Genomic DNA, 221,627 nt, shown 5'->3' with positions numbered 1-221,627 from the left:
CCGGCCGACGCGGTCGCGCGCCTCGCTGGTGCTCCGCAAGGGCTCCGATCACGCTGTGCGGAACGTGCTGCTGCGCAAGCTCTGAGTCGGCCGGCTAGTTCGCGAGGCGGGCGCGGACGACGTCGGCGAGCCGGTTGGCGTGCGCCTCGGCGTCGGACTGCACGGCCGCCTCGACCATGACGCGCACCATGGGCTCGGTGCCGCTCGGACGGAGCAGCACGCGACCGGAATCGCCGAGCTCGGCTTCGGCCCGCGTCACCGCGGCGGCGATCTCGGCGTCGTCGCCGAGCGCGTGGTGGTCGACGCCCCGGACGTTCACGAGCACCTGCGGGTAGACGGTCATGACCGATGCGAGCTCGGCCAGCGACTTGCCGGTGCGCGCCATCTCGGCCACGAGGTGCAGGCCCGTGAGGACGCCGTCGCCCGTGGTCGCGAACTCGGACATGATCACGTGGCCCGACTGCTCGCCGCCGAGCGCGTAGCCGCCCTCGCCGAGCGCCTCGAGCACGTATCGGTCGCCGACCTTGGTCTCGACCACGCGGATGCCGCGCTCGGCCATGGCGCGCTTGAGGCCCAGGTTCGACATCACCGTGACCACGAGCGTGTCGTCGGTGAGCGTGCCGCGCTCCTGCATCGACACCGCGAGGATGGCCATGATGCGGTCGCCGTCGACGACGTTGCCGTCGGCGTCGATCGCGAGGCAGCGGTCGGCGTCGCCGTCGTGCGCGATGCCCACGTCGGCGCCGTGCTCGACCACGGCGCGCTGGAGCTGCTCGAGGTGCGTGGACCCGACGCCGTCGTTGATGTTCATGCCGTCGGGGTCGGCGCCGATCACGACGACCTCGGCGCCGGCGTCGCGGAAGGTCTCGGGCGAGACGCCGGCGGCCGCGCCGTGGGCGCAGTCGAGCACGACCTTCAGCCCGTCCAGGCGGTGCGGCAGCGTGCCGAGCAGGTGGACGACGTAGCGGTCCTCGGCGTCGGCGAAGCGGCGGATGCGACCGACGCCGCCGCCGGTCGGAGCGAGCTTCTGACGGCCGAGGTAGGACTCGATGCGGTCCTCGACCTGGTCGGGCAGCTTGGTGCCGCCGAAGGAGAAGAACTTGATCCCGTTGTCGGGCGCGGGATTGTGCGAGGCGGAGATCATCACGCCGAAGTCGGCGCGGATGCTGTCGATGAGGAACGCGGTCGCCGGGGTCGGGATGACACCGGCGTCGAGGACGTCGACCCCGGAGCTCGCGAGACCGGCCGAGACGGCGGCCGTCAGGAACTCGCCGGAGACGCGCGGGTCGCGTGCGACGACCGCGACCGGCCGGCGACCGGCGGCGCGGAGTTCATCGGCGTGCCGCCCCTGCGTGAGGACGGCGGCAGCCGCCTGGGCGAGGCCCAGGGCCAGGTCAGCCGTGAGTTCACGGTTGGCCAGGCCCCGGACCCCGTCGGTTCCGAAGAGCCGAGGCATCGGATGCGGTGCCCGAGACTAGCGCTTCGAGAACTGCGGCGCCTTGCGGGCCTTCTTGAGACCGGCCTTCTTGCGCTCGATGACGCGGGCGTCGCGCGTGAGGAAGCCGGCCTTCTTCAGGGTCGGACGGTTGTTCTCGCGGTCGATCTCGTTGAGCGCACGCGCGATCGCGAGGCGCAGCGCGCCCGCCTGGCCCGAGGGGCCGCCGCCGGTGATGCGGGCGATCACGTCGTACGAGCCGCTGAGCTCGAGCACGGTGAAGGGGTCGGTGATCAGCTGCTGGTGCAGCTTGTTCGGGAAGTAGTCCGCGAACTCACGGCCGTTGACCGTGATGGTGCCGGCGCCCGGCACGACGCGCACGCGCGCGATGGCCTGCTTGCGGCGGCCGACGGCCGCACCGGAGACGTTGAGGACGGGGCGCGCGGCGGGCGCGGCGGCTGCGGCCGGGGTCTCGGTGCTGTAGCTCTCCGGAGCCTGGTCGATCTGGTCTGCGATCTTCGCCATGGTGGTGTCTGAATCCTTTTTCGCGTCGGCGCCGGGGCTTACTGGGCGACCTGGGTGAGGGTGTACGGCTTCGGCTGCTGAGCCGCGTGCGGGTGCTCCGGGCCGGCGTAGACCTTCAGCTTCTTCAGCTGCTGGCGTCCGAGCGAGTTCTTCGGGAGCATGCCGCGGATCGCCTTCTCGACGGCGCGGACGGGGTTCTTCTCGAGGAGCTCGGCGTAGCCGACGGCCTTGAGGCCGCCCGGGTAGCCGGAGTGGCGGTACGCCTTCTTCTGCTCGAGCTTCTGGCCGGTCAGGGCGACCTTGCCGGCGTTGACGATGATCACGTGGTCGCCGGTGTCGACGTGGCTCGCGAAGATCGGCTTGTGCTTGCCGCGCAGGATGGCGGCAGCGTGGCTCGCGAGGCGGCCGAGCACGACGTCGGTGGCGTCGATGACGACCCAGTCGCGCTGGATCTCGTTCGCCTTCGGGGTGTAGGTGCGCGTCACAGTAGTGCTGCTTTCTGATCGAGTGAGGGGTTCGTGAATCCCGCTCCGGTGGGGGTTCGCCCGCGATGCGGGTCGAACGGCCCCGGTGGAGGGCTCAACATCGGGTACCGACGCAGTCGACGGCACCAAGGGGAGATCTTAGCCGACCACGCCGTCGACGTGCAATTCGCGGCGCGCCCTCGTCTGCTGCGCCCGGGCGGCCAGCTCCTCGTCGGGCGGGTATCCGACCTCGGTCAGCGTCAGCCCCTTGGCCGGGAGGACCTTGAAGGCGCTCGTGCGCTCGCGCGCGTGCAGCAGCTCGGTCGGGCCGCCGACGTCGAGGCGCCCTTCGCCCACGGCGAGGCATGCCCCGACGAGCGCGCGGACCATCGAGTGGCAGAACGCGTCGGCCTGGAGCGATGCGACGAGCGCACCGTCGCCGCTCCGCCGCCAGCGGTACGACTGGAGCGTGCGGATCGTCGTGGCCTCCTCGCGCGGCTTGCAGAACGCCGCGAAGTCGGCGAGGCCGATCAGCGTCTGCGCCGCGACATCCATCGAATCGACGTCGAGTTCGCGCGGGTACCACACCGTGCGATGCCGCTGCATCGGGTCGTGCTCGGCGGACGCATCGGCCACCCGGTACTCGTAGCGGCGCCAGACGGCCGAGAACCGCGCATCGAATCCCTCGGCCGCCGGTCGGGCGGATCGCACGACCACGTCGGCGTCGTGCGATCCGAGGATGCCGCGCAGTCGCCGGACCAGCACGGCTCCGGGATCGACGGCGGCGCCGCTCCCGGCCTCGCCCCGCCGCGGTCGCGTGACGGCGTCGAGCGCCGCTGCCGTGACGTCGAGGTGCGCGACCTGGCGCGACGCGTGCACGCCCGCGTCGGTGCGGCCCGCCACCACGAGCCGCGGCGCGACGCCCTCGCGGCGGAACAGCGTGGCGAGCGCGCCCTCGAGCACGCCCTGCACCGTGCGCAGCCCGGGCTGGCGGCTCCACCCGGCGAAGTCGGTGCCCTGGTAGGCGAGATCGAGCCGCAGGCGCACGACGGATGCCGCGGCATCCGTCTCGTCGCCCGGCGGGCTGGGGGCGTGGTCTCGCACGCGAACAGCCTACGGGTCGGCGCGCTCCCCCGGTCGGGTGCTACCGCCGGTCGCGCCGCGCGACGATACTGGCCGCGACGAGGGAGGCTCCCGTGAGCGACGCCACGACTCGAACCACGACCGGACCGGACGATGCCGCGAGGGCGGCGGCACGCGACGAGCGATGGCGGTCGCGGACCCGTACCATCGGGGTCGTCGGACTCGTCGCGACCGTGCTGCTCTTCGCCCCGATCATCGCGATCTCGGCGCTCGGCGAGCCCGCCTTCACGGGTTCGCCCGAGGAGATCGCCGCGTTCTTCGCCGCGAGCGACGAGCCGTGGGTGACGGCCGCCATGGCGACGGCATCGGTCGGCATGCTCGCGTTCCTGTGGTTCGCGGCCGGCTTCACGACCATCCTGCGCCGGTACGAGGGCGAACCGGCCTGGCGGTCCACGGCCGCGCTCGTGTCGGCAGCGGTCGCTGCGGCCTACGGCGTCATCGACGCGAGCTGGGATGCCGCAGCCAACCGGGGCGGGATCGACTCCGCGGTGGCCACGTACGCCTTCGACCTCGCGAACCTCGGCTTCGCCAACGCGTGGCTCGCCCTCGGCGCCTTCGCGATCGGATGCGGCTGGGTGCTCGTCGACGGCCCCTGTCGCCGACGTGCCTGGGCGGGCTGGTGGGCGATCGCGGCGGGCGTCGGGCTCGTCGCCGTGCGGTACGTCTGGGAGGGCGGATGGTGGTTCATCCCGTACGCCGTGTTCTGGGCGTGGGTGATCACCATGAGCGTCGTCCTCGTCGTCCGGCGTTCCCTCGACCACCACGCGCACGGCTGAACGGGGGACGGCGAGGGGCCCCGATGCATTCGCATCGGGGCCCCTCGGTCGACTGGCGCGACGGCTACTTCGCCGACGCCTCCTCGGTCTCGGCCTGCTCGGCCGACTCTTCGGACGCCTCGGAACCGGCGGCCTCGTCGACCGCGGCCTCGGCCTCGGTCACGACCTCGGGCGTCTCCTCGGCGGCGGGCTCCTCGGCGGGCGCGGCGGGCGCGGCCTCGGCGGCCGGCTTCGCGGCGCGCTGCTTCGGCGTCACGGGCTCGAGGACGAGCTCGATGACCGCCATGGGCGCGTTGTCGCCCTTGCGGTTGCCGATCTTCGTGATGCGCGTGTAGCCGCCCTGGCGGTCGGCCACCTGCGGCGCGATCTCGGTGAACAGCTTGTGCACGACCGACTTGTCGCCGATCACGGCGAGCACGCGACGGCGCGCGTGCAGGTCACCGCGCTTGGCGAACGTGACGAGGCGCTCGGCCAGCGGACGCAGACGCTTGGCCTTGGTCTCGGTGGTGGTGATCCGCTCGTGCGTGAACAGCGCGGCGGCGAGGTTCGCGAGCAGCAGGCGCTCGTGCGCGGGTCCGCCTCCGAGGCGGGGGCCCTTCGTGGGCTTCGGCATGGTTCGTTATCTCCAGTGGTGGGGGGTTGGTGCGGCCCGTGGCCTGCTAGTTCTCGTCGTCGAAGCCCGTGTAGAAGTGGGCGCCGTCGAAGCCGGGGACCGAGTCCTTGAGCGAGAGGCCCATCTCGGTGAGCTTGTCCTTGACCTCGTCGACCGACTTCTGGCCGAAGTTGCGGATGTTCATCAGCTGCGACTCCGACAGGGCCACGAGCTCGGACACCGTGTTGATGCCCTCGCGCTTGAGGCAGTTGTACGAGCGCACCGAGAGGTCGAGGTCCTCGATGGGGATCGACAGCTCGCTCGAGAGCACGGCGTCGACCGGCGCGGGGCCGATCTCGATGCCCTCGGCGGCGGTGTTGAGCTCGCGGGCGAGGCCGAACAGCTCGGTGAGCGTGCGACCGGCCGACGCGATCGCGTCGCGCGGCGAGATGGCGGGCTTGGTCTCGACGTCGACCACGAGGCGGTCGAAGTCGGTGCGCTCACCGGCACGCGTGGCCTCGACGCGGTACGTGACCTTCAGGACCGGCGAGTAGATCGAGTCGACCGGGATCTGGCCGGCCTCGGAGTACTCGTTGCGGTTCTGCGAGGCCGAGACGTAGCCGCGGCCGCGCTCGATCGTGAGCTCGAGCTCGAACTTCGCCGAGTCGTTGAGCGTCGCGATGACCAGGTCGGGGTTGTGCACCTCGACTCCGGCCGGAGCGGAGATGTCGGCCGCGGTGACCTCACCGGCGCCCTGCTTGCGCAGGTAGGCCGTGATGGGCTCGTCGTGCTCGCTGGAGACGACCAGGTTCTTGATGTTGAGGATGATCTCGGTCACGTCCTCCTTCACGCCCGGGACGGTCGAGAACTCGTGGAGCACGCCGTCGATGCGGATGCTCGTCACGGCCGCGCCGGGGATCGAGGAGAGGAGGGTGCGACGGAGGGAGTTGCCCAGGGTGTAACCGAAGCCCGGCTCGAGGGGCTCGATCACGAAACGCGAACGGAACTCCGAGATGTTCTCTTCGGTGAGCGTCGGGCGCTGTGCGATCAGCACGGTGTGATTCCTTTCGGCAGGGTGTCCGCTATATGACACCTGCGAGTTCGAGGATCTTGAGTTGTGGAGAGAACGTGTGCTGCGGGTCGAGGAGCGCCCGGTTCACCGGGCGCGTCTCGAGACCGGATCTCGAGACGGCCTGACGGCCTCCTCGATCCGCAGTGCGGAGTGTGCTAGACGCGGCGACGCTTGGGCGGGCGGCATCCGTTGTGCGCCTGGGGCGTCACGTCGTTGATGCTGCCGACCTCGAGGCCCGCGGCCTGGAGCGAGCGGATCGCGGTCTCGCGGCCAGAGCCCGGGCCCTTGACGAAGACGTCGACCTTCTTCATGCCGTGCTCCTGCGCCTGGCGCGCGGCCGACTCGGCGGCCAGCTGCGCGGCGAACGGGGTCGACTTGCGCGAGCCCTTGAAGCCGACGCCTCCCGACGAGGCCCAGCTGATCACGGCACCGGTCGTGTCGGTGATGGACACGATGGTGTTGTTGAACGTCGACTTGATGTGGGCCTGGCCCACGGCGATGTTCTTCTTTTCCTTCTTGCGCGGCTTGCGAGTCGCCGCCTTGGGTGCTGCCATGTGTGGAATCTCCTAGATCTTGGCGCGAGCGGTTACTTGCGGCCGGGCTTCTTCTTGCCGGCGACGGTGCGCTTCGGGCCCTTGCGGGTACGAGCGTTGGTCTTGGTGCGCTGGCCGCGGACCGGGAGGCCGCGACGGTGGCGGATGCCCTCGTACGAGCCGATCTCGACCTTGCGGCGGATGTCGGCGGCCACCTCGCGGCGGAGGTCGCCCTCGACCTTGTAGGTGCCCTCGATGTGGTCGCGCAGGGCGACGAGCTGGTCGTCGCTGAGGTCCTTCACGCGGATGTCGCCGCTGATGCCGGTGGCCTTCAGCGTCTCGAGCGCGCGGGTGCGACCCACGCCGTAGATGTAGGTCAGTGCGATCTCCACGCGCTTCTCGCGCGGGATGTCGACTCCTGCCAGACGTGCCATGGTGGCGTTCTCCTGTTGAGTGAGTCGGAGGTGTGGAGCACTTCCGGTGCCTCGGCCTCCGTCCGAGGGTGTCCCCCGCGCCTCAGGGGCGCGGGTTCGTGGAAGTGCCGGTATTCAGTTCTGCGTCGGCGCGGGACTAGCCCTGGCGCTGCTTGTGGCGCGGGTTCTCGCAGATCACCATGACGCGGCCGTGGCGGCGGATGATCTTGCACTTGTCGCAGATGCGCTTGACGCTGGGGTTGACCTTCACAGTCGTTGGTTCCTTTTTTCGCTGTCCTCGTACCCGCGGGGTGCCGCGGGCCGTTACTTTCCGAACAGCCCTTACTTGTAGCGGTAGACGATGCGGCCGCGGGTCAGGTCGTACGGGCTCAGCTCCACGATCACGCGGTCCTCGGGGAGGATGCGGATGTAGTGCTGGCGCATCTTTCCGGAGATGTGGGCGAGCACCTTGTGCCCGTTGGTCAGCTCGACCCGGAACATCGCGTTCGGGAGAGCCTCGATGACCGAGCCTTCGATCTCGATGACGCCGTCTTTCTTGGCCATAGCCTCACTATCGCTTGGAGTTTGGGTATTCGGTCGTGCGATGATGATGCACGACCTCGGCCGGCGCCCTCGGGGCAGGCCGAAGCGGGCGTGCAAAACACCAAGGGTCAACTATAGGCGAATCCATCGCGATTCGCCAGTTCGCGCGCGTGTCAGCTTGCGGTGCGGCGTGCGACGGTCTCGACGAGTCGATCGTGCAGCGGATGCCCCGCCTGGACGTCGCACACCTCGTGCACGATCGCCGCCGCGGCATCCGTCCGCAACCGCTCCTGCAGCTCGACGCTCTCGGGGTCGGCCGGCACGTCGAATCCGAGCGCCGCCTCGACCGCGGCGAGCAGTCCGTCGACCGGCAGCCCGCGCTCGGCGAGCTCTGCGGCCGGTGCGATGAACCGCTCGCGGCGCCCGAGCTTGCGGATCGGCTGGCGCCCCACGCGCTCGACCGTGTCGGGCAGCGACGCGTTGCGGAACCGCGCGAGGATCGTGTCGCGGTACGTCGCCTGCTCCTCCTCGGTGAAGCCGTGCTTGGCCACGATCAGCGCCGAGGTCTCCTGCAGCACGCGTTCGACGCGCTCGGCGACCGAGGCGTCGGCGAGGGCCTCGGCGATCCGCTCGTGCCCGGCGAGGAAGCCGAAGTACGCGGTCGACGCGTGGCCCGTGTTGACCGTGAAGAGCTTCCGCTCGATGTACGGCCCGAGCCGGTCGACGAAGTGCGCGCCGGGGATGTCGGGCGGCGCCTCGCCGAACGGCGGTCGCTCGATCGCCCACTCCGAGAACGTCTCCACGGTGACGTCGAGCCCGGCGCCCTCGGGCTGCCCCGGCACGATCCGGTCGACGGCGGTGTTGGCGAAGACCGCGCGGCGTTCGAGTTCGATCCACTCGTCGGGACCCGCGAGCCGCTCCGTCTCGGCGCGCAGCATGCTCGTCGCGTCGATCGCGTTCTCGCACGCCATGACGGCGAGCGGCGCCGCGTCGGGCGAACGGTCGCGCAGGGCCTGGAGCACGTGCGGCGCGATGAATCGCAGCACGTTGGGCCCGACCGCGGTCGTGAGGACGTCGGCGTCGGCGAGCTCCGCGGCGAGGGCCGCCTCATCCGTCTGGCTGTTGATCGCGCGGTACCGGTCGACGACGAGCTCGCGTGCGCCCTCACCCACCTCGTGCACCGTGTACCGATCGGATGCCGCGAGCGCATCGATCAGCTCGGCGTTGACGTCGGCGAACACGACCTCGTACCCGGCGTCGTGCAGGAGCAGGCCGATGAAGCCGCGACCGATGTTGCCGGCGCCGAAGTGGACGGCCTTCACGACTCGTTCACCTCGGCGAGGGCGGCCACGAGCTCCTCCGCGCTGCCGGCGGCGAGGAGCCGGTCGACCTGCTCCTCATCGGAGAACACGATGGCGATCTTGGACAGGATCTCGAGGTGCTCGTTCTCGAGGCCCGCGATGCCGACCACGAACCGGGCGGGCTCGCCGCCCCAGTCGATCGGCTGCTCGTAGCGGAGCAGCGACATCGCGGATCGCCGGATGAGGTCCTTCGCCTCGTTCGTGCCGTGCGGGATGGCGAGCCAGTTGCCCATGTAGGTCGACACGGTGGACTCGCGCTCGAGCATCGAGTCGATGTACGAGGCGTCGACGGCGCCCACGTCGACGAGGATCCGACCGGCCTCGCGGATGGCCTCGTCGCGGTCGGCGCCGCCGGGCATGATGCGCACGTTCTCGGGGGGCAGGATCTGGTCGGTCATGTGTGCTCCTTCTTCGTCGGCCTTGCGTCGGCTTCGTGGTCGGGCTCTGGTCCGGATGGGCGGCCGGAGGACGCGACCGCCCGGGCCGCGGACGCCGCAGGGTGTGCGGCGTCGCGACCCGGGCGGCGCGTCATCCGGTCGTGATCGTCAGCGGTCCTCCTTCTGCGCCTCGATCAGCTCGACGACCTCGTCGTACCTCGGCGAGTTCATGAAGTTGTCGACCGAGATGTGGACGGCGTCGGGCGTCTGGTGGCGTGCCCGCTCGGTGAGCTGGTTCTGCGTGATGACCAGGTCGGCCGACGAGTCGAGGGCCGCGATCGCCTTGTTGACGACCGTGACGTCCTCGATGCCCGCCTTCTTGATCTTGTTGCGCAGGACGCTCGCGCCCATCGCCGACGAGCCCATGCCCGCGTCGCAGGCGAACACGACGTTCTTGATCTCGCGCATCGTGCCGGTCGCCGGGCCGCCCATTCCGTCGGCCTGGGTCGCGGCGCCACCGCGCAGGTTGGCGAGCGCGTCGGAGCTCTTGCCCTTCGCGGCCTCGGTCTGCGTGATCGCGGCGCCGAACGCGTCATCCGAGACCGCCATCGCCTCGAGGTCGCGCTTCCGCGACGCCCGAAGGATGACGGCCGCGATGGCGAACGTCACGCCCGCCGACAGGATGACCGACAGGATCACGGCGAAGTAGGCGCCCGGTGCCGTCTGCAGGAGGACGGCGATGATGCTCCCAGGTGCCGCCGGAGCCCGCAGGGCACCGCCGAGCACCATGTTCGTGGTGACACCGGTCATGCCGCCCGCGATCAGCGCGAGGATCAGGATCGGCTTCATCAGCGCGAACGGGAAGTACACCTCGTGGATGCCGCCGAAGAACTGGATGACGGCCGCGCCCGGCGCCGACGCCCTCGCCGCGCCGATGCCGAAGAACGTGAAGGCCAGCAGCAGCCCGACGCCGGGGCCGGGGTTCGCCTCGAGCAGGAACAGGATCGACGAGCCCTCTTCCGCGGCCTGCGAGAGTCCGAGCGGCGTGAGCACGCCGTGGTTGATGGCGTTGTTCAGGAACAGCACCTTCGCCGGCTCGATGATGATGCTGGTCAGGGGCAGCAGGTTCGTCGCGACGAGCCATTCCACCGCGGCCGAGAGGGCGTTCATGATGCCGTTCACGAGCCAGGCGACCGGGTAGAACCCGACGATGGCCATGACGAAGCCCCAGATGCCGGCCGAGAACATGTTCACGAGCATCTCGAAGCCCGCGCGGACCTTGCCCTCCCAGATCGAGTCGATCCGCTTCATGGTCCATGCGGCGAGCGGGCCGAGGATCATGGCGCCGATGAACATGTGGATCTGGCCGAGCTGGTTGTCCTCGGGCAGTGTCGCGTTCACCTGGGCGATGAGCAGGTCGGATCCGGCGATCGCGCCGAAGGTCGCGATGCTGCCCACGACGCCGCCGCGGATGCCGTAGACCATCGAGCCGCCCGTGTAGCCGATCAGGATCGGCAGCAGGTAGTGGATGAACGGACCGACGATCGTCGCGAGGTCGGCGTTGGGCGTCCATCCCACCGCGATGAAGAAGGCGGTGAAGATGCCCCACGCGATGAGCGCGGGGATGTTCGGCATGATCATGCCGGAGAGGAAGGTTCCGAATCTCTGGACGTGGACGCGGGCTCCCCCGGGTCGCTTCGCCTCAGCTGACGTCGTCGTCATGGCTGCCTCCAGTGCTGGTGTGGGTCAGGGCACGGTCGTGCCGCTGGGGGTGGGTGCGGACTCGGCGGCCTGGCGGGCCGCCGACTTGGCCTCGGCCGCTCCCTCGGCGACCAGGGCTGCCCGGGCGATGCGCTCGGCATCCTCCCGGGTGTACCGCGCGAGGGAGGCGCGGACGTCTGCGAGTGCCGACGGGGACATCGACAGGCTCGTGGCGCCGAGGCCCACGAGGACCACGGCGAGCAGGGGGTCGGCGGCGGCCTCGCCGCAGATCCCGACCGGGCGGCCGTCGGCGCGACCGGCGTCGCCGACGTGCTTGACGAGGTGCAGCACCGACGGATGCCACGCGTCCTGCAGGTTCGCCACCGTGCCGAGCAGCCGGTCGGCCGCCATCGTGTACTGGGTGAGGTCGTTCGTGCCGATCGAGGCGAAGTCGGCGACCTTGAGGATGTGCCCGGCGATGAGCGCGGCCGACGGGGTCTCGACCATGACGCCGGCGACCTGGATGCCGAGCTCGCGGCACAGCTCGGTGAAGTACCGCGTCTCCTCGACCGTCGCGATCATCGGGGCCATGACCCAGAGGTCGGCCTCGGTCGCGGCATCGGCGGCGGCGAGCGCGGTGAGCTGCTCGCGCAGGATGACCTCGGAGTGGCGGAGGGCGCGGATGCCGCGCAGTCCGAGCGCGGGGTTCTCCTCGTGCGCGTCGTTCAGGAAGGACAGCGGCTTGTCGGCCCCGGCGTCGAGCACGCGCACGACGACCTTCTTGCCGGCGAACGCCGAGAGCAGGCGCGTGTACTGCTCCTGCTGCTCCGTGACGGATGGCGCGGTGTTCGCGTCGAGGAAGAGGAACTCGGTCCGGAACAGGCCCACCCCCTCGGCGCCGAGCTCGACCGCCTCTGCCGCGCCGTCGGCCGAGCCGAGGTTGGCGAGGAGCGGGACCGGGGTGCCGTCGGCGAGGGCGCCGGGCGTGACGGGTGCGGCGGCGCGCGCGGCGCGCTCGGCGATGCGCTCCTGCGCCGCGGCGACCTCGTCGGGCGAGGGCGACTGCACGACCAGGTCGTTCGCCGCATCGACGACGACGGTGTCGCCGTCGGCGAGGGCCGCGGCATCCGCTGCCCCGACGACCGCGACGATCGACTTCTCGCGGGCGAGGATCGCGGTGTGCGAGGTCGGGCCGCCGTCGATCGTGACGAGGCCGAGCACCTGCGTGAGGTCGAGCAGGGCGGTGTCGGCGGGCGCGAGGTCGCGGGCGACGAGCACGAACGGATGGCCCGGATTCGGCACGCCCGGAGCCGGCACCTTGAGGAGGTGCGCGACGACGCGCTGCGAGACGTCGTCGAGGTCGGCGGCGCGCTCGCCCATGTACCCGCCCATCGAGGCCAGCAGGTCGCGGAACGACGCGAACGCCTCGAAGACGGCGCGTTCGGCGGTCTTGCCGTCGGCCAGTCGCTTCACGATGTCGTCGACGAGCGTCGGGTCCTCGGCCATCATGGCTTGCGCCTCGAGCACGTCCTGTGCCGCCCCGCCGGCTTGCCGCCCCTTGCGCTCGAGCTCGGCCGCGACCACCGACAGCGAGGCGCGCGCACGCTCCTCTTCGCGGGCCGCATCGAGGTGACTCGGCCGGTCGACCGGCTCGGGCAGACGCTCCGCCATGCGCACCACCGGCCCGACGGCCACGCCCTGGCCGATCCCGGTGCCTCTGAACTCCATCACTCGCCCTCCCCGTTCGGTCGATTGGGCGACGGATGCCTCCGGCTACTCGTCGTGATCGGTGCTGAGCAGCTCGACGAGCTCGTCGAGCACGCGCTGCTCGTCGCCCCCGTCGACCGCCACGGTGACCTCGTCGCCGTGGTCGATGCCCTGCGCGATGACGGCGAGGATGCTCGCCGCGTTGACGGGAGTGCCACCCGATTTCGCGATGGTGACACTCGATCCCGATGCCGCGGCGGCCTGGGTGAACAGTTTCGCGGGCCGCGCGTGCAGCCCGTGGGTCGATCCGACTCGAACAGTGCGCTCCACCATGTCTCCGGCCTCCGTCGCTGGCGTCCGTTCCCGTGCTCACCATAGCCCCCGGGGCTCGCGCAGGGAACGGGGTAGCGCGGCGTGGGGGCGTTCATGACCGTGCTCCGGCGATCGCGATCGCGAGGTCGAGCGCCGCGTCGCCGTCGAGCGTGCGCGTCTCGCCGGGCAGCACCGCGAGCGGCACGGATGCCACGGCGGCCGCCTGCTCGAGCGAGTCGAGCCGCTCGGCGAGGTGGATCCCGACGAGCAGCGCGTCGGCTCCGACGAGCGCATCGGGCAGCGTCTCCTCGCCCGACGCGCGGACGTCGGCGGCGATGCCGCGCGCCTCGGCGGCACGACGGATGCGCAGCGCGGCGAAGGTGCTCGACGCACCTGCTCCGCACACGACGACGATCCGCATCGCACGCCTCCTCGCCCGGTCCTCTTCGATCGGTCACGGCCGATGCCGCGATCGTTCCGAGTCTGCTCGCGTCGGCGGTCCGTCCGCCACCAGACCTGCTTCCGCACCCCCGGAAGATCCGCTGCAACCCCCGCCGTGCTGCGGCCCGGAGTGGTTGACTGGACGGCACGCTCCCGGCAGTAGGGCCGGAGCGGGATCGGGAGTCAGCGGACGTGCCGGAGAAGTGGGAGCGACTCGTCGAGGTCCTCGCCGCGGATGAGGGATGGACGACCGCCGCGCGCCTGTCCGAGCGTCTGGGCGTCTCGGACCGCACCGTGCGCACCTATGCCGCACAGGCCAATCGCGGCGCCGAGCCCGTGGTGCTCTCGGGTCCCGACGGGTACCGGCTCGACCGCGACGCGTGGACCCGGCGTGCGCGAGCGCGCGTCGACGCGCGCGACGTGGCCACGCCCGACGGCCGCCGTGCCCGACTGATCCGCGACCTGGCCGACGCGCCCGACGGGCTCGACGTCCACGAGGTCGCGGCGGCCGCGCACGTCAGCGAGTCCACCGTGGAGGCCGACCTCGGCCGCGTGCGATCGCGGCTGGAGGGCACCGGGCTCTCGCTCGCGCGCGACGGCGGCACGGTCCGGCTCGTCGGGCCCGAGACCGCCGTGCGCCGGCTCGTCGGCGCGCTCGTCCGCGAGGAGGGTCGGCGCGGCATCCGGGACCTGTCATCGCTGCGCGAGGGGTTCGCGCCCATGGACGACTTCCGCCGCGCCCTGCTCGACGGCCTCGCGGATGCGGGCTACGCGGCGAACGAGTACGCGCTCGACGACGTGCTGCTGCACGTGGCCATCGCCCTCGACCGGGTCGCCCGGGACCGCACGCTCGACGCCGACGACGACGTGGTCGACGGCGCCGAGACCGACCCCGACACGAGAGCCGACGCTGACGCCCCGGCGCCGGCGTCACGCGAGGCGACCCCCGACGACGACGAGCCGCTCGCGGCGCTCGTCGACGAGCTCGTGGTGCGGGAGTTCGGCGTGCGGCTTCCGCCGGCCGAGCTGCGGCACCTCGCTCGCCTCATCGGGACGCGCGCGGCGACGCGGCGGTCGGGCGCGACGCGCGCGGGCGTGCTGCGTGAGATCGTCGACCGCATCTCGCGGGACTGGCTGGTCGAGCTCGGCGACGACGAGTTCATCGAGCGACTCGCCCTGCATGTCGACAACCTCGCCGCGCGCGCCGCCGAGCACAGCTATTCGCGCAACCCGCTGACCGCCTCGATCAAGGCCGCGTATCCGCTGATCTACGACCTCGCGGTCTACCTCGCCAGCGAGCTCGCCCGCCTCGAGGGCATCACCGTCAACGACGACGAGATCGCGTACCTCGCGATGCACCTCGGCGCGCAGCTCGAGCGCACCCGTGCGCGCGGCGACGTGGTGCGCATCGTCGTGGTGGCGCCCCAATATCACGACGCGCGCGCCCTCCTCGTCGACCGCCTCAGGGGCCGGCTGGGCGACGATGTCGAGCTCGCGGTGGGCGACGCGACCGAGGCGGGGGCGGATGGCGCGGGCGAGCCATCCGACGCCGACCTCGTCGTCGCGGTGCTCCCGCCACGGGAACCGCTGCCCCACGTCGTGACCGTCTCGCCGTTCCCGACCGACGACGACGTCGAGCGCGTGCGGAACGAGGTCGCGCGACTGCGTCGCGGTCGCCGCCGGGCCCGGCTGGCCTCGACGCTCTCGCGCACGATCGAGCCCGACCTCTTCGTGCGCGGCGTCGAGGGACGCGAACGCGAGGACGTCATCCGGCTGCTCGGCGACCGGCTGATCACCGCCGGTGCGATCGACGAGGACTACGTCACGGGCACGCTGGAACGCGAGCGCATGTCGTCGACCGCGTTCACCGACCTCCTCGCCGTTCCGCACGCGATGGCGATGACCGCCTCGCGCAGTGCGATCGCGATCGCGATCGACGAGCACCCGATCGACTGGGGCGGCGCCGCCGTGCACGTCGTCGCGCTCATCGCTTTCGCGGCCGACGGCCGTGCCGAGTTCCAGGCGGTCTTCGACCAGTTCGTCGAGGCGTTCTCCGAGCCCGAGAACGTGCGGCGGCTCGTCCGGGGCGCCGTGGACTACCCGGGCCTGCTCGCCGAACTGTCGGGCATCATGGCGTCCTGACCTCCGGCCGACGTCGATGCGACGTCGATGCGGACTGCGACCGACCTGCGGCCGTCGTGCCGGGGCGGGGCGTCAGGCGATCGGCACGGGCTCGACGCTGAACGGCGCGAGGCCCGCCGCACCGCCGTCGGGCGCCGTGAGCACCCAGATGCCGCCATCGTGCACGGCGACGCTGTGCTCGGCATGCGCGCCGTCGCCGCCGTCGGACGTGGCGACGGTCCAGCCGTCGTCGCGGATGAACGTGTCGGCCGCGCCCGAGGTGATCATGGGCTCGATCGCGACGACGAGCCCGGGCCGGACGCGCGGGCTGCGACCTCGGACGGCGTGGTTGTAGACGGTCGGTTCCTCGTGCATCGCACGGCCGATGCCGTGGCCGCCGTACCCGTCGAGGATCGCGTAAGGCCCGGACGCGGTCACCGACTCCTCGATCGCCTCGCCGACCTCGTTGAGATGACGTGCGACGGCCAGTCGCGCGATGCCCGCCCAGAGTGCGAGGTCGGCCGCCGCGGCGAGCTCTTCGCGCGCGCGCACGAGCTCGGGCCGCTCGGCGTCGGGAAGCACGATCGTGAAGGCCGCGTCGCCGTTCCATCCGCCCACCTCGGCGCCCCCGTCGACCGAGACGATGTCGCCAAGGGCGAACGGGCGCCCTCCCGGGATGCCGTGCACGACGTCGTCGTCGACCGAGACGCAGAGCGTATGACGGTATCCGGGCTCGAGCGCGAAGTTGGGCCTCCCGCCCCGTCCGCGGATCACGGCCTCGGCGGCGGCGTCGAGCTCGAGGGGCGTGGCGCCCACCACGAGTCGCTCGCGCACGGCGGCCAATGCCGCCGCGGTCGCCTCACCGGCCGGGATCATCGCCCGCAGCTCGGCGGGCGTCCTCAGCCGGAGACGACGGAACACGAGGCGCGGCTACGCTGCGCCGACGCTCGCGTCGCCGTTCGGGACCAGTCCGCGACCGGCGAGCGCCGCGAAGATCCGCTCGGTGACCTCGTCGAGCGTTCCGACGCCGTCGATGCGCAGGACGAGGTCGCGCTCGCGGTAGACGTCGAGGATCGGCGCGGTCTCGCGCTCGTAGATCGCGAGGCGATTGGCGATCACGTCCTCGGTGTCGTCGGTGCGACCCTGCTCGCTCGCGCGCTGCTGGAGGCGGGAGATGCTCTCGTCACGCGGCACCACGAGCTCGATGACCGCATCGAGCGACTCGCCGCGACCCTCGAGGAACGCGTCGAGGTGCTCGACCTGGCCGCGGTTGCGCGGGTAGCCGTCGAGGAGGAACCCGTGCTCGGCGTCGGGCTGCTCGAGCCGGTCGCGCACGAGCTCGCTCGTGAGCTCGTCGGGCACGAGGTGACCCGCCTCGATGATCTCCTGGACCTTCTTGCCGAGGTCGGTGCCGCCCTTGACGTTCTCGCGGAAGATGTCGCCGGTGGCGACCTGCGGGACGCCGAAGGCCTCGGCGACGAGCACGCCCTGCGTGCCCTTGCCCGAGCCCTGCGGGCCCACGATGAGGAAGCGAGCGGAGGCGGCAGAGGTCATCGGAGGAGTCCTTCGTAGTGGCGCTGCTGCAGCTGCGCGTCGATCTGCTTCACGGTCTCGAGTCCGACGCCCACGATGATGAGGATCGACGCGCCGCCGAACGGGAAGTTCTGGTCGGCGCCGACCATCGCGAACGCGATGAGCGGGATCAGCGCGACGAGGCCGAGGTAGAGCGAGCCGGGCAGCGTCACGCGGGTCAGCACGTAGTCGAGGTACTCGGCGGTCGGGCGGCCGGCACGGATGCCGGGGATGAATCCGCCGTACTTCTTCATGTTCTCCGCGACCTCGTCGGGGTTGAAGGTGATCGCCACGTAGAAGTACGTGAAGCCGACGATGAGGAGGAAGTAGATGAGCATGTACAGCGGGCTGTTGCCCTGCGTGAGGTTGTTCGTGATCCACACGACCCAGGCCTGGGGCTCCTCGCCGGCCGCCGGCTGGTTGAACTGCGCGATGAGCGCGGGCAGGTACAGCAGCGACGACGCGAAGATGACGGGCACGACGCCGGCCATGTTGACCTTGATCGGGATGTAGGTGTTGTTGCCGCCGTACGTGCGGCGACCCACCATGCGCTTGGCGTACTGCACGGGGATGCGGCGCTGCGACTGCTCGACGAAGACGACCGCGAGCACGATGACGAGGCCGATGGCGACGACGACGGCGAACACGTCGAAGCCGCGCGCGATCCAGATCGCCCAGAGCGAGCCGGGGAAGGTCGCGGCGATCGAGGTGAAGATCAGCAGCGACATGCCGTTGCCGATGCCGCGCTCGGTGATGAGCTCGCCGAGCCACATGATGAGGCCCGTGCCGGCGGTCATCGTGACGACCATGAGGAGGATCGCGTACCAGGCGTCGTTGGTGATCAGCTGCGTGCACGAGGGGTCGGAGTTGGCCGGGAACAGGGCACCCGACCGCGCGACGGTGATCAGCGTCGTCGACTGGAGGACGCCCAGCGCGATCGTGAGGTAGCGCGTGTACTGCGTCAGCTTGGCCTGGCCGGCCTGGCCCTCCTTGTAGAGGGTCTCGAAGTGCGGGATGACCACGCGCAGCAGCTGGACGATGATCGACGCCGTGATGTACGGCATGATGCCGAGCGCGAAGATGGAGAGCTGGAGGAGCGCGCCGCCGGAGAAGAGGTTGACGAGCTCGTAGAGGCCCGAGGCCCCCTGGTTCGCCGCCAGGCACTGCTGGACATTGCCGAAGTCCACGAACGGCGCCGGGATGAACGAGCCGAGTCGGAACAGGGCGATGATGCCCAGCGTGAACCCGAGCTTCCGGCGAAGGTCGGGGGTGCGGAAGATCCGCCCGATGGCGTTGAACACTCGTCCTCCTGTTACTGACGCCGCAGTCAGTCTGAATGCGGCTCGAGCCTGTCGAGACCCCCGTGAATCATACGCGAGGTCCCGACAGGCTCGGATTCCGTGTGGGCAGTGGGCCTTACTTGACCGAACCGCCCGCGGCGACGATCTTCTGCTCGGCGGAGCCGGAGACCTTGTCGACCGCGACGTTGAGCTTGACCTGCAGGTCGCCGTTGCCGAGCACCTTGACGCGCTCGTTCTTCCGGACCGCACCCTTGGCCACCAGGTCGTCGACCGTCACGTCGCCGCCCGTCGGGTAGAGCTCTGCGAGCTTGTCGAGGTTGACCACCTGGTACTCGACGCGGAACGGGTTCTTGAAGCCGCGGAGCTTCGGCGCACGCATGTGGTACGGAAGCTGGCCACCCTCGAAGCCGGGGCGGATGTTGTTGCGGGCCTTCGAACCCTTGGTGCCGCGACCGGCGGTCTTGCCCTTCGAACCCTCACCGCGACCGACGCGGGTCTTGTCCTTCTTGGCACCGGGGGCCGGGCGAAGGTGGTGCACCTTGAGCACCGGCTCGCGCACGACGTCGGCCTCGGCCTTCTTCGCGGGGGCCTTCTTGGCGGGCGCCTTCTTGGCCGGAGCCTTCTCGGCGGCCTCGTCGGCCTTCGCGGCGGCGGCCTTGGCCGGTGCCTTCTTCTCGGCGGCGGCCTTCGCCGGCGCGTTCTTCTCGGCGGCCGGCTTCGCGGCAGCCTTCTTCGCCGGAGCCTTCTTCTCGGTCTCCTCGGCGGCGGCCTTCTTCTCTTCAGCCATTAGTCGATCTCCTCAACCTTCACGAGGTGGGCGACCGTCTTCACGTAACCGCGGTTCTGCGGCGTGTCCTCACGGACGACGGAGTCGCCGATGCGCTTCAGCCCGAGGCTGCGGAGCGTGTCGCGCTGGTTCTGCTTCTCGCTCACCTTGGACTTGATCTGGGTCACCTTGAGCTGCTTGGCCATCAGGCACCTGCCTTCGCTGCTGCGGCGGCCTCGGCCGCCTGGGCCTCGGCACGCAGCAGACGGGCCGGGGCGACCTCGTCGTAGTCGAGGCCACGACGCGCGGCGACCGCGCGCGGCTCCTCGAGCTGCTTCAGCGCCTCGACCGTGGCGTGCACGATGTTGATGGTGTTCGACGAGCCGAGCGACTTGCTCAGGACGTCGTGGATGCCGGCGCACTCGAGCACGGCGCGGACCGGACCACCGGCGATGACACCGGTACCGGGGCCGGCCGGACGCAGGAGGACGACACCGGCGGCCGCCTCGCCCTGCACCGGGTGCGGGATGGACGAGCCGACGCGGGGCACGCGGAAGAAGTTCTTCTTGGCCTCCTCGACGCCCTTCGAGATCGCGGTCGGGACCTCGCGCGCCTTGCCGTAGCCGACGCCGACGAGTCCGTTGCCGTCGCCCACGACGACGAGCGCCGTGAAGCTGAAGCGACGACCGCCCTTGACGACCTTCGACACGCGGTTGATGGTGACGACGCGCTCGAGGAACTGGCTCTTCTCGGCGTCGCGATCGCGACGGTCGCGCCCCTGGCCGCGGTCGCGACCGCCGCGGCGGCCCTCGCGCTCGTTGCGCTGCGGCTCCGAGGAAGCTGCAGTCTCGACGGGTGCCTCTGCGGTCACCTCGGTCTCCTTCACGTTGCCACTTTCGTTGGTAGGTGCAGTGCTCACAGGTTCAGCCCTGCCTCTCGCGCTCCATCGGCGATCGCTGCGACGCGACCGGCGTACTTGTTGCCGCCGCGGTCGAAGACGACCGACTCGATGCCCGCCTGCTTGGCGCGCTCGGCGACGAGCTCGCCGACGCGCTTGGCCTTGGCGGTCTTGTCACCGTCGAACGCGCGGAGGTCGGCCTCCATGGTCGACGCGGAGGCCACGGTCTGGCCCTTGCTGTCGTCCACGACCTGGACGAACACGTGGCGGGCCGAGCGGGTCACGACGAGGCGCGGACGCAGCTCGGTGCCGACGACCTTCTTGCGAAGGCGGCTGTGGCGGCGCGAACGCGCTGCCGTCTTGGTCTTCACGGCCATGATTACTTACCAGCCTTTCCGGCCTTGCGACGCACGACCTCGCCGGCGTAGCGGATGCCCTTGCCCTTGTAGGGCTCGGGCTTCTTGATCTTGCGGATGTTGGCGGCGGTCTCGCCGACGGCCTGCTTGGAGATGCCCGAGACGGTGAGCTTGTTGTTGCCCTCGACGGTCAGCGTGATGCCGGCCGGCGGCTCGACGGTGACCGGGTGCGAGAAGCCGAGCGCGAACTCGACCGCGCTGCCCTTCTGCGCGACGCGGTAACCGGTGCCGACGATCTCGAGGCCCTTGGAGTAGCCCTGGGTCACGCCGAGGATGTCGTTGGCGATGAGGGTGCGCGTGAGGCCGTGCAGCGAACGCGACTCGCGCTCGTCGTCGGGCCGGGTCACGATGACCTGGTTGTCCTCGAGCTTGACCTCGATCGGGCTGGCGACGGTGAGCGAGAGCTCGCCCTTCGGGCCCTTCACGGTGACGGCGCGGCCGTCGACCTTCACGTCGACCCCGGCGGGGATGTCGATGGGGAGTCGTCCGATTCGTGACATGGATCTACCACACGTAGGCGAGGACTTCCCCACCCACGCCCTTCTTCTCGGCCTGGCGGTCGGTGAGCAGACCGCTGGAAGTGGACAGGATCGCGACGCCGAGGCCGCCGAGCACCTTGGGGATCTCGGTCGACTTCGCGTAGACGCGCAGGCCGGGCTTCGACACGCGCTTGATGCCCGCGATCGAACGCTCGCGGTTGGGGCCGAACTTGAGCTTCAGCGTGAGGGTCTTGCCGACGCGCGCGTCGGTCACCTCGAAGTCCGCGATGTAGCCCTCGCTCTTGAGGATCTCGGCGATGTGCGCCTTGAGCTTGGAGTTGGGCATCGAGACGGCGTCGTGGTGCGCGGAGTTGGCGTTGCGCAGGCGCGTCAGCATGTCAGCGACCGGGTCGGTCATCGTCATGACGATTGGTTCCTTACGTTCACCAGGTTTCAGGACCCGTTACACGGGGACTGACCTGTGGTGGTGGCGACTCGCGGTTGCGAGCCTCCGGATGCCGGTGCCGGCCGGAGCTCGGATCGCTCCGAGCCCGGCCAGCGCAGGCACAAACTCATAGAGTCTACTACGCGGACTCGTTCGACTTGAACGGGAAGCCGAGCGCCTTGAGCAGCGCGCGACCCTCGTCGTCGGTCTTGGCGGTGGTCACCACGGTGATGTCCATGCCGCGGACGCGGTCGATCTTGTCCTGGTCGATCTCGTGGAACACGGACTGCTCCACGAGGCCGAAGGTGTAGTTGCCGTTGCCGTCGAACTGCTGGTCGGACAGGCCGCGGAAGTCGCGGATGCGGGGCAGCGCGAGCGAGAGCAGGCGGTCGAGGAACTCCCACATGCGGTCGCCGCGAAGCGTGACGTGGGCGCCGATGGGCTGGCCCTCGCGCAGCTTGAACTGGGCGATCGACTTGCGGGCCTTGGTCACCTGCGGCTTCTGGCCGGTGATGCGGGTGAGGTCCGCGATGGCGCCGTCGATGACCTTGCCATCGCGTGCGGCCTCGCCGACGCCCATGTTGACCACGATCTTCACGAGACCGGGCACCTGGTGCGGGTTGGCGTAGCCGTTCGCCTCGGTGAGGGTCTTCGAGATCTCGTTCTTGTACTTCTGCTTGAGGCGCGGCTGGATCTTGCCAGCCGGCGCGGCAGTCGCGGTGTCAGTCATTACAGGTCCTTACCTGACTTCTTGGCGTAGCGGACGCGGACCGTCTTCTCGACGCCGTCCTTGGTGACCGTCTCGGTGCGGAAGCCCACGCGGGTCGGCTTCTTCGTCTCGGGGTCGACCAGCGCGACGTTCGACACGTGGATCGGGGCCTCGTGGGTCTCGATGCCGCCGGTCTTCGTGCCGCGCTGGGTCTGGCCGACGCGGACGTGCTTGGTGACGTAGTTCACGCCCTGCACGACCACGCGGTTCTGGTCGACGAGCACCTCGATGACCTTGCCCTGCTTGCCGCGGTCTCCGCCGCGAGCCTGGCTGCGGCCCGAGATGACCTGGACCAGGTCGCCCTTCTTGATCTTCGCCATGGTTTACAGCACCTCCGGCGCCAGCGAGATGATCTTCATGAACTTCTTGTCGCGCAGCTCGCGGCCGACCGGCCCGAAGATGCGGGTGCCACGGGGGTCACCGTCGTTCTTGAGGATCACCGCGGCGTTCTCGTCGAACTTGATGTAGGAGCCGTCGGGACGACGGGTCTCCTTCACGGTGCGGACGACGACGGCCTTGACCACGTCGCCCTTCTTCACGTTGCCGCCGGGGATGGCGTCCTTGACCGTGGCGACGATGACGTCGCCCAGGCCCGCGTACCGGCGGTTGGATCCGCCGAGCACGCGGATCGTGAGCAGCTCCTTGGCACCCGTGTTGTCGGCGACCTTGAGCCGGGATTCCTGCTGAATCACTTCGTACTCCTTCTGAGAGGCAAGCCCAGGGGCTTACTTGGCCTTCTCGGCGATCTCGACGAGGCGCCACCGCTTGGTCGCGCTGAGCGGGCGGGTCTCGGCGATGACGACGAGGTCGCCGATGCCGGCGCTGTTCTGCTCGTCGTGCGCCTTGACCTTGGAGGTGCGGCGGATGACCTTGCCGTAGAGCGGGTGCTTCACGCGGTCCTCGACCTCGACGACGATGGTCTTCTCCATCTTGTCGCTGACGACGTAGCCGCGACGGACCTTGCGGTACGGGCGGTGCGAGGCCGTCTCGGCGACCTCGGCTTCAGCAGCCTTCTTGGTCTCAGCCATGATCAGGCCTCCTTCGTCTCGGCCTCGGTCGCGTCAGCCGCGGCCTTGGCCTTCTTCGTCTTCTTGGCGGGCGCGGCGGGCGCCTCGACCGGAGCCGGCGTCGCACGGATGCCGAGCTCGCGCTCACGGATGACCGTGTAGATGCGCGCGATGTCGCGCTTGACGGCCTTGAGGCGGCCGTGGCTCTCGAGCTGACCTGTGGCCGACTGGAAGCGCAGGTTGAACAGCTCCTCCTTGGCCTTCTTCAGCTCGTCGACGAGACGCTCGTCCTCGAAGGTGTCGAGCTCGACGATAGCGAGCTCCTTGGAACCGACGGCCATTATGCGTCGCCCTCCTCGCGCTTGATGATGCGTGCCTTGAGGGGCAGCTTGTGGATGGCACGGGTCATGGCCTCGCGAGCGAGTTCCTCGGAGACGCCCGAGACCTCGAAGAGCACCCGGCCCGGCTTGACGTTGGCGACCCACCACTCGGGCGAACCCTTACCGGAACCCATTCGGGTCTCGGCCGGCTTCTTCGTGAGCGGACGGTCGGGGTAGATGTTGATCCACACCTTGCCGCCGCGCTTGATGTGACGGGTCATCGCGATACGAGCGGACTCGATCTGACGGTTCGTCACGTAGGCGGGGCTCAGGGCCTGGATGCCGAACTCGCCGAAGGAGACCTTCGTGCCGCCGGTGGCCTGGCCCGAACGGCCGGGGTGGTGCTGCTTGCGGTACTTGACTCGACGGGGAATCAACATGGTTATGCCTCAACTCCTGCGGCCACCGGCTCCTGCGAACGGGGCGCACGGCGGGGACGGTCACTGCGGTCGCGCGACGGCTTCTGGGCGGCCTGCTCGCGGGCGAGCTCCTTGTTGGTGATGTCGCCCTTGTAGATCCAGACCTTCACGCCGATGCGGCCGAACGTGGTCTTGGCCTCGTAGAAGCCGTAGTCGATGTTCGCGCGGAGCGTGTGCAGCGGCACGCGGCCCTCGCGGTAGAACTCCGAGCGGCTCATCTCGGCGCCGCCGAGGCGGCCCGACACCTGGATCCGGACGCCCTTGGCGCCGGCGCGCTGCGCGCCCTGCAGGCCCTTGCGCATCGCGCGGCGGAAGGCCACGCGGGCGGAGAGCTGCTCGGCGATGCCCTGCGCGACGAGCTGGGCGTCGGCCTCGGGGTTCTTCACCTCGAGGATGTTCAGCTGGATCTGCTTGCCGGTGAGCTTCTCGAGGTCGGCGCGGATGCGCTCGGCCTCGGCGCCGCGGCGGCCGATCACGATACCCGGGCGCGCCGTGTGGATGTCCACGCGGACGCGGTCGCGGGTGCGCTCGATCTCGATGCGGCTCACGCCGGCACGGTCGAGCGACGTCTGGAGCAGGCGACGGATCTTGACGTCCTCGGCGAGGTAGTCGGCGTAGCGCTGTCCGGGCTTCGTCGAGTCGGAGAACCACCGCGACACGTGGTCGGTGGTGATGCCGAGACGGAAGCCGTACGGGTTGACCTTCTGACCCATTACTTCGTACCCTCCTCGGGCGTGCCGAGCACGATGGTGATGTGGCTCGTGCGCTTGTTGATGCGGAAGGCACGGCCCTGCGCGCGCGGCTGGAATCGCTTGAGGGTGGTGCCCTCGTCGACGAACGCCGTCTTCACGTACAGGTCCTGCTCGTCCAGGTAGGTGTTCGTGGCGTCGGCCTTGACGCGAGCGTTCGCGATGGCCGAGGCGACGAGCTTGTACACCGGCTCGCTCGCACCCTGGGGTGCGAACTTCAGGATGGCGAGCGCCTCCTGAGCCTGCTTGCCGCGGATCAGGTTGACGACGCGGCGAGCCTTCATGGGGGTGACGCGGATGTGTCGCACGCGGGCGATCGACTCCACCATTTCTTCCTCCTTCACACCACCGCGACTAGCGGCGGCGGCCCTTCTTGTCGTCCTTCACGTGTCCACGGAAGGTGCGGGTGGGCGCGAACTCGCCGAGCTTGTGGCCCACCATGGTCTCGGTGACGAACACCGGGATGTGCTTGCGGCCGTCGTGCACGGCGATCGTGTGCCCGAGCATGGCGGGGACGATCATCGAGCGACGCGACCAGGTCTTGATGACGTTCTTGCTGCCGGCTTCGTTCTGCGAGCTGACCTTGCGGAGCAGGTGCTCGTCGACGAAGGGGCCCTTCTTGAGGCTGCGAGGCATCTTCCTGAACTCCTACTAGCGCTTCTTGCCGACGGTACGGCGGCGGACGATGAGCTTGTCGCTCTCACGGTTGGGGCGACGGGTACGGCCCTCGGGCTGACCCCACGGGCTCACCGGGTGGCGACCACCGGAGGTCTTGCCCTCACCACCACCGTGCGGGTGGTCGACCGGGTTCATCGCGACACCGCGGACGGTCGGGCGGACGCCCTTCCAGCGCTTGCGGCCGGCCTTGCCCCAGTTGATGTTCGACTGCTCGGCGTTGCCGACCTCGCCGACGGTCGCGCGGCAGCGCGCGTCGACGTTGCGGATCTCGCCCGAGGGGAGGCGCAGCTGGGCGTAGGGGCCGTCCTTCGCGACGAGGCGCACCGAGGCGCCGGCCGAACGCGCGAGCTTCGCGCCGCCACCGGGGCGCAGCTCGATGGCGTGCACGACGGTACCGGTCGGGATGTTGCGCAGCGGCAGGTTGTTGCCCGGCTTGATGTCGGCGTTGGGACCCGACTCGATCGGGTCGCCCTGCTTGAGCTTGTCGGGGGCGATGATGTAGCGCTTGGTGCCGTCCACGAAGTGCAGCAGCGCGATGCGCGCGGTGCGGTTCGGGTCGTACTCGATGTGCGCGACCTTGGCGGGCACGCCGTCCTTGTCGTTGCGACGGAAGTCGATGACGCGGTACTGGCGCTTGTGGCCGCCGCCGACGTGGCGGGTGGTGATGCGGCCCTGGTTGTTGCGGCCACCGGACTTCGACAGCGGGCGGAGCAGCGACTTCTCGGGGGTCGAGCGCGTGATCTCCGCGAAGTCGGCGACCGACGAACCGCGACGACCCGGGGTCGTGGGCTTGTACTTGCGAATAGCCATAGTGAGTTTCCTCTGCTCCTTAGCCGACAGCCGTGAAGATGTCGATCGAGCCGGACTTGAGGGTGATGATCGCGCGCTTGGTGTCCTTGCGCTTGCCGATCCCGAAGCGCGTGCGACGCGTCTTGCCCTGGCGGTTCAGGGTGTTGATCGAGGCGACCTTGACGCCGAAGATCTTCTCGATCGCGAGCTTGATCTCGGTCTTGTTCGCACGGGGGTCCACGATGAACGTGTACTTGCCCTCGTCGATCAGGTTGTAGCTCTTCTCCGAGACCACCGGCGCGATGATGATGTCGCGGGGGTCCTTGTTCTGCACGGCGCTCATGCGGAGACCTCTTCCTTCTTCGCCGTCTTCGCGGCGATGAACGCCTCGAGCGCGGCCTTGCTGAAGACGATGTCGTCGGAGACGAGCACGTCGTAGGCGTTCAGCTGGTCGACCGGCAGCACGTGCACGGCCTCGATGTTGCGCACGACGCGCTCCGAGAGCTCCTCGTCGCGGGCCAGCACGACCAGGAAGTGCTTCGCGGGCGCGATGCCGGCGAGCAGCGCCACGGCGTCCTTGGTCTTCGGGGCGTCACCGGCGGCGAACGCCTCGACCGCGTGGACGCGGCCGCCGCGAGCGCGGTCGGAGAGCGCGCCGAGCAGGGCGGCGGCGATCATCTTCTTGGGGGTGCGCTGCGAGTAGTCGCGCGGCTGCGGGCCGTGGACGACGCCACCGCCGGTCATGTGCGGCGCGCGGATCGAGCCCTGGCGGGCGCGGCCCGTGCCCTTCTGCTTGAAGGGCTTGCGGCCGGCACCGGAGACCTCGCCGCGGGTCTTGGTCTTGTGCGTGCCCTGGCGCGCGGCGGCGAGCTGGGCGACGACGACCTGGTGGATCAGCGGCACGTTGGTCTGCACGTCGAAGAGCTCGGCGGGCAGGTCGATCGAGCCGGACTTCTTGCCGGCGACGTCGAGGACGTCGATGGTGTTGGCGGTAGCCATGGACTACGCCCCCTTCACAGCGTTGCGGACGAACACGAGACGGCCGCGCGCACCGGGGACGGCGCCCTTGACGAGCAGCAGGCCCTTCTCGGCGTCGACCGCGTGCACGCGGAGGTTCAGGACGGTGACGCGCTCGCCGCCCATGCGGCCGGCCATGCGCATGCCCTTGAAGACGCGGCTGGGAGTCGACGACGCGCCGATCGAACCGGGCTTGCGGTGGTTGCGGTGGGCACCGTGCGAGGCGGAGACGCCCGCGAAGTTGTGGCGCTTCATGACACCGGCGAAGCCCTTGCCCTTGCTCGTGCCGACGACGTCGACGAGCTGGCCGGCCTCGAAGGTGCCGTCCACGGTGAGCTCCTGGCCGAGCGAGTACTCGGCGGCATCCGCGGTGCGCACCTCGGTGACGTGGCGGCGCGGGGTCACGCCGGCGGCGTCGAAGTGGCCGGTGAGCGGCTTGGTGACCTTGCGGGGGTCGATGGCGCCCGCGGCGATCTGGACGGCCGCGTAGCCGTCCTTCTCGGCGGTGCGCAGGTGGGTCACCACGTTGGGGGCGATCTCGATGACGGTGACCGGGATGAGCTTGTTGTTCTCGTCCCACACCTGGGTCATGCCGAGCTTGGTGCCCAGCAGGCCCTTCACGTTCTTGGCAGTGGTGGACATGTCGTACCTCAGAGCTTGATCTCGATGTTGACGTCGGCCGGGAGGTCGAGTCGCATGAGCGAGTCGACGGCCTTGGGCGTCGGGTCCACGATGTCGATCACGCGCTTGTGGGTGCGCATCTCGAAGTGCTCGCGGCTGTCCTTGTACTTGTGGGGCGAGCGGATGACGCACACCACGTTCTTCTCGGTCGGAAGCGGCACGGGGCCGACGACCGTGGCGCCCGCGCGGGTCACCGTGTCGACGATCTTGCGCGCCGAGGTGTCGATGACCTCGTGGTCATACGACTTCAGTCGAATGCGGATCTTCTGTCCCGCCATTGCTGACTCTCTCTCTGATCAAGGCGTCTTACCCCTTCCGAGGGCATCGGACGCCGCGTAGCCACTTCGTGTGAAGCACCACTGTTCTTCTGTCAAAGGCCGGTGATCGAGCCTGTCGAAACCACCCCGCGGCGCGGTGACCTCGACACGCTCGACCTTCGAGCCCCACCGACCCCCGCGCTCGGGCGTGTCGCACTCGCGCGAACGGGCATGGCGGTTCCTCTGCAGGCGCCTGCCATGCTCGATGTGGTGTCGGATTGATGTCCTGCTGCCCGCGGCCTAGCCTGACCCGCTCGGCCTCGTCGGAGACGGGGCGTCGGTGGCTATGCACTGCCTGGCAGTGATTCGAACGGCACGCAGCAAGGCACGCCGTTCGAAATGTTGAACTAGAAGAGTTTGCCACAGCCGCGAGTCGCGTGCAACCCGGGCGTGTCGCGCCCGCGGGTCTCACTGCGTCCTCCCAGTCAAGCGGATGCCGCGCCGCCGCCGACGTGGTGGAATCGAGCGAACAGCATCCACGGGAGGACGCCATGACCGAGCAGACCACCGAGCACGTCCACGCCGTGAGCGAGCGGATCGCACCGGGCAGCGTCTCGGTCACGCGCATCGCACCGAGGCGATACGAGGGCCTGAACGAGCGCGGCGCGACCGTGCAGATCGGCGGCTCCGAGCTCGACGGCGAGCACTTCACGCCGGGCGAGCTGCTGAAGCTCGCACTGGCCGGATGCGTGGGGCTCAGCGTCGATCGCGTCGCCGCGCGACGCCTCGGCGACGAGTACGCGATGACGGTGTGGGCGCACGGCAGGTCCGACCAGGAGTCCAACCGGTACCAGCAGATCGACGAGGAGGTCATCGTCGACCTCTCGGTGCTCGACGCCGCCGACCGCGAGAAGCTGGTCGGCATCATGGCGCGTGCGATCGAGAAGGGCTGCACCGTGGGCCGCAGCGTCGAGGGCGCGATCGACGTCGGCACCGCGATCGACGGGACGCGCGTCGACGCCCACTGAGCGCGGGCACGACGAAGGGGCCGGGCCCGAGGGCCCGACCCCTTCAGAAGGTCGCGATCGCGAAGACTACTTGATGATCTTCGTGACGGTACCGGCGCCGACGGTGCGGCCACCCTCGCGGATGGCGAAGCCGAGGCCCTCCTCCATGGCGATCGGCTGGATCAGCTCGACCGTCATGTCGGTGGTGTCGCCGGGCATGACCATCTCGGTGCCCTCGGGCAGCGTGATGACGCCGGTGACGTCGGTGGTGCGGAAGTAGAACTGCGGACGGTAGTTCGCGTAGAACGGGTTGTGACGGCCGCCCTCCTCCTTCGAGAGGATGTACGCGGTGCCCTCGAAGTTGGTGTGCGGGGTGACCGAACCCGGGGCCACGACGACCTGGCCGCGCTCGACGTCCTCGCGCTTGGTGCCACGGAGCAGGAGACCGCAGTTCTCGCCGGCCCACGCCTCGTCGAGCTGCTTGTGGAACATCTCGATACCCGTGACGGTGGTCTTCTGCGTCGGGCGGATGCCGACGATCTCGACCTCGGAGTTGATCTTCAGCGTGCCGCGCTCGGCGCGACCCGTGACGACCGTGCCGCGGCCGGTGATGGTGAAGACGTCCTCGATGGGCATGAGGAACGGCTTGTCCTTGTCACGCACCGGGTCGGGGATCGACTCGTCGACGGCGTCCATGAGGTCGAGGACCGACTGGACCCACTTCTCGTCGCCCTCGAGGGCCTTGAGGCCCGAGACGCGGATGACGGGAGCGTCGTCGCCGGGGAAGCCCTGCGAGGAGAGGAGCTCGCGCACCTCGAGCTCGACGAGCTCCAGGATCTCCTCGTCGTCGACCATGTCGGCCTTGTTCAGCGCGACGAGCAGGTAGGGCACGCCGACCTGCTTCGCGAGCAGCACGTGCTCACGCGTCTGGGCCATCGGGCCGTCGGTCGCCGCGACCACGAGGATCGCGCCGTCCATCTGGGCGGCACCGGTGATCATGTTCTTGATGTAGTCGGCGTGACCCGGGGCGTCGACGTGCGCGTAGTGGCGCTTCGGCGTCTCGTACTCGACGTGCGAGATGTTGATCGTGATGCCGCGCTGGCGCTCCTCGGGAGCGGAGTCGATCGACGCGAAGTCGCGCTGCACGTTGGTGGCCGACGGGTACTTGTCGGCGAGCACCTTCGAGATCGCCGCGGTGAGCGTCGTCTTGCCGTGGTCGACGTGACCGATCGTACCGATGTTGACGTGCGGCTTGGTCCGCTCGAACTTGGCCTTAGCCACTGTGGGTCCTCCTCAGGATCCGTGTAGCAGCACCGGGCGCCGGATTGCGACCGGTGAGCTACGGGGGTTGTGTTGTTATGTTACGCGAACCTGTCGGCTCGTGCGTTCGGGCGCTACTCGCCCTTGTTCTTCTGGACGATCTCGTCGGCCACGGCCTTCGGGACCTCCGCGTAGCTCTCGAACTCCATCGAGTACACCGCGCGGCCCGAGGTCTTGGACCGCAGGTCGCCGATGTAGCCGAACATCTCCGAGAGCGGGACGTGCGCACGCACGACCTTCACGCCGGCGGCGTCCTCCATGGACTGGATCTGGCCGCGGCGCGAGTTCAGGTCGCCGATGACGTCGCCCATGTACTCCTCGGGAGTACGGACCTCGACGGCCATCAGCGGCTCGAGCAGGACGGGGTTCGCCTTCCGAGCGGCCTCCTTGAAGCCCATCGAACCGGCGATCTTGAACGCCATCTCCGAGGAGTCGACGTCGTGGGCGGCACCGTCGAGCAGGATGCCCTTGACGCCGACCATCGGGTAGCCCGCGAGGATGCCGTACTGCATGGCGTCCTGGAAGCCGGCGTCGACCGAGGGGATGTACTCGCGGGGAACGCGGCCACCCGTGACCTTGTTCTCGAACTCGTACGTCTTGTCGCCCTCGATCTCGAGCGGCTCCAGCGCGAACTGGATCTTCGCGAACTGGCCCGAGCCGCCCGTCTGCTTCTTGTGCGTGTAGTCGTGCTTCTCGACCGCGCGCTTGATCGTCTCGCGGTAGGCGACCTGCGGCTTGCCGACGTTCGCCTCGACCTTGAACTCGCGCTTCATGCGGTCGACGAGGATGTCGAGGTGCAGCTCGCCCATGCCCTTGATGACGGTCTGGCCCGTCTCCTGGTTGAGCTCGGTGCGGAAGGTCGGGTCCTCCTCGGCGAGCTTCTGGATCGCCGTGCCGAGCTTCTCCTGGTCGGCCTTGGTCTTCGGCTCGATCGCGACCTCGATGACCGGGGCCGGGAACGTCATGGACTCGAGCACGACCTGGTTGTCGGGGTCGCACAGGGTGTCGCCCGTGGTCGTGTCCTTGAGGCCGATGACGGCGTAGATGTTGCCCGCGGTGACCGAGTCGACCGGGTTCTCCTTGTTGGCGTGCATCTGGAAGATCTTCCCGATGCGCTCCTTCTTGCCCTTGGTCGAGTTGATGACCTGGCCGCCCGAGTCGAGGTGACCCGAGTAGACGCGGATGTAGGTGAGGCGACCGAAGAACGGGTGCACCGCGACCTTGAAGGCGAGCGCCGCGAAGGGGTCGCTGGCGTCGGGGTGACGCTCGATGACCTCGTCCTCGTTGCGGGGGTTGCGGCCCTCGACCGCCGGCACGTCGAGCGGCGACGGAAGGAAGTCCACGACCGCGTCGAGCATGGGCTGCACGCCGCGGTTCTTGAACGCCGAGCCGCACAGCACGGGGTAGATCTCGGAGTTGACGGTGAGCTTGCGGATCGCGCCCTTGATCTCGGCGACCGTGAGCTCCTCGCCGCCGAAGAACTTCTCGAGCAGCTCGTCGCTGGTCTCGGCGACGGTCTCGAGCAACTGCTGGCGGTACTCCTCGGCCTTGTCCTTGAGGTCGGCCGGGATCTCCTGCACCTCGTACTTGGCACCCATGGTCACGTCGCCCTTGGCGTCGCCGGGCCACACGAGGGCACGCATCTCGACGAGGTCGACGACGCCGACGAAGTCGTTCTCGGCACCGATCGGGAGCTGGAGCACGAGCGGCTTGGCACCGAGGCGCTTCACGATGGTGTCGACCGTGAAGTAGAAGTCCGCGCCGAGCTTGTCCATCTTGTTGACGAAGCAGATCCGGGGGACGTTGTACTTGTCGGCCTGGCGCCACACGGTCTCGGACTGGGGCTCGACGCCCTCCTTGCCGTCGAAGACGGCGACCGCGCCGTCGAGCACGCGCAGCGAGCGCTCCACCTCGACGGTGAAGTCGACGTGGCCGGGCGTGTCGATGATGTTGATCTGGTTCTTGTTCCAGAAGCAGGTCACGGCGGCCGACGTGATCGTGATGCCGCGCTCCTTCTCCTGCTCCATCCAGTCGGTGGTCGAGGCGCCGTCGTGCGTCTCGCCGATCTTGTGGTTGACGCCCGTGTAGAACAGGATGCGCTCGGTGGTGGTGGTCTTGCCGGCATCGATGTGCGCCATGATGCCGATGTTGCGGACCTTGCTCAGGTCGGTGAGCACGTCAAGTGCCACGGGGTTCCTCCGTTGATCGGGAAGGTGAGAGTGGGGGGTGAGCGGATGCCGCGAGCCGACCGCGAGCGCGTGGCCCGCGGCATCCGCTCGGCCCGCTACCAGCGGTAGTGGGCGAATGCGCGGTTCGACTCGGCCATCTTGTGGGTGTCCTCGCGGCGCTTGACCGCGGCACCCAGGCCGTTCGACGCGTCGAGGATCTCGTTGGTGAGACGCTCGGTCATGGTCTTCTCGCGACGGGCCTTGGCATAGCTGGTGAGCCAGCGAAGCGCCAGCGTGTTCGCACGGTGGGGCTTGACCTCGACGGGGACCTGGTAGGTCGAGCCGCCGACGCGGCGCGACCGGACCTCGAGGGTCGGGCGCACGTTGTCGAGGGCCTTCTTGAGCGTCGCGACGGCGTCCTGGCCGGACTTGTTGGCGACGTTCTCGAGCGCCTCGTAGACGATGCGCTGCGCGAGGTCCTTCTTGCCGTCGATGAGGATCTTGTTGACGAGCTGGCTGACGACCGGCGAACCGTAGACCGGGTCGGCGACGACGGGGCGCTTCGGAGCGGGACCCTTGCGAGGCATTACTTCTTCTCCATCTTCGCGCCGTAGCGGCTACGAGCCTGCTTGCGGTTCTTCACGGCCTGCGTGTCGAGCGCGCCGCGGATGATCTTGTAGCGCACGCCGGGGAGGTCCTTCACACGACCGCCACGCACGAGCACCATTGAGTGCTCCTGCAGGTTGTGGCCCTCGCCGGGGATGTAGGCGGTCACCTCGGTGCCGTTCGAGAGCTTCACGCGGGCGACCTTGCGGAGCGCCGAGTTCGGCTTCTTGGGGGTGGTGGTGTACACGCGCGTGCACACGCCGCGCTGCTGGGGGTTGGCCTTCAGGGCGGGAGCCTTGGTCTTGGTGACCTTCGGCGAGCGACCCTTGCGGACCAACTGCTGAATGGTTGGCACTGCTTCTCCTTGTTGTGCTGCACGGTGACAGCATTGATGGATTTCACATCACGACCCACCGGCACCGCCGAGCGGCGGAGCCTGTTGGTGGTGGGTATGCCGTGGGGGCGATCGGATCGGTGGCGATCCGGCGCCCTGCGTGCGTATCGTGAGAACCCGCATGCGGCCCGCGGGTCTCCGCGGGCACGACGCGAGCGCGCGGCAACGCGCACACCCGATCAATGGTAATCGGGCGTAACGACCCGGTCAAATGGGCGGATGCCTCAGCGAACGCCCTCAGCGAACGACGCGGCGGCTCAGCCCGGCCAGCCCGGCGCGTCGAGCTCGCGGTCGAGGTCGGCGAGCATCTGCGCGACTTGGGGCTCGACGTGACGCTCGACCGCGGCGGCGATCCGGGCCCGGTGGTGTGCGAGCTCGATGCAGATGCGACGGCCGAGCTGCTTGGCGAACTCGTCGGCCAGGCGCACCTCCTCGCGCAGCGCCTCCTTCTCCTGCGGCGTGAACGGGCGGGGTGCGGGCTCGGCGGACTCGGCCGCGGCGTCCGCCTCGAGCCCCTGCAGCGTGAAGAGGAACGGCTGGCCCGGCGTCTCCTCGGGATCGAGGTCCAGTCCGAGGAACTCCGGGTCGAGCCCCTCCCCCGCGCGGTACGGCCGGCGGGCCTTGCGCTCCTCGGCGAGCCGGATCTCGCGGTGCAGCATGGGCAGGTTCCGCGCCGTGTAGTCGTCGACCGACGCGTCGATGATGCCCTTCATGCGCATCGAGAACGCGTGCTGTACTGGGTGGGGCACGTCGACGTCGAGGCCGGAGGCGGCGAGGATCGGCGAGCCGAAGCAGCGCGTGCAGAGGCGCACGCGGCCGCGGTGCGTCCCGGGCCGCCAGCGCGGGAGCCAGGCGAGCCAGCGGTCGACCTCGTGGCTCACGCGGGCCTCGACCGATCCCTCCACGCGGTTCACCCTACTGCGCGCGCCCGTGCGGACGTCGGAGGCGACGAACGGATGTCCCGGCGCCGGGATGGCGCGGTCACTCCTCGTCGCGCTCCCACGGCCAGCGCGGACGCTCGACCCCGCCCTGCTGCGCGCGCATCGTGACGGCGGCGAGGAGCGCCACGAGCGCACCCGTGATGGGGATGATGACCCCGAAGCCGATCGTCATGAACGATGCGGCGAAGATCGCCGCGGCCAGCAGGGTTCCGGTCGACACCGCGTACGCGATCGTCGCGCCGACGACGCCGGCCGCCCACGTGACGACGAGTGCCAGCCCGGCCGCCGACCATGGGCGGATGCCGCGGGTGAGCGCTCCGCCCAGGAGCAGCAGCAGAGCCAGCACCGAGACCCCGACCGTGATGGGCCCCACCAGCCGGCCGGCGGCCGGGTCGGAGATCGGCTCGACGTCGGCGAACAGGCTCACGAGGCCGAAGGCGGCCACGATCAGCGCGAGGTGGAGCGCGGCCGCGAAGCCCGCGACGGTCCACGCTGAGGTCGAGTTCGTCGCCACGCCTCGAGCCTACGCCGGAGCCCGCGAACGACGAACGGCGGGGCGGGACCGTCGTGGTCCCGCCCCGCCGTGCGTGGTTCGCGCGGCTCAGCGCCCGGCGAGCTGCTGGTCGAGGTCCTGGATGGCCTGCATCATGCCGCGCAGCGCCTCGCCCATCTCGCCGATGCCGTCGACCGCGCTCTTGAGGCCCGTGGTGAGCTCCTCGTAGCCCTGGCCGAACTTGCCGGACGCGTGCTGGGTCTTGAAGTCGTTGCCGAGCAGGTTGTCGACCGAGCTCTTCAGCTGGTCGAGCTGCGACTGGATGTCGTCGCGCGCGTCGGACAGCTTGCTCGCCATCGCTTCCATCTCGCCGTACGAGGCGCCGAAATCTGCGGCCATCGTGGAACCTTCCTTCGTTCGGGGGTGCCCGCGACTGCGAGCCGGTGACCCCAGACTACGGACGATGCGAGGACCGGCACATGGGGAGCACTCCCCACCGGGTCACGACCGCCGGGCGGTCAGCGCCGACGCGAGTTCGCGGGACGCCGCGACCGCAGTACGCGTGAGCACGAGCCCGCCGGGGACCTCAGCCCGCCGGGGTGCGTCGAAGCCGCGGTCGCCGAGGATGCCGTACGCCGCGTCGAGGTCGGCCTCGACGCGTTCGCGGTCCCTGGGATCGACCGCAGCCCACTCGGCGCGGAGCCGACCGAGCGCACGGTCGAGGATGCCGGCCGCCGACTCGCCCTGTGCAAGGGCGAACTCGCCCATGCGACGCGCCGTCGCCGCGCGCACCTCGGACGGGACCCGATTCGCGACGACCGAGGCCGCCGCGGCGATCGCGACCAGGGCGAGCACTCCCCCGAGCGCGACGGCGAACAGGGCCGCGGTATCGGCCGTGACGCTTCCGAGCACGGCACTCAGCACGAGTGCGGCGCCGCACAGCACGGCGGCGCTCCACGCGAGCGCGACGACCCCGCTGGTCGGCGCGGCGTCGCGTCGCAGAGGCAGCAGCGCGACCGCGACGAGGATGGCGGCGACCCAGACGAGCACGGTGATCCATGGCAGCACGTCGACGGCGTCGAAGACCGCACGGCCGAGGTGGAACGCGGCCGCGAAGCACGACGCGAGCATGCCGAGCACGAGCGCCGCCGTGCGCGCACCGGATCGGCCGAGCTCGGCCGCGGCGCTGCCATCCTGCTCCGCCATGCGGCCGATCGCCTCGACCTTGGACCGGCGGAGCTCCGCGACGGTCGCGGAGACGAGCGCCTCGACCCGTGCGGCGTAGCCCGGCTGGGACCCGATCGCCGCCCGATCGAGCTCGGAGATCCGGTACTGCACGTCGCCGCCGCTCGCGTCGCGCGCCCACGTCGCGGCGGGACCGGCGGGGCCGGCCGTCACCCGACCACCCGGAGGGTGCCGACGACGGGATCGGCGAACCGCTGCATCGTGCCGATGACCTCGCGATCGGCGAGCTCGGAGAAGACCACGCCGACCATGCCGGGCAGCACGAGCCCGTACGACACCCCCGCGAGCGTCGCCCCGCCGGGGTCGGGCACGGTCGTCACGTAGGCGACGCGATAGCCGTGCGGAACCGACTCGGTCTCGAACTCCTCGACGACGGGGTCGGTCAGCAGCGACGCGTCGGGCAGCATCCAGTCGAACGAGCCGGCCGTCGCGGCCTCTGCGTCGACGTCGGCCGGGAGGACGCGGAGCGTGGCGTGCAGGACGCCCGTCATGGGCATGTCGGACGGGCGGAAGAACAGCGAGGTGTCGATGCCGATGCGCCGGCGAGCGAGCGCCTCGCGCGCCGCGCCCTCGAGCTGATCGGCGAGGCCCTCGAGTGCACCGCCGATGTACGCCATCCGCTGCTCGGCGACCCAGAGGTCGTCGGCGCCGGCGTCGGGTTCGGGCATGATCGACCACGTCTCGGGCGGGTAGACGATCTCGAACCTCATGCGGCGCTCCAGCGGAAGGTCGACAGGATGGCGTCGGAGAGGACGCCCGCCGCCCGCACGGTGTCGTCGTCGAGTCGCTCGCCGCCCGCCGCGGACGGGATCACGGCGCTGACGAGGAGGCCCTCGCGCCGCTCGGTGCCGGGCACCGCCACGAGGTAGTCGAACGAGTGCACTGTCAGTCGGCCCCCGGCGACCCGATGCGCGTGTTCCTGCTCCCACCGCAGCACGACGCCGTCGTCGCCGAGCGTGCGCGCGCCCCGGTCGCGCCGAAGCGCGGCGACGTGCGGATCGAGCGGGCCACCGCCCGGCGCGGTGAGCCGAACCGCCGTGATCGAGAGCGGGAACAGCTCGTCGGCCGGCACGTCGGCCGGGTAGATGAGACGGACGGGATCGCGGCGGAGGAACTCGTCGCCCGCGCGCTCGAGCATCGAGCGGAGCTGGGCGTCGAGGTCGGGCCGGTGGACCGAGCGCAGGACCGCCGAGGTGCGGGCGGCGAGGTCGGCGAACGCCGCCTTCGTGGGCTCGACCGAGACCCAGCCGCGGGGCAACAGGAGGACGAACGGGGGAAGCGGGGGTCGAGCGGTTCCGGTCAGCTCATCGCGCAGGCTCGGGCTCATCGCCACGAGTCTACGGTCCGGTTCTGCTGTGCCGTGCTCACCTGGTCGCTCACCCAGTCGACCACCGAGTAGGCCGTGACCTGCGCCTGCCGGTAGCCCCAGTGCAGATCCCATGCGCCGGCGTTCGTGGCCGAGTCGCCGACGCCGAGCAGGCGGCCGAAGAACGTGTCGGCCGAGCGGGTGAACGTGGTGTTCTCCCAGACGTACGGGCTTCCCGAGATCACCCGCTGGATGAAGCGGGAGCCCGCCGTGGCCTGGTCGAACGTCCGCATGGCGCCGGTGCCCCAGTCGGCCCGTGCCAGGTCGTCGATGCGGCCGAGGTGCGTCCGCAGCGCGGCGAACTCGTCTCCCGCGAGCATCATGTTGCGGAAGCCCGACAGCTTCGGGAAGCGCGACCCGGCGCTCGCGATGGACTCGAGGTTCGCGAGCTTGGCGAACTTGCCGAACGGGATGACCCCGATGATGGCCATCGTGAGGTCCTTGCCGTCCTTGCGCGACTTCGCGAAGAGGATGATCGTGCCGAGCAGCGTCAGGATCGCGACGATCGTGGCGAGCGCGGCGATGAGCGGCCCGCCGACGATGAGCGCCGCGAGGACGAGCGCGATGCCCACGTACTCGAGCACGGTCACGAGCGCCTCGACGAAGGGGAGCGCGTCGTCCCAGAATCCGTCCTTCACGCCGTCGTCGTTGGCGTCGCGAAGCCCGGCGACGGCGTCGTCGTAGGCCTCGTCCCACGTGTCGTAATAGCCGTCGAACCGGCGCGCGGCCTCCTCCCACTCCTCCTTCGCGGTCGAGAGCGTGGACGTCGCGGACGCCGTCGCGGACTCCCGGGCGTCCGTGCTCCCGTCCTCCGCCGTGGGCGTGTCCTCGGCCTCGTCGACGTCGGCGGCGCGCGAGCGCACGGTCTCCCACAGCGACTCGCAGTCGCCCGCGGCGCGGTTCAGGCCCGGCGCGACCTCGGCGACGACCTGCCCGTACGCCTTCAGCGCGGTGCCGCTGGGCTTGTAGCGCTCACCCGCCTTCCTCAGGTCGGCGTGCACGTCCTCGCCCTGCTCGCGGACCTCGTCGAGCGAGAGCCCCTTGCCGACCTGGCCGTCGACCATCAGCTTCAGCGTGTCGGCGGCACGCAGCATCCGCTCGCCCAGGCTCTCGATCTGCGTGGCGCGCGTCACGATCCGCTGGCCGGAGTCGTCGATGCGCTCGATCTCGCGGCCCTTGGGCGAGTCGGGCATGTGGCGGTGGAAGTAGGCGGTGTCACCCATCGGCTCCTCAGCCTCCGTTCTGCTCGAGGCTGGACGCGAGCTCGCGGTCGAGCTCCTCCCAGGCATCCTTGACGGCCGCGACCTGCTCCTGCAGGTCGACGAGGTGGCCCTTCAGCGTCTCGCGCTTGTCGTCCCAGGCGCCCTCAAACTCGTCAGCCGCGTCGCGCAGGCCGCCGCGGCCGAACGGGCGACCGATCGCGTCGAGCAGCGAGTCCGTGCGCGAACCGGCATCCTCGAACTCGATGACGATGTCCTTGAGCGCCCGGTCCAGTTCGGCCATGGACGCGAGCGGGATCAGCACCTCGTCGCTCATCGCTCTCCTCTCGACCGCATCACGCTAACGCGCCCCACCGCGGGGTCGACATGGGGAGCGGTCCCCACCCGGGCCCGCATCAGCCCTGCGGGAGCTGGACGAGCGTCGCCCGCCCGTTCTGCACGAAGAAGCCGCGTCCCTCGGGGAAGTCCGAGCGCTTCACCTTCGGGAAGGGCGTCTTGAACACCGCGTCGCCGTCGTAGGCGTCGGGCTTGAGGGCGACGCCGCGGCGGCCAGCCTTGAAGTCGCCGACGAATCCGAATCCGCTCGAGAGGTTCGCGACATCCGCATCGCCGACCAGGAAGTGATCGCTGCGGTTCACGGCCTGGAACAGCTCCTTGAGCGGCCGCTCGGCGTCGGAATCGGCGAACTGCGTGACGTTCTCGACCGCGATGAGGTAGCGCCCCGGCACGGTGGGATCGCCGATCACGTCGACCAGCTCGCGCGCGAGCGCCTTCACCTCGTCGACCGAGGTGGCGCTGCGCATCCACTCGGCGTGGTCGGTGAGCGCCGCGCGGCGACCCGCGAGGTGGAACAGCTTCACCTCGGGATCGTGGCGGCGCACGGCGTCGATCACCGCGCGCATCGCGGTCGTCTTGCCGCTCTGCGGCGGACCGGTGATCGCGAAGGTGCCGACCGGCTCGAATCCGATCGGCGCGAGGGTGTCGTCGGCGAGGCCGAGCGCCGGCTCCCCCGCGACGGACGGTGGCAGCTCTTCGGCGACGAACGACGCGGGCAGCGCGCGGATCGGCGCGGCCTCGAGCGCGCCCGCGGCGCGCAGTCGCGCGGCGAGCGACTCGAGCGCCTTCGTCTGCTCGGCGACGTTCGCCGTGCCGCCGAGCACGGCGACCTGCGTCTCGAACCCGTCGACGATCGCGCGCCCCGGGGCCGAGCGGTCGTCGAGCACGTCCTTCGGCACCCCGAGCACCTGGTAGCCGCCCTCGTCGGACAGGCGCAGCACGATGCGCTTGGTCACGTTGGCGCTCACCGCGGTCGGCACGGCACCCGACCGATCGGCCGTCGCGACGACGTGCACGCCGAGCGGGCGACCCTCGGCGAGCATGCGCATGACCACGTTGTAGAACGGCATGCGCACCGTGGTCGAATCCCAGTCGGCCTTGAACTGCGCGAAGCCGTCGATGAGCAGCAGCACGCGAGGCTCCCGGATGCCGGTGAGCTGGCGGTACTCGCTCAGGCTCGCGGCGTTCGCGGCGCTGAAGGCACGGCCGCGACGGTCGAGGAGCTCGTCGAGCGTGCGGAGGAGGCGCTGGACCCGCTCGGGGTCGTCGCCCGCGACGACCGATCCGACGTGCGGGAGCGCCTCGAGCGAGCGCAGGGCGCCCGATCCGAAGTCGAGCCCGTAGACCTCGGCGGGTCCGAGCTCGGGTCGCATGCCGATCGCGACGCCGAGCGTGCGGAGCAGCGTCGACTTGCCCGCGCCGCTCGTGCCGTACACGAGCATCGCGCCATCCCGATCGGGAAGGAAGGACATGGGCGCCTGCTGCTGGCGCTCCGGGATGTCGGCGAGTCCGAACACGATCTCGCCGTCGCCCCGCATGGGCTGGTCCTCCAGCGCGACGGTCGCGGCGAGGTCGTCGAGCCACGGCCGGCGCGGGGCCGGGACGCGGGCGGCCGACGCCGCGCGGATGAACGCGTCGACCATCCGCTTCTGGTCGTTGGGACCGGGGTCTCCCGCGTGCGCGTCCCCGTCCTGCGCGCCCTCGCGCTCCCACACGACGGTGGAGCCGAAGCGCAGCTCGGCGAGCCGCACGTCGGCGGCCGTCGGCTCGTCGCTCGTCCACCCACCGGAGTACGCGGACTGGAACGGCACGAGCCGGCCCGGCCCCGTCTTCGCGATGCCGCGACCCGGGATGGACGGGTCGAAGCCCGCGGCGACCGCGTCGCCGACGACGTCGCGCGAGTCGGACTCGTCGGCCATGCGGAGCGCGACGCGCAGGTTGGTGTTGGCGCGCAGGTTGTCCTTGATGACGCCGGCGGGGCGCTGGGTGGCCATGATCAGGTGGATGCCGAGCGAGCGGCCGCGCTGCGCGATGTCGACGACGCCGTCGACGAACTCGGGCACGTCGCCCGCGAGCGCGGCGAACTCGTCGATGACGATGACGAGCGCGGGCGGCGTCTCGGGGTCCTGCCGCTTCTCGAGCTCGAGCAGGTCCTTGGCCTTCTTGCGGTTGAACAGGTGCTCGCGATGGTGGAGCTCGGCGCGCAGGCTCGTGAGCGCGCGACGCACGAGGTGCGGACTGAGGTCGGTCACGAGGCCGACGCAGTGCGGCAGCTCCACGCAGTCCGCGAAGGCCGATCCGCCCTTGTAGTCGACGAAGAGGAAGGTCACGCGATCGGGGCTGTACTCGGCCGCCATCCCGAGGACCCACGCCTGGAGGAACTCGGACTTGCCCGCGCCCGTCGTGCCGCCCACGAGCGCGTGGGGGCCGTGCGTGCGCAGGTCGAGGGTCATCGCGTCGGGGCTGCCCTGACCGACGAAGGCCTTGAGCGTGCCCGCGCGCTTGAGGCGCGGCAGCTTGCCGCCCGAGCGGTCGATGATCGATGCGTTCTGCCGCCACCGCTCGACGACGGCGTCGGGATCGCGCGCCATGTCGTCGCCGATCAGCGAGAGCATCGACACGCTCCGCGGCAGGTCGCTCGAGTCCTCGATCACGGTGCTCGCATCGACGACCGGCGCGAGCCGACGGGCGAACACCTCGGCGTATCGCATCGAGACGCCCTCGACCGCGACGGGCGCGTACTCGACGCCGGAGCGAACGACGCCGATGCGCGCACGATCGAGGCCCTCGGTCACATCGACGTACGTGCGGCAGGCCGCGGGCAGCGACGCGACGGTCGGGGCGACGAAGACCGCGTGGATGCCGACCTCGGCGCCGCGCTCGATGAGCTGCACCAGCCGCGGACGGTCGACCGGGGCGTCGGCCGAGACGATCAGGATGAGCGCCGAATCGGGCCGGGACTCCTCGCGAACGCCGCCGGGCGTGCCGATCCTGGAGCCGCGCGCCATCGACGTGTCGTCGTCGGCGAGCGGACCCCGGCGCACGGGTGCCGCGTGCAGCCGGGCGAGGATGAGCTCCTCGAGCGCGTTGAGCAGTGCCGCTCCGGCCGAGGGGCTGTCGGCGAGCGCCGCGCCGCCGACGGGATTCCGCTCGCCCGAGGTGTGCGGCAGCCACTTGAGCCAGTCGAGCTCGCGGCTCCAGGCCGGGTCGACGATCGCCGCGGCCACGACGTCGTTCGGGGCATGCAGCCCGAACAGCTGCACGGCCACGCCGCGCAGCGCATCGGCCGCGAGGTTCGCCGGTCCGGCGATGCCGAGCGAGCCCGAGCTCGAGAGCACCTCCATGACGGGCACGTCGTCGATCTCGCGGTACCGCTTGCGCAGCACGTCGACCTGACGGGCGTACTTGGGGATGCCGGGCATCGAGCCCTGCGAGTCGCGCACGGAATTGCGCGAGGCCGCCCGCCCGACGCCGAGCCGGAGCGCGAGGAAGTTCCAGTGCTCGGGCCGCCGCGTCCAGAGCAGCGGACCGAGGCGCATCGCCTGCTCGTAGACCGTCGCGACGGGCGGCGTCTCGTCGTGCCGACGCTCGCGTTCGACGTGCCGCTCGCGTTCGAGCGTCTCCTCGAGCTGCTCGAGCTGCACCTCGAAGGTCTCGATCTCACGCTGCAGCTTCTTGCCGCTGCCCATGCGCTGGCCGAGGTGGTTGGCGACCAGCATGATCGGCGTGAGTGCGACGATCAGCAGCGACGCCGGTCGCTGCGTGATGGCGAAGATGCCGAGGCCCATGAGCACGGGCGAGGCGATCATCGGCCACGGGAACAGCCGCGGGTTCTCCTCGCTCGGAACCCTGGGCTCGGGGTGGGCGGTGCCCGGATAGCGCGGCTCGACGCGCGGCGACCGGTTGAACATGAGCGCGCCTCCACGCTCGAGAACCGGGTCGGCCGCGGCATCCGTCCCCGCCAGCATGCTGAAGGACACGACGGTGTCGCCGATGGTGACGCGCACCCCAGGCGTGGCGCGCACGCGCGCCACCTGCCCGCCGTCGACGAGCAGCCCGTTGGCGGAGTTGAGGTCGACGAGCTCGACGGCCTGGTCGACTTCGACGCGCGCGTGCCGCTTGGACACGAGCGGGTCGGCGAGCACGACATCGGCGTCGGCCGCACGACCGATGACCCCGTGCCCGCGGCGCAGCGGGAACTCCCGGCCGGCGTCGGCCCCGGAGTGCACGTGCATGACGGCCACGGGCGCGTCGCCCGCAGCCGTGCGCGCCGCGGGTGAGACGATCGCGGCGTTGAACCCCGACCCGATCGGGGCATCTGCCGCGAGCGTGCCGGGATCGAGCACGACCGGTTCGGACGAGGTCGGCGGCGCGACCGCCAGCGTCAGCGGGCCGTCGTGCCGCGGCAGGTGCGCGGCCGCCGGATCGGTTTCGGCGACCGCGCGCGCCACGTCGCCGACGGTCGCGGTGGCGTCGGCGGTCACCACCACGTCGACGCTCGGGCCGCTCTGGCGGCGCAGGCCGAGCTTGAGCTTCACGCGCCCACCCCCTCGACGCGGAACTCGAGACCGCCCAGCCGAACCGACGAGCCGGCCGGCACGGTGTGCGGCACGCCGGGCTCGAGGACCTGCACGCCACCGTCGGGCGCGACGACCTCGGTGCCGTTGCTCGACCATCGATCGGTCACGCGCACGCCGCGCGCATCGACCTCGACCGCGGCGTGCGTCTTCGAGAGCCCCATCGACGGGTCGACGAGCGGCAGCAGCGCGGCCTCGACCGGGTCGGCATCGCCGCGAGCGGGGGTGCGCCCGAGCAGGGTGGTGCCGGATGCCGCGAGCCGGGCGCCGTCGGAGAACACCAGCGTCGCCGAGGCGCGCGCACCTGGCGCGGACGGCGTCGCCTGGAACGGGAACGGCGCCGACGGAGCCGAGCGCGCGGGAGCCGCCGGAGCCGACGCACCGATCGGCGGGGGCGACCACGCGCCGGGCGCGGGCGTCGCGTCGGGCTCGGCCGCGACCGGCGGGGCGGCGACGACGCCCGAGCTCGACCTGGCCGCGGGGATGAAGGTGCGCTCGTCGATCGCGCGATCGGTCGCGAGCGAGGGCAGCACGGGCCGTTCGGCGAGCGGCGCGGCCTCGACCTGGCGGCGCGCGTGCCGCAGCGCCTTCGCGTCGAAGGGATCCAGGGCGTGCCGCACGTCCAGCACCCAGCACCGGCCGATGCGGTCCAGGCAGCTCCGCCCCCGGCCCTCCGGGTCCCAGAGCCCCGAGGCGAAGCACAGCGCAGGACCGGCGACGGGGAGCACCAGCTGGGCGGCCCACAGCACGAGCGCGCGCAGCACGACCCGCCAGAACCCCGGACGCTCGAACGACGAGACGTTGACCGACCGCAGTCCGAACGACGCCTTGCCGATCGTCACGCCGCGACGGCCGTGCAGGGCCAGTTGGGTGATGCCGAGGATCGCGACGAGGACCTGGCCGACCGCGACGAGGACGAGCGGGCCGACGAGTGCTGCGACGTCCGCGGCCCCGACCGCACCACCGGACCCGGCCACGGCCGGAACGAGCAGCACCCAGCCGATCACGGCGGGTACGGATGCGACGACCCACGCGAGCGCGTCGAGCGAGAACGCACCGGCTCGGCGCCCAGACGGCGCGGGCCGCAGGCCGAGGGCCGCCGCGTACGCCGGATCGGGCCGACCGTCGGGCCGGAGCCCGGGCAGGGGCTCGTCGGCGTGCATCGTGATGCTCAACAGTGCTCCTCGGGTGTGCAGGGTCAGGGAGCCACCCAAGCAGGCCGGGTGCGCCACGTCGATGGGGAGCGCTCACCATGAGCGCGCCCGATCATCGAGCGTAGTTGACCCGGAGTCCGCGACTCAGCGCGGCGACGAGATCGGCTGCGGCCCGGCCGCCAGCTGCCGCTCGTACTCCTCGCGCGCCTCGCGGTTGTGCTCGCCGACCGTCCGGCCGTGCGCGGCGATCCATCCGCCGAACCAGATGGGCAGTTCGCGCGCCACGATGAACGCGATGATCGCGAACGGGTCGAGCCAGCGCTGTCGCAGGAAGTCGGCGGCCTCGGCGGGCGTGAACTGCCAGGCGCCGACGGTGAGCAGCGATGCGCCGATGTACGCGAAGTACACGACCACGCCGACGAGCAGGCCGAAGACGGCCCAGCTCCACCACGCCGCTCGGTTGAGGATGACCGCGAGCAGCGCGAACGCGATGAAGAAGAAGAGCACGGGGATCCAGAACACCGGCTGGGCGGCGAACTGGCCGAACACGCGCACGCCGTCGGCGGGCTGCTGCGCGAGGATCACGAGGTACGAGATGCCGGCGTACAGCAGCGCGAAGAGCACGGTGGCGATCAGGCCCACGAGGATGCCGAAGCCGCGGTTGCCTCGCGTGCGCGGCGCGGGCGGCGCCTGGACGTAGATCGCCTGCGGTGCCGGCGGCTCGGGCGCGGCGGGCGCGGATGCCGCCGCGACGCCGGTCGCACCGGCCGCCCCGACGGTCTCGGGCACGCCCGTCTCGCGGCGCACGTCCTGTGCTCGGACGGGGTCGGGACTGCCGGCGAGCAGGTCGTCGCGCTGCATCGCGGTGGTGTCGGTCCGGTCGGCCGGGTCGGGGCTCGGCTGCACGACGGGCGGGTGCTCGGTGCGCGCACGCTCGACGGCCTCGTCGAGCTCGGACCGATCGGAGGTCGTCGTGTCGCCATCGGTGCCGGCCGCAGGGGCCGGGGGCGGGGTCGCCGCCTCGGTGCCGGTGTACGCGGGCTCGATCGGCGGCTCGCCCGCGGCGTCGCTCGGAGCCGAGCGCGGCGGCTCGAGGCGATCGACATCGGCCGCCTCATCGGCCGTCGGGTCGACGTGACGCTGCGCGGCGGTCGGTTCGTCGGGCACGCCGTCGCCGTCGACGTCGCGCCGTTCCGGGCCGGCCCCGGGAGTCGTGTCGCTCATTCGTGCGCTCCTTCCGGGCAGCACCGTCTGCCCCGCGGTGCGCTCACTCTAGCAACGCCGCGCGCCGCAGACGGCGAACGGACGCGGCGCTTCGCGCGCGCCGGATGGCCTGCCTCAGGCGAAGAGCTGCGCGATGATGTCGGCCGTGTAGCCGCTCACCGCCGGACCGTCCCAGCGCGTGGCGATCCACAGTCCCTCGCGGAGGAAATGCGACTCGCCGGCCGAGCCGGCGACACCCTCCCACTCGCCGACGCAGCGCGTTCCGCCGGACTCCTCGTAGCAGTCCATCCCGGCCGCCTGGTAGGCGCCGATGACGACGCCCGCCTGGGCTTCGTCGACGACCGCCACGTTGGTCACGAGACCCACGGTGCCGTCGCCGCCGTCGGGCGGAAGCCAGCCGCACGTGAGCTGCGAGGTCTCCTGCAGGACGGGCAGCGCGGTCGCATCGCTCGTCCCGTAGAGGGCGGGCGCGCCCTCGGCGGTCGACCAGGCCGGGTTGAGCACGTAGTCGGGAGCGAAGGCGCCCGACCAGTCGGTCGTGTAGATCGCCGTGCAGTCGGCCGGGATGCGCGGATCGCGCACCGGCTCGGGCTCGGGCACGACCACCGGGGCGGGCGCGAGCTGCTCGGCCGGTGACGGCCGGGACTCCGCGGTCGGTTCGGCCGACTGCTGGGAGGCCGGTGGTGCGAGCAGGATCGCCACGACCGCCACGACGGCGACCACCAGCACGGCCGCGGCGACGATCAGCCACGTCATGGGTCGGCGCAGGACGGGGACACTCTCTGGCATGTGGACTCCGGGTCGCGGGATCGGGAGCAATGACGACCGCCGCGATCCTAACGCGCCCACCTGAGTGCCGTCAGCACGGCGGAGGGAATCGGGACGCACCTCGGCGCGAACGCCGACGGGCCCCGGAAATCCGGGGCCCGTCGGGGTGTGTTCGGGGCGGCGGCCGGCGCCGCCCCGATCGTGGATCAGCTGTAGTTGCCGGGCGTGAAGTCGTCGCTCGAGAACGAGTCGAAGTCGACGAAGCTGAGGTCGCCCTCGCTGAACGACGCGTCGTCGGCGAAGATGCGGTTCGGGTAGCGCTCCGCCTTCGCCTCCTCCGTCGCCTCCACCGTCACGTTCCGGTACTTGGCGAGGCCCGTACCGGCCGGGATCAGCTTGCCGATGATCACGTTCTCCTTGAGGCCGACGAGCGGGTCGGACTTGCCCTCCATGGCGGCCTGCGTGAGCACGCGGGTCGTCTCCTGGAAGGACGCGGCCGACAGCCACGACTCGGTCGCGAGCGAGGCCTTGGTGATGCCCATGACCTCCTGGCGCGCCGACGCGGTGCGCTTGCCCTCGGTGAGCGCGGCCCGGTTGATCTCGTTGTACCGCGAGCGGTCGACGAGCTCGCCCGGCAGCAGCTCCGTGTCGCCGTGGTCGACCACGGTGACCTTGCGGAGCATCTGGCGCACGATGACCTCGATGTGCTTGTCGTGGATCGGCACGCCCTGCGAACGGTAGACGTCCTGGACGCCGTTCACCAGGTGCTTCTGCACCTCGCGGACGCCCTTGACCCGCAGGACCTCCTTCGGGTCGACCGTGCCGACGATGATCTGCTGGCCGAGCTCGACGTGCTGGCCGTCCTCGACGAGCAGCGTCGAACGCTTGAGCACGTTGTACGCGATCGGCTCGTCGCCGTTGTCGGGCGTGAGGATGACCTTGCGCTGCTTCTCGGTCTCGTCGATCGTGATGCGGCCGGCAGCCTCGACGATCGGCGACGCACCCTTCGGGGTGCGGGCCTCGAACAGCTCCTGCACGCGGGGCAGACCCTGCGTGATGTCGTCGGCCGAGGCCGAACCACCGGTGTGGAAGGTGCGCATCGTGAGCTGCGTGCCCGGCTCGCCGATCGACTGGGCGGCGATGATGCCGACCGCCTCGCCGATGTCGACGAGCTTGCCGGTCGCGAGCGAACGGCCGTAGCACTTCGCGCACACGCCGACCGCGGACTCGCACGTGAGCACCGAGCGGACCTTGATCGACTCGACGCCCGCGGCGACCAGCTTGTCGATGAGCACGTCGCCCACGTCGTCGCCGGCCTCGGCCACGACCTCGCCCTTGGCGTTCACCGCGTCGGCCGCGAGCGACCGGGCGAACACCGAGTTCTCGACGTTGGGGTCGCGGACCAGCTCGCCGGTCGAGTCGACCGCCGCGATCGGCAGCTCGAGGCCCTTGGTCGTGCCGCAGTCGTCCTCGCGGATGATGACATCCTGCGAGACGTCCACGAGACGACGGGTCAGGTAGCCCGAGTCGGCCGTGCGGAGCGCCGTGTCGGCGAGGCCCTTGCGGGCACCGTGCGTGGCGATGAAGTACTCCGCCACCGACAGCCCCTCGCGGTACGAGGAGATGATCGGGCGCGGGATGATCTCGCCCTTCGGGTTGTTCACGAGGCCTCGCATGCCGGCGATGTTGCGCACCTGCAGCCAGTTACCGCGAGCGCCCGAGGTCACCATGCGGTTGATGGTGTTGTCGGTCGGGAAGTTCTCCTGCATGGCCTTGGCGACCTCGTCGGTGGCCTTGGTCCAGATCTGGATGAGCTCCTGGCGCCGCTCGAGGTCGGTCGTGAGGCCCTTCTCGAACTGCGACTGCACCTTGGCGGCCTGCTTCTCGTACTTCGAGACGATCTCGCCCTTGCTCGGGGGCGTGATGATGTCGGACAGCGCGACGGTCACGCCCGAACGGGTCGCCCAGCGGAAGCCGGCGTCCTTGATCCGGTCGAGGGTCGCGGCCACCTCGGTCTTCGGGTAGCGCTCGGCGAGGTCGTTGACGATCGACGAGATCTGGCCCTTGCCCGCCTGCTGGTTGAAGTACGGGTAGTCCTCGGGCAGCGCCTCGTTGAAGAGCGCACGGCCGAGGGTGGTCTCGAGCAGGAACGTCTGCCCCTGCACGAAGCCCTCGGGCTCGTCGCCCTCGCGGAAGTGGAGCCCGTCGAGGCGGATCTTCACCTTGGCGCCGAGGTCGAGCGCGAGCTCGCCCGGACGGTTCTGGTCGAACGCGAGGATCGCCTCGGCGATCGACGAGAACGCGCGGCCCTCGCCGGCGGCGCCCGGCTTCTCGGTCGTCAGGTGGTGCAGGCCGATGATCATGTCCTGCGAGGGCAGGGTCACCGGGCGACCGTCGGACGGCTTGAGGATGTTGTTCGACGCCAGCATCAGGATGCGGGCCTCGGCCTGGGCCTCGACCGACAGCGGCAGGTGCACGGCCATCTGGTCGCCGTCGAAGTCCGCGTTGAACGCGGCGCAGACGAGCGGGTGGAGCTGGATGGCCTTGCCCTCGACGAGCTGCGGCTCGAACGCCTGGATGCCGAGGCGGTGCAGCGTGGGCGCACGGTTCAGGAGCACGGGTCGCTCGCGGATGATCTCCTCGAGCACGTCCCACACCTGCGGACGCGAACGCTCCACCATGCGCTTGGCGGCCTTGATGTTCTGCGCGTGGCTGAGGTCGATGAGGCGCTTGATGACGAACGGCTTGAACAGCTCGAGCGCCATCTGCTTGGGCAGGCCGCACTGGTGCAGCTTGAGCTGCGGGCCGACCACGATGACCGAACGGCCCGAGTAGTCGACGCGCTTGCCGAGCAGGTTCTGGCGGAAGCGACCCTGCTTTCCCTTGAGCATGTCGCTCAGGGACTTGAGGGCGCGGTTGCCCGTGCCCGTGACGGGGCGACCACGACGACCGTTGTCGAACAGCGCGTCGACGGCCTCCTGCAGCATCCGCTTCTCGTTGTTCACGATGATCTCGGGAGCACCGAGGTCGAGCAGGCGACGCAGGCGGTTGTTGCGGTTGATCACGCGGCGGTACAGGTCGTTGAGGTCGGAGGTCGCGAAGCGGCCGCCGTCGAGCTGGACCATCGGACGAAGCTCGGGCGGGATCACGGGGACCACGTCGAGCACCATCGCGGCCGGCGAGTTGCCGGTCTGCAGGAACGAGTTGACGACCTTGAGCCGCTTGATCGCGCGGATCTTCTTCTGGCCCTTGCCCTCGGCGATCTGCAGGTGCAGGTCGTCTGCCTCGGCCGCCAGGTCGAACGACAGGAGGCGCTTCTTGATGGCCTCGGCGCCCATGTAGGCCTCGAAGTACATGCCGAAGCGGTCCTGCAGCTCCTGGAAGACCGAGTCCTCGGGCTTGAGGTCGCCGACCTTGAGGGTGCGGAAGTCCTCCCACACGCGCTCGAGGTGCGCGATCTGCTCGTCGCCCGACTTGCGGACGCCGGCCATCTCCTTGTCGGCGGCGGCCTCGGCGCGCTTGCGCTGGTCGGCCTTGGCGCCCTCGGCCTCCAGGGCCGCGAGCTCCTCCTCCTTGCGCTTCATGAGCTCGGCGATGCGCGCGTCGCGCTGGTCGCCGATGGTCTTGATCTCCAGCCGCAGCTCGTTCTCGAGGCCGGGGAGGTCCTGGTGGCGGCCCTCCTCGTCGACGTCGATCACCATGTACGCGGCGAAGTAGATGACCTTCTCGAGGTCCTTCGGCGCCATGTCGAGCAGGTACCCGAGGCGCGAGGGCACGCCCTTGAAGTACCAGATGTGCGTCACCGGGGCGGCGAGCTCGATGTGACCCATGCGCTCGCGGCGGACCGAGGACTTGGTGACCTCGACACCGCATCGCTCGCACACGATGCCCTTGAAGCGCACGCGCTTGTACTTGCCGCAGGCGCACTCCCAGTCGCGGCTGGGTCCGAAGATCTGCTCGCCGAAGAGCCCGTCCTTCTCGGGCTTCAGCGTGCGGTAGTTGATGGTCTCGGGCTTCTTGACCTCACCGTACGACCACTTGCGGATGTCGTCAGCGGTGGCCAGGCCGATGCGGAGCTCATCGAACGTCGTTGCGTCGAGCAATTTCTCTCCTAGATTCCTGAAGTCTTCGTCTCGTACCTGGCGGTTCAGATCTCGTCGATGTTCGACGACTCGAAGCGCGCGGAGATGTTGATGCCGAGCTCCTCCGCAGCGCGGAAGGCCTCGTCATCGGTGTCGCGGAGGCTCACCGCGGTGCCGTCGGCCGAGAGGACCTCGACGTTCAGGCACAGCGACTGCATCTCCTTCATGAGCACCTTGAAGGACTCGGGGATGCCGGGCTCCTGGATGTTCTCGCCCTTGACGATCGCCTCGTACACCTTGACGCGGCCGAGGATGTCGTCGGACTTGATCGTGAGGAGCTCCTGCAGCGCGTACGCGGCACCGTAGGCCTCGAGGGCCCACACCTCCATCTCACCGAATCGCTGACCGCCGAACTGCGCCTTCCCACCGAGCGGCTGCTGGGTGATCATCGAGTACGGGCCGGTCGAGCGAGCGTGGATCTTGTCGTCGACCAGGTGGTGCAGCTTCAGGATGTACATGTAGCCGACCGCCACGGGGTACGGGAACGGCTCGCCGGAGCGGCCGTCGAACAGCTGCGTCTTGCCGGTGGAGTCGATCAGGCGCTCGCCGTCGCGGTTGGGCAGCGTCGAGTCGAGCAGGCCCGCGATCTCCTCTTCCAGCGCGCCGTCGAACACCGGGGTGGCCACCTTCGTGCCGGGAGCGGCCTCGTGGGCGGCCTCGGGCAGGCGCTTGGCCCACGCCGGCTTGCCCTCGACCTTCCAGCCCTGCTTCGAGACCCATCCGAGGTGGGTCTCGAGCACCTGGCCGAAGTTCATGCGGCCGGGGATGCCGAGCGGGTTGAGGATGACGTCGACCGGAGTGCCGTCGGCGAGGAACGGCATGTCCTCGACCGGCAGGATCTTCGAGATGACGCCCTTGTTGCCGTGGCGGCCGGCGAGCTTGTCGCCCTCGGTGATCTTGCGCTTCTGGGCGATGTAGACCACCACGCGCTGGTTGACGCCCGAGCCGAGCTCGTCGTCGCCGTCCTGCGCGTCGAAGACCTTGACGCCGATGATCGTGCCCTGCTCGCCGTGCGGCACCTTCAGCGAGGTGTCGCGGACCTCGCGGCTCTTCTCGTTGAAGATCGCGCGGAGCAGGCGCTCCTCGGCCGAGAGCTCGGTCTCGCCCTTCGGCGTGACCTTGCCGACGAGGATGTCGCCGGGGCGCACCTCGGCACCGATGCGGATGATGCCGCGCTCGTCGAGGTCGGCCAGCAGGTCGGGGCTCACGTTCGGCAGGTCGCGCGTGATCTCCTCCTTGCCGAGCTTGGTGTCGCGGGCGTCGACCTCGTACTCCTCGATGTGGATCGAGGAGAGGACGTCGTCCTTCACCAGGTTCTGGCTGAGGATGATCGCGTCCTCGAAGTTGTGGCCCTCCCACGGCATGAACGCCACGAGGAGGTTCTTGCCGAGCGCGAGCTCGCCGTTGTCGGTCGCGGGACCGTCGGCGATGACCTCGCCGACCTCGACGCGGTCGCCGGCGGAGACGATGACGCGGTTGTTGTACGACGTGCCCTGGTTCGAGCGGTCGAACTTGCGCAGGTAGTAGGTCTGCGTGCCGCCCTCGTCGAGCTGCAGCGTGACGGCGTCGGCCGAGACCTCGGTGACGACACCGGCACGGTCGGCCGTGATGACGTCACCTGCATCGACCGCGGCGTAGCCCTCCATGCCCGTGCCGACGAACGGCGAGTCGCTGCGCAGCAGCGGCACCGCCTGACGCTGCATGTTCGCACCCATGAGGGCGCGGTTCGCGTCGTCGTGCTCGAGGAACGGGATGAGCGAGGTCGCGACCGACACCATCTGGCGCGGCGAGACATCCATGTAGCCGATCTCGTCGGCCGGGAACAGGTCGACCTCGCCGCCCTTCTTGCGGGCGAGGACGCGCTCCTCCTGGAAGTGGCCGTCGGCCTTCAGCGGCGCGTTGGCCTGGGCGACGATGAAGTCGTCCTCCTCCATCGCCGTGAGGTAGTCGATCTGCTCGGTGACCTTGCCGTTGACCACGCGACGGTACGGCGTCTCGATGAAGCCGAACGAGTTGATGCGCGCGAACGACGCGAGCGAGCCGATGAGGCCGATGTTCGGGCCTTCCGGCGTCTCGATCGGGCACATGCGGCCGTAGTGCGAGGGGTGCACGTCGCGGACCTCGACGCCGGCGCGGTCGCGCGAGAGGCCGCCCGGGCCGAGCGCCGAGAGGCGGCGCTTGTGCGTGAGGCCGGCGAGCGGGTTGTTCTGGTCCATGAACTGCGAGAGCTGCGAGGTGCCGAAGAACTCCTTGATCGCGGCCACGACGGGTCGCACGTTGATCAGGGTCTGCGGCGTGATCGCCTCGATGTCCTGCGTGGTCATGCGCTCACGGACGACGCGCTCCATGCGCGAGAGGCCGGTGCGGACCTGGTTCTGGATCAGCTCGCCCACCGCGCGGATGCGACGGTTGCCGAAGTTGTCGATGTCGTCGACGTCGAGGCGGATCTCGACGTCCTTGCCGCCGCGGCGGCCGGGCAGCGTGGCGCGGTCCTCGTGCAGGGCGACGAGGTACTTGATCGTGGCGACGATGTCCTGCACCGTGAGCACCGAGTCCGTCAGCGGGGCCTCGAGGCCGAGCTTCTGGTTGATCTTGTACCGGCCGACCTTGGCGAGGTCGTAGCGCTTCGGGTTGAAGTAGAAGTTGTCGAGGAGCGCACGCGCGGCCTCGGCGGCGACCTGCTCGCCCGGACGCAGCTTGCGGTAGATGTCCTTGAGCGCCTCCTCCTTCGTGAGGATGTTGTCCTTCTCGAGGGTGAGGGCGATGGACTCGTACCCGGCGAACTCCTCGAGGATCTCCTCGGAGGTGAGGCCGAGGGCCTTCAGGAAGACGGTGACCGACTGCTTGCGCTTGCGGTCGATGCGGACGCCGACCTGGTCGCGCTTGTCGATCTCGAACTCGAGCCAGGCGCCGCGGCTCGGGATGACGCGCGCCGAGTAGATGTCCTTGTCGGAGGTCTTGTCGGGCGTGCGCTCGAAGTAGACGCCGGGCGAACGGACGAGCTGCGACACGACGACGCGCTCGGTGCCGTTGATGACGAAGGTGCCCTTGGGGGTCATGAGCGGGAAGTCGCCCATGAAGACCGTCTGGGTCTTGATCTCACCGGTGAGGTGGTTCATGAACTCGGCGTTCACGTAGAGCGGCGCGGAGTAGGTCTTGCCCTTCTCCTTGCACTCGTCGATGGTGTACTTCGGCGGCTCGAGCTCGGGATTGGTGAACGAGAGCTGCATGGTCTCGCCGAGGTCCTCGATCGGCGAGATCTCCTCGAAGATCTCCTCGAGACCGGTGGTCTCGGGCAGGTCCTGACGACCCTGCTCGACGGCCGCCTCGACGCGCGCCTTCCACGCGTCGTTGCCGACGAGCCAGTCGAAGCTCTCGGTCTGCAGGGCGAGCAGATCCGGTACGGTGAGGGTGTCGGTGACCTTTGCGAACGAGAGGCGGCTTGCACCGCGTCCGTTCTTGGGGGTGGGCGTGGTGGCGTTGCGCGCAGCAGCCAAGGAAATGACCTCCATGGACCCCGTCTCGGGGCCGGTTCACTGTCGGTGGTGGTGGAGTGGACCCCTCAGACGATGCGGATGCCGGGAAGCCCGGCACGCAGGAAGCCGACCGCAATATGAAGGCATAGTGGGTCTGGGAGCGCAAAGGTCAAGCATAGACCGGATGACGCGCCATGTCCAGTCGGATTCTTGATTTGTTCGCACTCGTCGGGTATAACCGCGCGCCCGACCCGCGCTGACGCCTCGCCGAACCCCCCGCCATCGCGCGACGGCTCCGCGCGCGGCATGGGGAATCCTCCCCATCGACGCGCCGTCGAGCCCGTCGATACCGTGTCGACCGGACCCGGGAGGAGCTCGCATGGGCGACGTCATCATCACGTACGACCGGCTCGCCGACCTCGACGCGAAGCTGCAGTCGATCACCGCGGAGCTCGAGCAGGCGGCCGCGCGCGCCGACGTGCTCGAAGGCGCGATCGGCGATCCGTTCGGTCGCAACGACCTGCGAGAGGCCGTCGAGGACTTCGAGGACCGCTGGAACAACAAGCGGAAGAACCTCGCCGAGGAGGTGGCCGGCGTGCAGGAGCACGTGCACGGCGTGCTCGAGGGCTTCCGCGCCTGGGACGACGAGACGGCCGCGGGCCTGCAGTCCCCCTGACCCATCCGTTCCGACGAGGAGACACGACATGCACCCGAACTCCCCGAGGGGACGGCGGATCGGCCACCTGGAGGGCGACGCGGCGACCATCGTCCGTCGCGGCACCGAGATCGAGCGGCTCGGCGAGGACATGATCGACAGCGCGGCGACGCTGCGCGCGATCGCCGACGGGGCATCGGGACAGCGCGGCCTCGCCGTCGAGAAGCTGCAGGACGTCGTGGGCGACGTGCACGAGGAGCTGAAGCGCGCCGGCGAGATGTACCGCCCGACCGGACCGGTCGTGCGCGCCTATGGCGAGGCGCTCGCCGAGGTCAAGCCGCGCCTCGACCGCCGGGCCCACGCGGCCGAGGAGGCGTGGGGCGACTTCGCGCGCACGCCGGGGTTCCTCCAGGTCGAACGGCCGGCCTGGAACGCCCCCGAGGCCGACAGCCCCGAGGCCGAGGCGCAGGCCGACGCCGATCGAGCCAAGCAGGCGGCGTACGACGCGTGGCTCGAGGAGGCGAACGCGTTCGACGCCGAGTACGACACCTGGGAGGCGGCGTTCGAACGCGCCGCCTCGAACGTCGGCGAGGTGCTCGACGGCTCGATCGAAGACGGGTTCTGGGACAAGGTCGACGGCTTCGTCGCCGGCACCCTCGAGGTCCTCAAGTGGGTGGGCCTCGCGCTCGCCATCGCGGCGATCATCGTCGGCGGCCCGCTCATCGCCGCGCTCTCGGCGATCGTGGCGATCGCCACGCTGGCGCTGACGATCTACCAGAAGGCGCGCGGCGACACCGGGTGGAAGGAGGTGATCCTCGCGACGATCGGCGTCATCCCGTTCGGGAGCCTCGGCAAGATGGGCACCGCGAAGTTCGCCGACGACGCGCTCGGCGGCCTGCTCACGGGCGCGGGCCGCAGCGCCATCGGCACCGAGATCTCGACGATCTTCGGGTCGGGGAGCTCGGCGTTCCGCTTCACGGGATCGGGGGTCGAGGGCATCCGCAACGGCTTCGCCCACTTCGCCCGCAACCACGGCACCGACGGGCGGCTCGTCGATTCGATCGCACGGTTCTTCACCGGCAAGGCCGCCGGTTCGCTCTCGACGGCGCGGCCTGCCGACATCGTGATCGGCACCTGGTGGACGCAGCTCGGGCGCGTGAACACCGGCCTGTCCTACGGCACCGGCCAGGGGCTCTACAGCCGCCTGTACGACGGCATCGTCGGCACGGATCGGTAGGCTCGCGTGGTGGACCAGAGCCTGCGCGCCGCACTCGGCGCCGACCGCGATCCCGAGTTCGCGATGATGCTGCCCGAGGGCTGGATCCGGCTCGACGCCGACGATGCCGCGCGCGACGAGCTGCTCGAGCGCGTGCGCGCCCGGCTCATGGCGGCGCACCGTCCCGACCTGTGGGCCGCGGCGCGCGCCTCCGTCACCGAGGCCTTCGCCGCGCTGCAGCAGAGCCGCGGAGTGGCCGTCATGCTGCAGGTCGACGGCGGCGACGGCATCCCGTTCATCCCGGCCTCCGTCACGGCCGCGATGCAGTCGGCGCCCGACGGCGGCTCGCTCGACGACCTCGTCACCGCACTCATCACGCGCGGGGCCACGCCGCTCGGCGGCGACACGCGGTTCATCCGCGAGGAATCGCGTGAGACGCGCACCGAGGGCGGCGTCCGGTTGGGCGTGACGACCGTCCGGTACCTGACGCCCGTGCCGGGAACCGGCCGACGACGCGCCCTCCTCCTCACGGCCGTGATGCCGCACGAGCCCGACACACCAGAGGACGACCCGCTGCTCTCGGCGACGCGCTTCGCCGTCGACGCCCACGTGTCGACGCTGCGCTGGCTGCCCCGGCCCGCGCCGGCGGCCGCGGAGACGTCGTGAGCTCCGAGCGCGACGAGCTCGTCGTCGAGGTCGACGAGGCGCGGTGGACGGCGCTGCCCCGGTGCCGCACGGCCGACGAGCGCCGAGCCTGGGTCGCCGCGGCCGACGCGCGGCTCACGACCGCGACCGGCCATTGGCCCGCCGACGTGATCGAGCTCGTGCCCGCCGTCGTCGGCCGCGCGCTCGAGCTGCGCGGCGATGACGGCGTCGTGCTGCAGTTCTGGCCCGCCACGATCCCGGCGGCGGTGCTCGTCCGGATCGCCGTACTCCCGTCGCCGGGCCTCGCGGCCATCGCAGACGAACTCCGCGCCGCTCCGACGTCGCACGTCGAGCGGTTCGACGGGGCGCGGCTGGGTCCGGGCGTCGAGTGGGTCCAGTCCGACGTCCTCCCGGGCGCCGACGACGAATCGCTCATCGGAACGCAGTACTGCTTCGCCGACGATGACGACCTCGTGCTCGTGACGCTCGAGCCGACGCTTCCGACGGTGTTCGCACACGTCGTCGACGAGGTGCGCGCCATGATGCGCGGCATCGCGCGTGTCCGCGACGACGGCGACTGGCACGCGCGTCCGCTTCCGGGCGACGTCGGCGTGCGCGCCGATCTCGAGCGATGGCCGGCCGCCGGGGCGGCATGACCCACACATCGAGGTCGCTCGCGCCGAGCGCGTCCGAGTGGGTGCGCTCGCTGCCGCGCGGCGGTCGCATCGACTGGGACGAGCTTGAGTCGCACGTGCTCCGCGATCATCCGGCCGTGCTTCGGCTGCTGGGCCCCGCGGCCGCCGAGGTGCGCACGTCCACGCGCGGATTCCGGATCGCCCTGTGGGCCGGGATCGTGACGGCCACGCTGGTCGCCTTCCCCGTCGTGTGGGCGCCCGTCTGGGGCCTCGCCACGCTCTCCACCAGCAGCGTGACCTTCGACGAGGTCGACGGCCGCATCGCCGTCCCCGTCGCGGGCGCGTCGCTCGTCATCGCCGCGATCGTGCAGCTCGTGCTGCTCGTGAGCGCCTCGCTCGGGCGCCCCGACTCGGCCGGCATCGGCGGCGCGACGGCGCTCCTCGCCGTGCTGACGGGGATCGCGATCGCGCTCATCGGTTCGCGCCAGGACGTGCCGGGATGGCTTGCATGGTGCGCCCTCGCGGTCGTGGTCGTCGCGCTCGGCGTCGCGAACGCGATCGGCGCCCGCGTCGTGCGCCCGCGCCCCGTCCGGCCGTCGCACGGACGTCCGCGTCCGGAACCGACGCCTGGCGAGCGGATCGACGACGAACGCTGCCTCGCCGAGGCGATCGCGGCGATCCCGGCCGACGAGCAGGCGCGCCTGCTCGATGATCGCCGCCGGGCGGTCGAACGTCTCCGACTGCAGGGCACCGTCTCCGCCGACGAGGCCGCGCGCGCGGTCCGCGCACCCCTCGGCCGGCTCGGCGCCTCGGTCTGATCGGCCGGCGGTGGGCATGACGACGCCCCCGCCGTTCGGGTTGCCGGCGGGGGCGTCGGGATGTCGCGCGACGATGCAGCTCGTGTCACGGCCGCGTCGCGGCATCCGCTCGGGGTGGCTCAGACGCCCCACTCGGGGCGGACGGTGTCGGGTCGTCCGGGCACGAGGCTCACCTGGAGCTCTGAGCCCGGCGCCACGCGCGCGAGGTGCAGCGGTGCGACCTGCTCGGTGCGGCTCGCCGGCATCGGGATGCCGCCGCCCGGCATCGTCACGATGAGGTCGAGCTCGACGACGGCGTTCATGCCCAGCATCATCGGCAGCTGGCGCGCGTCGGTCACGGTCGCGGTGGCGCGCACGCGTGCCGCGTCGAGGGCGGGGTCGTGCGCGACGACGCTCGCGGCCATGACGCGGCGCGCCTGCTCCATCGACTGCTGCGCGGCGGCGAGCGTCGCCCCGACGTCCATGCGGCGGTAGGAGGCGTTCGCGTGTCGGGTGAGGGTCGTGAGATCGGACAGGAACGGCATCTCACACCACCGCGTAGATCTCGTTGAAGCGACGGCCGACACCGCGGTCGACGCGGATCCGCTCGCCCCATCCGACTTGCGCGGTGGCCCACGACTCGGGGTCGATGCCGAACATCCCCGCGACGACGGGCAGCTTCGTCTCGTCGTAGCCGAAGGCCGCGATGCCCTTCACGATGCGGGCGTACCGGTCGAGGTCGACGCCCTCGATGGGCTCGAGCGCTCCGGGGGCCGGCTGGGCGGTCATGGCCTGCACGGCCATGACGTCCATCTGCTGGCGATAGGCCTCGGACTGCGCCGCGAGGGCGTTGGCCTGGTCGATGAGGCCCGGGGCCGCCTGGACCATCTTGGCCATGTCGCCGAACTGCTTGAACATGTCTTCCTGCTCCTCGTGGATGTCTGTCGGATCGCGGGCCGTCCGGCTCCGCGGGGCAGGCTGTGCTGCCGGTGACCAGCATCCGGCGGTCGACGGCGGCGGGTCATGGGCAGGCGATGCTCCATTCGGCGCCGCCGATTGCTCAGCATCGCCCGCGCGTTGCTCAGGCGGTGCCGTCCGTTGCTCAGGCCCCTCCGGCGGCGTGCCCGGTTTCCCCCGTTCGGGGGCGATCGAGCGCCTGCCGCGGCGGAGCCGTGGCCCGTACAGTGAGACTCGTCCGGCTCCGCCGGAGACCCGAAAGGCCGTGATGGTGGCGTTGGTACCCGGGGGGCCGGCCGACGTGCCCCTCGCGCTCGACGAGAGTTGGCCGCTCGTCGGACGCGACGCGGCGATCGAGCGCGCCCTCGCGGGGCTGACCGGCTCGGCTCGCTCGGCGTTCGCCTACGGGCCGTCGGGCATCGGCAAGAGCCGCGTGGTGCACGCGGTGGCCGAGCACCTCGCCGACCGCGGATGGCTCGTGCTGACCGCGAGCGGAAACCCGGCGTTGAGCGCGGTGCCGTTGGGCGCGCTGGCTCCCGTGCTCGCGCGCGAGCCCGCGTCGATGGTCTCGGCGGCCGGCGATCCGGTCGCCCTCTACGCCGCGGCGGACGCCGCCGTGCAGCGCATCGCGGACGGCCGCGACGTGCTGCTGGTGTTCGACGACGTGTCGGCCGCGGACTCGGTCTCGGTGACGCTCATCGCGCAGCTCGTGCAGGCCGGCCGCATCCGCCTCGCGGCGACGGTGCGCGAGTCCGATCCTGTGCCCGACGGCCTGCAGCAGGTCGCGGCATCCGCCGACGCGGTGCGACTGGATCTCGGACCGCTCGCCGTGGACGAGGTCGCCGAGCTCCTCACGCGCGTGCTCGGCGGCGCCATCGCGCACCGCGATGCCGTGGAGCTGCATCGGGCGGCGCACGGCAACCCGCTCTTCCTCCGCGAGCTCGCGATCGGCGCGGCCGAGGCCGGCTCGCTCGTGGCCGTCGACGGGTTGTGGCAACTCGTGGGCGAACCCGTCGGCACGCCCGCGCTCCGCGACCTGATCCGCGCCAGGCTCCGCGTGCTCGGGGACGACGAGCGCGATGCCGTGGAGCGGCTGGCGCTGTGCGAGCCGCTCGCGGTCGACGAGTTCGCCAAGCCCGGCGCGGCCGAGGCACTCGCGGCGCTCGAGATGCGCGGCCTCGTCCGCGTCGACGAGTCGACGCCGCGCGTCCGCGTCGCCCTCGCGCATCCGCACTACGCCGCGGCGGTGCGCGACCAGATCCCCCGGATCCGCGCGATGTCCCTGCTGCTCGAGCAGGCCGACCTGGTCTCGTCGCGGCAGATGGGCCCGAGCGACGAACTGCGCGCCGCCGTCTGGCGGCTCGACGCGGGCCACCCGTCCGATCCTGCACTGCTCGCCCGCTCGGCGGCGCTGGCCCAGCTGGCCCACGACCGCCGGACGGCCGAGCGCCTGGCCGCCGCCGCCGTCGAGGCGGGTGCCGACGACGCGGCCACCCTGCTGCTGCACGGCGAGATCCTGTGGTCCCTCGGACGCGGACCGGAGGCCCTCGCGGCGCTCGTGCGCGCCGACGAGCGTGCGCGAGGCGACGGCGCTCCCGACGGGCTCGTCGCGTCGATCGGCCGGGCCCGTGCGGACGTGCTCGGCGGCGACCCGCTCGGCACGCCCCGGGGGCTCGAGCTGCTCGAGGAGCTCGAGGCGGCCCTGCCGAGCCAGGCCGTCGCGATCGGGCTGAGCAAGTCCGTGCTCCTGACGAACCTCGAGTACGGGCGGCAGGCGCTCGCGACGGTCGAGGCCTGCGCGCGCACGGCGGGCGACAGCGCGTTCGAACGGTCGATCGTGGACCTGTCGTCGGCCATGCCGCTCTCGCTCACCGGCCGCGCCGAGGAGGCGATGGCGGCCGCTGAGCGCGCGGTGCGGTACGCCCGCGAGCCGGGTTCGGCGATCCCGCCGAGGCGGGCCGAGATCGTGCTCGCCGACGTGCTCATCGCCGCAGACCGGCTGGACCAGGCCCGCACGACCGTCGTCGAGTCGCTGCACGACGCGATCCGCACCGACGACGAGCTGACCGCTCGGATCGACGAGTTCATGATGGGCCGCATCTCCTGGCAGGCGGGTCGGCTGGACACGGCCGCGCGCTGGTTCCGCGACACGGTCGGCGGCGCCGAGCTCCACGGCCCCAAGTCGCTGCGGGAGTTCGCACTCTGCTTCCTCGCGATCGTCGCCGCCGAGCAGGGCGACCCCGCGACGGCACGCGAGCTCCGCGGGCGCGTGATCGAGGGCCTCGAGCGCGACAGCTCCGTCACCGCGCTGGCCGACTCCTGGATCGACGCGGCCGAAGGCGGCGCGGAGGCGGCCGCGGAGCGGGTGCTCGCGCGGGTCGACGAGGTCGTCCCGCGCGGCTCGACCACGATCGCGTCGGCGCTGCTCCATCACGTCGTGCGATTCGGCTCGCGCACCCACGCCGCGCTGGCGGCCGACCGGCTGGCATCGCTCCGCGAGGAGACCGACGCACCCGCCATCGCACGACGCCACGCCCACGCCCGCGCCGAGGCCGACGGCGACGCGCTCGCGCTGCGCGCGGTCGCGGCGGAGTGGGAGCGGGTCGGCAGCCTGCTGTACGCGGCCGAGGCGCTCGCATCCGCCGGGCAGGCGGCGCGCGTCGCGGGCCAGGGCCGGGCGGCCACGGCCGACCTGCAGCAGGCGGCGACGCTCGCCGCCGCGTGCGAGGGCGCGCGCACGCCGCTGCTGCGCTTCTCGGACGGCGCCGAGCCGCTCACGCCGCGCGAGCGCGAGATCGCCTCGCTCGCGGCGCAGGGACTCAGCTCGAACGAGATCGCGGCGCGGCTCTACCTGTCGCCGCGCACGGTGAACAACCACCTGCAGTCCACGTACGCCAAGCTCGGCATCCGGGGCCGGCACGAGCTCCGCACCTGACGCGGCCACCGAGTTTCGAGCGCGGGTGCTTCGGCTCAGGCGGTGACGACCTCGGCCCGGGCGCCCTCGAGTCGCTCGGCCACGCGCGTGACGGCCTCCTGCCGGACGCCGAGGTCGGCCAGGCTCGTGCACAGCGTCTGGACCAGGCGGTCGAACGCGGCATCCGTGATCTCGAGCCCGCCGTGCGCCTCGGAGAGGGAACGGCCCGAGAACAGCTGCGGACCGCCGAACGCCGCGGCGAGGAACGCACGCTGGTGCGCCTTGAGCCGTTCGAGGTCGATGCCCTCGAACCACGCGCCGAGCTCGTCGTCGGCGGTCACGCGCCCGTAGAACACGGCCACGGCCGTGCGCACGCCGTCAGGTCCGCCGACCTCGTCGTAGAGCTCGGTCATCTCGCCTCCTCGTCTCATCGGGTCCAGCATCGCGGATGGCGCACCCCGGCGCCTGAGCATCCATTGCTCATTCCCGTCTGGCCGCACCCGGGCACGCGTGGGACCATTCGAGCATGGCGCCCCGCATCGAGTTCGAGGCCGACGTGTTCTCGTCGACCGGGCTCACGCTGCTCGTCGACGGCGCCGCCCAGTCGCACGTCGACGCGCACGATCCGACCCGGTTGTTCTTCGAGTACGTGCGGCGCATCGGGCACGTGCTCGACGCCGTGGCCGACCCCGGCGCACCGCTGCGGGTGCTGCACCTCGGCGGCGGCGCGATGACGCTCGCGCGGTACGTCGAGGCGACCCGGCCCGACTCGACGCAGGTGGTCGTCGACGCCGACGCGCGACTCGTCGCGATCGTCCGGGAACGGCTGCCGCTTCCGCCGGACGCGCGCATCGCGGTCATGGTGGCCGACGCGCGCGACGCGCTCGCGCGACTGCCCGACGACGAGCCGTTCGACGTCGTCGTGGTCGACCTGTACACGCGACTCGACTCGCCGGCATTCGTCGACGAGCCCGCGTTCATGCGCGCGTGCCTCGACCGACTCGACGCGACGGGGCTGCTCGTGGTCAACGTCGCCGACGCGGCCGGTGGACCGCGGCTGGCCGCGCAGGCGCGGGCGATCGCGCGCGCCGAACCCGCTGCCGGGCTCGTCGTCGCCGGTCCGCCGAGCGTGCTGGCGGGCGCCGAGGAGGGCAACGCGGTGATCGTGGCGGGGCCCGCGATCCCGCCGCGCGTGCTCGAGCGGCTACGCGACGCGGGCCCGTTCCCGGTCGAGGTGCTCGAGGGCGCGCGGCTCGACGTCGTGCTGTGGGGCTCGTGTTGAGCGACCGGCGGTAGCGTGGCATCCGTGCCCACCCCGGAACGCCGGCTCGCCGTGAGCGGCCACCTCGCCCGCCTGGAGGAGTCGCGCACGCGCCCGGGCGCATGGACGCTCTACGTCGACGGCACGCCGCAGTCGCACGTCGACGTCGAGGACCCGACGTGGCTCGGCTTCGAGTACGTGCGCCGCATCGGGCATGCGATCGACCTCGTACGACCCGAGGGCGAGCCCATCACCGCGCTCCACCTCGGCGGCGGCGCCCTGACGCTGCCGCGGTACGTGGTCGCCACGCGCCCGGGTTCGCGCCAGCAGGTGGTCGAACTCGAGTCCGACCTCGTCGAGCTGGTGCGCGAGCACCTGCCGCTGCCGCGCGGGGCCCAGCTGCGCGTGCGGCACGGCGACGCGCGAGAGGTGCTCGCGAAGCTGCCCGGCGGCCTGCACGGCGCGGTCGACGTCGCGGTCGTCGACATCTTCTCGGGGTCGCGCACGCCGGCGCACGTCACCAGTGCCGAGTTCTACCGGCTCCTCGCGCCGCTGCTCGCACCCGGCGGCATCGTCGCCGTCAACGTCGCCGACGGGTCGGGCCTCGCCTTCGCGCGCTCGCAGGCCGCGACACTCGCGCACGCCTTCGCCCACGTCGCGATCGCGGCCGACACCGCGATGCTCAAGGGCCGCCGGTTCGGCAACGTCGTGATGTACGCCTCCGACGCCGAGCTGCCGTTCGCGTCCATGCCCCGCCGACTCGCGAGCGACCCCGCCCCGGCCAAGCTGGTCGACGGCGACGAGCTCGTGCGGTTCATCGCGGGTGCTCCGGTCGTGACGGATGCCACGGCCGTGCCCTCGCCGCCGCCCTCGCGTTCGGTGTTCCTCGCCAAGGGCTGACCGTCGGCCCGCCGACGGTCAGCGCGCGTGCCGGAAGCGCACGGCCTGCCCCGGTCGCACCTGCGCGACGGCGTCGAGCGAGGCCGGGTCGACGATCGCGACCACCGGATAGCCGCCAGTGACGGGCCGGTCGGCGAGCAGGATCGTCGGCACGCCGGCACCCGTGACCTGGATGCCGCCCGCGACCGTCGGCTCGCTCGGCAGCTCCGCGGTGATCCGCCGGTCGAGCGCAGGACCCTCGAGGCGCGCGCCGACCCGGTCGGATGCCGCGGAGAGGCGCCACGTCGTCTCGTACAACGCGGCGAGCGCGGCATCCGTCACCCAGTCGGCGCGCGGGCCGGGGAGCAGCGCCAGCGTCACGGGACCGGTCGGCGGCGGATACGCGGCGTCGTCGTCGAGCAGGGGCACGGATGCCTCGGGCTCGGCGCCGATCGTGAGGACCCGCCCCGGCTGCACGGGTTCGGGTCCGATCCCGGCGAGCGTGTCGCGGCTGCGCGACCCCAGCACGCGCGGCTCGTCGAGACCGCCGCGCACCGCGACCACGTACCGCAGGCCGCGCTCGGCAGGAGCGAGCTCGAGCGCCTCGCCGCCCCGGACGCGGACGGCGCGATACGGGCCCGCGTCGCGCCCGGCCACCAGCACGCGGCCCCACGCGCCCGCGACGGCGACCCACGCGTCCGCATCGGCGACCAGGCGCAGGCCGCCGAGGACGACCTCGAGCCCGGCCGCGCCGTCGGGATTCCCGACCAGGCGGTTCGCGAGCGCGAGCGCGCCGCGGTCGAGCGCACCCGCCTCGCCGACGCCGAGCCGGGCACGGCCGGGGCGGCCGAGGTCCTGCACGAGCACGGGGCCGCCGACCGCCTCGACGACGAGACGGGTCATGCGCCGACCTCCCGGAAGCGGACCGGGCGCCCGGGCACGAGCAGCGCGGGCGGTTCGGCGTGCGGGTCCCAGAGCACGGCGTCCGTGCGGCCGATGAGGCGCCATCCGCCCGGGCTCGCACGGGGATACGCGCCGGAGAAGCCGCCCGCGAGCCCGACCGCACCGGCCGGCACGCTCGTGCGCGGCACCTCGAGGCGCGGCACGTCGAAGGGCCAGTCCTCGGCCACGAGATACCCGAAGCCGGGTGCGAAGCCGATGAACGCGACCCGCCAGGACGTGGCCACGTGCCGCGCGACGAGATGCTCGACCGATACGCCGAGGAGGCGCGCGGTGCCGTCGAGGTCGTCGCCGCGGTAGTCGACCTCGACGACGACCGGCGCGAGGTCGGGCCGAGCTTCGCCGCTCGCTGCCGGAGGGGCGGCCGCCGCCTGCGGGTGCACGGCGCCGCGGACCCAGCTCGCCGCCGACTCGAGCGGAAGTCGCATCGGATCGAGCGCCACGAGGAGCGTGCGCGCCGCCGGCACCAGCTCGACCACGCCGTCGGGCGCCGACACGGCCAGCGCGTCGTGCAGGGCGAGCACGTCGTCGAGGCTCTCGCACTCGACGAGCAGCGCCGAGCGGCCGGACGGCAGCAGGCGGACGTCGCTCATGCGAACGGCCGGACGACATGCCCCGCGGCGTCGAGCGCCGATCGGACCGCTCGCGCGATGTCGACCGAGCCCGGGGTGTCGCCGTGCAGGCAGAGCGAATCGGGAGCGAGCTCGACCCGCGCACCGTCGTCGGCGGCGATGCCGCCCGTCTCGACGAGCTCGAGCGCGCGATCGGCTGCGGCGCCCGGGTCGTGCACGAGGGCGCCCGGTTCGTGGCGGGGCACGAGCGTGCCGTCGGCCAGGTAGCCGCGGTCGATGAACGCCTCGCGCGCGTACCTCAGGCCGGCCACGGCGGCGGCACGCTCGAGCTCGCCGCCGGGTGCCCCCAGCACCACCAGCGCGGGATCGAACCCGGCGAGCGCGTCGGCGACCGCGGTCGCGGCCGCGTGATCGGCTCCGAGGCGATGGTAGAGCGCGCCGTGCGCCTTGACGTAGCGCACCTCGACGCCGGCCGAGCGCGCCGTCGCCGCGAGCGCGCCGACCTGGTAGAGGACCTCGGCGGCCAGCTCGTCGGCCGCGACGGCGAGTGCGCGCCGGCCGAAGCCCGCGCGGTCGCGATAGCCGGGGTGCGCGCCGAGCGCCACGCCGTGCTCGGCCGCGAGCCGCGCGCTGCCGAGCATCGTGAGCGGGTCGCCCGCGTGGAAGCCGCAGGCCACGTTCGCGCTGGTGATGAGGGCGAACATCGCCTCGTCGTCACCCATGCGCCAGGCACCGTACGACTCCCCGAGGTCGGCATTGAGGTCGATCTCGCGCGCCATGCCCCCATTCTCACCCGGGGGTCGCACTCGCGGCCCGGCTCGCGCAGACTGGGACCGGAGGTGGTCGGGTGGCCCACGGGATCGGGCGGGTTGCGGTTCGGGCGGCGCTCCTCGCGAGCGCTGCACTCGTGCTCGCGGCCTGCACCACCGGCCCCGACTCCGGACCGGTCGTCGTGACACCGTCCGAGACCGCGGAATCGACGACGCCCGCCGCCTCCATCCCGCCGGTGCTCGCCCCCGTCGGCGATGCCGAGACGATCGCCGAGGGGCTGGCCGCGCCATGGTCGATCCTGCGACTGCCCGACGGCGGCGTGCTGATCAGCGAGCGCGACGCCGGTCGCATCGTCGAGGTGCTCGACGACGGCTCGCTTCGCGAGGTGGCGGTCGTGCCCGGCGTCGTGTCGGGCGGCGAGGGCGGCCTCATGGGCCTCGCGCACCTTCCCGGCGACGACGAGCAGCCGAGCCGGGTGTTCGCCGCCTACTCGACCGAGTCCGACAATCGCATCGTGCGCATGCCGCTCTCGGGCGAGCCCGGCGCGCTCGAGCTGGGCGAGCCCGAGGTGATCCTCGACGGGCTCCCGCGCGGCGGCCGGCACAACGGCGGCCGGCTCGCATTCGGGCCCGACGGGTACCTGTACGCGGGCGCCGGCGATGCGGGAGCGCAGGATTCGGCGCAGGACCCCGACTCGCTCGGCGGCAAGATCCTCCGGATGACACCCGATGGCGAGCCGGCACCCGGCAACCCCGTCGGCACGCTCGTCTGGTCGCTCGGCCACCGCAACCCGCAGGGTCTGGCGTGGGATGCCGCGGGCGGCATGTGGGCCTCCGAGTTCGGCCAGGACACGTGGGACGAGCTCAACCGCATCGAGCCCGGCGCGAACTACGGCTGGCCCGTGGTCGAGGGGCGGGCCGGCGACGCGCGGTTCGTCGACCCCGCCGTGCAGTGGCCGACCGACGAGGCGAGCCCGAGCGGCATCGCGATCGTCGGCGACACCGTGGTGATCGCCGCGCTGCGGGGCGAGCGGCTGTGGTTCGCCTCCCCCGCCTCCACGTCCCCGACCGACGTGTCGCCCGCGTTCGCCGGCGAGTTCGGACGCTTCCGCGACGTGGTGCCGGGGCCCGACGGCGAGGCGTGGGCGATCACGAACAACACCGACGGCCGCGGCTCGCCCCGCGCGGGTGATGACCGGCTGCTGCGCATCCCGCTCGAGGAGGCCGGCTGAGCGTACCGCGGTCGCGGCAGGGCGACTGGTGCCGTCGGGGTGGGGCGGGGATATCCTCGTCCCATGGCGGAACTCGAACGGGTTCGGATCTGGGCGGAGGCGCTCATCGCCCTGCACCTCGACCCTGCCGCCTGGTCGTTCGGCTTCGACAACGCGAAGAAGCGGGCGGGACTCTGCAACTACACCGAGAAGCGCATCTCGGTGTCGCGGTACCTCGCGGCCCGCTATGACGACGACGAGATCCACCAGATCCTGCTGCACGAGGTCGCGCACGCGATGGCCGGTCCGCGAGCCGGGCACGGTCCGAAGTGGGTCCGCATCGCGGATGAGATCGGCTACGCGGGTCGCCGCACGCATGACGGCGCCGTCGCCGACGAGCTCGCCCCCTGGGTCGGCCGCTGTCCCGCCGGGCACGAGCACTACCGCTACCGCGCACCCATCCGTCCGCTGAGTTGCGGGCTCTGCCGTCGCGGCTTCGACCCGTCGAACCTCATCGTGTGGCGGCGCCGCGAGATCACCGGCGCCATGCGCCGTGCCGCGGCGGCCGCCGCTGCCGACCCCGTGAGGTCCCGGGCGGCGTCACCGCGGGCCCGGAGCCGATAGGTTCGTACGGTGCCCGTCTCGACCGTCTCGATCCCCGTCGGCCAGTGGTTCACCGATGACAGCGGCCGGTGGTGGTTCGACTCCGGCTCGCTGGCCCTCGACTTCGCGTACACCGGGGCCATCCGCGTGACGGTGGCGCCCGAGACCCTGCACGCCCCCGACGACCTGACCGGGTGGATGCGCGAGCGGTTCCCCATGCCGGTCGGCGTCGCCCGGTCCCGCGACCTGTTCGACGCCGTCTCGCTCCGCGACGCGATCGGCCGGCTCGCCCTCGCGGCGGGCCGCGGCGAGGAGCTGCGCGCCGCCGACATCGACCTGGTCAACCTCTACGCGGCGACCCCCGACATCCCGCCGACGCTCGGGGGCGGGTCGCGCCAGGCGGGCCGCTCGGTGCAGACCGTGGGCCAGGCGCTGTCGACCATCGCGCGCGACGCCGTGGATTGCTTCGGCCCGGCCAACGACGGGCGCGTGCGCATCTGCGCCGGCGGGTGCGGCATCGTCTACCTCGACACGTCGCGTGCCGCGAGCCGGCGTTGGTGCTCGATGCAGCGCTGCGGCAACCGGGCCAAGGTGCGCGCCCACCGTGCGCGCAAGTCGGGCAAGGTCGCGCTGACCGCCGCCTGAGGCGACCTCCGGCTCAGCGCGCGCGGATCACCCGCACCGCCGCCGACGCATCGCCGATGGCATCGCGTCGGAGGGCGGCCGGATCCGCTCCGGTCGAGACCGCCTCGCGTCCGGAGACGGAGGCCGTGGCCAGGTGCGCCACCGCGCGGCGCAGGCCCCCGAACGCGGATGCCGCGACCGCCGCCTCGGGCGAGGTGTCGTCGATGCCGAGCGCCATGAGCGCGTCGACGACCGCGCCCGCCGCGAGCACGTCGTCGGCGGCGAAGCCGCCGTCCGCCCGCCCGGCGGCGACGACCGCCACGTACACGCGTCGCCCGAGGCGCTCCTGCTCGGCGAGGATCCATACCGCCGCGGCGTTCGCGTCGTGCAGTGCCGCGGCCACGACGACCGCATCGGGTGCGGCCGAGAGAGCCTCGGCGGGCACGGGATCGACGGCGCCCGGCGACGATGCGGCTCCCGCGACATCCGTCGTGACCTGGTCGGCCCAGACGAGCACGTCGGCGGCCCGCCCGATGCGCGCGACACCGGGGACGCCCAGATCGAACCGCACCTGGTAGCGCGCCTGCGCGGCCGGATCGGCTGCCGGGGTCCACTCGCTCACCGCGTCAGGCTACGCGATCGGACCACCCTTGCGCGCTCATAGGGTGGAGTCATGACTGCGCATGTCGACTCCCGGCCCGTGACGATCATCACCGGCGGCGGCCGCGGCATCGGCGCCGCGATCGCCGAGCGGCTCGCCGCAGACGGGCACGACCTCGTGCTGACCTATCGCGAACGCGCCGACGAGGTCGAGCGGGTGGCCGACGGATGCCGCGCGGCGGGCGCCCGGGTCGAGGTGCTGCAGGTCGACCTCGCCGATCTCGATGCCGCGGCCGAAGTGGTGCCCGAGGCGATCCGGCTTTTCGGCCGCGTGACCGGACTCGTCAACAACGCCGGCATCACCGGGCGCATCGGGCCGTTCCTCGACGCGTCGATCGAGGAGTCCGACCTCGTGTTCCGCATCAACGTGCTCGCTCCCATGGTGCTCTGCCGTGCCGCGATCGCGCACATGTCGACCGAACGCGGCGGTGCGGGCGGGTCGATCGTGAACATCTCCTCCGGCGCGGCCACGCACGGGGCGCCCGACACGTACATCCCGTACGCCGCGAGCAAGGCGGCGGTCAACATCATGAGCGTGGGCCTGGCCCGGGAGTTCGGCCCCGCCGGCGTGCGGGTCAACACGGTGTCGCCCGGCACGACCCGCACCGAGATCCACGCGACCGCCGGTCGGCCGAACGCACCCGACGAGCGCGCGGCGGGCATCCCGATGCGCCGCCCCGGCGAGCCGCACGAGATCGCCGGCGCAGTGGCGTGGCTGCTGTCCGCCGACGCGTCGTACACGACGGGTGCCGACATCCGGGTCTCGGGCGGCAAGTAGCGCCCGCCACCTCTGGTTTCAGGAGCACGGAGGCTGCTCAGGTTCGTGCGTGCGATCCGGTCCTGACCAGCCTCCGCGTTCCTGAAACGAGAGGCTCGCACGCGCGTCAGCGGTGCAGGGCCGCGTAGTGCGCGAGCGCCTCGGCGTCGCTCGCGCGCGCGGCCGCGCGACGGGCGGCATCGAGCGCGGCGACGGGATCGGCCTCGCGCCGCGCGATGCCGAGCTGGCGCTCCGCCTCGGCGAGGCGCGTGCGCGCATCCGCGCCGGCGAACGCGCGCGCCCGTTCCATCGCCGAGTGGGCGACCGCGATCTGGCTCTCCGCGATGGCGATCGCCCCGGGCAGCGCGCCCCGCGCGCCGTCCAGGCGCTGCTCGGCGCGACGCGTCCCGGATCGGGCCACCTCGAGCCGGTCGCGCGCCGCACGCAGGCGGTCGCGTTCCGCGAACGGGTCCCCGGCACGATCCTCGCGTCCGACCAGCAGGGGCGACACGTCGCCGATCGCGACCGACAGGGCGGATGCGGCATCGGGGTCGGTCGCCGCGTCGCGCTCGCGCCGCGCGGCGACGAGGTCGGAATCCAGGGCTGCCGCCTCGGCGGCGGCGTCGGTGGTCGCCTGCGCGAGGTCGAGCTCCACGCGCTCGACCGCGGTCAGTTCGCCCTCGGCGCGATCGAGTGCGTGCGTGGCCCGCTCCAGCAGGTCGGCGACCGGGAGACCGGCTCCGCCGTCGAGGCGCGACGCCGCCTCGTCGAGTGCGGAGTCCACGCGATCGAGGTCGCGGCCGGCGCGGTTCAGCGCACCGTGGGCGCCGGCGAGCGCCGCCGCCGAGAAGCGGGTGCCGAGCCGATCGAGTGCGGCCGCGCCATCCGCTCGCCGCCTGGCGAGACGTTCGGCCCGCTCGCGCAGGGCCGGCGCGTCGGCGGCGGCGCCGCGCTCGGCGGCGCGTCGGCCTGCGAGCCCCGAGCCGGCCTCCGCGAGCAGTCGCTCCACCGAGTCGCACAGCGACGCGATGCGCCAACTCCACGATCGGCGCTCGGCGGCGGTGTGCGGCTCGGCGTCGTCGAGCCGCTGCTGCAGCAGGAACGCCTCGCGCAGCCATCCCCTCGCCCGGTCGACGGTCGACGCGAACTCGCGCGAGGCCTGGGCGCCGAACTGCGCCTCGGCGAACCGGACCTCCTGCTCGGCATCGCGCACGGCCTCGTCGGCGCGCACGAGCCGGGCCTTGGCGCTCGTCTCGAGCGCGCGCGCCGCATCGACGTCCTTGGCCTCGCGCCGCACGCCCAGCCGGCGGAATCCGACCACCCCGGCGACCAGCGCGATCGCCGCGCCGCCGAACACGACGAGCGAGGGCACCCAGAAGAGACCGTCGGGCATGGCGCGAGCCTAGTCCTCCCGCCCGGGACATGTTCTAGGGTCGAGCCATGCGGGTGCTGCTCAAGCTGACCCTCGATTGCGATGCGGATGCCGCGTGGCGTGCCATCCGCAGCCCTGCCGTGCTGCGCGAGGTCGTCGCCCCCTGGCTCGACTTCGAGTCGCTCGAGGCCGACGGGTTCCCCGCGACGTGGCCCGAGGGGCCGCACCGCCTCAGGGCGCTCGCGTTCGGCATCACGCCGCTCGGCGACGAGGTCGTCGATGCGTCGTACCCGGGCGGGTTGCCGCCCGGCGTGCGGATGCTGCGCGACGGCGGCGGTGCGATCACCGGCCCGCTGTCGGCGTTCCGGCACTGGGACCACCGGATGGCGGTCTCGCCCTTGCCCGACGGCCGCACGCTCTACCGCGATCGCCTCATCGCGACCGCCGGCCCGGCGCTCGACGTGGCCCTCTGGTACCCGACGTGGGCGTTCTGGCAGTGGCGCGGGCTGCGCCTCCGCCAGCTCGCACCGACGTGGGCGTACGACCCGCCCGGCACGGCCGACGCCGCTCGGACGGCGCGCGCCGCAGGAGCCGCGGCGTGACCGCGACGCTGGGCGCGCTGCAGCTGCAGGACTGGCGCCGGCGCGTCTTCGGACTCTACGCGGGGGTACGGCACCTCAGCCTGCACGACCCGGCCGAGGGCCACGAACTGTGGAAGTCCGGTCGCGACGAGCTGTTCGCCGGTCACCCGCAGTCGCCGCTCCTGCCCGACGACCGGGCTCGGTTCACGGGCCTCACCGTCTCGCGGTACGACCCCGACTGGCGATTCGAGCTCGAGGTGCATCGCCCCGACGAACCGGCCCGCCTGCTGGTCGACGACTCGAGCGATGGACCGATTCCGTTCTCCCTCGTCGGCACCGTGCGGATCCCGTACCTCGGCACGCTCGACGTCTGGCGCCTGCGGACGTATGGCGGCGGCCTCTTCCTGCCGATCAAGGACTCGCTGGCCGCCCAGCCGGGAGGGACGTACGGCGGAGGGCGGTACGTCCTCGACACCATCAAGGGCGCCGACCTCGGGTCGGGCGCCGACGACGACTCCCTCATCGTCGACTTCAACTTCGCGTACAACCCGTCGTGCGCGTACGACCCGTCGTGGTCGTGCCCGCTGGCGCCCCCGGGCAACACGGTGCGCGACGAGATCCCGGTCGGTGAGCGGATGCCGCGCTGACCCACGTGTGCTCGCCGAGACGCGTACACCGTTCGCCCAGCGCCATCCGCTATGGTTGACCCCGGCGTGCGCGAGATCGCGCCGCCTGCGTCGTAGACACGCTTCCGGGCCGCGAGCCCGACGACTTCATACGGCGAACGGATTCGCCGACCGGCGTCTTCGCCATCTTCCTCCCATCGTCGGGTCTCGAGACGTCGCCGCGCGCCGCCTCGACCTGCGCATGGGTGCCCTCCCGAACGGAACCCTGTGACCGAGATCACCTTCGGCACGCTCGGCGTGCCCGCACCGCTCGTCGCCGCCCTCGCGGCCGACGGCAAGACCACCCCCTTCCCCATCCAGGCCGACACCCTGCCCGACACGCTCGCCGGACGCGACGTGCTCGGTCGCGGCAAGACCGGCTCGGGCAAGACCATCGCCTTCGCGCTGCCCATGGTCGCGCGCCTCGGCACGTCGCTCGCGGGCGGCCGCCGGCGCGCGGGCCGCCCGCTCGGACTCGTGCTCGCGCCGACCCGCGAGCTCGCCACGCAGATCACGGCGACGATCGAGCCGCTCGCGGCCGCGTACGACCTGAAGGTCACGACGATCTACGGCGGCATCAACCAGAAGCGCCAGGTCGAGGCGCTGCGCGCCGGCGTCGACATCGTCGTGGCGACGCCGGGCCGCCTCGAGGACCTCATGCAGCAGGGCTTCGCGCACCTCGACGCGGTCGAGATCACCGTGCTCGACGAGGCCGACCACATGGCCGACCTCGGCTTCCTGCCGGTCGTCACGCGCATCCTCGACAAGACCCCGCGCGGCGGGCAGCGCCTGCTGTTCTCGGCGACGCTCGACAACGGCGTGGACAAGCTCGTGAAGCGCTACCTGCAGGACGAGGTGCTGCACTCGGTCGACGAGGCGCACTCGCCCGTCGCCGCGATGACGCACCGCGTGTTCCTCGTCGACGACACCGACGCCAAGCACGAGCTCGTGAAGACGCTCGCGAGCGGCATGGGCCGCCGCATCCTCTTCATGCGCACGAAGCACCACGCCAAGAAGCTCGCCAAGAAGCTCACCGAGCAGGGCATCCCCGCGGTCGACCTGCACGGCAACCTGTCGCAGCCGCAGCGCGACCGAAACCTCGCCGCGTTCGGCGACGGCTCGGTCAAGGTCATGGTGGCCACGGATGTCGCAGCGCGCGGCGTGCACGTCGACGACGTCGAGCTCGTCATCCACGTCGACCCGCCCATGGAGCACAAGGCGTACCTGCACCGCTCGGGCCGCACCGCACGTGCGGGCAGCGAGGGCGACGTCGTCACGATCGCGATGCCGGGCCAGCTCACCGACCTCAAGACCCTGCTGCGCAAGGCCGAGATCCGCGTGACGCCCGAGCCGGTGTCGCCGGCCTCGCCCGTGGTCACGTCGCTCGTCGGCGATGTCGCCCCGTACGTGAAGCCGGCGCCGCGCGAGGCCAAGCCGGCCCCGGGCGGCGGCCGCTCGCAGGGCGCGAATGCCCAGCGCAAGCGTGCCGCACGCGAGGCGACCGCGGCGGGCGCGGGCGCGGGCCAGGCCTCCGAGCCCGGCCAGGGCCGTCGCAGCCGAGGTCGCGGCCGGGGCCGAAGCGGTCAGTCGGATGTCGCACCCGCGACGCCGCGCCGTGACCGCTCGGGCCGCCCGGCCGAGGCCAAGGCTCACGCGCCCAAGCAGGGCGGCGGGCAGAGCCGGGGGGCGCAGTCCACGGGCGCACAGCGCGGAGCCTCCCCGCGCCAGGGCTCGCAGAAGGCGCCCCTGCGCGTCGGCAGCCTCGTCTCCCCGCAGCGCAACACGCGCACCAACCGGCGCGCGCAGGGCTGACGCCCGCGACGAGCCGCAGACACGACGGCCCCGCACCCTTCCCGGTGCGGGGCCGTCTCCATCCCCGGTCAGTACGCGAAGTCGGGACGCAGGTTCCACGCCGTCGCGGTCTCCAGCCGGGCGAGCAGCGTGAGCGCCGTGAGCCGCGCATGCTCGTCGCCGACGGCGCTGTAGACGTCGATCGCGAGCGGCGGCGGCTCGCCCTCGGTCGGCAGTTCGACCTCGACCCACGCGTCCTCGGCGATCGGCACGCGAGGCGCGAGCGTGCGGGCCCCCTCCACGACGGAGTCGACGGCGAGCGCGATGATCGCGAGCGCCTCGGGCTTCGTCGCGGCGCTGCGCAGGATGAGCCTCGCCCAGTGCTCCTCGGGTTGCGCGAGGGGGCGTGCGAGCCGCCGACGGTGCCCCATGGTGCCGGAAGGCTACGCCCGCCGGCTGGACGATCGCCGATTTCACCCGTGAGGGCGGCGCGGGTTAGCCTGACCCCATGAGCACCGAGGTCGTTGCCGATGTCGTCATCCGTCCCGTCCGCGATTCCGACGCGGAGGCGCTCGGCCGCGTGCACGCCCAGTGCTGGCACGAGGACTACGACAGCCTCGTGAGCGCTGCGACGCTCGAGAATCTCTCCCCCCGCCGCATGGCCGAGCTGTGGACGCACTGGATGAGCCAGGGCGACGACTTCACGCACGTCGCCGCACTCATCGACGGCGAGATCGTCGGCTTCGCCGGCGCGGGTCCCGCGCGCGACGAGGATGCACCCCGGGCGCGCGAGCTGTTCTTCATCCACATGCTCGACGCGCACCACGGCAAGGGCATCGGCCAGAAGCTGTTCGACGCCGCGGTGGGCGACGCGTCGGTGTACCTCTGGGTCCCGTCGACGAACGAACGCGCCGTGCAGTTCTACGTGCGCAACGGCTTCGTGGCCGACGGCGAGTCGCACGACGAGCCCTTCCTCGGCGAGACCATCCACGAGATCCGGATGGTTCGCTGACCGCACCCCGGCGGCGACCCGCGCCCGAGGGCTTTTAGGTGAGCGCGCCGACGGCGGCGAGCGCGCGGCGCAGCAGCACGCCGCGTCCGCCCTCCATCTCGGCCGAGAGCGCGTCGCTCGCGGCCTCCGCGGGCGTCATCCACGTGACCTCGAGCGCATCCTGACGCGGCTCGCACGTGCCCGTCACCGGCACGACGTACGCGAGCGACACCGCGTGCTGCCGATCATCGGTGAACGGCGAGATCCCCGGGAGCGGGAAGTACTCGGCGACGGCGGCGGGCACGGGGCTTGCGGGCAGCAGCGGGAACGCCATGGGCCCGAGGTCCTTCTCGAGGTGCCGGAACAGCGCATCGCGGATGGTCTCGCCGTACATCACGCGGCCCGACACGAGCGTCCGCGACATCTCGCCGACCGCATTGGCTCGCAGGAGCACGCCGACCTCGGTGACCTGCCCGACGCCGTCGACGCGGACGGGGATCGCCTCGACGTAGAGCAGCGGCAGCCGGCCCCGGACCTCGGCGAGCTCGAGGTCGGTCAGCCAGCCGGGGTTCGCGGGCGGCTGCACCACGGGCTCGTCTCCGGGTTCCCAGTCGGGGTGCGGGTCGGGTGTGCGCACGGCCATGCCTCGATTCTGCCGCACGACCGGGCGAGGTACGATGCCCCGATGCGGATCGACGACGAGGCGGTGCTGTGGTCGGCGTCGCGAGCCGACCGCGCGGGGCGGCCCCTGCTCGTACTGCTCCACGGCTACGGGTCGCACGAGGGCGACCTCTTCGGGTTGAGCCCGTACCTGCCGCTGCGGCCGGCGATCGCGTCGTTGCGGGCACCGATCGCCATGGGGTACGGCCATTCGTGGTTCCCGTTGCCCGAGGAACTCGACGACGAGCTGTCGACGGAGGATGCCGAAACGGCCACGACGGCCGTGATCGAGTGGCTCGACCGGGTCGCGCCCGACGCGGCATCCGTCGGCCTGCTCGGCTTCTCGCAGGGCGGGGCCATGGCGATCGAGTTGCTGCGCCGCGCGCCCGAGCGGTTCGCGTTCGCGGTGAGCCTGGCCGGGTTCGCGCTGCCGGGCGAACGCGAGGGTGACAAGCGGATGTCGCAGCTCGCGATCCCCGTGTTCTGGGGCCGCGGCACGGATGACGAGGTCATCCCCGCGGCCGCGATCGTCCAGACGCAGGAATGGCTGCCGTCGCACTCCGACCTCGACCAGCGCGTCTACGAGGGACTCGGGCACTCGGTGTCCGACCGCGAACTGGCGGATGTCTCGGCGTTCCTGCGTGCGCAGTACGCCGCCGCCTGACCCGGGCGATCTCCTCCGGATGCGCCCTGAAGAGGGGGTGCTCGACCTCTTGTCACGGGCCGCACGACGAGCGTTGGATTGAGGAATCCTCATGGCACGGCCGTGCAGCGACGACGTTCGAGGGACCCGGCAACAACCAGGCCGGGGTCGGCTCGACGGAGACGACCGAGACCCAGGGCAACACGACGAACAAGAGCCCCGAGCCGCAGGACCTGCAGGACGAGTGCACGGTGAAGCCGCTGACCAGCCAGGGGGCCCCGAACTCCTGCTGACGGCAACCGCCCTCGATGACGCCCCCCGCGCCCCAGACCCCGGCCGGGGGCGTTCGCGCGCCCCGGCTCAGACGCCGGCGCCGCCGCCCCCTCCGCCGCTCGCGTCGTCGGAACGCCGCGCGGCGCGCTCAGCATCGCGATCGGCGATGCGGCGCTTCTCGGCGCGGACGCCCGCCTGGCGGGCACGCTCCTCGACGAGCCACTCAGGCGGGTCCTCGAGGAGCGCCTTGATCTCGGCGGTCGTCAGCGGATCGACGATCCCCGCGCGCGCGAGCCCCGAGTTGGAGACGCCGAGCTTGCCCGCGATCACCGACTTGGGGTGCGGACCCTCGCGGCGCAGCGTGGAGAGCCATTCCGGCGGGTCGGACTGCAGGGCGGCGAGCTCGTCGCGCGTGACCGGCGAGGACTGGAACTCGTCGGGCGTGGCCTCGAGCAGGATGCCGAGCTTCTTGGCCGCCGTCTCGGGCTTCATCGACTGGGACTGGCGGGGCTTCGCATCGTTCACGCCTCCACGCTAGTCCGCCGATCCGCGATCCGTCCGCGGGCGCGGGCCGCCGTTCATGCCGCGGTTCGTCACGCGAGGTCGACGCCGAGCGCGCCGACGCTAGCCTGAGAGGGCCGCGGCGCGCGGCGGAAGGGGCGAACGTGGCGTTGCGGCTCCGGTACGTCGCGGGCGTGAGCCCCGCCAAGTGGCTCCGCGCCTGGGCGGATCGCCGCCCCGACCTGCCCGTCGAGGCCAACCGGGTCGACCAACCCGTCCAGCTCGACGCGCTGCTCGCGGGCGAGGCCGACCTCGCCTTCGTGCGCCTCCCCGTCGAGGCGGGCGGTTTGCACGTCATCCCGCTCTGGGAAGAGGTCGCGACGGTCGTGCTCCCGAAGGATCATCCGCTCGCCGATGCCGACACACTGCAGGTCGGCGACCTCGCCGACGAACCCCGCGCGCCCGATCAGGACGACCCCGCGATGACCGTCGAGCTCGTCGCCGCGGGCACGGGCTGGGCCATCCTGCCCCACAGCCTCGCTCGACTGCACCATCGACGTGACGTCATCGCGATCCCGCTGACGGATGCCGCACCCACGCGCATCGCGCTCGTCTGGCGCGTCGAGCGCGATGATGACGACATCCAGGAGTTCGTCGGGGTGGTGCGCGGGCGCACCGCGCGGAGCTCGCGCGGCGCGACGGCGTCGCCGAATGCCGCGTCGACGGATGCGGGTCGGTCCGCCCGGTCCACAGGCGGCCGCCCCGACCGGCGCGGCTTCGGTCGGCGCACGACGCGCGGCGCGCCATCCGCCACGCGTCACCGGAAGCGCGGGCGATGAGCGCGCGGTTCCTCTTCGTGTCCGCGCGTCCCGAGATCGAGGCCGTCGCCCCCGAGTACGCGTCGGTGCGACGAGCGAGCGGACTCGATGCCGACCGACTCGACCACGTGCGGGTCGACGTCGATCGGCTCGGCGACCTCGCGCCGCAGCCATACGCGGGCGTGATCGTCGGCGGCAGCCCGTTCAACGTGACCACGCCCGACGAGCGGAAGTCGGCCGTGCAGCGGCGGGTCGAAGCCGATCTCGCACGGCTCGCCGAACGCGCGCTCGCCGCCGACCACCCCGTGCTGTTCACCTGCTACGGCATCGGCGTGCTCACCCGGGTGCTCGGCGGCACGGTCGACACCGTGCACGGCGAGCAGGCGTCGGCGGTCGAGATCACGCTCACCGACGAGGGCCGCACCGACCCCTTGACGGCCGGCCTGCCCGCGAGCTTCGACGCACTGGTCGGCCACAAGGAGGCGACCGGACGGCTGCCCGACGGCGCCGTGCTCCTGGCTGGATCGCCCGGATGCCCCGTGCAGGTCTACCGGGCCGGAACGCACGTGTACGCCACGCAGTTCCATCCCGAGGTCTCGACCGACGACTTCATCGCGCGAGCGCGCGTGTACCGCCACCACGGGTACTTCCCGCCGCACGAGCTCGACCTGCTGGTGCAGCGCGTCGGCGCGGCATCCGTCACCGAACCGCGGCGGATGCTGCGTCGCTTCGTCGAACTCGCCGAGGCGCGCTCGCTCGCGGCCGTCTGACAGCCCGAAGGGCCCGTCGACCAGTGGTCGGACGGGCCCTTCGGATTCGAGCCGTGTCGGTCAGGCAGTGCGCCGACGGTTGACGATCAGGCCGTAGATCAGCAGCACGACGATGGCACCGCCGATGGCGAGCAGCCACGTGCTGAGGTCCCAGAACTCTTCGAGCCCCACTCCGAAGAGGACGCTCCCGAGCCAGCCACCGAGCAGGGCGCCCACGACGCCCAGCAGCAGCGTGATGAACCAACCGCCGCCCTGCTTGCCGGGCAGGATCAGCTTCGCGATCGCCCCAGCGATCAGACCGAGGATGAGGAAAGCAAGGATACTCATCGGTTCTCCTTCCGTTGGCAGCAACTGTCCTCCTGTGGAGCCCGCTGCTGCAAAGGGTTGCGCCGGTGTGTCGAAACGCGCTATTCAGGGCGCGTGCGCGGTGATCCGGCTCCCTGGGTGCTCCATGTCGACCTCGACCAGTTCATCGCGGCGGTCGAGGTGCTGCGACGTCCGGAGCTGGCCGGCAGACCGGTGATCGTCGGCGGGCGGGGCGACCCGACGGAACGCGCCGTCGTGTCGACCGCGTCGTACGAGGCGCGCGAATTCGGCGTCGGATCGGGGATGCCGCTGCGCATCGCCGCCCGCAAGGCGCCCGACGCCGTCATCCTGCCCGTTGATGCGGCCGAGTACACGGCGGCGTCGGAGCAGGTCATGGCGACGCTTCGAGCCCTGCCCGGGGCGACGGTGCAGGTGCTCGGCTGGGACGAGGCGTTCGTCGGCGTCGTCACCGACGACCCCGAGGCGTACGCCGGCGACCTCCAGCGCGCGGTGCTCGAGCGCACACGGCTGCACTGCAGCGTCGGCATCGGCGACACGCTCGTGCGCGCGAAGATCGCGACGGGGTTCGGCAAGCCGGCAGGGATCTTCCGTCTGACCGGGGAGAACTGGGACGAGGTGATGGGATATCGGCCCACCATCGAGCTGTGGGGCGTCGGCTCGAAGATCGCGCGGCGCCTCGCGGCACACGGCATCACGACGGTCTCGTCGCTCGCCGACGCCGACCCGGCGGTGCTCGCCGCCGAGTTCGGCCCGCGGATGGGGCCGTGGTACCGCCAACTCGGGCGCGGCGAGGGCGCGCGCGTCGTCGACGACACGCCGTGGATCGCCCGCGGACACAGTCGCGAGACGACGTTCCAGCAGGACCTGGAGGACCCCGCCAACATCGAGTCGGCACTGCGCGAGCTGGCCGAGCGCGTGCTCGACGACGTCGCCGCCGAGGGGCGGCCCGTGATCGGGCTGACGCTCAAGGTCCGGTACGCCCCGTTCTTCACGAAGACCTACCAGCGCCGGATCCCCGAGACATCCGACCGCGCCGACGTGGTCGGGCGGGTGATGGGGCTCGCCGCCGATCGGATCGAGGCGGGTCGCGCCATCCGCCTGCTCGGCCTGCGTGCGGAGATGCCGATGCCCGACGACGCGCGCGAGGGCCACACGCCCACGCGCAGCGGGTGGTGAGGCGCGGATGTCGCCGGCATCGACGAGGATGGGCGCATCTCCCCCGCCGTCGAAGGAGCCTACCCGATGACGAAGTACCTGATCTCGTTCCCGAGCGCCGCCATGGTCGTGTCCGACGAGGAGCTGCCCGAAGTGGCGGATGACGCGCGCGCCGTCGTGCGGGAGGCGAAGGAGGCCGGGGTGTGGGTGTTCGGCGGCGGCGTCGACGAGAGCGTTGCGCCGGTCAGGGTGGATGCCGACGGGAGGGTGACGAGCGGCACCTACGCGCAGACGCGGCAGATCGAAGGCGGCTATTCGATCCTCGAGCTGCCGTCGCGCGAGGCGGCCCTCGAGTGGGCCGCGAAGTTCGCCCGCGCCTGCCGCTGCGCGCAGGAGGTGCGCGCGTTCCAATACGATCCCGAGAGCTGACGGGCCTCACGTCACCCCCAACGATACGATCGATCACGATCATTGACGTCGCGATTCCGATGAGGCGGTGCCCCCGTTGACCACCACGCGATTCCCGAGGTCGGTCTACGGCATGGGCGCAGAGCCCGATCCGCGGTTCAGCCTCGCCAACGAGCGCACGTTCCTCGCGTGGAACCGCACCGCCTTGGCGCTCATCGCCGGCGGCGTCGCGCTCGAGGCGCTCGGACTCGATCTCCAGCCGGGCTTCCGCCTCGCGGCGTCCCTGGTGCTCGTCGCTGCGGGACTGGCCGTTCCGGTGCTCGCCTGGGTCGAGTGGGCTCGCACGGAGCGCGCGCTGCGCGCATCGGCCGCGCTGCCGGGCTCCGCGACGAGCGTCCTGCTCGCGATCACCGTCGTGCTGGTCGCCGTGCTGGTGCTCTTCGGCATCCTGTGGCGATGACGGGCTCGTCGCTCTTCGACCCGGGGCTCCAACCCGAGCGGACCGAACTCGCCTGGCGGCGGACCTCCCTGGGCATCGGGGTCGGCTCGCTCGTCGCGCTCCGGGTACTGCCGGCGCTCGGCTCGACCCCCGACGAGCAGCTCGTGTGGCTCGTGCCCGGCCTCGTCGGCATCGCGTTCGCCATCGTGCTGTGGACGTTGTCACGCGCGAGGTTCGTTCGCGCGAACCGCGCGCTGCTCGACGGCCGCCTCGATCGGATGCCGGGTGGCGGCCTGATGCTCGCCCTGACGATCTTCGTGGTCGCGTGCGGCGTCGCCGGCGCCGCCATCGCCCTCGTCGCGCTGTCGGGCTGAGGTCAGCGCGCGCAGCGGAAGCCGAGGTGCGTCGTCGCGGAGTCCTCGCTCTGCGGCGAACGGGCGGCCGGACGGTAGCGCAGGCAGTACTCGGGCGCGCAGAGATGCGAGCCGCCCTTCGTCACGCGCGAGCCGCGCGCGCCCGCCGGGGCGGCGGAGCAGCCGCACCCGCATCCCGAGCCGGACTCCGTCGCCGCCATCGACGGGAGGACGGCGAGCGGCGTCGCGACCGGCGACACGGGCCTGCCTCGATGATCCGGAGTCCACGCGTCGGCGGTCCATTCCCAGGTGTTGCCGATCATGTCGTGGAGGCCGAAGCCGTTCGACGGAAAGGATCCGACGGGCGCGGTGCCGACCCATCCGTTCGCGCCGGTGTTCCGGTACGGGAACCGTCCCTGCCACGTGTTCGCCTGGAGGATTCCGCCCGGCTCGCGCTCCTCGCCCCAGGCGTACGTCGCGCCGTCGAGGCCGGCTCGAGCGGCCAGCTCCCACTCCGCTTCCGTGGGCAGCCGCTTGCCCGCCCACGTCGCGAATGCGAGCGCGTCGTCGTAGGCGACCTGCACGACCGGATGCGTCATGCGGTCGTCGATCGAGCTGTCCGGCCCGAACGGATGCCGCCAGGAGGCGCCCGGCACCCACCTCCACCACTGCCGCCAGTCGCGCAGGTTGACCGGACCCTCGGTCGGCGTGAAGACCAGGCTTCCCGGCTCGATGGATTCGAGCGCCTCTTCGTCGAACTCGGCGGGATCGAGCGGACGCTCGGCCACGGTCACGTACCCGGTCGCCTCGACGAATGCGAGGAAGTCGGCGTTGGTGACGGCAGTGGCGTCGAGCTCGAACGCGTCGACGTGCACCTCGCGGACCGGTCGTTCCTCGGGGTAGAAGTCCTCGGAGCCCATCGCGAAGGCGCCGCCGGCGATCCGGATCATCTCGGCACCGAGCGTCCCGACGTGGTGCGAGCTCACCGCGGCCGGCGCGGCGATCGAGGCGGATGCCACGTCAGACGCCGACACGGCGCTCCGACGCCGGCTCCGCGACATCCGCTCGATCCTCGACGCCGTGGGGCCGCGGCTGGCTGGGGTGCGGCGCGTCGCCGAGCCGGGCCTGCTCGAGCCACATCGCGCGCTCGAGCTCGGCGCGTACCTCGGCGTACGCCGGGTCGTGGGCGACGTTCCGCAGCTCCTCCGGGTCACGTTCGAGGTCGTACAGCTCCCACTCCGGCGGGTACGTGAACGGGCCGGTTCCCGGGAGGCCGAGCCCGTCGTTGTAGTAGTAGATGAGCTTGTGGCGGTGAGTGCGGTAGCCGTAGTGGGCGGGCGCCTTGTGGAACGTGTCGTCGTGCTCCCAGTACCGGTAGTACATGCCCTCGGCGGCGGGAGCGGCGGGTTCGCCGAGCAGGTCGGGCCAGAAGCTCCGCCCCTGCATGCGCGGGTGCGGAGGGACGCCCGCCGCGTCGAGCAACGTCTGCGCGAAGTCGACGTTCGTGACGATGCCGTCGAACACCCCACCGCCTTCGAGCCGACGCGGGTAACTCAGCAGCATCGGCATGCGCAGCGACTCCTCGTACATGAATCGCTTGTCGAACCATCCGTGCTCGCCGAGGAAGAACCCCTGGTCGGAGGCGTACATCACGATCGTGTCGTCGAACTCGCCGCGTTTCCGCAGGCGGTCGGTGATGCGGCCGACGTTGTCGTCGACCGACGCCACGCACGCCAGGTAGTCCTCCATGAACCGCTGGTACTTCCAGAGCGCGAGTTCCTCGTACGACAGGCTCTCGGGCGGCGCGATCTTGAGGTCCTCCACGTTCAGGTTCTCGGCGAGCCGCATGAGGGCACGGCGGGTCGAGGACGAGCGGGTGTCGTAGTCGTCCCAGAACGTGGACGGCACGGGCACGGCATCGCGGAACCGCTCCGCGTCCTCGGGCTTGGGTTCCCATGGCCGGTGCGGCGCCTTGTGGTAGATCAGCACGCACCACGGGTCGTCGCCCTCGAGCGAGTCGAGCCAGTCGAACGCGAGATCGGTGATGCGATCGGTCGCATAGCCCTCGACGATGCGCTCGCCCTCCGCCGACAGGAACAGCGGGTCCCAGTACTCGCCCTGCCCGTCGTGCCCGACCAGGATGTCCCAGTAGTCGAAGCCCTGCGGAGTCGATCCCTCGTGCTCGCCCATGTGCCACTTGCCGACCATCGCGGTGCGGTACCCCGCGGCCTTCAACTGCGACACGAACGTCGGCTGGCTCGCATCGATCGGCGTGACGAGCGTCGAGACGCCGTTCACGTGGCTGTACGTGCCGGTGAGGATCGACGCCCGGCTCGGCGAGCACAGGGCGTTCGTCGCGAAGCAGTTGTCGAAGCGCCATCCGTACGCCCCGATCTCGTCGATGCGGGGCGTCGCGTTCAGCACGGAGCCGTATGCGCCGATCGCCTGCGAGCCGTGGTCGTCGGTGAGGACCATGACGATGTTGGGCCGGCGTCCGCTCGTCACGCTGACTTCCGCTCGGGTGCGGTCGGCACGCCGACCGACGCGACGGGGTCGACGGATGCCGCGGCCTGCCGCTCGGAGGCCTGGTAGGTCGTCTCGTCGAGCCCGCTCTGCGTCGGGTCGTAGTCGACCTCGCCGACGTCGTACATCGTCGTCATCCAGTGGTAGAAGTTGTCGCCGCGATCGCGCAGCAGGCCGTAGAGGCGCTGCATCATCCGGTTCCGGATGTCGCGCATCTCGGGATGCCCGTACACGTTCTGCAGTTCGTCGGGGTCGCGCTCGAGGTCGTAGAGCTCGTTCACCGAGTCGGGGTTGACGACGAGCTTGTATCGATCGTTGCGCAGCATCCGCTGCGGGTAGGGGAAGTGGTGGCCGTGGAACTCGCACACGATGTCCTCGGCCCACTCGGGATGCTCGCCGGCGGCGAGCGGCACGAGGCTGCGGGAGTCGACGGCCGGCGCCGGGTCGATGCCCGCGAGCTCGAGGATCGTCGCCGTGCAGTCGAGCAGGCTCACGAACTCGGTTCGCACCTGGCCGGCCGGGCCGCCGGGAATGCGGAGCAGGCCGGGCGTGCGGTAGATGTCCTCGTACATCGCCGGGCCCTTGTCGTGCAGCCGGTGCGCGCCCGTGAACTCGCCGTGGTCGCACGTGAAGAACACCGCGGTGTCATCGACCAGGCCGAGTCGCTCGAGCGCGTCCATGACCCGGCCGATCTGCTGGTCGATGAGGGCGACGTAGCCCCAGTAGACCGCGATGAGCTTGCGCGTGATCTCGATCGGCATGGTGTCGAACGTCCAGTGCGCGCTGTAGTTGCGCTGTACGGGCGGCTTGCCCTCGAAGGTCTCGGCCACCGACTTCGGCAGCTCGATCTCGGCCGGGTCGAACATGTCGAAGTACTCGTCGGGGACGATGTACGGCAGGTGCGGCCCGAAGAAGTTCAGCTCGAGGAAGAACGGCGTGCCGTCGCGGTCGCTGTCGGCCGCGTATCGTTCGAGCAGCTCGATCGCGCGGGTCGCAAGGTAGTGCTCGAACGTCGCCTCGACCGGTTGGTGGAGCCGGGCAGCCAGCAGGTTGCCCGGCCCACCGTTCGGCAGGGTGCCGCGGATGCGGTCGGTGATCTCGTACGGAGGCAGCCCCCGCTCGCGCAGGTAGCCGAGGTAGTCCTCGTTCTCGACGGGATTGTGCCACCCGGGGAGGTCGGGGCCGTCGAATCCGAAGTCGGCGGCGTTCTTCTCCGTGCCGGCGTGCCACTTGCCGACGAGTCCCGTGTTGTAGCCCTTCTCGCGGAGTGCCTCCACGAAGGTGAAGCTGCCCTCGGCGAGGTCCTCGAGGTAACCGACGTTGCGCTCGTGGTTGGCGAGCACGCGGTGGCGGAACGGGGCCTGGCCGGTCAGCAGGCTCGCGCGAGCCGGCGTGCAGATCGCGGTGGGCGTGTACCAGCGGTCGAAGCGCGTGCCCGTGCGGGCCAGCTCATCGAGCACCGGCGTCGCGGCCAGCGCGTTGCCGTACGTCCCGAGCGTGTCCGCCCGGTGCTGGTCGGTCATGAGGAAGAGGATGTTGCTCGGCTTCATGGTGCGCTTACTCGCCCGCCTGCAGGAACAGGTCGCCGGTGTAGAACTCGGATGCCTCGACCGGTGCATCGAGCTTCCCGGCGCCGACGAAGTAGTCGACCATGCCGTTCAGCCAGGTGTCGATCGTGCCGTCCTCGGTGAGCTGGTCGAGCTCCTCGAGCGAGAGGATCTGGACGTTGCCGGCGTCGGCCTCGACCTGCTTCGGGTCGAGCGCCGAGAACGCGGCCGTGAGCTGGATGGCCTCGTCGGTGTTCTCGGCGCGGAACGCGATGGCGTCGCGCAGGGCCTTGAGCACCCGGTCCACCTTCTCCGGCTCGTCGGCGACGACGTCGTTGCCCGCGACGAACGCGGTCGGGAACGCGACGGTCTCCTCGAAGTCCTGGTTCTGCGCGAGCTCGACGAGGTCGGGCACCTGCTGCTTCACGGTCGCGAGCGCGGGGTACCAGAATCCGGCTCCGTCGACCTGCTTCGACGACAACGCCGCGACGATCGCCGACGGCTCCATGGGCACGGCCTCGATGTCGTCCTTGGTCATGCCCGCCTCCTCGAGCGCGAGCGTGAGGATCATGTCGCCCGAGGTGCCCTCGGGGTACGCGACCGTCTTGCCGGCGAGGTCCTCGACCGAGTCGATGCCGGCCTGCGCGACGACGCGGTCGGCCTGGCCGAGCGTGTTGAGCGCGACGACCTTGGCCTCGCCCGAGGCGGGCAGCCACATGGCGCCCGGTCCGATGTAGCCGAAGTCGAGGTCGCCCGTGCCGAGTGCCTGGATCTGCAGCGGCCCGTTGGTGAACGAGGTCGCCGTCACGTCGAGGCCGTACTTCTCCCAGTAGCCCTGGTCCTCGGCGACGGCGAGCAGGCTCGTCCCGTTGAAGTCGGGGATGTACCCGAAGTCGACCTGGAGGACGTCGTCGTACTCGTTCTCGGGTGCGGGCTCGCCGCTCGCGCCTCCGTCGGCGGCGCAGCCGGTGGCGAGCAGGGCGACGGCCGCGCCGACGGCGGCAGTGCCGAGGAGCTTCCTGGTGAAACGCATGACTGTGGTTCCCTTCGTCGGGTTGGGGTGTTGCGGTGGTGGGATTGCGGTTGCGGAGGTCGTCTACGACGACGCGGCACCGGCAGCGATGCCGGGCTCCTGGTGGTACACCGAGTGCCAGACGCGGTTGCGCAGGTCGGCGAACTCGGGGCTCAGGCGCACGTCTTCCGTGCGGGGGTACGGCAGGTCCACGTCGATGACGTCGTAGATGCGGCCGGGGCGGGCCGCCATCACGATCACGCGGTTGGCGAGGAACACGGCCTCGTCGACGTCGTGCGTGATGAACATCACGGTGCGCTTCTCGCGGCTCCACGTGTCGAGCAGCTGCTCCTGCAGCTTGACCCGGGTGAGTGCGTCGAGCGCTCCGAACGGCTCGTCCATGAGGAGGATCGACGGGTTTACGGCGTACGCGCGGGCGATCGCGCAGCGCTGCTTCATGCCGCCTGAGAGCATCTTCGGCAGGGCGTCGGCGAACTGCTCGAGTCCCACCATCCGGATGAAGTGGTCGGCACGTTCGCGGCGCTGGGCCCTGGGGAGCCCGGCGACCTTCAGCCCGAACTCGACGTTCTTGCGCACGGTGAGCCACGGGAAGAGCGCGTACTGCTGGAAGATGACACCGCGCTCCGGGCCGGGGCCGGCGACGTCCTTGCCGTCGACGACCGCGTGGCCCGACGTGGGCGTCTCGAGGCCGGCGAGGATGTTCATGAGCGTGGACTTGCCGCAGCCCGAGGGCCCCACGACCGTGACGAACTCGTTGTCGGCGATGTCGAGGTTCACGCGCTCGAGCGCGACGAACTCCTGGCCCTTCAGCTCGAAGGTCTTGCGCACGTCGCGCACCGAGATCTTCGCGGTGCCGGTCGCGGGGGCGGGCGTGGTCGTCGGGGTCGTGGTCATCGTCGTTCCTGCCATCCGGTGAGCTTGGTCTCGGCGAAGAGCAGCAGCCGGTCCATCACCAGGCCGAGGATGCCGATGATGACGATGCCGACGAAGATCGTCGCGAGGTCGTAGTAGAGCTGGGCCTGCTGCATGCGGTAGCCCAGGCCGGCCTGCGCCGCGAGGAGTTCGGCCGCGACGAGGGTCGCCCACGCGGAGCCGAGGCCGACGCGCATGCCGACGAGGATGAACGGCGTCGACGCGGGCACGACCACCTTGAGGAAGATCGTGCCGTCCTTCGCGCCGAGCACGCGGGCCGCATTGATCATGGTGCGGTCGACGTTCACGACGCCCTGGTAGGTCGAGATGACGCAGGCGAGGAACGCGGCGAGGAAGATGACGAACACCTTCGGCACCTCGCCGATACCGAGCAGCACGAGCACGAGGGGAAGCAGCGCCAGCGGCGGGATCGTGCGGAAGAACTGGATCCACGGCTCGAACAAGCCGCGCGCGACCGTGTACCAGCCCATGAGGAAACCGACGGGGATGGCGGCGGCGGAGCCGAGGAGGAAGCCGGTCAGGACGCGGCCGAGGCTCGCGAGGATGTCCTGCTGGAGGATCCCGGCCTGCCAGAGCTGCACGGCCTTCGCGACCACCTCGGGCGGGGTCGGGAACTGGAAGCCGTTGAGCGCGAGGATCCACCAGAGGGCGATGCCGCCGACGATGGAGACCGCGTTGAGGATGAGCAGCGTGTTGCGCTTCGACAGGCGCCGGCTGCGCTGCGGACGGTCCGGCTTCGGGCTGGAAGCGGGGAGGTCCTCGGCCACCGCCGAGGTGCTCATCGTGTAGGGCTGGATCTCGGCGCGCGAGGGCCCGGTCGTCATGCGTACCTCGGTCATGGCCGGCTCCCTCCTCGCGTCCGGGGGGTCTGGGCGTTCACAGTGCGCTCCTTTGCTGCTGAACGGGCTCGCCGGCCGCCGCGGGGTCGGGGTATCCGGCGAGGAGGGGGGACTGATGGAAGATCGCGGCGATCGCGCCGAGCGCGCCGTCGCTGTCGCGCAGCTGTGCGGCGCGCACGATGTGCGGCTGGTCGGAGGGGATCGAGTAGAGCTCGTAACGGAGGGTCGCGGCCGCCTGCTCGACGAGTACCGGCGCGATCCGGACGATCTCGCCGCCGATCACGACCTCGCGGGGATTGAGCGTCATGGCCGCGGCACCGAGGACGCGGCCGACGGTCGAACCGACCTCGCGCAGCACCGCATCGACGGCGGGGTCGCCCTTGGCGACCGCCTCGGCGAGGTCCTCGAGCGTCTCGACATCGGCGCCGGCGTCGCTGCACGCCCGGAGGATGGCGGGCACCGAGGCGATGGTCTCGAGGCAGCCGCGCTTGCCGCAGCGACAGGGCGTTCCCGAGGGGTTGGCGGTCACGTGACCCAATTCGCCGGCGAAGCCGCGCGAACCCGTCACGAGCCGACCCGAGACGACGAGCCCGCCGCCGACGCCGTCGGAGAGGCGCAGGTACACGAGGTTGTCGACCGCGTCGGGTCGCGAGATGGCCTCGGCGAGCGCGGCGAGCCGGGTGTTGTTGTCGACCACGACGGGCGCGCCGAACCGCTCGGCGAACGCGACATCGACGCCGTCGGGCGCGAGCTGGTTCTTCCAGCTCACGGCGGGGATGCCGGGACGAGCGCCTGTGTACGGACCCGGCACGCCGATGCCGATCGACTGCAGCGCGCCGAAGTGCACTCCGGTCTCGCGACTGAGGCGGTCGATGAGCTGGAATGCGATGTCGAGCCGCTCGGCCCACGGCGGATCGTCGTCGTAGCGCTCGACGCCCTGGGCGATGATCTCGTGCGACGCGTCGGCGACCGCGACGTGCACGCGGCGGTGGCCGAAGTCGACGCCGAGGAACTGGCCGGAGTCGGGGTCGAGGGCGAGCCGCTCGGCGGGCCGGCCGCTGCCGGCGCGGGTCGCGGCATCCGTGTCGGCGACGATGATGGCGCCGCGTTGCAGCAGGTTCGCGGTGATCTCGGAGAGCGTCGTGCGGCTGAGCCCGACGCGCTTGGCGAGCTCGCCGCGGCTGAGCGCGCCGTGGGCTCGCAGGGCCGCCAGCACCCGCTCCTCGTGGGTCCGCCTCACGAGGGCGTGGACTCCGGTCGTCGTCGACATGCGTGCAAGGCTCTCAACCTTGAATTTTTCCGTCAACAACCCGACAGAAAAAGTTCCGATATCGGTTGAGGCCCTTGCAGAAACGGATGGAACGCCCCGCTCGAAACAGCGACGGGGCGCCGACACGAAGGTCGACGCCCCGTCGCGACGGCGGCTCAGCGCTCCACGTAGAGCAGGTCGCCCAGGGGGCCGGCCTGCTCCAGGCGCACGACACCCGCGACCGCCGCGTCATCGACGCGCGATGGGTCGGCCCAGTAGCCGAAGGCCGGATTGCGGAAGAACGTGGCCCAGACGGTGCCGTCCTCGTCGACGAACATGTTGTTGTGGCCCGCGCCGACACCGAGCGTGTAGCGCGCCGAGTAGGGGCCCTCGAACGAGTCCGCGACCGCGACGACCGCGTCGTACTGGTCCTTCGCCCCGGTGTTCGCCAGGTACGACCACGTCGGATCCTGCGCGGCGCCGCCCTTGTTCGCCCAGACCGCGTGCATCAGGTAGTACTTCTCGCCGACCTTGGTGACGGTCGCGCCCTCGAGGTAGGGCTCGGGCGCGTACTTCTTCTGCGTGAACTGCGGCAGGTTCGTCGGGTTCTCGAGATGCTCCATGTCAGGCGTCAGCTTCGAGTACAGCGCATTGTGCAGCACGAGGTAGGTCGCGTCGCCGTCATCGAAGAGCCCGCCGTCGATGTGGTAGTACTGCGGGTTCGTCGCCCGCACCGGTTCGCCGAGCGGATGGTCGAGGTTCGCCTCGATGTTGCGGTACGGCCCCTCCGGACCTCCATCGCTGACGAGGATGAACGACCCCGTGAGCGTGCTCTGGTCGCCCATGCACGCGATGAGGTACCACTTGCCGTCGATGAGGTGCAGCTCGGGGGCCCAGGCGTTTCCCGCTCGCGTGGCGGGGTCATCCGGGTTCTTGTACGCCTGCCAGTCGGTGACCACGACGTGGTCCGCGGTGTTCTCGTCGACGAACTCGGGCGACCAGATCTTCCCCTTCGGCTGGTCGGGACGGATCCCGGTCGTGTCGACGAGCTTCCACGGCCCCTCGAGCGACGGCGCGATCCAGACGTAGATGCCGTCATTCCACGGCGCCGCGGTCGCGACACCCTGCGCCCGCGTGGTGCCGGTCGCCACGTACATCGTCTCGCCGTCGACCTCGAAGCGGTTCACGTAGGTGTCCCGCATCCAGACTCGTCCGAGTTCGGCGTCCTGCGGGCGCAGCTCGAGGTCGAGGATCATCGAGTTGTCCTCGTCGGGCATGAGCTCCTCCCGTCCGTCGGCCGCGCCGTACGGCATCGGCACGGGCCAGCTCGCCGGGAACGCCGACGGCTCGCCGCCCATCTCGTACGTGCGGAAGTAGTCGAACGTGGCGGTCGCGCCGGGCGCATTCATCGAGACCAGCCCGATGCGCAGGTCGCCGAGCACCGGGACGGTCCAGGAACCGCCCCACTGCCAATCGTCGCCGTCGGTGCTCGAGGCCATGCGCACGTCCCACTCGCCGGCCGCCTCGTCGAGCTGCGCGTACAGCCGCAGCCATGTCGTCGACGCGGGCGCCGCTCCGAACATCGGCCCGTTCGCGACCGCCACGGGCGGCGTCTGGGTCGGTCGTTCCATCTCCTTGCCGAACTCGGTCTGATGCAGGAACTGCCCGGGCTTGCGGTTCAGCGGGAGCACCGAGTGCGTCAGCTTGATGTAGCGGTCATCGTGCTCGTACAACACGAGCCCGGCCTGCTGGGCCGCCGTCCTCCCATCGAAGTCGAGCTTCGTCTCGACCACGAAGTCGCCCTCGGGCGCGTCGCGGAGCAGGACCGGTGCGGAGTTCGTGGCGAGGTGCAGCTCGGCGCCCTGGGTGGGCCAGGAGAGCGCGCCATTCGTCACGACCGGCCCGGAGGCCGGCGTGCGCACCCACTCCCATGCGTCGTCGCCGGCCGTCGGGGTGCCCGCCGCGTCGAACTCGTCGGAGTACTCGGGCAGCAGGTCACCGGCCTCGGGGTCGGCCACTCGCTCGGTCACGGGCTCGTAGAGCTTCGCGGCGCTGAGGTTGTCGCCGTCGACGGATGCTTCGATTGCGACGAACCCGACCGCGCCGTACGACGTGCCGTCCGTCGGAGCCTCGACCGACGACTCAGCGAGCGGCTCGCCGAGGGAGTCGCCGGAGACCTGCGCGGTGACCTCGTCGCCGCGCCACTCGATCGCGACCACGTGCCAGGCCTCGTAGGCGAACGTGTCGGGCAGCGGCGCGACATCCGTCTCGACCTCGTCGCCGTGTCGCACCTCGAGGCGGAACTCGCCGGCCGCGCGGTCGATCCATGCCGTCGCCCCGTTCTCGCCGCGAGCGCCGACGACGAGTCCGGCCGCGCCGGAGTCGTCGGCTTCCGTGAAGCGCACGTCAGCCTGCACGCGCAGGTCGCCGTCGAGCTTCTCGGAGGTGACGACACCGACCGGCTCGGCCCCGGACGGCGCGACGCGCACGAATCCACCCGCGTCGATCGCCTCGCCCGCAGTGACCCGTCCCTCACCGCGGCGCTTCCAGTCCGCGGGCACTCCGCCTTCGAACGCGCTGCCGAGCAGTGCGTCCGTCACCGGGGCGACTTCCGCGCCGCTCGACGCGCCCGCGCCCGCGCGAACCACGGGCCAACCGTCGATCCAGTCGAGCCGGTCGATCATGAGCGGCCGCTTCGACAGCTTGAGCTGGCCCGCGCGCGTGTCGACGGGCGGGAAGTCGGGGTCGGCGGTCGGGATCGCGTGGTACACGAGCCAGTCCTGTCCGGCGAGGTCGGTCTGGATCGCGTTGTGCCCGGTTCCCGTGAACTCGTTGCCGTTCGGGGCGAGCACGAATCCGCCCTTGCTGCTCAGCGCCATGAGGTCGACGCCGTGGTCGTCCACGAACGGTCCGCGCGGGTCGTCGGCTCGTCCCACCTTGACGGTGTAGCCGCTGAACGCGCCGTCGCAGCATCCGGCGTCGGAGTACATGAGGTAGTACCACCCATCGCGCTGCACGACGAAGCCGCCCTCCATGCGGCGGCCCTGCGCGACCTTGGTGACCTCGCCCGTGAGGGCGGTCGCGTCGTCGGTCAGCTCGGAGACGCAGATCACGTCGTAGCTGCCCCAGTAGAGGTAGTGGGTGCCATCCGAGTCGGTGAAGATCGCTTGGTCGATGTTGCCCGTCGGGCAGCCCGCGACGGCAGGGCCGCCGATCAGGAGGCCCCGGTCGGTCCATGGGCCCGTCGGGGTCTCGGCGGTGAGCAAGGCGACGCCGCCGTTCGAGAGCGAGTAGGTCAGGTGGTACTGCCCGTCGATGTAGCGGATGTCGGGCGCCCACGGCCGCGTTCCGGCGGCCCAGTAGGCGGGCTTGGTGCTGTCGGCCGGGTAGACGTCCCCGACGTACTCCCAGTCGACGAGGTCGGTCGACCGCAGCATCGGCAGGATGTGCTCGCCCGGCTCACCGGCGCTGTTGAAGATCGGGTTGGTGGTGCCGTAGGCGTACCAGGCGCCATCCTTGCCGCGGATCATCGCAGGATCTGGGAACGTGTCGACGACGCCCTCGGACACGGGATTGGCATAGGTCGGACCGTCGGCGGCAGCGCTCGACGTGGCCGCTGCCGTCGCGGCGGTGACGCCGGATGTTGCGGGCTGGGCGGCCATCGCCGGCAATCCTCCGCCGACCAGGACGGCCGCCGCGACCGCGGCCACCGCCCCGAGGCTGACTGATCTCCATCGCATGGGGTGTGTGCTCCTTCTCCGTCGAAGTCGCCGCGCAGGCGCGCAGCAGGGGCTCGCGTGCCCGGTGGGCACGCTCGATCGGTCGCCGGTGCCGTCTCGCTCGGACACCCGCCGACAGCAGCCCGTCCCATCCGGCGCCGTCGGACCCATCAAACGGAGGTCCGATTTTTCCGTCAAGAGACCGGCGGAAAGGCATCGCTCGATGTTTCTGACGGTCTGTTGACGGAAAAATCACGCGTCCGTAGCGTCCCTCAGCACGGACCCGACGCGACGGTCCGCCGGGTCGAATTCAACCGACCACGTTCAGAACGAGGGAGATCTTCAACGATGAACCACTCCGAAACCGGACCCGGCGTGGGCCGGCGGACGTTCCTTTTCGGCGCCGCGGGCGCGGTGGCAGCGGCCGCCCTACCCGTTCCAGCCGCTCACGCGACGCCGCCCTCCGAGAACGCGTCGACCAGTGCGTTCCCACCCAACTGGCCGGATCTCGAACCGTACGGAACGGCGGACACCCGGGCGGACCTGTGGCCGCGCGAGGACAACTCCTTCATCCTCGATCTCGAGCACCGGCCACGCGACCCCGAGGACACCCACGTCTGGATGCGCGACACGTACGTCAACTGCTTCGTGGTGGACGGGCGACCCGTGTACGTCGCGACCGGAACCACGCGCGTTCCCGGGCTCGATCGGGCGGCTCCGTGGAACGACGGCATCTTCGTCTGGGTCTCCCCGTCGCTCCGAGGCCCGTGGCGTCTCGTCGACACGACCGGGATCCGGCCGGACGCCGAGAAGGGCAAGGTGTGGTCGCCCGAGTTCGTCGACGAGAACCAGCCCGGTCGAACCGTCGTCGCTCCGTGGCAGGAGTACTGGTACGACGCGCAGTTCGGCAAGCGAGGGCAGGTGTGGGCCCCGGAGATCCACTACTTCCGCGACACGTGGTACATCGTCGCCTGCATGGGAGACCACTCCCAGAAGGTGGGCTCGTTCCTGCTCGTGAGCGAGGGCGGGCTCGAAGGTCCGTACCGCCTGGTCGAGGGCAACCTCGAGAAGCCGTTCGGCGACCCCGTCGCCGGCGGGCCGGCGTTCATCAGACCCGGCGCCTACCACCACATCGACGGCAGCATGCACACCGAGGGTGATGACGCCTGGCTCGTGCTGCACAACCACGAGTACGCGAAGTTCCAGCACGACATGGAGGACATCGTCCCGACGACGGCACTTCCGGCGTTCCAGCAGACGCCGTACTCGCCGGAGCCCTACCTCGAGGGCGCGTACGTGTTCCACTACGGCGAGAAGTACTACCTCCTCCACGCGGCATGGGACCGCACATCCGTCGCGGCAGACGGCAGCGTTCGATACGCGTACGACACGCCCGCGCCCGGTCGCACGCAGTACCAATACGACGCCGTCGTGGCCGTGTCGGACTCGTTCGAAGGGCCCTACGCGCCGCGTTGGACCGCGGGCGTCGGCGCGGGTCACAACAACTTCTTCGAAGATCACAGCGGAAAGGTCTGGGCGACCTTCTTCCTCAATCCGAACGCGGGTCACTGGTCCGATCCGTCGCGGCTCGACGAAGCCGCCGTGCCGGGCGTCGCGCAGGTGGAGTGGACCGGTCCCGAGGGCAACCGACTCTACGTCCAGCGTCGGGCGGGGCGCGACTGATGGGTGCACGACGTCGCACCGCGGCCGCACGGACGCTCCTCGGCGGAACGGTTGCCGCGATGCTCGCCATCGGCCTGCCCGGGGCAGCACTCGCCGCCGACGTCGGTGACGATGGCGGGTCATTTCCCGCCCTCGGCGCCCTCGGCGCCAACTACAACGAGAACCTCGACGAGCTGGACTATCGCGAGTTGAGCGAAGCACGCGCGAGCTGGGTTCGGGGGTTCTACGTCCTTCCCGAGGCCGATACCGTGCCACCGGCGGAGAGTCCCACGATCGGATCGATCATCGACGCCCACGATCGTGGGTATCGGACGGTGCTGAGCCTCAAGTTCCCCAAGGCCAACGCCTCCTTCCCGGCGCCGGGAACCGACGCGATGGCGACAGAGCTCGAGCGTCTCGACCGGGTGCTCCCGCTGGTGCTCGGAACCGTCGACATCGTCACCATCGGCAATGAGCCGTTCATCGAGAGCCTCCCCGGCCAGCGAGACCAGCGGCTCAACGAGTTCTACGAGACCGTCGCGCGGCACGTGATCGATGCGCGGGCCGAGCTGTGCGGCGCCGACTGCGCCACGCACCTTTACATGGGTGCGCTGAATCGCCTCGACCTGCCGCAGAACCGGACGCCCGCGGTCGAGCGGTTCCTCGCGTTCGCACGCGAGACGCCCGAGATCGAAGGCGTCGATCTGCATCCCCACGTTCCCGACGAGGCACGGATCGGCGCGTTCCTCGACTACACGCTTCCGCGCCTGCGCCCCGATCAGACCTTCCTGATGACGGAGTTCTCGCTGGTCTGGTACTGGCAGGAGCACATGACCGATCCCATCCCGCCCACGTTCGCGGAGCGCTACGGCTACGCTCCCGACACCCAGGTGTGGGAGGTCATCGGTGAGGCGATCGATCAACCGTTCCCGTCGCACAAGTGGAACGACCTCCTCTCGGAGAGCCCTTGGTTCGAGGGCAAGAAGCACCTGCTCAGCGACGTGATGGGGCAGCTCCGAGCCACCGGGCGGCTGGCCGTCGCGACGTACGGCTTCGTCCAGATCCCGTCGATGACCTCCGGCTGGAGCGCGACGAAGGCACCCTGGCTCCTCAACAGCGTCTACGCCAGCCTCACCGTGACCGGGCGCGGCGAGGCCAAGTCCGCACCCGGGTACGCGTGGATCGAGGACTTCCGCGATCTGCAGTGAACGCCGGCAGTTCGCCATGACGAACGCCCCCGGATCGCGGTCCGGGGCGTTCGCCGCGCCCCGCGCGCGACCGCCATCGGCGCACCACAGCCTTCGCCCGGGATCCCGCCCGCGCGCCGGAACGGCGACCCGTGATCCCTGCTGCTACTCGTGCTCCGGTAGGACCGGTGCAGATACGCCCGGATCCCGGCCCAGCTGCGCCGCGCGCGCGACCGACGCCGCGCCGAACCGATCGTGGACGGCATCGAGCACCGCGTCGAGCCGTGCGCCCTCGTCCCAGTCGATCGGGAGTTCTGGCTGCACGGAATCGCCGCGATCGAGCTTCGAGAACGAGATGCCGATGAGCGTGATCCCGCGCTCCGAGATCAGCGGTTGGGCGCCGTCGAGCAGCGCTCGGGCGACGGCCAGCAGCACCGCTGTGCGATCGGTCGGCGGGCCGACGGTGTGCGACCGGGTCGCCCTGGTGAAGTCGCCGAATCGGAGCCGCAGCACCACCGTGCGGCACACCCGGTCGCGGTCGCGCAGGCGGCGGGCGAGCCGATCGACGATCTGGGTGAGGATGACGTCGAGTTCCTCCGGGGAGCGAGGGCGGCTTCCGAGGGCTCGCTGCGAGCCGATCGATCCGCGACGTCGCGTCGTGTCGACCGGCCGCGGATCCCGCAGCCGGGCGAGCGCGTGCAGGTGCGCCCCCGTCGCCTTGCCCAGGAGCCGCTCGGTGGCATCCGATTCGAGCTCGGCGAGCTGCCCGACCGTGCGGATGCCGAGCCGGTGCAGCTTCTCGGCGGTGACGGCGCCGACCCCCCAGAGGCGTTCGACGGGCAGCGGGAGCAGGAAGGCCTCCTCCCGGTCGGGCTCGACCACCAGGAGACCGTCGGGCTTGCTGACCGCACTGGCCACCTTGGCGAGGAACTTGGTCCGCGCGATCCCGACGGAGATCGGGAGCCCGACTTCGGCCCGCACGCGCTCGCGCAGCCGCACCGCGATCTGCTCGGGCGTGCCCGCGATGCGCCGCAGGCCGCCCACCTCGAGGAACGCCTCATCGATGGAGATCCCCTCGACGAGCGGCGTCGTGTCGCGGAAGATCGCGAACACCTCTTTGCTGGCCTCGGAGTAGGCGTCCATCCGGGGCGGGACGACCACCGCGTCGGGACACAGGTCGTGCGCCTGCCGACCGCCCATCGCCGTGCGGACGCCACGCGCCTTCGCCTCATAGCTCGCCGCGAGGACCACGCCGCCGCCCACGATGACGGGCCGCCCGCGCAGCTCGGGAGCGTCGCGCTGCTCGACCGAGGCGTAGAACGCGTCGAGGTCGGCGTGCAACACGCTCGCCTCGCCACGCATGCCGCCTCCTGTCCGTGCGGCCGAATCATCGCACGCACCGGCGACACGCAGGGCCCGAGCCGAACCATCGCGCACGATCGGGCGATCCCCCGGAGAAGCAGAGAACCCCTGCCTCAGCAGGGGTTCTCATGGCGGTACCGGTGGTGTGTGGTTTCAGGACATCGTTGACGGGTGTGTCGGGACATCGACGACAGCGTGGATGTGTCGGGACATCGTTGACGGGCTCGACGATGGGGCATGTCGAGAGGGAACCGGAATCGTGTCATCGCCCACGCCATCGTCGACGGCGGCTTGACCGCCGCGGACGCCGCCGCACGGTTCGGGATCAGCCGGCAATGGGCGAGCACGCTAGCGAACCGGTACCGGGAAGGCGGCGACGACGCGCTCGAGCCACGCTCCCGCAAGCCACGGCGATCACCGACGCGCACCACCGAAGGCATGCGGCAGCGGATCCTGACGCTTCGAACCGAACTGGCCGGCGCCGGACTCGATGGCGGCGCCGAGTCGATCCGCGATCGGCTGACTCGCGCCGGTGAGAAGGCCCCGAGCGTGTCCACGATCTGGCGGATCCTGCGCGCTGAGGGCGTCGTGATCCCGCAACCGCAGAAACGGCCGCGGTCCGACGGCAACCGCCCGCCGACACGATCCAAGCCCTGAACCAGCAGCTCGAGCACTTCCAGGAGCTGTACAACGAGCACCGCCCGCATCGCGCGATCAACCGAAGCACCCCCGGCGAGGCGTACCGGTCGCTCCCGAAAGACGAACCCCGACTCCGCCACGGCGACGAGCACTGGCGGGTCCGCTACGACACCGTCGACAACGTCGGCACGATCACCATCCGCTACGCCGGCCGACTCCGACACCTCGGCATCGGCCGCGCCCACGCCGGCACCCCCGTCATCCTGCTCATGAACGGACCGCAAACCCTCGTCACCGCCAGGCACACCGGCGAACTCCTCGCCGAACACATCATCGATCCCGGCCGCGACTACCAACCCCGGAAACGACAGAAGCCCCTCCCGAAGGAGGGGCTTCATGTCAACGATGTCCCGGAACATCTGTAAACGATGTCCCGACACATCACATGGCGGTACCGGTGGGATTTGAACCCACGGTGCGCTTTCACGCACACAACTTTTCGAGAGTTGCACCTTCGGCCGCTCGGACACGGTACCGAGATCGATAGTAGACGACTCCGTCACGAGGTTCAAAACGAGCGGATGGCGCGCGCCCGGCGCCCGAAGGGCTACGCCGCGATCCGGTCCGCGACCAGCGCGGCATCCTCTCCGACGCCCATCAGCAGCGGCGACTTGCGGTGGCGCAACCACGGCACGCCGACGAACGACAGACCGGGCACGACGGTGCTGAGGCCGTCCCGCTGCAGGGGCAGCCCCCACTCGTCGACGACGCCGGGCAGGTCGATCCATCTGTAGTCGGGGCGGAAGCCGCACGCCACGACGACGCCGGCGAGGTCGGCGAGGCGAGGGGCCGGGGCCACCGGGATGCTGGCCGGCGGCAGTTCCGGGAGCTCGAGCGCGGGAAGACCCATCCGGTCGGCCGTTTCGGCGATGAGCGCGCAGACCATCTGCCATCCCTCGTCGCCCGAGGCGACCGAGACGCCCAGGTCGTCGGCCACCACGAGCCGCTCGCCGTCGAGGCCGAGCACGCGACCCGTGAGCTGAGCGCCGGCCGCCGCGAGCGTCCGGAGGTTGAGGTCGTGACCCCCCGCGCGGCCGGTGACGATCGGGTTGGGACCGAGCCGTGCCGCCGGGGACGGCAGGTTCGCCGCGGTGTGCTCGAAGAAGCCCGCGTCGAGGAGCCAGTCCACGGTGTCGCGGCCCTCCACCCGCCGGGGCATCGACGGCGCCCGTCCGGGCGAGATCACGACCTCGCGCCCCGCGGCCAGCAGCTCCTCGGCGATCTGCCCGGCGGTCTGGCCTCCGCCCATCACGAGGATGCGGCCGTCGGGCAACGAGTCGGGCGACCGATACGAGGTGGCGCCCACGACGGGCACATGATGGGCGAGGTCTTCGGCCACCTCCGGCCGCCGCTCGCGCTGGTAGGCGCCGGTGCAGGCGACGACCTGCCGCGCGCGAACGCGGCCGGCCTGCGTCTCGGCGATGAAGCCGTCGTCGGTGACCCGGAGCGAGTCCACTCCGGCGTGCTCGCGGACCGGGGCACCGAACGACGCCGCCCAGCGCCGCAGGTGCACGATGATCTGCTCGCGCGGCAGGTAGCCGCCCGGGTCGTCGCCGTCGTACTCGCCAGCGCCCGGCAACCGGATGGTGTGGTTCGGCGTGACGAGGCAGAAGCTGTTCCAGCGCACGTACCAGGCGGCGCCCGCGCGCTCGCGCTCCACCACGACGTGGTCGACGCCGGCGCGCGTGAGTTCATGGCTGACCGCGAGCCCCGCCTGGCCTGCGCCCACGACGAGGACGTCGGTGTCCGCGAGCATGGCGCCAGCGTATGCCAGCGCGCCGGACAGGGGAAGGGAGGAGCACGCGCAACCCCCGGCCCACGGTCGGCGGCGCGCCGTACGCTCGGAGCATGGTCGAGCAACGCCCTCCCGTCGAACCGATCGTCACCGCGCTGGTGCCGATCGCGCTGCTCGCGGGCATCGTCCTCGGCGCCCGTGCGTGGTGGCGCCGATTCCGCGCCCGGATCACCGCCAACAGCGTCATCCTCAACGAGACGCTGCCCGTGCACTCCAAGTGGTGGCGCGACCACGCGAAGGTGCGCGGCGAGCTCCTCTACGTCGCGCTCGGCGACAGCGCGGCGCAGGGCATCGGGGCCAGCCGGCCCGACCACAGCTACGTGGGCGTGCTCGCCCGCCTCATCCGCGACACGACGGCTCGCACCGTCCGCGTGGTGAATCTCAGCGTCTCGGGCGCGACCGTCGGGCTCGCCGTTCAAGACCAACTTCCGAAGCTCGCGAAGTACCGTCCCGACGTGATGACCGTGGCGATCGGCGCGAACGACATCGCCCACTGGGATCCCGAGGCGTTCGAACGCGACCTCGCCACGGTCCTCGACGCCGTGCCGCCGCACACGCTCGTCGCCGACCTGCCGTTCTTCTACTTCCCGCAGAACGAGCGCAAGGTCGCGGTCGCGAACGACATCGTGCGTCGGCTCGTCGAGGCGCGCGGGCTCACCCTCGTCCGGCTCCATCGCGAGACGCGGCTCCGGGGCTTCCGCCGCATGTTCACGCACTTCGCGAACGACTGGTTCCATCCCAACGACCACGGCTACCGGGTCTGGGCCGACGCATTCCGTCCCCCGCTGCTCGCCTCACTAGCCGAGCGGTTCCCGGTCGAGGCGGATGACGCGACCGCCGACGATGCCGACGACGACGCCGTCTCGGGGCAGGCCGCGGCGGTCCCGGCCGATGTCGCCGGGCAGCCCTAGGCTCTGGGGCATGGCGAAGCCCTCCACCGCGTACCGTTGCACCGAATGCGGCTGGAGCACCGTCAAGTGGGTGGGCCGCTGCGCCGAATGCCAGCAGTGGGGCACCGTGGTCGAGGCCGGCACGAGCAGCGGCCTCGTGCGCAGCCTGCAGCCCGTCGCTCCGTCCGCCGGCCGCGCGGCCCGGCCGATCGCCGAGGTCGAGGCCGAGACGACGGCGCACCGGCCGAGCGGGGTCGGCGAGTTCGATCGCGTGCTCGGCGGCGGCATCGTCGCGGGCGCCGCCATCCTGCTCTCGGGCGAGCCGGGGGTCGGCAAGTCGACCCTGTTGCTCGAGGTCGCGGCGCGCGTCGCGTCGACCGGGCGGCGGGTGCTCTACGTCAGCGCCGAGGAGTCGACCGCGCAGGTGCGCCTGCGCGCCGGTCGCACGGGCGCCCTGCACGATGAGCTCTACCTCGCCTCCGAGACCGACCTCGCGACGATCCTCGGCCAGGTCGACGAGGTCGCCCCCGAGCTGCTGATCGTCGACTCCGTGCAGACGGTGTCGAGCTCGCTCTCCGACGGCCTGCCGGGGCAGCCCAGCCAGGTGCGCGAGGTGGCGTCCACGCTCATCCGGGTCGCGAAGGAACGGCAGCTGCCCGTGCTCCTCGTCGGGCACGTCACGAAGGACGGCACGATCGCCGGCCCTCGCCTGCTCGAGCACCTCGTCGACGTCGTGTGCCAGTTCGAGGGCGATCGGCAGACCGCCCTCCGGTTCGTCCGAGCCCTCAAGAACCGCTTCGGACCGACCGACGAGGTCGGCTGCTTCGAGATGACCGGCGATGGCATCGCCGAGGTGCCCGACCCCTCGGGCCTGTTCCTCAGCCGGTCGCGCAATGCGGTGAGCGGCACGTGCGTCACGGTCGCGCTCGAGGGGCGGCGCGCCCTGCCGGTCGAGGTCCAGGCGCTCGTGGTCGGCACCAAGGCGCCCCAGCCCCGTCGCGTCGTCAACGGTGTCGATCCGTCGCGCGTCGCCATGATCATCGCGGTGCTCGAGCGGCGAGCTGGGCTTCGACAGCTCGGAGAGCACGACGTGTACGTGTCGACCGTCGGCGGCGTCCGACTCGTCGAGCCCGCGGCCGACCTCGCCATCGCGGTGGCGATCGCGAGCGCGATGCGCGACCGCGCGGTGCCGCACGAGCTCGCCGCCGTGGGCGAGATCAGCCTTGCGGGCGAGGTGCGTCCCGTGGCGTCCGCCCGGCAGCGCGCGGCCGAGGCTCGGCGGCTCGGCTACACCGCCCTGCTCGACGACGAGCTCGGGAGCGTTCGCGCCGCGGTCGAACGCGCGATGATGGCCGCGACGGGCGCACGCGAGCGCGAGCTCGACGCCGCCTTCTGACTGCTACGCGTCGAGCGCCTTCAGCAGCTCGCTCGGCGACGCCTGCATCGGATGCGGCCCGGCGATGTCGAGGAACACGGTCGTGATCGTCGACTCGTAGCGCTTCAGGAACGACCGCAGCCAGGCCGGGCTCTGCAGCCCGACCGCGGGCGGCAGGTTCGCCGGCTTGTTCGCCGCGTCGCTGAACAGCAGCAGCGCGACCTCGCCCGTGTTCGCGTCGCGGTAGGTCCAGACCTCGCCGCCGTCGAGGGGCGTGTCGCGCGGGCCGGGCTTGATCAGTGGGACGACCGTGTTGCCGTGTCGGAGCGCGAGCGCGACGGCCGCGACATCCTGCCGCTCGAGCGCCTCGGCGAGCGCCTGGGACCGGAACTCCAGCGGGTCTGCCCCTCGGGACCCCTTCGAGCCCTTCGATCCCTTGGGGGAACGCTTCGCACCGGCCATCGCACCAGCCTACCGACGGCCGCGAACCTCCTGGCCCGGTTCATCCCGTGAGACGGTGGTCGCGGGTGTCGCGCCCGGCGCACCTGCGACAACTGTCCTCGCCACGCGCGGGCGGGCGACGCGCCCGGTCAGTACAGCAGGAACTGCTTGGTCTCGGCCGATTCGAAGCCCGAGACCGACACGCTCAGGTGGTACGACGCGCCACCCGCCGGGACCGGGGCTCGGGTTCCCGCGCAGGTGTCCGCGGTCGAGCGGGTGCGGTCCCAGGTGATGGGCGCGGTCGACGACACCGGGGTGTCGGGAGCGAGCGACACCTCGGCGTCGACCGGCTCGGTCTGGCAGTCCGTGGAGGTCCAGTAGACCTCCTTCCCGCTCGTGACGGTGAAGACCTGCGCCTTGGTGCCCACGTTCAGCGCGCAGGTGTTGGGTCCGGTGTTGGTGATCGTCACCGAGAGCTTCGGCTGCTCGCCTGCCGCGTACACCGCCTTGTCGGTCAGCGCCTCGACGGTGATCTGGTCCTCGGTGCACGCCGCACCGTCGACGGCCGGCGCCTCGGACACGACGGGCTCGTCGGTGGCCGGTGCGTCCGTCGCGGGCGGCTCCGAGGACGGGGCGCCGGATGCCACGGGCGCGGGCGTCGACGACGGCGGGGTCGTCTGCGACACCTCGTCGCCCTGGCTCGCGCCGGGACGCACGATCACGAGCACGATCGCGACGATGACGGCGACGAGCCCGAGCAGCACCATGAGCCGGCGGCGCCGGTACACGGATGCAGGCAGTCGCCCGGATGCGGGGCGGTTCGACGTCATGGGCTCAGGCTACGGCCGGCCGCGCTGCGACTCGGCGTGCCGCCCCGGCGCGCCCCGAGGCCGTGAGGAACGCTCAGAGGGTTTTCAGCATCCGGGTGTTGCCGAGCGTGTTCTGCTTCACGCGCGCGAGGTCGAGGAACTCGGCGACGCCCTCGTCGTGCGAGCGGACGAGCTCGGCGTACACCTCGGGGTCGACGGTCTCGGAGCCCATGTCCTCGAAGCCGTGGCGCGTGAAGAAGTCGACCTCGAACGTCAGGCAGAACAGCCGGCTGAGGCCCAGCGTGCGGGCGTCCTCCTCGAGCGTCGAGAGCAGCGCGTGTCCGACGCCGTGGCCCAGCCAGTCGTCGTGCACCGCGAGCGTGCGGACCTCGCCGAGGTCCTCCCACATCACGTGCAGCGCTCCGCAGCCGACGACCTCCCCGTCGCCAGACTCGGCCACGCGGAACTCCTGCAGCGCGCCGTAGAGGTCGACCCGCTCCTTGCCCAGCAGGATGCGTCGCGCCACGAGCGGCTCCACGAGCTCGACGATCCTCGGCACGTCGGGCGTGCGCGCCGCGCGCACGTGGAATGGCTGCGTCATCCGCTCATCGTATGCCCGCGGCCATGCCTCGACCGGCACGCGCTCGGCAGCGTACGCACGTGCCTCGCGCACCCCCGAAGCACGAACGAAGGGGGCGGATGCCGCAGCATCCGCCCCCTCGGGTCGAACCGGTCGTGCGGGTTACTGTCCCGCGGCCAGGTCGGGCGTGGCCGGCCCGGTGCCGATCGCCGCGCCCGTGTTGACGCCCACGCCGACGGGCAGCGCCCGCTGGGTGGTGGTGAACACGAACTCGCCGTCCTGGAAGTCGACGTGCACGTGGTCGCCCGAGTTCAGCTCGCCGTGCAGGATCCGCTCGGACAGGCGATCCTCGACCTCGTGCTGCACCGCGCGGCGCAGCGGCCGCGCACCGAGCGTCGGGTCGAAGCCGACCTCGATGAGCCGCTCCTTGGCCGCCTGCGTGAGCTCGACGGTCATGTCGCGGTCGAGCATGCGCTCGCCCAGTCGCTTGATGAACAGGTCGACGATCTGGAGGAGCTCCTCCTTCGTCAGCTGCGGGAAGACGATGATCTCGTCGACGCGGTTGAGGAACTCGGGCTTGAAGTGCTTCTTCAGCTCCTCGTTCACCTTCGCGCGCATGAGCTCGTAGCCCGTGCGGGTGTCGCCCTCGACCTGGAAGCCGACGGGACCGCCCGAGATGTCCTTGGTGCCGAGGTTCGTCGTCATGATGATGACGGTGTTCTTGAAGTCCACGACGCGACCCTGGCCGTCGGTGAGGCGGCCCTCCTCGAGAATCTGGAGAAGCGAGTTGAAGATGTCGGGGTGGGCCTTCTCGATCTCGTCGAACAGGACGACCGAGAACGGCTTGCGGCGCACCTTCTCGGTGAGCTGGCCGCCCTCCTCGAAGCCGACGAACCCGGGAGGGGCGCCGAACAGCCGCGAGACCGTGTGCTTCTCGCCGTACTCGGACATGTCGAGCGAGATCATCGCCGACTCGTCGTCGAACAGGAACTCGGCGAGCGCCTTGGCGAGCTCGGTCTTGCCGACGCCCGTGGGGCCGGCGAAGATGAACGAGCCCGACGGGCGCTTCGGGTCCTTGAGCCCGGCGCGGGTGCGGCGGATCGTCTTCGACAGGGCGGAGATCGCCTCCTCCTGGCCGATGACGCGCTCGTGCAGCGCCTTCTCCATGAAGACGAGGCGGCTCGACTCCTCTTCGGTCAGCTTGAAGACGGGGATGCCGGTGGCCTGCGCGAGCACCTCGGCGATCAGGCCCTCGTCGACGACCGCGGTCGTCTTGACCTCGCCCGACTTCCACTGCTTCTCGAGTCGGAGGCGCTCGCCGAGCAGGGTCTTCTCCTCGTCGCGCAGCGATGCGGCCTTCTCGAAGTCCTGCTCCTCGATCGCGGTCTCCTTCGCTGCGCGGACCACGGCGATCTTCTCGTCGAACTCGCGCAGCTCGGGCGGCGACGACAGGATCGACAGGCGCAGGCGGGCGCCCGCCTCGTCGATCAGGTCGATGGCCTTGTCGGGCAGGAACCGGTCGCTGATGTAACGGTCGGCGAGGTTGGCGGCGGCCACGATCGCCCCGTCGGTGATGGACACCTTGTGGTGCGCCTCGTAGCGGTCGCGCAGTCCCTTGAGGATGTTGATCGCGTGCGGGAGCGACGGCTCGGCGACCTGGATCGGCTGGAAGCGGCGCTCGAGCGCGGCATCCTTCTCGAAGTGCTTGCGGTACTCGTCGAGCGTGGTCGCGCCGATCGTCTGCAGCTCGCCGCGGGCGAGCAGCGGCTTCAGGATCGACGCGGCGTCGATCGCGCCCTCGGCGGCGCCCGCACCCACGAGGGTGTGGATCTCGTCGATGAAGACGATGATGTCGCCGCGCGTGCGGATCTCCTTGGTGACCTTCTTGAGGCGCTCCTCGAAGTCACCGCGGTAGCGCGAGCCGGCGATCAGCGAGCCGAGGTCGAGCGAGTACAGCTGCTTGTCCTTCAGCGTCTCGGGGACCTCGTTCTTGACGATCGCCTGCGCAAGCCCCTCGACGACGGCCGTCTTGCCGACGCCGGGCTCGCCGATGAGCACCGGGTTGTTCTTGGAGCGGCGCGAGAGGATCTGCATGACCCGCTCGATCTCCTTCTCGCGGCCGATCACGGGGTCGAGCTTCGACTCGCGCGCGGCCTGCGTGAGGTTGCGGCCGAACTGGTCGAGGATCTGCGAGCCGCCCTGGGCCTGCTGCTGCTCGGTCGCGCCGACCTGCACCTGCTCCTTGCCCTGGTACCCGGAGAGGAGCTGGATGACCTGCTGGCGCACGCGGTTGAGGTCGGCGCCGAGCTTGACGAGCACCTGGGCCGCGACACCCTCGCCCTCGCGGATGAGGCCGAGGAGGATGTGCTCGGTGCCGATGTAGTTGTGGCCGAGCTGGAGCGCCTCGCGGAGCGAGAGCTCGAGCACCTTCTTGGCACGCGGGGTGAACGGGATGTGCCCGGTGGGCTGCTGCTGCCCCTGCCCGATGATGTCCTGGACCTGCTCGCGGACCGCGTCGAGCGAGATGCCCAGCGACTCGAGCGCCTTCGCCGCCACGCCCTCACCCTCGTGGATGAGGCCGAGCAGGATGTGCTCGGTGCCGATGTAGTTGTGGTTGAGCATCTTGGCTTCTTCTTGCGCCAGGACGACGACACGACGGGCTCGGTCCGTGAATCTCTCGAACATCATCTACTCCTCGTCGACGCCGGGTAGGGGCGTCGATAGAACAACGGTAACGACCGGGCCTGCGCGGTGGGCGCGTGTTCGCCGTGGGCGCACCCGCGCTTGACGTCGGTACGCGACATCCGTAACGTATCGATCATCGATAACATCGATATTCGATATGAAGCGGATGACCCGGAGGAACCATGACCGTGCACGACGCCCCCACCCGCCTCGACCGCGGCGACGCCATCGGGATGTACGCCACCGTGGGCATCGCGGTGATCGCGATCGTCGCCACGATCTGGGGCGTCGTGCGCCGGCTCACCGAGGTCGCCCCGCTCCGCGACGTCCCGGTCCTCGTGCCGTTCGTCGACGAGACCGCCGAACTGCCGATCGGGCCGGATGGCGCGCCGGTGACGGTCGCGGTCGACCAGGCCGTCGTCACCGTGCCCGAACCCGCCGCGGCCACGTCGTTCGCGCTCCTCGCCGAGCCGATCGTGCACGGCGGCGCGATCATCGCCGCCGTCGTGCTGCTCGCGCTGTTCTGCTGGAACCTCGCCCGGGGTCGCGCGTTCTCGCGCGCGAACGTGCGGATCGTGCTGTGGAGCACCGGAGTGCTCGCGGCCGGATGGTTCGTCGGCACCATCCTCACGACCATGACCGTCAACGGCGCGCTCTCCGCGGTGAGCGAGTACACCTACGAGGGCGTCACGTTCAGCACGAACTGGGCCGCGCCGTTCGCCATCCTCGCGCTCGGCGCGATCGGGGCCGCCTTCCAGATCGGCGCGCGCCTCCAGCGCGACAACGAGGGCCTGGTCTGATGGCGCCCGCCGAGGTCGACGAGGCGCACGACGTCCACTGCCGCCTCGACGAGCTGCTCGCCGAGCGCGGCATGACCCTCACCCGGCTCGCCGAACTGGTCGGCGTGAGCGTCGTGAACCTCAGCGTGCTGAAGAACGACCGCGCTCGCGCCATCCGCTTCTCGACGCTCCAGGCCGTCTGCCGCACGCTCGAGTGCGAGATCGGCGACCTGCTCGTGCTGAGGCCGGCGGATGCCGCGGGGTCGGCGCCGGGCGCAGCGACCCGCTGACCGCCTCGACGCACCGGCCCGCGCGTGATTGGATGCACGCATGCCCAGACTCGTGCTGACCGTCATCGGAGACGACCGAGCCGGCCTCGTGGAGGCGCTCGCCGAGGCCGTCACGGCGCACGGCGGCAACTGGGAGCAGAGCCAGATGGCCGAGCTCGCGGGGCAGTTCGCGGGCATCGTCGTCGTGACGGTGCCGGCCGATCGTGCCGATGACCTGCGCTCCGCGCTCGACGGGCTCGAGGGGCTGCTCGACGTGTCGGCGCATCCCGGCTCCGAGGAGCCGGACGGCGTGGAGGACTGGCGACGCCTGCGGATCGACCTCGTGGGCAGCGACCACCCGGGCATCGTGCACGACGTGTCGGCGGTGCTCTCGCGCCACGGGCTCAGCATCGAGACCATGACCACCGAGCGGCGCGACGCGCCCATGGCGGGCGGTCAGCTGTTCGAAGCGCACATCCTCGTGCGCGTGCCGCCGGGCACCGAGCCCGGTGCGGTGCGGGACGAGCTCGAGCGGGTCGCGAGCGAGCTGTTCGTCGAGCTCTCGGTCGGACAGGACTGAGCCGCCCGGGTCGGACCGGACTGAGCAGCCGCGCCGCGACTACTTGACGGGCACCGTCACCACGGCGTCGCCGACCGTGACCTCGAGCTCCTCGGTCGTCGTCACATCGGCGGGCGTCGAGAAGACCGTGGTGTGCGGCACGAAGTCCATGGTGCAGGGTCCCTCTTCGGCCTCGGGCAGGATCGCCTCGACGGCGTTGCCCTCGCCCGCCTCTGCGGTGACGCGCAGCTCGGTGGGGATGATCGGGCAGGTCGACGATCCCCAGATCGTGATGGCGAGCCGGCCGCCGTCCTGCAGGTACTGCACGTACGGCTCGTCGCCGGTCGGCTCGGGCACCTCCTCGGCCGAACCCTCCTCGGTCTCGTCCTCGGTCTCGCCGCCCTGCTCGGTGTCCTCGGCGTCGCCCGCGGCCACCTCTTCCTCGTCGATCACGGGCAGGCCTGGGAAGTTCTCGACAGGCCCAGGGCCGGGTGCGCACCCTGCGAGCAGGAGCGCCGACACGACGGCGGCGGAGGCGAGCAGGAGGCGGCGGACTTCGACGTGCGGGGCCATGGGCACATGCTAGCCCCCGGGCCGGGTCCAGGGCACGGATGCCGCGCCACGCCCGCGCGTAGGATTCCGGCATGAGCAACCTCGAGCGCGACCCCGTCGAACTGCTCTGCCCACCCGAGGCGGCGCACGGGCCGGCCGTCGAGGTCCTCGACTACCGCGAGGTGCCGCTCGGCGGGCCGCGCGCGATGCCCGTGCGCCGGACGCTCCCCCAGCGCGGCCGCACGACGATCGGCGCCTGGTGCTTCGCCGATCACTACGGGCCCGACGACGTCGCGGCCACAGGCGGCATGGTCGTGCCGCCGCACCCGCACACGGGCCTGCAGACCGTGAGCTGGCTCTTCGAGGGCGAGATCGAGCACCGCGACTCGACCGGCAGCCACGAACTCGTGCGACCCGGCGGGGTGAACCTCATGACGGCCGGCCGCGGCATCTCGCACTCCGAGGTGTCGACGCCGGCGACCTCGCGCCTGCACGGCGTGCAGCTCTGGGTCGCCCTGCCCGACGCCTCCCGGTACGTGGGCCCGTTCTTCGAGCACGCCGACACCACGCCGTTCCAGCTGGGCGACGCGACCGTGCGCGTCTTCGTGGGCGAGCTCGCCGGCGGCGAGCTCGGCGAAGCGGCGGATGCGCCATCCGCCCCGGTCACGGTCTTCTCACCGCTGCTCGGAGCACAGGTCGACCTGCCGGCGGGCGGAACGGTCGACGTGCCGCTCGACCCGGGCTTCGAGCACGGCGTGCTGGTCGATGCCGGGCCGGCGCACGTCGAGGTCGGCGGCGCGGATGCCGCGACCGAGGTCGCATGGTCGCAGCTGGCGTACCTCGGCACGGGACACGATCGCGTGCGACTGCGCGCCGACGCGGACCCCGTGCGGGTGGTGCTGCTCGGCGGCGTGCCGTTCGGCGAGGAGCTCGTCATGTGGTGGAACTTCATCGGCCGGTCGCACGACGAGGTCGTCGAGTTCCGGCGCCGGTGGCAGTCCGACGTGATCGACCGCAACGATCCCGACGGGCCGTTCGGCACGGTCGCGGGCTACGACGGTCGGCCGCTGCCCGCGCCCGACCTGCCGACCGTGCGGTTGAAGCCGCGGCGCTGAGCCGCGCCATCCGCTCGCCCTGCCGCCGCCGCGCACGCCGACGGCCGGTGCCCAGGAGGGAGCACCGGCCGCCGGGGTGATCCGGGCCGATCAGGCCACGGCCACCTCAGGCGCACCCACCGCCTGCTCTTCCCGCACCGGACGGCGGTGCGCCCAGCGCTTGAGTGCGATGACCACGAGGGCCGCGACGACCGTACCGGCCGCGATCGCGAGGACGAACCACAGCAGGTTGCCGATCGCGAAGAACACGAAGATGCCGCCGTGCGGGGCCTGCGACGTCACGCCCATGCCCATGCAGATCGCTCCGGCCACGGCGCCGCCGATGACCGTCGCCGGGATGACGCGGAAGATGTCCGCGGCCGCGAACGGGATCGCGCCCTCGGAGATGAACGCCGCGCCGAGCAACCATGCCGCCTTGCCGTTCTCGCGCTCGACCGGGGTGAACAGCTTGCGGTCGATCACGGTGGCGAGCGCCATCGCGAGCGGCGGGACCATGCCCGCGGCCATGACCGCCGCCATGATCGCCCACGGCGCCTGGTTCTCGGGCGAACCGGCACCGAGGCCGGCGACCGCGAAGGCGTAGGCCACCTTGTTGACGGGACCGCCGAGGTCGAAGCCCATCATCGCGCCGAGGATGAGGCCCAGCAGCACGGCACCCGCACCGGAGAGGCTCGACAGCCAGTCGTTGAGCGCCGTCGAGAAGGCCGAGATCGGTCCGGCGAGGACGACGATCATGAGCCCGGACGCCACGATCGAGGCGAGCAGCGGAATGATCACCACCGGCATCAGGCCCTTGAGCCAGCGCGGCACGTCGAGTCGTGCGAGCATGAGTGCGACCCATCCGGCGAGCAGGCCGCCGACCAGCCCGCCGATGAAGCCGGCGCCCATGAGGCCCGCGACCGAACCGGCGACGAAGCCCGGGGCGATACCGGGTCGATCGGCGAGCGCGTACGCGATGTAGCCCGCCAGCGCTGGGACCAGGAACTTCATCGAGATGTCGCCGATGACGAAGAACACTGCCCCGAGGTAGGTCAGGAGCCCGCCCTCGGGGAGGTTCCAGAGCGCGTTGGTCGTGACGATCTCACCCGCGTTGTCGGTGATGTCGTACCCACCGAACAGGAAGCCGAGCGCGATGAGCAGACCACCGCCCGCGACGAACGGGATCATGTAGCTCACGCCCGTGAGCAGCACGCGCTTGATCTTCTGGCCGAAGTGCTCGTGCGCGACCGCGGCAGCGGCACTCGCGGCCGTGGCGTCACCCGCGACGCGCGGAGCCGACGGGTCGTCGATCGCCGCCACGGCCTCGCGGAGCATGTCGGCCGGGTGGTCGATCCCGCGCTTGACCGGCCCCGCCACGACGGGCTTGCCCGCGAAGCGCGACTTGTCGCGCACGTCGACGTCGACAGCGAAGACCACGGCGTCGGCGCGCTCGATGACCGCGGGCGCGAGCGGGGTCGAGCCCGACGAGCCCTGCGTCTCGACGTGCAGCTCGATGCCCTCCTCCTTCGCGGCCTTGGCGAGTGCGTCGGCGGCCATGTAGGTGTGGGCGATGCCGGTGGGGCACGCGGTCACGGCGATGAGTACCGGCTTGCCGTCGTGGTGCGCGTGGGCGGCCGCCGCGGCGCCTGCCGCGGTGCCGACCTCTGCTGCGGCAGCGGTCGTTGCGGGCGCCGCGGGCGCCGCCGCAGCCGGCGCCGCCTCGGGCTCGGGCGCGAGCGCCTCGTCGACGAGTGCGACGAACGTCGCCGCATCGGGCGCCGAGCGCAACGACGCGACGAAGTCCTCGCGGATCAGGGATCGCGCGAGCGTCGAGAGCACGGCCAGGTGGTCCTGCGTCGACGCGGTCGGCACCGCGATCAGGAACACGAGGTCGGCGGGCCCGTCGAACGAGCCGAAGTCGACGCCCTCGGGCAGGCGGGCCGCCGCGAGCGTCGGCCGGGTGACGGCGTCGGACTTGGCGTGCGGGATGGCGATGCCACCGGGCACGCCGGTGGAGTCCTTCTCTTCACGGGCCCACGCGTCGGCGAAGAGCGCCTCGGCGTCGGTGGCGCGGCCTCCTGCGACCACGCGCTCGGCGAGCGCGCGGATCACGTCGGCCTTGTCGGCGCCGAGCGGCGCGTCGAGGCTCACGAGCCCCTGGTCGATGACGTCGGACATGGGATTCCCTCCTATGGGATCACCGGGGCGACGGCGCCCCGGATTCGGATGACGGTGATGGCGGACGCGTCGGCGAGTACCCGCGAGGGAACCGCCGAGCCCGGGAGCGACGCGGCCGCCGCCCCGTGCGCGACCGCCTGGGCGAGCGCCCGCTCGGGCGCCGCCCCTTCGGTCACGGCGAGCAGGAAGCCGGCGAGCGAGCTGTCGCCCGCGCCGACGGTGCTGCGCGGCACGATGCGCGGCGCGGGAGCGAACCATCCCTGGCTCTCGCCGACGAGCACGGCCCCCTTGGAGCCGAGCGTGACCAGGGCCGAGCGGATGCCGCGGGGCACGAGCGTCGCGGCGACCTCGGCGACCCGCTCGGGGTCGGCCTCGAGGGCGTCGGCGTCGGGCTCCCCGGCGAGCTCGGCGAGCTCCTCGCCGTTGGGCTTGATGAGGTCGACCGGTTCGCCGGCCTCGACGAGCGCCGCGAGTGGAGCGCCCGACGTGTCCACGGCGATGCGTGCGGCGACGCCGGCGGCGCGCGCCTCGCGCACCACGCGGACGTAGAAGTCGGGTGCGATCGACGGCGGGAGCGACCCGGCGAGCACGAGCCACGAGGCATCCGCCGCCTGAGCGACGACTGCGGCGATGAGCGCCTGCTGCTCGGCCTCGCTGAGATCGGGACCGAGCTCGTTGAGCTTGGTGGTGACGCCGTCGGGCTCGGTGATCGTGATGTTCGATCGGAGGCGCGCCGCGATCGGCACCGTCGCGACGGGGACTCCCGCCGAGGTGAGGGCGACCACGAGCGGGTCGTCGGCGCGGCCGGGGAGCACGGCGACCGAGGCGGCGCCCGACGCGACGAGTGCGCGGGTGACGTTGACGCCCTTGCCGCCGGGCTCCTCGACGTTGCGGGCGACGCGCTGCACCTCGCCGCGCTCGAGCGCGTGCTCGAGTTCGACCGTGCGATCGAGCGACGGGTTGACGGTCAGGGTGACGATCATGCGACCCGCACCTCCACTTCGGCATCGTCGAGTGCATTCGCGAGCGCGGGGCCGGGCGGCGCGTCGGTGATGAGCACGTCGACCTCGTCGAGGCCGGCGAACCGGTGCAGCGCTTCGTCGTCGTGCTTCGAGGCGTCGACGAGCACGACCGCGAGCCGCGAACGCTCGACCATGGCGCGCTTGACCTCGGCCTCGAGCTCGTCGGGCGTCGACAGGCCGAACTCGGCGCTCACGCCGTTGGTGCCGAGGAACGCGATGTCGGGACGGATGTCGGCGAGCTGGGCGATCGCGGTGGGCCCGACGGCTGCGCTGGTGACGCCGCGGACGGTGCCGCCGATGATGCGGACGATGAGGTTCGCATTGCCGTGCAGGAGTGCCGCGATGGGCACGGAGTTCGTGTAGACGGTGAGGGGCGCGATGCCCGGCTCGGGCTGCCATCCGGCGAGCGCCTCGGCCAGTGCACCCGTGGTGGTGCCCGCGTCGAGCAGGATGGCGCCGGTGAACGTCGGCGGCACGAGCGCGAGCGCCGCCTGGGCGATCGCGCGCTTCGCGTCGGTGTGGCGCTCGGTGCGCTCGAGGACCGTGGTCTCGGCGAGGCTCGCGCGGCCCGCGCCGACGGCCCCGCCGTGGACCCGACGGACGTGACCGGCCCGTTCGAGTGCATCGAGGTCGCGGCGGATGGTCTCGGGCGTGACGTCGAGCTCGGCGGCGAGGTCGGCGACCGAGACACGGCCCGTGCGGGCGAGCGCATCCATGATGTGCTCGTGTCGCTCCATCGCGTACATGCGGCCCCCTTGCCGGATCCAACTGCAACCTGCGTTTGTGTGAGCTTAGATCACCTTTCCCACAGAAAACAAGACCTTCGCAGAAATTCCCACAGAAACAGACTTCTTGAGCTCCCGGCTCGCCCGGATCGGGCCGGCTGCGGAGTCCGCGAGGGTCGATTCGCGTGCGTCGGGAACGGTCGGCTGAAGCGGTCCGGGCCCGAGGCCGACGCGCTACTGCAGCGCCGAGGTCAGCCGCGCGAGGTTGTCGAGGATCGTGGACCGCAGCGGTTGCCGCATCCACTCCTCGAGCGTGAGCTCGCGGCTGTCGCGCCGGTACCCGTCCTCGACCGCGCGCATCTCGCGCACGAACGACTCGCCGCGCACGAGCAGCGAGACCTCCATGTTGAGCTCGAAGGACCGGATGTCCATGTTGCTCGAGCCGATGACGGCGACGTCGTCGTCGATCGTGAAGTGCTTGGCGTGCAGGATGAACGGCGCCTTGTACATGTAGATGCGGATGCCCGCGCGCAGCAGGGCCTCGTAGTACGAGCGCTGCGCGTGGTAGACGAGCGCCTGGTCGCCGAGCTCGGAGACGAACAGCTCGACGTGCACGCCGCGCTGCGTCGCACCGCTGATCGCGCGCAGCATCGCCTCGTCGGGCACGAAGTACGGGCTCGTGATGATGATCCGCCGCTTGGCCGCGTACATCAGCGCGAGGAAGAGCTTGAGGTTGTTCTCGTTCTGGTACCCCGGACCGCTCGGCACGACCTGGCAGTCGAGGTCCTGCTGCGCCGCCTCCTGCGTGAACGGGATCAGCTCGTCGCGCGAGGGCGCGTCACCGGTCTCGAGATACCAGTCGGTCGCGAAGATGGCGTCGAGGCCCGAGACGATCGGGCCCTCGACCTCGGCGACGAGCTCCTGCCACTTCAGGCCGCGGCGGATGTTGCTGCGCTTGTGGTAGCTGCGATCGACGACGTTCTGCGAGCCGAGGTAGCCGATCTCGCCGTCGACGACGAGGATCTTGCGGTGGTTGCGCAGGTCGGGGCGCTGGTACTTGCCCTTGAACGGCATGACGGGCAGCATCAGCCGCCAGTCGACGCCCATGTCGGTCAGGCGCCGGATGGTGCGCCGGTAGCCCTTCACGCGCCGCGACGCGATGTGGTCGAGGAGCACCCGCACCTCGACCCCCCGCGCGACGGCGTGCCCGAGCGCGTCGAAGAACCGCGCGGTCGTGGAGTCGTAGGCGAAGATGTAGAACTCGACGTGCACGTAGCGCGCCGCCCGGCCGACGGCATCGGTCATCGCGTCGAGCGAGGCCTCGTAGTCGCCGATGAGCCGGGCGCTGTTCGAGCCGATGAGCGGCATCGCCCCGAGGTTGCGGTTCAGCTGCACCACGCCCTCGAACCAGCTGGGCCACTTGGAGCTGTCGCTCACGCGCTCGACGCCGTGCGTGCTGTCGCGGATGAAGCGGTCGACCTCGTCCTGCTTCGCGCGCCGGGCCTTCGGCAGCTTGGGATTGCCGATCAGCAGGAAGAAGAGGATGCCGAGGTACGGGATGAAGAAGATCGCGAGGAGCCACGCCATGCCGGCGGTCGGTCGGCGGTTCCGCGGCACCACGATGATCGCGATGATGCGGATGACGAGGTCGGCGAGGAGCAGGATGACGGCGACGACCGCCGTCACCTGGGCCTCCGTCATGCGGGGTTACGCAGCCCGGCGCTCGGCCGAGCGCTTCGCGCGCTCCTCGGCCTCGATCCGGGCGTAGGCGTCGCGCTCCCCGCGGTCGGCGCGGAGCACCGCGCGCATCACGAACCAGAACAGCAGTCCGATCAGCACGGTCGGCGCGAGCGACCAGATCGCGTTCACCCAGAAGTCGTCCATAGCGCCTCCAGAATACGGGGGTTTCCTCGGGTTCGCTGGGTCACCCTGCGGTGATGATGCCCCAGATGCCCGATCCGAGCAGGTACAGGCCGATGGCGCCGACGACGATCCAGATCGCGACGCGCGTGGTCGACGGCTTGCGGGGATCGGGCTTCGGCTCGAGTTCCGACTTGGGCAGGTAGTCGTTCATCACGTCATCCGTTCACTTGACGAGCGGGAAGAGGATGGTCTCGCGGATGCCGAGACCGGTGACGGCCATGAGCAGCCGGTCGATGCCCATGCCCATGCCGCCCGTGGGCGGCATGCCGAACTCGAGTGCGCGGAGGAACTCCTCGTCGAGCCGCATCGCCTCGGGGTCGCCGCCGGCGGCGAGGCGAGCCTGCTCGACGAAGCGGTCGCGCTGCACGACGGGGTCGACGAGTTCGGAGTAGCCCGTGGCGAGCTCGAAGCCGCGGACGTAGAGGTCCCACTTCTCGACGACGCCGGGGATGGTGCGGTGCTGGCGCACGAGCGGCGAGGTGTCGAGCGGGAAGTCCATGACGAACGTCGGCCGTTCGAGGCCCGACTTGACGTGGTGCTCCCAGAGCTCCTCGACGTACTTGCCGGGGAGCGGGTGGTCGATCTCGATCTCGACGTCGTCGGCGAGCTCCTTCAGCCGCGACATCGGGGTCTCGGGGGTCACCTGCTCGCCGACCGCCTCCGAGAGGGAGTCGTACATCGACAGCCGCTCCCACTGGCCGCCGAGGTCGTACTCGGTGCCGTCGGCCCAGGTCACGACGTGCGAGCCCGACACGGCGAACGCGGCGTCCTGCACGAGCTGCTGCGTGAGGTCGGCGATGCCGTGGTAGTCGGTGTAGGCCTGGTACGCCTCGAGCATCGCGAACTCGGGGCTGTGCGTGGAGTCGGCGCCCTCGTTGCGGAAGTTGCGGTTGATCTCGTAGACGCGCTCGATGCCGCCGACGACGGCGCGCTTGAGGTAGAGCTCGGGCGCGATCCGTAGGAAGAGCTCGGTGTCGAACGCGTTGGAGTGCGTGACGAACGGACGCGCCGACGCACCGCCGTGCATGACCTGGAGCATGGGCGTCTCGACCTCGATGAAGCCGAGGCTCGAGAACGTCGCGCGCAGGCTCGCGTTGACCTTCGCACGGTCGACCACGTTGCGGCGGGCCTGCTCGCGCGCGATGAGGTCGAGGTACCGGCTGCGGACGCGGGTCTCCTCGGAGAGCTCGTTGTGCAGGTTGGGGAGCGGGTTGATGGACTTCGACGCCATCCGCCACTCGGTCACCATGATCGACAGCTCGCCGCGGCGGCTCGTGATGACCTCGCCGGTGACCGCGACGTGGTCTCCCAGGTCGACGAGCTCCTTCCACGCCGCGAGCGACTCCTCGCCGACCTCGCCGAGCGAGACCATCGCCTGGATGCGGCTGCCGTCGCCCGACTGCAGGGCGGCGAAGCACAGCTTGCCGGTGTTGCGGAGGTGCACGATGCGGCCCGCGAGCGAGACGGTCTCGCCGCTCCGCTCGTCGACGCCGAGCCCGACGAAGCGCGAACGCACCTCGGGGATCGTCGACGTGATCGGGACCGTCACCGGGTAGGCGCCCCCGCCGAGGCCGTCGGCCGACGCGATGAGTCGCTCGCGCTTGGCGAGTCGCACGGCCTTCTGCTCCGAGATCTCCTCGGCGGTGGGCTCGTGCGTGGTCTCGTCGGCCATGTGGTCTCCGGATGGTTCGGCGGGCATGCTGGCGCGGCATCCGTATCGAACGCCATGCTCCAGCGTAGTGCGCCGGAAAGCGCGCACCTGAGGGCGAGCCGGATGGCGCGACCCGCCGGCCACGTCAGCCGAGCGTGATCAGCCCGTTGTCGATCAGTCGCGTGGCGCCCACGCGGGCGGCGACCAGGACGCGCGCCGGGCCTGCCGCACCCTCGACCACCGGCAGGAAGGTCTCGGGGTCGACGACGACGAGGTAGTCGAGCTCGATGCCGTCGTGGTCGCCGAACGCACCGGCCGCCTCGGCGAGCACCTCGTCGAGTCCGTCGGCCGCGGCCGACTCGGCGGCGGCGAGTGATTCGGAGAGCGCGAGCGCGATGCGACGCTGCTCGGCATCGAGGTACCGGTTGCGGCTCGACATCGCCAGCCCGTCGGGCTCGCGCACCGTCGGAACGACCTCGACGCGCACCGGGAGGTCGAGGTCGCGCACCATCCGCTGGACGAGGAAGACCTGCTGGGCGTCCTTCTGGCCGAACAGCGCGTGATCGGGCTGCACGATGTGGAACAGCTTCGACACGACGGTGAGCACGCCGTCGAAGTGGCCCGGCCGCGATGCGCCCTCGTACAGGGTGCCCACGTGACCCGCGGTGACCCGGGTCTCGACCTCGCCGGCGGGGTACATCTCGGCCGCGGTCGGCGCGAAGACGAGCTCGACGCCGTCGCGTCCGAGCGCCGCGAGGTCGGACTCGAGCGTGCGCGGATACCGGTCGAGGTCCTCCCCCGCACCGAACTGGAGCGGATTCACGAAGATCGACACCACGACCACGTCGGCGATCTCGCGCGCGCGGCGCACGAGCGCGAGGTGGCCGTCGTGCAGCGCGCCCATCGTGGGCACGAGCGCGACCGTGCGGCCGTCTCGGCGGTGCGCGGCCACCGCCTCGCGGATGCCCGCGATCGTGCCGACCAGCCCGGGGGCGGATGCCACGGGGTCGGCCGTGCTCGTGGTCTCGCCCGTCACACCGCACCTCCCGACGGCCAATCGTCGTCGGCCCCGTCGATCGTAGCCGCCCCGTCGATGCCGACGCCCGGATCGTGGCGCGCGAGCGCGTTCTCGACCGCGCTGCGAACGAGCGGTGCGAGCACGGCGCCCGCGCGTTCGACGCCGATCCGCTCGAGGATGCCGGTCGCCTGGTCGACGATCGCGGTCGAGAACGACACCGCGGTGTCGATGGCCTCGGCGTATGCCGGCCGGTCCGCCTCTGCGATCACGATGGGCTCGCCGCCCATCTCGACGACGAGCGCCTGCGCGATCGGCAGGACCGGGGCGGGCGCGGTCACGGCGAACCAGGTGCCTGCGAGCCGGCCGAGGTCGATGCTCGTGCCGGTGAACGTCATGGCGGGATGGATCGCGAGCGGGATGGCGCCGGCCCGGAACGCGGGCTCGAGCACGTCGACTCCGAATCGGGCGGCCGTGTGCGCCACGAGCTGGCCGGGGCGCCAGGCGCCCGCCGTCGCGAGTCCGTCGACCAGCGAGGGCAGCTCGTCGGCGGGCACGGCCAGGAGCACGAGTTCGCTGCGCTCGACGATCTCGGGAATGCCGAGCACGGGCACCTCGGGCAGCATGGCTGCCGCGCGCTCGCGGCTCGCTTCGGACACGGCCGCGATGCCCGTCAGCGCGTGGCCGGCACCGCCGAGGGCCGAGGCCAGCACCGCGCCCACTCGACCGGCGCCGACCGTGCCGACGCCGAGCCGTCCGGCCCGCTGGTCAGCCCGCATCGGGTTCGGCCCCCCAGTGGTCGCTGCGGTCGCGGATGGCGTGCGTGACGGCGTCGGTCGCGATGAGCTGGAACGCGGCATCCGCATCGGCCCGGTCGAGCGCAGCGACCTGCGGCGTGATGGGCCCGGCGACGGTGTGCAGGCGCAACGAGGCGAGCCGCAGCCCGCGGAGCACCGGCCCGCGCGCGATTGCGACGGACTGCAGGCGCGCGAGCGGAACGAGCACGAGGCTCCGGACCAGCCAGCCTCGGCGCAGCAGCACGACGCCGCCCGCGACGGCGAGTCCGATACGACGCCAGGACGTCGGACGGATCCATGCCGCGCGCCGCGGCGCCGTGGTGAAGCCGTGCGCGTCGCCTCGCCCGGCCAGCCCGGCCTCGAGTGACTCGGCGAGGTGCGGTGCGGCGTCGGGGGCGAGGAGCCCCAGCACCCGCCGGACGTCGTCGGCGGTGCCAACCGGCAGTACGAGCGTGCGCTGGTTCGGATCCCCACTGCCGATCACGGGCTGGCCGGCGACGTTGACGCGAACCGTCCACCAGCCGAACGGTCGCCAGAGCAGCCACTGCGACGCCTCGACGGCGTGCACGCGACCGGGCGGGATCGTCTGGTTCGACGTCGAAAGCAGTCCCGAGCCGATCCGCACGCCGTCGGGTGTGCCCGCGATCGAGTAGCGCAGCGACTTGGTGATGCGCGTCCAGACGTAGCTGACGAGGCCGATCAGGGCGGGCACGAACGAGAACAGCAGCCACGGCTGGCCGGTCGCGACGCCGACGACGATGATGGCGACGAAGACCACGAACCAGACCATGGTTCCGCCGAGCAGGGTCGACGCGATCACCCGCGGCAGCGGGATGCGCACGACCGACTCGGGCGGTGCGAGCGACGGATCGAGCTCGGGTGCGAGGAACTCGTCGACGCGGCGGTTGACGAGGCCGCCCGCGCGTGCGGCGAGCGAGGGACCCGTGCCCTCGGCCGGTGCCGGCAGCCCGCCGGCGGCCTGGCCGTCGACGGCGGCTGCGGCATCCGGGACCGACGGCCCGGCGGCGGCGCGCCGCGCGCCGGACGCCAGGCGCAGCAGGTCGGCGCGCAGGCGATCGGCCTGCGCCGATCCGAGGTAGGACAGGTCGACGTTGCCGGACTGGCCGGCGACCGACACGTCGAGCTTCGCCGCGCCGAACAGCCGGGCGAACAGCGACCTCGTGACGTTGATGCCCTGGATCCGGTCGAGCCGCGCGCTCCGGTGCGAGCGGAACAGGATGCCGCTGCGCACCTCGAGCGCCTCTGGCGTGACGCGGAAGCTGTGCATGCGCCACGCGAGCCAGAAGCCGAGCACCACGAGCACGATCACGGCCGCGAGCCCGACGAGCACCCAGCCGACGAGACCGTTGGCCACGATGCCGGTGATCGGGTCTTCTGCCCACTCGCCCTCCCACTCGGAGGGGGCGAAGTCGCGATCGAGCTCACCCGGTGCGAAGAGCAGCAGGAACACCTCGACCAGGCGCTCGCGCAGGTTGGCGAGGAGGAAGCCGAGCACCGCGAGGAACACGAGGCCGCCGCGCAGCAGGGGGCTCGCGGGGTGGAGCCGGTGCCACTCGCCGTCGGCGAGGTCGCGAGTGGCGGCAAGTGGCTGGACCGTGCTCACCATGCGCCTCCGGTCGTGCCCGTGCTCACAGCCCCGCCCGGCGCGTCTCGGCGAGCGCGACGAGGTGGTCGCGCAGGTGCTCCGCGTCCTCGAGCGGCAGGCCGGGCAGGGTGACCGCGGTGGCGGCCGCGGCCGTCACGAACTTCAGGTCGGCCAGCCCGAGCGCCCGCGACACCGGACCTCGCGTGATGTCGACGAGCTGCATGCGCCCGTACGGCACGGCGACCTGCCGCTGGAACATGATGCCGCGACGGAAGACGAGGTCGTCGGCCCGCAGCAGGTAGCGGATGGAGCGCACGCGTCGCGGCTCGAGCGCGATGCCGACGAGCGCGAGCACGCCGACGCCGACCGCGATCCAGACCAGGAACGGCAGGTCGAGCCATGTGCTCGCGATGAGCAGCGCGGCGACGGCGATGCCCGCGCCGATGACCGAGCCGACCACCTCGACCACGACGTGCTTCGGCGAGACGCCGCGCCACGCGGGCTCGACGTTCGCGGATGCCTCGGCGGGCGCCACCGGCGGCACCGGATGGGCCGCAGGCGGCGCGGCCGGCAGCGGCACCTCGGCGGGCTGGGGAACGGCGGCCTGCTCGCGCTCGGACTCAGGCATTCGCCGCTTCCTCCTCGTCGTCGGGTTCGTCTGGCGGAAGCGTGCAGAAGTGCTCGGCGACGAGCCCGCCGGCGAGCAGCAGGGCAGCGCCGACCGCGGTGGCGACGCCCATCCAGATCGTGGCTGCGGGCGGCAGGACGCTCCGCGTGAGGAGGAAGGCCGTGATGCCGAGGCCGACGCCGAGGACGAGGGCGCCGGTGACACTGCTCGCCTTGGCGAGCACCGCGACGCGAGCCGCCCGGAACGGGTCGACGCGCCGGTCGGAGTCGCCGCGCACCGACTGGCGGATCGGCCACGCCATCGCGACGACGAGCACGGCCACGCCGACGAGCGTGATCGCCAGCGAGACCGGCGGCACGATGGCCGACGCGCCGCCGCTCACGAGCGCCAGCTCGGCCAGGTAGGCGAACGCGAGGCCGCCGACGGTGAAGGCGACGAGCGTGGAGGGGTGCGTGCGGTTCATCGCCGCACCACCTCGTCGGACGCGGCGGCGCGCAGGTCGGCGACGCGACCGCGCCCGGCGATCTCGGCGTCGGGTTCGACGTCGAGCCAGGGCTGGAGCACGAAGGCGCGTTCCCAGGCCCGCGGATGCGGCAGTACGAGCCGCTCGTCGTCGAGCTCGACGCCGTCGACGTCGATGAGGTCGAGGTCGAGCGTGCGATCGCCCCACCGCGTCTCTCGCGTGCGGCCGTGCACGAGCTCGATGCGCTGCAGCACGTCGAGCAGCGCGTGCGGGTCGAGCTCGGTCTCGACCACGAGCACCCCGTTGAGGTAGCGCGGCGCCGTCTCGTCGACGCCGTCGAGCTTCACCGCGGCGGTCTCGTACACGGGCGACACCGCGACGAGGCGCACGCCCGGACTGTCGGCGAGCTCGCGCGTGGCCGCGGTGATGGTGCCCTCGCGGTCGCCGAGGTTGGTGCCGAAGGCGATGATGGCGCGACTCACGTGCGGCTCCGCACGACGGTGACGGCCACGTCGTCGAACGGCACCTCGATGGGCGCCTGCGGCTTGTGCACCGTCACGGTCGCCTCGTCGACACCGTCGAAGCCGAGCGCGACACCGGCGACGCGCTCGGCGACGGTCTCGATGAGGTCGACGGGGTCGCGCTCGACGGCGCGCGCGACGGCGACCGCGAGCTCGCCGTAGTGCACGGTGCGGGCGAGGTCGTCACCGGATGCCGCGGCGGCGAGGTCGACGGCGACCGTCACGTCGATCACGAACTCCTGCCCCTCTTCGCGCTCGAACTCGAAGACGCCGTGGTGCGCGCGGACCCGGATCCCGGTCACGGAGATCCGATCAGGAGTGCTGGCCACGTCGTCCACTCTGCCATGCACGGGCGACGTCGAGCGCGACTCGCGTCGAGGCGACGTCGTGCACGCGGACGCCCCACACGCCGGCCTGCGCGGCGAGCGCGCTGATCACCGCGGTCGGGAGGTCGCGCTGCTCGACCGGAGCGCCGTCGGGCAGCAGCGCGCCGAGGAACCGCTTGCGGGAAGCGCCCACGAGGATCGGGTAGCCGAGCGCCGCGAGCACATCGAGGTCGGCCAGGAGCGCCCAGTTCTGCGGCCCGCGCTTCGAGAAGCCGAGGCCCGGGTCGAGTATGAGGCGATCGGCGGCGACACCGGCGTCGAGGAGCGCGTCGACACGGCGCGCCAGCTCGTCACGGACCTCGAGCGCGACGTCGGCGTACTCCGACAGCTCGTCCATCCGGTCGGAGTGCCCGCGCCAGTGCATCGCGACGTACGTCGCGCCCGACTCGGCGGCGATGCGGGCCATCGCCTGGTCGGCGAGGCCGGCGGAGACATCGTTGATGATCTCGGCGCCCGCCTCGACGGCGGCGGCCGCGGTCGAGGCCCGCATCGTGTCGACGCTGACGCGCAGGCCCCGACCCGCGAGCTCGCGGATCACCGGGAGGACGCGTCGCAGCTCCTCATCGGGGTCGACGCGCGCCGCGCCGGGGCGCGTGGACTCGCCGCCCACGTCGAGTACGTCGGCACCCTCGGCCGCGAGCTCGAGCCCGTGCGCGATCGCGGCATCGGCGTCGAACCAGCGCCCGCCGTCGCTGAACGAGTCGGGCGTGACGTTCACGACGCCCATGATCAGCGGGTCGGCGGACCCGGCGCGGGTCGCTCCGGGCACGCCGGCGGGCTCAGACACCGCGGCCCGACCCGATGAGGGCGATGACCTCGGCACGTGCGGCGGATTCGGCGAGCGCACCGCGGCTCGCGACGGTCACCGTGCTGCTGTGTTCCTGGCGCACGCCGCGCGTCGTCACGCAGCTGTGCACGGCGTCGAGCACCACCAGGACGCCGCGCGGCGCGAGCCCGGCCTCGAGTGCGTCGGCGATCTCCTCGGCGAGCCGTTCCTGCAGCTGCGGTCGGCTCGCGAGGGTGTCGACGACCGCGGGGATGCGGCCGAGCCCGACGACCTTCGCCCCGGGCAGGTAGGCGACGTGCGCGGTGCCGATGAAGGGCAGCAGGTGGTGCTCGCAGACCGACCGGAAGTGGAGGTCGCGCAGCACGATCGCATCGCCCGTGGCGGGCTCGCCGTCGTCGGCCGCGCCGAGCTCGACCGAATCGGCGAGGTGCGCCTGCGGGTCGGCGCCGATGCCGCTGAAGAACTCCTGGTACGCCTCGGCGACCCGGGCAGGGGTGCGTTCGAGCTCCGCGCGATCGGGGTCCTCGCCGATGGCGAGCAGCAGCTCGCGCACGGCGCGCTCGATGCGGCCGGTGTCGACTCCCGTCATGGCAGCCTCCTCATCGCGGGCTCACGCCGTGGCGGGACGCGGCTTCGTGCGCGGCGTGCGCGACGCCTTCGCCTCCTCGACGGGCTTGCCCGAGTCGACGCCGCCGTCGACGGCGCCCTGGTCGATCGGCGCCTTCCCGTTCGGGAACTGGATCGGCGGACGGTCGGACACGGGCCGCTTGTCGCTCGAGAGCCACAGCGGGCGCGGCGGCAGCTTGCGGACGTCCTTGAAGATCGCGGCGATCTGGTGCTGGTCGAGCGTCTCGTGCTCGAGCAGTTCGGCCGCGAGCCGGTCGAGGATGTCGCGATTGTCGTTGAGCACCTGCCACGCCTCGTCGTGGGCCTGCTCGATGAGGGTGCGCACCTCGATGTCGACCTTCTCGGCGATCTCCTCGGAGTAGTCGCGCTGGTGGCCCATGTCGCGACCGAGGAACACCTCGCCCTGCGACTGGCCGAGCTTGACCGCGCCGACGTTCGCCGACATGCCGTACTCGGTCACCATCTTGCGCGCCGTCGAGGTGGCCTTCTCGATGTCGTTCGAGGCGCCCGTCGACGGGTCGTGGAACACGATCTCCTCGGCGACGCGGCCGCCCATCGCGTACGTGAGCTGGTCGAGCAGCTCGTTGCGCGTGACGGAGTACTTGTCTTCGAGCGGCAGGACCATGGTGTAGCCGAGGGCGCGACCGCGCGGAAGGATCGTGATCTTGGTGACGGGGTCGGTGTAGTTCATCGCCGCCGCCGCGAGCGCGTGTCCGCCCTCGTGGTACGCGGTGATGAGCTTCTCCTTGTCCTTCATCACGCGCGAGCGCCGCTGCGGGCCGGCGATGACGCGGTCGACGGCCTCGTCGAGCGCGCGGTTGTCGATGAGCTGCGCGTTCGAGCGCGCCGTGAGCAGCGCGGCCTCATTGAGCACGTTGGCGAGGTCGGCACCCGTGAAGCCCGGCGTCTTGCGCGCGAGCACCTCGAGGTCGACGCCGTTGGCCAGCGGCTTGCCCTTCGAGTGCACCTCGAGGATCTTCTGGCGGCCCTTGAGGTCGGGCGCGTCGACGCCGATCTGGCGGTCGAACCGGCCCGGACGCAGCAGCGCCGGGTCGAGGATGTCGGGCCGGTTGGTGGCCGCGATGAGGATGACGTTCGTCTTGGGGTCGAAGCCGTCCATCTCGACGAGCAGCTGGTTCAGGGTCTGCTCGCGCTCGTCGTGGCCGCCGCCGAGACCGGCGCCGCGGTGGCGGCCGACCGCGTCGATCTCGTCGACGAAGATGATGGCCGGCGCGTTCTGTTTGGCCTGGTCGAAGAGGTCGCGCACTCGGCTCGCGCCGACGCCGACGAACATCTCGACGAAGTCCGAGCCCGAGATGGAGTAGAACGGAACGCCCGCCTCGCCGGCGACGGCGCGCGCGAGCAGGGTCTTGCCGGTGCCGGGCGGGCCGTACAGCAGCACGCCCTTGGGGATCCGCGCGCCGACGGCCTGGAACTTGGCCGGGTCCTTCAGGAAGTCCTTGATCTCGTGGAGCTCCTCGATCGCCTCGTCGGCGCCCGCGACGTCCTCGAAGGTGACCTTCGGGCTCTCCTTCGAGACGAGCTTGGCCTTCGACTTGCCGAACTGCATGACGCGGTTGCCGCCGCCCTGCATGCCGGAGAGCATGATCCAGAAGAAGAGGCCGATGAGCACGAGCGGCAGCAGCACGCCGAGCATCGAGAGGAACCAGTTCGGCTGCGGCACCTCGTCGTCGTAGCCGTCCGCAGGGTTCGCGGCGTCGACGGCGTTGATCACGTCTTCGCCGCGCGGAGTGACGTAGTAGAACTGCACCTGCGTGCCGAGGTCCTTCTCGGCCTCGGTCAACGTGAGGTCGACGCGGTTCTCGACGTCGACGATCTTGACCGAGGCCACCTTGCCCTGGTCGAGCAGTTCGAGGCCCTTCTGGGTGGAGACCTCACGGAAACCCGACTGGGTGATGAGGCTCGATCCGATCCATACGGCGACGATCGCGAGCACGATATAGAGGATCGGCCCACGCAGGATCTTCTTCAGGTTCATGGTGCTTAGCAGGCTACCCTCCCGCCGCTGGGCGCCGGCTCCCTGTTCGCTGAAAGCGCGAGCCGGCTACGCGGGCGGCTCGCGGAACGGCGCTCCCGGCTCCCGCGTCTGCCACTGGCCGAGCCGGTCGTCCATGTCGATCTCGGCCTGTTGCGCGCTGGGGGTGTACCCGAGCACGACGGGGAGGAACCGGTCGCAGGTCAGCGCCTGCAGCCTGAGGTCGCTCGTCGCCACGACCGTCGCCGTGCGGCGCGTGCGTCGGAGCAGTGCGATCTCGCCGAACCCCTCCCCCGGTCCGAGCGCGGCCACGACCCGCCCGTCGCCGACCACGTCGGCTTCGCCCGACTCGATCACGTAGAACCGGTCGCCCACGTCCCCCTGGTCGAAGACCGAGACGCCCGCGCGGTACGCGACGGGCTCGAGCCCGCGGGCGAGCTGCTCGATGGAGGGCAGCGGCAGCGCCTGCAGCATCGGCACCTGCTGGAGCAGCGAGACGTGGACGTCGAGATCGCCGACCGTGCGGTCGAGGGCTCGGAGCCGCCACCACGACGCCGCGGCGAGCAGCGGGCAGACGAGCCCGATCGCGATCAGCGCGGCCTGCACGCCCAGCCATTCGACCAGTGCCGACGCGACGACCGCGCCGATCCCGACGAACACCGCGACCAGGCTCTCGAGCACGCCGAAGATGCGGGCCAGCACCTCGTCCGGTGCCATCCGCGCGATGAGGGTGAACCCGGCGACGTCGACGAGGGCGTTGCCGACGCCGACGAACGAGAGCAGGACCAACGCGATCGCCTGCTGCGGGAAGACGCCGATGAGCGCGATCGGGAGTCCCCACAGCGCGATCCCGACGGCGTACCACCCGCCGAGCCGACCCGTGCCGACGAGCAGCGACGCGCCGAGCGAGCCGAGGACGGCGCCGACCCCGACGGCGGTCATCAGCGCACCGACCCCGGGTTCACCCGTGCGCAGCAGCTCGATCGCCACCACGACCGAGAGCACCGTCAGCGCGCCGCGCGTGAGGGCCTGGGCCGCCGCGAGCCCGAGGATCAGCAGCAGGTCGCGATTGCCGGCGACCGCGCGCAGCCCCTCGGCCGCCTCCTTGGCCAGGTTGGGGCGACTCGGCGCCGGCGGGCGCGGCGGCGCCTCGTACCGGAGGCCGATGAGCAGGGCGGCGGCGGCGAACGACGCGGCGGCCGCAACGGCGAACACGACGTCGACGCCGGCGAACTGGAGCAGCACCGCCGCGAGCAGCGGGCCCACGAGCGTGGCGGCGGAGTCGAGCAGCCCGCGGACCATGTTCGCGCTTGCGAGCTCGTACCCGGTTCGGCACAGCGAGGGCAGCAGGGCCGAGTGCGCCGGGCGGTAGAGGGTCGCGGCGATCGTCGAGACGACCGCGAGGGCGTAGATGACGGCCGCCGGGCCCGCCATCGCGACGACCACCGCGGCGGCCGCCGTCGCCGCGCCGCGCACGATCGACACCAGGACGAGCACCCGCTCCCGCCGTCCGCGGTCGGCGATCGGCGACAGCAGCGGCGCGAAGATCGCCGACGGGACCATACGCAGGAGCCCCACGAGGCCGACGGCGAGCGCGCCGCCGTCGCGGTAGGCGACGATCCCGAGCGCGACCGTGAACGCCCACTCGGCGGTCCAGGCCCCGAGGAAGCTGAGCTGCGCACGGCGCAGGTCGGGGTTGCGCCAGTTGCTCGCGAACGCCGCGCCGGCTCCGCGCAGTCTGCTCCGACGCCCCCCGTCGCCCATGGGTCGACTCTAGGTCCTGATGGGGTCCCGTTTCGAGAGGTCGTGATCGGCGGCGCTCGCCGACCGCACCTCAGCTGTAGACGTGCGGCGCCAGGATCGCGACATCCTGCAGGTTGCGGTACCGCTCGGCGTAATCGAGTCCGTACCCCACGACGAACTGGTTCGGGATGTCGAAGCCGAGGTATCGCACGTCGACCTCGACCTTCGCGGCATCGGGCTTGCGGAGCAGTGCGCAGATCTCGACCGAGGCGGCGCCGCGCGATTCGAGGTTGCCGCGGAGCCAGCTCAGCGTGAGGCCCGAGTCGATGATGTCCTCGACGATGAGCACGTGCCGGCCGGTGAGGTCGGTGTCGAGGTCCTTGAGGATGCGGACGACGCCGGAGGACTGCGTGCCCATGCCGTACGACGAGACCGCCATCCAGTCCATCGTGACGTGCGGCCGCAGTTCGCGCGCGAGGTCGGCCATGACCATCACGGCGCCCTTGAGCACGCCGACGAGCAGGATGTCGCGACCCTCGTAGTCGGCCTCGATCTGCCGTGCGAGCTCGGCGAGCTTGTCGCGGATCTGCTGCTCGGTCACGAGCACCTCGGTGAGGTCGGCCTCGATCTCGCGCGATTCCATCCCGGGCTCCTCCTGCTGGTCGTGGGCGAACCGGATGGCACGAGCCTAGTCCGCGCGCGATCGGGCCCTCAGCGCGCCGTGAACTCGATGCGCCCGCCCACACGCTCGGCGCGGCATCCGGGCAGGTCGATCGGCCCCTGCCCGTGCCAGCCGGTCACGAGACGCGCGACCTCGAGCGTGTGCCGCCGGGTGAGCGCGACGCCGAACTCGCTCGCGACGACGTGGCGGATGATGCGCTGCCGGAGCGCGGCGGGGTTCGCGGCGAGCGCGGCGACCGATACGGCGATGCCCGCTTCGGCGGGTTCGCAGATCTCCTCGATGAACTCGTCGATCTGCTCGGCGAACGCCTGCTCGTCCTCGCGGAGCTGCTCGGCGGTCCGCGCGAGCGCCTCGGCGACGCCGGGTCCGAGCTCGTCCTCGAGCGCCGGCAGCACGCGCTCGCGCACCCGCACGCGCGCGTACGCGGGATCGACGTTGTGCGGGTCGTCCCACGGCGCGAGACCGGCGTCGAGGCAGGCCTGCCGCGTGGTCGCCCGCCGGATGCCGAGCATCGGGCGCGCGTACGGACCCGATCGCGGCGGCATCCCGGCGAGGCTGGCCGTGCCGGAGCCGCGAGCGAGGCCGAGCAGCACCGTCTCGGCCTGGTCGTCGAGCGTGTGGCCGAGCAGCACGAGCTCAGCTCCGGCGTCGCGTGCGGCCGCGTCCAGGGCGGCGTACCGGGCGGCGCGTGCGGCACCCTCGGGACCCGCGCCGCCGGGTGCGGCGGTCGCGTCGACCCGGACGACCAGCACCGGGTCGAGTCCGAGTTCCCGGGCGACGGATGCCGCGGCATCCGCCTGCTGGGAGGACCCCGGCTGCAGCCCGTGGTCGACGACGACCGCGCCGGCGCGCCATCCGGCCCGCGGCGCCTCGAACGCCGCGCCCGCGGCGAGCGCGAGCGAGTCGGCCCCGCCCGAGAGGGCGACGAGCGCGAGAGGAGCATCCTCGCGCGGCACCAGCACCCCGCGCACCGCGCGTCGCACGTCGGCGATCGGCGGCGTCAGGCGTGGACGGCGCTCGGAGGGCATCACGTAACCTTATTCCGGCCATCCGGGCGCGAGCGCGCCATCCGGAAACGAGGAGAACAGCATGGGCGAGTACGCCGCCGTCATCGAGATCCCCAAGGGGAGCCGCAACAAGTACGAGGTCGACCACGAGACCGGCCGGGTCTTCCTCGACCGCGTGCTCTACACCAACTTCGTCTACCCGACCGACTACGGCTTCTTCGAGGACACGCTCGGCGACGACGGCGACCCGCTCGACGTGCTCGTCCTCACCCAGTACCCGCTCTTCCCGGGCGTGGGCGTGAAGGTGCGTCCCGTGGGCGTCTTCCACATGACCGACGACGGCGGCGGCGACGCGAAGGTCATCGCGGTGCCCGCGGGCGACCCGCGCTGGGACTCCATCCAGGACGTCGACTCGATCCCCGAGTACACGAAGAAGGAGATCGAGCACTTCTTCGAGCACTACAAGGACCTCGAGCCCGGCAAGTGGGTCAAGACCGAGGGCTGGGCCGACGCGGCCGAGGCGGAAGCGCTCATCGCGAAGGCCATCGAGGCGTTCCCGGGCCACGGCCACTGACATCGAGCGGATGTCGCGACATCCGCTGCACGCACCGAGGGGGCGAGCCGAACGGCTCGCCCCCTCGTCGTCTCGCCGAGTGCGCGCTCAGCCCAGGTACACGCCGCGCGCGGCCATGAACGGGACCGGATCGATCCGACTCCAGCCGTCGTAGACCTCGAAGTGCAGGTGGCAGCCGGTGGACGCACCGGTCGTGCCGCTCGAGGCGATCACCTCGCCCGAGCTCACCCACTGTCCGTAGCCGACGAAGAGCCCGCCCTCGCGGATGTGCGCGTAGCCCGTGTAGATGCCGCCGCCATGGCTGATCTTGACGAAGTTGCCGTAGCTCCCCGACCAGCCCGAGTAGACGACGGTGCCCGAGTACGCGGCGCGGATGGGCGCCGAGCAGCCGGTTGCGATGTCGGTGGCGTAGTGGAACGGGTTCGAGCAGTAGCCGCCGCCGCAGATCACCTGACGTGGGCCGTAGTTGCCCGAGATCCACCCGTAGGCGGGCTTGGACCAGCCTGATGAGGACGGCGCGGCACCGCCGCCGCCACCTCCGCCACCGCCCCCGCCGCCACCTCCGGCGGCGGCCGCGGCCGCCGCCTCGCGCCGGCGTCGCTCCTCCTCGGCCTTGCGGCGGCGCTCCTCTTCCGCCTTGCGGATGCGCTCGCCCTCCTGGTACGCCGCCGTGGTCTTCGCCTCGGTGTCGCGGAGGAACTTGAGCTGCTGGTCGAGCTCGATCTTCTTCGACTCGGACTCGGCGAGCGCCGCCTCGGCGGCGGCCTGTGCGGCCTGCGCGGCGGCGAGCGCCTCCTCGGCGGCGATGCGCAGCTTCTCGCGCTCGGCGCGGGCGACCTCGGCCTGATCGGCGAGCGACTGTGCGGTGTTCTGGGATTCCTGCGCCTGCGCGTAGATGTCGGCGGTGCGCTCGACGAGCTTCTCCATCGAGCCGAGCTTGGCCAGCAGCTCGTCGGTGCGCCTCGACTCGCCGGCGTCGAGCATGAGGTTCACGCCGAGGTCGGAACCGCCCGTGCGGTAGAGCTGGGCCGCGAGCTGGCCCGCGTTGCGCTCGGCCGTGGCGGCCTCGGCTGCGGCCGCGTCCGCCTGGGCCTGGATCTCGTTCGCCCGCCGGACGGCATCGTCGTACTGCTGCTGCGCGACGAGCAGTTCCTCGGTTCGCCGCTCGGCCTCGGCGCGGGCGACCGCGACGTTCTCCTCGAGCTGTGCGATGAGCGAGATGATCTGGTCGACGGCCTTCTTGGCGGCGGCGGTGTTCGCCTTCGCCTTCTGCACCTCGTCCCACGTCGGGTAGTCGGCCGCGACGGCCGGCGCGGGCACCGGATCGGCGACGATCCCGCCGGTCGCCGCGATGGCGAGCGCGAGCACGGCGGCGAAGGCGCGCAGGCGCGAGCCCACCCGTCCGATCCCTCGGCGCTCCGCGGTTCGCGACATGATTCCCCATCCGTGCGGGCCGGATCGGCACCGCGCTCGTGCGTCTCGTGCGGGCAGTGGCCCTGCCACGCTAGGTTCGCCGAGGTCCCGAACCGGGCATTTCGCCCCGCGTGGCGCGTCTGCGCGGCGTCGTTTTGGAATCTCGCGCGCGACCGCGTATGCTCTCTACTCGGCGGTCGAGCCCCTGGCACGACCGCTCCGGATCACTCCGGCCCCATCGTTTAGCGGCCTAGGACACCGCCCTTTCACGGCGGCAGCACGGGTTCGAATCCCGTTGGGGTCACTCGGTGGGTCGGGTACAATTGAACAGCTTCTTTACGAGGCCCTGTGGCGCAGTTGGTTAGCGTGCCGCCCTGTCACGGCGGAGGTCGCGGGTTCAAGTCCCGTCAGGGTCGCTCAGGCGACAAGCCCTTCTCTTTCGAGCGAGGGCTTTCTCCTTATCGAGGCACTCGTTCCGATTCGTCGGGCCGATGTCGCGAGGCTCTGTAGCTCAGTTGGTAGAGCGTTCGACTGAAAATCGAAAGGTCACCGGATCGATGCCGGTCGGAGCCACAAGTGAAACCCCCGGGCGACCGGGGGTTTTCTTGTTTCAGCGGGTCATTCCGCGAGGCCGCCGGTGAGGCCGTGCCATTAATGTGCCATTAAGGGTTCGCCTGGTTCGGCGTTGTGCCACTTCCGGTTCTGGTTGGGCCGCCCTGACGCCGCTCTTGTCGGCGCTCTGGTCGGTTCTCGCGTCGACGCTCTCGTCGGCTCGCTTGAGCGCGTCGTTGAGAACGGCACCGGCTCGGAGCGCGACTCCTTCGCGGGCACGCGAGTAGCGCTCGGTGACCTGGAGGCTCGAGTGGCCGAGGGTCGCCTGCACGTCGGGCGCGGTGGCGCCAGCGTCGAAGAGGATCGTCGCAAACGTGTGCCGCAGGTCGTGGATGCGCAGGTCGGGCCGACCGATCGCCTCGCGGAGTTCTTCCCAGCTCACGGCGCGACGAGCATTGTGGTTCGTGAGTCGCCCGCCGTCGGGTCCGTCGAAGAGCAGGTCGCTCCCCCGCTTGCCGCGCGCGGCGGCTTCAGCGTACGGGCGCAGGGCGTCGATCAGCGGGACATCCCGTGACTTGTGACTCTTGGGCGACTGCTCGATGAGCTCGCCGCGCATGCCCGGACTCAGCGAGCGACTGACCCGGATGACGCCGCGCCCGAAGTCGACGTCGCCGACTCGCAGCGCGGTCGCCTCGCCCGCGCGCATGCCCGTGTAGACGAGGGCGGCGAAGTAGCGGCGGTAGACGCCGTCGGGAATGAGGTCGAGCAGAGTGGCTATCTGCTCGAGCGTGAGCGCCCGCGACACCGGCGAGATCGACTCGCGCATGCTCGGCCGCTTCACTTCGCGGGCCGGGTTGTAGTCGATGAACCGCGAGCGCCGGGCGCCGTCGAGCAGGCGCGAGAGCACCGCAAGCGCGTCGTTCTTGGCGGATGCCCCGCCCGACCAGGCGACCATCGCCGACTCGATCATGGGCGAGGTGATCTCGTCGAGTCGGTGCCGGCCGAGGCTCGGCTTCACTCGGAGGCGCCAGGCGACGCCGTAGCTGCGAGCGGTCGCCGGACGGATGGAGGACTCGATCGCGGGCCAGTACCTATCGTGCCACTGGTCGAGCGTCATCGACCCGTTCGGGTTGCGGCCCGCGACCATCTTCGCGAGTTCGCGCTTGGCCTCGGTGAGCGTCAGGAACGTGCGGGACCGCTCGGCTGCGCCGCCCTCGACGCTCGGCCCGACGACGCGGATCTGGTAGCGCTGACGGTCGGCGCGCCAGCGAATGCCCTCGGGCAGCGGCCGACCCGTGCGCGGATCGACCCGCGACGGGGTGTCCTTCGTCGGCCGCCCCGCCATCAGTGTTCCGTTCCACCCCGCGCGAGCAGCTCGTCGATCGTGTCGGCGCTCCAGAGCAGGTGCTTGCCCATGCGTGCGTCGGGCTCGGGAATGAGCCCGTCGTGGCGCAGTTTGTCGAAGCTCGAGACCGGGATGCGACACCGCTCGGCCGCCTCGACTCGGCTCAGGTACTCCACCCTCCACGCGGTGTCGACCATGACGCTCCCCCTCGACTCTTCGGCCGCCGGCTGGCATCTCGTGCATGCCGACCCACGCGCGGCTATTTGCAAGTACCTGAGATTATCACCGCGACGCGGGTTTCGGCAAGTACCTGAGTTGTGTGGCTAGACTCGTCGCATGCTGGACTCCCCGCACCGCCCAGGCGACCAGACATATGACGGCCTGCTGCTCGCCGAAGACCTACCCGAGGGCTGGAACCTGCCGAGCCGGTTTCCCGGCGAGCGCGACGACGACGCGAGCGCGCAGATCGACGCGGTGCTCGGGTACGACGACAGCGCCACGACCGAGTCGCAAATGAACGCCCACCGCACCTCCGACGAGAACGGGACGATGGATGGACGCTGGCGCTACCTCGAGCACGAGGCCACGCATACCCGCGTCATGATCCGCCTTCAGCGCCAGCTCTTCGCCGTGCCCGAGGAGATCCGCATCACCGGCGTGATCTACCTCCCCTGGCGCCCGGGTGACCCGATCACGAGCCAGCTCCTTCGCGAGCTGCCGACCGCCCGCATCGAGGCCGCGATCAACAAGCGCCTCTTCGCGATGAAGCGCAGGGAGACGATCACCGGCGGCAAGATCGTGCTGCCCTCAGGCCGGAAGGTCAGCGAGCGCGACCTGCTCAAGCCGCTCGGCGACCCGAAGAAGGTGCCGGACTTCTACGAGCTGGTCGCGCTGCAGCACGGTCGCCTCACACAACAGGGCGACGCAAACCCGAGCGCGACGATGGCGGAGATCAACGGCGTCGCCCTTTCCACCGCCCAAGGCTGGATCACGAAGGCTCGCGATCGCGGATTGCTACCGCCAGGGCGGCGCGGACGAGCGGGCTAGCTGGGCGGGGTGACGTCGGCCGAGTAGTCCCCGACCGCTCGAGGCTTCGGCCGCAGGGTCATGCGGATGACTCGCCCACTCATCGTCAGACCCCGATGGGGTGGTGGGGCATTGACCCCGAACATGAGGCGTCCACCCCAGAACTTGCGAAGCTCCTCAAAATCCACATCCAGGCTCAAATCCAGGCTGTCGGGACTCGTTTGGTCCCTGACTAGCGAAGCGAGACGGTGCCATTCGTGCTCCACGTTCCGCAGTTCGGATCCCGTGTACGGCCACGAGTACAGCGGCTCATCTGTTGAAGACAGCTCGAACGCCGACGCCGCCAAAGCGTCGAGTGTAGAGGGACGACCGAACAGGAACTCGGTGGCCGAGCGGGCGATCGAATCGTTCAAGGCTTCGAAGTCGACTTCGTTCCACACGTGCTCAATAATCGCGGTCCACCGATCGTCAACGAATCGACCCACAGTCCGGCTGTCGCGAGGGAAAATGCCAATCACCGCTCGAGGATCGGCAGGTACAGCCCAGCCCCTCTCCCCGCCATTCACGTCCCTCATCGGGAGAATGCCTAGGTCGTTTCCAACCACCTGCCTTCCGTCCACGCGATGGAAAACCACCCAGCGAGCACACGCAACTGGCGCGAGACGGCGTTGGAACTCGAGAACGCGCCCACCATTGGGATCCGTATACTCGGCCAACTCGGGCCCACTCCGACTCCGAAATCTCCTGTCAAACTCACGACCCCGGACAAAGAGGGACGCCACATAGGGCACAAGGACACGCGCCCAGTCCTCAAATCCAATCGCGACGCCGTCTACTAACTGGTCCAAGACTTCCGTTAGCCGGCCCTCGTATGCCCACAGTTCGTCAGTCGTCCGGTCGGCACCGATCGCATACAGGTCGTTTGCGAACGCAAAACCTCGCGGTGCGGCCATCCGCGAACTCCCCCATCCTTTGCGCAATAATCCAACAGACCGGTCGCGATACGAGCCCTGAGACTCTGCGGAAAATCGGCCGATGAGTGCGGCCGGGATAAAATGATCCTTCGCCATGGTGCCGTCAGTCTCTCAGGCGAGGGGCACCCATTGCCCTCCCATCGGCGGGCGCGTTATGCGCTCTGCCGATCAACGTGACGTCCCTACCAAGAGCACTCGCGGCCACGGCCGATTCCTCGTTGCATGATCGCCGGCATTGGTGAAGACGCCGGACGCCCGCTCCTATCAACGCTGTGGCCAGACCTGATCGGGGTCGAGCTTCAAGTTGCGATCTCGAGCGAGTTCGGCCAGCGTGCGCGCGGCCACCTCATGCGCAACCTCGCGGAAGGGGCCGTTGCCTGAGACGTTTGGAAGAAGCAACGCGTCGATCGATGAGCGTCCTCGCCCGAGGCGCGAGAAGTCCATCGCCTGCCGTGGCATCTCATCGGGGCGAATACCGAGCGCGCGCATAAGCACGAGATCGGTAACCGAGGATCGCGGGGGCCAACGCTGCTCGTACATGGGCGGCCACAACGGCGTCACCGCTGCGCGCAGAACACCCAGACCGGCATGTGCCCGAAACGCGAAGTCGTGGGTTGCGACGACGATGACCACCTCCCGAAGCCAGAAGATTACGAGGTGGCCCAGTGCACCCCCAGCAAGGTCGTGCATGTAGGACGATGCGACCGGGCCTGTCGAGGAGAACTCACGTTGCTGCTCGACATTCACTGCCGCGACGAATAGGGGCAGGTCATCCAAGCCGCGACGACGAAAAGATCTCGCGAGCTCTCGATCGATCGGAAGCAACTCTCCGGTGACAACCTCGCCGCGCACGATTGCGGCTGCCAATGCCCACTGCGCAACGTCCTTCTTCGTGCGCTCACCGAGCTCGATGTCATCCTCACGCGTGATCATGCTCGCGACGACCGGCGCTGCCTTGTCTTCTAGTGCGCTCATCCAGCCGTTATTGCATGGCCCGCAAAGCACCTTGGGTTGAACTGAAAGCGTGTGCGCTCCACGCTCCCACGTCCGCTGCTCGGCGTGCCTGGGATAGGACTGCCTGAAATCGATTCGGGTGATCATGTCACGCGAGGTGGCGCCGGAGGGCAGAACATCGCGGATAGCACGAGCGATAACGTGCGCGCGAGTGACAGGGCTGCCATCGCACAGCACACAACGATTTCGAGCACTCGCACCACTGGCACTGTCTCCTGCCATGGATCGAGAGTAAGCCCGCCCTGCGTCACCACGGCCGGCGCGACACACCGCTCCAAGTCCGGCTCCACAACACAGGAGCGGATTCAAACCTGTCTACGCATGAATGGACGTATGCTACCGTAGGTAGTTGCAAGAACCTGAGCTAGCTCGGAGGAAGGCGATGCGAGGTGGAGTGATCCTGTACCGGGGTTCTGGGGCCGACGCGCGCCGGTACCTCGAATCCGATCGCTCCCGCGCCGACGACTACTACCTCGAGGGCGGCACGGCGCTAGCCGAGTTCTCTGTCGTTGACGACAACGGCGACCTGGTCGGCGAGGGCGCGCTCACCCCCGACCAGTACGCCCAGTGGGTCGACTGGATCAACCCACTTACCGGGGAGTCGATGGGCACGCCCCGCCACGCCGGCGACGCGCGCCACGGATCACCGCGGTTCGCGGAGATGGTCGTCAACGCGCCGAAGTCGCTGTCGATCGCCGCGGCGCTGCATGCCGAGGTATCCGATGCCCTCGATGCGGCGCAGCGCGACGCGGTCGCCGAGATCCGCGTCTGGCTTGGCCAGCACTCGGTCACGCGAGTCGGCCCGCGCGGCGCGCAGCGGGTGGTGCCGGTCGAGCAACTCGAGACAGTCGCGGTCTCGCATAAGACCTCGCGGGCCGGCGACCCGCACCGGCACATCCACTTCCAGATCGGCACACGAGTGTGGGCGGATGCCGCATGGCGAGGTCTCGACACCGCGGCGCTATTCCGGCAGCAAGGTGCGATCCGCGCGCTCGGCACGGCCGTGATTGCGGCGCATCCGCGGCTCGCAGCCGCGCTCGATGCGCATGGCCTGACGCTCGATCCGGTGACGGCCGAGGTCACGGAACTGCAGCCGTTCAACACCGCGATGAGCAAGCGTGCCGAGCAGGTTGCGCGCAACCTGGCGCGCTTCGAGAAGGAATGGCACACGGCGCATCCGCACCAGGAACCCGGACCCGCCGCGATGTCGCGACTGACCGCGATGGCGTGGGATCACGAGCGGCCGCATAAGAAGCCGACCCAGCTCGGCAGCGAGGATGCGTGGCGACGCGAGCTCGAGGCATCCGGCTATCGACCTGATCTCAAGCGCGTACGGGCGCAACGAGCCATCGCGCTTGATGAGCTGAGCATGCAGGATGTCGCGTCCCGCGCGCTCGATCGATGCGCGGCCGCCGCGTCGACGTGGACGGTGCACGACATCCAGGAGCACGTGTCGCACCTGGTCACAGAGACCGGCGTTCGTGCTGAACCGACGCCGCTGCGCGAGTTCGTCGCGCTAGCTAAGGACCTCGCGACGGACGGCTGCGTGTCGGTGCTCCCGCCTGACGGACCGCGTCCCGAGCACGTCGCGCACCTCACGAGCGTGCACGTCATCGCCGTCGAGACGCGGCTGCGTGATCTGCTCACGGCCCGGGCAGAGCGGCCGCAGGCGCGCACACCGGACCTGTCGCGCATCGCGCATCGTCTCCAACTCGACCCTGCTCAGGCGCGCGCGGCAGCGGCCGCGGTATCCGCGCAATCGCTCGTCGTCGTGGAGGGCGCAGCCGGCGCAGGCAAGACGACGATGCTCGCCGCCGCGATCAAGGCGTCGGCAATGCAAGGTCGCAAGACCCGCGTGGTCACGCCGACCAAGAAGGCGGCGGACGTTGCGCACCAGGAGCTCGGGGTTGCGGCCGATAGCGTCGCCAAGCTCGTGCATGAGCACGGGTGGCGGTGGAATCGCGACGGCGTTTGGATGCGGCTCGCCATCGGCGACCACGACCCCGACAAGGATGCCGAGTACGCGGGCCCCGCGGCATCCGCTCGACTGCGCCGCGGCGAGCGAATCGTCGTCGACGAAGCGGGCATGCTCGATCAGGACACCGCGCTCGCGTTGCTCACCATCGCCGACGAGACAGGCGCTACGGTCGCCCTGGTCGGCGACCGTGCGCAACTCTCGGCGGTCGGCCGCGGTGGCGTGCTTGAGATGTCCGCGCAGCTGCTCCCCCGCGTGCATCGCATGACGGCCGTGCACCGATTCGTCGACCCGGAGTACGCCACGCTCACCGTGCAGATGCGGCGCGGAGATCGTCCGGAGGGGGTCTTCGATCGGCTGTGCGCGCTCGGACTCGTTTCGATTCACGAAAGCCCGGCTGCGCAGCTCGAGGCGCTCGCTGGCGAGTGGCGCGAGGGTTGCGCGATGACCGTTGCGACGAACGACGAGGCGCGCGAGCTGAACGCGCGGATTCGCGAGGAGCGAGTGCGCGTCGGCGACGTGGATGACGGCCGCACAGTGGTCGGGAGCGATGGTCTGAGCATCGGGCGCGGTGATGTGATTCAGAGTCGGCGGAACGACTCGGGTGTGCGGGTGGCGAACCGGCAGATGTGGGTTGTTCGGCGCGTGGACGAGGATGGCTCAGTGTGGGCGACGGAGCGTGTCGTCGGCCATCGGCCACGATCAGTGCGAGTGCCAGCCGAGTACGTCGCCGAGCACACGCATCTCGCGTACGCCGCGACGGCGCACGGGGTGCAGGGCATGACGGTGGGCGAGTCGCACACGGTGGTCGGCGATGCGATGGGGGCGGCGGGCGTCTACGTGGGGTTGACTCGCGGGCGGCACTTGAACCGCGTGCACCTGGTGGCAGCGGGCGTGGATGAGGCACGCGAGCAGTTCGTGGTCGCGCTGGATCGAGATCGTGCCGACCGTGGGCTCGCGAAGGCGACTGAGGCTGCTCGCGATTCCGTATGGGGGCTCGCGACCGGCTCCGTACGGAGGCGGGCGTCGCAAGTTGGGCCCAGCCGATAAGCACCCGATGGCCGCTCAACCTGGCCGTTTGCGCTGAGCGGTGATGTCCGGTTCGGTTGTCGAGACGCGGGCTTATCCGATCACCACAAATCGAGCCGCCGGCCAGCACCTAGATAGATCTGGATCAGCGCTCCGTTGCCCGCCGTTTTGTCTCGTCGCTGGAGCCGCTGCCGTGCCAGTGCTCGGCGTTGGCGTCCTTCCAGCGCTTCGCTCGCTCTTCGGCCGGTGTCGTGTTCTCGGCGGCGGCATCGCTGGTCGCGTCACCGTCGAGCGTGCCTCCGTCCGTCTCCCAACGTTCGTCCGCGAGTGCGCCCTCTTTGCGCGTGCGCTTCGACATAGCCCTATTCCTCCGCTACTCATAGGTGGATCGATGCGGCCGGAAGTCGATCCGCGCTGCGGCAGCGACCACTGCGGCGGCTCTGCTGGTCTCTACGCGCACCTGCTCGGCCGCGGTCTCGTCTCGACGGACCTTCTCGGCTGCGGCCTGTGCCCCGATGTCCGCGAGGATCTGGCCAATCATCTGGGCAAGCCCAGCGGCAAGCTCATCGAGGTTCGTGCGCTCGATGATCAGCCGACGGTCGGCGACACGCAATCCGACATCGGGGTAGCCCGCTTCGACCAGCCTCGCGTGAACGGCTGGTTGCTCGAGCAGTTTGAGCTCACGCGGGTCCGGTCGTCGCGTGAAGACCGCGGCGACGTCATACCGGGCCGCCGCGTCTGGCGTGCCAAGATCGGCCGGCAACTCGTTCACGAGGATGTGACTGACCCCGAACTCCTCGTTGGCGTCGGGGGTCATCACATGCCCGCTTTACGAGCGGGAACCCACGACGCGCGCACGCTGTCGGCCCACCGCGTCACGCTCGACGGATGGCCGTCGAAGTGCACCCAGAACGCGTGAGCGCGGGCGATCATGGATGCCTCGACCCGAAGCGCAGCGCCTGCCGCGCCACCCGGCACAATCTGATAAATGTTCACGTTCTTAGAGTAGGTGTCGCGGATGTGAGCGCCCACAGGTTCGCACCGGCATAGCCTGCACGCGGAATGCGAACGGGGATGGATCACTCGCCGTGGGAGTTGTCAAGGACCTCTCGTCGTGGCCCCATTCTTCGTACTCTTCTAGTGTGTGGACCTTGATCATCGTGTTGCTCGCCGTCTGGGCGATCCTGGCGATCGTCGGGTTCGTCTTCGAGGGCCTACTGTGGCTCGCAATGATCGGTTCCGTCCTGTTCGTCGGCACCCTCATCATCGGCATCATCCGTCAACGCGCACGGAAGCCTCCCGCCTAGCGTTGCCGCCACCGCATGCCCAGCCTGGCGTGCGGTGTCGTAGAGAGCGGCCCCATCATGACCTCCGACATCTCCCCAGTCCGCAGGACGCACAAGCCGTCGAGCGTGCCCGCGGAGTCATCCACCAGCTCGTTCACCGATCTGGCTCGCATCATCAAAGGTGCCGGCCTGATGCACCGACGATACGGCTACTACTGGACAAAACTGATCAGCGTGCCACTCGCCTATGCGGCCGCTATCGCACTGTTCATCTGGATCGGCGACACCTGGTGGCAGATGCTGAGCGCCGTCGGCTTCGCCGTTCTGTTCACGCAAACCGCGTTCCTCGGCCATGACGCCGCGCACCGGCAGATCTTCCGATCCGGCAAGTGGAACGACTGGACCAGCCTCATCCTCGGCGGGTTCGTCGGCATGAGCTACGGGTGGTGGCAGCACAAGCACACCCGGCACCATGCGAACCCCAACCAGATCGACGTGGATCCCGACATCGACCTGCCCGTGGTCGTGTTCACGCCGGAGCAGGCCGAACGCGACCGGGCGGCGATCCTCCGCTGGGTCATCGGGCACCAGGGCTACTTCTTCTTCCCGATCCTGCTGCTCGAGGGACTCTCGCTGCACGCGTCGAGCGTGCACCGGGTGTTCGCCAGAGCCACTCTCCCGCACCGTTCGGTGGAGATCGCGTTCCTCGCCGTACGCATCATCGGCTTCCTGGCGCTCGTGTTCCTCGTCCTGTCGCCGGACAAGGCGGTGGTGTTCCTGGCGGTCCAGCTCGGCCTGTTCGGCTTCTACATGGGCATGGCCTTCGCGCCGAACCACAAGGGGATGCCGCTCGTGCCGAAGGGCGTGAAGCTCGACTTCCTCCGGCGGCAGGTGCTCATGAGCCGCAACATCCGCGGCAACCGCGTGATCGACGTCGTCATGGGCGGGCTCAACTACCAGATCGAGCACCATCTCTTCCCATCGATGCCGCGTCCGCATCTCCGACGCGCGGCGCCGATCATCGAGGCGTACTGCCACGACCACGAGGTCCCGTACACCCGAACCACGCTGTTGCGCTCGTACGTGATCGTCTTCCGGTACATCAACCGGGTCGGCCTCGGCGAACGCGACCCCTTCGAGTGCCCGCTCGTGATGCAGCGCACCAGCATCTAGACACCAAACCCTCGAATGGCTCCAGCTGCGCGGCCGCAAACGGCCAGATCACTCACCGTGCGCCCTTTGGCAACACGCCTTGATCCGGCGCCGGACTTCCGTCGCCACGAGACCCGCCGACACCGAAATCTGTGCCATTAATGTGCCATTAAATGAGCGAAAACCATCTGAAACCAACTGTGACCGTTTCGAAGAATCCCTGATCAGCGCGATATCGCAACCATAGGAATTGAGTGAGAACCGCCCAGGCTCACTGAAAATCGAAAGGTCACCGGATCGATGCCGGTCGTAGCCACAGATGAAGATGAAGACCCCCGGTCCGCCGGGGGTCTTCGCGTCTCCGAAGGCGGCCAGCAACCTGCTGGTCACCAGTAGAGAACGACATCACCATTCTTCCCTACGGCGTCCGCGAGGCGCCCTACCTGCTCGTGGCTGAGGTACCCACGTTCTTGCTTCACGATCCGCGGCAGTTGGGCATCGCCGTCACGGTCACCCACGCCGATCCTGATCGCCGTGCTCGCCGCAATCGCGGGCGTGATCATCGTCGGTGTGGGCGGCGGGCTCATCCGCCCGATGCAGCAGCGTTGGGAGCGCTACCTCTCGAAGGCAGAGGAGGAAGCGCCGCGGATCAAGGCCGAAGCGCAGGGGTACCCCGCTGCCCAGCCAGGCGTCCACCACCATCCCGGTCGCCGGCCAGCCCACCGCGACCTCCACCCGGCCCGACATCGAGCGCGACCCGGGCTCCGCACTTCCGTGATCTAGCCACCCCCAGCAGTCAGGCGTGAGCCAGGAACGGGCCGCTGGAGCTGTCAACCCTCTTCAACCGCGCTCGGGCGCGACGTACGGTCGTCCCAAACCCATCACGATCCAGCACCCTCAGAGGTGCCGGCGAAGGGAGGAGTCATGAGCTCCACATGGGATGCCTGGACGTACCGCACATCCGCGGCGCGCTCGGCGCAGAGCGCGGACGTCGTGGGGTACGAGGTACATGCGACCGACGGTCACATCGGGAAAGTGGACCGGGCGAGTTACGACGTCGGCGCGAGCCGGATCGTCGTCGACACGGGCCCGTGGATCTTCGGTCGCAAGGTCCTGCTTCCGGCAGGCACGATCGACCGCGTCGACGATGCCGACCGGAAGGTCTACGTGGACCTGACGAAGGATCAGATCAAGAACTCGCCCGAACTCGACGAGGGCGCGACGTGGGATGACCCCGAATATCGCGAGCGGGTCGGCGGCTACTACAGCGGCCTCTACCGTTAGTAACACTCACGCTGATCCAACCGCCGCCCCGAGCACACTCCTCGGGGCGGCGGATTTTGTCAGGATGAACGACGAGACCGGAGCTGCCGTCACGCATGGAGCGGCGGACCTGAGCCCCAGCCCAGATCCGCCTATGTTCCCCTGCCGGCGACTACCCCAATCCGTCACCAGCGAGGCCAGTCAACCTCGCGGCATCGACCCGCTCAAGGGATTGACGGGCCCGGCGGGCTCCCATCGCGGACGACCACCACGGTAAGCGGCTAGCCCGACACTGGCGAACCGTCAATCCCTGTCTCGCGAGCGCCCCGGGCGCCTACCGTTGAGCACAGCCCGATCCGCTCACTGCCCACGCGCGGATCTCTCGGCGACAGGGGCCGACCCGAAGGGGCCCGAAATGAGAATTGGCATCATCGCTCCGCCATGGATCCCGATCCCCCCGGACGCGTACGGCGGTATCGAGTCGTTCATCGACACGCTTGCCCGCGCCTTGCAGGAAGCCGGCCAGGACGTCGTGCTCGCGGCATCCGACGACAGCACCTCCTCCGTGCCACGACTCGACGGGTTCGAGCCGTCCGACCCCGAGACCATGGGCGTCACCGCGCACGAGCTCCGGCACCTGTTGCGGGCGTTCGCCGGCCTGAAGGACGTGGACGTGATCCTCGACAACACGCTCGCGGGTCCGGTCCTGTCGAAGGCCGAGACCACGGTGCCGGTGGTCACGGTCGCGCACGGCCCGCTGATCCCGCTCGAGCAGGAGCTCTACCTCAACGCCAGTGCGGATGTGTCGTTCGTCGCGATCTCGCACAACCAGGCCTCTCTTGCGGGGCCGGTGCCCATCACCCGCGTCATCCATCACGGAATCCGGGTCGGTGACGTGCCGATCGGACCGGGCGGCGACGCCGCCTGCTTCGTCGGCCGGATGCACGCGTCGAAGGGGATTCCCGAGGCGATCAACGCCGCGGAGATCGCCGGAATCCCGCTTCGGATCGCGGCGAAGATGCAGGAGCCGGCCGAGGAGGAGTACTTCGAGGAGGTCGTTCGGCCGCGACTGGGCAGGAACGCCGAATATCTCGGCGAGCTGACCGCCGAGGAGAAGTACGAGCTCATGGGCAACTCGTGCGCGCTGCTGAACCCGATCCAATGGGACGAGCCGTTCGGCCTCGTGATGATCGAGGCCCTGGCGACCGGTTCACCCGTGGTGGCGACGCCGCGCGGGTCGGTGCAGGAGATCGTCGAAGAAGGTCGCACCGGGTTCGTCCGGTCCGCCCCAAGGGAATTGGCCGAGGCGCTCTCGCGAGCCGCCGACCTGGACCGGGGCGCGTGCCGACAGGCCGCAGAGACGCGGTTCTCCGACACCAGAATGGCGGCGGAGTACATCGACCTGTTCACCGAACTCCTTCGGGAGCGGCGCCGCCTCGATCGACCATACCCCGACGCCGCCGCAGTCAAGGGGCCCGCACGTCGTCCCCTTCTTGAGCGGGACGCTTCGGCCGAGCCTGATCCCCTACCGAGCTCGTGAAGATGCGGAATGGCCGGCGCCCCTCTGCAGAGGGACCACTTCAATGACGGACGTACTGCTTATCCTGGCCGTCGTCGGCCCGTTCGTCGCAGCGGTACTCATCGGGCTGATCGCGGCGATGGTCGCGATCTGGAGGTCGCGCTCGTCGCGCCGGACGCGGCGAGTCATGGCGAGCGGGGGTCGCCGAAGCTCAATGTCGGGACCCGCCTGATGGAGTCCTGCCTTCGCTAGTTGCCGAGGGTCGTTCGGTACAGGGTCAGGCTGAAGCTGTCCGATCCGGTCGAAATCACCTGTCCGTCTACCAGTCCCTCGAAATGCACCTGTTCGCGACCGGGTCCGCCCGTCTGGGCGTCCAAGTCGCAGAACACGACTCGACCGATCACCTCGCCCGGTGTGCGAAGGGAGATCGCTACCTTCACGACTGGCGCGTGCGACGCGTGACCTGCGAGCTCATGGGGCTGCCCGGCGTGGTCTGCGGCGATCGCGTGGCCGACTCCGTGGAACACACCCGTTCCGCGGTTTCCCGGCGTGTAGAACAGGAAGCCGAGGTAGGCGGGGAGGCCGATGCTCTTCGGCCCCCCTGCGACGAGCTGGAATCGCAACGCAGGCGTCTTGCCGAGGTCGGGCGTGCCCGCGCCGTCGTAGACTTCCGCCAGGGCCAGCCATCGCTCCGTCGTCGTCATCGCACTCTCCTCTGACTCCCATCCACCTCAGCGAGCCAACGAGACCCTCACCTCGGGCTCGGCCGGCTGACCGAGCGCACGGTACTCCCACCCGGCGTCCCGGTACTTGTCTGCATCGAGTGCGTGACGGCCGTCGACGATGCGACGGGTGTTGACCAGTTCGCCCAAAGCGAACGGGTCCGCCTCACCGAACTCGTCCCATTCGGTGAGCAGGGCCACCACCTCGGCATCGGTGACCGCCTCCTCCAGCGAGTCGACGTAGTCGAGATCTGGATAGGTGCGGTGTGCATTCTCGTTGGCCTCGGGGTCGTACACCACGACCTCGGCGCCCTCGAGCGAGAGCATTCGGGCGACGTCGAGGGCAGGCGCGTCGCGCACGTCATCGGAGTTCGGCTTGAACGCGGCGCCCAGTGCGGCGACACGCGTCCCCTCCAGGTCGCCGCCGGCCAGTTCGCGCACCAGGTCGACGAGCCGCAGCCTGCGCCGCGTGTTGATCTCATCCACTTCGTGCAAGAACGCCACGGCATCGCCGACACCGAGCTCGTCGGCACGGTGGGCGAACGCGCGGATGTCCTTCGGAAGGCATCCGCCGCCGAACCCGAGGCCGGGCTTCAGGAAGCGTCCGCCGATGCGGTCGTCGAAGGAGAGCGCCTCGGCGAGCAGGTCGACGTCCGCACCCGTCGCCTCGCAGACCTCGGCCATGGCGTTGATGTACGAGATCTTCGTCGCGAGGAACGAGTTGGCCGCGACCTTGACCAGCTCGGCCGTCGGGAGGTCGGCGACGACGAGCGGCGTGTCCTCCTCGAGGATCGGGGCGTACACGGCACGGAGTTGGCGCTCGGCCCACTCCGACGCGACGCCGAACACGAGCCGGTCGGGGTGCAGCGTGTCCTCGACGGCGAAGCCCTCGCGGAGGAACTCGGGGTTCCACGCCAGCTCGAGGTCCGCGCCGATGGGCGAGCGCGCGGCCACCATGCGCGTGAGGCGGTCGGCCGTGCCGATGGGCACGGTGGACTTGCCGACGAGCAGCGCTTTGCTGCGGATGCGCGTGGCGAGCGCCTCGAACGCGCTCTCGACGAAGGTGAGGTCGGCGGCGTCCGAATCGTCGGATTGCGGCGTGCCGACGCACACGAAGTGCACGTCGCCGAAGTCGGCGGCTCGATCGAAGTCGGTCGTGAACGAGAGCCGGCCTTCGGCGAGCATCTCGGACAGCTTCTCCTGGAGTCCCGGCTCGAAGAACGGCACGCGGCCGGCGGCGAGCTCGGCGACCTTGTCCTCGTCGACGTCGACGCCGAGGACGTCGAAGCCGAGCGCGGCCATGCAGACGGCGTGGGTGGCGCCGAGGTAGCCGACGCCGACGACGGTGATCCGCGGGTGCTCGGCGATGGGATGGGCGACGGGGTCGGTGTATCGGGTGGACATTGTTCCTCCTACTGCTGTTCAGGTGCGGTGTCGACCGCATCGGGTCCTGAGTGTGCCGATCACTCGTCGCGGCACTCGACGTTGCTGAGTTCGGCCTCCGATCCGGTGACGGTGTTGTCGCAGGTCAGCACGTTGTCGCGCTCGGGCTTGAGTGAGAAGCCGAGGCCCGCGCTGTCCAGGTCGGCGGAGTTGGCACGGAAGACGTTGTGGTCACCCCAGCCGTCGACGATCTCGTGGGTCTGGAAGCCGTCCGCGGGCGAGGCGGTGCCGGTGTTGCCCTCGATCTGCCATCCGTTGCCCTTTACGTCGACCCAGGAGTCGGCCTCGACCAGCTCGGAGCCGTCGAACGAGTTGTCGCGAAGCACGCCGTCGGAGGTGCCCTCCTTGATGTCGACGCTCTCCGACGTGGTCGCCGAGATGGCGTTGCCCTCGACCAGGTTGCGGTCGCTGGCGTCGGGCTCGCAGCCGCTGATGTCGCACCAGTTCGATTCCGCCGTGCCGATGTAGATGCCCTCGCCGAACTTCGGCTTGCGCAGGCCGGTGTCGCTGACGGTGTTGTTCAGCACCTGGTTATCGCTGCTTGCGGCCCGGAGGTGGATAGCCTCGTCACCGATGTGCGAGACGGCGAGGTCGCGGATGACGGTGCCGGTCGTGCCATCCGCCATCACGCCCTTCTGTCCGTTCCGGACCGTGAAGCCCTGCAGCACCCAGTGACTCGCGCCGTCGAGGTGGACGACGTAGCCGTCGTCGGTGGACCCGCCATCAAGGATGCTCTCGCGAGATCCGCAGAGCGTGATCGGCGCGTCCGACTCGCCCTCGGCCGACATGACGAAGTTTCCCTCGTACTGCCCCGGCGCGAGCACGATGATGTCGCCGGGCTGTGCATCCGCGAGCGCCGATTCGAGCTCGTCGGCGTCGGTCACGTCGACCGTCGCCTCAGCGCAGTCCGCTCCATCCGGCGGACCGGCGGAGGCTCCCGCGTCGTCCCCAGAGCCCCCGCCCGAGTTCGTGCCGCCATCGCCCCCGCGCTGGGTCATGGCCCATCCGATCGCGGTCGCTCCGGCGACGAGCACCGTGAGCACGACGACCACGACCGCGACGATCGTTCCGCGGCCCGGCGCGGCCGCCATGCGCGGCTGGGCGAGGTTGGTGTGGGCGTCGTTCATCACGTTCGTCCTCTCAGTTCCTCGGCGGTGATGATTCCAGGGGTGAGTTCGGTGAGTGGTCGACGTTCCGCCTCGCGTTCGGCTCGTCCGCGGTGGTGCCGGTAGCCGGCAACGGCGGTCAGCAGGAGGAGCACGCCGAGCGCGGCCCAGACGATGGTCAGCGGTTGGGCGATCATGCGAACCACGGACGTGGCGGTGACGCGCTGCTCCCAGCCTTCGACGTCGTTGCGGGCGAAGTACCCGCCCGCGGCGTCGTCGTAGAAGGGTGCGGCGCCGTTTCCGGCGAAGGTGTTCCCGGTGACGCGCACGCCCGTGGCCTTGCCGACAAGCGTGACCGCATGGTTGGTGATGCCGGCGAACTCGTTGTCTTCGACCACGGCGGATGCATTGTGGATTCGCACGCCCGTGTCGACGGTCGAGATGTGGTTGTCGTGCACGGTGGCGTCGACTCCGCCACTCAACGTGAGGGCCTGACGGGACTGATCCGCGAAGCGGTTCGCCGCGATCTCCACGCCGGACGTGCTGTGATCCACCGCGATGCCGACCACGCTGCCCGTGACCTCGCTGTCAGTCACCGAGATACCGCTTCCGCCGTCGACCCGGACACCGTACCCGGCGTTGTCGGCGATGATGCCGCTGTCGAGGTGGACGTCGCCGTATTCGACCGCCGGTGAGCCGAGCGGGCTGGGACCCAGGGCGAGCGGACGGGCATCGATGGACAGTCCGTTGCGACCGTTCTGGGATGCGTTCACGCCGGTCATCGTGATGCCCGAGCTCGAGCGCTCGATGACGATGCCATCCACGGCGTTGCCGACCGATTCGGAGGAGTCGATGGTCGTGGCGGTCACGGACCGGTTCAATACGATGCCGTCCACCAAGCTGTCGTGGACACGCAGGCCTGTGATTCCCAGCTCGGCCGCCCACGACACGAACATCCCGAAGGCGTTTCCCTTCGAGGTCACGTCCGCGATCGTTCCGCTGACGGCGCCCGGGCGCTCGCGTCCTGCGGTGAGCGCGTTGACGTCGGGGGCGGAGAGCGTGGGCGTTTCGGACGTGCTCCCGTCGGTTTCGGTCGGGGCGCTGAGCGCGGGGCTGTCCGTCCCGGTCAGGGCGAGACCGCCGGTGTCGCCGCTCCAGAACCCGAGATCCTCGAATGACGCGTGCTGCAGATCGACCGTGCCGCCGACCACGCGGAAGTATGCGCGACCGTCGGACGTGTCGACGTCCGTGCGTCCCGTGGCCGAGTCGAAGCTCGTTACGGCCAGCGGTGCGTCGGACGTCCCGTGCGCGGTGACGCCACCGCCGAGGGTCACGATCGAGGCGAACCCATCGGCACCACTCCGCATGCGGAGTGCCGCGTCCGTCGTCAGGTCGAGCGCGGCGCCTGCCAGCGCGACGATGTTCTCCTGGATCAGGATGGAGCCGTCGCCTTGCGTGGTGACGCTCTCGGGCGCGAGCTCCTCGAGCTCGGCAAGCGAGTAGGGCGTCTCACGGGCCGGCAGAACCAGGGTGGGCACCGGGCCGGTGGGGACCCGGTACGGCCCGGTGAGCCATTCCATCCTCGACGGCGCGGTCGCCGCCACTTGGCTCACGAGGTCGAGGCGACCACGTTCCGCTGCGACGAGCGCGGCCTCCTGCTCCGCGTTGCCGGGATACGCCCGGCCCTGCACGGCGTCGTCGGAAGCGACGCCATAGCCGCCGACGGAGCCGCCTCCGCCACCGTCGGGGTTGGCGAGTATGCCTGCGGCCACGGCGACCGCCATGATCAGGACGCCGAGGGCGATCGTGGCGAGGAATCTGCGCAGCGCGCTCATGCGGCGACCTCCTCTCGTACGCGTGGTTCGTCGACGGATGTCTCGGGCGAGGCGTCCAGGGAGTCGGACGCCTGCCCGTCACCGCCGACCTGACCGGCACGCCGGGTGAGCCATCCCTGCTTGTTCATCGTGACGAAGGCGAGCAGCTTGATTGGCAGCGCGATGAAGATCACCGTGAGCGCCAGAAGCGGGAGGATCAGCAGGTCCCGCGGGTTGCGGCGAAGGTGCGAGAACCCTCGGATGCCGCGACCCAGCAGCAGCCATGCGGCCGCCGCGGTCACGCCGAGTGCGGTCGGCTCGAGGCGGGCGAACAGCAGGTAGAACAGCGTCATGCCCATCGTCACCGGGGTGAGGAGGATCTGCAGCACGGTCACCTGCGTGACGAACGGGACCCGCCACAGCCAGCCCTTGCCGACCGCGGTCAGGTAGCACCGGTACGAGTTTCGGCTCCAGCGCACGCGCTGCTTGACGAACGCTCGCATCGTGTCGGGGAACATCGACAGCGCCCGCGCGCTGGACTGGTGCACGGTCTTCCATCCGGACGCGATGACCAGCCACGTCAGGCGGCCGTCGTCGCCGGCGATGCACCGGCGGCCGAGGAAGAACTCGTTCTCGAGCTGTTCGAGCACAGGCAGCACCGCGATGCGCCGGTATACGGCGGTCCGGCCGGAGAGACACGGGACGGCGCCCGCCCGACCCATCGCCGGCACGTAGTCGTAGTATCGAAGGTTCACGAGCCAGTCGGCGATGCGACGCCACACGCTGGTCTCCCGCTGGTAGACGTTCTGGTGGGTGCCCACACCGCCGACATCCGGGTCGGCGAAGGGCATCTGCACGTTGCGGAGGAGGCCGGGCTGCCAACGGGTGTCGGAGTCGGTCAGGACGAGCAATTCGTACTTGGCGAGGCGGATCCCCGCCCCGAGCGCCGAGCGCTTGCCGACGTGATGGAAGAGGATCGGCCGCACCCGATCGTCACCGAGGGCGACGATGCGGTCGTACGCCTCGAGATCGGCCACATCGAGCACGACGATGATCTCGTCCGGGCTCTGCGCCCGCCAGGAATCGAGGCATTCCATCAGGATGCCGGGATCCTCGTGGAACGACGGCACGACCACTGAAGTGCTCGCACGGTGATCGGTGACGATCGGGCGTGCCCGACGCGAGAGCACGAACCGGTAGACCCAGAGGCCCCACACGATCGTGCCGGCGATGGCCACCGGGAAGTAGGGCGAGATGGCACCGAAGAAATCCTCGATGGCGGCCCAGTCGATCGTCGACAGAATCTGCTCGAACCAGCTGAGCACGGCATCGACGAGAGTTGGGCCGCCGGGTTGACCGGACGCCGAGATGACGCCGTCGTCGGTCATGGTCATCGGGTTCCTCGCTTCCTGGGTAGGCGACCGGATCGTCGATCCGATCGCGGCTCAGCGGTGAACCGGGTCCTCGGCGTCGCACGGGCTTTCGGGTCATGCGCCGCCGAACAAGTGCCCCACGCTAGACGAGGCCATCCACCCCGGCAGGGGGGTTTACGCGGTGGGATCCGCGACCTACCCTCATCGAACTGGCTCGCTCCCCGCCGAACTCTCCGGGCCGCGGAGGCAAGTGGCGGCGGCGAGGAACCGCTAGAAAATCGCTGTTGAACCGCGGTAAGCGAGTAGATCGTCGCTCGACGGACATCGCACTCGAGGTACGCTCTCCGGCGGCAATTGGCGCAGCACGACGTCCGCCTCGCGGCTGTGAGCGGGCTGTCCCCCGGCTGAGTCATCCTGAGAACCGGATGTGGCTCACCGCGGCATATTCCGCGCCCGAGAACCACCCCCTTGCACCGCGCCGCCGATCGACGTAGACCTTTGCCATGCCCGCCGTCAGCCCGGAAGAAGTCGAACGGCTGCCCGACGTCGGCGAAGCTCCGTGCGCGGTCGCACTCAACGGCCGAACCTACGAACTCGCCGCACGCAGTCACCACCAGTGGACGCTCACCAGACCAGGCGGCATGAAAGAGCCCACCGCGTACCTCGTGCTCGCCGCCGGCATCTATCGGCTGACGCCTCCGGCGAGTCGCGCCATCTGCGAGGGGCCCTACTGGCGGTCCGTGCTCGAACTGTTGTGAGCACGCGTCGGCTCACGGGCGGCGACGACGTGATCGAGTCGGGGACTCGTCATGTCAAGCCCTGCACTGCCCGGCATCGCTAGCGCACCCTGTACGTGAAGGAACTGCTCCTTCCGTGGGCTGGCCCGGTTGCGGGGAGTGCATCACCTGAAGAACTTCGGTTCCCCGGGCCAGCTCCCTCGAGATGACGAAATCTGCGCCGTGCCCGACGAGCTCGCCTACGGCGAATGAACGTCGACCAATTCTGGCCGGCGCCGCCCTGGACCTTCACCACGCCTTGTGGTGACCGCCGAAGCCGGTGTCATAGCGAACGGCTGTTTGTCAGAGCGTCCACGATGCAGCCGGACGCCCACGACGACCGGATGGAACGCTTCGCGCGCCGTCCGGGCGCGCACTCGCCATAATGATCTCCAACAACGGCCGCGCCGCCCTCGGAGGAGCCATGCCATTCCGCACGATCGCCACATTGCAGTCCTGGGTTGACGAGTTCACCACCCTCGGGCATTCGAGCCTCAGCTCGATACGGGTGATTCCGCAGGACGGGGAACAGGGTGCCGACACCGGTCTCGTAGCGGTTCGGATACCGGATTCCCCCACCGAAATCGTCATCGAGCCCCCGTCGCCCGCAACAGGACCGGAGTGGTCGATCACGTTCGAACCACGTGACGAACCGGTGACCCTTGGCGCGTCAGCTGTGGCCCGGATGGCGGCGGAAGTCAGTGCGCTCGCCGAGCTCTGCGCCTTCATGCAACGCAAGTCAGACGACTTCCTCGCCCGGTAAGTCAGCGGAAGTCGTCTGCCGTCACCCCTCCCGAGTGGCCGGCGGGGCCACATTCCGCGGTGCTCAGCCGAACGCAAGCCCGAGTGAGACACCGGAATCGGCCTCTAGTAACTTGGGGCTGACGCGTGAATGGCGTACATCGAGCGTCTGACCGTGCCCACATTCTGCCCACAACTGGTGCACCGGATGATCTTCACTTCGGTCCATCCAGACGTGATGACGGCGCCGGACGGCTCCGGCGGCCCGGGATTCCAACCACCGGCTGACGGCCCGTCTTCGACGGTGCGAGACTTCGCGCATGGGAATCGAGCAATGGTGGTCGAGGCTAGATGGCCCGGCACGGCTCTGGTTGGTCGAGCACAACGGGGAGCCGCTCACGGACGAGATCGTCGAGAAGATCCGCGAGGCAGGGGGAACCGTCGAGATGGCCGGACCGGGCGATGGGGCGGCGGGCGCCCATCTGTCCGACGAGGACGTCGATCGGGTCGAGGCCTGGGCCAACGAGGAATGACTCGACCCGCCGCGGCGCCCGGCGACCGCTCTGGGATGCGCGACGCGCCCGCGTATCGGATCTGGCCGCCGTTGGCACTCGGCGTGCCCCTGATCGCGGGGTTCGTCCTCACCGCCGTCGTCGGCGACCCGGTCGCGCTGCCGCCCGCTCCCACGCGAACCGTCGCGATCGTCCTCATCGTCGCGTTCGCCGCCTGGAACGGCTGGGCGATCTGGTTGATGGGCCGTCACCGGACCGCCCTGCTGCCGGGTGGTGCGACGAGCACGATCCTCGACCGCGGGCCCTTCCGGGTCAGCCGCAATCCGCTCTACCTGGGGCTGATCGCACTGTACGTCGCGCTGGCACTGCTGTGGCCGTCGTTCTGGGCGCTCGTGCTCGTACCGGTCGGCGTCGCCGGCGTGTGGTGGGGTGCCGTCGTTCCCGAGGAGAAGTACCTGCGGGCCAAGTTCGGGCCCGAGTACGACGCGTACTGCGCACGGGTGCGCCGCTGGCTCTGACCTCAGTCCGCGCTTGACAGCAAGACCGTTTTGTGACAAAACTGTTCCCATTGCGACGCAAGGAGGCAGGCAATGCGGATCGTCATCGTCGGGGCTGGCATCGGCGGGCTCGTCACGGCACTGAGCCTGGAAGCCGCGGGGTTCCGCGACATCCGCGTCGTCGAGCGGGTGCGCGAACTGCGACCGCTCGGCGTCGGCATCAACCTGCTCCCCCACGCGGTCCGCGAGCTCACCGAGCTCGGCCTCGCCGAACTCGTCGCCGGGATCGGCGTCGCACCGAGCCGCCTCGCGTACTTCAACCGCCACGGGCAGCCGATCTGGAGCGAGCCGCGTGGCCTCGACGCCGGATACCACTGGCCGCAGCTCTCGGTCCACCGCGGCGAGTTCCAGATGCTGCTGCTGCGCGAGGTCGAGCGACGGCTCGGCGTCGGCACCGTGCAACAGGGGCTCCGCCTCGCGAGCGTCGACGACGGCGACCCGGATGTCGCGACCGCCCGATTCGTCGATGCCGCGGGCGACGACGTGGTGCTGGAGGCCGACGTGCTCGTCGGCGCCGACGGCATCCATTCGGCGCTGCGCGCCCAGCGGTACCCCGACGAGGGCGCCCCTCCGTGGAACGGGCTCATCCTCTGGAGGGGCACCGCGATCGTGCCCGAGTACCTCGACGGACGAACCATGATCATGGCCGGCGACGGCGAGCAGAAGTTCGTCGCCTACCCGCTGAGCGCACCGGATGCCGCGGCCGGGATGTCGCGCGTGAACTTCATCGCCGAGCGGCGCGCGCCCGAGGGTGCCACCGCGCTCTCGGACTGGAACCGACCGGTCGACCCCGAGCCGATCGTCGAGCTCTTCGCCGGATGGCGCTTCGACTGGCTCGACGTGCCATTGGTCATCGCTTCCGCCGAGGGCATCCTCGAGTACCCGATGGTCGACCGCGACCCGATCCCGTCGTGGACGTCGGGACGCACCATCCTGCTCGGCGACGCCGCTCACGCGATGTACCCGAACGGCTCGAACGGCGCCTCCCAGGCGATCCTCGACGCCCGCACCCTCGCGCACCGGATCGCGACCGAGCCGTCGGTCGAGGCGGCGCTCGCCGCGTACGAGGCCGACCGGCGACCGGCAACCGCACGCCTGCTCGAGATGACACGCCGACTCGGGCCCGAGCAGGTCATGCAACTCGCGTACGAGCGTGCACCGCAGGGCTTCGCCGACGTGCACGACGTGATCCCGCGGGACGAGCTCGAGCGCATCGCCCGCGACTACAAGGTCGCCGCCGGATTCGACCCGGCCGGGCTCAACGAGCGCTCGTCGCTCAGCGTTCCGACCGTCGCGGCCCCGGAGCGCGCATGAGTCCGACGCGGGCCGCCGACGCCCGCCGCCTCGCCGGCGTCATCTCCCCGCTGCGTCGTTCCCTCCTGCGAGTCGCCCGCACCGCCGAGCACCTGCCCGAGATCCCCGACGCGCAGATCGAGGTGCTTCGAGCCCTGCCGTCCGGGGTCGAGCGATCTTCCGGCGAGGTCGCCGACGCGCTCGGCCTCGGCCGCCCCACGATCAGCAACCTGCTGCGCGACATGGAGCGGGCGGGTCTCGTCACCCGTCGCGGCGACGTCGGCGACCGCCGACGCGTGCTCGTCGCGGCATCTGATCGCGCCCTGGACCTGCTCGCCCGGTTCGACCGCGCCAGCACGGCGGCGCTCGTCGACGCGCTCGACCGGCTCCACCCCGCCGACCGCAACGCGCTCGACCCCGCGCTCGGCGCCCTCGAACGACTCCGCGACGTGATCGACGACGTCGCGCACGACCGAACGAAGGATGCCCGCTCGTGAACCTCGAACCCCCACCCACCGGCCTCGATCACGTCTTCCGCGCCGAGGTGCTCGTCGGCGACGTCGAGGACCATGGGTTCACGCGCGCCGGTCACCGCCGCGTCATCCCGATCCTCGGCGGGCGTCTCTCGCATGGGATCGACGCCGAGGTGCTGCCCGGCGGCGCCGACTGGCAGGTCGTGCACGAGGACGGCGTGCTCGAGATCGACACGCGCTACTCCGCACGCACCACCGGAGGCGGCCTCGTGCACCTCCGCACGCGCGGGATCCGCGCGGGTGCGCCCGAGGTGCTCGAGGCACTGCTGCACGGGGCGCCGGTCGCGCCATCCGACTACTACTTCCGCATCGTCGTCGAGCTCGAGACCTCCGTGCCGGAGCTGCGGCCGCTGCAGGATTCGCTGCTCGTGGCCGCCGCGGCGCGCGGCGCGGGTCGAGTCGTCTACGACGCGTACCGCGTGCGCTGAGCCGACGGGAACGCCCCGTCTTCCCCGTCGGTCTGCGGGCTCAGTCCGGCACCGACCGTCCCATGGGCATGGTGATCTCGTGCGCGGGCACGAACGAGGCATCCACGATCGCACGGTCGGCCAGCTCGTGCTCGAGATCGACCGTGAAGGGCGTCGGTGGGTTGCTCTGACACGTGTACGCGCGGTCCTGCGGTTGCGGGGCGACGCCGACGACGAGCTCGACGGTCGTGTCGGTCTCGACGATCTCGACCACCTCGACTCGACCCGTCGCCGGTTGCCCAGAATTGCATGACGACTCGCTCGCGAGTAACGAGAGTTCGCGGTCATCCGCCCGGGGTGGCGCGTCGGGATCGAGCGTGAGCGTCACTTCGCCGAGCCCGTCGAGTGTGATTCGCGGCGTGCAACTCGTCGACACGTCGACGCCCCAGGTGTCATCGATCGGCATTGCGCCGGGCGTGGCCGACACCGAGAGCAGGTCGAAGTCGCGAACATCCCCGGCCCCGAGGTCGAGGGGCTGGTCGAGCTCACGCATGATCACGACGTGATCGTCGCTCGACACCGCGAGGAACCAGTCGTCGAGGTCGTCGATCGAGACGACCGGCGAGCCCTCGAGCAGGGCGGCGAGTTCCGACGGAAGCTCCGACGCGGGCAGCTGGTCGGTGAGCGCGCCCGCGGTGACCTCGACGCCCTGGCACGTCAGGATCGTGTCGGGGTCGAGTGCGTGCGGGGCCGTGTTCGTGGCGGCGGTGCCGGTGGCGCCCGGCGCTGGAGCGGGATCGCCGCCCGCGCTCGCGCAACCGGCGAGCACGACGACCGCCGACGTGACGACGACGAGCCGGACTCGAGCGGCGGCGACAGGACTCATGCGCCCATTGTGGTCCGTTTCGCGCCTGTGAATCGGTCGCAGACACTCACGCTTTCGGCGAACCGGGCGTAGATTGCGTTATATCGCGTTTCGCGGCGCTCATGCGCGAGGCGAAGGGGGACATCGTGGACGTCATCTTCGGGGTGCTGCTCGCACTGCTGATCATCGTGGCGCTGTCGGTCACGACGGTCGTGCTCGCTGTCCGGTTCGTGGTGAAGCGGCTCCGCCGCAGCCGCGCGGTCGGCGGGGCGGTGCTGCGCACGCGCGCCCGGGTCGCCACCGGACCCCGCGGCAAGGTGCTGCGGATGCGCGTCCGCCTCCGGGAGTCGCTCGAGAGCGGGCGCGCCGCCCTCGAGGTCGCCGCCCACGGCGACGGTCCACGCGGCGACCTGACGCGGCTCTTCCGTCGCATCGAGCACGAGGGCGAGTCGCTCGACCTGCAGCTGCGGCTGATGGAGAGCGAGACGGATGCCGCGGCTCTGTCGCGCGAGCTGCGGACCGCCGACGGTCGCGTCGAGCAGGTCGTCGACCTCGTCCGGCGGCTCCGTTCGGCCGTCGCGGCGGGTCTCGGCGGCGTCTCCGACGACGCGCTCACCGCGCTCCACGCCGACGTCGACCGCGAGGTCGCGGCGCTGCACGCCGGCGTCCAGGAGCTTCGACTGCTGAACCAGGGCGACGCGCTCGGCGGGCGGCCACGACCCATCCGCCCCGCCGCCTGAACCGAACGACACGAGGGGAACCGACATGGCCAGCAACAGCTCCCGGATGCGGACGATCTTCCGCACCAAGACCTCGAAGGCCCTCGACAAGATCGAGGACCCGCGCGACCTGCTCGACGACAGCTACGACCAGCAGGTCAAGCTGCTGCAGCAGGTGCGGCAGGCGCTGGCCGAGGTCGCGACCGCGAAGAAGCGCATCGACCTGCAGGGGCAGGAGCTCGGCCAGCGGTACCAGCGCCTGGGCGCGCAGGCCAAGGAGGCGCTCGACCAGGGTCGCGAGGACCTCGCGCGCGCGGCCCTCGAGCGTCGCTCGCTCATCGAACGCCAGGTCGCCCAGCTGCAATCGCAGTACGCGGGCATGCAGAAGCAGACGTCGCAGCTCGAGGAGCGCGAGCGCCGCCTCTCCGAGCAGATCGCGGCCTTCCGCATCGAGAAGGAGACGATCAAGGCGACCTATACCGCGTCCGAGGCGCAGGTGCGTGCGAACGAGGCGGTCGCCGGCATCGGTGCGACGATCGACGACGTCGGCACGAGCCTCGACCGGGCCCGCGACCGGGTGGCGCAGATGCAGGCACGCGCCGAAGCGACCGACGAACTGCTCAACAGCGGCGCGCTGCGCGACCTCACCGCGCCGCCCGACGCCGACATCGAGCGGCAGCTCGCCGCGATGAGCGCGCAGGCCGAGATCGACCGCCAGATCCGAGAGCTGAAAGGCGAGACACCGGATGCCGCGTCCGGCCGTCCGCGATCGGGCGGCGACGATGCCGGCGAGTGGTTGAGCATCGGGCAGGGCCCCAACCCCACCTGATCACGGGCTGCGAAGATCGAGCCATTTGTCCCGCAAACAGGGGACGTGCCGCGATTCGGCGTAGCGTGAGCCTTCGGGACTCGGATTACCGACCAAGCGCAGGCGAGACTCGCCGCGCGTTCGTCTCTCGCGATTCTGATCGGAGGGACGCCGTGGGTTCGCTCAACCTCGACGGGGTCGTCCCCATCATGCTCGACGACGATCTCCTCGACCATGTCTTCACCGTGATCACGACGAAGCTCCGTCGCAAGGAGCCCGTGCTCCTCAGCTGGAGCGATGAGTGCGGCCAAGAGCAGCGCGTGTTCCTCACGCCCATCACGTTCATCCGCGCGGAGTTCGACAGCACGGTCCGAGCGCCGCGTGACCGCCACCTGCTCGACCGGCTCATGATCGCCGTGAACAGCAACTCTGGACTGTCGCTCGACGCGGCGGTGGCCGACCGGCTCACCGATCACATCCCGACCGGCAGCTTCTCGCTGTATCACCACGACATCGAGGAGCCGTCCGGCGCGTCAACGGCCTGACCGATCAGGCGACCGGGCCGCCGACGATCGTCGAGATCGTGCCTGCTCAGGTTGATCCCGCGCAGGTCACCGTGCCGCGACCAGCACTTGCGGCGCGCTCTGCTTCATGCGCGTCACGAGCCACGCGAGCTGGACGGCCGTCTCGTGATCGCAGTCCTCGACGATCCCGAGCAACTCGCTGTCGCGGAGCGCCTGCGCGGCCTGCTCGAGCATCACCCACGTGACGTCCACGAGGGTCGCGAGCAGGTACAGGTCCTGCAGGTCGCGCAGGAGGCCGAGTGGTCCGGTGCGGGGCTCGCCCACGCCATCGTGCTGGAGCCGTTCGGGCTCGTCGCCCGACGGCGCGGTGCCGTAGCGCTCGATCACAGGTGCGAGCCTGGTGCGGTGCTCGTCGCACTTGGACGCGTGGCCGAGGCAGAGGAAGTGGACGTCGGGCTCGTCGCCGTGCGCGCTCCCCATCTGGCGGTAGGCCCGCGCGAGCGACTCCTCCGATCGGTCGATGAGCGACAGGTACACCGGCAGCTTCATCGTTCACCCTTCGCGCGGGCCACCTGGACGGCGGCGGTCTTGAAGACGGGCTGCTTCGAGACGGGATCCCACTCGGTGATCGTCAGCTCGTTCGCTGCCGTCGGATGGCGCTCCTCAGCGCCGGGCGGCGCGTCCCAGTAGCCGTAGTGGAACGGCGCGAACACCGTGCCCGGCTGGATGCCCGTGACGCGCAGTGGTGCGACGATGCGGCCCCGACGCGAGCGCACCTCGACGTCATCGCCGTCCGCGAGGCCTCGTTCCGCGGCATCCGACTCGGCCATCTCGAGCCAGACGGATGGCGCGGCCGCGTCGAGCTCGGGCGACCGCCCCGTCTTCGTGCGCGTGTGGAAGTGGTGGATGGCGCGACCCGTCGTGAAGCGCAGGGGATAATCGGCGTCGGGCGGCTCATGCGGACCGGTGTACGGGGCGGACTTCAGGTGGGCCCGGCCGTCGGCCCGGAGCGCCTTCGCCTTCTCGGGACCGACGTCGGCGCCCGTGAGCAGGTCGTGGCCGTAGTTCTCGCACTCGTCGGGACTCGTCGGGAAGCGGCCGTCGGCGTAGAGCCGGTCGGTGCTCGTGGTCTCGCCCTCGCGGCGCGGCCACCGGATGCCGCTCTCACGGCGCAGGTCGTCGTACGAGATGCCCGTGTAGTCGCACGGACGCCCGCGCGAGCACTCCTGCCAGGCGCGGTAGGCGTCCTCGGGCCCCGACCAGTCGAGCAGTGGCCGGCCGTCGATTCGCCGGAAGTCCATGCGCCGCGCGTAGTCGAGGAAGATGTCGAGGTCCGAGCGCGCCTCTCCCGGCGGGTCCACCGCCTGCTCCGAGAGGTGCACGGTGCGCGTGGTGTTCGTGAACGTGCCGGTCTTCTCGCCCCACGCGGCCGCGGGCAGCACGACATCGGCAAGCGCCGCGGTCTCGGTCAGGTAGAGGTCCTGCACGACGAGGAACGTCTCGGGCTTCGACAGGATGTCGCGGATGCGCGCGAGCTGCGGAAGCGAGACCGCGGGGTTGGTCGCCGAGACCCACAGGAACCGTATGGAGCCCTGCTCGACGTAGCGGAACAGCTGCATCGCATGGGTGGGCGGCGCCCAGTGCGGGATGACCTGCGGGTCGACACCCCAGAGCGTCGCGAGCTCCTGCACGTGCGTCTCGTTCTCCCAGTTGCGGAACCCGGAGAGGTCGCCGTCGGCGCCCGTCTCCCGGTTGTTCTGCGCGGTGGGCTGGCCGTTCATCTGCAGCAGGCCCGCTCCGGGCTTCCCGATCATGCCGCGGAGCAGGTGCAGGTTGTTGACCTGGCACGACGATGCGGTCGCCTGCGCTGACTGGTAGAAGCCCTGCAGCACCGTCGAGACGACCCGGTCGGTCGTGCCGAAGATGCGGGCGGCCTCGCGGATCTCGTCGGCGGCGACCCCGCATACCTCGGCCGCGCGCTCGGGCGTCCACTCCTTCACCTGGCCGGCCAGCTCGTCGAACCCGACGGTGTGCTCGGCGACCCACGCGTCATCCGTCCACCCGTTGGCGATGAGTTCGCGCACGAGGGCGTGCATCAGCGCGAGGTTCGTGCCGGGGTTCACGGCGAGGTGCACGGTCGCGCGCTTCGCGACGGGCGTGCGGCGCGGGTCGACCACGACGAGTGCGGGTGGTTCCGGACCGTCGAGGCGGTCGAGCACGCGCGCCCAGGCGACGGTCTGGGTGGCCGCGATGTTGTGGCCGTAGAGGAAGAGCGCCTCGCACTCGTCGAGGTCCTCGTAGCAGCCGGGTTGGCCGTCGGCGCCGAACGACTCCTTGAGGGAAGCCGCGGCCGTCGCGGTGCACAGGCGCGTATTGCCGTCCATGTGCGGCGTGCCGACGCCGGCCTTGCCGATGATGGCCAGCGCGTAGTACTCCTCGAGGAAGAGCTGTCCGCTCGTGTAGAAGCCGTGACTGAGCGGCCCGACCTCGTCGAGCAGCGCGCGGCTGCGCTCGACGACGAGGCTCATGGCCTCGTCCCAGCTCGCAGGCACCAGAACGCCGTCGCGACGGACGAGCGGCGTGGTCAGCCGATCGCGGTGACCGACGCCCTGCCAGCTCGCGTAAAGCCCCTTCGGCCCCAGACGGCCGTGGTTGATGGGGTCGTCGGCGCGGCCCCGGATGCCCACCATCCGACCGTCCTTGACGGCGATGTCGCACCCGCAGCCGTTGCTGCAGAGCACGCACGCCGACCGGACCCATCGATCGACGTCGCCCTCCGCGACGCCGTCGGCCAATAGCTGGTCGACCCGCTCCGGCCAGTGCTGCCCTCGGCCGAACGGCGTCCGGGATCCCCACACGTCCTCGACCCGATCACGTGGTTCCCGCGTCGTCGTCTCCTGCTCGGTCACGCAACGACTGTCGGACGCGGCCTCCCCGCACGACAACCCCCTTGCGCGGTGCTTACCCGGGCGCACTCGCGGGGCGCACCATCCGGATCTCGCGGATCCCGTCGTCGACGGTCTCGGCGCCATCCGCGATGAAGCCCTGCTTGCGGTAGAACGCCTGTGCACGTGGATTCGGGTCGGCCACCCACAACGCGACGGCATCGTCCGGACGGATCACGTGGTGGAACAGTTCCGTGCCGGCGCCCGACCCGAGTTCGCCGGAAACGACGTAGAGCACGTACAACTGGCGCGTCCACTCCGAGCCGGCTTCCTCGATCGGTCCCGACATCGCGACGCCGACGATCCGGCCGTCGCGCTCCGCGACCGCGATCCGGTTCGCACGGTATCGCTCCTCGGTCAGGGCCGCGGTCCAGAACCGCTCACGCGCGTCCTCGAACCCGGGATCGTCGAGGATGCGATCGGGCACGACGCCGCGGTACGTCTCGCGCCACGACTGCACGATGACCCGCGCCATGTCGCGGGCATCGGCGGCCCTCGCCGCGCGCACCGTCAGGTCGCCCATGCCTCGACCGTACCCGCGGTCGCCCGGCCCAGCCGTGGAGGGAACGGCACCTCGCGTGCGAACGGAGGCGCAGACGCGTCGCGATGCTCAGGCCGCGGCGCGTCGTCGGGTCGGTCGGGTGGCCGACGGCAGTTCGCCGTACGCGCGTTCGTACGCCTCGGCGAATCGCGAGAGGTGCACGAACCCCCAGCGGCGGGCGATCGCGCCGATGCCGTCGATGGGGTCCGCGAACCGCAGTTCGTCGCGTACCCCCGTGAGGCGGATGTCGCGCAGCACCTCCGACGGGGATCGTCCCAGTTCGGACACGAACGCCGCGTGCAGTCCTCGGGGTGAGACGTGCACCGCGGCCGCGACCTGCTGCACGGTCAGCGGGCTCGCGGCGTGCGCATGCATGTGGTCGATCGCCGCACGCACGGTCCTGGACCGCGCGTCGATCGACACGTGACGCCCGTCCGGCCCCGGCCACGCCAGCTGGAACGCGGCGAGGTAGGTCAGCGCGAGGTGGTGGAACGCCGCCTCCTCGACCACGGGGTCGGCGAAGGACTCCGGCGCGACGAGCATGGCGCGCCGCACGCGCGCGACGGCGTCGTCCCAGCGTCGCCCGAGCTCGGGGGTGCGAGCCGCGAGCTCGACCGGTTCGATCCGGTCGATGGGCTGACCCGAGATCGTGCGGGCGACGCCTTCGAGTCGACCGCGGTCGAGCACGGTGCCGCGAGCCTGGAGCTCGTCCCACCGTCCGGAGACGCCGTCCGCCGCGTTGATGTACGGGCGCCGCGAGTCGACCGACTCACGGCCGTATCGGATGTCCACGTTGCGGCCGCGCGCCGAGACGACGAGCACCTCGTCGGCGCCGCCGGCGACCGACGTGGGAGCCCCGAACGCATAGTCGACGATGGAGAATCCGCTGACGGATCGCGCTTGGATCCAGACGCGGAAGGTGTCGGGATCGACCCGCCCGAACTCGAGGCGCGGAACGAGCGGCGCGAAGGCCTGCCGGGCTTCCTCGGGAGCGTTCGTCTCGAACGACGACCGTGCCAGTGCGGTCATGCGGGGGTCCTCACCAAGCGGCGCAAGGGCGGCGCCGATTCAGGTCAGTCTATCCGCACGATGCTGAGGATCCCCGGGTCAGGCCGCATTCGGTGGCGGGGCAGGCCGCCTAGAGTTCCACGACCGTCATGCCTGAACCCGCTCCCCCGGCTCGTCCCATCGCGGCGAGCGCCTCGGGGACGTCATCGAGCCCGATGGTGCGGCCGACGAGCTCGATCGGGCGGAACGCCTCCGACGCGACCGCGCCGAGCAGGTCGGGATACTCGTGCGCGGCCATGCCGTGGCTGCCGAGGATCTCGAGTTCGCCCGCGATGACCGCGTCCATGGGCATCGCCGCGACGGCGTGATCGGCGAGCATGAGGCCGATCTGCACGTGACGGCCGCGCGTCCTGAGGCTGCGCACCGACGCGAACGCCGTCTCGGGGCTCCCGAACGCATCGACCGAGAGGTGGACGCCCCCGCCGCTGGCCTCCCGGATGCGCTCGGCCGCGCCCTCCCCGCCCTGGATCGGCACCGCGCCGAGCTCGGTCGCCGCGGCGAGCGCCGCCTCAGACACATCCACGCCGTAGACGCGCACGCCGGCCGCGACCGCGATCATGATCGCGGAGAGGCCGACCCCGCCGCATCCGTGCACCGCGACCTGCTCGCCCGGCTGCAGCCGACCGCGCGCGATGATCGCCCGGTACGCGGTCGCGAACCGGCAGCCGAGCGAGGCCGCCTCGACGAACCCGAGCGAGTCGGGCAAGCGGATCAGGTTGAGCTCGGCCTCGTCGACCACGACGTACTCGGCGAACGAACCCCAGTGGGTGAACCCCGGCTGGCGCTGCTGCCGGCACACCTGCTCATTGCCCGAACGGCACTCGTCGCAACGGCCGCACGCGCAGATGAAGGGTGCGGTGACCCGGTCGCCGACGCGCCATCCGCTCGCCTCGTCGATCTCGCCGCCGAGCTCGGCGATCTCGCCGGCGAACTCGTGCCCGGGCACGTGCGGCAGGGCGATGACGTCGTCATGTCCCATCCAGCCGTGCCAGTCGCTGCGGCATAGCCCCGTCGCCCGCACGCGGACGACCGCACCCCGTGGCGGGCACTCGGGTGGCTCGACCTCGACGAGCTCGGGCGACTGGCCGAAGTCGCGGTACATGACGGCGCGCACGGGTCCTCCTCACGACAGGTGAAGGCCGAGCCGCCGGCAGGGCACCGTGCGCCGAGTCGCGCGCCCCCTCGGCGATGACGTGACGGATGCCGCGGCGACGCGGACCTCCGGAATCCTATCGGCACTCGTCGGTCGGCTTGGATTGTGTAACAATATGCCAATGCGTTCCGTGCTCCTCGTCCTCGCGGCGGCCGTCTGCTTCGGCACGACCGGCACCGCGCAGGCGCTCGGGCCCGAGGCCGATCCCCTCTCGCTCGGCGCGGCGCGCATCCTGATCGGCGGGGGCGCGCTGGCCGCCGTGGCCCTCGTGATGCAGCTCGCCGGGCGCCGGGACGACGCGACCGGGAAATCCGTCGCCCCGACGCCCGGCGACCGCACGCGGCGTCTTCCGGCCCTCATCGCGGTCGTCGCCGGCGCGGCGGGCGTGCTCGCGTACCAGCCGGCGTTCTTCGCCGGCACCGCGGCGAACGGCGTCGCGGTGGGCACCGTCGTCGCCCTCGGGTCTGCGCCGGTGCTGACGGGCGGGATGGACTGGGTCATCCGGCGCCGGTTCCCCGGCCGGGTCTGGATCGTCGCCACCGCCCTCGCGACGGCGGGCGTCACCGTGCTCGCCGCCGCGACCGGCACGGGGCCGACGGCCGTCGACCCGCTCGGCGTCGCGGCGTCGATCACCGCCGGAGGCGCTTACGCCGTCTACACGCTGGCGGGCAAGGCGCTGCTCGATCGCGGCTGGAGCTCGGCGGCGAGCATGGGGGCGATCTTCGGCGGCGCCGCAGCGGTGAGCCTGCCGGTGCTGCTGTCGACGGATGCCTCGTGGCTGGCGTCGCCCGACGGGCTCGTGATGGCGCTGTGGCTCGGGCTCGTCACGACGACGGCCGCGTACCTGCTCTTCGGCGCAGGCCTGAAGCAGCTGACCCCCGCGACCGTGTCGACGCTGACGCTCGCCGAACCGCTCACGGCGACGGTGCTCGGCGTGATGGTGCTCCACGAGCAGCTGTCGGCCGGGGCCGTCACGGGGCTGCTCGTGCTCGCATCGGGCATCGTGCTGCTCGCCCTGGCAAGCGGTCGACGGATGCCTCGCCGCGGCGCCGAGCCGTCCGCAGGCCACCCGCCCGGCGCCGCCGTCGGGCCCCGCGTGGATGTCGGCGGCGCGGCCTAGCGTCGGAGCATGGACGTCATCCTCATCCCCGGATTCTGGCTCGACGCGAGTTCGTGGAGCGAGGTGACGCCCGAGCTCGAGGCCGCCGGCCATCGGCTGCACGCGGTCACGCCCCCCGGCCTCGAGTCCGTCGATGCGCCGCGTGCCGGCATCGGGCTCGACGATCACGTCGAGGCGGTGCTGCGTCTTGTCGACGGCATCGAGGGACCTGTGGTGCTCGTCGGGCATTCGGGTGGCGGCACCGTCGCGCAGGCCGTGTCCGACCGCCGGCCCGATCGCATCGCCCGCGTCGTCTACGTCGACGCGGCGCCCATGGGCGATGGCGACTCCATCAACGACAGCCTCCCGGTGGTGGGCGACGAAATCCCCCTGCCCGACTGGTCGGTCTTCGGCGAGGGCATGCTCGCCGATCTCGACGACGAGGGGCGACGCCGGTTCCGCGAACGTTCGATCCCCGAGCCCGCGGCCGTCGCGACCGATCCGCTGCGTCTCACCGACGACCGACGGCGCGACGTACCGAGCACGATCATCACGTGCGAGTACCCGAGCACCCAGCTGAAGGAATGGGTCGCCGGGGGCGCCCCGTTCGTGCGCGAGCTCGCCGCGATGCGCGACGTCGAGTACGTCGACCTCCCGACCGGCCATTGGCCGCAGTTCACGCGACCGGCCGAACTCGGCCGCATGCTCGTCGACGCGATCGCCCGCTGAGCCGCCACGGCGGCACGCCCTCGGCCCGGCGACGCTCGCGTCAGCCCGCGAAGCGCCGCATCAGAGGTCGTTCCCGCTCACCCCGAACGTGTCGCAGGCGCCGGCGCCGTTGTCGTACCCGGCCTCGAACCACCGCACGCGCTGCTCACTCGTGCCGTGGGTGAACTGGTGCGGGTTGACCTGGCCCTGCGTCGTCTCCTGGATCCGGTCATCGCCGACCGCCGCCGCAGCGCTCAGGGCCTCGGTGTACTGCTCGGGGGTGATCGGCTGCAGGAACGTCACGCCGTTCTCGTCCTCCGTCTTCGAGGCCGATGCCGCCCAGGCCCCCGCGAAACAATCGGCCTGCAGCTCGACGCGCACGGCATTGGAGGTCGGCCCCGTCTGGCCGTCCTGCGACGACTCGAGGATCCCCGCAAGGTTCTGCACGTGGTGGCCCCACTCGTGCGCGACCACGTACATCTCGGCAAGCGGGCCGCTCTCGGCACCGAACTGCTGCTCGAGGGTGTCGTAGAACGACGTGTCGATGTAGATCGTCTGGTCGGGCGGGCAGTAGAACGGTCCCGTCGCCGACGACGCGTTGCCGCAGCCGGTCGCCACGGCCTGGCTGAAGAGGATGAGGTCCTGCGGACCCACGTAGTCCACTCCGATCTGCGGGCCGGCGTCCTGCCAGTAGTCCTCCAGCGAGGCCGCTGCGCCCTGCATCCGGCAGTCGATGCGCTCGTTCGCGTCCTGGCCCGTCTGGCACTCCTGGAGCGCCGAGTCCGTGGCCGACGGGTCCTGCTGACCGCCGCCGACCAGACCGGTCAGGTCGACGCCGAGGAACTGCGAGATCAGGAAGAGCGCGATCGCACCGAGGCCGCCGCCGACCGCGATGCCCGTGGTGCGTCCGCGGCGTGACGTCTTGCCACCACTGATGTCGGAGTTCGGATTGAACGTCATGGCCCGACGTTACCGCTCACTGGTCGGCGGGGGCATCCGCCTTCCGTTCGTCCCCGCGTCGCGCTACGCTGCCGGACTCGTCGCGATCGTCGGCGTCGTCGTCGCGGTCGTCATCTTCGTCTTCGTCATCGTCATCGTCGTCTTCGTCTTCGTCTTCGTCTTCGTCATCGTCGTCGCCATCGTCATCGTCATCTTCGTCGTCTTCATCGTCATCGTCGTCGTCGTCATCGCTGTCGTCGTCATCGCTGTCGTCGTTGTCATCGTCGTCGTTGTCGTCGTCATCGCTGTCGTCTTCGCCGTCCTCGTCATCGTCGGCGTCGGCGTCGCTGTCATCGTCGGCGTCCTCGTCGGCGTCGGCGTCGCGATCGGCGTCCCCGGCCTCGCCCGCCGCGTCGGTCCGGGCCTCGCCGCTCTCGTCGTCCGCGACGTCCTCCTCTGCCTCCGCGGCATACCGCGCCGCGTCGTCGGAGCTCTCAGCCGCAACGACGCCGGCGATGGCGCCGGCGTCGGCCGTCTCATCCGGCATAGTGGTCTCGCCCGGCTCGGCGAACCGATCGGTCGCGGCGATGAGGGCGTCGAGGATGCCGGGCTCATCGAATGCGTGCCCGGCGTCGTCGATCACGCGCAGGTCGGCCTCGGGCCAGGCGCGATGCAGGTCCCAGGCGGTCATCATGGGCGTGCACATGTCGTAGCGGCCCTGCACGATGACCGCGGGGATGGCGCGGAGCCGTTCGGCGTCGCGGATGAGCTGGCCCTCGTCCCACCATCCGCCGTGGCGGAAGTAGTGGTTCTCGATACGGGCGAACGCGGTCGCGTACTCGGGCGCGGTGAAGCGGGCGATCGTCTCGGCCTGCGGCAGCAGCGTGATGGTCGAGGACTCCCATCGCGACCACGCGATCGCGGCGGCCTGGTGCACGGCCGGGTCCGGATCCGAGAGCAGTCGGTGGTACGCCTCGATGAGGTGCGCCCGCTCGCCGATCGGCACGGGCGCGATGAAGTCCTCCCAGTGATCGGGGAAGATCGCGGACGCACCGCCCTCGTAGAACCAGTCGAGCTCCTGGCGGCGCAGGGTGAAGATGCCTCGGAGCACCAGCTCGGTCACGCGCTCGGGGTGGGTCTGGGCGTACGCGAGCGCGAGCGCGCTGCCCCACGAACCCCCGAAGACCTGCCACCGATCGATGCCGAGGTGCGCACGAAGCCGCTCCATGTCGGCCACGAGATGCCAGGTCGTGTTCGCCGACAGGTCGGCGCCCGGCTCGGACGCATGCGGGATCGAGAAGCCGCAGCCTCGCTGGTCGAACAGCACGATCCGGTACCTCGAGGGATCGAAGAGCCGCCGATGCGTCGGCGTGGTGGCCCCGCCCGGGCCGCCGTGCAGGAACACCACGGGCTTGCCCTCGCGGCTGCCCGAGACCTCCCAGTAGATGTGCTGGCCGTCCCCGACGTCGAGCATGCCGGTCTCGAGCGGCTCGATCTCGGGATAGAGCTCCCTCATGCTGTCCCCTCCGTCCACCGCGCCCCCTTGTCGGCCACGCTAGCGAGCGGGGGATGCCGCCGGGTAGCGGCGCGCCGCCGCGATTTCGCGGTCGGCGCACGTGGCGTGACCACGGCCCGTTCCCAGCCGGACGACCTAGCGTGCGGTCATGCGACCGGTTCCCGATCCCCTCGGCCCCGGGCAGGAGTCGGTGTGGGACTATCCGAGGCCGCCGCGCGTCGAGCAGGTGGACCTCCGCGTCACGATCGAGCTCGGCGGCGAGCGCGTCGTCGATACTCGCGACGTGGTGCGCGTGCTCGAGACGAGCCATCCGCCGGTCTACTACCTGCCGATCTCGGCGTTCGCCGACGGCACGCTCTCACCCGCCGAGGGAGCGTCGTTCTGCGAGTTCAAGGGCGCCGCGCGCTACCTGGACGTGCACGGCGGCGGACGCATCGCCGAGCGTGCGGCGTGGAACTACCCGGACCCGTCGACCGGGTTCGAGGCACTGCGCGACCGCGTCGCCGTCTACGCAGGACCGATGGACGCCTGCACGATCGACGGCGAACAGGTGACCCCGCAGCCCGGCTCGTTCTACGGCGGCTGGATCACCTCCTGGGTCGTCGGCCCCTTCAAGGGCGGTCCCGGCTCGATGGGCTGGTGACGCCGGATGCCGCGACAAGGCGCCCAGCGTAGGCTCGGGCCATGAGCCGCACACCGGTCACGGTCACCATCACGGGCGCAGGCGGGCAGATCGGCTACGCCCTCCTCTTCCGGATCGCGTCGGGCGCGATGCTCGGGCCGGATACGCCCGTGCGCCTCCACCTCCTCGAGATCCCCCAGGGCCTGCGAGCCGCGGAGGGCGCGGCACTCGAGCTCCAGGACTCGGCGTTCCCGCTGCTCTCGCACGTCGAGATCACCGACGACCCCGCCGTCGCGTTCCGCGGCGCGAACCTGGCCCTGCTCGTCGGCGCACGCCCGCGCGCCGCCGGGATGGAGCGCGGCGACCTGCTCCAGGCCAACGGCGGCATCTTCGGACCGCAGGGCCGCGCCATCAACGAGCATGCGGCCGACGACATCCGCGTCGTGGTCGTCGGCAACCCGGCGAACACGAACGCGCTCATCGCCGCGTCCAACGCGCCCGACGTGCCGAAGGACCGCTTCACGGCACTCACCCGCCTCGACCACAACCGGGCGCTCGGTCAGCTCGCGGCCGCACTCCAGTCCCCGGTCGGCGAGCTGCGCGGCGTCACGATCTGGGGCAACCACTCTGCGACGCAGTTCCCGGATGTCGCGCACGCGACGGCCGGCGGCGATCCCGTGCCCGCGCTGCTCGCGGCCCGCATGGGCGGCACGGACGCGGCCCGTTCCTGGCTCGAGGACCAGTTCATCCCGCGCGTGGCCAAGCGCGGAGCCGAGATCATCGAGGTGCGCGGCTCATCCTCCGTGGCGTCGGCCGCGTCGGCGACGATCGACCACGTGCACGACTGGGTGCTCGGTACGGGTGATGGCGGTCGCACGAGCGCGGCGATCTGGTCAAACGGGGAGTACGGCGTCGCCGAAGGAGTGATCTCCTCCTTCCCGGTCGTCGCCGAGGACGGCGCGTGGAAGGTCGTCGAGTCGCTCGACGTCGACGAGTTCGCCCGGAGGCGCATCGATGCCTCGGTCGCCGAGCTCGTCGACGAACGTGAGGCCGTTCGCTCGCTCGGCCTGATCTGAGGCTGACCTGACGGCCACCGATGGCATGACCGGGCGTTGTGGCATCCGCACCTAGGCTGAGGGCATGCCCGACCGAGAACCCATGTCGCCCGCCCGCCGCCGCCAGCTCATCGTGGGGCTCGTCGTCGGGCTGATCGTCGGTATCGGCGTCAGCGTCTGGACGGGATTCTGGGTCTGGCTCGGCGCCGGACTCGCCGTCGGCCTCGCCGCGGGCGCGATCATGAAACCGCCCGGCGAGGACGACGGCGCCGGCGGGCAGCGACGCCGCTGACCGCCCGAGACGACGGCGGGCCGGGCGTCTCGCGCCCGGCCCGCCCACGCGACCTCCGCTATCGCCGCGGCCTCTCGGCCTTCTCGGGGGCGGCGAGCGTACCCGCCTCGCGCTGCGCCGCGTAGTACGCACGAGCCTCGTCCTGCCGCTCCTGCTCGGCGCCGGAGGCGATCGCGGCGCGCAGGTGCTCGGGCGCGAAGCCGAACGCGTCGACGAGGTCGAGCGCGTACGGGCGCAGGCGCTCGACGAGGCGGTCGATGTAGGCCGTCACGGCCTGCGCGCGCTGCGGGGAGAGCCGACCGTGGATCAGGTACCACGCGAGGTGCTTCTCGATCAGGCCCAGGCCGAACAGGTCGCGGACCCACGTCAGCACCTGCTTGGTACCGGCATCCTCGGTGCGGGCCAGGGCCCGGGTGAAGGCCTCCCACTGGAGCAGCTCGGCGTGGGCGCGAGCCGCCTCGATGAGCTCGTTCTGGTTGCGATTGAACAGCGCCGCCGCCTCGGCCTTCGAGAGCTTGCGCATGTCGCGCAGCCGCCCGGCGATCTCGCTGATCATGGCCTCGACGCGGTCGGTGAGCAGCTCGCGCTGGGTCTCCTCCTCACGCAGCTCGTGCACCGACCGTGCCGTCGAGCCGAAGTCGGCGATCGTCTGCGCGAGACGCCGCAGGCCCGTGCCGTGGTACGCGCGGTCGGCCGTCTGCGCGACCACGTAGCGCGCCATCGCGCCGGCATCCGCCTTCGCGAACTGCTTCGAGTAGTCGGTCAGCAGCCGCTTGGCCACGAGCTGAAGCAGGACATTGTTGTCGCCCTCGAACGTGACGTAGACGTCGAGGTCCTGGCGGAGGCCGACGAGGCGGTTCTCGGCGAGGAAGCCCGCGCCGCCGCACGCCTCGCGCGCCTCCTGCAGCGTGTCGAGGGCGTGCCACGTCGAGAGCGGCTTGAGGGCGGCGGCGATCGTCTCGAGGTCCTGACGGTCGTCGTCGGTGTCGGCCTCGCCCGAGAACACCGCGTCGAACTTGACGAGGAACTCGTCGTGCGCGAAGACCTGGGCGTAGGTCGTCGCGAGCCTCGGGATGAGTCGGCGCTGGTGGCGCTGGTAGTCGAGCAGCACCTCCTCGTCGGTGTCGCTGCCCGCGTTGAACTGGCGGCGCTGCGTGCCGTAGGTGATCGCGATGGCGAGGCCCATGGCACTCGCGATGGTCGCGGCGCCGTCGAGGGAGACGCGCCCCTGCACCAGCGTGCCGAGCATGGTGAAGAAGCGGCGACCCGGGCTCGCGATGGGGCTCGAGTAGGTGCCGTCGGCCGCGACGTCGCCGTAGCGGTTCAGCAGGTTCTCGCGCGGCACGCGCACGTCGGTGAAGTGCAGGCGCCCGTTGTCGATGCCGTTCAGGCCGCCCTTCAGGCCGTCGTCCTCGCCGCCGATTCCGGGCAGGAACTCGCCCTGCTCGTCGCGGATGGGCACGTAGAACGCGTGGACGCCGTGGTTGACGCCCTTCGTGATGAGCTGCGCGAACACGACGGCCGCGATGCCGTGGAGCGCCGCGTTGCCGAGGTAGTCCTTCCACGCCCCGCGGAAGGGCGTGTGGATCACGAACTCCTCGGTCTCGGGATCGTAGGTCGCCGTCGTGCCGATCGCGGCCACGTCGGAGCCGTGCCCTGTCTCGGTCATCGCGAAGGCGCCGGGCACGTCGAGCGTCATCGCGCCCGGGAGGTACTTCTCGTGGTGCGGCGTCGTGCCGAGGTGCAGGATGGCGGCCGCGAAGAGGCCCCATTGGACGCCCGACTTGATCTGGAGGCTGGGATCGGCCAGCACGAGCTCCTCGAACGCGGCGATGTTGCCGCCGTGGTCGTCCTCGCCGCCGAGCTCCTTCGGGAAGGCCTTGTGCACCGCGCCCGACTCGACGAGGAGTCGCAGCTGCCCCAGCACGCGCTCGCGGTGCTCGGCCATCGACTGCCCGTCGATGCGCTGGAACGCCGGGTCGGCGGCACGCTCGCGCGCAGCAAGTCGGATGTCGGGCCACGTGCCGAGCAGCTGGCGGCCGAGGGCCGCCACGTCGACGACGGGCGCTGCGCTCGAGTCGATCGGGGTGTTCGCCGGAGTGGCCTCGGCGGCGTGCGCCTGGGTGCTCGGGCGCTCGACCTTCGGGGCCGGGGTGGAGTCGGTTCGGGATGCCGTGTCGACCATCGTCGGTTCGTCCTTCGTACGCGGATCAGGGCTTCGATCCACGCTATGGGCGGGTTCGACGGCGCCGGAAATACTGCGTCAGGAGCCGACAAACCGGTCTTCGCGCCATCCGCTCGGATTTGCGGAATTCCACAAGTTCGGCGTCATCGACCGTTGGAGCATCCACAAGTCCGGCGCGGTGGTCGGGCCGTCCCGGGTGGTCAGCCCGGTTGATCGGCCGGGAGACCGCGGAAGTATCGCGTCGCTTCGCCCGACCAGAGCAGCACGACGATGGCGACCGCGACCAGGGCGCTGACGATCTCATTCACGGCGGTCGAGGGATCCACGATGGCCGCACTCACGGAGGCGATGACCGAGACGACCTCGATGGCGGTGATCGCGATGCGGGCGATCGGATTGCCGTTCATGAGGCCGAAGGCGATCACGGCCGCGAGCGCGCCCACGAGCAGCGAGACGGAGCCCATGATCGCCCACGTCGTCCGGGTCGCGTCGTCGTCGCCGCCGATCGTCGCCCCAATGAGGAGGAAGCCGCCCGCCACGAGGTCGAGCGCCGCATTCACCCACACGAGCACGCCGACCACGGTCACCCCGGTCGGCCGAGGCGCGCGGGCGAGGCCGGCATCGCCCATCGCCGGCGACCGATCGCGATCGGATGGCGTCATTCGACGGTGCCGACGAAGAAGCGGCTCGCCTTGGGCGTCCAGAGCAGGATCAGCAGGATGACCGAGAAGGCGAGGCCGAGCCACTCGCCCACGACCGACGGATCGCTCATGTACGCCACGGCGAGGAACAGCGATCCGATGATCGAGAAGACCTGCAGCACCGTGATGATGAGCCTCGCCGGGTTGCTGCCCCGCAGCAGCCCGCCCGCGAGGACTGCCGTGATGAGGCCGACGACGATCGAGCCGATCGCGGCGGTGATGAGACCGCCGGACCCGCCGAATCGCGCGACCACCTCGTCGTTCGGCAGCCGGAAGAACAGGAGCACGCCCGAGAGCATGTCGAGCAGACCGGCGATGAACGCGAGCACGCCGATGATCGTGATGGTGACCGGACGCTTCCCGCGGACCACTTCGGACATTCCGTCTCCCCCGAGTCCGGCCGCCCCCGAGGCGGCCCTTCGGCCGATGGTATCGGGGGGTGCGGGGTGGCCTCACGGTACGAAGGTCCCGTGCTGCGACGCACCGTGCCGGCCCTCGGGAGGTGAGCGGTCAGCCGACGTGCTCGGAGACCACGCGCACCAGGGCCTCGCCGTACGCCTCGAGCTTCTTCGCGCCGATGCCCGAGATGCCGTCGAGCTGGCCGAGGCTCGAAGGGCGCTGCACGGCGACCGCGCGAAGCGTCGCGTCGCCGAACACGATGTATGCCGGAACGCCCTGCTCGCGCGCCTCGCCTGCACGCCACGTGCGGAGCGCCTCGAAGAGCTCCGCGTCGGCCGGCTCGAGATCTGCGGCAGCGGGCGCGGCCGCCCGGGCGCTTCGGGAGGTACGACCGGGCCGCTCGGGCTCGGTGCGGAAGGCGACCGTGCGATCCCCCGCGAGGACCTCCGCCGAGGCATCCGTCAGCGCGAGCACGCCGTACTCGCCGACCGACTGCAGCAGGCCCTGCGCGAGCAACTGGCGCACGACGCCGCGCCACTGCGCGTCGGAGAGGTCGTCGCCGATCGCCCACGTCGCGAGGCGGTCGTGGCCGTACTGTTCGACGCGCGCCGTGCGCTTGCCGCGCAGGATGTCGACCAGGTGGCCGGCGCCGAAGCGCTGGTTGCGCTCGCGCTGCAGCCGGACGATGGTCGACATGAGCTTCTGCGACGCCACCGTGCCGTCCCACGAGGCGGGCGGCTCGAGGCACGTGTCGCAGTTGCCGCACGCCGTGCTCGGCTCCCCGAAGTAGGCGAGGAGGTTCTGGCGGCGGCACTGCACGGTCTCGCACAGCGCGAGCATCGCATCGAGGTGCGCCGTCAGCCGCCGGCGGTGCGCCAGGTCGCCCGGGCTCTCGTCGATCATCCGGCGCTGCTGCACGACGTCTTGCAGGCCGTACGCCAGCCACGCCGTCGCGGGCAGCCCGTCGCGGCCCGCGCGCCCCGTCTCCTGGTAGTACCCCTCGACCGACTTCGGCAGGTCGACGTGGGCCACGAACCGCACGTCGGGCTTGTCGATTCCCATGCCGAAGGCGATGGTCGCGACCACGACGACCCCGTCGTCGCGGAGGAAGCGCTCCTGGGTGCGACGGCGGGTCGCCGCGTCGAGGCCGGCGTGGTACGGCATCGCATCGACGCCGTTCGCGGCGAGGAACGACGCGAACTTCTCGGTGCTGGCCCGTGACAGCGCATACACGATGCCGGCGACGGGGTTGCCGTCGGCGTCGCGACCCTCGGTGCGCACGAAGTCGAGCAGCTGGCGCCGCACGTCGAGCTTCGGAGCGATGCGGTACTGGATGTTCGGCCGATCGAAGCTCGACACGAAGTGGCGCGCGTCGCGGAGCGAGAGCCGCTCGGTGATCTCGCGGTGCGTGGCCTCGGTGGCGGTCGCCGTCAGGGCGATGCGCGGCACGTCGGGCCAGCGCTCGGCGAGCTCGGCGAGCCCGAGGTAGTCGGGCCGGAAGTCGTGACCCCACTGCGCGACGCAGTGGGCTTCGTCGATCGCGAACAGGGCGATGGTGCCGCGTTCGAGGAAGCGCTTGGTCTGCTCGGAGCCCAGCCGCTCGGGAGCGACGTAGAGCAGGTCGAGCTCGCCCGCGACGTACGCCCGCTCGACCTGCGCGCGTTCGGCCGGGGACTGCGAGGAATTGAGGTAGCCCGCTCGGACGCCGTTGCGCACGAGGGCGTCGACCTGGTCGTGCATGAGCGCGATGAGCGGTGAGACCACGACGCCCGTTCCCTCGCGAAGCAGCGCCGGGACCTGGTAGCAGAGGCTCTTGCCGCCGCCCGTGGGCATGAGCACGACCGCGTCGCCACCGCCGGCGACGTGATCGATGATCGCGGCCTGCTCGCCGCGGAAGGCGTCGTAGCCGTAGACCGTGCGGAGCGCCTCAAGCGGTGAGCCGAACCGAGCCGGGGAGGCGGCCGGAGCGGCCAGCCGGGGCGCGGCCGCCGTCGGCGCACCGGACTGCGACTCATCGACGAATGCAGGAGGCGGGGGCGCCCACTCGTCGTCGGGCGGCACGAGCTCGTCGGGATCCCACGGCACCTCGTCGGCCCAGGCGCCGGCCGGTTCGGGGTTCTGGCTCCACGTCACCCGACGACCCTACCCGCCGGGGCCGACAGCGTGGCGGGCACGTCTCGAGACCGCCCACAACGTGGGCTGGGGAGGACGGGTCGCGGTGCGAGATCGCTGTGAAGACGGATGCCGCGGCATCCGCTCGGCATTCCCTCGGCATAGGCTCGCGCCATGACGCAGATCGAGGGAGCGCGCACCCTCGTCGTGGGTGCGACCGGCGTGCTCGGCACGCTGCTCGCGGAGCGGCTCGCCCAGGGCGGCGCGCGGGTCGCCGTGCACGGCCGCGACGACGCGCGGCTCGCCGAGCGCGCCTCGTTCGGCGAGCCGATCGCCGTGGACCTCACCGACGAGACGGCGCCCGAGACCATCGTCGAACGCGCGACCGCCGTCCTCGGCGGGCTCGACATCGTGGTCCTCGCCGCCGGAGTGGTCGGCTTCGACTCGGTCGCCGAGACGGCCGAGCAGGACCTCGAGACGCTGTTCACGGTCAATGCGCTCGCGCCGATGCGGATCATCTCCGTGGCGGTCCCCGCGCTCCGCGATTCGGCCGCGGCCGGCCGGGAACCCGTCGTGATCGCGTTGACCGGCATCGTCGCGGAGTTGCCGACGGCCGGGCTCGCCAGCTACTCCGCCTCGAAATCCGCGCTTGCGGCGTACCTGACCGCGGCGGGCCGCGAACTGCGGCGCAGCGGCATCCGCCTGCTCGACGCGCACCCCGGCCACATCGAGACGGGACTCGCCGGGCGACCGCTCTTCGGGTCGGCGCCGCGCTTCCCGCACGGACTCGACCCGGCGGCCGTGGCCGACCGGCTCATACGCGCGATCGTCGATGGCGAGACGGCACTGCCGCCCGGGGCGTTCGCCGAACGGTGAGCTCGGCGGTCGCCCCGCGCGGCGGGCGGTTCAGCGGTCCGCGGCCGGCCCGTCGTCGGCGTCGGTCGGCCCGGTCGCGTCGGCGTCGGCGTCATCGTGACCCTGGGCCGCCGGTCGCCGGCGCATGACCAGGAACGCCACGAGCCCGGCGAGCACCACCACGGCGGCACCCCCGACCACCCACAGCAGGTCGCCGAGCCCACCGGATGCCGCGGCATCCGTCTCGGCATCGGTCGCGTCGCCTGGCTCAGAGGCCTCGCCCGCGCCCTGGGCGCACGCCGCATCGTCGGTGCCCTCAACGAGTTGCTCGGCGTCGGACGGCGCCCACGTGAACGCGAATTCGCCCGTGATGGGGTGTCCGTCGGCCGACACCACGCGCCACTCGACGGTGTACTCGCCCTCGGGCCCGAGTTCGACCGGTACGCTCGCCACGGCGCGATCGACGCTGGGGCACGGGGACGCGTAGTGTCGGCCGTCGGGGCCGATGACGTCCATCGCCGTCGCACCCTCGGCATCGAGCAGCGCGTCGCTCGTCTCGAGCGCGACCGTGCCCGGCTGGGTGGTGACGGTCGAATCGGCGTCGGGAGTCTCGCCGATCACCGTGTTGTGCGCGGACGCCGGCAGGGCCGGGCCCGCGAGGACGCCGAGCGCCGCCAGGAGCAGCGCACTCGCGCCGAGCGTCCGGGATCGAGTGCGCGCCGTGCGCATGTCAGGCCTTCGATCCGCGACGGGCCATGATCGCGACGACCAGGCCGGCAACGCCGACGGCGAGGCCCCCGATGCCGATCACGCGGGCGAGGGTGTCGACAGCGGCATCCGCCGGATCCTGGGTCGCGGCGGTCGTCTCGACCGATTCGGCCGTCGCGGCCGCCTTGTCGTGACCGTGGCCGTCACCCTCGGCCGCCGTGACCTCGATGGCCGGTGCCGGGTGCTCGGGTTCGGCGCCGTCGGCGGCCGACTCGTTCCACGCGGTCTCCCCCTCGACGCACGACTGCAGCACGGGGAACTCCAGCCGCTCACCCTCGCCGTCCTCGGGCAGCAGCATCTGGATCTCGAATGCCCCGCGGTAGCCCTCGGGGATGGGGGTGTCGGCCGTGTACACCACCTGGCCGACGCGCTCGGTCACCTCGTCGCCGTGAGCGCCCTCGACCGGCTCGTCGAGCTGGACCATGACCTTCTCGACCGACCATCCGGCCTGGAGCGTGGGCGTGACGGAGAGGATCTGCTCGGGGATGTCGACCGTGAACGAGGTCGTGGGCGAGCCGTCGCAGCCGTGGCCCGAGGCGAATTCGAGCACGGTGTACGAGCCGGCAGCCGTGGAGCCGGGCGTGACGGTGACGTGCGCCTGCGCCGCGACGGGCGCAGCGAGCGCGAGCAGGGCGCCGGCGCCCAGGGCGCTCGCGGCCACGGCGGTGGAACGGGTGATGGAACGCATGGGTCTCTTCTCTTCGGGTTCAATGCACTGGCGCGCGGCCGATGGTCGGCTCAGTTCGGCGCGCCGGGATGTGCGGTGACGATGCGGGTGTCGTGGCCGCTCAGGCGGCGAGCGACGCCCGCGGCGGACCGCGGTGCCGAAGCGAGGAGAGGAGGACGATGGCGGGATCGGGCGGGCCGACCCAGGTCGTCGCGGCAACCCGCGCCGGCGCGGCAGGAGCCACCAGGCCGCGCAGCGCGACGATGACGAGGCGGAGACCGCGGACGACCGTGGCGAAGGCGACCGAGACGGCCGCCACCGCGCGCTGGAACAGCACGAGCGCCCCGACGGTCGCCACGGCCGCGACGAGGTGCGCGAGCGGCATCGCCACCGCGTGCCCGTGCGAGACGACGACGAGCGCGCCGTCGAGATGCACGACCGGCGCACCGTGCGCCGCATGCGAGAGAGCCGGGTACTCGGATGGCGCGCTCGCGGCGCTCGGAGTTCCGAGCGCGTAGAGCAGGTGGAGCGCCGCCTGCGCGGCGAGCGCCCCCGCGGAGGCGCGCAGCAGCGCCATCCGCCCGCCGGTCAGGGCCATCGCGAGCGGTATGGAGAAGGCGAGCGCGAGCACGAGCGCCAGGGGACCGGGCGGAGTGCCGCCGCCGACCGTGTGGGCCAGCGAGGCGGCGAAGGTCGCGAACGCGGCGATCGCCGCGCCGCGCGCCGCGCGGGCACCCCGGGTCATCATCCGACCAGCCTAACCGGCGGTCCGTTCCGCCCTGCACGCCGAACGGCCCCGGGCGGGTGCCCGGGGCCGTTCGTCCGCTGGGGGCGGGTCAGCCGATGTTCAGCGTGAACGAGCTCGTCGTCCCGGTGCTGGGCACCGTGACCACGAACGTCGTTGCACCGCTCGCATCGCCGGGGATGGTGAACGTCACGCTGGCCTTGCCGACCTCGTCGGTGGTCGGCGTGTAGGCGGTGTTGATCGGCGCACTGCCGAGCACGGTGCCGTCTCCGCCCTTCAGGGTGATGTTTGCCACGTCGGCGTCAGGCTCGGTTCGCGTGAAGTCGAGCGACGACAGGTTGACGGTCACGGTGCTCCCCGCTGCGACGGACGTGCCGCCGGGCAGGTGCACGCCGACCGCGCGCTGCTTCACGTCGGGCGAGATCGTGTGGTCCGCATCGGCCGCGAAGTAGTCGACCATCGACTCGAGGTCGATCTTGCCGCTGTCGGCCTTGTTCGTGCCCTCTGCGAGGGTGAAGAAGTTGTCTCCACCCGCGGCGAGGAACGAGTTGGCGCCGACGATGTACGTCGCGGTCGGGTTGAGCGGGATCCCGTTGAGGAGGATCTCGGTGATGTGCGAACCGACAGGAGCGCTCGGATTGTAGGTGTACGTGAGCTCCTTGTTCACGCCGAGCTTGAGGAACGGCCGCGACGCGCCCGTGGGCTGCCACTGCTCCTCGAGCACCTTCTTCACCTGAGCGCCGGTGAGTTTCAGCGTCACGAGCGTGTTGGCGAACGGTTGCACATCCGCGGCCTCGCGGTAGGTCACTTCGCCCCCCGCGAGATCGGCACGAAGTCCACCCGGGTTCATGAACGCGATCTGCACACCACGCGGCTGGTCCTCGTTGAGGGACCAGAGCTGCACATCGGCCACGAGGTTGCCGAGCGTGGACTCGCCTCCGCGGTTCTCGGGGAACGACGATGCACCGACCGGGTTCGACGCCACCGCACGGCCGAAGTCGGCGGTCGCGGTGCCGAGCACGCGGCTGCCGAGCACGTTCGCCACTTCGACGGCCTCGGCGACGATCGGCGTGACCGCCGGGTCGTTCGGGTAGAGGGCCGTCGTGCCGTCCATCATGTTGAAGATCTCGTTCTTCATCGTGAAGGACTTCGTCGCCCGGTTGTAGTCGATGTCCATCCGGGAGAACCGCTCGCCGTACTGGCCGCTCGAGATGACCGGCATCGGGGCGCCGTCGGCGCGCTCGACGACGTGGTTGTAGGCGAGGTGCGTGTGACCCGACACGATCGCATCCACGTTGGCGTTCACGCCCGTGACGATCTTTCCGAACCGGGTCGACGGGTCCGTCGCCGAGGCCTTCGTGGTGTCGACCGCGCCCTCGTGCACGAGCAGCACAACGATGTCGGCCTCGCCGTTCTCGTCGTTGCCGTCGCTCAGCTGGTCGGCGACGCGGTTCGCGGCCTCGACGGGCGGGCCCACCTCGATGTCCTTGATCCCGTCAGGGCTGACCAGCGAGGGCAGCTCATCGGTGACCGCACCGACGAAGCCGATCGTCACGTCGTCGAACGTCTGCGTCCAGTACTCGGGAAGCGCCGCTTCCATCGTGCCCTTCTTGTAGACGTTGGCGCCGAGGTACTCCCACAGGGCGAGCGGCATGACCCGGTCGGTCAGGTCGGCGAAGCCCTGGTCGAACTCGTGGTTGCCCACCGAGCTCACGTCGAGCCCGGCCTCGTTCAGCGTCTCGATCGTCGGCACGTCCTTCTGGATGAACGACGTGAACGTCGAGGCGCCGATCATGTCACCGGCAGCCGCGAACACCGTGTTCGGGTTCTCGGCACGGATCTGCTTGACCGCCGAGGAGAGGGCGGCGATGCCGCCCGACGGGGCGGACTGCTCGATCCGGCCGTGGAAGTCGTTCACGGTGACGAGGTCGATGTTGACCGTGCCGGGTGCGGCTCCCGTCTTCACCCCGACGAGGATCGGGTCGTGGTCGCTCGAACGGAACGGCGTCCCGCTCTCGGCGGCCGTACCCCAGTACTCGCGCTGCGACCACTCGGGCGAGTTGATGCCCCACACTGCCACCTTGTCCACGCGATCGCTCGCCGCGGGCGACGCGATCACGTGGTCGAGCGAACCGAGCTCGCCGTCGAACGTGTAGGTGTACTGGCCGCGTGCCCGCGTGAACAGCAGGTCGTTCCAGCCCGCGTCCGTGAAGACCTTGATCGGGTCCTCCTTGGCGTACGAGTTGAAGTCGCCGATGAGGTAGACCGCGTTCTTGCGGCCATCCGATACGCTGTTCGCGAACTTCAGCAGCGCCTGCGCCTGCTCGACGCGCTCTGCATTGAAGGCGTCCTGGCCCGGCTGCTTGTTCGGATCAGTGCCACTCTTCGACTTGAAGTGATTGGCGATGACCGTCACGAATTGCTTGCCGTACTTGAACGTCTGCGCGATCGGCTCGCGGGCGATGTCCCAGACGGTCTCATCGATCACGGTCTGCGCTTCACCCGACGGCTTCACGACCGAAGGCTTGTAGATGATCGCGTTCGTGATGACGTCGGTGATGGCGGCGTCGTGGAGCTCGTCGGGCGTACGGACGTAGTCCCACACGGTCTTCCCGGCGGCAGCGTTCAGGGCCTTCACCAGGGACGAGAGCGCCTCGTCGGGCGCCTCGCCGAGCTTGACCGAGTTCTCGATCTCCTGCAGTGCGACCACGTCGGCGTCGAGCTCGTTGATCGCCGTGACGATCTTCGACTCCTGGATCGCGAACTCCTCCGCCGTCTCGGCGCCTCGGGCGGCCGGGTTGTCGGACGACAGGGTAGTGAAGTAGTTGAGCACGTTGAACGACGCGACCTGGATATCGCCGCCGACGACCGGCGGGGCGGCCGGACGCGGGTTGCCGATCACGGTCTTGCCGTCGCTGGCGAGCGTGCTGAACGTCGGCTTGAGGTTCGCCGGGCTCGCGTCGTTGATCGGCGTCGGAGGCTGCAGGCGCCAGTTGCCGAAGCCGAAGCTCAGGAGCGATCCGCCCTCCGGGAAGTTCACCACGTCGCCATTGCGCACGACCTTGTCCTTGGTGAAGTACGGCTGGTCGCCCGGGTGCGCCGCGTCGCTGATGCCGACGCTGTACCCGTCGTCGAGGATGAGTCGGGCGCTGTTGTTGGCCGTCGTGACGGCGGTCGCCGCCGGGTTCACGATCGTCGCGCCGTCCTTGACGGTCGTCGGCGTCTGGGTCTCGAACGCCTCGACCGGCATCGTGCTGCCGGCGCTCGTCCACAGTTCGCCGAAGCTCTGCAGGTTGTGGCTCGAGACCAGCTTGTAGGTGCCCGACGGGCGCACGAGCATGGCCTCGAATGCCTCGCGCGCCGAACCGAGCACCGTCGCGGCCAAGGGGGTGACGGCCGGGACGCCGACGCCCGCCTGCACCAGCTCGACCGAGCCGGCCGCCGTGGCGCTGACCTGGGTGACCGTGTTGAAGTCGCTGACGCGGCCGGTCACCTTCACCTTGTCGCCGATGGCGACGCCGGCGGCCGGGTTGCTGCTGAGAAACACGAACAGACCGTCGGAGGCGCCGGGCGTCGCATCCGTGGAGCCGCCGGAGCCGGCGGTCTGGATGTACAGGCCGCGATTGCTGGCCGTGCCGCGGTGGTCGCCGGTGACGACGCCCTCGACCGTCACGACCTGGCCGTCGAGCGGCGAGATGCCGTTCGGGCCCTGGGTCGCCGCCGTGCCCTGCACCGCGGCGATGGTGTTCGTGACCTCAGCAGCGTTCGCGGGCGCGACGCTGAACATCGAGAGGCCGACGGCGCATGCCGTGGCCAGCGCGGCCGCCGAACCCAGGCGCCTGTGCGCCCTGTGGTCGGCCGTGGCGCGGGATGCTGCCTCCGCGCCGGGGGAACGTTGCTGCATTGCGTGATCTCCTCTGCAAGACGGATGCCGGAGCTCGCGGTGCTCCCCCGGCGTCGCATGCGCCACCCCTCGGGCCGGGCGGCACTGATGGGCAGCATAAGCGCCGGTCAGGGGCGGTGGAAGACCCGTGGCCGACTCGTCATCCCCGGTTCAACCGAATCGGCCGAATTTGCTCACATGAGCAAGCCGCGATGCTCATATGAGCGGATGTCGCGGCCCGCGGATAGGCTCGGTCGCGATGTTGACCGCGGCCCTCTCCCTGTCGGGCGCGCTCGTCTACGGCGCCGCCGACTTCCTCGGCGGACTCGCGACGAAACGCCTCGGCGCGCTCCTCGCGACCGCGATCGCCGCGGTCGCCGGACTCGTCGTCATGCTCGCGTCCCTCCCCCTCCTGGGCGGCGAGTGGACCACCGCGGATCTCGGCTGGGGCGCGCTCTCGGGCGTCGTCGGCTCCGTCGCGATCGCCCTCCTCTATGCGAGCCTCGCAATCGGGCCGATGAGCATCCTGTCGCCGCTCACCGCGCTCATGTCGGCGGTGACACCGATGCTCTGGGGCACGCTCGTCGGCGCGGAACGGTTCGGGGCGCTCGGCATGTGGGGACTCGCACTCGCACTCCTCGCGGTGGTGCTCGTCGGCTTCGTGCCCGAGCGCGGCGCCGTCCGGCCCAGCGCGCGCGGACTCGCCCTCGCCGTCGGCTCCGGTCTCGCGATCGGCGCGTACTACATCGTCATCTCGCACACCTCCGACGAGTCGGGCACGGTTCCCCTCATCGCGAACCGCGTGGTCTCGGCATCGCTGCTGTTCGGCGCATTCGCGGTCGTGGCCGTCGCCCATCGCCTCCGCCGGCGATCCGTGGCGGCTCCCGCGGTCTCCAGCACGTCGCGCGCCGAGGTCGGGGCGGCGGATGGCGCGCCGCGCGGCGGCCCGAGTGCCGTCAGGACGGCACCCCCGTCCGTCGCCGAGCCCGGTCGTCCCGCCTCGGCACGGTCGGCGCTCACCCTCGCACTCTTCGGCGGCGTGCTCGACGCGATCGCGAACACGCTCCTCCTGCTCGGCATCCGCGCCGGCGACCTCGCGGTGGCCGCCGTCCTCGGCGCCATGTACCCGGCGGGCACCGTGATCCTCGCCGCGCTCGTGCTCCGCGAGCGCATCGCGCCGGTCCAGTGGGCGGGGCTCGCGCTCGCCTTCGTAGCTGCGGGAATGCTCGCGCTCGCGTAGACCGACGGCTGGAGGCGGGCGGCTGCTACAGCCGAACGACCTCTCGGATGCGCACGACCGCCGTGCCCTCCTCGGCCGACGCGATGAGGTCCACCTCGCCGCGGATGCGCCAGTCGTGATCGCCGGCCGGGTCGTCGATCACCTGCTCGACGCGCCACATGCCGTTGGCGGCATCCGCCTCGTCGATCGTCACCAGGCGCGGCGAGCGCGACGGGCCGCCCGTGCCGATGGCGTCGTGATCGGCGTAGTACGCGTCGAGCGCGCCGGGCCAATCCACGTCGGGATCGAGCTCGGCGAGCTCCTCGTCGTGCTCGAGCGCGGCGAGCTGCACTCGACGGAACAGCTCGTTGCGCACGAGCACCGTGAAGGCGCGCCGGTTGGTGACGACCGAGGGGGGCGCGGGCGGCACCACGGGCTGTTCGTCCTCGGGCAGGTGCGCGGTCGGGTCGACGAGCTCGGCCCACTCGTCGACGAGACTCGAGTCGACCTGTCGCACGAGCTCGCCGAGCCATTCGATGAGGTCGAGCAGCTCCTCGTCCTTCGCCTCGTCGGGAACGGTCTGGCGGATCGCGCGGAACGCGTCCGACAGGTATCGCAGCACCAGCCCCTCGCTCCGGGCGAGCTGGTAGAACGACACGTATTCCCCGAACGACATCGAGCGCTCGAACATGTCGCGCACGACCGACTTCGGGCTGAGCTCGAAGTCCCGCACCCAGGGCTGGCTCGACGCGAACGTCTCGAAGGCATGGTGCAGCAGCTCGTCGAGCGGCTTCGGCCAGGTGACCTCCTCGAGCAGCGCCATCCGCTCGTCGTACTCGATGCCGTCGCGCTTCATCGCGCCGACCGCTTCGCCGCGGGCCTTGTACTGCTGCTGCGACAGGATGGGTCGCGGATCGTCGAGCGTGGACTCGATGATCGACACGACGTCGAGCGCGTAGTGGCCCGTGCCCTGCTCGCTCGTCTCGGGATCGAGCAGCTCGATCGCGGCGAGCGCGAACGGGGAGAGCGGCTGGTTCAGCGCGAAGTTCGGCTGCAGGTCGACCGTGAGCCTCAACTGCACGCCGAGCCCGCCCGCGCCACCCGCCGGCACGATCTCGACCACGCCGGCATCACGCAGCGTGCGGAGGATCGACAACGCGCGGCGGGCCAGCTCGAAGCGTCGAGCGCGCGACTCGTGGTTGTCGAACACGAGCGAGCGGATGCCACGGGGCACGTCGCCGCCGCGGCCGATGACGTTGATCAGCATCGCGGCCGTGAGCGTCAGCTGGGGCACGAGCGGCTCGGGCTCGGCCGCGACCAGCCGTTCGAACGAGCCCTCGCCCCACGTCACGAAGCCAGCGGGCGCCTTCCTGCGCACGACCTTCTTGAGCTTCTTCGGGTCGTCGCCGGCCTTGCGGATCGCCGTCTCGTTCTCGATCTCGTGGTCGGGGGCGAGCACGACGACGGTCCCGGCGGTGTCGTAACCCGCGCGACCCGCGCGGCCCGCGACCTGGTGGAACTCGCGCGCGGAGAGCTGCCGCATCCGCTGCCCGTCGTACTTGGACAGCGCCGTGATGAGCACCGTGCGGATCGGGACGTTGATGCCGACGCCGAGCGTGTCGGTGCCGCAGATGACGCGCAGCAGCCCGCGCTGCGCGAGCGTCTCGACGAGGCGTCGGTAGCGCGGCAGCATGCCCGCGTGGTGCACGCCGATGCCGGCGCGCACGAGCCGCGAGAGCGTCTTGCCGAACCCGGTGGTGAAGCGGAACCCGCCGATCGCCTCGGCGATCTCGTCGCGACCCTCGCGCGACACGATCCGGATCGACGAGAGCGCCTGCGCGCGCTCCATCGCCGTGGCCTGCGAGAAGTGCACGATGTACACCGGGGCCTGGCGCGTCTCGAGCAGCTCCTCGACGGTCTCCTGCACGGGCGTCTTCGCGTACGAGAAGTGGAGCGGAACCGGGCGCTCGACACCCGTGACCCGCGCGGTCTCGCGTCCGGTGCGGCGCGTGAGGTCGTCGGCGATCGAGGTGACGTCGCCGAGGGTCGCCGACATGAGCACGAACTGCGCGTGCGGCAGCGTGATGAGCGGCACCTGCCACGCCCAGCCGCGGTCGGGGTCGCCGTAGTAGTGGAACTCGTCCATCACGACCTGGTCGACGGGTGCGTCGGCGCCCTGGCGCAGGGCGAGGTTCGCGAGGATCTCGGCCGTGCAGCAGATGATGGGCGCGTCGTGGTTCACCGAACTGTCGCCCGTGACCATGCCGACGTTCTGGGCCCCGAAGATCTCGACGAGCTGGAAGAACTTCTCGCTCACGAGCGCCTTGATCGGCGCGGTGTAATAGGTGCGGCCCCAGGGCCGGCCGGCCTCTCGATCGGCGGCCGTGCGGGCGACGGATGCCGCGTGGGCGGCCACGGCGACGAGCGACTTGCCGGTGCCCGTCGGCGTCGAGAGGATCACGTTCGCGCCCGACACGATCTCGATCACCGCCTCGTCCTGCGCGTCGTACAGCCGGAACCCGCGTCCGGCGGCCCACTCGACGAACGCGTCGTACATCGCGTCGGCGTCGTACGGGCGCGGGGCGGCGTCGAGGAGTGCGGTGGGGGCGGTCATCCGTTCGAGTCTGCCGCATGATCCGGCACGCGTCGTTCGCGGCCCGTGCCGTTAAGCGGGGGAGCCGGCCTGCGCTGCCCAATCGGGTGGGCTTCCAGCGCGGCCGGCTCTCCGGTCGTTCCCGCGGTGACAGTTCCCCCTGCATGTCCGCGGTGTTCGACCGAGATCAACGGTACGGATGTCGCGCGGCGCGCGTATCAGGGCGAACCCTGAGTTCTCAGCCGCGTGTCGGCTCTCCGCGGTCGGCGGGCGCCACGGTCGGTCGCACCACCGACGCCGGATCGCCGCCCGTCACGAGTTCGACGATCGCCTCGACCACGCGGAACACCACGATCGCCGCGAGCTGTGCGACGAGCAGGGGTCCGAACACGGCGAGCGAGTACGTCAGCACGAGGATGAGCGGCGCCGTCCGACCCCATGGGAGCGCCGCGATCAGCGGGGCCGCGGCGAGCGCGAGCCCCCACGGCCCCGCGACGATGGCGAGTGCGACCGCCGCGGCGACGGCGAGGACGCCCAGCCCCACCTGGGCGAGCAACACCCAGCCGAGCGCGCCGCCGTGGCGGAACTCGCGGTCGGCCGAGACCCACGCCCACATGAGACGGGCGCGCAGGCGCGGCACGCCCTGCTCGCGGAGGGCCGTGTGGAAGACCCGGTCGTCCTCGCGACGCTGGGCGAGGGCCGCCCCGCGGTCGGGCAGCTCGGCCGCCACGCGCGACCGCTCGTCGTGCAGGATCGCCGGGGCCGACTGCCGGCCGTAGCTCGCGATGAGGCCCCAGAGCGCGCTCGGCACCGACGCGAGGTCGGTCACGCCGTGCGGCGGCGGCTGCTCCCCCGCGGCGGGCGCCCGGTAGCGGCGTCCCGTGCGCGGGTCGAGGTACACGATCGCCTCGCGCACCTCGAACCGGTCGGCGTCGGCGGGTCGCTGCGCGAGCGCGATCTCGTCGAGCGGGGTTCCGTCGTCGCGTTCGAACGGCACGTGGGCCTCCTCGGGTCGTGGACCCATCCTGCCGTGCCCGGGTGACGCGGTCCGCACGCGAGATGCATGAAAATCCGCCCGATGGGCGGGTTTGCGGGGCCAGCGGCCGGATTCTCCTGCGTTCCGACGGCGCCTCGAACGAATATGAAGGATGGGACGCATCAGGGCCGCCGCTGCAGGGGTCCGACGCGTCTCATCCTGCGAACCGACCAAGCTGCCCGGGTCGGAGGGCGGAGGCCTCGAGCGGTGTTGCAAGGGCAGGCGTGCGCTCGCCCCATCCGCTCGCTGGGCTGCCCCTTCAGCCGAGCAGCAGCGAGATGCCGAAGAGCACCGGCACCGAGCCGACCGTCGTGAGGAACACCGTGTCGCGCGCGACGACCTCGGCCGTGTCGTAGCGCTGCGCGAAGTTGAACACGTTCTGCGCGGTCGGCAGGGCAGCGAGCACGGTGACGGCGTAGAGGTCGCGCCCCTCGAGGCCGAACACGAAAGCGCCGACGGCCCACGCGACCGCGGGCATCGCGAAGAGCTTGAGCGTCGCCGCGAGCACGACGTCGCGCAGGCCGGTCCCGGGCTCGAACATCCGCGTGCCGTGCAACGACAGCCCGTACGCGATCAGCATGAGCGGCACGGCCGCCTGACCGATGAGCTGCACCGGGTCGAGGATGATCGCCGGAAGCTCGAGACCTGAGACCGACACGAGCACGCCGAGCAGCGATCCGATGATGATCGGGTTCGTGAAGGTCGAGCGCAGGATGCCGCGGACCGACGTCCGCCCCTCGACCGTCGCGCCGAGCACCGCGAGCGCGACCGGCGCGAACAGCAGCAGCTGCAGCAGTACGATCGGAGCGGAGTACGCCGCATCGCCCAACAGGTAGAGGGCGATCGGAATGCCGATGTTGTTGCCATTCACGTACCCGGAGGCGAGCGCGCCGATGGTCGTGCGGGCGATGCCGCGGCGCAGCAGCGCGAGCGAGACGGTCGAGAAGACGAGCATCATCGCGACCGCGGCGATCGCCGAAACCGGCAGCAGCGCCGAGAAGAGCGCGTGCACGTCGGCCGTCGCCAGCACCGAGAAGAGCAGGAACGGCGAGAGCACGTTGAAGTTCAGGCGCGCGAGCACCGGGCGCGCGTTCGGGCCGAGCACGCCCGTGCGACCGGCGAGCCAGCCGACGAACACGGCCAGCGCGATGACCGCGAACCCGGTGAGGATGTCGATCACGCGTCACCGCCGCGGCGCCGAAGCCGGCCGGGGGCGGGAGCCGGGGTTCCCGCGGGGATCGTCGTCGATCCGGCGCGGGGCGCCCGCGGCGTCACCAGCGGTGGTGCACCGACGCGCGGATCTCGCGGTCGTAGAGGTCGCGGACGGCGGCGTCGAATGAGTCGGGCAGCTCGAGCGATCCCGCGGCGGCGTTCGCGCGCGCCTGGTCGGGGTTGCGCGCGCCCGGGATGACCGTGGACACGCCGGACTGCCGGGCGATCCAGGCGAGCGCGACCTGGGCGGGCGTGGCATCCGGCGCCGCCTGCGTCGCGAGCGCCGCGAACTCGGAGGCCGCGCGCACGCCGGTCGCGTAGTCGACGCCCGAGAACGTCTCGCCGACGTCGAACGACTCGCCGTGCCGGTTGTAGTTGCGGTGGTCGTTCTCGGCGAACTGCGTGTCGAGCGTGTACCGGCCGCTCAGCAGGCCGCTCGCGAGCGGCACGCGCGCGATGATGCCGACGCCGTACTGCTGGGCGACCGGCAGCACCTCCTCGACGGGCTTCAGCCGGAACGCGTTGAGGATGATCTGCACGGTGGCGACGTTCGGCCGCGCGATCGCGGTGAGCGCCTCGTCGACCTTCTCGACGCTCACGCCGTAGGCGGCGATCGCGCCCTCGGCGACGAGCGTGTCGAGCGCGTCGTAGACGGCGTCGTCGGAGTAGACCGACGTGGGCGGGCAATGCAGCTGCACGAGGTCGAGGGTCTCGACGCCGAGGTTGCGTCGCGACCGGTGGGTCCAGGCGCGGAAGTTCTCGAGCACGTAGTTGTCGTGCTCCTGCGGCATTCGGCGGCCCATCTTCGTCGCGACCGTCACGCCCGAGTCGGGATTCGCGGCGAGCCAGCGGCCGATGAGCGACTCCGAGCGGCCGTCGCCGTAGACGTCGGCGGTGTCGAACACCGTGACGCCGGCCTCGTGCGAGGCGTCGAGCACGGCGAGGGCATCGGCCTCGTCGACCTCGCCCCAGTCGGCGCCGAGCTGCCAGGTGCCGAGTCCGATGACCGAGACGGTGCGGCCGGTCCGGCCGAGGGTGCGGGTCTGCATGGGCTCCTCCGTCGTGTGCTGCGGGCGAGCGGGCCGGTGCGGATGTCGCGGCGCGCCGCCGCAACGAGCCTAGTCAACGGTGCGACATCCGCTCGCCCCGTTGCGCCCGCCGCTCGCGGGACGTCCTCGCCTCAGCCGATGGGCACGGCCGTGCCGCTGACGACGGTGCCGCCGCGCTCAGGGATGTCGACGACGAGCTCGCTCGGGCGGCCGACATGGCGACCCTGCCGGATGACCACGCGAGCGGGCGGCTCCACCGCGCCGAGCGCGCGGAGGTACCCTCCGACGGCGGCGGCCGCGGCGCCCGTCGCCGGGTCCTCGATGATCGCGCCGACCGGGAAGATGTTGCGCGCCTCGAAGCGCAGGCCGGGGTGCTCGTCGCTCCCGGCGTCCGGGAGCCGATGCAGCACGGTGATCGTCGCGGGCCACCCGTGCTCGTCCATGAGCGCGCGCGCCTCGGCCGGGTCGAAGGCGAATCGGTCGAAGTACACCTCGTCGGCGACGACGAGCACCGGGTGGCGGTTGCCGGCGAAGGCGATGCGGGGCGGATGGCGCTCATCGAGCGCCTCGGCGGGAATCCCCGTCAGCCCGAGCAGGGCGTCGAGCACCGGCGCCGGCATCTCCTCGACGTGGGGTTCGACGCTCGTGAAGGCGGCGCGGAGCGCGCCATCCACCTCGGACGTCTCGATGTCGACGTCGCCGACGGGCGTGGAGAACCGCACGTGCCCGGTCCCCTCGCGCTCGGCGATCGCGATGGCGCCGGCGACCGTCGCGTGGCCGCAGAACGGCACCTCGGCGTGCGGCGAGAAGAATCGCACGCGGCGTGGACCCGCCGCGCCGTCGGAGATGAAGGCGGTCTCCGCGAACCCGATCTCGCCGGCGATGCGCAGCATGGCGACGTCATCGAGGTCGTCGGCCTCGAGCACGATGCCGGCCGGGTTGCCGCCCGCCGGATCGGAGGTGAAGGCCGCGTATCGGAGGATCTCGGGTGCGTGGGTCACCCGCCCATCCTCGCGTGCGTGCCTCGCGGCGTCACGGGCCACTTCACGTCGCGTGGCCTGCTCGCGTCAGTGCGCGGGCGCGCGCCACGCGGGGTCGACGGGCACGAGCCGGACGTCGTCGAGTCGCCCGTCGCGTGCGGTCGCGGTCATGAACGTCGCGACGGGCTGGCGGCGGCGGTCCGTCGGCGAGCCGGGGTTGAGCAGGCGCAGGCCGCTGGTCGCGACGGTGTCCCACGGGATGTGGCTGTGCCCGAAGACCAGCACGTCGACGTCGGGGAACGCCGCCGCCATGCGCTCCTCGCGGCGGGTCGCGGCGCCCGTCTCGTGCACGACCGCGATCCGCACGCCGTCGACGTCGACGCGTGCGATCTCGGGCAGTCGCTTCCGGAGCGCCGGCCCGTCGTTGTTGCCGTACACCCCGACCAGCCGACGCGCGCGCGCCTCGAGTGCGTCGAGGGTCGCGACATCCATCCAGTCACCCGCATGGATCACGAGATCGGCGGCGTCGATCGCATCCCACGCCTCGGGCGGCAGGTCGCGAGCCCGCGTCGGCAGGTGGGTGTCGGCGATGAGGACGAGCGAGGTCACGCGCCCATCCTCCACCGGCACGCGGCATCCGTCATCGCCGGCGGGCGCCTCAGGCGGGCGGCGCGTCGGCCTCCTGCTCGGCGCCGAAGCGCTGCCGCGCCTCGACGGGGATGAGCGGCCGCTCGGCCCGCGCGCGGATCTGCTGGACGGCCCACGTGTTGCCGTCGGGATCGGCGAACCCGAAGAAGGTGCCGCCGTCGCGCGGGTCGATCACCTGGATCGGGCTCGCGTCGACACCGCGCTCGACGAGCTCGGCGCGGGCGGCCTCGGCATCGGCGACCACCAGTTGCACGCCCTTGAGCGATCCGGGCGCCATCTCGTTCTGCGCCGGCAGTGTGCCGAGCACGATCGAGCAGCCGGAGCCGCGCGGGGTGAGCTGCGCGAACCGCTGGTCGCCGGCGTGCGTGTCGTGGTCGAGCGCGAATCCGACGCGGTCGCGGTAGAACTCGATCGCGCGGTCGAGGTCGCTCACCGGCACGATCACCACCTCGAGTGTCCAATCCATGGGCTTCTCCGTTTCAGTCGGCCGCGAGATGACGCGAACTGCGCTTGGTCGGCGCTTGACGAGCCGTTCGCGTCATCTCGCGGGAGGTGAGGGTGGGTCGGGAGGGGCGCCGGGTCAGCCCGCGAGCAGGGCGTCGAGTCGCGCATAGCCCTCGGTCACGCCGGTGGCCATGCCGTGCTCGACCATGGCGTCGCGCGCCTCGAGGCTCGGGTACACCGAGTGGCCGCGGAGTCGCGTGCGCCCGTTGCCGAGGTCCTCGAAGGTCATCGACTCGACGCTGACGATGTCGGGCGCCCCCTCGAACTCGAACGTCTGCACGGCGAACTCGTTCTCGCGCACGGAGTGGAAGGTGCCGTTGAAGCGGTACTCGTTGCCCTCGGGGTCGCGGTGCACGTAGCGGTAACCGCCCTGCGGCCGGAAGTCCCAGCGCTCGATCCTCATCTCGTACCCGTTCGGGCCGAGCCACTGCCGGACGAGCTCGGGATCGCGATGCGCCGCGAACACGGCCGCGACCGGCGCATCGAACTCGCGCTCGATGTCGACGAACGGCAGGCCTTCGGGCGCGTTGATGGTGACCGGGTTGGTGGTCTCGGTGGTCATGATGACTCCTTCGGATGGGTGCCGGCGGGGTCGTCGGCGACGGATGCCGCGGCGTTGACGTCGCGGTCGGAGGCGAGCAGCGCATCGAGGCTGCGGTACTGCTGCTCGTGGATCAGCCGGTACCGGTCGATCCATGCGGTGAGCGCCTCGAGCTGACCGGCATCGAGGTGCACGGGCCGGCGTTGGGCGTCGCGCGTGCGCGTGACGAGCCCCGCCTGCTCGAGCGTGTGGATGTGCTTGGACACCGCCTGCTTCGTGATCTCGAAGGGCTCGGCCAACTCGTTGACCGTCGCGGGCCCGCGGCTGAGCCGGGCGATGATGCGACGGCGCACCGGGTCGGCGAGGGCCATGAACGCCCGGTCGAGGCGGTCATCGGCACTCGGGTCGAGGATCATGCCCGCCCCCTTGTCAACTCGATGCTTGATCAACCCTTTGGTTGATTAAAGAATACGGCGGGCCCGGTGGACGCGTCAAGGCTTTTTCCGGAACCCCTCGCGAGACGCCGCCTGCCGGAGCAGAATCGGCGGAGGAAGACGACGATCTGGAGGCCACGATGCCCGTCACGCTCAACCCGTATCTCAACTTCCGAGGCAACGCTCGGGAGGCCATGGAGTACTACCGATCGGTCTTCGGCGGGGAGCTGAACGTCTCGACGTTCGCCGACTTCCAATCCGCCGAGGACCCGTCGGAGAACGACCTCGTCATGCATGCCCAGCTGGACGGCCCCGGCCTCACGCTCATGGGCGCGGATGTGCCGAACCGGATGGACTACAACGGCCTCTCGGGATTCTCGGTATCGCTGTCGGGCGACGACGACGCCACGCTCCGCGGCTACTGGGACAAGCTCGCCGACGGCGGCACCATCGTCCAACCGCTCGAGGTCGCACCCTGGGGCGACGCCTTCGGCATGCTCGTCGACCGCTTCGGCGTCAGCTGGCTGGTGAACATCGCGGGAGCCGGCGGCTCCTCGAGCTGACGCCACCCGATCCGCCGACCGGCCGCACCCGAACTTCACCCTAGGAGACCCGATGCCCGTGCAACTCACCCCGTACCTGAGCTTCCGCGACCAGGCGCGGGAGGCGATGGAGTTCTATCATTCCGTCTTCGGCGGCGAACTGACGCTCAGCACGTTCGGCGACTTCAACGCCAGCGAGAGCGCCGCCGAGGTCGACAAGATCATGCACGGCCAGCTGGTCGCGGGCGACCTCCACCTGATGGGCGCCGACACGCCCAACGAGATGCCCTACGAGGCGGGCACGAACTTCGCGGTGTCGCTCAGCGGCGGTCCCGAGGACGAGTCGCGGCTGCGCGGGTACTGGGAGGCGCTCGCCGACGACGGCGAGATCGCGGTGGCGCTCGAGCCGTCGCCGTGGGGCGACGTGTTCGGCATGCTCACCGACCGGTTCGGCGTGCAGTGGATGGTCGACATCGGGCAGCCGGTTCCGACCGAGGCGACGGTCTCGCCCGGCATCGACGCGGCTGCCGACGCGCCCGGGTCCGCCGGCTAGCGGCGGGCCCCGGCGCAACGCGGCGCGGCGTCAGTCGAAGAGCTCGGACAGCCAGTTGTCCTTCTTGCGCTTGCGTGAGTAGCCCTGGTCGTACCCGCGGTCGTATCGACGGTCGTCGTCGTAGCCGCGCGTCGCCTGGCGGAGCATGTCCATCGGGTTGGCGGGATACCCCTGCTGCTGCGGGGTGGGCTGCTGCGGCGCGGCCTGGGGGGCCGGCGGCACGGGTGCGGCCTGCGCTGCCGCGGACGGCGCGCCGAACTCGCGTGCTGCTCGGTCGATGATCTTGTCGAGTTCGCCTCGGTCCAGCCACACTCCGCGGCAAGTGGGGCAGTAGTCGATCTCGATTCCGCTTCGCTCGCTCATGACGAGGACGGCGCCGTCGTTGGGGCACTGCATGCTGACTCCTTCATCGGGGTCCCGCGAGCCTATCGACGCTCGCTGCGTGCAACCTCCGCGGCAGCGGCGAGGTCGTCGACGAGCCGCTCGAACGCGGCGTCCCGAGCCGGCGCCTCGCGGACCCTGAGCACCGCCGACGGATGCTCGGTGACGATCGCCGGAGCGGGCAGGGCGGTGCCGCCGCGTCCCTCGGTCATCAGCTTGCCCCGCACGTCGGCGATCCTGACCTCGCCGCCGAGCACGGCTCGGGCCGCGGTCGCACCCAGGCACACGACGACGCGGGGGCGCACGACCTCGAACTCCGCCTCGAGCCACGGATGGCACGCGACGACGTGGCCCACGGAAGGCTTCGCGTGAATGCGGCGCTTGCCGCGCTGCTCGAACCGGAAGTGCTTCACGGCGTTGGTGAGGTACGCGTCTTCGCGCCGGATGCCCGCCGCATCGAGCGCGCGCCCGAGCAGCATGCCGGCCGGGCCGACGAACGGCTCGCCCTCACGGTCCTCACGGTCGCCCGGCTGCTCGCCGACGAGCATGATCCTGGCGCGGGCCGGGCCGGTCGAGAACACGACCTGTGTCGCATCGCGATAGAGCTCGCAACCGCGACATCCCGGTGCGGCGGCCCTCAGGTCGTCGAGGCTCGGATCGGGCGGCACCCACTCCTGGGCGCCGGGGCGCTCCTCGGCGCCGCCGCTCGACTTGGTCGATGCCGCCATGCGGCGAGGCTACGGCGCGTGCCGGCGACGGCCCAGCCGGTTGCCGCCGCGGGGCGGCGGTGGTAGCCCGATCGCCCGCGGAGACGGCGAACGCCGGGCCGGACCTTGCGGTCCGACCCGGCGTCGCGGTGCGGGCGAGCCCGCGTGCGCTCAGATCGCGCGGATGTTCTCGGCCTGGAGGCCCTTCTGGCCCTGGACGACCTCGAACTCCACGTTCTGGCCCTCCTCGAGCGAGCGGTAGCCGCTGCCCGTGATGGCGCTGAAGTGCGCGAAGACGTCGGGGCTCCCGTCGGAGGGAGCGATGAAGCCGAAGCCCTTTTCGGCGTTGAACCACTTGACGGTTCCGGTTGCCATGCTGGTATTTCCTTCGTTCGTACTGGGCCGAGCTGTTCGGCCCCTCACGTTCGGCCGGGCGGCCGTCCGCAGTACCCGGCGGCGGATGCCGCTCGGGCGGGTGGTTCCGAAGGTCGCCGCACCTGGTGCGTCGTCGCCCTCGGTCTCGGGTCATGCCATGCGGATCGTGCCGCCTCCGGGCAATCAGTCGTGAAGCGGGCGGGCGCCCGCGAGTGGAGGAACCTTCATGCTATAGCACACCGCGCTCAGTGCGTCGGATGTGTCCACAGGTTCCGTCGCGCGCTCCCCGCCGCACATGGGGACCGCTGCCGATGGGAGTGCATGCAGGCACATGGGTAGGGTGATCCGGTGACCACGCCCCCGGCCTCGCCCGAGCCCGAGCCCGAGCCCGAGCCGCCGCGCGCGGCCGCGTGGCGCCTCCTTGTGGTAGGGGCGATCGGCGGACTGCTCTCGGGCATGTTCGGCGTTGGCGGAGGCATCGTCATGGTGCCGCTGCTCATCCTCCTCGCCGGCATGGACCAGCGTCGCGCCTCGGCGACCTCGCTCGCGGCGATCGTGCCCACCGCCGTCGCGGGGTCGATCACGTACTTCGCCAACGGCCAGGTCGACCTCGTCGCCGCGGCGTTCGTCGCAGTCGGCGGCATCGTCGGTGGATGGATCGGGGCCCGGCTCCTCGCACGGCTCCCGCTCGAGTGGCTGCGCTGGCTCTTCATCGCGCTGCTGGTCGCCGTCGCCGTGCGGCTCGCGATCGCCGCGCCCGATCGCGCTGCCGAGCCGGTGCCGCTCGAGGTCGGTCCCGCGCTGGGCCTCATCGCCCTGGGCCTCGTGGTCGGCATCGCGTCCGGCCTCTTCGGCGTCGGGGGCGGGCTCATCATGGTGCCCGCGTTCATCACCCTGTTCGGCCTGGGCGACCTCATGGCCCGCGGCACGTCGCTCGTCGCGATGATCCCGACCGCCGTGAGCGGCACCCTCACCAACCTGCGCACGGGCATCGTCGACCTGCGTGCGGCGCTGATCGCGGGCCTCGCGGCGACCCTCGCCGCGTTCCCCGGCGTCGCGCTCGCCTTCCTCGTGCCTCCCGAGGTCGGCGGATGGCTCTTCGCCGCGCTGCTCGTCATCGCGGCCGTGCAGCTGGCCATCCGCGCCATCCGCGCCCAGCGCGCCGCCCGCGCATGACCGGCGCCGCACGCCGGCCGCCCGGCTGGTACGACGATGCGACGGATGCCGCACTCCAGCGCTACTGGGACGGCTCGGGCTGGACGCCGCACACGTCGACGCGGGGGCCCGCCAGCCTCGTCGCGCCCGCCGAGGCCGAGGCCGAGCCGGTGACACTCGGGGTCGCCGGCGCGGCCGCGCCACGCCATCCGCTCGAGGCACTCGGCCTGGAGTCCACCCGCCGGCTCGGGGCGCCGACGAACGTCTCGATGGGAACGCCCACGTCGGCTGCGCCCGATCACACGACCGTGCCGACGCCCGCGAGGAACTCCGGTCCGTCCATGTCCGCCCTGCCGGCCGCGCTCGGACCGTCGCCACGGATCTGGTTCGTGGCCGCCGCGGGCGCGATCACCGCGGCGGCGTCCCTCGTCGTGGCGTTCGCCGCGCTCGGAGTCGCGCTCGGCCGCTGAAGCGCCGGGCCCGGTCGCGCCCCGACGGTGGTCTCGGGCAGGATCGTCGCCATGACCGATGCGTCCACGGCCCCGAGCACGGCGACCGACCCGCGCCATCCATCGCTCGCCTTCTGCCGGCCGGTGGTGAGCGATCATGCGCGCGTCGTCGCGGTGATCCCCGAGTGGTGGGGCCTGCCCGGCACGGCCGACCTCGGCCGGCTCCTACCGCGCCTCTTCTTCCAGCATTTCGCGGACACGTCGACGATCGTCGAGGACGACCGGGGCGAGCTCGCGGGGTTCCTCATCGGCTTCCGGTCCCAGTCACAACCCGAGGCCGCCTACATCCACTTCGTCGGGGTCCGACCCGACCTCCGGCAGTCGGGCCTCGCGCGCACCCTCTACGAGCGCTTCTTCAACGCCATGCGGGCCAGCGGATGTCGCCGGGTCGACGCCATCACCGGTCCGGTGAACCGTCGCTCGCAGGAGTTCCATCGCGCGATGGGATTCGAGCTGACGGGCGACACCGAGATCGACGGCGTGCTCGCGTGGCGCGACTACGACGGCCCCGGCGAGCACCGCGTGGCGTTCACCCGCGCGCTGTAGCGGCGCCGGGCGCGCCATCCGCTTCCCTCTGAACCCGAGAGGTCGCGGATGGCGCTACGGACCCACCACGTGCGACCTCTCGTCGGCGCGCTCAGGCGTGCGGGCGCGCCATCCGCTCTCTTCGAGAACGCTGGGAGGTGGCCGAGCCGACGCCCGAGCGGGATGCGGAAGCCGGCCGCGGCATGGTGCCATGGATGCGGAGGGGAGTAGTCCCCGAGGATGCGTCGTCATTCCGGGCCCGCCACCGGGCTCCGGCGCATCCGGGCCGCACGGCCCCGGCTCCAGCCGGCCGGGCGACGCTCGGACGAGACCTCCGGTTGCCGCACCACCTGACAACTGGAGGAGACGTTGGACGTACCCCTGTACGCCTGGTTCGCCGTGCTCGCCGCGATCGTCGCGATGCTCGCGATCGACCTGTTCGCCCACCGCCGGGCCCACGCCATCGGCGTGCGTGAGGCACTCGGTTGGTCGATCGTGTGGGTGCTCGCCGGCATCACGTTCGGCATCGTCGTCTGGAACGCCTGGGGCGCCGAGTCGGGGCAGCAGTACTTCGCCGGCTACCTGATCGAGAAGTCCCTCGCGGTCGACAACGTGTTCGTCTGGGCGATCATCTTCGCGTCGTTCGCCGTGCCCCGCGAGTACCAGCACCGCGTGCTGTTCCTCGGCGTCCTGGGCGCGCTCGTGCTGCGCGGCCTGTTCATCGCCGCTGGTTCCGCGCTCATCGAGAACTTCTCGTGGGTGCTGTACGTGTTCGCCGCGTTCCTGATCATCACCGGCATCCGGATGCTGCTGACGCGCAACGAGCACGTCCACCCCGAGCGGTCGCGCACGCTGCGGCTCTTCCGGCGGGTCGTGCCGATGACCGACGCGTATCACGGGCAGCGGTTCCTGATCCGCCGTGCCGGCGTCGTCCTGGCGACCCCGCTGCTCGCGGTGCTCGTGCTCGTCGAGGTGACCGACGTGATCTTCGCGGTCGACTCGATTCCGGCGATCTTCGCGGTGACGAGCGAACCGTTCCTCGTGTTCACGGCGAACGCGTTCGCGATCCTCGGACTCCGGGCGATGTACTTCCTGCTCGCCGACCTCGTGCACCGGTTCCGCTACCTCAAGCTCGGGCTCTCGCTCGTGCTCGTCTGGGTGGGCGTGAAGATGGCGCTGCTCGACGTGCTCTACATCCCGACGCCCGTCTCACTCGCGGTCGTCGCGGCGATCATCACGGCGTCGATCGTCGCCTCGCTCATCGCGACTCGCGGCGAGGGGCGGCACGAGGTCGAGGCGACGCCGGCGGGGGCGTTCCGGATCGCGACGGCGGCCGAGCTCGCGTCGGCCGAGCCGGTGTTCCGGCGCTCGCGACAGGCGATGCGCACCTGATCTCGCGCGGGGCGCGGCCTGCGGCCGACGAGGGTATGCCGAACGGCGGCTCAGGTCGCCCGGAACCGGAGTTCGGCATACTCTCGCGCGGGGCGCGGGGCGCGGAGCGCGGAGCGCGGCGCGCTCAGGCGCCCGCGGCCTTCGCCTCGAGGTAGCGGCGCTCGGTCGCGTTGAGCGCGAGGGCCGCCGCGACCGCGAACTCGGCGCGCGCCTCAGCCCCGCGTCCAGCGCGCGCGAGCAGGTGCGCACGCACCGCATGCACGCGGAAGTGCCCGGCCAGCGCCGGCTCGAGCGCGACCGTCTCGAGCTCGCGCAGCGCGACATCCGTCCCATGCACCATCGCGACCGCGACGACCCACCCGAGCTCGACCATGGGACCCGGCCCGACCTGCCGCAGCAGCTCGTACAGCGCGAGCACCTGCGGCCAGTCGGTGTCGTCGGTCGACGCCGCCTCGGCGTGCAGTGCCGCGATCGCGGCCTCCAGCTGGTACGGCCCGGGGGTGGATGTCGCGAGCGCGCGCTCCACGAGCGCGATCCCCTCCGCGATGAGCTCGCGGTCCCAGCGCGACCGGTCCTGCTCGTCGAGCGGCACGAGCACCGGCGGCGCTCCCGGCGCGTCGACGCGGAGGCGGGCCGGCCGCCGCGACTCGGTGAGCAGCATGAGGGCGAGCAGCCCGTCGACCTCGCCGCGCCAGCGCGCACCGGCGGGCACGAGCTCGGCGAGCAGGTGCGTCAGCCGGATCGCCTCGGCCGAGAGGTCGGCCCGCGCGAGTGTCTCGCCGGCGCTGGCGGTGTGCCCCTCGGTGTACATGAGGTGCAGCACCTGGCACACGGCGGCCACTCGGTCGGGCAGCTCGTCGGCCCGCGGCATCCGGAACCTCGCACCCTCGGCCCGCAGGCGCGCCTTCGCGCGCGAGATGCGCTGCGCCACGGTCGCCTCGGGCACGAGCAGGCCCCGGGCGATCTCGGCGGTGGTGAGGCCGCCCACGGCGCGGAGGGTGAGCGCCAACTGGGCCGGCCGCCGCAGCGCTGGGTGGCAGCAGAGCAGGAAGAGCGTGAGGGAATCGTCACGATCGGACGCGCCGGAACCCTGAGGATCGAACAGCGCGTCCCGTTCCTCGCGCGCCCGCCGCGCGGCATCCCGTCGCACCGCCTCGACGTACCTGCGGTGTGCGACAGTCACCAGCCAGGCACTCGGCTGCTCGGGCGGGCCGTCCCGCCCCCACTGCACGGATGCCGCGACGAGCGCCTCCTGCAGGGCGTCCTCGCTCGCGTCGAAGTCGCCCGTGCGCCGCACGAGCACGGCGAGCGCCGAGGGTGCGGCCTCGTGGAGCATCGAGTCGAGCCCGCGATGCCGCTCCCCCGGCCGCGTCGGAGTCACGCCACCGACGTGTCCGCGGCGGCGTCGTACGCGAGGATCGGGTGGATCTGCACGCCGCCCCAGGAGGCTTCGGGCAGGCGCCCCGCGATCTCGACCGCACGCTCGAACGACGCCACGTCGACGAGGTAGTAGCCGCCGAGGAACTCCTTCGTCTCGGCGAGGGGCGCGTCGCTCGCGACCGGACCGTGGTCGCCAACGGTCACGGTCCTCGTCGCCTCGGGACCGACGAGCTGCTCGGCGTCGACGTACTCGCCCGCCTCCTGCAGCTCCTCGGTCAGCTTCGTGTAGAGCTGCATGCCCTCGGCCTGCTGCTCGGGCGTGAACGTCGCCCATTCGGCGCTCCACTCGGGGTTCGACTTGATGAGGATGAGGTACTTCACGGCGTCGCTCCTTGCTTCGTCACGATCGGGAGGCGGGTGCGCTCCCACCAGTATGTCGAGGCCGGATCGCGGTTCTCGACACGATTCCGCAAACGCGTGCGGATCCGACGAGTATGCGCGGATCGGCGCGCGCGCTCGTCGGTTCTGCACGCACTCCGCGTGCGGGCATGGTGGCTCCCGCGTGTACCAGAGCGGTTCTCGCGTCGCAAGGGCTGGAGCCGCATCCGCTCCCCTGCCTACCGTGGTCTCGACGGCGCATCCGAGAGGGTGCGACGAAAGGGATCGAAGGGGGTCCGCATGGGTGACAACGACAAGATCCAGCACAAGGCCGAAGAGCTCGGCGGCAAGGCCAAGGAAGCACTCGGCGACGCGACCGACAACGAGCGTCTCGAGGCTGAGGGCCGCGGCGAGCAGACCGAGGCCAACCTCAAGCAGGCCGGCGACAAGGTGAAGGACGCCTTCAACTCGTAACCGGTTGTTCGGCGGATGGGGCGCGTACCGCGGGGGTGCGCGCCCCATCGTCGTGTCCGGCGAGAGGCCGAGGCCGCTCGCCGGACGGATCCCTCCGATTCGGATTCCGCCCTGAGCGATATCAGCCCTCAGACGGATGTCGGTGGCTCGCGCTTGGATGCAGACTGAACGAGCGCAACGCCGGGTTCGCCCCGGCGACGCGTGCTGCGCGGTCGCTTCGCGCGTCATCCACCACATCGCTCCGAATTCGGGGACCCCATGCTCGGCAGACTCCTCATCCGCTATCTCAAGCCCTACCGGTGGCTCCTCGCCGGAGTGCTCCTCTTCCAGGTCGCGTCGGTCGCCGCGACCCTGGCCCTACCCCAGCTCAACGCCGACATCATCGACGACGGCGTCGCCAAGGGCGACACCGCGTACATCTGGTCCACGGGCATGGTCATGCTGACCATCTCGCTCGGCCAGATCGTCGCGGCGATCATCGCCACGTATTTCGCCGCCAAGGTCGCGATGCGGGCCGGCCGCGACATCCGCAACGACGTGTTCGACAAGGTGAGCGCGTTCTCCGAGCGCGAGGTGTCGCGCTTCGGGCCCGGGTCGCTGATCACCCGCAACACCAACGACGTGCAGCAGGTGCAGATGCTCGCGATGACGGGCGCGACCATGCTCGTCAGCGCGCCGCTGATGGCGATCTTCGGCATCGTCATGGCGTTGCGCCAGGATGTCGGGCTGAGCTGGCTGATCTGGGTGTCGGTCGTCACGATCCTCGTGGTGGCCGCGCTCGTCATCGGCCGCATGGTGCCGCTGTTCCGCAACTACCAGAAGCGGCTCGACGCCGTGAACCGCGTGCTGCGCGAACAGCTCACGGGCATCCGCGTCATCCGCGCGTTCGTCCGCGAGCCGATCGAGCAGGAGCGCTTCGAGGTCGCCAACCGCGACATCATGGATGTCGGCCGGCGCGTCGGCACGCTGTTCATCACGCTCTTCCCGCTGTTCATGCTGGTGCTGAACGTGACCGTGGTCGGCGTGATCTGGTTCGGCGCCGCCCAGGTCGACGAGGGCACCACCGAGATCGGCACGCTCTTCGCCTTCATGCAGTACGTCGGGATCATCCTCGGCGGCGTGCTGATGGCCGCCTTCATGACCATCATGATCCCGCGCGCCGCGGTGTCGGCCGAGCGCATCAGCGAGGTGCTGTCGACCGAGTCGACGCTGCCCCGGCCCGAGCAGGGCGCCGGCTCGTTCCCCGAGCAGGGCACGGTCGAGTTCCGAGACGTGTCGTTCCAGTACCCGGGCGCCGAGCACGCGGTGCTCGACGGCATCTCGTTCCGCGCCGAGCGCGGCGAGACGCTCGCGATCGTCGGATCGACCGGCGCCGGCAAGACCACGCTGGTCTCGCTCATCCCGCGCCTGTTCGACGCGACCGGCGGCAACGTGATGGTCAACGGAGTCGACGTGCGCGAGGCCGACCTCGAGGCGCTGTGGAAGACGATCGGGCTCGTGCCGCAGCGGCCGTTCCTGTTCGCGGGCACCGTCGAGTCGAACCTGCGTTTCGGTCGCGAGGAGGCGACCGACGCCGAGCTCTGGCACGCGCTCGAGATCGCCCAGGGTCGCGACTTCGTGGCCGAGATGGAGGGCGGCCTCGGCGCACGCATCTCGCAGGGCGGCACCAACGTGTCGGGCGGCCAGCGGCAGCGGCTTGCGATCGCACGTGCGATCGTGCACCAGCCCGACATCCTCGTCTTCGACGACTCGTTCTCGGCCCTCGACCTGACGACCGACGCGAGACTCAGGCAGGCGCTGTGGCGCGAACTCCCCGACGTGACGAAGGTGGTCGTCGCGCAGCGCGTGTCGACCATCACCGACGCCGACCGGATCGTCGTGCTCGACGACGGCCGCGTCGTCGGGCTCGGTCGGCACGAGGAGCTCGTCGAGACGTGCCAGACCTATCGCGAGATCGTGGAATCCCAGCTCGGAGTGGAGGCTCAGGCATGAGCGGCGAGTCCAAGACCCCCCGCGGCCGCCGCGCCGCCCGCCTTCCCGAAGCGGCGCCGGGAGTGAGCCCGGCGACCGAGCTCACCGTCGAGGAGATGGAGGAGCAGCAGCTCGCCGAGGAGGCGCGCGTCAACTCGGGCGACTGGAATGCCATCGCGCCCGGCAAGGCGCAGGACTTCGGTCGCAGCTTCCGACGCATGATCGGCCTGCTCGCGCCGTGGAAGTGGTTGTTCGCGTTCGTCTCGCTGCTCGGCGCGATCGGCGTGGTCATGACCGTGATCGCGCCCAGGGTGCTCGGCGAGGCGACGAACCTCATCTTCGAGGGCGTCATCTCGGCGCAGCTGCCCGCCGGCGTCTCGCAGGAGCAGGTCGTCGAACAGCTCCGCGCGACGGGCCAGGACGACCTGGCCAACATCGTCGGTGCGGCCACCCTGACGCCCGGCGAGGGCATCGACTTCGTCGCGCTGAGCCGCGTCGTGATCATCGTGCTGCTGCTCTACGTGGGCGCATCGATCCTGTCGTGGATCCAGGGCTACGTCATCAACGTGATCATGGTCCGCGCGATGTACGGGCTGCGCGAGCAGGTCGAGGCCAAGATCCACCGACTGCCGCTCAGCTACTTCGACCGCACGCAGCGCGGTGAGCTCATCTCCCGCGTCACCAACGACATCGACAACATCACGCAGACGATGCAGCAGTCGCTCTCGAGCGCGCTGACGAGCATCCTCACCGTGATCGGCGTGCTCGTGATGATGTTCTCGATCTCGTGGCAGCTCTCGCTCGTCGCGCTCGTCGCGCTGCCGCTCATGGGCGTCATCTTCGGCATCATCGGGCCGAAGTCGCAGGCCGCCTTCGGCATCCAGTGGAAGAAGGTCGGTCGGCTCAACGCCCGCGTCGAGGAATCGTTCTCGGGTCACGCGCTGGTCAAGGTGTTCGGTCGCGAGCGCGACTCGAGCGAGAAGTTCCGCGCCGAGAACGAGGAGCTCTACGAGGCGGCGTTCAAGGCGCAGTTCCTCGCGGGCATCATCATGCCCGGCATGATGTTCATCGGGAACCTCACCTACGTCGGCATCGCGGTGATCGGCGGGCTCATGGTGGCGAGCGGCCAGTTGCGGCTCGGCGACGTGCAGGCGTTCATCCAGTACTCGCAGCAGTTCACGCAGCCGCTCTCGCAGCTCGGCGGAATGGCCGCCGTCGTGCAGTCCGGCACGGCGTCGGCCGAGCGCGTGTTCGAGCTGCTCGACGCCGACGAGCAGGACCCCGACGCCGCCGATGCGCCCGAGGTCGTCGACGGTCGCGGGGTCATCGAGTTCGACCACGTGTCGTTCTCGTACACGCCCGACCGCCCGCTCATCCGCGACCTCTCGTTCCGCGTCGAGCCCGGCCAGACGGTCGCGATCGTCGGACCGACCGGTGCCGGCAAGACCACGCTCGTCAACCTGATCATGCGGTTCTACGAACTCGACGGCGGCCGGATCCTCATCGACGGGCAGGACATCGCCGAGTTGACGCGGCACGACGTGCGGGCTCGCACGGGCATGGTGCTGCAGGACCCGTGGCTGTTCGGCGGCACCATCCGCGACAACATCCGCTACGGGCGCGAATCGGCGACCGACGACGAGATCGTGGATGCGGCGAAGGCGACCTACGTCGACCGGTTCGTCCATTCGCTGCCCGAGGGCTACGACACCGTGCTCGACGAGGACGCCTCGAACGTCTCCGCCGGTGAGAAGCAGCTCATCACCATCGCGCGGGCATTCGTCGCGCAGCCGAGCGTGCTGATCCTCGACGAGGCGACCAGCTCGGTCGACACGCGCACCGAGCTGCTGCTGCAGCACGCGATGGCCGCCCTGCGACAGGGCCGCACGTCGTTCGTGATCGCGCACCGCCTCTCGACGATCCGCGACGCCGACCTCATCCTCGTGATGGAGCACGGCGACATCGTCGAGCAGGGTTCGCACGACGAGCTGATCAGTGCCAAGGGCGCCTACTACCGGCTGTACAACTCGCAGTTCGAGCAGGCCGCCTACGACCTCGACGCCGAGTTCGGCGCCGAGGGCGACCCCGCGGCCGTCGAGGGCCGTTCCCCGCGCGAGGTCGTCGCGAGCGAGCCGGCAGCGACCGACGCGCCGCTGGCCTGATCGGGCGGTTCGCGCACTCCGATCGCCCCGATCGCCGTCCCCCTCGCAGGTCGGCGGACGGGGCGATCGTCGTCAACGCCATGAACGCCCCGTGTCTCGCCCCGCCTCCCGTCAACGGGTCAGCCGCGCACGAGCCAGACGGTAGCCTCGAAGTGACGTGACCATCCCTGCCCCCATCTCCAGCACGCCCGCGTGGCGACTGTGGCTGGTGTGGGGCGTCGGGGTCGCGGCGTACATCGTCTCGATCACGAACCGCTCGTCGCTCTCGGCCGTCGGCGTCGACGCGGCGGTGCGGTTCGACGCGGATGCCTCGACGCTGTCGATGTTCGCTGTCATCCAGCTCGCCGTGTACGGCGGAATGCAGATCCCGGTCGGCCTGCTGCTCGACCGGTTCGGCGCCCGCCCGATCATCACCATCGGCATGGCGCTCATGGCGATCGGCCAGTTCACGCTGGCGTTCGCCCCCGATGTCGCATGGGCGATCGCCGCCCGCATGCTACTCGGCGCGGGCGACGCCGCCGTGTTCCCGAGCGTGCTGCGCGTGGTGGCGGTCTGGTTCCCCGAACGACAGGCGCCCCTGCTGGTGCAGTTGACGGGACTCATCGGCCAGTCGGGGCAGATCCTCGCGGTGCTCCCACTCGCGGCGCTGCTGCACGCGACGAGCTGGTCGGTCGCATTCGGCTCACTGGCGGGGCTCGGGGCGCTGTTCACGATCCTCACGTTCGCGGTCATCCGCAACCGACCGCCGGGCCGAACCGCGGACGTCTCCGTCGACACGACGACCGGCGCCATCCATGCCGTGCGCTCGTCGGCCGACCTGCGCCAGGGGTTCCGCGAGTCGTGGGCCCACCCGGGCACGCGCCTCGCGTTCTGGTCGCATTTCACGACCCCGTTCTCGGGCACGGCGTTCGTACTGCTGTGGGGCTTCCCCTTCCTGACCGTGGGCGAGGGGCTGACGACCGCGATGGCGTCGTTGCTGTTCACGGTCTACGTGGTGTTCGGCATCCTGGTCGGACCGGTCATCGGGGCGCTCTCGACCCGGCACCCGTATCGCCGCTCGCGACTGCTCGTGCTGCCCGTGATCGGGATCCAGGTCGCGGCATGGCTCGTCGTCATCGCCTGGCCGGGCCCGGCCCCGCTCTGGCTGCTGTTCGTGCTCGCCTTCGCGATGAGCACCGGCGGCCCCGGGTCGATGATCGGGTTCGATCACGCACGCACCTTCAACCCGAGCCACCGGCTGAGCACGGCGACGGGCATCACGAACGTCGGCGGATTCCTCGCGGCGCTCCTCGCCATCCTCCTCATCGGCATCGCGATGGACGCGCAGGGCGCCGGCACGCCCGCGACGTACACGCTCGACGCGTTCCGCATCGCGTTCCTCACCCAGGTCCCGCTGTGGCTGATCGGCACCCTCTTCATCGTGGTCGAGCGCAAGCGCACGCGCGTCGTCATGGGGCTCGACGAGCCGCGCGCTCGCCGCCGGGCCGCGCGCCCACGCCACGAGGCGTCATGACCCGCGTCGTTCCTCGACTTCGCTGATGCGCGGCCCTACTGTTCAGACCATGGACAGCGCCGTGGCCGCGATCGCCGAGTGGATGCCGGCGCAACGCTGGTACGGCGGCAAGGGCCACGCCCCGCGGCTGCGCCGCATCGGCGAGTGGGAGCTGCCGTCAGCCGAGTCCGGGGTCCGCGTGTGGTCGATGCTGCTCATGGATGACGCGACGGAACCGCCCGTGCTCTACCAGGTTCCCGTCGTGGAACGCGCGGCGGCCGCGCCGGAGGCATCCGCTCACCTCATCGCGGCCCTCGACGACGGCACGCACCTCTACGACGGCCCGCACGACGCGGCCTTCACCGACGTGCTGCTCGACCTCATCGTGCACGAGCGGCGCGCGGTCGCGCACGGCGCCACGGCCGTCGGCCACTACTCGGGTGCTCCGGATGCCGCGCGGCCGGGTCCGCACGTGCCCGCGAGCGTGCTCGGCGGCGAGCAGTCCAACACGTCGATCATCTACCGGCCGGATGGCGCGGCGCCCCTCATCTGCAAGGTGTTCCGCCAGCTCCACCACGGCGACAACCCCGACGTGACGCTGCAGACGGCGCTCGCGGCATCCGGTTCGCCGCATGTGCCGCCGAGCGTGGGCGACGTGGTCGGCGAGTGGGACGACGTCGGCCGCCCCGACGGACGCGCGCGCGGCCACCTGGCGTTCGCGCAGGAGTTCCTGCCGGGCGTCGAGGACGCCTGGCGGGTGGCACTCCTCGCCGCCGCCGGCGGCCGCGACTTCGCCGACGACGCACGCGCCCTCGGGGTCGCCGTCGCTGAGGTGCACCGCTCGCTCGGTGGCGCGTTCCCGCGCGAGCGCGCGTCGGCGGAGCTCATCGCGGCGATCGACGAGGCGTGGCAGCGGCGCCTGACCATCGGCGTCGCCGAGGTACCGGCGCTCGAGCCGCACCGCGCCGCGATCGCGGAGTACTACGCACGCGCGACGCAGGGAGCGTGGCCGCAGCTGCAGCGCATCCACGGCGACCTGCACCTCGGCCAGGTGATCCTCTCCCCCGAGCGCGGATGGCTCCTGCTCGACTTCGAGGGCGAGCCGATGCGGCCCATGGCCGAGCGTCGCCGTCCCGACCTGCCGGTGCGCGACGTGGCGGGCATGCTGCGCTCGTTCGACTACGTCGCGGGCGCGACCGAGATCGTGCACCCCGAGCGCGCCGCCGAGGCTCGGACGTGGGCCGCCTCGGCCCGCCAGGCGTTCATCGACGGTTATATCGCGGCATCCGGCACCGATCTCAGCAAGTACCGTGACCTGCTCGCCGCGTTCGAGCTCGACAAGGCGGTGTACGAGGCGATCTACGAGACGCGCAACCGTCCCGACTGGGCGCCGATCCCGCTTCGCGCGATCACGCAGCTGTTGGCCGCAGGACCATTGCAGGCGTCGGCGCCGTAGCCGGGAAGGCTCAGGGTCAGACTCGGTCGTCGCCGATCGTGCCCTCTTCCGCGGCGCGTCGGTCGGCCTCGGCCGAGTCGATGGCGTCCTCGTTCGCCTCCTGGTCGAGCGGGGCGTCCTCGTTGGCGGAGACGTCGTCGGTGTCGATGGGGAATCCGCGCTCCTGCCGCATCGGCTCATCGACCGGATCAGTGAAGCTGCTCATGATGCCCTCCTTCCGATTCGACGCTACGGCTGCGGTGTCGCGGGCGGGAGGGGTTGCGTTTCGAGCCGAGGCCGCGATGGCTAGCGGATGCCGCGACGCCAGAGCATGAGCGGCGTGTGCGCGGCGTACTCGCGGTAATCGTCGCCGAACCGCGTGACCAGGCGACGCTCTTCGACACGCGCCTTGGCGACGAGCACGACGGCCAGCAGCACCCAGACGACGATGAGGTCGACGCGCGCGAACCAGACGACCCAGCCCGACGCGGCGATCAGCAGGCCGACGTAGATCGGGTTGCGCGTCAACCGGTACGCGCCTGTGGTGCGCAGCGCGGCCCCCTCGCGCGGCGCCACCTGCACCACGAGGTCGCGCCCGAGCGCAACGGCCCCCGCGCCCGCGAGCACGAGCCCGGTGATGATGAGCAACACGGCCAGCACGGTCGACTGCTGTCCGGCCCAGAGCGGCGCCACGGGCACGGCGAACGGGAGGACCACCAGCACCGCGAGCAGCACGAACTGCGCCACCACGAGCCAGTTCGCGCGATCCCTCACCCGCCCATTCTGCCGTCCGCGGGCGGTCGCCGCGTCGTCGGCCCACCCCCGGCGCGGCGCGTCAGGCGCGGGCGAGGATCGCCGCGAGGTCGACGCCCGACGGGAAGGAGCCGTAGAGCGACCCCGCGCGACCTTCGATCCGCGAGCGCACGAAGGCGTCGGCCACCGCGGGCGGAGCATGCTGCACGAGCAGCGACGCCTGCAGCACGAGCGCGAGTCGCTCGGCGAGCTCGCGGGCGCGCAGGGCCGCGGTCGCGGCATCCGCTCGCCCGATCTCGGCCACGACCGACCGCGCTTCGGCGAGCTCGAGGTCGAGCGCCGGGTGCTCGCCCTCGGCCTCGCCGGCCACCGAGAAGAACGCCTCGAAGGCATCGGGCTCTCGCTCGAGCACGCGCAGCACGTCGAGGGCGATCACGTTGCCCGACCCCTCCCAGATCGCCAGCAGCGGTTGCTCGCGATAGCGGCGCGCGAGCGGGAAGCCCTCGGTGTAGCCGTTGCCGCCGAGGCACTCGAGCGCCTCGTACGCGTGCTCGGGCCCGCGCTTGCACACCCAGTACTTCGCGACCGCGGTCGCCAGGCGCCGGAACGCGCGCTCGACGTCGGACGCGTCGTCGTCGTAGGCCCGCGCGAGGCGCATCGCGGTGATCGTCGCCGCCTCCGACTCGAGCGCGAGGTCGGCCACGACCGCCGTCATCGCGGGCTGGTCGACGAGCAGCGACCCGAACGCGCGGCGGTGCCGCACGTGCCATGCCGCCTCGGCCACGGCCTGGCGCATGCCGGCCGCCGTGCCGAGCACGCAGTCGAGCCGCGTGCGCGTCACCATCTGGACGATCGTGGCAACGCCGCGCCCCTCGTCGCCGACGAGCCATCCGTCGGTGCCGTCGAACTCGACCTCGCTCGACGCATTGGACCGGTTGCCGAGCTTGTCCTTGAGCCGTTGGATCCGGAACACGTTGCGCGAGCCGTCGGGCAGCACGCGCGGCACGAAGAAGCACGACAGCCCGCCTGCCGCCTGCGCGAGCACGAGGAATGCGTCGCTCATGGGCGCGCTGCAGAACCACTTGTGGCCGGTCAGGCGGTACCGCCGTCCCCACGACTCGTCGTCGCCGGTCGGCTCGGCGCGGGTCGTGTTGGCCCGCACGTCGGATCCGCCCTGCTTCTCGGTCATCGCCATGCCGACGAGCGCCGACGGCTTGGCCGGGCCGCCGATGAGCCGCGGGTCGTACTCGCGGCTCAGCAGTCGCGGCATCCAGACGTCGACGAGGCCGGGCGCGGCCTGCTGCACCACGGGCACCGCGGCGTGCGTCATCGACACCGGGCAGGCGTGCCCCGGCTCGACCTGTGCGAAGAGCAGGAACGCGGCGGCCCGATCGACGTTCGCGCCGGGGCCAGGCTCGGCCCACGCGCCGGTGTGCGCGCCGCGCCCGACGGCCGAGCGGATGACGCGGTGGTAGGCGTCGTCGTAGTCGACCTCGTCCACGCGGTGGCCCCACCGGTCGTGCGTCCGCAGTTCGGGCGTGCGCGTGTTCGCGCGCTCGGCGTCGCGCTGGAAGCCCGCCGAGCCGGCGAGCTCGCCGATCTCGTGCAGCCCCTGCGCCGAGGCATCCGCGCCCCGGCCCCATCGGGCGACCGCCTCGACCAGCGCGACGTTCTCGGCGTACTCGTCGACGCCGACCCGCGGCGGCGCCTGGTTCTCGACCTCGTGCGTGATCATCGTCGACCTCCGCGTCCATTCCACACCCGCGCGGCTGCGGATGCACGGCCGCCCCAGGCTGGGACTCGCTAGTCGTCGTCGGCGATGCGCTGGAAGAGCACGTGGTCCTGCCACTGCCCCGCGATCTGCAGATAGCGGGGCGCGTAGCCGATGCGCTCGAACCCGTTCTTGGCGAGCACCCGCTGCGAGGCGGCGTTGTGCGGCAGCGTCGCCGCCTGCACGCGGTGCAGGCCGAGCTCGCCGAACGCGAGCGCGAGCGTCGCCCGCGCGGCCGAGGTCGCGTAGCCGCGCCCGTTCGCCGACGACGCCACCCAGTAGCCGAGGTTCGCCGAGAGGAAGGGTCCGCGGATGATGCCGCTGAGCACCATCGAGCCGATGATCGCGCCGTCGTCGTCGAGGATGACGAGCGGGAACGACTGACCTGCCTCGTGCAGCCGCAAGGACGCGGCGATGATGTCGGCCTGGCCTGCGACCGTCGTGAAGCCGTCGGGGCGCACCGGCTCCCACGGCGCGAGGAACTCCTGCTCGCGCGTGCGCACGGCCGAGAGCTCTTCGGCGTCTTCGGGCTGCATCAGCCTGACGCGCGGGCGTTCGGGATTCACCGTCCGAGAGTATCGGCGCGGCGGCGGACCACGCGAGGCTCGGGAACGCGACCGCGTCACCCCTCGAGCAGCTCGCGCAGGTCGTCGGCGTCGAGCTGCGCACTGCCGAGGCCGTCGTCGAGCACGGATGCCGCGAGTGCGCCCTTCCGCGCCTTGAGCGCCATGACCTTCTCCTCGATGGTGCCCGCCGCGACGAGTCGGTACACCATGACGTGCTGCTTCTGCCCGATGCGATGCGCACGGTCGACCGCCTGCGCCTCGCTCGCCGGGTTCCACCAGGGGTCGAGCAGGAACACGTAGTCGGCCTCGGTGAGGTTCAGTCCGAACCCGCCGGCCTTGAGGCTGATGCAGAACACGGATGCCGCGCCCGATCGGAAGCGCGCGATCTCGTCGTCGCGGCGGCGAGCCGTCGTCGAGCCGTCGAGGTACGCGTACGGCACGCCCGCGGCATCCAGCCTGCCCGCGACCCGGCCGAGGAACGACGTGAACTGGCTGAACACGAGTGCGCGGTGCCCCTCGGCGAGCACGTCGTCGAGCTGCTCGAACAGCGCGTCGAGCTTGGCCGACGGGATGCCGGCGTGCCGCTCGGCGTCGATGAGGGTCGCGTCGAGCGCGAGCATGCGCAGCAGCGTGATCGAGCGGTACACGATGAACCGTTGCCGGTCGAGGTCGTCGACGAGACCCAGGAGCTTCTGCCGCTCGCGCTGCAGCACCACGTCGTAGAGGCGTCGGTGCTCGGGTGCGAGCTCGACCTCGAGCACCTGCTCCTGCTTGGGCGGCAGCTCGGGCGCGACGGCTTCCTTCGTTCGTCGCAGTACCAGCGGGCGGATGCGACGACGCAGCCGATCGAGTCGCTCGGCGTTGCGGTCGTCCTCGACGGGTCGTCGATACCGCTCGTCGAACCCACGACGCGACGGGAAGAGTCCGGGCGCGACGATGCGCAGGATCGCCCACAGATCGCCGAGGTGGTTCTCGAGCGGCGTGCCCGTGACCGCGAGCCGGAAGGGAGCCCGAATGGCGCGTGCCGCGTCGTGCACCTTCGTCGCCGCGTTCTTCACGAACTGCGCCTCGTCGAGGATGAGCCCGCCCCAGTCGAGCTCGGCGAAGGCGTCGGCCTCGAGGCGGAGCACAGCGTAGGTCGTGACCACGACGTCGGCTCGGGCCGCCACGTCGGCGAGGCGTCGGCGCTGCGTCGCCTGGGTGCCGCTGACCGATGCGACGCGGAGCCCGGGCGTGAATCGCGCGGCCTCGTGGATCCAGTTCGACGCGACCGAGGTCGGCGCGACGACGAGGAAGGGCGCGCCGTCGACCCCGTCAGCCGAGGTCCGCGCGGCGGTGGCGTGCTGGATGAGCGCGAGGCACTGCACGGTCTTGCCGAGCCCCATGTCGTCGGCGAGGACGCCGCCGAGGCGGTTCGCCCAGAGGTAGGCGAGCCAGCGGAACCCCGCGAGCTGGTACGGCCGCAGTGGCAGCGCGAGCTCCTCGGGAGGCGCGAGTTCCTCGACCCGTCCGCCCTCGAGTGCCGCGACCGTCGCCCGCCACGTGACCGCAGGCTCGGCGACATCCGCGAGGTCTTCGAAATCGGCCCACAGGCTGGTGCGGCTGCGGTAGATCGGCAGGCGCCCGGTCTCCCACTCCGCGAGGTCGCCCGCCTCCTCGATGAGTTCGCGCAGCTCGGCGAAGATCGGCTGCGTGAGCGAGAGGTAGGACTTGTCGACGAGGAGCATGCGCTTCTGCCCCTTCGCGAGCGCTCGGAACAGCCGCATGAAGGGCACCGGCCGTCCGTTCACGGTGATCACCACGCCGAGGTCGAACCAATCGGGCTGGTCGGTCTCGACCGTGGTGACCCGCACCTCAGGACGCTCGGTGGCCTCGCGGTAGTCGGGGCGCTCGCCGCGCACGTCGATGCGGAATGAGGCGCCGGCGGCGCGCGCCGCGAGCGCCTCGAGTCGCGGCATCCGCTCGGCCGTGAACTGCGCGGCATCGACACCGCGGAGCACGATCGCGTCGAGCGGCACCCAGCCGAGCTCGTCGCCGACCCGCGCGAGCAGGTCGTCGTCGAGCTGGGGGTCGTCGACGGCGGCGGATGGGTCGACCTCGGTCGTGCGCCCGTCAGCGTGCTCCCACCGCCACGCGAGCCGCAGCACGTCGCCGGACTCGAACCGCGCGTCGAGCACGAGGGTCGCGGGTGGGCGGGGCGGCGGCGCGAAGCTGCCGTCGCGGCTCGTCACCGCGATCGAACCGGCGAGCGCGTGGAAGTGCGACGTCGCGAAGTCGGCCACCTCGGCGGCGGGCACCCGGATCGGCTCGGGCGCGGACAGCACGGCCGCCTCGGCCGGCCCGAGCAGCCCACCCGCGTAGGGCGCCAGTTCGATGAGCCCGGCGTCGAAGTCGAAGCGGTACACGCCGTGCCCGGCGACCGGCCGAGCGTGCTCGAGCGCGTGGTCGTCGGCGTCGAGCGTCAGGATCGGCGTGAGCGTGAGCGCCCCGTCGGCTCCGGCCGCGGCGTCGAGCCCGATGACGGCACCGCCGCGAAGCGCGACCTCTGGCGTGGCATCCGACCCGACGAGTGCGATGCCGAGTCGGCCCGCCTCGTCGAGGAGGGCCCAGAGCAGCGGGCTCTCGAAGTCGTCGACCGTGATCCACTCGGAGCCGTACACCTGCAGGGATGGGCCCGACCCCTTGAGCATCGCGAACTGGGCGAACCAGCGGGACTGCGCCGGGTCGACGCCGGCCGCGGACGCCTGGAAGCCGATGTTCTGCCAGGTCAGTCCGCCCTTGATCCAGGCGCCCCGCGAGCCCTGCGTGACCGGACGCACCGCGAGCCGGTCGACGGCGACCGCGCGCCGAGCGGGCTCGTCGCGCGGGCCGCGCCACTCGCCGTTGCGCCGCTGCACCCGGCGCCGCAGTTCGAACTGCAGACCGAGTCGACGCGTCGTCGTGCGCTCGTCGGCGGGCGCGCCATCCGCTCGCCTCACCGGCGACGCGTCTGCCGGCGAGCCCATTGCGGCAAGCGCGCTGCGCCAGTCGCGCGCCGCCCCGGCGGGCGGCAGCGGATCGGCGGGCATGCGGACCATGCTCGCATGCGCCGCCGACAGGCCGAGCCGAACCCTCAGCCGGCGGGCTTCAGCGGGCAGAACACGACGGTCTTCACCTGCTCGTCGGGCATGCCCGGCGGGCTCCAGTACTCCTCCCACATGGTCGACTCGTCGATCTCGCGCCCGTGCAGCGCCATCGCGGCGGCGATCGCGTCGTAGGCCTCGGAAATCGTCGCGTAGGGGCCGAGGTGGACGGTGCTGGCGACCTCGCCCTCGGGCAGTTCGTCGGGCACGACCTCGCCCTCGGGCTCGATCGGCGACGTGATGATGAATCCGGCGACGCTCAACGAGCCCGACGCCGGGTCCATCTCGGTGTAGCGGCCGATCGCGGGGCCGTCGCCCAGGAGGCCGCGCGGCCCGAGGACCGACGCGACGCGCTCGAACGCGGAACGCATGAACTCCGGGATCTCGTCGAACGTCGTCCGCGTCCGCACGACTGCCGCGTCCTTCCGCGGCACCAGGGTCACCTGCACGTCGTAGGCCATCGCGATCCCCTCATCTCGTGCCGGTCAGCTGCGCGCGATTCGCGAGGTACTTGCGCCGGCCAATCAGCCGCCAGACCCCGCGTACGGGCGGCGGCAGGTGGAAGCGGAGCCACTCGTCCCCGCCATCGGGCTGCGCCGCGAGGATCGCGCCCAGCTGCTGCCACGTCTTGCCCTTCGGCGTGGCCTTCCGGCCGTGCACGGATGCCGCGTCGACCTCCTTCTGGGTGAGGACCGTCTCCATCACGGGCACGATGTTGGCCTCCTCGTCGGGCAGGTGCACGGCGAGCGCCGCGTTGATGCCGTCGAGCGCAGCCAGCACCCTCGCGGCATCCGCCTGCCGACCGCTCGCCCGCCACGCAGGCAGCGCGGCGTCGAGCTCGCGCAGGTGCACGAGCATCACGGCGTGCTGCTCCTTCATGCGCTCGACATGGCCGGCGCACGCGGGCGCGCGGTCGTCGAGCGTGTCCCAGAGGTTTTCGTCCTCGAACTCGTGGTGCGCGTGCAGGCTCGTGGAGATCATCGCGAGGTGGTCGCCGACCACGTCGGCGTGCGCGTCATCCGCCTCGGCCACGCCGCGCACGAGCGTCGGCCCCTCGCCGAACGACGCGCGGTACATGCGGTGGATCTCGACCATGCCGCGCGCGTCGCAGGTCTTCGGGGCGCCGGCGGCGGGGCCGGTGCCGCTCGAGCCCCGGCCACCCGATCCGGGCGGGTCTCCGCTGGGCGGCAAGGCGGTGGCGGCCATGGGTGCTCCGATCGTCGGCGACGGATGGTGCTGCGCGCGACGTTACGACCGCGTCGGCGTGCTGGCAAGGCTCGCCGCACCCCGCGTGCGGGGGCGCCCTTCCTGCGAGGGCCGAAGGCCCGCGCCTCAGGCGCCGATCTCGACCTCCCACGTCGTGCCCGACACGACGAGGTCGGCGCGGGCGACCGTGGGCGCGATGACGAGCGCGTTCGTGCCGTCGACCTCGTGCGCCCACGCGAGCGCCGCCTCGGGCGTGCGCCCGAACGCGGTGTGGCGCTCGACGAGCCGGCGCACGCGTTCCTCCTCGGACGCCTCGATGAACCACGCCTCGTCGACCAGGTCGCCGACCCGCTCCCACGGCCCATCGTCGACGAGCAGGTAGTTGCCCTCGACGACCACGATGCGCGCCGACGGCTCGATCGCGATCTCGGCGGCGACCGGCTCGTCGACCGACCGCTCGAAGCCGGGCGCGTAGACGGTGTGCTCGGTCTCGGCGAGGACGCGTTCGAGCAGTCCGGCGAAGCCCCAACCGTCGAACGTCTCGATCGCGCCCTTGCGATCGCGAAGCCCCAGACGGTCGAGGGTCGCGTTGGCCAGGTGGAAGCCGTCCATGGGCAGGTGCACGGCGAGCCCCGCGCCATCCGTTCGGTTCACGGCCTCGACGAGCGCCGTCGCGAGCGTCGACTTGCCCGCGCCTGGGCAGCCCGTGATGCCCAGCAGCACGCGATGACCGGATGCCGCGGCGAGCTCGTCGCGCGCGAGGTCGACGAGTGCCGTCAATGCCGCGGCCGTGCGCGGTGCCGCGGGGTCGGGCCGGTCCATGACCTCAGGATGGCGCATCGAGCAGGAATCGAGAAGCGCGCGCCGCATCATCCGCGTACCGTGACGAACAGAGCCGATCAGGGGCTCACCGACCTGGAGGAGGAGATCATGGCCGAGAAGACCGAGGGCCTGTCGGAGTTCGAGCGCGAGGCCGTCAAGGACCGCGCGAAGGAGTTGCGCGCCGAAGCGAAGGCGGGCAAGAACCGCGCCGCGGGCGAGAAGGCGATCCGTGCCGCGATCGACGAGATGACTGGGAACGACCGCGAGATCGCCGAGGGGTTCTACAAGGTCGTCGGCAGCGTCGCGCCGCAGCTCATGCCGAAGACCTACTACGGCATGCCGGCGTTCGCGAACGACGACGGCAAGGTCGTCGCCTTCATGCAGCCCGCCGTCAAGTTCAAGGCCCGGTATGCGACGCTCGGCTTCGACGACAAGGCGAACCTCGACGACGGCGACATGTGGCCCACGTCGTTCGCGGTCGTCAAGTGGACGCCGGCGGTCGAGCAGCGATACTCCGAGCTGGTGGCGTCAGCGGTCAGCTGAGGCCGACGAGCCGGGCATCGGGTCGGTCGGCGGTCAGGCCGGCCGGCCCGTGATCGTGCCGGCGTGCTCGGCGACCCAGTCGACGAGCGGCAGCATGCGCTCCATGAGCTCGCGCCCGAGGTCGGTGAGGGCGTACTCGACGCGCGGCGGAACCTCGGGGTAGGACGTGCGCACGACGAGCCCGTCGGCTTCGAGCGTGCGCAGCGTCGAGGCGAGCATCTTCTCGCTGATGCCCTCGACCTCGCGGCGGAGCTCGCCCCACCGCAGCGTGCCGTCGGTCAGGGCGAGCAGTACGAGGACGCCCCACTTGCTCATGATGTGGTCGAGCACGACCCGGGTCGGGCATCCCTCGAGGAAGACCTCGCCGGACCGCTCGCGGATCTGCGCGAGACTTACCGTCATGTGGTACCTTACCGAAAAGTGGGTACCAGCGCGCGGGAAGGTAGACCGCGGTCGGCGGGTTGGCTTCGGTGAACCGACCGAAGGGATACCCCATGACCATCCTCGTCACCGCCGCCTCCGGCCACCTCGGCCGACGCGTCCTCGACGCGCTGCTCGACCGCGGCGCCGCACCCGCCGAGATCGTCGCCGGCGCCCGCGACACGTCGAAGCTGGCGGATGTCGCGAGCCGCGGCATCCGCGTCGTCGAGCTCGACTACGCCCGCCCGAGACCATCGCGCCCGCCCTCGGCGCGTCGACTCGGTGCTGCTCATCTCCGGCACCGAGTTCGGCAGCCGTGTCGCCCAGCACCGCAACGTGATCGAGGCCGCGAAGGCGGCGGGCGTGGCGAAGCTCGCCTACACGAGCGGCCCAAGGCCATGACGAGCGAACTCGTCCTCATGCCCGAGCACCGCGGCACCGAGGAGGTCATCGCCGAGGTCGGCGTCCCGGCGTGATCCTTCGAAACAACTGGTACACCGAGAACTACGCGCAGGATGTCGCGACCGCTGCCGCCACGGGCACGATCGCCGCCGCGACGGGCGCCGGTCGGGTCGCCTCGGCACCGCGCCGCGACTTCGCCGAGGCCGCCGCCGTCGTGCTGCTCGAGGACGGCCACGTCGGCAACGTGTACGAACTCGGCGGCGACGCGCCTGTGGACGTTCGCCGAGCTCGCCGCGGCAGCCGCCGAGGTACTCGGTCGCGACGTCGCCTTCGTCGCGCAGACCCCGGCCGAGCGCATCGCGTCGCTCACCGCCGTCGGCCTCGACGAGGGCACGGCCGGATTCGTCGCCGCCATCGACGAGGGCATCGCGCGCGGCGACCTCGCCGAGTCGGATGGCACGCTCTCGCGCCTCATCGGCCGTCGACGACCCCACTCGTCGAGCGCTGCGCGAGCTCGTGGAGACCGAGCGCCGCCGCCGCCTGACGCCGCGTCCGACGCGGTCGAGGCCCGGACGACGTGCGACGTCGTCCGGGCCTCTTCCCTGCGCGGCTCAGGTCAAGGGCGTCGGGCCGCCCTTCACGGCGCCGTGGTTCACCGGCGCGACCTGGACGGCACGTTCGATCTCCTGCGAGAACGTATTGCCCGCGGCATCCGTCGCGGTCACGCGCAGGTCGAGCCACGCGCCCGCGTCGGGCACCGGCAGCGACGCCTCGTAGCCGCTCACCCAGGCTCGACCCTCGGCGAAGATCCCGCCGGGCGCCTCGCCCGGGCCGGAGTCGTCGGCCGACAGCAGCTCGAGCGGCACGGGCTTCCAGTCCGTGCCCGAGACGCGCACCTCGAGCGTGGCCTCTGTCATGGCGCCCGAGCCGACCGCGCCGGCGACGTGCCCGAGCTCGAGCGAGAGCGGCACCGCCTCACCCTTCTTGCGTCCCACGCCGGCCATGCCCGCGGCATCCGTCTCGATGTCGTACACCGTCTGAATCATGGGCTGGAACTGGAACGACCAGTCGTCGCGCGACCCGCTCGTCGTGAAGGTCCACTCCGACAGGGTCTTCGTCGACGACGCGAGCGCCGAGCCATCGTGCGTCGCCGTGTTGACGACCCGCACCTCGGCATCGCCGTCGGGCAGGTCCCAGACGTTGACGCCCTGGAACGGCCCCGACTTCAGCAGCTCGCCGTCGAGGTAGAAGTCGGTGTTCTGCGAGACACCCGGGTGGCCGCGAACACGTCGAACGCTCCGGTGTGCCGGGCATCGCCGCCATCGGCCCACGACGGCAGGTTGACCTGCATCCAGTCGGCCGAACGGTACGGCGCGAAGTAGCCCTCGCCGACGTAGGGACGCACGATCGGACCGAAGTAGCTCGTCTCGACGTGCTCGCCGGGCTCGTACGACCGGGGCACGTCACGGACCTGCCAGCCCACATCGAGCACCGTCGCGTCCTGGTACCAGTCGACGTCGGTATTGACCCACTCCGTCCGCTCGATGCCGCGCACCGCGTTCATCGGGAAGCCGAAGCCGTACGCGCCGTTCGGCGCGAGGTCCCAGCGGAACTCGGCGAGCCGGTCGCCGGCCTCGCCGCGGTACCAGGTGTCGATGCGGGCGAGGTCGGATGGCGCGTAGTGCAGTCCGCCGGGATGGCGTCGGCGTCGTAGCGCGCGATGTCCCAGATCTCGTGGGCGTCGGCGACGCCCGTACCGGAGATCGTCATGCCGCCCTTCGCGGAACCGAGGGCGTCGAAGACCCGGCGTCCCTGCACGCCGCTCATCGTGGCGACCGGGATGGCGACGTCGGAGCCGTCGTCGGCCGACCCACTCACTGAGCTCGCCGTCGGCGTCGTTGGCCACGAGCAGCATGGTGGCGCCGGCGGCGAGCGCGTTGACCGCGCGCTCGGACGGCGAGACGGCGTCGGAGCGCGTGACCACGGCGACCTTGCCGGCCGCGTCGATCGCGGCGAACTCGCGGCGCTGC

230 protein-coding genes, 4 tRNA genes and 1 pseudogene (1 of these 235 running past the window's edge) are annotated in these 221,627 nt (G+C 71.0%); 76 read left to right on the top strand and 159 right to left on the bottom strand.

Going from position 1 to position 221,627, the window contains the following annotated elements:
• Positions 1 to 85, top strand: the final stretch of a protein-coding gene (gene coaA / locus BLT99_RS01155) for a type I pantothenate kinase (protein ID WP_092668589.1). 872 nt of this gene lie to the left of the window's left edge; the window shows 85 of its 957 coding nt (coding positions 873-957); its start codon lies beyond the left edge, outside the window; its stop codon occupies positions 83 to 85.
• Between the two features lie 9 nt (positions 86 to 94).
• Here the strand turns inward: coaA and glmM are convergent, their stop codons facing one another.
• From glmM to BLT99_RS01135, 4 genes are all read right to left on the bottom strand, one after another.
• The gene (gene glmM, locus BLT99_RS01150) at positions 95 to 1,456 is read right to left on the bottom strand and encodes a phosphoglucosamine mutase (protein ID WP_092668587.1); all 1,362 of its coding nucleotides are present in this window, start codon (positions 1,454 to 1,456) and stop codon (positions 95 to 97) included.
• Positions 1,457 to 1,474: 18 nt separating this feature from the next.
• Positions 1,475 to 1,960, bottom strand: a complete 486-nt coding sequence (rpsI, locus tag BLT99_RS01145; protein ID WP_092668585.1) for a 30S ribosomal protein S9 — start codon at positions 1,958 to 1,960, stop codon at positions 1,475 to 1,477.
• A 38-nt stretch (positions 1,961 to 1,998) separates the two neighbouring features.
• Positions 1,999 to 2,445, bottom strand: coding sequence for a 50S ribosomal protein L13 (gene rplM, locus BLT99_RS01140; RefSeq protein WP_092668583.1), 447 nt, complete (start codon positions 2,443 to 2,445; stop codon positions 1,999 to 2,001).
• Between the two features lie 138 nt (positions 2,446 to 2,583).
• Positions 2,584 to 3,471 (bottom strand): tRNA pseudouridine synthase A, encoded by an 888-nt coding sequence (locus BLT99_RS01135; protein WP_092675379.1) that lies wholly within the window; start codon positions 3,469 to 3,471, stop codon positions 2,584 to 2,586.
• A gap of 149 nt (positions 3,472 to 3,620) precedes the next feature.
• Between BLT99_RS01135 and BLT99_RS01130 the strand changes: the two genes are divergently transcribed.
• On the top strand, positions 3,621 to 4,343 hold the full coding sequence (locus BLT99_RS01130; protein ID WP_092668580.1) for a hypothetical protein: 723 nt from the start codon (positions 3,621 to 3,623) through the stop codon (positions 4,341 to 4,343).
• A gap of 64 nt (positions 4,344 to 4,407) precedes the next feature.
• On the opposite strand, the gene rplQ is transcribed toward BLT99_RS01130, so the two are convergent.
• The 12 genes from rplQ to BLT99_RS01070 all read right to left on the bottom strand — a co-directional run bounded on the left by rplQ (position 4,408) and on the right by BLT99_RS01070 (position 13,375).
• Positions 4,408 to 4,956, bottom strand: a complete 549-nt coding sequence (gene rplQ / locus BLT99_RS01125) for a 50S ribosomal protein L17 (protein WP_092668578.1) — start codon at positions 4,954 to 4,956, stop codon at positions 4,408 to 4,410.
• Between the two features lie 46 nt (positions 4,957 to 5,002).
• Positions 5,003 to 5,989, bottom strand: coding sequence for a DNA-directed RNA polymerase subunit alpha (locus BLT99_RS01120; protein ID WP_092668576.1), 987 nt, complete (start codon positions 5,987 to 5,989; stop codon positions 5,003 to 5,005).
• Between the two features lie 173 nt (positions 5,990 to 6,162).
• Positions 6,163 to 6,561, bottom strand: a complete 399-nt coding sequence (rpsK, locus tag BLT99_RS01115) for a 30S ribosomal protein S11 (protein ID WP_092668574.1) — start codon at positions 6,559 to 6,561, stop codon at positions 6,163 to 6,165.
• A 32-nt stretch (positions 6,562 to 6,593) separates the two neighbouring features.
• The gene (gene rpsM, locus BLT99_RS01110) at positions 6,594 to 6,974 is read right to left on the bottom strand and encodes a 30S ribosomal protein S13 (RefSeq protein WP_092668572.1); all 381 of its coding nucleotides are present in this window, start codon (positions 6,972 to 6,974) and stop codon (positions 6,594 to 6,596) included.
• A 136-nt stretch (positions 6,975 to 7,110) separates the two neighbouring features.
• Positions 7,111 to 7,224, bottom strand: coding sequence for a 50S ribosomal protein L36 (rpmJ, locus tag BLT99_RS01105; protein ID WP_092668570.1), 114 nt, complete (start codon positions 7,222 to 7,224; stop codon positions 7,111 to 7,113).
• A gap of 71 nt (positions 7,225 to 7,295) precedes the next feature.
• Positions 7,296 to 7,517, bottom strand: a complete 222-nt coding sequence (gene infA, locus BLT99_RS01100; RefSeq protein WP_011186713.1) for a translation initiation factor IF-1 — start codon at positions 7,515 to 7,517, stop codon at positions 7,296 to 7,298.
• Positions 7,518 to 7,669: 152 nt separating this feature from the next.
• Complete coding sequence (locus tag BLT99_RS01095; protein WP_092668569.1) at positions 7,670 to 8,818, bottom strand: mannitol-1-phosphate 5-dehydrogenase; 1,149 nt, start codon at positions 8,816 to 8,818, stop codon at positions 7,670 to 7,672.
• The gene (locus tag BLT99_RS01090; protein ID WP_092668567.1) at positions 8,815 to 9,255 is read right to left on the bottom strand and encodes a PTS sugar transporter subunit IIA; all 441 of its coding nucleotides are present in this window, start codon (positions 9,253 to 9,255) and stop codon (positions 8,815 to 8,817) included. Before BLT99_RS01090 ends, BLT99_RS01095 begins: the two co-directional genes overlap by 4 nt.
• A gap of 147 nt (positions 9,256 to 9,402) precedes the next feature.
• Positions 9,403 to 10,956 (bottom strand): PTS mannitol transporter subunit IICB, encoded by a 1,554-nt coding sequence (locus tag BLT99_RS01085; protein WP_092668565.1) that lies wholly within the window; start codon positions 10,954 to 10,956, stop codon positions 9,403 to 9,405.
• Positions 10,957 to 10,980: 24 nt separating this feature from the next.
• Positions 10,981 to 12,663, bottom strand: coding sequence for a phosphoenolpyruvate--protein phosphotransferase (gene ptsP / locus BLT99_RS01080; RefSeq protein ID WP_092668563.1), 1,683 nt, complete (start codon positions 12,661 to 12,663; stop codon positions 10,981 to 10,983).
• Between the two features lie 45 nt (positions 12,664 to 12,708).
• Positions 12,709 to 12,975, bottom strand: coding sequence for an HPr family phosphocarrier protein (locus tag BLT99_RS01075; protein WP_092668561.1), 267 nt, complete (start codon positions 12,973 to 12,975; stop codon positions 12,709 to 12,711).
• A 91-nt stretch (positions 12,976 to 13,066) separates the two neighbouring features.
• Positions 13,067 to 13,375, bottom strand: a complete 309-nt coding sequence (locus BLT99_RS01070; protein ID WP_092668560.1) for a PTS sugar transporter subunit IIB — start codon at positions 13,373 to 13,375, stop codon at positions 13,067 to 13,069.
• A 212-nt stretch (positions 13,376 to 13,587) separates the two neighbouring features.
• Here BLT99_RS01070 and BLT99_RS01065 point away from each other — a divergent pair, with 212 nt between their 5' ends.
• The gene (locus BLT99_RS01065) at positions 13,588 to 15,537 is read left to right on the top strand and encodes a BglG family transcription antiterminator (protein WP_092668558.1); all 1,950 of its coding nucleotides are present in this window, start codon (positions 13,588 to 13,590) and stop codon (positions 15,535 to 15,537) included.
• A gap of 72 nt (positions 15,538 to 15,609) precedes the next feature.
• On the opposite strand, the gene map is transcribed toward BLT99_RS01065, so the two are convergent.
• From map to rpsJ, 23 genes are all read right to left on the bottom strand, one after another.
• Positions 15,610 to 16,437, bottom strand: a complete 828-nt coding sequence (gene map / locus BLT99_RS01060; RefSeq protein ID WP_092668556.1) for a type I methionyl aminopeptidase — start codon at positions 16,435 to 16,437, stop codon at positions 15,610 to 15,612.
• Positions 16,438 to 16,446: 9 nt separating this feature from the next.
• Positions 16,447 to 17,070: an adenylate kinase gene (locus BLT99_RS01055; protein ID WP_092668554.1), complete on the bottom strand. Its 624-nt coding sequence runs from the start codon at positions 17,068 to 17,070 to the stop codon at positions 16,447 to 16,449.
• Positions 17,067 to 18,389 carry a preprotein translocase subunit SecY gene (secY, locus tag BLT99_RS01050; protein WP_092668552.1) on the bottom strand — a complete coding sequence of 441 codons (1,323 nt, stop codon included), beginning with the start codon at positions 18,387 to 18,389 and terminating at the stop codon, positions 17,067 to 17,069. Before secY ends, BLT99_RS01055 begins: the two co-directional genes overlap by 4 nt.
• Positions 18,390 to 18,504: 115 nt before the next feature.
• A complete protein-coding gene (rplO, locus tag BLT99_RS01045) occupies positions 18,505 to 19,176 on the bottom strand; it encodes a 50S ribosomal protein L15 (RefSeq protein ID WP_092668550.1) in 672 nt (223 codons plus the stop codon).
• Positions 19,176 to 19,361 carry a 50S ribosomal protein L30 gene (gene rpmD / locus BLT99_RS01040; RefSeq protein ID WP_092668548.1) on the bottom strand — a complete coding sequence of 62 codons (186 nt, stop codon included), beginning with the start codon at positions 19,359 to 19,361 and terminating at the stop codon, positions 19,176 to 19,178. The genes rplO and rpmD overlap by 1 nt, the downstream gene beginning before the upstream one ends.
• Complete coding sequence (rpsE, locus tag BLT99_RS01035) at positions 19,361 to 20,026, bottom strand: 30S ribosomal protein S5 (RefSeq protein WP_172802947.1); 666 nt, start codon at positions 20,024 to 20,026, stop codon at positions 19,361 to 19,363. Before rpsE ends, rpmD begins: the two co-directional genes overlap by 1 nt.
• Positions 20,027 to 20,070: 44 nt before the next feature.
• Positions 20,071 to 20,430, bottom strand: coding sequence for a 50S ribosomal protein L18 (gene rplR, locus BLT99_RS01030; protein WP_092668544.1), 360 nt, complete (start codon positions 20,428 to 20,430; stop codon positions 20,071 to 20,073).
• Positions 20,431 to 20,432: 2 nt separating this feature from the next.
• On the bottom strand, positions 20,433 to 20,969 hold the full coding sequence (gene rplF / locus BLT99_RS01025) for a 50S ribosomal protein L6 (protein WP_092668542.1): 537 nt from the start codon (positions 20,967 to 20,969) through the stop codon (positions 20,433 to 20,435).
• Between the two features lie 4 nt (positions 20,970 to 20,973).
• Positions 20,974 to 21,372, bottom strand: coding sequence for a 30S ribosomal protein S8 (gene rpsH / locus BLT99_RS01020; protein WP_092668540.1), 399 nt, complete (start codon positions 21,370 to 21,372; stop codon positions 20,974 to 20,976).
• A 160-nt stretch (positions 21,373 to 21,532) separates the two neighbouring features.
• Entirely contained in the window at positions 21,533 to 22,123 is a 591-nt protein-coding gene (gene rplE / locus BLT99_RS01015) for a 50S ribosomal protein L5 (protein WP_092668538.1), read from the bottom strand.
• Positions 22,123 to 22,482 (bottom strand): 50S ribosomal protein L24, encoded by a 360-nt coding sequence (rplX, locus tag BLT99_RS01010; RefSeq protein ID WP_092668536.1) that lies wholly within the window; start codon positions 22,480 to 22,482, stop codon positions 22,123 to 22,125. The genes rplE and rplX overlap by 1 nt, the downstream gene beginning before the upstream one ends.
• 3 nt (positions 22,483 to 22,485) lie before the next feature.
• On the bottom strand, positions 22,486 to 22,854 hold the full coding sequence (gene rplN, locus BLT99_RS01005) for a 50S ribosomal protein L14 (RefSeq protein ID WP_092668534.1): 369 nt from the start codon (positions 22,852 to 22,854) through the stop codon (positions 22,486 to 22,488).
• Positions 22,855 to 22,887: 33 nt separating this feature from the next.
• Positions 22,888 to 23,190, bottom strand: a complete 303-nt coding sequence (gene rpsQ / locus BLT99_RS01000) for a 30S ribosomal protein S17 (protein WP_092668532.1) — start codon at positions 23,188 to 23,190, stop codon at positions 22,888 to 22,890.
• A gap of 2 nt (positions 23,191 to 23,192) precedes the next feature.
• Positions 23,193 to 23,510 (bottom strand): 50S ribosomal protein L29, encoded by a 318-nt coding sequence (gene rpmC, locus BLT99_RS00995; protein ID WP_092668530.1) that lies wholly within the window; start codon positions 23,508 to 23,510, stop codon positions 23,193 to 23,195.
• Positions 23,510 to 23,929 carry a 50S ribosomal protein L16 gene (gene rplP, locus BLT99_RS00990; protein WP_092668528.1) on the bottom strand — a complete coding sequence of 140 codons (420 nt, stop codon included), beginning with the start codon at positions 23,927 to 23,929 and terminating at the stop codon, positions 23,510 to 23,512. Before rplP ends, rpmC begins: the two co-directional genes overlap by 1 nt.
• Before the next feature lie 2 nt (positions 23,930 to 23,931).
• Positions 23,932 to 24,681: a 30S ribosomal protein S3 gene (gene rpsC, locus BLT99_RS00985; RefSeq protein WP_092668526.1), complete on the bottom strand. Its 750-nt coding sequence runs from the start codon at positions 24,679 to 24,681 to the stop codon at positions 23,932 to 23,934.
• Positions 24,681 to 25,046, bottom strand: coding sequence for a 50S ribosomal protein L22 (gene rplV / locus BLT99_RS00980; RefSeq protein WP_092668524.1), 366 nt, complete (start codon positions 25,044 to 25,046; stop codon positions 24,681 to 24,683). The genes rpsC and rplV overlap by 1 nt, the downstream gene beginning before the upstream one ends.
• 25 nt (positions 25,047 to 25,071) lie before the next feature.
• A complete protein-coding gene (gene rpsS / locus BLT99_RS00975) occupies positions 25,072 to 25,353 on the bottom strand; it encodes a 30S ribosomal protein S19 (RefSeq protein ID WP_092668522.1) in 282 nt (93 codons plus the stop codon).
• A 15-nt stretch (positions 25,354 to 25,368) separates the two neighbouring features.
• Entirely contained in the window at positions 25,369 to 26,205 is an 837-nt protein-coding gene (gene rplB / locus BLT99_RS00970; RefSeq protein WP_092668520.1) for a 50S ribosomal protein L2, read from the bottom strand.
• A 19-nt stretch (positions 26,206 to 26,224) separates the two neighbouring features.
• Positions 26,225 to 26,527 carry a 50S ribosomal protein L23 gene (gene rplW / locus BLT99_RS00965; RefSeq protein ID WP_092668518.1) on the bottom strand — a complete coding sequence of 101 codons (303 nt, stop codon included), beginning with the start codon at positions 26,525 to 26,527 and terminating at the stop codon, positions 26,225 to 26,227.
• Positions 26,524 to 27,183 carry a 50S ribosomal protein L4 gene (gene rplD, locus BLT99_RS00960; RefSeq protein WP_092668516.1) on the bottom strand — a complete coding sequence of 220 codons (660 nt, stop codon included), beginning with the start codon at positions 27,181 to 27,183 and terminating at the stop codon, positions 26,524 to 26,526. Before rplD ends, rplW begins: the two co-directional genes overlap by 4 nt.
• A 3-nt stretch (positions 27,184 to 27,186) precedes the next feature.
• Positions 27,187 to 27,843, bottom strand: a complete 657-nt coding sequence (gene rplC / locus BLT99_RS00955; protein ID WP_092668514.1) for a 50S ribosomal protein L3 — start codon at positions 27,841 to 27,843, stop codon at positions 27,187 to 27,189.
• A gap of 8 nt (positions 27,844 to 27,851) precedes the next feature.
• A complete protein-coding gene (rpsJ, locus tag BLT99_RS00950; RefSeq protein ID WP_087135818.1) occupies positions 27,852 to 28,160 on the bottom strand; it encodes a 30S ribosomal protein S10 in 309 nt (102 codons plus the stop codon).
• A gap of 530 nt (positions 28,161 to 28,690) precedes the next feature.
• On the opposite strand from rpsJ, the gene BLT99_RS00945 reads away from it, so the two are divergent.
• Complete coding sequence (locus tag BLT99_RS00945) at positions 28,691 to 29,167, top strand: OsmC family protein (RefSeq protein ID WP_092668512.1); 477 nt, start codon at positions 28,691 to 28,693, stop codon at positions 29,165 to 29,167.
• A 66-nt stretch (positions 29,168 to 29,233) separates the two neighbouring features.
• Here the strand turns inward: BLT99_RS00945 and tuf are convergent, their stop codons facing one another.
• From tuf to rpoB, 18 genes are all read right to left on the bottom strand, one after another.
• Positions 29,234 to 30,427 (bottom strand): elongation factor Tu, encoded by a 1,194-nt coding sequence (tuf, locus tag BLT99_RS00940; protein WP_092668510.1) that lies wholly within the window; start codon positions 30,425 to 30,427, stop codon positions 29,234 to 29,236.
• Positions 30,428 to 30,540: 113 nt separating this feature from the next.
• Complete coding sequence (gene fusA, locus BLT99_RS00935) at positions 30,541 to 32,655, bottom strand: elongation factor G (protein WP_092668508.1); 2,115 nt, start codon at positions 32,653 to 32,655, stop codon at positions 30,541 to 30,543.
• Positions 32,656 to 32,750: 95 nt separating this feature from the next.
• Positions 32,751 to 33,221 (bottom strand): 30S ribosomal protein S7, encoded by a 471-nt coding sequence (gene rpsG, locus BLT99_RS00930; RefSeq protein WP_092668506.1) that lies wholly within the window; start codon positions 33,219 to 33,221, stop codon positions 32,751 to 32,753.
• Positions 33,221 to 33,595: a 30S ribosomal protein S12 gene (gene rpsL, locus BLT99_RS00925; protein ID WP_022889720.1), complete on the bottom strand. Its 375-nt coding sequence runs from the start codon at positions 33,593 to 33,595 to the stop codon at positions 33,221 to 33,223. Before rpsL ends, rpsG begins: the two co-directional genes overlap by 1 nt.
• Before the next feature lie 296 nt (positions 33,596 to 33,891).
• Positions 33,892 to 34,539 (bottom strand): spermidine/putrescine ABC transporter substrate-binding protein, encoded by a 648-nt coding sequence (locus BLT99_RS00920; protein ID WP_092668504.1) that lies wholly within the window; start codon positions 34,537 to 34,539, stop codon positions 33,892 to 33,894.
• 76 nt (positions 34,540 to 34,615) lie between these two features.
• Complete coding sequence (locus tag BLT99_RS00915) at positions 34,616 to 35,089, bottom strand: DUF6121 family protein (protein WP_092668502.1); 474 nt, start codon at positions 35,087 to 35,089, stop codon at positions 34,616 to 34,618.
• An 87-nt stretch (positions 35,090 to 35,176) separates the two neighbouring features.
• Positions 35,177 to 35,467 carry a WXG100 family type VII secretion target gene (locus BLT99_RS00910; RefSeq protein WP_229724797.1) on the bottom strand — a complete coding sequence of 97 codons (291 nt, stop codon included), beginning with the start codon at positions 35,465 to 35,467 and terminating at the stop codon, positions 35,177 to 35,179.
• 102 nt (positions 35,468 to 35,569) lie between these two features.
• Positions 35,570 to 36,466 (bottom strand): hypothetical protein, encoded by an 897-nt coding sequence (locus BLT99_RS00905; RefSeq protein WP_092668500.1) that lies wholly within the window; start codon positions 36,464 to 36,466, stop codon positions 35,570 to 35,572.
• Positions 36,463 to 37,023 carry a hypothetical protein gene (locus tag BLT99_RS00900; RefSeq protein WP_092668498.1) on the bottom strand — a complete coding sequence of 187 codons (561 nt, stop codon included), beginning with the start codon at positions 37,021 to 37,023 and terminating at the stop codon, positions 36,463 to 36,465. Before BLT99_RS00900 ends, BLT99_RS00905 begins: the two co-directional genes overlap by 4 nt.
• The gene (locus BLT99_RS00895; protein WP_092668496.1) at positions 37,020 to 37,640 is read right to left on the bottom strand and encodes a hypothetical protein; all 621 of its coding nucleotides are present in this window, start codon (positions 37,638 to 37,640) and stop codon (positions 37,020 to 37,022) included. Before BLT99_RS00895 ends, BLT99_RS00900 begins: the two co-directional genes overlap by 4 nt.
• Positions 37,637 to 38,902, bottom strand: a complete 1,266-nt coding sequence (locus tag BLT99_RS00890; RefSeq protein ID WP_092668494.1) for a hypothetical protein — start codon at positions 38,900 to 38,902, stop codon at positions 37,637 to 37,639. The genes BLT99_RS00895 and BLT99_RS00890 overlap by 4 nt, the downstream gene beginning before the upstream one ends.
• A 7-nt stretch (positions 38,903 to 38,909) precedes the next feature.
• Entirely contained in the window at positions 38,910 to 39,215 is a 306-nt protein-coding gene (locus BLT99_RS00885) for a hypothetical protein (protein WP_092668492.1), read from the bottom strand.
• A 79-nt stretch (positions 39,216 to 39,294) separates the two neighbouring features.
• On the bottom strand, positions 39,295 to 43,773 hold the full coding sequence (locus BLT99_RS00880) for an FtsK/SpoIIIE domain-containing protein (RefSeq protein WP_092668490.1): 4,479 nt from the start codon (positions 43,771 to 43,773) through the stop codon (positions 39,295 to 39,297).
• Positions 43,770 to 44,987 (bottom strand): RDD family protein, encoded by a 1,218-nt coding sequence (locus BLT99_RS00875; RefSeq protein WP_092668488.1) that lies wholly within the window; start codon positions 44,985 to 44,987, stop codon positions 43,770 to 43,772. Before BLT99_RS00875 ends, BLT99_RS00880 begins: the two co-directional genes overlap by 4 nt.
• A gap of 123 nt (positions 44,988 to 45,110) precedes the next feature.
• Positions 45,111 to 46,190 carry a hypothetical protein gene (locus BLT99_RS00870; RefSeq protein WP_092668486.1) on the bottom strand — a complete coding sequence of 360 codons (1,080 nt, stop codon included), beginning with the start codon at positions 46,188 to 46,190 and terminating at the stop codon, positions 45,111 to 45,113.
• Between the two features lie 114 nt (positions 46,191 to 46,304).
• On the bottom strand, positions 46,305 to 46,979 hold the full coding sequence (locus BLT99_RS00865) for a hypothetical protein (RefSeq protein WP_157674906.1): 675 nt from the start codon (positions 46,977 to 46,979) through the stop codon (positions 46,305 to 46,307).
• 185 nt (positions 46,980 to 47,164) lie between these two features.
• Complete coding sequence (gene rpoC, locus BLT99_RS00860) at positions 47,165 to 51,061, bottom strand: DNA-directed RNA polymerase subunit beta' (RefSeq protein ID WP_092668482.1); 3,897 nt, start codon at positions 51,059 to 51,061, stop codon at positions 47,165 to 47,167.
• 44 nt (positions 51,062 to 51,105) lie between these two features.
• Complete coding sequence (rpoB, locus tag BLT99_RS00855; RefSeq protein WP_092668480.1) at positions 51,106 to 54,597, bottom strand: DNA-directed RNA polymerase subunit beta; 3,492 nt, start codon at positions 54,595 to 54,597, stop codon at positions 51,106 to 51,108.
• Positions 54,598 to 54,955: 358 nt separating this feature from the next.
• Between rpoB and BLT99_RS00850 the strand changes: the two genes are divergently transcribed.
• The 5 genes from BLT99_RS00850 to BLT99_RS00830 are packed head-to-tail and all read left to right on the top strand — an operon-like array spanning position 54,956 to position 58,545.
• A complete protein-coding gene (locus tag BLT99_RS00850) occupies positions 54,956 to 55,252 on the top strand; it encodes a hypothetical protein (protein WP_092668478.1) in 297 nt (98 codons plus the stop codon).
• A gap of 28 nt (positions 55,253 to 55,280) precedes the next feature.
• Entirely contained in the window at positions 55,281 to 56,468 is a 1,188-nt protein-coding gene (locus tag BLT99_RS00845) for a hypothetical protein (RefSeq protein ID WP_092668476.1), read from the top strand.
• A gap of 9 nt (positions 56,469 to 56,477) precedes the next feature.
• Positions 56,478 to 57,113 (top strand): hypothetical protein, encoded by a 636-nt coding sequence (locus tag BLT99_RS00840; protein WP_092668474.1) that lies wholly within the window; start codon positions 56,478 to 56,480, stop codon positions 57,111 to 57,113.
• Positions 57,110 to 57,748: a hypothetical protein gene (locus BLT99_RS00835; protein WP_092668472.1), complete on the top strand. Its 639-nt coding sequence runs from the start codon at positions 57,110 to 57,112 to the stop codon at positions 57,746 to 57,748. Before BLT99_RS00840 ends, BLT99_RS00835 begins: the two co-directional genes overlap by 4 nt.
• Positions 57,745 to 58,545 (top strand): hypothetical protein, encoded by an 801-nt coding sequence (locus tag BLT99_RS00830; protein ID WP_157674905.1) that lies wholly within the window; start codon positions 57,745 to 57,747, stop codon positions 58,543 to 58,545. The genes BLT99_RS00835 and BLT99_RS00830 overlap by 4 nt, the downstream gene beginning before the upstream one ends.
• A gap of 119 nt (positions 58,546 to 58,664) precedes the next feature.
• Here the strand turns inward: BLT99_RS00830 and BLT99_RS00825 are convergent, their stop codons facing one another.
• Positions 58,665 to 59,069 (bottom strand): hypothetical protein, encoded by a 405-nt coding sequence (locus tag BLT99_RS00825; RefSeq protein WP_092668468.1) that lies wholly within the window; start codon positions 59,067 to 59,069, stop codon positions 58,665 to 58,667.
• A 1-nt stretch (position 59,070) separates the two neighbouring features.
• A complete protein-coding gene (locus BLT99_RS00820; RefSeq protein ID WP_157674904.1) occupies positions 59,071 to 59,442 on the bottom strand; it encodes a hypothetical protein in 372 nt (123 codons plus the stop codon).
• A gap of 340 nt (positions 59,443 to 59,782) precedes the next feature.
• Here BLT99_RS00820 and BLT99_RS00815 point away from each other — a divergent pair, with 340 nt between their 5' ends.
• Positions 59,783 to 62,416: a helix-turn-helix transcriptional regulator gene (locus BLT99_RS00815; protein WP_172802946.1), complete on the top strand. Its 2,634-nt coding sequence runs from the start codon at positions 59,783 to 59,785 to the stop codon at positions 62,414 to 62,416.
• 35 nt (positions 62,417 to 62,451) lie between these two features.
• On the opposite strand, the gene BLT99_RS00810 is transcribed toward BLT99_RS00815, so the two are convergent.
• On the bottom strand, positions 62,452 to 62,808 hold the full coding sequence (locus BLT99_RS00810) for a group I truncated hemoglobin (protein ID WP_157674903.1): 357 nt from the start codon (positions 62,806 to 62,808) through the stop codon (positions 62,452 to 62,454).
• A gap of 113 nt (positions 62,809 to 62,921) precedes the next feature.
• Here BLT99_RS00810 and BLT99_RS00805 point away from each other — a divergent pair, with 113 nt between their 5' ends.
• Positions 62,922 to 63,677, top strand: a complete 756-nt coding sequence (locus tag BLT99_RS00805; protein WP_092668460.1) for a spermidine synthase — start codon at positions 62,922 to 62,924, stop codon at positions 63,675 to 63,677.
• A gap of 15 nt (positions 63,678 to 63,692) precedes the next feature.
• Positions 63,693 to 64,556 carry a spermidine synthase gene (locus BLT99_RS00800; RefSeq protein WP_371874260.1) on the top strand — a complete coding sequence of 288 codons (864 nt, stop codon included), beginning with the start codon at positions 63,693 to 63,695 and terminating at the stop codon, positions 64,554 to 64,556.
• An 18-nt stretch (positions 64,557 to 64,574) separates the two neighbouring features.
• Here BLT99_RS00800 and BLT99_RS00795 read toward each other — a convergent pair whose 3' ends face one another.
• Genes BLT99_RS00795 through BLT99_RS00785 form a run of 3 tightly spaced genes read right to left on the bottom strand, consistent with a single transcriptional unit; the run spans position 64,575 to position 66,846 of the window.
• Positions 64,575 to 65,438 (bottom strand): 5-oxoprolinase subunit C family protein, encoded by an 864-nt coding sequence (locus BLT99_RS00795; RefSeq protein WP_092668458.1) that lies wholly within the window; start codon positions 65,436 to 65,438, stop codon positions 64,575 to 64,577.
• Entirely contained in the window at positions 65,435 to 66,088 is a 654-nt protein-coding gene (locus tag BLT99_RS00790; RefSeq protein WP_092668456.1) for a 5-oxoprolinase subunit B family protein, read from the bottom strand. The genes BLT99_RS00795 and BLT99_RS00790 overlap by 4 nt, the downstream gene beginning before the upstream one ends.
• The gene (locus BLT99_RS00785; RefSeq protein WP_092668454.1) at positions 66,085 to 66,846 is read right to left on the bottom strand and encodes a LamB/YcsF family protein; all 762 of its coding nucleotides are present in this window, start codon (positions 66,844 to 66,846) and stop codon (positions 66,085 to 66,087) included. Before BLT99_RS00785 ends, BLT99_RS00790 begins: the two co-directional genes overlap by 4 nt.
• 68 nt (positions 66,847 to 66,914) lie before the next feature.
• On the opposite strand from BLT99_RS00785, the gene BLT99_RS00780 reads away from it, so the two are divergent.
• The 3 genes from BLT99_RS00780 (at position 66,915) to BLT99_RS00770 (ending at position 69,296) form a co-directional block, all read left to right on the top strand.
• On the top strand, positions 66,915 to 68,069 hold the full coding sequence (locus BLT99_RS00780) for a PQQ-dependent sugar dehydrogenase (protein ID WP_229724798.1): 1,155 nt from the start codon (positions 66,915 to 66,917) through the stop codon (positions 68,067 to 68,069).
• Positions 68,070 to 68,132: 63 nt separating this feature from the next.
• Positions 68,133 to 68,672 carry a SprT-like domain-containing protein gene (locus BLT99_RS00775; RefSeq protein ID WP_092668452.1) on the top strand — a complete coding sequence of 180 codons (540 nt, stop codon included), beginning with the start codon at positions 68,133 to 68,135 and terminating at the stop codon, positions 68,670 to 68,672.
• A gap of 9 nt (positions 68,673 to 68,681) precedes the next feature.
• Positions 68,682 to 69,296 (top strand): CGNR zinc finger domain-containing protein, encoded by a 615-nt coding sequence (locus BLT99_RS00770; RefSeq protein WP_229724799.1) that lies wholly within the window; start codon positions 68,682 to 68,684, stop codon positions 69,294 to 69,296.
• Positions 69,297 to 69,309: 13 nt separating this feature from the next.
• On the opposite strand, the gene BLT99_RS00765 is transcribed toward BLT99_RS00770, so the two are convergent.
• Positions 69,310 to 69,897 (bottom strand): hypothetical protein, encoded by a 588-nt coding sequence (locus BLT99_RS00765; RefSeq protein ID WP_092668450.1) that lies wholly within the window; start codon positions 69,895 to 69,897, stop codon positions 69,310 to 69,312.
• A 51-nt stretch (positions 69,898 to 69,948) separates the two neighbouring features.
• On the opposite strand from BLT99_RS00765, the gene BLT99_RS00760 reads away from it, so the two are divergent.
• Positions 69,949 to 70,713 carry an SDR family NAD(P)-dependent oxidoreductase gene (locus BLT99_RS00760; protein ID WP_092668448.1) on the top strand — a complete coding sequence of 255 codons (765 nt, stop codon included), beginning with the start codon at positions 69,949 to 69,951 and terminating at the stop codon, positions 70,711 to 70,713.
• A 106-nt stretch (positions 70,714 to 70,819) separates the two neighbouring features.
• Here BLT99_RS00760 and BLT99_RS00755 read toward each other — a convergent pair whose 3' ends face one another.
• Positions 70,820 to 72,085 (bottom strand): hypothetical protein, encoded by a 1,266-nt coding sequence (locus tag BLT99_RS00755; RefSeq protein WP_092668446.1) that lies wholly within the window; start codon positions 72,083 to 72,085, stop codon positions 70,820 to 70,822.
• Between the two features lie 47 nt (positions 72,086 to 72,132).
• Between BLT99_RS00755 and BLT99_RS00750 the strand changes: the two genes are divergently transcribed.
• From BLT99_RS00750 to BLT99_RS00740, 3 genes are all read left to right on the top strand, one after another.
• Complete coding sequence (locus BLT99_RS00750; RefSeq protein WP_092668444.1) at positions 72,133 to 72,666, top strand: hypothetical protein; 534 nt, start codon at positions 72,133 to 72,135, stop codon at positions 72,664 to 72,666.
• Positions 72,663 to 73,292: a DUF1684 domain-containing protein gene (locus BLT99_RS00745; RefSeq protein WP_092668442.1), complete on the top strand. Its 630-nt coding sequence runs from the start codon at positions 72,663 to 72,665 to the stop codon at positions 73,290 to 73,292. Before BLT99_RS00750 ends, BLT99_RS00745 begins: the two co-directional genes overlap by 4 nt.
• 246 nt (positions 73,293 to 73,538) lie before the next feature.
• Complete coding sequence (locus tag BLT99_RS00740) at positions 73,539 to 75,122, top strand: DEAD/DEAH box helicase (RefSeq protein WP_092668440.1); 1,584 nt, start codon at positions 73,539 to 73,541, stop codon at positions 75,120 to 75,122.
• A 68-nt stretch (positions 75,123 to 75,190) separates the two neighbouring features.
• Here BLT99_RS00740 and BLT99_RS00735 read toward each other — a convergent pair whose 3' ends face one another.
• Positions 75,191 to 75,532 carry a hypothetical protein gene (locus BLT99_RS00735; RefSeq protein ID WP_092668438.1) on the bottom strand — a complete coding sequence of 114 codons (342 nt, stop codon included), beginning with the start codon at positions 75,530 to 75,532 and terminating at the stop codon, positions 75,191 to 75,193.
• A gap of 77 nt (positions 75,533 to 75,609) precedes the next feature.
• Here BLT99_RS00735 and BLT99_RS00730 point away from each other — a divergent pair, with 77 nt between their 5' ends.
• Positions 75,610 to 76,113, top strand: a complete 504-nt coding sequence (locus tag BLT99_RS00730) for a GNAT family N-acetyltransferase (protein ID WP_092668436.1) — start codon at positions 75,610 to 75,612, stop codon at positions 76,111 to 76,113.
• 34 nt (positions 76,114 to 76,147) lie between these two features.
• On the opposite strand, the gene BLT99_RS00725 is transcribed toward BLT99_RS00730, so the two are convergent.
• Positions 76,148 to 76,735 (bottom strand): NUDIX hydrolase family protein, encoded by a 588-nt coding sequence (locus BLT99_RS00725; RefSeq protein ID WP_092668434.1) that lies wholly within the window; start codon positions 76,733 to 76,735, stop codon positions 76,148 to 76,150.
• Between the two features lie 42 nt (positions 76,736 to 76,777).
• Between BLT99_RS00725 and BLT99_RS00720 the strand changes: the two genes are divergently transcribed.
• Positions 76,778 to 77,416, top strand: coding sequence for an alpha/beta hydrolase (locus BLT99_RS00720; RefSeq protein ID WP_092668432.1), 639 nt, complete (start codon positions 76,778 to 76,780; stop codon positions 77,414 to 77,416).
• 339 nt (positions 77,417 to 77,755) lie between these two features.
• Here the strand turns inward: BLT99_RS00720 and BLT99_RS00715 are convergent, their stop codons facing one another.
• Entirely contained in the window at positions 77,756 to 78,160 is a 405-nt protein-coding gene (locus BLT99_RS00715) for a DUF5997 family protein (RefSeq protein ID WP_092675369.1), read from the bottom strand.
• A 173-nt stretch (positions 78,161 to 78,333) separates the two neighbouring features.
• Between BLT99_RS00715 and BLT99_RS00710 the strand changes: the two genes are divergently transcribed.
• Together BLT99_RS00710 and BLT99_RS00705 are read left to right on the top strand one after the other, a co-directional pair.
• A complete protein-coding gene (locus BLT99_RS00710; RefSeq protein ID WP_092668430.1) occupies positions 78,334 to 79,008 on the top strand; it encodes a LysR family transcriptional regulator substrate-binding protein in 675 nt (224 codons plus the stop codon).
• Positions 79,005 to 79,757, top strand: coding sequence for a glutamine amidotransferase (locus BLT99_RS00705; protein WP_092668428.1), 753 nt, complete (start codon positions 79,005 to 79,007; stop codon positions 79,755 to 79,757). The genes BLT99_RS00710 and BLT99_RS00705 overlap by 4 nt, the downstream gene beginning before the upstream one ends.
• 60 nt (positions 79,758 to 79,817) lie before the next feature.
• On the opposite strand, the gene BLT99_RS00700 is transcribed toward BLT99_RS00705, so the two are convergent.
• The gene (locus BLT99_RS00700; RefSeq protein ID WP_092668426.1) at positions 79,818 to 80,084 is read right to left on the bottom strand and encodes a GlsB/YeaQ/YmgE family stress response membrane protein; all 267 of its coding nucleotides are present in this window, start codon (positions 80,082 to 80,084) and stop codon (positions 79,818 to 79,820) included.
• Between the two features lie 117 nt (positions 80,085 to 80,201).
• On the opposite strand from BLT99_RS00700, the gene BLT99_RS00695 reads away from it, so the two are divergent.
• From BLT99_RS00695 to BLT99_RS00680, 4 genes are all read left to right on the top strand, one after another.
• Positions 80,202 to 81,260: a DNA polymerase IV gene (locus BLT99_RS00695; RefSeq protein ID WP_092668424.1), complete on the top strand. Its 1,059-nt coding sequence runs from the start codon at positions 80,202 to 80,204 to the stop codon at positions 81,258 to 81,260.
• 66 nt (positions 81,261 to 81,326) lie between these two features.
• Positions 81,327 to 81,668, top strand: a complete 342-nt coding sequence (locus BLT99_RS00690) for a YciI family protein (protein WP_092668422.1) — start codon at positions 81,327 to 81,329, stop codon at positions 81,666 to 81,668.
• Between the two features lie 112 nt (positions 81,669 to 81,780).
• Positions 81,781 to 82,107, top strand: a complete 327-nt coding sequence (locus tag BLT99_RS00685; protein WP_092675367.1) for a YidH family protein — start codon at positions 81,781 to 81,783, stop codon at positions 82,105 to 82,107.
• Positions 82,104 to 82,460, top strand: a complete 357-nt coding sequence (locus tag BLT99_RS00680; RefSeq protein ID WP_092668420.1) for a DUF202 domain-containing protein — start codon at positions 82,104 to 82,106, stop codon at positions 82,458 to 82,460. The genes BLT99_RS00685 and BLT99_RS00680 overlap by 4 nt, the downstream gene beginning before the upstream one ends.
• A gap of 2 nt (positions 82,461 to 82,462) precedes the next feature.
• On the opposite strand, the gene BLT99_RS00675 is transcribed toward BLT99_RS00680, so the two are convergent.
• From BLT99_RS00675 to BLT99_RS00640, 8 genes are all read right to left on the bottom strand, one after another.
• A complete protein-coding gene (locus BLT99_RS00675) occupies positions 82,463 to 83,389 on the bottom strand; it encodes a formylglycine-generating enzyme family protein (protein WP_197675533.1) in 927 nt (308 codons plus the stop codon).
• 70 nt (positions 83,390 to 83,459) lie between these two features.
• Positions 83,460 to 84,944: a sulfatase family protein gene (locus BLT99_RS00670; protein WP_229724800.1), complete on the bottom strand. Its 1,485-nt coding sequence runs from the start codon at positions 84,942 to 84,944 to the stop codon at positions 83,460 to 83,462.
• A complete protein-coding gene (locus BLT99_RS00665; RefSeq protein ID WP_092668416.1) occupies positions 84,941 to 86,512 on the bottom strand; it encodes a sulfatase-like hydrolase/transferase in 1,572 nt (523 codons plus the stop codon). The genes BLT99_RS00670 and BLT99_RS00665 overlap by 4 nt, the downstream gene beginning before the upstream one ends.
• A gap of 7 nt (positions 86,513 to 86,519) precedes the next feature.
• Positions 86,520 to 87,542, bottom strand: coding sequence for an aliphatic sulfonate ABC transporter substrate-binding protein (locus tag BLT99_RS00660; protein ID WP_092668414.1), 1,023 nt, complete (start codon positions 87,540 to 87,542; stop codon positions 86,520 to 86,522).
• Between the two features lie 63 nt (positions 87,543 to 87,605).
• The gene (locus BLT99_RS00655; protein ID WP_092668411.1) at positions 87,606 to 88,436 is read right to left on the bottom strand and encodes an ABC transporter ATP-binding protein; all 831 of its coding nucleotides are present in this window, start codon (positions 88,434 to 88,436) and stop codon (positions 87,606 to 87,608) included.
• Positions 88,433 to 89,314 carry an ABC transporter permease gene (locus tag BLT99_RS00650; protein WP_229724801.1) on the bottom strand — a complete coding sequence of 294 codons (882 nt, stop codon included), beginning with the start codon at positions 89,312 to 89,314 and terminating at the stop codon, positions 88,433 to 88,435. Before BLT99_RS00650 ends, BLT99_RS00655 begins: the two co-directional genes overlap by 4 nt.
• Before the next feature lie 37 nt (positions 89,315 to 89,351).
• On the bottom strand, positions 89,352 to 90,584 hold the full coding sequence (locus BLT99_RS00645) for an ROK family transcriptional regulator (RefSeq protein ID WP_092668409.1): 1,233 nt from the start codon (positions 90,582 to 90,584) through the stop codon (positions 89,352 to 89,354).
• A 155-nt stretch (positions 90,585 to 90,739) separates the two neighbouring features.
• A complete protein-coding gene (locus BLT99_RS00640; protein ID WP_197675513.1) occupies positions 90,740 to 94,303 on the bottom strand; it encodes a family 43 glycosylhydrolase in 3,564 nt (1,187 codons plus the stop codon).
• A gap of 327 nt (positions 94,304 to 94,630) precedes the next feature.
• On the opposite strand from BLT99_RS00640, the gene BLT99_RS00635 reads away from it, so the two are divergent.
• Complete coding sequence (locus BLT99_RS00635; RefSeq protein ID WP_092668407.1) at positions 94,631 to 95,965, top strand: family 43 glycosylhydrolase; 1,335 nt, start codon at positions 94,631 to 94,633, stop codon at positions 95,963 to 95,965.
• The gene (locus BLT99_RS00630; RefSeq protein WP_197675512.1) at positions 95,965 to 97,152 is read left to right on the top strand and encodes a hypothetical protein; all 1,188 of its coding nucleotides are present in this window, start codon (positions 95,965 to 95,967) and stop codon (positions 97,150 to 97,152) included. The genes BLT99_RS00635 and BLT99_RS00630 overlap by 1 nt, the downstream gene beginning before the upstream one ends.
• A 144-nt stretch (positions 97,153 to 97,296) precedes the next feature.
• Here BLT99_RS00630 and dinB read toward each other — a convergent pair whose 3' ends face one another.
• Positions 97,297 to 98,493, bottom strand: coding sequence for a DNA polymerase IV (dinB, locus tag BLT99_RS00625; protein WP_092668405.1), 1,197 nt, complete (start codon positions 98,491 to 98,493; stop codon positions 97,297 to 97,299).
• Positions 98,494 to 99,137: 644 nt separating this feature from the next.
• Here dinB and BLT99_RS18200 point away from each other — a divergent pair.
• Positions 99,138 to 99,557, top strand: a complete 420-nt coding sequence (locus tag BLT99_RS18200; protein WP_331712607.1) for a hypothetical protein — start codon at positions 99,138 to 99,140, stop codon at positions 99,555 to 99,557.
• A gap of 21 nt (positions 99,558 to 99,578) precedes the next feature.
• Here BLT99_RS18200 and BLT99_RS00615 read toward each other — a convergent pair.
• A tRNA-Ser gene (locus BLT99_RS00615) sits at positions 99,579 to 99,668 on the bottom strand.
• 71 nt (positions 99,669 to 99,739) lie between these two features.
• Complete coding sequence (locus tag BLT99_RS00610) at positions 99,740 to 100,948, bottom strand: flavin-containing monooxygenase (protein ID WP_092668403.1); 1,209 nt, start codon at positions 100,946 to 100,948, stop codon at positions 99,740 to 99,742.
• Positions 100,949 to 101,040: 92 nt separating this feature from the next.
• Between BLT99_RS00610 and BLT99_RS00605 the strand changes: the two genes are divergently transcribed.
• Entirely contained in the window at positions 101,041 to 101,898 is an 858-nt protein-coding gene (locus BLT99_RS00605) for an SGNH/GDSL hydrolase family protein (RefSeq protein WP_092668401.1), read from the top strand.
• A 10-nt stretch (positions 101,899 to 101,908) separates the two neighbouring features.
• A complete protein-coding gene (gene radA, locus BLT99_RS00600) occupies positions 101,909 to 103,273 on the top strand; it encodes a DNA repair protein RadA (protein WP_092668398.1) in 1,365 nt (454 codons plus the stop codon).
• Positions 103,274 to 103,276: 3 nt separating this feature from the next.
• Here radA and BLT99_RS00595 read toward each other — a convergent pair whose 3' ends face one another.
• The 4 genes from BLT99_RS00595 to BLT99_RS00580 form a co-directional block, all read right to left on the bottom strand.
• A complete protein-coding gene (locus BLT99_RS00595; RefSeq protein ID WP_229724469.1) occupies positions 103,277 to 103,714 on the bottom strand; it encodes a dehydrogenase in 438 nt (145 codons plus the stop codon).
• A 128-nt stretch (positions 103,715 to 103,842) separates the two neighbouring features.
• Entirely contained in the window at positions 103,843 to 104,523 is a 681-nt protein-coding gene (locus BLT99_RS00590) for a hypothetical protein (RefSeq protein ID WP_092668396.1), read from the bottom strand.
• A gap of 73 nt (positions 104,524 to 104,596) precedes the next feature.
• A complete protein-coding gene (locus BLT99_RS00585) occupies positions 104,597 to 105,103 on the bottom strand; it encodes an amino-acid N-acetyltransferase (protein ID WP_092668394.1) in 507 nt (168 codons plus the stop codon).
• A gap of 141 nt (positions 105,104 to 105,244) precedes the next feature.
• A complete protein-coding gene (locus BLT99_RS00580) occupies positions 105,245 to 107,767 on the bottom strand; it encodes an ATP-dependent Clp protease ATP-binding subunit (RefSeq protein ID WP_092675349.1) in 2,523 nt (840 codons plus the stop codon).
• A 182-nt stretch (positions 107,768 to 107,949) separates the two neighbouring features.
• Here BLT99_RS00580 and BLT99_RS00575 point away from each other — a divergent pair, with 182 nt between their 5' ends.
• The 3 genes from BLT99_RS00575 to BLT99_RS00565 are packed head-to-tail and all read left to right on the top strand — an operon-like array spanning position 107,950 to position 109,395.
• Positions 107,950 to 108,567 carry a hypothetical protein gene (locus BLT99_RS00575; protein ID WP_092668392.1) on the top strand — a complete coding sequence of 206 codons (618 nt, stop codon included), beginning with the start codon at positions 107,950 to 107,952 and terminating at the stop codon, positions 108,565 to 108,567.
• Positions 108,567 to 108,836 (top strand): helix-turn-helix domain-containing protein, encoded by a 270-nt coding sequence (locus BLT99_RS00570; protein WP_092668390.1) that lies wholly within the window; start codon positions 108,567 to 108,569, stop codon positions 108,834 to 108,836. Before BLT99_RS00575 ends, BLT99_RS00570 begins: the two co-directional genes overlap by 1 nt.
• 40 nt (positions 108,837 to 108,876) lie before the next feature.
• Positions 108,877 to 109,395, top strand: a complete 519-nt coding sequence (locus tag BLT99_RS00565) for a glycine cleavage system protein R (protein WP_092668388.1) — start codon at positions 108,877 to 108,879, stop codon at positions 109,393 to 109,395.
• Positions 109,396 to 109,434: 39 nt separating this feature from the next.
• On the opposite strand, the gene BLT99_RS00560 is transcribed toward BLT99_RS00565, so the two are convergent.
• Entirely contained in the window at positions 109,435 to 109,947 is a 513-nt protein-coding gene (locus BLT99_RS00560) for a hypothetical protein (RefSeq protein ID WP_092668386.1), read from the bottom strand.
• A 71-nt stretch (positions 109,948 to 110,018) separates the two neighbouring features.
• Between BLT99_RS00560 and BLT99_RS00555 the strand changes: the two genes are divergently transcribed.
• Positions 110,019 to 111,041 (top strand): pirin family protein, encoded by a 1,023-nt coding sequence (locus BLT99_RS00555; RefSeq protein ID WP_092668384.1) that lies wholly within the window; start codon positions 110,019 to 110,021, stop codon positions 111,039 to 111,041.
• A 90-nt stretch (positions 111,042 to 111,131) separates the two neighbouring features.
• Here BLT99_RS00555 and BLT99_RS00550 read toward each other — a convergent pair whose 3' ends face one another.
• From BLT99_RS00550 to tilS, 20 genes are all read right to left on the bottom strand, one after another.
• Positions 111,132 to 113,198: a PTS fructose transporter subunit IIABC gene (locus tag BLT99_RS00550; RefSeq protein ID WP_092668382.1), complete on the bottom strand. Its 2,067-nt coding sequence runs from the start codon at positions 113,196 to 113,198 to the stop codon at positions 111,132 to 111,134.
• 11 nt (positions 113,199 to 113,209) lie between these two features.
• Entirely contained in the window at positions 113,210 to 114,181 is a 972-nt protein-coding gene (locus BLT99_RS00545; RefSeq protein ID WP_092668380.1) for a 1-phosphofructokinase family hexose kinase, read from the bottom strand.
• The gene (locus tag BLT99_RS00540; protein WP_092668378.1) at positions 114,178 to 114,966 is read right to left on the bottom strand and encodes a DeoR/GlpR family DNA-binding transcription regulator; all 789 of its coding nucleotides are present in this window, start codon (positions 114,964 to 114,966) and stop codon (positions 114,178 to 114,180) included. The genes BLT99_RS00545 and BLT99_RS00540 overlap by 4 nt, the downstream gene beginning before the upstream one ends.
• A 213-nt stretch (positions 114,967 to 115,179) precedes the next feature.
• The gene (cls, locus tag BLT99_RS00535) at positions 115,180 to 116,646 is read right to left on the bottom strand and encodes a cardiolipin synthase (RefSeq protein ID WP_092668376.1); all 1,467 of its coding nucleotides are present in this window, start codon (positions 116,644 to 116,646) and stop codon (positions 115,180 to 115,182) included.
• Positions 116,647 to 116,652: 6 nt separating this feature from the next.
• Entirely contained in the window at positions 116,653 to 116,829 is a 177-nt protein-coding gene (locus BLT99_RS17750) for a hypothetical protein (protein WP_166670892.1), read from the bottom strand.
• Between the two features lie 40 nt (positions 116,830 to 116,869).
• Positions 116,870 to 117,019, bottom strand: a complete 150-nt coding sequence (locus BLT99_RS17745) for a hypothetical protein (RefSeq protein WP_166670893.1) — start codon at positions 117,017 to 117,019, stop codon at positions 116,870 to 116,872.
• A 12-nt stretch (positions 117,020 to 117,031) separates the two neighbouring features.
• Positions 117,032 to 118,540: a lysine--tRNA ligase gene (gene lysS / locus BLT99_RS00530; protein WP_092668374.1), complete on the bottom strand. Its 1,509-nt coding sequence runs from the start codon at positions 118,538 to 118,540 to the stop codon at positions 117,032 to 117,034.
• 124 nt (positions 118,541 to 118,664) lie between these two features.
• A complete protein-coding gene (gene panC, locus BLT99_RS00525) occupies positions 118,665 to 119,555 on the bottom strand; it encodes a pantoate--beta-alanine ligase (RefSeq protein WP_371874211.1) in 891 nt (296 codons plus the stop codon).
• On the bottom strand, positions 119,552 to 120,313 hold the full coding sequence (locus BLT99_RS00520; protein ID WP_092668372.1) for a Rossmann-like and DUF2520 domain-containing protein: 762 nt from the start codon (positions 120,311 to 120,313) through the stop codon (positions 119,552 to 119,554). The genes panC and BLT99_RS00520 overlap by 4 nt, the downstream gene beginning before the upstream one ends.
• Positions 120,303 to 121,955, bottom strand: a complete 1,653-nt coding sequence (locus BLT99_RS00515; protein WP_166670894.1) for a PH domain-containing protein — start codon at positions 121,953 to 121,955, stop codon at positions 120,303 to 120,305. Before BLT99_RS00515 ends, BLT99_RS00520 begins: the two co-directional genes overlap by 11 nt.
• A 25-nt stretch (positions 121,956 to 121,980) precedes the next feature.
• Complete coding sequence (locus tag BLT99_RS00510; RefSeq protein WP_092668369.1) at positions 121,981 to 122,565, bottom strand: PH domain-containing protein; 585 nt, start codon at positions 122,563 to 122,565, stop codon at positions 121,981 to 121,983.
• Positions 122,558 to 123,028 carry a DUF3180 domain-containing protein gene (locus tag BLT99_RS00505; RefSeq protein WP_092668367.1) on the bottom strand — a complete coding sequence of 157 codons (471 nt, stop codon included), beginning with the start codon at positions 123,026 to 123,028 and terminating at the stop codon, positions 122,558 to 122,560. The genes BLT99_RS00510 and BLT99_RS00505 overlap by 8 nt, the downstream gene beginning before the upstream one ends.
• On the bottom strand, positions 123,025 to 123,510 hold the full coding sequence (folK, locus tag BLT99_RS00500) for a 2-amino-4-hydroxy-6-hydroxymethyldihydropteridine diphosphokinase (protein ID WP_092668365.1): 486 nt from the start codon (positions 123,508 to 123,510) through the stop codon (positions 123,025 to 123,027). The genes BLT99_RS00505 and folK overlap by 4 nt, the downstream gene beginning before the upstream one ends.
• Positions 123,507 to 123,878 carry a dihydroneopterin aldolase gene (folB, locus tag BLT99_RS00495; RefSeq protein ID WP_197675511.1) on the bottom strand — a complete coding sequence of 124 codons (372 nt, stop codon included), beginning with the start codon at positions 123,876 to 123,878 and terminating at the stop codon, positions 123,507 to 123,509. Before folB ends, folK begins: the two co-directional genes overlap by 4 nt.
• Entirely contained in the window at positions 123,862 to 124,662 is an 801-nt protein-coding gene (gene folP / locus BLT99_RS00490; RefSeq protein WP_092675344.1) for a dihydropteroate synthase, read from the bottom strand. The genes folB and folP overlap by 17 nt, the downstream gene beginning before the upstream one ends.
• A 52-nt stretch (positions 124,663 to 124,714) precedes the next feature.
• Entirely contained in the window at positions 124,715 to 125,311 is a 597-nt protein-coding gene (folE, locus tag BLT99_RS00485) for a GTP cyclohydrolase I (RefSeq protein ID WP_092668361.1), read from the bottom strand.
• A 21-nt stretch (positions 125,312 to 125,332) separates the two neighbouring features.
• Positions 125,333 to 127,348 (bottom strand): ATP-dependent zinc metalloprotease FtsH, encoded by a 2,016-nt coding sequence (gene ftsH / locus BLT99_RS00480; protein ID WP_092668359.1) that lies wholly within the window; start codon positions 127,346 to 127,348, stop codon positions 125,333 to 125,335.
• Between the two features lie 66 nt (positions 127,349 to 127,414).
• Entirely contained in the window at positions 127,415 to 129,109 is a 1,695-nt protein-coding gene (locus BLT99_RS00475; protein ID WP_092668357.1) for an MFS transporter, read from the bottom strand.
• A 70-nt stretch (positions 129,110 to 129,179) separates the two neighbouring features.
• Positions 129,180 to 129,731: a hypoxanthine phosphoribosyltransferase gene (hpt, locus tag BLT99_RS00470; RefSeq protein ID WP_092668355.1), complete on the bottom strand. Its 552-nt coding sequence runs from the start codon at positions 129,729 to 129,731 to the stop codon at positions 129,180 to 129,182.
• A gap of 68 nt (positions 129,732 to 129,799) precedes the next feature.
• Positions 129,800 to 130,798, bottom strand: a complete 999-nt coding sequence (gene tilS, locus BLT99_RS00465) for a tRNA lysidine(34) synthetase TilS (protein ID WP_092668353.1) — start codon at positions 130,796 to 130,798, stop codon at positions 129,800 to 129,802.
• A 61-nt stretch (positions 130,799 to 130,859) separates the two neighbouring features.
• Between tilS and ppa the strand changes: the two genes are divergently transcribed.
• A complete protein-coding gene (ppa, locus tag BLT99_RS00460; protein ID WP_092668351.1) occupies positions 130,860 to 131,351 on the top strand; it encodes an inorganic diphosphatase in 492 nt (163 codons plus the stop codon).
• Positions 131,352 to 131,438: 87 nt separating this feature from the next.
• On the opposite strand, the gene BLT99_RS00455 is transcribed toward ppa, so the two are convergent.
• Positions 131,439 to 132,785, bottom strand: a complete 1,347-nt coding sequence (locus BLT99_RS00455) for a M23 family metallopeptidase (RefSeq protein WP_092668349.1) — start codon at positions 132,783 to 132,785, stop codon at positions 131,439 to 131,441.
• A gap of 210 nt (positions 132,786 to 132,995) precedes the next feature.
• Here BLT99_RS00455 and BLT99_RS00450 point away from each other — a divergent pair.
• The 3 genes from BLT99_RS00450 (at position 132,996) to BLT99_RS00440 (ending at position 133,337) form a co-directional block, all read left to right on the top strand.
• Positions 132,996 to 133,068 (top strand) — tRNA-Glu (locus BLT99_RS00450).
• A 38-nt stretch (positions 133,069 to 133,106) separates the two neighbouring features.
• A tRNA-Asp gene (locus BLT99_RS00445) sits at positions 133,107 to 133,180 on the top strand.
• An 84-nt stretch (positions 133,181 to 133,264) separates the two neighbouring features.
• Positions 133,265 to 133,337: transfer RNA gene (locus tag BLT99_RS00440), tRNA-Phe, on the top strand.
• Positions 133,338 to 133,374: 37 nt separating this feature from the next.
• On the opposite strand, the gene BLT99_RS00435 is transcribed toward BLT99_RS00440, so the two are convergent.
• Both BLT99_RS00435 and BLT99_RS17525 read right to left on the bottom strand, forming a co-directional pair.
• Complete coding sequence (locus BLT99_RS00435) at positions 133,375 to 134,661, bottom strand: tyrosine-type recombinase/integrase (RefSeq protein ID WP_157674902.1); 1,287 nt, start codon at positions 134,659 to 134,661, stop codon at positions 133,375 to 133,377.
• Entirely contained in the window at positions 134,661 to 134,858 is a 198-nt protein-coding gene (locus BLT99_RS17525) for a helix-turn-helix domain-containing protein (protein WP_136710117.1), read from the bottom strand. The genes BLT99_RS00435 and BLT99_RS17525 overlap by 1 nt, the downstream gene beginning before the upstream one ends.
• A gap of 139 nt (positions 134,859 to 134,997) precedes the next feature.
• Here BLT99_RS17525 and BLT99_RS00430 point away from each other — a divergent pair, with 139 nt between their 5' ends.
• Positions 134,998 to 135,708, top strand: a complete 711-nt coding sequence (locus tag BLT99_RS00430; RefSeq protein ID WP_092668345.1) for a hypothetical protein — start codon at positions 134,998 to 135,000, stop codon at positions 135,706 to 135,708.
• Here BLT99_RS00430 and BLT99_RS00425 read toward each other — a convergent pair.
• Positions 135,705 to 136,127 carry a hypothetical protein gene (locus BLT99_RS00425; protein WP_133988493.1) on the bottom strand — a complete coding sequence of 141 codons (423 nt, stop codon included), beginning with the start codon at positions 136,125 to 136,127 and terminating at the stop codon, positions 135,705 to 135,707. The genes BLT99_RS00430 and BLT99_RS00425 overlap by 4 nt on opposite strands.
• A 798-nt stretch (positions 136,128 to 136,925) precedes the next feature.
• A complete protein-coding gene (locus BLT99_RS00420; protein ID WP_133988494.1) occupies positions 136,926 to 137,897 on the bottom strand; it encodes a hypothetical protein in 972 nt (323 codons plus the stop codon).
• Positions 137,898 to 138,069: 172 nt separating this feature from the next.
• Between BLT99_RS00420 and mobF the strand changes: the two genes are divergently transcribed.
• Complete coding sequence (gene mobF / locus BLT99_RS00415; RefSeq protein ID WP_229724472.1) at positions 138,070 to 140,700, top strand: MobF family relaxase; 2,631 nt, start codon at positions 138,070 to 138,072, stop codon at positions 140,698 to 140,700.
• A gap of 124 nt (positions 140,701 to 140,824) precedes the next feature.
• On the opposite strand, the gene BLT99_RS00410 is transcribed toward mobF, so the two are convergent.
• Genes BLT99_RS00410 through BLT99_RS17520 form a run of 3 tightly spaced genes read right to left on the bottom strand, consistent with a single transcriptional unit; the run spans position 140,825 to position 141,675 of the window.
• Positions 140,825 to 141,037, bottom strand: coding sequence for a hypothetical protein (locus tag BLT99_RS00410; RefSeq protein ID WP_092668337.1), 213 nt, complete (start codon positions 141,035 to 141,037; stop codon positions 140,825 to 140,827).
• Between the two features lie 15 nt (positions 141,038 to 141,052).
• A complete protein-coding gene (locus tag BLT99_RS00405; RefSeq protein ID WP_092668335.1) occupies positions 141,053 to 141,496 on the bottom strand; it encodes a hypothetical protein in 444 nt (147 codons plus the stop codon).
• Positions 141,496 to 141,675 carry a hypothetical protein gene (locus tag BLT99_RS17520; RefSeq protein ID WP_133988495.1) on the bottom strand — a complete coding sequence of 60 codons (180 nt, stop codon included), beginning with the start codon at positions 141,673 to 141,675 and terminating at the stop codon, positions 141,496 to 141,498. Before BLT99_RS17520 ends, BLT99_RS00405 begins: the two co-directional genes overlap by 1 nt.
• A gap of 155 nt (positions 141,676 to 141,830) precedes the next feature.
• On the opposite strand from BLT99_RS17520, the gene BLT99_RS17740 reads away from it, so the two are divergent.
• From BLT99_RS17740 to BLT99_RS00385, 4 genes are all read left to right on the top strand, one after another.
• Positions 141,831 to 141,986 (top strand): hypothetical protein, encoded by a 156-nt coding sequence (locus BLT99_RS17740; RefSeq protein ID WP_166670891.1) that lies wholly within the window; start codon positions 141,831 to 141,833, stop codon positions 141,984 to 141,986.
• 57 nt (positions 141,987 to 142,043) lie between these two features.
• Positions 142,044 to 143,138 (top strand): fatty acid desaturase family protein, encoded by a 1,095-nt coding sequence (locus BLT99_RS00400; protein WP_092668333.1) that lies wholly within the window; start codon positions 142,044 to 142,046, stop codon positions 143,136 to 143,138.
• 903 nt (positions 143,139 to 144,041) lie between these two features.
• Positions 144,042 to 144,401, top strand: a complete 360-nt coding sequence (locus BLT99_RS00390; RefSeq protein WP_092668329.1) for a PRC-barrel domain-containing protein — start codon at positions 144,042 to 144,044, stop codon at positions 144,399 to 144,401.
• Between the two features lie 319 nt (positions 144,402 to 144,720).
• A complete protein-coding gene (locus BLT99_RS00385; protein ID WP_331712587.1) occupies positions 144,721 to 145,920 on the top strand; it encodes a glycosyltransferase in 1,200 nt (399 codons plus the stop codon).
• Between the two features lie 227 nt (positions 145,921 to 146,147).
• On the opposite strand, the gene BLT99_RS00380 is transcribed toward BLT99_RS00385, so the two are convergent.
• Genes BLT99_RS00380 through BLT99_RS00360 form a run of 5 tightly spaced genes read right to left on the bottom strand, consistent with a single transcriptional unit; the run spans position 146,148 to position 152,378 of the window.
• Positions 146,148 to 146,603 carry a hypothetical protein gene (locus BLT99_RS00380; protein ID WP_092668326.1) on the bottom strand — a complete coding sequence of 152 codons (456 nt, stop codon included), beginning with the start codon at positions 146,601 to 146,603 and terminating at the stop codon, positions 146,148 to 146,150.
• 27 nt (positions 146,604 to 146,630) lie between these two features.
• Positions 146,631 to 148,025 (bottom strand): UDP-glucose dehydrogenase family protein, encoded by a 1,395-nt coding sequence (locus tag BLT99_RS00375; protein ID WP_092668324.1) that lies wholly within the window; start codon positions 148,023 to 148,025, stop codon positions 146,631 to 146,633.
• Between the two features lie 59 nt (positions 148,026 to 148,084).
• Entirely contained in the window at positions 148,085 to 149,191 is a 1,107-nt protein-coding gene (locus tag BLT99_RS00370; protein WP_229724474.1) for a right-handed parallel beta-helix repeat-containing protein, read from the bottom strand.
• Positions 149,191 to 151,005 carry a right-handed parallel beta-helix repeat-containing protein gene (locus tag BLT99_RS00365; RefSeq protein WP_092668322.1) on the bottom strand — a complete coding sequence of 605 codons (1,815 nt, stop codon included), beginning with the start codon at positions 151,003 to 151,005 and terminating at the stop codon, positions 149,191 to 149,193. The genes BLT99_RS00370 and BLT99_RS00365 overlap by 1 nt, the downstream gene beginning before the upstream one ends.
• On the bottom strand, positions 151,002 to 152,378 hold the full coding sequence (locus BLT99_RS00360) for a glycosyltransferase (RefSeq protein WP_229724476.1): 1,377 nt from the start codon (positions 152,376 to 152,378) through the stop codon (positions 151,002 to 151,004). Before BLT99_RS00360 ends, BLT99_RS00365 begins: the two co-directional genes overlap by 4 nt.
• A 482-nt stretch (positions 152,379 to 152,860) precedes the next feature.
• Between BLT99_RS00360 and BLT99_RS00355 the strand changes: the two genes are divergently transcribed.
• The 7 genes from BLT99_RS00355 (at position 152,861) to BLT99_RS00330 (ending at position 157,197) form a co-directional block, all read left to right on the top strand.
• Positions 152,861 to 153,115: a hypothetical protein gene (locus BLT99_RS00355; RefSeq protein ID WP_092668320.1), complete on the top strand. Its 255-nt coding sequence runs from the start codon at positions 152,861 to 152,863 to the stop codon at positions 153,113 to 153,115.
• 403 nt (positions 153,116 to 153,518) lie between these two features.
• On the top strand, positions 153,519 to 153,896 hold the full coding sequence (locus BLT99_RS00350; protein ID WP_133988497.1) for a hypothetical protein: 378 nt from the start codon (positions 153,519 to 153,521) through the stop codon (positions 153,894 to 153,896).
• A 298-nt stretch (positions 153,897 to 154,194) separates the two neighbouring features.
• On the top strand, positions 154,195 to 154,407 hold the full coding sequence (locus BLT99_RS17515) for a hypothetical protein (RefSeq protein WP_157674901.1): 213 nt from the start codon (positions 154,195 to 154,197) through the stop codon (positions 154,405 to 154,407).
• Positions 154,404 to 154,904 carry a methyltransferase family protein gene (locus tag BLT99_RS17510; protein ID WP_157674900.1) on the top strand — a complete coding sequence of 167 codons (501 nt, stop codon included), beginning with the start codon at positions 154,404 to 154,406 and terminating at the stop codon, positions 154,902 to 154,904. Before BLT99_RS17515 ends, BLT99_RS17510 begins: the two co-directional genes overlap by 4 nt.
• A gap of 72 nt (positions 154,905 to 154,976) precedes the next feature.
• Positions 154,977 to 156,257, top strand: coding sequence for a flavin-dependent oxidoreductase (locus BLT99_RS00340; RefSeq protein ID WP_092668314.1), 1,281 nt, complete (start codon positions 154,977 to 154,979; stop codon positions 156,255 to 156,257).
• Positions 156,254 to 156,733, top strand: a complete 480-nt coding sequence (locus tag BLT99_RS00335; protein WP_092668312.1) for a MarR family winged helix-turn-helix transcriptional regulator — start codon at positions 156,254 to 156,256, stop codon at positions 156,731 to 156,733. Before BLT99_RS00340 ends, BLT99_RS00335 begins: the two co-directional genes overlap by 4 nt.
• Positions 156,730 to 157,197 carry a DUF3237 domain-containing protein gene (locus BLT99_RS00330; RefSeq protein WP_092668310.1) on the top strand — a complete coding sequence of 156 codons (468 nt, stop codon included), beginning with the start codon at positions 156,730 to 156,732 and terminating at the stop codon, positions 157,195 to 157,197. Before BLT99_RS00335 ends, BLT99_RS00330 begins: the two co-directional genes overlap by 4 nt.
• Before the next feature lie 40 nt (positions 157,198 to 157,237).
• On the opposite strand, the gene BLT99_RS00325 is transcribed toward BLT99_RS00330, so the two are convergent.
• A complete protein-coding gene (locus BLT99_RS00325) occupies positions 157,238 to 158,062 on the bottom strand; it encodes a hypothetical protein (RefSeq protein ID WP_092668308.1) in 825 nt (274 codons plus the stop codon).
• Positions 158,063 to 158,187: 125 nt separating this feature from the next.
• On the opposite strand from BLT99_RS00325, the gene BLT99_RS00320 reads away from it, so the two are divergent.
• The 3 genes from BLT99_RS00320 to BLT99_RS00310 all read left to right on the top strand — a co-directional run bounded on the left by BLT99_RS00320 (position 158,188) and on the right by BLT99_RS00310 (position 160,113).
• Entirely contained in the window at positions 158,188 to 158,781 is a 594-nt protein-coding gene (locus tag BLT99_RS00320) for a hypothetical protein (RefSeq protein WP_133988498.1), read from the top strand.
• 25 nt (positions 158,782 to 158,806) lie between these two features.
• Entirely contained in the window at positions 158,807 to 159,589 is a 783-nt protein-coding gene (locus BLT99_RS00315; RefSeq protein ID WP_092668304.1) for a PspA/IM30 family protein, read from the top strand.
• A gap of 152 nt (positions 159,590 to 159,741) precedes the next feature.
• The gene (locus BLT99_RS00310) at positions 159,742 to 160,113 is read left to right on the top strand and encodes a DUF7882 family protein (protein WP_092668302.1); all 372 of its coding nucleotides are present in this window, start codon (positions 159,742 to 159,744) and stop codon (positions 160,111 to 160,113) included.
• Between the two features lie 66 nt (positions 160,114 to 160,179).
• Here BLT99_RS00310 and BLT99_RS00305 read toward each other — a convergent pair whose 3' ends face one another.
• The 5 genes from BLT99_RS00305 to BLT99_RS00285 form a co-directional block, all read right to left on the bottom strand.
• Positions 160,180 to 160,641, bottom strand: coding sequence for a hypothetical protein (locus tag BLT99_RS00305; RefSeq protein WP_092668300.1), 462 nt, complete (start codon positions 160,639 to 160,641; stop codon positions 160,180 to 160,182).
• Positions 160,638 to 163,001 (bottom strand): molybdopterin oxidoreductase family protein, encoded by a 2,364-nt coding sequence (locus tag BLT99_RS00300; protein WP_092668298.1) that lies wholly within the window; start codon positions 162,999 to 163,001, stop codon positions 160,638 to 160,640. Before BLT99_RS00300 ends, BLT99_RS00305 begins: the two co-directional genes overlap by 4 nt.
• 52 nt (positions 163,002 to 163,053) lie before the next feature.
• Positions 163,054 to 163,560: a GNAT family N-acetyltransferase gene (locus BLT99_RS00295; protein ID WP_197675510.1), complete on the bottom strand. Its 507-nt coding sequence runs from the start codon at positions 163,558 to 163,560 to the stop codon at positions 163,054 to 163,056.
• A gap of 87 nt (positions 163,561 to 163,647) precedes the next feature.
• Positions 163,648 to 164,607, bottom strand: a complete 960-nt coding sequence (locus BLT99_RS00290; RefSeq protein ID WP_092668296.1) for a helix-turn-helix transcriptional regulator — start codon at positions 164,605 to 164,607, stop codon at positions 163,648 to 163,650.
• A gap of 109 nt (positions 164,608 to 164,716) precedes the next feature.
• Positions 164,717 to 165,760, bottom strand: a complete 1,044-nt coding sequence (locus BLT99_RS00285) for a zinc-dependent alcohol dehydrogenase family protein (protein WP_092668294.1) — start codon at positions 165,758 to 165,760, stop codon at positions 164,717 to 164,719.
• A gap of 160 nt (positions 165,761 to 165,920) precedes the next feature.
• On the opposite strand from BLT99_RS00285, the gene BLT99_RS00280 reads away from it, so the two are divergent.
• Positions 165,921 to 166,919, top strand: coding sequence for a DMT family transporter (locus tag BLT99_RS00280; protein ID WP_092668292.1), 999 nt, complete (start codon positions 165,921 to 165,923; stop codon positions 166,917 to 166,919).
• Positions 166,920 to 166,928: 9 nt separating this feature from the next.
• Positions 166,929 to 167,627, top strand: a complete 699-nt coding sequence (locus BLT99_RS00275; protein WP_092668290.1) for an alpha/beta fold hydrolase — start codon at positions 166,929 to 166,931, stop codon at positions 167,625 to 167,627.
• 60 nt (positions 167,628 to 167,687) lie between these two features.
• On the opposite strand, the gene ypfJ is transcribed toward BLT99_RS00275, so the two are convergent.
• Entirely contained in the window at positions 167,688 to 168,566 is an 879-nt protein-coding gene (gene ypfJ, locus BLT99_RS00270; RefSeq protein WP_092668288.1) for a KPN_02809 family neutral zinc metallopeptidase, read from the bottom strand.
• A 541-nt stretch (positions 168,567 to 169,107) separates the two neighbouring features.
• Positions 169,108 to 170,061: pseudogene (gene pip, locus BLT99_RS17895) on the bottom strand (prolyl aminopeptidase); the annotation flags it as partial.
• Between the two features lie 148 nt (positions 170,062 to 170,209).
• On the opposite strand from pip, the gene BLT99_RS00255 reads away from it, so the two are divergent.
• From BLT99_RS00255 to BLT99_RS00245, 3 genes are all read left to right on the top strand, one after another.
• Complete coding sequence (locus BLT99_RS00255; RefSeq protein WP_092668286.1) at positions 170,210 to 170,704, top strand: DUF427 domain-containing protein; 495 nt, start codon at positions 170,210 to 170,212, stop codon at positions 170,702 to 170,704.
• Positions 170,705 to 170,745: 41 nt separating this feature from the next.
• Positions 170,746 to 171,759, top strand: coding sequence for a malate dehydrogenase (locus tag BLT99_RS00250; protein WP_092668284.1), 1,014 nt, complete (start codon positions 170,746 to 170,748; stop codon positions 171,757 to 171,759).
• 64 nt (positions 171,760 to 171,823) lie between these two features.
• Entirely contained in the window at positions 171,824 to 172,030 is a 207-nt protein-coding gene (locus BLT99_RS00245) for an HPP family protein (protein WP_092668282.1), read from the top strand.
• Positions 172,031 to 172,088: 58 nt separating this feature from the next.
• Here BLT99_RS00245 and BLT99_RS00240 read toward each other — a convergent pair whose 3' ends face one another.
• The 4 genes from BLT99_RS00240 to recQ form a co-directional block, all read right to left on the bottom strand.
• Positions 172,089 to 174,215 (bottom strand): acyl-CoA dehydrogenase family protein, encoded by a 2,127-nt coding sequence (locus BLT99_RS00240; RefSeq protein WP_092668280.1) that lies wholly within the window; start codon positions 174,213 to 174,215, stop codon positions 172,089 to 172,091.
• A 200-nt stretch (positions 174,216 to 174,415) separates the two neighbouring features.
• Positions 174,416 to 174,877: a hypothetical protein gene (locus BLT99_RS00235; protein WP_092668279.1), complete on the bottom strand. Its 462-nt coding sequence runs from the start codon at positions 174,875 to 174,877 to the stop codon at positions 174,416 to 174,418.
• On the bottom strand, positions 174,874 to 175,296 hold the full coding sequence (locus BLT99_RS00230) for a hypothetical protein (RefSeq protein ID WP_133988499.1): 423 nt from the start codon (positions 175,294 to 175,296) through the stop codon (positions 174,874 to 174,876). Before BLT99_RS00230 ends, BLT99_RS00235 begins: the two co-directional genes overlap by 4 nt.
• Before the next feature lie 130 nt (positions 175,297 to 175,426).
• A complete protein-coding gene (gene recQ, locus BLT99_RS00225) occupies positions 175,427 to 177,448 on the bottom strand; it encodes a DNA helicase RecQ (protein ID WP_172802944.1) in 2,022 nt (673 codons plus the stop codon).
• 153 nt (positions 177,449 to 177,601) lie between these two features.
• Here recQ and BLT99_RS00220 point away from each other — a divergent pair, with 153 nt between their 5' ends.
• A complete protein-coding gene (locus BLT99_RS00220; RefSeq protein ID WP_092668275.1) occupies positions 177,602 to 178,303 on the top strand; it encodes an SDR family NAD(P)-dependent oxidoreductase in 702 nt (233 codons plus the stop codon).
• A gap of 30 nt (positions 178,304 to 178,333) precedes the next feature.
• Here BLT99_RS00220 and BLT99_RS00215 read toward each other — a convergent pair whose 3' ends face one another.
• The 4 genes from BLT99_RS00215 to BLT99_RS00200 all read right to left on the bottom strand — a co-directional run bounded on the left by BLT99_RS00215 (position 178,334) and on the right by BLT99_RS00200 (position 184,366).
• Complete coding sequence (locus BLT99_RS00215; RefSeq protein WP_092668273.1) at positions 178,334 to 179,011, bottom strand: copper resistance CopC family protein; 678 nt, start codon at positions 179,009 to 179,011, stop codon at positions 178,334 to 178,336.
• A gap of 1 nt (position 179,012) precedes the next feature.
• Positions 179,013 to 179,738: a YcnI family copper-binding membrane protein gene (locus BLT99_RS00210; protein WP_092668271.1), complete on the bottom strand. Its 726-nt coding sequence runs from the start codon at positions 179,736 to 179,738 to the stop codon at positions 179,013 to 179,015.
• Between the two features lie 100 nt (positions 179,739 to 179,838).
• Positions 179,839 to 180,465: a hypothetical protein gene (locus BLT99_RS00205; RefSeq protein ID WP_092668269.1), complete on the bottom strand. Its 627-nt coding sequence runs from the start codon at positions 180,463 to 180,465 to the stop codon at positions 179,839 to 179,841.
• A gap of 88 nt (positions 180,466 to 180,553) precedes the next feature.
• Complete coding sequence (locus tag BLT99_RS00200) at positions 180,554 to 184,366, bottom strand: ExeM/NucH family extracellular endonuclease (RefSeq protein WP_092668267.1); 3,813 nt, start codon at positions 184,364 to 184,366, stop codon at positions 180,554 to 180,556.
• A gap of 238 nt (positions 184,367 to 184,604) precedes the next feature.
• Between BLT99_RS00200 and BLT99_RS00195 the strand changes: the two genes are divergently transcribed.
• Entirely contained in the window at positions 184,605 to 185,585 is a 981-nt protein-coding gene (locus BLT99_RS00195) for an EamA family transporter (protein WP_092668265.1), read from the top strand.
• A 25-nt stretch (positions 185,586 to 185,610) separates the two neighbouring features.
• Here BLT99_RS00195 and BLT99_RS00190 read toward each other — a convergent pair whose 3' ends face one another.
• The 9 genes from BLT99_RS00190 to BLT99_RS00150 all read right to left on the bottom strand — a co-directional run bounded on the left by BLT99_RS00190 (position 185,611) and on the right by BLT99_RS00150 (position 194,543).
• The gene (locus BLT99_RS00190; RefSeq protein ID WP_092668263.1) at positions 185,611 to 188,178 is read right to left on the bottom strand and encodes a DEAD/DEAH box helicase; all 2,568 of its coding nucleotides are present in this window, start codon (positions 188,176 to 188,178) and stop codon (positions 185,611 to 185,613) included.
• A 217-nt stretch (positions 188,179 to 188,395) separates the two neighbouring features.
• A complete protein-coding gene (locus tag BLT99_RS00185) occupies positions 188,396 to 189,154 on the bottom strand; it encodes a DUF1353 domain-containing protein (RefSeq protein ID WP_157674899.1) in 759 nt (252 codons plus the stop codon).
• A gap of 298 nt (positions 189,155 to 189,452) precedes the next feature.
• Positions 189,453 to 190,373 (bottom strand): AEC family transporter, encoded by a 921-nt coding sequence (locus BLT99_RS00180; RefSeq protein ID WP_092668259.1) that lies wholly within the window; start codon positions 190,371 to 190,373, stop codon positions 189,453 to 189,455.
• 91 nt (positions 190,374 to 190,464) lie between these two features.
• Positions 190,465 to 191,454, bottom strand: a complete 990-nt coding sequence (locus BLT99_RS00175; RefSeq protein WP_092668258.1) for an aldo/keto reductase — start codon at positions 191,452 to 191,454, stop codon at positions 190,465 to 190,467.
• 131 nt (positions 191,455 to 191,585) lie between these two features.
• The gene (locus BLT99_RS00170; protein ID WP_092668256.1) at positions 191,586 to 192,455 is read right to left on the bottom strand and encodes a PhzF family phenazine biosynthesis protein; all 870 of its coding nucleotides are present in this window, start codon (positions 192,453 to 192,455) and stop codon (positions 191,586 to 191,588) included.
• Between the two features lie 66 nt (positions 192,456 to 192,521).
• Positions 192,522 to 193,043 carry a metallophosphoesterase family protein gene (locus BLT99_RS00165; protein WP_092668254.1) on the bottom strand — a complete coding sequence of 174 codons (522 nt, stop codon included), beginning with the start codon at positions 193,041 to 193,043 and terminating at the stop codon, positions 192,522 to 192,524.
• A 49-nt stretch (positions 193,044 to 193,092) separates the two neighbouring features.
• Complete coding sequence (locus BLT99_RS00160) at positions 193,093 to 193,548, bottom strand: VOC family protein (RefSeq protein ID WP_092668252.1); 456 nt, start codon at positions 193,546 to 193,548, stop codon at positions 193,093 to 193,095.
• Between the two features lie 114 nt (positions 193,549 to 193,662).
• Complete coding sequence (locus BLT99_RS00155; protein ID WP_092668250.1) at positions 193,663 to 194,148, bottom strand: SRPBCC family protein; 486 nt, start codon at positions 194,146 to 194,148, stop codon at positions 193,663 to 193,665.
• Complete coding sequence (locus BLT99_RS00150; protein ID WP_092668248.1) at positions 194,145 to 194,543, bottom strand: ArsR/SmtB family transcription factor; 399 nt, start codon at positions 194,541 to 194,543, stop codon at positions 194,145 to 194,147. The genes BLT99_RS00155 and BLT99_RS00150 overlap by 4 nt, the downstream gene beginning before the upstream one ends.
• A gap of 158 nt (positions 194,544 to 194,701) precedes the next feature.
• On the opposite strand from BLT99_RS00150, the gene BLT99_RS00145 reads away from it, so the two are divergent.
• Together BLT99_RS00145 and BLT99_RS00140 are read left to right on the top strand one after the other, a co-directional pair.
• Positions 194,702 to 195,124: a VOC family protein gene (locus BLT99_RS00145; RefSeq protein WP_092668246.1), complete on the top strand. Its 423-nt coding sequence runs from the start codon at positions 194,702 to 194,704 to the stop codon at positions 195,122 to 195,124.
• A gap of 52 nt (positions 195,125 to 195,176) precedes the next feature.
• Entirely contained in the window at positions 195,177 to 195,656 is a 480-nt protein-coding gene (locus BLT99_RS00140) for a VOC family protein (RefSeq protein WP_092668244.1), read from the top strand.
• A 30-nt stretch (positions 195,657 to 195,686) separates the two neighbouring features.
• On the opposite strand, the gene BLT99_RS00135 is transcribed toward BLT99_RS00140, so the two are convergent.
• The 3 genes from BLT99_RS00135 to BLT99_RS00125 all read right to left on the bottom strand — a co-directional run bounded on the left by BLT99_RS00135 (position 195,687) and on the right by BLT99_RS00125 (position 197,119).
• Complete coding sequence (locus BLT99_RS00135) at positions 195,687 to 196,052, bottom strand: TFIIB-type zinc ribbon-containing protein (RefSeq protein WP_092668242.1); 366 nt, start codon at positions 196,050 to 196,052, stop codon at positions 195,687 to 195,689.
• A 29-nt stretch (positions 196,053 to 196,081) separates the two neighbouring features.
• Positions 196,082 to 196,765 (bottom strand): UdgX family uracil-DNA binding protein, encoded by a 684-nt coding sequence (locus BLT99_RS00130; RefSeq protein WP_092668240.1) that lies wholly within the window; start codon positions 196,763 to 196,765, stop codon positions 196,082 to 196,084.
• Between the two features lie 150 nt (positions 196,766 to 196,915).
• On the bottom strand, positions 196,916 to 197,119 hold the full coding sequence (locus BLT99_RS00125) for a cold-shock protein (RefSeq protein ID WP_092668238.1): 204 nt from the start codon (positions 197,117 to 197,119) through the stop codon (positions 196,916 to 196,918).
• Between the two features lie 348 nt (positions 197,120 to 197,467).
• On the opposite strand from BLT99_RS00125, the gene BLT99_RS00120 reads away from it, so the two are divergent.
• From BLT99_RS00120 to BLT99_RS00105, 4 genes are all read left to right on the top strand, one after another.
• The gene (locus BLT99_RS00120; protein ID WP_229724479.1) at positions 197,468 to 198,295 is read left to right on the top strand and encodes a sulfite exporter TauE/SafE family protein; all 828 of its coding nucleotides are present in this window, start codon (positions 197,468 to 197,470) and stop codon (positions 198,293 to 198,295) included.
• On the top strand, positions 198,292 to 198,744 hold the full coding sequence (locus BLT99_RS00115; protein ID WP_157674898.1) for a DUF2510 domain-containing protein: 453 nt from the start codon (positions 198,292 to 198,294) through the stop codon (positions 198,742 to 198,744). The genes BLT99_RS00120 and BLT99_RS00115 overlap by 4 nt, the downstream gene beginning before the upstream one ends.
• Positions 198,745 to 198,795: 51 nt before the next feature.
• Entirely contained in the window at positions 198,796 to 199,329 is a 534-nt protein-coding gene (locus BLT99_RS00110) for a GNAT family N-acetyltransferase (RefSeq protein WP_092668234.1), read from the top strand.
• A 348-nt stretch (positions 199,330 to 199,677) separates the two neighbouring features.
• The gene (locus tag BLT99_RS00105) at positions 199,678 to 200,700 is read left to right on the top strand and encodes a TerC family protein (RefSeq protein ID WP_092668233.1); all 1,023 of its coding nucleotides are present in this window, start codon (positions 199,678 to 199,680) and stop codon (positions 200,698 to 200,700) included.
• A 124-nt stretch (positions 200,701 to 200,824) separates the two neighbouring features.
• Here the strand turns inward: BLT99_RS00105 and BLT99_RS00100 are convergent, their stop codons facing one another.
• Together BLT99_RS00100 and BLT99_RS17505 are read right to left on the bottom strand one after the other, a co-directional pair.
• Positions 200,825 to 202,081 carry an RNA polymerase sigma factor gene (locus tag BLT99_RS00100; protein ID WP_229724480.1) on the bottom strand — a complete coding sequence of 419 codons (1,257 nt, stop codon included), beginning with the start codon at positions 202,079 to 202,081 and terminating at the stop codon, positions 200,825 to 200,827.
• Entirely contained in the window at positions 202,078 to 202,461 is a 384-nt protein-coding gene (locus BLT99_RS17505; protein WP_157674897.1) for a YciI family protein, read from the bottom strand. The genes BLT99_RS00100 and BLT99_RS17505 overlap by 4 nt, the downstream gene beginning before the upstream one ends.
• A 297-nt stretch (positions 202,462 to 202,758) precedes the next feature.
• On the opposite strand from BLT99_RS17505, the gene BLT99_RS00090 reads away from it, so the two are divergent.
• From BLT99_RS00090 to BLT99_RS00070, 5 genes are all read left to right on the top strand, one after another.
• Positions 202,759 to 202,932, top strand: a complete 174-nt coding sequence (locus BLT99_RS00090; RefSeq protein WP_092675329.1) for a CsbD family protein — start codon at positions 202,759 to 202,761, stop codon at positions 202,930 to 202,932.
• A gap of 258 nt (positions 202,933 to 203,190) precedes the next feature.
• Positions 203,191 to 204,924, top strand: a complete 1,734-nt coding sequence (locus BLT99_RS00085; RefSeq protein WP_092668231.1) for an ABC transporter ATP-binding protein — start codon at positions 203,191 to 203,193, stop codon at positions 204,922 to 204,924.
• Positions 204,925 to 205,019: 95 nt separating this feature from the next.
• Positions 205,020 to 207,065 (top strand): ABC transporter ATP-binding protein, encoded by a 2,046-nt coding sequence (locus tag BLT99_RS00080; RefSeq protein WP_172802991.1) that lies wholly within the window; start codon positions 205,020 to 205,022, stop codon positions 207,063 to 207,065.
• A gap of 157 nt (positions 207,066 to 207,222) precedes the next feature.
• Positions 207,223 to 208,578 (top strand): MFS transporter, encoded by a 1,356-nt coding sequence (locus BLT99_RS00075; RefSeq protein ID WP_229724482.1) that lies wholly within the window; start codon positions 207,223 to 207,225, stop codon positions 208,576 to 208,578.
• Between the two features lie 49 nt (positions 208,579 to 208,627).
• The gene (locus tag BLT99_RS00070; RefSeq protein ID WP_092668228.1) at positions 208,628 to 210,013 is read left to right on the top strand and encodes a maltokinase N-terminal cap-like domain-containing protein; all 1,386 of its coding nucleotides are present in this window, start codon (positions 208,628 to 208,630) and stop codon (positions 210,011 to 210,013) included.
• Positions 210,014 to 210,029: 16 nt separating this feature from the next.
• Here BLT99_RS00070 and BLT99_RS00065 read toward each other — a convergent pair whose 3' ends face one another.
• The 8 genes from BLT99_RS00065 to BLT99_RS00030 form a co-directional block, all read right to left on the bottom strand.
• The gene (locus tag BLT99_RS00065) at positions 210,030 to 210,218 is read right to left on the bottom strand and encodes a hypothetical protein (protein ID WP_092668226.1); all 189 of its coding nucleotides are present in this window, start codon (positions 210,216 to 210,218) and stop codon (positions 210,030 to 210,032) included.
• Between the two features lie 80 nt (positions 210,219 to 210,298).
• The gene (locus tag BLT99_RS00060; RefSeq protein ID WP_092668224.1) at positions 210,299 to 210,766 is read right to left on the bottom strand and encodes a methyltransferase family protein; all 468 of its coding nucleotides are present in this window, start codon (positions 210,764 to 210,766) and stop codon (positions 210,299 to 210,301) included.
• A gap of 61 nt (positions 210,767 to 210,827) precedes the next feature.
• Positions 210,828 to 212,480: an acyl-CoA dehydrogenase family protein gene (locus tag BLT99_RS00055; protein ID WP_092668222.1), complete on the bottom strand. Its 1,653-nt coding sequence runs from the start codon at positions 212,478 to 212,480 to the stop codon at positions 210,828 to 210,830.
• 68 nt (positions 212,481 to 212,548) lie between these two features.
• Positions 212,549 to 213,082 (bottom strand): GNAT family N-acetyltransferase, encoded by a 534-nt coding sequence (locus BLT99_RS00050; RefSeq protein WP_229724484.1) that lies wholly within the window; start codon positions 213,080 to 213,082, stop codon positions 212,549 to 212,551.
• Positions 213,083 to 213,138: 56 nt separating this feature from the next.
• Entirely contained in the window at positions 213,139 to 216,150 is a 3,012-nt protein-coding gene (locus BLT99_RS00045; protein WP_092668218.1) for a DEAD/DEAH box helicase, read from the bottom strand.
• Positions 216,151 to 216,194: 44 nt separating this feature from the next.
• Positions 216,195 to 216,665 carry a GyrI-like domain-containing protein gene (locus tag BLT99_RS00040; RefSeq protein ID WP_092668216.1) on the bottom strand — a complete coding sequence of 157 codons (471 nt, stop codon included), beginning with the start codon at positions 216,663 to 216,665 and terminating at the stop codon, positions 216,195 to 216,197.
• Positions 216,666 to 216,675: 10 nt separating this feature from the next.
• Positions 216,676 to 217,410 carry a hemerythrin domain-containing protein gene (locus BLT99_RS00035; RefSeq protein ID WP_092668214.1) on the bottom strand — a complete coding sequence of 245 codons (735 nt, stop codon included), beginning with the start codon at positions 217,408 to 217,410 and terminating at the stop codon, positions 216,676 to 216,678.
• Between the two features lie 126 nt (positions 217,411 to 217,536).
• A complete protein-coding gene (locus tag BLT99_RS00030) occupies positions 217,537 to 218,232 on the bottom strand; it encodes a nucleoside/nucleotide kinase family protein (protein WP_092668212.1) in 696 nt (231 codons plus the stop codon).
• Between the two features lie 60 nt (positions 218,233 to 218,292).
• On the opposite strand from BLT99_RS00030, the gene BLT99_RS00025 reads away from it, so the two are divergent.
• Positions 218,293 to 218,775 (top strand): hypothetical protein, encoded by a 483-nt coding sequence (locus tag BLT99_RS00025; protein ID WP_308208998.1) that lies wholly within the window; start codon positions 218,293 to 218,295, stop codon positions 218,773 to 218,775.
• A gap of 33 nt (positions 218,776 to 218,808) precedes the next feature.
• Here the strand turns inward: BLT99_RS00025 and BLT99_RS00020 are convergent, their stop codons facing one another.
• A complete protein-coding gene (locus BLT99_RS00020; RefSeq protein WP_092668209.1) occupies positions 218,809 to 219,177 on the bottom strand; it encodes a winged helix-turn-helix transcriptional regulator in 369 nt (122 codons plus the stop codon).
• Positions 219,178 to 219,269: 92 nt separating this feature from the next.
• On the opposite strand from BLT99_RS00020, the gene BLT99_RS18195 reads away from it, so the two are divergent.
• A complete protein-coding gene (locus BLT99_RS18195) occupies positions 219,270 to 219,671 on the top strand; it encodes a hypothetical protein (protein WP_331712586.1) in 402 nt (133 codons plus the stop codon).
• Between the two features lie 537 nt (positions 219,672 to 220,208).
• Here the strand turns inward: BLT99_RS18195 and BLT99_RS00010 are convergent.
• Complete coding sequence (locus tag BLT99_RS00010) at positions 220,209 to 220,928, bottom strand: hypothetical protein (protein WP_092668207.1); 720 nt, start codon at positions 220,926 to 220,928, stop codon at positions 220,209 to 220,211.
• On the bottom strand, positions 220,823 to 221,627 hold an 805-nt coding region (locus BLT99_RS00005), incomplete at its 5' end, for a protease-associated domain-containing protein (protein WP_197675509.1). The genes BLT99_RS00010 and BLT99_RS00005, both read right to left, overlap by 106 nt.

The organism is Agromyces flavus (genome assembly GCF_900104685.1).
Taxonomy (GTDB): Bacteria; Actinomycetota; Actinomycetes; order Actinomycetales; family Microbacteriaceae; genus Agromyces; species Agromyces flavus.
Note: the sequence above shows the minus strand (reverse complement) of the source record. Positions and strands in the feature narration are given on the sequence as shown.

Bases quoted from the DNA above. Each gene is read 5' to 3' on its own strand.
- glmM (WP_092668587.1), bottom strand. From the start codon at position 1,456: ATGCCTCGGCTCTTCGGAACCGACGGGGTCCGGGGCCTGGCCAACCGT.
- rpsI (WP_092668585.1), bottom strand. From the start codon at position 1,960: ATGGCGAAGATCGCAGACCAGATCGACCAGGCTCCGGAGAGCTACAGC.
- rplQ (WP_092668578.1), bottom strand. From the start codon at position 4,956: ATGCCGAAGCCCACGAAGGGCCCCCGCCTCGGAGGCGGACCCGCGCAC.
- rpsK (WP_092668574.1), bottom strand. From the start codon at position 6,561: ATGGCAGCACCCAAGGCGGCGACTCGCAAGCCGCGCAAGAAGGAAAAG.
- rpsM (WP_092668572.1), bottom strand. From the start codon at position 6,974: ATGGCACGTCTGGCAGGAGTCGACATCCCGCGCGAGAAGCGCGTGGAG.
- infA (WP_011186713.1), bottom strand. From the start codon at position 7,517: ATGGCCAAGAAAGACGGCGTCATCGAGATCGAAGGCTCGGTCATCGAG.
- BLT99_RS01090 (WP_092668567.1), bottom strand. From the start codon at position 9,255: ATGACCGACCAGATCCTGCCCCCCGAGAACGTGCGCATCATGCCCGGC.
- BLT99_RS01085 (WP_092668565.1), bottom strand. From the start codon at position 10,956: ATGACGACGACGTCAGCTGAGGCGAAGCGACCCGGGGGAGCCCGCGTC.
- ptsP (WP_092668563.1), bottom strand. From the start codon at position 12,663: ATGGAGTTCAGAGGCACCGGGATCGGCCAGGGCGTGGCCGTCGGGCCG.
- BLT99_RS01075 (WP_092668561.1), bottom strand. From the start codon at position 12,975: ATGGTGGAGCGCACTGTTCGAGTCGGATCGACCCACGGGCTGCACGCG.
- BLT99_RS01070 (WP_092668560.1), bottom strand. From the start codon at position 13,375: ATGCGGATCGTCGTCGTGTGCGGAGCAGGTGCGTCGAGCACCTTCGCC.
- BLT99_RS01055 (WP_092668554.1), bottom strand. From the start codon at position 17,070: ATGACCTCTGCCGCCTCCGCTCGCTTCCTCATCGTGGGCCCGCAGGGC.
- rplO (WP_092668550.1), bottom strand. From the start codon at position 19,176: ATGGCTGAAGAGAAGAAGGCCGCCGCCGAGGAGACCGAGAAGAAGGCT.
- rpmD (WP_092668548.1), bottom strand. From the start codon at position 19,361: ATGGCCAAGCAGCTCAAGGTGACCCAGATCAAGTCCAAGGTGAGCGAG.
- rplR (WP_092668544.1), bottom strand. From the start codon at position 20,430: ATGGCCGTGAAGACCAAGACGGCAGCGCGTTCGCGCCGCCACAGCCGC.
- rplF (WP_092668542.1), bottom strand. From the start codon at position 20,969: ATGTCACGAATCGGACGACTCCCCATCGACATCCCCGCCGGGGTCGAC.
- rpsH (WP_092668540.1), bottom strand. From the start codon at position 21,372: ATGACGATGACCGACCCGGTCGCTGACATGCTGACGCGCCTGCGCAAC.
- rplE (WP_092668538.1), bottom strand. From the start codon at position 22,123: ATGACTGACACCGCGACTGCCGCGCCGGCTGGCAAGATCCAGCCGCGC.
- rplX (WP_092668536.1), bottom strand. From the start codon at position 22,482: ATGGCGAAGATCAAGAAGGGCGACCTGGTCCAGGTCATCTCGGGCCGC.
- rpsQ (WP_092668532.1), bottom strand. From the start codon at position 23,190: ATGGCTGAGACCAAGAAGGCTGCTGAAGCCGAGGTCGCCGAGACGGCC.
- rpmC (WP_092668530.1), bottom strand. From the start codon at position 23,510: ATGGCCGTCGGTTCCAAGGAGCTCGCTATCGTCGAGCTCGACACCTTC.
- rplP (WP_092668528.1), bottom strand. From the start codon at position 23,929: ATGTTGATTCCCCGTCGAGTCAAGTACCGCAAGCAGCACCACCCCGGC.
- rpsC (WP_092668526.1), bottom strand. From the start codon at position 24,681: ATGGGTCAGAAGGTCAACCCGTACGGCTTCCGTCTCGGCATCACCACC.
- rplV (WP_092668524.1), bottom strand. From the start codon at position 25,046: ATGGTGGAGTCGATCGCCCGCGTGCGACACATCCGCGTCACCCCCATG.
- rpsS (WP_092668522.1), bottom strand. From the start codon at position 25,353: ATGCCTCGCAGCCTCAAGAAGGGCCCCTTCGTCGACGAGCACCTGCTC.
- rplB (WP_092668520.1), bottom strand. From the start codon at position 26,205: ATGGCTATTCGCAAGTACAAGCCCACGACCCCGGGTCGTCGCGGTTCG.
- rplW (WP_092668518.1), bottom strand. From the start codon at position 26,527: ATGAGCGCCGTGCAGAACAAGGACCCCCGCGACATCATCATCGCGCCG.
- rplD (WP_092668516.1), bottom strand. From the start codon at position 27,183: ATGGCTACCGCCAACACCATCGACGTCCTCGACGTCGCCGGCAAGAAG.
- rplC (WP_092668514.1), bottom strand. From the start codon at position 27,843: ATGTCCACCACTGCCAAGAACGTGAAGGGCCTGCTGGGCACCAAGCTC.
- rpsJ (WP_087135818.1), bottom strand. From the start codon at position 28,160: ATGGCGGGACAGAAGATCCGCATTCGACTGAAGTCGTATGACCACGAG.
- BLT99_RS00945 (WP_092668512.1), top strand. From the start codon at position 28,691: ATGACCGAGCAGACCACCGAGCACGTCCACGCCGTGAGCGAGCGGATC.
- rpsG (WP_092668506.1), bottom strand. From the start codon at position 33,221: ATGCCTCGCAAGGGTCCCGCTCCGAAGCGCCCCGTCGTCGCCGACCCG.
- BLT99_RS00910 (WP_229724797.1), bottom strand. From the start codon at position 35,467: ATGGCCGCAGATTTCGGCGCCTCGTACGGCGAGATGGAAGCGATGGCG.
- BLT99_RS00900 (WP_092668498.1), bottom strand. From the start codon at position 37,023: ATGAGGTTCGAGATCGTCTACCCGCCCGAGACGTGGTCGATCATGCCC.
- BLT99_RS00895 (WP_092668496.1), bottom strand. From the start codon at position 37,640: ATGAGCCCGAGCCTGCGCGATGAGCTGACCGGAACCGCTCGACCCCCG.
- BLT99_RS00890 (WP_092668494.1), bottom strand. From the start codon at position 38,902: ATGGGTGACACCGCCTACTTCCACCGCCACATGCCCGACTCGCCCAAG.
- BLT99_RS00885 (WP_092668492.1), bottom strand. From the start codon at position 39,215: ATGAGCGACGAGGTGCTGATCCCGCTCGCGTCCATGGCCGAACTGGAC.
- BLT99_RS00870 (WP_092668486.1), bottom strand. From the start codon at position 46,190: ATGAGCGACACGACTCCCGGGGCCGGCCCGGAACGGCGCGACGTCGAC.
- BLT99_RS00865 (WP_157674906.1), bottom strand. From the start codon at position 46,979: ATGCCAGAGAGTGTCCCCGTCCTGCGCCGACCCATGACGTGGCTGATC.
- BLT99_RS00850 (WP_092668478.1), top strand. From the start codon at position 54,956: ATGGGCGACGTCATCATCACGTACGACCGGCTCGCCGACCTCGACGCG.
- BLT99_RS00845 (WP_092668476.1), top strand. From the start codon at position 55,281: ATGCACCCGAACTCCCCGAGGGGACGGCGGATCGGCCACCTGGAGGGC.
- BLT99_RS00830 (WP_157674905.1), top strand. From the start codon at position 57,745: ATGACCCACACATCGAGGTCGCTCGCGCCGAGCGCGTCCGAGTGGGTG.
- BLT99_RS00825 (WP_092668468.1), bottom strand. From the start codon at position 59,069: ATGCCGTTCCTGTCCGATCTCACGACCCTCACCCGACACGCGAACGCC.
- BLT99_RS00820 (WP_157674904.1), bottom strand. From the start codon at position 59,442: ATGTTCAAGCAGTTCGGCGACATGGCCAAGATGGTCCAGGCGGCCCCG.
- BLT99_RS00810 (WP_157674903.1), bottom strand. From the start codon at position 62,808: ATGACCGAGCTCTACGACGAGGTCGGCGGACCTGACGGCGTGCGCACG.
- BLT99_RS00805 (WP_092668460.1), top strand. From the start codon at position 62,922: ATGGCGCCCCGCATCGAGTTCGAGGCCGACGTGTTCTCGTCGACCGGG.
- BLT99_RS00795 (WP_092668458.1), bottom strand. From the start codon at position 65,438: ATGACCCGTCTCGTCGTCGAGGCGGTCGGCGGCCCCGTGCTCGTGCAG.
- BLT99_RS00790 (WP_092668456.1), bottom strand. From the start codon at position 66,088: ATGAGCGACGTCCGCCTGCTGCCGTCCGGCCGCTCGGCGCTGCTCGTC.
- BLT99_RS00785 (WP_092668454.1), bottom strand. From the start codon at position 66,846: ATGGCGCGCGAGATCGACCTCAATGCCGACCTCGGGGAGTCGTACGGT.
- BLT99_RS00775 (WP_092668452.1), top strand. From the start codon at position 68,133: ATGGCGGAACTCGAACGGGTTCGGATCTGGGCGGAGGCGCTCATCGCC.
- BLT99_RS00760 (WP_092668448.1), top strand. From the start codon at position 69,949: ATGACTGCGCATGTCGACTCCCGGCCCGTGACGATCATCACCGGCGGC.
- BLT99_RS00755 (WP_092668446.1), bottom strand. From the start codon at position 72,085: ATGCCCGACGGTCTCTTCTGGGTGCCCTCGCTCGTCGTGTTCGGCGGC.
- BLT99_RS00750 (WP_092668444.1), top strand. From the start codon at position 72,133: ATGCGGGTGCTGCTCAAGCTGACCCTCGATTGCGATGCGGATGCCGCG.
- BLT99_RS00735 (WP_092668438.1), bottom strand. From the start codon at position 75,532: ATGGGGCACCGTCGGCGGCTCGCACGCCCCCTCGCGCAACCCGAGGAG.
- BLT99_RS00730 (WP_092668436.1), top strand. From the start codon at position 75,610: ATGAGCACCGAGGTCGTTGCCGATGTCGTCATCCGTCCCGTCCGCGAT.
- BLT99_RS00725 (WP_092668434.1), bottom strand. From the start codon at position 76,735: ATGGCCGTGCGCACACCCGACCCGCACCCCGACTGGGAACCCGGAGAC.
- BLT99_RS00720 (WP_092668432.1), top strand. From the start codon at position 76,778: ATGCGGATCGACGACGAGGCGGTGCTGTGGTCGGCGTCGCGAGCCGAC.
- BLT99_RS00715 (WP_092675369.1), bottom strand. From the start codon at position 78,160: ATGAAGCCCGAGACGGCGGCCAAGAAGCTCGGCATCCTGCTCGAGGCC.
- BLT99_RS00705 (WP_092668428.1), top strand. From the start codon at position 79,005: ATGAGCGCGCGGTTCCTCTTCGTGTCCGCGCGTCCCGAGATCGAGGCC.
- BLT99_RS00700 (WP_092668426.1), bottom strand. From the start codon at position 80,084: ATGAGTATCCTTGCTTTCCTCATCCTCGGTCTGATCGCTGGGGCGATC.
- BLT99_RS00690 (WP_092668422.1), top strand. From the start codon at position 81,327: ATGACGAAGTACCTGATCTCGTTCCCGAGCGCCGCCATGGTCGTGTCC.
- BLT99_RS00685 (WP_092675367.1), top strand. From the start codon at position 81,781: ATGGGCGCAGAGCCCGATCCGCGGTTCAGCCTCGCCAACGAGCGCACG.
- BLT99_RS00680 (WP_092668420.1), top strand. From the start codon at position 82,104: ATGACGGGCTCGTCGCTCTTCGACCCGGGGCTCCAACCCGAGCGGACC.
- BLT99_RS00675 (WP_197675533.1), bottom strand. From the start codon at position 83,389: ATGATCCGGATCGCCGGCGGCGCCTTCGCGATGGGCTCCGAGGACTTC.
- BLT99_RS00665 (WP_092668416.1), bottom strand. From the start codon at position 86,512: ATGAAGCCGAGCAACATCCTCTTCCTCATGACCGACCAGCACCGGGCG.
- BLT99_RS00660 (WP_092668414.1), bottom strand. From the start codon at position 87,542: ATGCGTTTCACCAGGAAGCTCCTCGGCACTGCCGCCGTCGGCGCGGCC.
- BLT99_RS00655 (WP_092668411.1), bottom strand. From the start codon at position 88,436: ATGACCACGACCCCGACGACCACGCCCGCCCCCGCGACCGGCACCGCG.
- BLT99_RS00650 (WP_229724801.1), bottom strand. From the start codon at position 89,314: ATGACCGAGGTACGCATGACGACCGGGCCCTCGCGCGCCGAGATCCAG.
- BLT99_RS00645 (WP_092668409.1), bottom strand. From the start codon at position 90,584: ATGTCGACGACGACCGGAGTCCACGCCCTCGTGAGGCGGACCCACGAG.
- BLT99_RS00640 (WP_197675513.1), bottom strand. From the start codon at position 94,303: ATGCGATGGAGATCAGTCAGCCTCGGGGCGGTGGCCGCGGTCGCGGCG.
- BLT99_RS00635 (WP_092668407.1), top strand. From the start codon at position 94,631: ATGAACCACTCCGAAACCGGACCCGGCGTGGGCCGGCGGACGTTCCTT.
- BLT99_RS00630 (WP_197675512.1), top strand. From the start codon at position 95,965: ATGGGTGCACGACGTCGCACCGCGGCCGCACGGACGCTCCTCGGCGGA.
- dinB (WP_092668405.1), bottom strand. From the start codon at position 98,493: ATGCGTGGCGAGGCGAGCGTGTTGCACGCCGACCTCGACGCGTTCTAC.
- BLT99_RS00610 (WP_092668403.1), bottom strand. From the start codon at position 100,948: ATGCTCGCGGACACCGACGTCCTCGTCGTGGGCGCAGGCCAGGCGGGG.
- BLT99_RS00605 (WP_092668401.1), top strand. From the start codon at position 101,041: ATGGTCGAGCAACGCCCTCCCGTCGAACCGATCGTCACCGCGCTGGTG.
- radA (WP_092668398.1), top strand. From the start codon at position 101,909: ATGGCGAAGCCCTCCACCGCGTACCGTTGCACCGAATGCGGCTGGAGC.
- BLT99_RS00595 (WP_229724469.1), bottom strand. From the start codon at position 103,714: ATGGCCGGTGCGAAGCGTTCCCCCAAGGGATCGAAGGGCTCGAAGGGG.
- BLT99_RS00590 (WP_092668396.1), bottom strand. From the start codon at position 104,523: ATGACGTCGAACCGCCCCGCATCCGGGCGACTGCCTGCATCCGTGTAC.
- BLT99_RS00585 (WP_092668394.1), bottom strand. From the start codon at position 105,103: ATGACGCAGCCATTCCACGTGCGCGCGGCGCGCACGCCCGACGTGCCG.
- BLT99_RS00580 (WP_092675349.1), bottom strand. From the start codon at position 107,767: ATGTTCGAGAGATTCACGGACCGAGCCCGTCGTGTCGTCGTCCTGGCG.
- BLT99_RS00575 (WP_092668392.1), top strand. From the start codon at position 107,950: ATGACCGTGCACGACGCCCCCACCCGCCTCGACCGCGGCGACGCCATC.
- BLT99_RS00570 (WP_092668390.1), top strand. From the start codon at position 108,567: ATGGCGCCCGCCGAGGTCGACGAGGCGCACGACGTCCACTGCCGCCTC.
- BLT99_RS00565 (WP_092668388.1), top strand. From the start codon at position 108,877: ATGCCCAGACTCGTGCTGACCGTCATCGGAGACGACCGAGCCGGCCTC.
- BLT99_RS00560 (WP_092668386.1), bottom strand. From the start codon at position 109,947: ATGGCCCCGCACGTCGAAGTCCGCCGCCTCCTGCTCGCCTCCGCCGCC.
- BLT99_RS00555 (WP_092668384.1), top strand. From the start codon at position 110,019: ATGAGCAACCTCGAGCGCGACCCCGTCGAACTGCTCTGCCCACCCGAG.
- BLT99_RS00550 (WP_092668382.1), bottom strand. From the start codon at position 113,198: ATGTCCGACGTCATCGACCAGGGGCTCGTGAGCCTCGACGCGCCGCTC.
- BLT99_RS00545 (WP_092668380.1), bottom strand. From the start codon at position 114,181: ATGATCGTCACCCTGACCGTCAACCCGTCGCTCGATCGCACGGTCGAA.
- BLT99_RS00540 (WP_092668378.1), bottom strand. From the start codon at position 114,966: ATGTACGCGATGGAGCGACACGAGCACATCATGGATGCGCTCGCCCGC.
- cls (WP_092668376.1), bottom strand. From the start codon at position 116,646: ATGACGGAGGCCCAGGTGACGGCGGTCGTCGCCGTCATCCTGCTCCTC.
- BLT99_RS17750 (WP_166670892.1), bottom strand. From the start codon at position 116,829: ATGGACGACTTCTGGGTGAACGCGATCTGGTCGCTCGCGCCGACCGTG.
- BLT99_RS17745 (WP_166670893.1), bottom strand. From the start codon at position 117,019: ATGAACGACTACCTGCCCAAGTCGGAACTCGAGCCGAAGCCCGATCCC.
- lysS (WP_092668374.1), bottom strand. From the start codon at position 118,540: ATGGCCGACGAGACCACGCACGAGCCCACCGCCGAGGAGATCTCGGAG.
- BLT99_RS00520 (WP_092668372.1), bottom strand. From the start codon at position 120,313: ATGCGGGCTGACCAGCGGGCCGGACGGCTCGGCGTCGGCACGGTCGGC.
- BLT99_RS00510 (WP_092668369.1), bottom strand. From the start codon at position 122,565: ATGCCTGAGTCCGAGCGCGAGCAGGCCGCCGTTCCCCAGCCCGCCGAG.
- BLT99_RS00505 (WP_092668367.1), bottom strand. From the start codon at position 123,028: ATGAACCGCACGCACCCCTCCACGCTCGTCGCCTTCACCGTCGGCGGC.
- folP (WP_092675344.1), bottom strand. From the start codon at position 124,662: ATGGGCGTCGTGAACGTCACGCCCGACTCGTTCAGCGACGGCGGGCGC.
- folE (WP_092668361.1), bottom strand. From the start codon at position 125,311: ATGACGGGAGTCGACACCGGCCGCATCGAGCGCGCCGTGCGCGAGCTG.
- ftsH (WP_092668359.1), bottom strand. From the start codon at position 127,348: ATGAACCTGAAGAAGATCCTGCGTGGGCCGATCCTCTATATCGTGCTC.
- BLT99_RS00475 (WP_092668357.1), bottom strand. From the start codon at position 129,109: ATGGGCGACGGGGGGCGTCGGAGCAGACTGCGCGGAGCCGGCGCGGCG.
- hpt (WP_092668355.1), bottom strand. From the start codon at position 129,731: ATGGAATCGCGCGAGATCGAGGCCGACCTCACCGAGGTGCTCGTGACC.
- tilS (WP_092668353.1), bottom strand. From the start codon at position 130,798: ATGCCCTCCGAGCGCCGTCCACGCCTGACGCCGCCGATCGCCGACGTG.
- ppa (WP_092668351.1), top strand. From the start codon at position 130,860: ATGGGCGAGTACGCCGCCGTCATCGAGATCCCCAAGGGGAGCCGCAAC.
- BLT99_RS00455 (WP_092668349.1), bottom strand. From the start codon at position 132,785: ATGTCGCGAACCGCGGAGCGCCGAGGGATCGGACGGGTGGGCTCGCGC.
- BLT99_RS00435 (WP_157674902.1), bottom strand. From the start codon at position 134,661: ATGGCGGGGCGGCCGACGAAGGACACCCCGTCGCGGGTCGATCCGCGC.
- BLT99_RS17525 (WP_136710117.1), bottom strand. From the start codon at position 134,858: ATGGTCGACACCGCGTGGAGGGTGGAGTACCTGAGCCGAGTCGAGGCG.
- BLT99_RS00430 (WP_092668345.1), top strand. From the start codon at position 134,998: ATGCTGGACTCCCCGCACCGCCCAGGCGACCAGACATATGACGGCCTG.
- BLT99_RS00420 (WP_133988494.1), bottom strand. From the start codon at position 137,897: ATGGCAGGAGACAGTGCCAGTGGTGCGAGTGCTCGAAATCGTTGTGTG.
- BLT99_RS00410 (WP_092668337.1), bottom strand. From the start codon at position 141,037: ATGTCGAAGCGCACGCGCAAAGAGGGCGCACTCGCGGACGAACGTTGG.
- BLT99_RS00405 (WP_092668335.1), bottom strand. From the start codon at position 141,496: ATGACCCCCGACGCCAACGAGGAGTTCGGGGTCAGTCACATCCTCGTG.
- BLT99_RS00400 (WP_092668333.1), top strand. From the start codon at position 142,044: ATGACCTCCGACATCTCCCCAGTCCGCAGGACGCACAAGCCGTCGAGC.
- BLT99_RS00390 (WP_092668329.1), top strand. From the start codon at position 144,042: ATGAGCTCCACATGGGATGCCTGGACGTACCGCACATCCGCGGCGCGC.
- BLT99_RS00380 (WP_092668326.1), bottom strand. From the start codon at position 146,603: ATGACGACGACGGAGCGATGGCTGGCCCTGGCGGAAGTCTACGACGGC.
- BLT99_RS00375 (WP_092668324.1), bottom strand. From the start codon at position 148,025: ATGTCCACCCGATACACCGACCCCGTCGCCCATCCCATCGCCGAGCAC.
- BLT99_RS00370 (WP_229724474.1), bottom strand. From the start codon at position 149,191: ATGAACGACGCCCACACCAACCTCGCCCAGCCGCGCATGGCGGCCGCG.
- BLT99_RS00365 (WP_092668322.1), bottom strand. From the start codon at position 151,005: ATGAGCGCGCTGCGCAGATTCCTCGCCACGATCGCCCTCGGCGTCCTG.
- BLT99_RS00360 (WP_229724476.1), bottom strand. From the start codon at position 152,378: ATGACCATGACCGACGACGGCGTCATCTCGGCGTCCGGTCAACCCGGC.
- BLT99_RS00355 (WP_092668320.1), top strand. From the start codon at position 152,861: ATGCCCGCCGTCAGCCCGGAAGAAGTCGAACGGCTGCCCGACGTCGGC.
- BLT99_RS00350 (WP_133988497.1), top strand. From the start codon at position 153,519: ATGATCTCCAACAACGGCCGCGCCGCCCTCGGAGGAGCCATGCCATTC.
- BLT99_RS17515 (WP_157674901.1), top strand. From the start codon at position 154,195: ATGGGAATCGAGCAATGGTGGTCGAGGCTAGATGGCCCGGCACGGCTC.
- BLT99_RS17510 (WP_157674900.1), top strand. From the start codon at position 154,404: ATGACTCGACCCGCCGCGGCGCCCGGCGACCGCTCTGGGATGCGCGAC.
- BLT99_RS00340 (WP_092668314.1), top strand. From the start codon at position 154,977: ATGCGGATCGTCATCGTCGGGGCTGGCATCGGCGGGCTCGTCACGGCA.
- BLT99_RS00335 (WP_092668312.1), top strand. From the start codon at position 156,254: ATGAGTCCGACGCGGGCCGCCGACGCCCGCCGCCTCGCCGGCGTCATC.
- BLT99_RS00325 (WP_092668308.1), bottom strand. From the start codon at position 158,062: ATGAGTCCTGTCGCCGCCGCTCGAGTCCGGCTCGTCGTCGTCACGTCG.
- BLT99_RS00315 (WP_092668304.1), top strand. From the start codon at position 158,807: ATGGCCAGCAACAGCTCCCGGATGCGGACGATCTTCCGCACCAAGACC.
- BLT99_RS00305 (WP_092668300.1), bottom strand. From the start codon at position 160,641: ATGAAGCTGCCGGTGTACCTGTCGCTCATCGACCGATCGGAGGAGTCG.
- BLT99_RS00295 (WP_197675510.1), bottom strand. From the start codon at position 163,560: ATGGGCGACCTGACGGTGCGCGCGGCGAGGGCCGCCGATGCCCGCGAC.
- BLT99_RS00290 (WP_092668296.1), bottom strand. From the start codon at position 164,607: ATGACCGCACTGGCACGGTCGTCGTTCGAGACGAACGCTCCCGAGGAA.
- BLT99_RS00280 (WP_092668292.1), top strand. From the start codon at position 165,921: ATGCGTTCCGTGCTCCTCGTCCTCGCGGCGGCCGTCTGCTTCGGCACG.
- BLT99_RS00275 (WP_092668290.1), top strand. From the start codon at position 166,929: ATGGACGTCATCCTCATCCCCGGATTCTGGCTCGACGCGAGTTCGTGG.
- ypfJ (WP_092668288.1), bottom strand. From the start codon at position 168,566: ATGACGTTCAATCCGAACTCCGACATCAGTGGTGGCAAGACGTCACGC.
- BLT99_RS00255 (WP_092668286.1), top strand. From the start codon at position 170,210: ATGCGACCGGTTCCCGATCCCCTCGGCCCCGGGCAGGAGTCGGTGTGG.
- BLT99_RS00250 (WP_092668284.1), top strand. From the start codon at position 170,746: ATGAGCCGCACACCGGTCACGGTCACCATCACGGGCGCAGGCGGGCAG.
- BLT99_RS00245 (WP_092668282.1), top strand. From the start codon at position 171,824: ATGCCCGACCGAGAACCCATGTCGCCCGCCCGCCGCCGCCAGCTCATC.
- BLT99_RS00240 (WP_092668280.1), bottom strand. From the start codon at position 174,215: ATGGTCGACACGGCATCCCGAACCGACTCCACCCCGGCCCCGAAGGTC.
- BLT99_RS00235 (WP_092668279.1), bottom strand. From the start codon at position 174,877: ATGACGCCATCCGATCGCGATCGGTCGCCGGCGATGGGCGATGCCGGC.
- BLT99_RS00230 (WP_133988499.1), bottom strand. From the start codon at position 175,296: ATGTCCGAAGTGGTCCGCGGGAAGCGTCCGGTCACCATCACGATCATC.
- BLT99_RS00220 (WP_092668275.1), top strand. From the start codon at position 177,602: ATGACGCAGATCGAGGGAGCGCGCACCCTCGTCGTGGGTGCGACCGGC.
- BLT99_RS00215 (WP_092668273.1), bottom strand. From the start codon at position 179,011: ATGCGCACGGCGCGCACTCGATCCCGGACGCTCGGCGCGAGTGCGCTG.
- BLT99_RS00210 (WP_092668271.1), bottom strand. From the start codon at position 179,738: ATGCGTTCCATCACCCGTTCCACCGCCGTGGCCGCGAGCGCCCTGGGC.
- BLT99_RS00205 (WP_092668269.1), bottom strand. From the start codon at position 180,465: ATGATGACCCGGGGTGCCCGCGCGGCGCGCGGCGCGGCGATCGCCGCG.
- BLT99_RS00200 (WP_092668267.1), bottom strand. From the start codon at position 184,366: ATGCAGCAACGTTCCCCCGGCGCGGAGGCAGCATCCCGCGCCACGGCC.
- BLT99_RS00195 (WP_092668265.1), top strand. From the start codon at position 184,605: ATGTTGACCGCGGCCCTCTCCCTGTCGGGCGCGCTCGTCTACGGCGCC.
- BLT99_RS00190 (WP_092668263.1), bottom strand. From the start codon at position 188,178: ATGACCGCCCCCACCGCACTCCTCGACGCCGCCCCGCGCCCGTACGAC.
- BLT99_RS00175 (WP_092668258.1), bottom strand. From the start codon at position 191,454: ATGCAGACCCGCACCCTCGGCCGGACCGGCCGCACCGTCTCGGTCATC.
- BLT99_RS00160 (WP_092668252.1), bottom strand. From the start codon at position 193,548: ATGGATTGGACACTCGAGGTGGTGATCGTGCCGGTGAGCGACCTCGAC.
- BLT99_RS00155 (WP_092668250.1), bottom strand. From the start codon at position 194,148: ATGACCACCGAGACCACCAACCCGGTCACCATCAACGCGCCCGAAGGC.
- BLT99_RS00150 (WP_092668248.1), bottom strand. From the start codon at position 194,543: ATGATCCTCGACCCGAGTGCCGATGACCGCCTCGACCGGGCGTTCATG.
- BLT99_RS00145 (WP_092668246.1), top strand. From the start codon at position 194,702: ATGCCCGTCACGCTCAACCCGTATCTCAACTTCCGAGGCAACGCTCGG.
- BLT99_RS00140 (WP_092668244.1), top strand. From the start codon at position 195,177: ATGCCCGTGCAACTCACCCCGTACCTGAGCTTCCGCGACCAGGCGCGG.
- BLT99_RS00135 (WP_092668242.1), bottom strand. From the start codon at position 196,052: ATGCAGTGCCCCAACGACGGCGCCGTCCTCGTCATGAGCGAGCGAAGC.
- BLT99_RS00130 (WP_092668240.1), bottom strand. From the start codon at position 196,765: ATGGCGGCATCGACCAAGTCGAGCGGCGGCGCCGAGGAGCGCCCCGGC.
- BLT99_RS00125 (WP_092668238.1), bottom strand. From the start codon at position 197,119: ATGGCAACCGGAACCGTCAAGTGGTTCAACGCCGAAAAGGGCTTCGGC.
- BLT99_RS00115 (WP_157674898.1), top strand. From the start codon at position 198,292: ATGACCGGCGCCGCACGCCGGCCGCCCGGCTGGTACGACGATGCGACG.
- BLT99_RS00110 (WP_092668234.1), top strand. From the start codon at position 198,796: ATGACCGATGCGTCCACGGCCCCGAGCACGGCGACCGACCCGCGCCAT.
- BLT99_RS00090 (WP_092675329.1), top strand. From the start codon at position 202,759: ATGGGTGACAACGACAAGATCCAGCACAAGGCCGAAGAGCTCGGCGGC.
- BLT99_RS00085 (WP_092668231.1), top strand. From the start codon at position 203,191: ATGCTCGGCAGACTCCTCATCCGCTATCTCAAGCCCTACCGGTGGCTC.
- BLT99_RS00080 (WP_172802991.1), top strand. From the start codon at position 205,020: ATGGAGGAGCAGCAGCTCGCCGAGGAGGCGCGCGTCAACTCGGGCGAC.
- BLT99_RS00070 (WP_092668228.1), top strand. From the start codon at position 208,628: ATGGACAGCGCCGTGGCCGCGATCGCCGAGTGGATGCCGGCGCAACGC.
- BLT99_RS00065 (WP_092668226.1), bottom strand. From the start codon at position 210,218: ATGAGCAGCTTCACTGATCCGGTCGATGAGCCGATGCGGCAGGAGCGC.
- BLT99_RS00055 (WP_092668222.1), bottom strand. From the start codon at position 212,480: ATGATCACGCACGAGGTCGAGAACCAGGCGCCGCCGCGGGTCGGCGTC.
- BLT99_RS00045 (WP_092668218.1), bottom strand. From the start codon at position 216,150: ATGCCCGCCGATCCGCTGCCGCCCGCCGGGGCGGCGCGCGACTGGCGC.
- BLT99_RS00040 (WP_092668216.1), bottom strand. From the start codon at position 216,665: ATGGCCTACGACGTGCAGGTGACCCTGGTGCCGCGGAAGGACGCGGCA.
- BLT99_RS00035 (WP_092668214.1), bottom strand. From the start codon at position 217,410: ATGGCCGCCACCGCCTTGCCGCCCAGCGGAGACCCGCCCGGATCGGGT.
- BLT99_RS00030 (WP_092668212.1), bottom strand. From the start codon at position 218,232: ATGGACCGGCCCGACCCCGCGGCACCGCGCACGGCCGCGGCATTGACG.
- BLT99_RS00020 (WP_092668209.1), bottom strand. From the start codon at position 219,177: ATGACGGTAAGTCTCGCGCAGATCCGCGAGCGGTCCGGCGAGGTCTTC.
- BLT99_RS18195 (WP_331712586.1), top strand. From the start codon at position 219,270: ATGACCATCCTCGTCACCGCCGCCTCCGGCCACCTCGGCCGACGCGTC.